Source organism: Victivallis vadensis, assembly GCF_003096415.1.
Classification (GTDB): Bacteria; Verrucomicrobiota; Lentisphaeria; order Victivallales; family Victivallaceae; genus Victivallis; species Victivallis vadensis.
In genome coordinates this window covers 1-162,634 of sequence record NZ_QEKH01000009.1, presented here as the reverse complement: position 1 = coordinate 162,634, position 162,634 = coordinate 1, and the positions used below count along the sequence as shown (strand labels likewise).

The following is a 162,634-nucleotide window of genomic DNA, read 5'->3' as shown; positions in this document are numbered from 1 at the left end:
ATTCCCTTTATGTTGAGATTTTGAGTTACTCAAAATAAAAGGCAGATGCAACCTTGTCAAACAACACATCCCATCACAAAATTTGGGACATTATCAAAAAATTGGCTTATTCAGGGATAAGCTCTAAAAAAGGCTCAGCAGCGATTCGCGGCGGGACTCGAACAGCAGCCCGATGGAAATCGGCGCGTTGGTCCAGCCGGTGTAGATGCTGCCCGCGCCGCCTTCAAAGCAGTCGCCTCCGCCCCATTCGCGTTTGTCGAGGTCGTACATGCCGCGCCAGCAGCCGCGGAAGAACGGATCGGGCGTCCGGTCCTGAATCGATACCAGAAGCTCCGCCTGAAGGCGCCGCGCCTGTCGGACGCGCGGATCGTCGGCAAGTTCATCGAGCATCTGCAACGCGAGGAACGACCAGTTCAAGGTGTAGATGGTGTCCGCAAGGCGGCCGCCGGTCGGGGCCTCGTAGTGTTCGGCGGGCAGGTTGCCGGTCTCCGGGTCGAGCTTGGCCAGCAGCAGTTCGCCCGCCTGCCGCGCCAGTTCGAGGTCGGCGGCTTCGCCGAAAACCCGGTAGGCGGAGGCGGCGCCGAGGATCGCATAGGCGAATTCACTGGTGGTGAAATGTTCGAGATTCTCCCGGAGGTAGCCGTGGTAACGGCGGATTTCCGCAGCGGCGGCGGGATCGGGGGAATCCTGTGCCGCGCGGGCGAGCGCCATCACCGCGAGCGATCCCCAGTGCGGCAGTTCGAGGCGGCCGCTCCATGCGCCGGCCGGATCGTGCCATTCGCCCGGCGCGCGGCGATCTTCCGCCATAAAGGTGCGGCGCATCGCCGGGATGAGCTCTCCGGCCAGCTGCTGCGCCCACTTTTTCAGGTCGTACCGGGCGTCGAGCGCCGGATCGAGCTTCGCCAGCGCCAGCTGGATGAAAATGCACCATGCGTCGTCGTCGAACCAGACGGTCGGACGCCACTGAATATGGGACCACCGCCAGCCGCCCGCTGGAAAGCCCTCGTCGTAGCGGTTCAGCAGACCGCTGCGGAAGTACAGGAAATCGAGGAGTTTCCCGGCGACGGCGCCGCATTCCGGATCGTCCAGAACCTCTCCCGCCAGCTTATAGAGCAGGGCGGCTTCGAAGTTGCAGTCGGCGCGGCGCTGCTCGATCACCAGCCCCTGCGACAGCGTGGTCCAGGCGGGGAAGGCGCGTTTCATCTTTTCGAGTGCTTCTCCCTCCGCGACGCTGAGCCGTTCGGCTACCCCCCAGCTTCCGTCCGGCGGCTCCATGACCCCGGACTCTTCAAACCATTGCAGATTCCGGCGCACCGCTTCCTGCAATTCGACTTTTTCCATAAAAAGACCTCCATTCTGGTTTAACTAAAACATTTTAACATACTATATTCCGGAGAAATGAAAATTCAAATAAAAAAGGAGCGATCCGGTAAAAATATTGCAATCAGCCGGAATTTGTGATATTTTATACACTCGGATCATACAGGAAAGGACGGGAGATGGCGGCGCGGATCAAATTGGCCGATATTGCGCGGGAAGCGGGGGTTTCGGTGACCACGGTGTCGTTCTATATCAACGGCAAAGCCCGGCAGTACAAGCTCTCCCGGCAGACCTGCGAACGGATTCAGGCGGCGATCGACCGCAATGATTTCGTGCCGAACATCTTCGCGCGTGCGCTGCAGTGCAACCGCACCTATCTGATCGGACTGCTGGTGCGGGGGCGGATCAACACCTCCTTCTGGAGCGACATCGTCGCCGGGCTGGAGGAAAAGCTGGCTCCGGCGGGCTTTCATCTGGTGCTCTCCAGCGCCCACACCGACGCGGCGGGCGAGCTGGAGGCGCTGCGCGAGATGCGCCGGATCGGGGTGGACGCCTATGTGGTTTCGCCCGCGCTCGACGAGCATGGAAACTGCGTGAATTTTGAAGAACTGCAAAAACTGAACGGCACCACGCCGGTGGTGGTCATGAACTCCCCGGCGGAGGGGCTGACCTGCGTCTACAACGACGAATCCGCCGGGGGCAGGGCGGCGGCGGAATACATCGCCTCGACCGGCGCGGAGCGGATCATGATCTTCGAGGATCACGTCGGCTGCAACTTCGGCCGGATCATCGCCTTCCGGGAGTTTTTCGCCGAGCGCGGCACGGTGGTCGAGGAGGTCGATTCGCCGGAGCCGGTGATCGCGGCGGCGAAACAGATGAAGGTCGGCGTATTCTGTTTTTCGGACTTTCTGGCGGCGTCGCTGTGCTGCCGGGCACTGGCGGAAGGGGTCAGGATCGGGGAGGAGCTGGCGGTGGTCGGCTACGACGACCTCGCTTTCTTGGATTTGCTCTCCCCGCGCCCTGCGACGGTGACCCAGTGCAAATACGAGCTCGGTGAAGCGATCGGCGAAGAACTGCTCCGGATTCTGGAACAGGGAGAGCCGGACACGGCGCGCAAAATCGTGTTCACTCCGAAGCTGCATCGCTGATGAACTGATCCTGCGGTAAAAAAAAAAATTGCAAAAAATCGACTCAGTCTTGCAATGGCTGAGTCGATTTGCTATAATTATGGGTAAAGAGTTTGATTCAGCAGCTCCGGAGGAGGAGATTCAGCGATGTCCAAAGCAGTCAAAAGCCGTTCCAGACAGCTCTATCTTGAACTGCGCGGCCAACTGGAGTCGATTCAGGGCGGTCGCCGGTTCTATTCTCAGCGCAAGATCATGGAGCAGTTCCGGGTGACGCGGCATGTGGTCGATCAGGCCCTGCGGCTGCTGGCCGAAGCCGGAATGATCGAAGTCCGGCCGAGAGAGGGGATTTTTGTGGTTCGCAACCAACAGCTTGACCGGTTCCGGGTGGTCTCCTTTCACTGCGACTGGCAGAGTGAGCAGGTACGCAATTTCGATCAGGCGGTCGAAAAGGTTCTCGGGGAGGAGCCGGACAGGTACGCTTTTTCGACGGTGCTCTATCCGTTTGACGGCAGGGACTGTATCGAGCGGCTGGAGGCGATCCGGGCCGACGCGGTGCTGTTCTATCCGCCATACGGTATGAAAAGGGAAGAGCTCAGGAGGCTGCTGGCTCTGCCGAAAACCATCGTCTTTTGCTGCAATACCCTGAGCTATGCCGGAGTGGATGCGGTCGACCTTCATCCGGAACTTATCGGCATGACGGCGGCGCACCACCTGATCCGGAACGGCCACCGCAGGCTCGCGCTGCTGCTTTCGGAGCCGATGTCGCTGGCGGAACACTGCCGGATCAGCAGCTTTCTGCATCTCGCCCGGCTGAACGGGCTTGAACCGGCGGTGATCGATTGCGGCGTCAGGAGCGGCGACTATTCGCCGACGCTGGCCCATGCCGCGCTGAGCGCCCATCTGGAGGAACACGGCGCGGATTTCACCGGAATCTTCGTTTCGAGCGACACCTCCGCCCTCGGCGCGCTCAAGGCGCTGAAGGATTACGGCCTGAACGTGCCGGAGGATGTCAGCGTGATCGGAAACGGCGGATTCGCGGCGGGAACGCTCTATACTCCGCCGCTCACCACGGTTTCGGAAAACTTCGCTGGATTTGCCGCCGCGGTCAAGGCCGGGGTCGAGGCGCTGTCGGCCGGAGGACGCTTCGGCCTGCGTTCCGCCCCGCCGTTGCTGATCGAGCGGCAGTCGGTCAGAAACATCAACCCCTGAAAGGTCTGTCAATGAAACGGAAATTCACTTTAATTGAACTGTTGGTGGTAATTGCGATTATCGCCGTTCTCGCCGCTATGCTGCTGCCCGTGCTGAACAAGGCGCGGGCCAGAGCGCGGTCGATCAGTTGCGTCAACAACCACAGGCAACTGCTTACGCTGGCCTGGATGTACCTCGGCGAGAATGACGGATTGCTGCTCTATTATTCCGTCAACGCACGCTGGTCGGCGGTACTGGCCGGGCGTTCCACGTTAAGCGGCAGCGCGCTGGACATCACCGGAAAGGACAAGCTCTTCTATTGCCCGGAGATTCCGATTCCCGAAAGCGGGGACATCTCCTGGAACACTTACGGCATCGCCAAGCCGGACAGCTCCAACCAGTCGGTTCCGCAGGCGCAGTACCTCTCGGCGGTGACCGGTTATCACTGCCTCAGGCTCAAGCAGGTGAAGTTTCCCGCTTCCTTTCCGCTGTTCGCCGACAGTGCCCGCAAGGATACCATGATGGGAAGCTGGGCGCTGTGCAACGACGCGGGGCGCGACGGCTTCTTTCCGGCGCACGGCGGCCGGGGAACGCTCGGTTTTTTTGATGGCCATGCCGCGCTGTCGACTCCGTACGACTATCGGGATGCGCTTCGGAAGGTGTGGGAGGACGATGCCCGCCGGGTCTACTACATCGCCGAAAACGGCCTGAATCTGGAGATCCGTTGAATGAAGAGGTGGATTGCGGCGGCGTTTCTGCTGGCGGCGGGAATCACGGCGGGGCTTCCGGCGGAGGAGGTCGTCGATTTCACCCGCGAGAAACTCCCGGTCGTGCTGCACCGGCCGCAGGAGAAGGCGCAGGGCTTCGCCTATGGCCGGCGGGGACTTGAAATCAGTTGGGATTGTGCGAAAGCGCGGCATTTTGAATTTTTCATCAACCGGGAACTTTTTCTGCCGGAATTTATCCGCGCGGAAATCCGGGTGACGGCGGAACTGCCCCCCGCCGGGGGATTGAAGAGTTTCAATTTGCGACTGGCCGACGCCGGCGGCGAGACCTTTCAGTTTTCCCGGAACATCCCGGAAAATCTCAGCGGCAGACAGGAGTTTGTCTATCGGGTCGACTGCGGAAATCCCGCGGCCGGAAGTTGGGGCGGTCCCGGCGACGGAGTGCTCGACTTCCCCGTCCGCCTGAACGGCTTTGCCGGGGATTTCGGAAAGCGGGAAGGCGCCGGACGGATCGGAATCGAACGGGTGTCGATCCGGGTCCTCGACAGCAACCGGCCGCTCACGCCGGAGCTGGAGACCGGGAATCCGATTCACGTGCTGACGCCGGGGGACGGCCGGACACCCGTGCTGAAGCTGGTCAACACCAGGGGAAGGACAGCTTCCGGGCGGCTGGAATATGCGCCGGGCAGGGCGGCGGCATGGCGGCTCGGGCCGGGCGAGGAGTTCCGGCTGGAACTGCCGCGCCCCGAAAAGTTCGGCGTCTCCCGCGTGGAGGTGCGCGTGATTGACGACGATCCGAAAGTGAGGCCGCTGGAACGGCGCTTGAGTTTTGCATATATGCCGCCGGCGGGACCGACGCCGGGCAGGGCGGAGGGATTCCTGTTCGGGGTGTGCAGCCATTCGCAGGGAAGTTCCGATGAAGAGCTGGAGCGCGAGGCGATGGCCGCCGCATGGTGCGGCGCGAAAGTCGTGCGCGAGGATATTCTCTGGGAACGGCTGGAGCCGGAGGAGGGGCGATCGGACTTCTCTTCTTATGACCGGCTGGTCGCCGCCCTGAAAAAGTACCATCTGGAGCCGCAGGCGATCTACTGCTATGTACCCGGCTGGGCGGTGGCGAAGGAGTGGAAGCCGGTTTCGGCGGCGCGGCGCGGCAAGGGGCGGCCCGATTACGGTCATTGGGCGAACTTCATCCGGGCCTTCGCGCAGCGTTACCGGGGGGAAATCCGCTATGTCGAAGTGTGGAACGAGCCGGACCTGATCGGCTTCGCTGACTTCTCCCAGCCGGAATACCTCGAACTGATGAAGATCGCCCACCGCGAAACCAAGGCCGCCGCGCCGGAGATGAACGTGCTCACCGGCGGCTATGCCTGCATGCCCGGTATGCACGGCGCAATGAGCGACCCGGAACACATGCCCAAAACGCTGCGCGGCGGCAGGGGCTTCTATGATATCCACGCCTTTCATGGCCACGGGCCGCTCGCGCACTACCGGCCGCAGATCGAACGGCTGATGAAACTGCGCAGGGAGCTTGGCGTGACCGCTCCGTGGTATGCCAACGAGACGGCGGAATCCTCCATCCATATCGGCGAGCGCCGGCAGGCCCGGACGCTGGTGCAGAAACTCCTTTACAGTTGGGCGCGCGGAGCGGTCGGCTACAACTGGTATGACTTGCGAAACGACGGGTACGACCCGCGCAACAACGAGCATAACTTCGGACTGGTCACCCGGGATTTTTACCCGAAGGAGGCGTATGCGGCGTACAATATGCTGGCCGGTGTCTTCCGGGGCGGCGAATACAGGAAGGACCTTTTCCTCGGCGACGGGCTGGACTGTTTTCTCTTCCGGGACGGCAGGGGGAATTTCCTGTTGCCACACTGGAACAACCGGCGGGACTCCGCAGTCCGGCTGGCGGTGATCGGCGGTGTGACGGGGCGGTGCGAGCTGATCGATCTTTTTGGAAACCGTCGCAGGATGGCCGCCGCCGGGGGAGAGGCGGTCATCGAGGTCGGTGAAGAACCCGCGACGCTGCTGATCGGGGGACAGGAAAAGGAGCCGGTCCCGCGCGGCGAACTGATCCGGCGCGAGGGGGATGCCAGCCTGTTTCCCGGCGGAAGTTCGACCGTGAAATACCGGGTGACCAATGCGACGGCGAAGGCGCGGTTGTTCCGGCTGGACTTCTCCGCACCCGGCGGAGTGGCGCTGAAACGCTCCGGCTTCTGTTTCCGACTCGCTCCGGGCGGGGAGAGGACAGTCGAACTTGAATTGCGCGCGGAAAGCACGTTCCGCTCGCTCCACGGACAGTTGAAGCACCTGAATTTGCGGTTTGAAGCGGGCGGGCTTTGGAAAGGGGAGCTTGAGGAGCCGCTCTGGACGGTGGCGCGCCTGCGGGAAGGGGATTTTCCGCAGGTTCCGGATTTCGAGCTCAAGGACGCTTCCCGATTGACCATGCTCGCTCCGAATGATCCCGCCCGAAGCCATCTCTTCTGGAAGGGGCCGGAGGACCTCAGCGGCAAGGTATACCTTGCCCGGAACCGGGATTCCCTGAAACTGCGCGTGGAGGTGACCGACGACAGGCATTGCCAGCCCTTCTCCGGGGAGGAGTCGTGGAAAGGCGACAGCGTTCAACTCGCATTGCGGATTCCCGGGCAAGCCGGTTCATGGGAGATCGGTTTCTTCCGACGCGGCGACGGAGGAAACGGGTGTTTTGTCTGGAATGCCCCCGCCGGCTTCGATGTCCGGCGCGTGACGGAACGTTTCCGGCTTGAAACCGGGCGCGATGAGGAAAGGAAACGGACCCTCTATGAAGCCGTGATTCCGTTTGCCGCCGTCGGCCTGACGGAGGAGGCGGCCGGGCGGGGCTTTCGTTTCAATTTGCTGATCAACGACAACGACGGCGAAATGCGCGAGAGCTTCATCGCGGTCGCCCCCGGGCTCGGCGACAGCAAGAACACGGACTTTTTCCCGGTGGTCAGCTTCTGAATGCCGATCCGGCACGATGACACATCGCTTGTCGTGCCGAATTGCTGAAAAAGCTGATCATTTTTAACTGATTTCAGGGGTGCGGTATTGTTTTTGCGATCGATTTATACTATAATATTGAAATGGGATCGGACACAGCAACTTCAGGAGAGGCGGGATGATTTGTGAACAATGCGGCACCGGGGTTCCGGCAGGGCCGGGATTCTGCCCGGAGTGCGGCTCCGCGGTGAAGGCGCCGGGACCGGAGGCGACGTTCAAATTCGCCTGCCCGCATTGCCGCCAGCGCATCCGGGTGCCGCGCAGCTGGGGCGGCAACCGCGGCCACTGTCCCGCCTGCCGCTGCAGTCTGGTGATTCCGGCCCCCGAGCCGGAACTGGCGCTGCACCCAGCGCCTCCGGCGGCCTGCGCCGTGCCTTTGCCGGAACCGGCGCTGCGTCCGATTCCGGCCGAAAGGCCGATCCAGCGGGCTGTTTCGGCCGGAGAGAACGGGGAACCGGAGGCGGTTCCGCAGCCCCTGCCGCCGAAGAATCTGTCACCGCCATTGCCCGGCTATATGCGTTCGGAGAAAACTCCCGGAGTGTCGCTGGGAGTGTTGATTGCCGTGATCGCCGGCGGGGCGGGAGTGATTCTGGTTGCCGGCGCTTTCTGGTTCTTCCTGTTCCGGTGAACCGCGTTTCCGCCGGTCGGCCTGAATACGGCGTGGCGCTGCCATTCCTCTGTTGATTTTTCTGAAAAAAACGACCGGATTTCCGAAGTGGTTCTGTAAGATAACCGGAGTTGTTGCGGATAATGGTTGAGACGACGGTGCGGCTTGGCCGGCCGGTTGTCGCGGAAGGAATGAATTCGGAGGTGCGGAATGAAGAATGCGGCAAGATTTTTTCTGATTTGCGGTGTGGTTGCGGCCGGGGTGGCGGCGATGGCGGAAGCCCGCCGCTATTATCTGTGCGGCAAATGCGCGGTTGCGGTCGGAAAGGAGAAAACCCCGGCCGTGTTTGCATGTTCCGGCGGCGGGCATCACCGCTGGACCGATCTGGGGAAAGCGGGAAATTCGGTCTATCTATGCCGGAAATGCACGGTTGCGGTAAAGACCGCGGCCCGGCCCAATCCGGCGGACTGTCCGGCTTCGGGGCATCACGACTGGACGCTGCTCGGCAAGACCGGACGGGACCGCCATCTGTGCCGGAAGTGTAAGATCAAGGTGGCGGTGAGCGGCCGTCCGTCGGTATTCAACTGCCCGGAAGGGGGCCACCATCAGTGGGACAAACTTTGAGGCCTCTTTCGGCCAAAAATGCTTTCATGCCGCTGGCAATCGGGAAAGCTGCCGTGTATATTGATGAAAGCGGCTCCGGGAAAAAGCGGCTTCTCTTGTGAAATGCTTCATTGTGGGATTGCCGCCAGCCGGTGCTGAAACCGTGAACTGTGATATCCTTTACAATTATCTCATGCTGTTTTTTGAAGAGTGATATGGAATATTTGCTTATCATCGCCGCATTGATTGTCGGCGGCGCAATCGGGGCGTGGACGGCTTCCCGGCGGTTTGCCGGAAAGGTGGAAGAGAACCGTCGCGAGGCTGAAACGGCGCGCGTCGCGCTGGCGGAGGCCGAGGCGGAAAAAAGGCTGATGCAGGAAGGCTTCCGGCGGGAACAGGAGCTGCTTGCCGGACAGCAGGAGCGGGCGCGGCAGGAACAGGAAAAGGCGTGGCAGACCCGTCTGGAACTGCTGAAGGAGGAGTTCAAATCCCTCTCCGACCGGATATTCGAGGAGAAGTCCGGCAAACTGCAGAGCGCCAATAAAGAGCAGCTGGAATCGCTGCTGAATCCGCTCAAGGAGAAGATGACGGAGTTCAAGACCGCCGTGGAGGAGTCGAAGGTCAAGGGCATCGAATTGAACACCGCGCTGAACACCCGGCTCTCCCGGATGATGGAGGAGACCCTGCGGATCGGCAGCGAAGCGAAAAATCTGGCCGACGCCCTGAAGGGCGGGCAGAAGACGCAGGGCGACTGGGGCGAGATGATTCTGGAGGATATCCTGAAACGTTCCGGCCTGAAGCCCGGCATCCATTACGAGTGTCAGGCGACGCTGCGCGATGACGACGGGCGGACGGTGGCCGATCCTGACCACGGCCGGATGCGTCCCGATGTGGTGATCCACTATCCCGACGGCAAGGATGTGATCGTCGACAGCAAGGTCAGCCTGGTCGCCTACCTCGACTATATGAACAGTCAGGACGAAGAGAGCCGCAAGACCGCACTGGCGCGCCATATCCGCAGCATCCGCACCCATATCGATGAACTGGCGAAAAAGAATTACAGCGCCCGCCTGAACCGGAGCGACCGGGAAACGGTCGACTTCGTAATCATGTTCATCCCGAACGAGGGACCGTACCAGCTGGCGATGATCTCGGAGCCGTCCTTGTGGGCGGAGGCGTTCAAGCTCAAGGTGATGCCGGTCAGTCCGTCCAACCTGATTGCGCTGCTCCAGCTGATCCACACCGCGTGGACCCGCGAGGACCAGAGCCGCAACCAACGGGAGATTCTGGATACGGCGGCACAGATGCTGGAGCGGATCTATGCGTTTTATGAGCAGTTCGACGAAGTCGGCCGTACTCTGGACAAGGCCCGCGATGTCTACGACGCGGCGGTCCGCCGCCTGAAACACGGTGAACGCAACCGCAGTGTGGTTCTCGCCGGGGAAAAACTGCGCAAGCTCGGCGTCAAGATGGCGAAAGCACGGCAGATCCCGGCCCGGCTGCGTCCGGAAGAGGAGACCGGGGAACTGCCCGTTCCGGCGGATGAGGAGCGGTAATCCGCCTTTAATCGGGATGGGACCACAGCCTTGCCGGCCATATTCCTGCGGCGGTTTCAAAAATATGTACATTTATCGGAAATACATTTACATACTCTCTTGCAAAAGTCGTTTTCCTGTAGTATAATAGTAGACGATAATATCTTAGAGAGGAACTATGAACGCAGCCGCAAAATACAAAAACATTTACGATACCCTTGTCCGGGAACTGGAGGAGGGCGTCTTTCCGGTGGGCAGTTGCCTGCCGACCGAGAATGAGCTTGCGGAGCGTTTCGGCGTGTCGCGCCAGACGGTGCTGAAAGCGCTTGATCTCCTGAAAAACGAAGGATTCCTGACCGGAGTCCGCGGCAGGGGAACGTTTGTGATTCATTCCGGGGGGGCTCCGGCCAGACAGGAGGCGGGCCGCCAGCTGGCTTTCATCTGCTCTTATACGCGCGATTCCTTCGATCACGAGGTGTTTCTGGGCTTCGAGGCGGAAGCCGCTCGGAACAATTATGCAGTGGCGGTCGGGAACAGTGCCGGCGATGCGCTCCGCGAGGCGGAGCACCTGAAACGGCTGCACGGGCAGGGGACGGCGGGAGTCGCGCTGCTTCCGGTTCCGTCCGCCAATCATGACCTGATCTTCGAACTGCATCAGGAAGGCTGGCCGATCATCTGCCTCGACCATCATTATGGAATCGAAGGCATTCCCTATATCGGTTCGGATGACCGGAAGGCGGCTTATGAAGCGACGCTCCGGCTGATTGCGGAGGGACGGCGGCGGATCGGTTTCCTGACCGACACCTTCGATGCGCTGGAAACCAGTTTTTCCGTGCGGAAAAGATATGCCGGCTACCGGGAGGCGCTGCGTGAAAGCGGCATCGAATTCCGGATGGAACTGGTGCAGGAGCTGGGAGTGGTACTGGCCTCCTGCTCTCCGGCCGACGTGGGACTGGATATTTACGGCTACCAGGCGGCCCACAAGCTGCTGATGACGCCCGAACCGCCGGATGCGATCCTGCTGATGTGGGATGAACTGGCCCCCGGAGCATTGAACGCGATCCTGAATTCCCGGCTGTCGGTTCCGGAGGATATCGAGTTGGTCGGTTTTGACGATGACAATTTCTGTACGCTGCTGAATCCTCCGTTGACGACGATCCGCCGTCCGGCACGCCGCATGGGAGAGCTTGCGGCACAGCAGTTGATCGGACTGATCGACGGAAGGGCCGCAGCGCCGGAAACCATCCTGCAGGATCAGTTGATCCGGCGCGGTTCCACCGGGCCGAGATTCTGAAGCGGGGATTTCGCGCGTACTTGTATCGGATCCGAATAAATTCGGCGGACAGTTTTTGAAAACTGTCCGCCGATGTTTTTTACCGGGTGATCCGAGGATCAGTGACCGATGACCGGGTTGGCGAAATGCCCCGGAGCGGCGAATTTCGACGGCAGGTGCACCATCTGTTCCAGGGACCGGTTGAAGTGATCCTGGAACAGCTCATGCCTGACCGGCAGAAGTTCACTGGTTTCGAGTTCGGCCGGCCATTCGCTTGAGTTGTGTTCGAAAAGCCGCAGCGCGTCGCTCAGTTCGGTCTGATGGACGGCCGGTTTGAATCGGACTGTGAATTCGCCGTCCGGCACGCGCCGCAGGTCGATTCTGGAGACGTAGACCAGGCAGCCGCGCGCATCCTCGAAAGTCTGTGTGAATCCCTTGTGATTTGAATGATCCTTGAGGATATTCCAGGGGAGTTCCGGGTCGACCGGCGGCGGCACCGGCGGCTGTATCGACGGGGCGATCGAATAGGCGCCCGCCCAGTAATGGACTCCGTCGCCGTCGTTGACCTGGCGCTGGTCTGCGCCGACCACGATTTCCGGAGCATCGGCGGAGCTTCCGGCGAATTCCAGCCAGCCTTTGGTTGTCCGGAAGAACATCGCATCGATCGAGGTGCCGTCCGAACTGCGCGTATAGCCGGTCTGCACGCCGTACGCCGCTGCGTCCGAGGTGCTCAGGATCGCGATGGTTTCCGTCCGCCCGGCTCCGGGATTCACCCGCAGCGCGACATCGTCGCCGAAGGAGTTCCGGTAGGTCGCCGCGATGTTTCCGGTCCAGTTCCGGCTGCTGAAGCTGCCGTAGATGTTGTTGAATCCATCCAGCGTGCCGCCGTTGTACTGCACATCGTTGGCGAGACCGTCGCCGTAGATGATGTTGTTGAGCAAATAGGCTTCGCCGCCGGAGAGCTCGAAACCCGTTCCGGAGGTGGCTCCCGCGCTGCGGTCGGCCGCGACCGTCACGTTGACGAGCCGGGTGACGCCGCCACTCTGGAACACTCCGCCGCCGTTGCCGGTCGCGGTGTTGAAGCCGATGGTCGAGTTGACCGCGCCGAACTCCCCGCCCGCGATGGAAACGCCGCCGCCATTCGCTGCGGCATTGCGCGATACGGTGGTTTCGTGGATCAGGAGTTCGCCGCCGGCGACATGGAGGCCGCCGCCCGCGCCGCCGGCCCGGTTGCCGTCGATCTGGGTACGGGTGATGTACGAATAGCCCTGATCGGCGGAATAGACGCCGCCGCCGTCGGCAGTGGCGATATTGCCGTTGATGAAGGCATCTTCCGCCGTGAACCGGCCGGAACTCCCGATATAGACGCCGCCGCCGCTGGCGGCCTGATTCCGGTTGACTGCCGCATCATGCTTCAACGTGACCTGTGCGCCGTCGACGACGGCGATGCCGCCGCCGTTGGCCGCGCTGTTCAACGTGATGCTGCCGTAAACCGTCACCACGGCGGGGCCGGTGGCATAGAGTCCGCCTCCGTATCCGTTGTCGGCCCGGTTGCCGGTGATGGAAATCCGGTCTACAGTTGTTCCGGTTGCGGTCCAGACGCCGCCGCCGTTTCCGCTGGTCGCGGTGTTGTCGCTGATACTGCCGGAGACGAGGTTCAGGGTGGTCCCGGCTGCCGCGTAGATACCGCCGCCATTAGAGAAAGCGGTATTGTTCGTGATGCTGCCGCCGTTTACCGCCAGAACGGAAGAACCGGCAAGGTAAATGCCGCCGCCATTCGCCGCAGTATTGAGGTCGATGTTTCCACCCTCGTCGATGGTGATCAGCGCACTGCCGGAGGCGTAGACTCCGCCGCCGTTAACCGCACTGTTTCCGGTTACAGTAAAGCCGGTTGCGAGTGCGATGTCGGTTGCGGTCCAGATGCCGCCACCGTCGCTGGTGGCTGTATTATTGCTGATGCTGCCGGAGGTCAGCGTCAGGGTTGACCCGGCTTCTGCGTAGACGCCTGCGCCGTTGGCTGCACTGTTGGCGCTGATCGTGGAGCCATTCAGCATCTCAAGTGAAGTGCCATTGGTAAGATAAATGCCACCGCCATTGCTGCTCGCTGTGTTACCACTGATGGTCGCGCCGTTCAATGTAACCTTTGCATTGCCGGAGGCGTAGACTCCGCCGCCGTTAACCGCGCTGTTTCCGGTTACAGTAAAGCCGGTTGCGAGCGCGATGTCGGTTGCGGTCCAGATGCCGCCGCCGTCGCCGGTGGCAGTATTATTGCTGATGCTGCCGGAGTTCAGTGCCAGCGTGGACCCGGCTTCAGCGTAGACGCCTGCACCGTTGGCCGCACTGTTGGCGCTGATCGTGGAGCCATTCAGCATCTCGAGTGAAGTGCCGTTGGCAAGATAAATGCCACCGCCATCGACAGTTGCGGTGTTGCTGCTGATAGCTGCGCCGTTCAATGTAACCTTTGCATTGCCGGAGGCGTAGACTCCGCCGCCGTTAACCGCGCTGTTTCCGGTTACAGTAAAGCCGGTTGCGAGCGCGATGTCGGTTGCGGTCCAGATGCCGCCGCCGTCGCCGGTGGCAGTATTATTGCTGATGCTGCCGGAGTTCAGCATCAGGATAGACCCGGCTTCAGCGTAGACGCCTGCGCCGTTCAGGGCGCTGTTGGTGCTGACGGTGGAATTATTCAGCATCTCGAGTGAAGTGCCGTTGGCAAGATAAATGCCACCGCCATCGGCAGTTGCGGTGTTGCTGCTGATAGCTGCGCCGTTCAAGGTGACTTTGGCTGTACCGGAGGCGTAGACTCCGCCGCCGTTAACCGCGCTGTTTCCGGTTACAGTAAAGCCGGTTGCGAGCGCAATGTCGGTTGCGCTCCAGATGCCGCCGCCGTCGCCGGTCGCGGTATTGCCGGAGATGTTGCCGGAGGTCAGCGTCAGAATCGAACCGGAATCGGCATACACGCCACCACCGTGGACCGCGGCGTTGCTGTAGATGTTGCCGCTGTTCAACATTTCAAACGCGGCTCCAGCCGTCAGGTATACACCGCCACCGTTGCCGGTCGCGATATTGGAATAGATTCTGCCGCTGTCAACAGTTACCTTGCCCGGACCGGCTGCGTATACTCCCGCTCCGTTGACGGACCGGTTTTCCGTGACCGTGAAATCAGGACTGATCACTGCGATTCCGGAAGTCCACAAACCGCCGCCGTTGCCGGTCGCGGTATTGTTGCCGATGCTGCCGGAGGTCAGCGTCAGGGTTGATTCTGCTTCGGCATAAACGCCTGCGCCGTTCAGGGCGCTGTTAGTGTTGACGGTGGAACTATTCTGCATTTCGAGCGCGGTGCCGGTGGCGAGGTAAATGCCGCCACCGTTGGCTGTTGCGGTGTTGTCGTTGAGGGATGCGCCGTTCAGGGTGACTTTGGCAGTACCGGAGGCATAGATGCCGCCGCCGTTTCCGGCAATGTTGCCGGAGACGGTGATACCGGTCGCCAGTGTCATATCCGCTGCTGTCCAGATGCCACCGCCGTCACCGGTTGCGGTGTTGTTGCTGATGCTACCGGAGGTCAGCGTCAGGGTGGATCCTGCTTCGGCATAAACGCCTGCGCCGTTAACTGCACTGTTGGTGCTGATTGTGGAACCATTCAGCATCTCGAGTGAAGTACCGTTTGCGAGGTAAAGACCTCCGCCGCTGGCAGTTGCGGTGTTTCCGCTGAGGGCTGCACCGTTCAGGGTGACTTTGGCAGTACCGGAGGCATAGATGCCGCCGCCGTTTCCGGCAATGTTGCCGGAGACGGTGATACCGGTCGCCAGTGTCGTATCCGCTGCAGTCCAGATACCGCCGCCATTGCCGGTTGCGGTGTTGTTGCTGATGTTACCGGAGGTCAGCGTCAGGGTGGATCCTGCTTCGGCATAAACGCCTGCACCGTTAGCTGCACTGTTGGTACTGATCGTGGAGCCATTCAGCATTTCGAGTGAAGTACCGTTCTCGAGGTAAAGACCTCCGCCACTGGTGGTTGTGGTGTTGCCGCTGATAGCCGCGCCGTTCAGGGTGACCTTGGCAGTACCGGAAGCGTAGATACCGCCACCGTTGGCCGCAGTGTTGCCGGTGACGGTGAAATCTGCCGCCAGTGTCATATCCGCAGCAGTCCAGATGCCGCCGCCGTCGCCGGTTGCGGTATTGTTGCCGACGCTGCCGGAGGTCAGCGTCAGGGTGGACCCGGCTTCGGCATAAACGCCTGCGCCGTTCAGGGCGCTGTTGGTGCTGACGGTGGAACTATTCAGCATTTCGAGCGCGGTGCCGGTGGCGAGGTAAAGACCTCCGCCACTGGTGGTTGTGGTGTTGCCGCTGATAGCCGCGCCGTTCAGGGTGACCTTGGCAGTACCGGAAGCGTAGATGCCGCCACCGTTTCCGGCTGTGTTGCCGGTGACGGTGAAATCTGCCGCCAGTGTCACATCCGCTACTGTCCAGATACCGCCACCATCGCCGGTTGCGGTATTGTTGCTGATGCTGCCGGAAGTCAGCGTCAGGGTGGATCCTGCTTCGGCATAAACGCCTGCGCCGTTAGCTGCACTGTTGGTGCTGACGGTGGAATTATTCAGCATCTCAAGTGAAGTACCGTTCGCGAGGTAAAGAGCTCCGCCGCTGTAAGTTGCGGTGTTTCTGTTGAGTGTTCCGCCGTTCAGGATGACTCTAGCGCTGTCGGAGGCGTATACGCCGCCACCGTTTCCGGCAGTGTTGCCGGTGACGGTGAAACCGGTCGCCAGTGTCGTATCCGCTGCAGTCCAGATGCCGCCGCCATTGCCGGTTGCGGTGTTGTTGCTGATGTTACCGGAGGTCAGCGTCAGGGTTGATCCTGCTTCGGCATAAACGCCTGCGCCGTTCAGGGCGCTGTTAGTGTTGACGGTGGAACTATTCTGCATTTCGAGCGCGGTGCCGGTGGCAAGGTAAATGCCGCCACCGTTGGCTGTTGCGGTGTTGTCGTTGAGGGATGCGCCGTTCAGGGTGACTTTGGCAGTACCGGAGGCATAGATGCCGCCACCGTTTCCGGCAGGGTTGCCGGTGACGGTGAAATCTGCCGCCAGTGTCATATCCGCAGCAGTCCAGATGCCGCCGCCATTGCCGGTTGCGGTGTTGTTGCTGATGCTTCCCGAGGTCAGGTTCAAAGTCGAATCGGCGGAAGCGTAGACACCGCCGCCATCGACTGCGGTGTTGTAAGTGATGACCGATGCATTGAGCATCCGCAGGGAAGCGCCGGCTGTCAGCGCCACGCCGCCGCCGGACTTCGCGGAGTTGGCCTCCGCCACGCTTCCGCCGATTACCGCACCGTCAAGTGTGATGGTTACACCGGAACCGGCGGCGTAGATGCCGCCTCCCAAACCGTTGGCCGCGCTGTTCGAAGTGATCGTGATATTGTTCCGATGGTCAGCGATTCCGCGGTCCAGATGCCGCCGCCGTCGCCGGTGGTTGCAGTGTTACCCGCTATCGACACGGTTCCGAACGTCACAACAGACCCGGCGGAAATATGGAGGCCGCCGCCGTTGGCCGCACTGTTGCCGCGAACGGCCGTGTCGGTGCCGTCGACCGTCAGCACGGCGAGGCTCGAAACGTAGATGCCGCCGCCGCTGCCGGAAGCAACGTTGTCGTAAATCTGTACGTCTCCGGTTATGGTCGCGGTTCCGACACCGACCGTGTTGGCATGTACATACAAGCCCGCGCCGTGGTTCGAAGCCGTATTTTCATAAATTTTCGTCTCACCGCTCAGCGTGAGGGCGCCTCCGTTGCAGCCGTAGGTGCCGTCGCGTCCGGCGTTCACGAAAACACCGCCGCCGTCCACTGCGCTGTTTTGGTAGATCAGGACGCCGTCAAGGGTTACCACGCTGTTCCGGCAGGCGAAGACGCCGCCGCCGTTGATTGCGCTGTTTCCATAGATGGAGGCTTCGGAATTCGTGATCGACAGCGCACTGTCAAGCACGTAAATACCGCCGCCGCCGATCGGATCGCCGTCCGTCAGGGTCGCTTCGGATACGTTGTCGTAGATTTCAAGCCCCTTGACGCCGTCGATGATCAGGCTGCCCTGATTGTTGATGTTGATGCCGCCGCCGCGCCCCTGGGAATTGTTGTTCGCCTTGGCGACGTTGGAGTAAATCTTCACATTGTCGCCGAAACTCAGGTTCCCGTTGTCGTTGATGTAGATGCCGCCGCCGCCCGCCGCCGTGTTGTGGTGGATTTTCGTATCGGAGACGGTGAATGCGCCCATATTCTTCCCGACCAGAATGCCGCCGCCCATGCCGGAAGCATGGCTGTTGACGTTGTTCGAGATTTCAGCGTCGGCGATCGTGCCGGAACCGGCTTCGAGCAGCAGCGCGGCACCCCACTGGTGTCCGCCGCCGTTGGTGTTGCCGTCGATCACGATATGATCGCCGGTGTTGCCGCCGACAGTGAGGACGCCGCCGTAGGTTTTGATTGCGCTGCCGTTATTGGCGACGTTGTTCGACAGGGTCGTCGTGCCGGAGATCGTGACCGATCCGCTCTTGAGCAGGAGCGCGCCGCCGCCGGTTTCCGCCGTGCTGCCGGCGGTGTTCGCGACCGTATTGCCGTCGATATGGGAGGCTCCCGTGATCGTCACGGCGCCGCCGGCGACGATGATGCCGCCGCCGCCGCTGGTGGAGCCGCTCACGGAGTTATGGGAGACGCTCGTATCGGTGAGGTTGACCTCCGCGCCGTTGCCGACGTAGATGCCGCCGCCCTGGTAGGCGGCCGAGTTGCGGTCGATGAAGCCGCCAGCAACCGTCACGGTCGAATCCGCGTTGTCGGCGAAGATGCCGCCGCCCCGGTTGGTCGCGGTGTTGTACGAAATCGTCGCTCCGGCGGTCATTGCGAGCTTTGCGCCGGAGACGAGCGCCACGCCGCCGCCGTTCACCGCCGAGTTTCCGTTCCCCGCGCTGCCGCCGACGGTCGCGCCGTTCAGGGTGACCGCCGCAGTGGCTCCGGTTGCGTAAATGCCGCCGCCGCTGCTGTTGGAGGCGGTATTCAAATAGACGCTGACGCCGCTGCCCAGCGTCAGGGAGCGGGCGGTCCAGATGCCGCCGCCGTTGCCGCTGGTCGCCGTGTTGTGGTGGATCGAACCGGAAGCCAGCGACACCGCGCCGCCGTCGGCGTAAAGACCGCCGCCGTGGGTCGCCGCGGTGTTGTAGCTGATCACCGCATTGTTGACCATTTCAAGCTTCGCACCGGAGGCCAGCGCCACGCCGCCACCGTTCAAGGCGGTGTTGGCATTTGCGGCGCTGCCGCCGATGGTCGCGCCGTTCAGGGTGACCGTCGCCGAAGAACCGGTCGCATAGATGCCGCCGCCGTTTCCTTTGGCCGCGCTGTTCCGGGCGACCGAGAAATTCGCGTCGAGCGAGAAGGAGGCCGCACTCCAGATGCCGCCGCCCGAACCGCCGGCTGCGGTGTTGTCGGAGACGCGACCGGAGGTTAAGACAAGGCCGGTGCCGGATGCCGCGTAAATGCCGCCGCCGTCAGTCGTTGCGGTATTGTGGGAGATCACCGCTCCATTGATCATGGCCAGCTTCGCGGAAGAGGCCAGCGCCACACCGCCGCCATTCAGCGCGGTATTCGCATTCGCCGCGCTGCCGCCGATGATCGCGCCGTCGAGCGTCAGCGATGCACCGGTGCCGGAAGCGAAAATACCGCCGCCGTTGCCCTTGAGCGCGCTGTTCGAGATCACCGCGAAGTTGTCGTCGAGCGTCAACGCCGCTCCGGTCCAGATGCCGCCGCCGTTTCCGGTCAGCGCCGAATTGCCGGAGAGCGTTCCGGCGGACAAGGTGACGTTGCCGTTGGCGGCGATATAGATGCCGCCGCCGTGGCCGCCCGCCGTGTTGTCCCGGATTTTCACGTCGGCGCTGTTGACGACCAGAATCCCCCGCCCCGCGACGTAGATGCCGCCGCCGTTCCGGGAGGTGCCGCCGGTGGTATTGTTGTCGTGGATATCCGTCTGGTCCGTAATGGTCAGCGAAGTCAGGTAGGTGGCGCTGCCGCCGAGATAGACGCCCGCCCCGTTGTTGGCGGTATTGCCGTAGATCTCCGTGGTTCCGCCCAGCTTTACCGCAGGACCGCCGGCCAGCGCTCCGCTGCGGCCGCCTGCGATGTAAATGCCGCCGCCGTTGCTGGTTGCGGTGTTGTCGTGGATTTTCGCATCGTGGATTTCCACATTGCAGGTGCGGTCGATCGCGATGCCGCCGCCGAGCGGTCCCTGGTTGTTGTAGATGGAAACGCCGGAACCGGCTGCAATCGTGAGATCCGAATCGATCAGATAGATGCCGCCGCCGCTGCCGTACAGGCTGCACCGTGCGATATTATTGTAGATTTCGACGTTTTTGCCGGTGATGGTCAGCGTGGACTCGTTGTTCGCGTTGATGCCGCCGCCGCGTCCGTAGCCGAACGCAAGCGCTTTCGCCTCATTGTCATGGACTTTGACATTGTCGCCGATCGTGAGCCGGTTTTTATTGATGTAGACGCCGCCGCTGCCCGCCGCGCTGTTGTTGCTGATCACGGAGTCGGAGATGGTCGCTCCCTTCGAACCCGCGCCGATCAGGAAACCGCCGCCGAGGCCGTTGTTGTGATAGTTGTGGTTGTTGTCGAGCGTCACGTTTTTCAGGTCCGCGATTCCCTGGATCAGGGTGATTGCGGCGCCCATCTGGGAGCCGCCTTCGGCGACTTGGTTCTGATTGTGGTTCCCGCTGATCACGACGCTGTCGGTACCGCTGCCGCCGATGAACAGGCCGCCGCCCGCGCCGTCGTCGTCGCACTGGACCTTGATCGCGCTGCCGTGGCCGGCTTCGTTGTTATTGATCTGCGTGGTGCCGGTGATGAACAGCTTGCCCCGCTGCAGCAGGATGCCTCCGCCGCCGCAATGGATGCCGGAAGCCTTGCCGGTTCCAACTGTGACGACATTGCTGTTGATCTCCGACGCACCGGTGATGGTGACTTCGCCGCCGGTGCCGTTCAGCCCGATCATGATGCCGCCGCCGCCGGCTCCGTCCTTGTTGGAGAGGGCGGTCACCGTGTTATGATTGACCTTCACATCGGTCAGGGTTACCTTGGAACCGCCGGCGATGTATACGCCGCCGCCGCCCGGACCGCCGGAACCCAGATTCGTGGCGAGAGTCACCGCGTTGCGGGAGACGGTCGCTCCGGTCACGTTCGCATTCGCGCCGCTGCCGATGTAGATGCCGCCTCCGTAACGGGTGGCCGTATTGTAGCCGATGTTGCTCGCGCCGGTCGCGGTGATTGTGCTGGCGCTGTTCGCTCCGACCGCGACGCCGCCGCCGCAGGTTGCGGTGTTGTAGGTGACCAGACCGCCGGTCAGGGTCAGGTTCGCCCCGTTGTTCAGGAAGACGCCGCCGCCGTAAGTGGCGGTGTTCGCATCGGCGGCGCCGGTTCCGCCGACCACGCCGCCGTTCACCGTCACGGTGACGGAAGCGCCGTCTGCGTAGATGCCGCCGCCGTTGGCCGCGCTGTTGTTCCGCACCGCCGCGCCGCCGCCCAGCGTGAACGAGGTCGCCGCGTAGATGCCGCCGCCGTTGCCGGTGGCCGCATTGTTGGTCACCCGGCCGGAGGTCAGGGTCAGGCCGGTTCCGGCGGAAGCGTAAATGCCGCCGCCGTCGGTTGCTGTGTTATGGGAAATCACGGCGCTGTTCAGCAGAGTCAGCGCGGCAGTATCGGCCAGGGCGACGCCGCCGCCGAATTTCGCGCTGTTCGCGGTTGCAGCCGCGCCGCCGATCAGCGCGCCGTCCAGGGTGATCGCTGCTGAACCGCTGCCGTAGATCGCGCCGCCGTAGCCGGCCAGCGCGGCGTTGTTGGCCAGCGTCAGGGCCGAATCGATCGTCACCGAGGTCGCGGTCCAGATGCCGCCGCCGTTGCCGCCGTTGGCCGCGTTGTTGCTGACGCTGCCGGAGGTGAGCGTCAGGGTGGTTCCCGCCGCCGCATGGATGCCGCCGCCGTCGGAGGAGGCCGTGTTATAGCTGATCACAGCATTGTTGACCATCGCCAGCTTTGCTCCCGCCGCCAGCGCGACGCCGCCGCCGTACTTCGCACTGTTGCCGAGGCCGACGTTGTTGACTGCGTCGAAACCGCCGATCGTGACTCCGTCCAGCGTTACGACCGCCGCCGCGCCGGTCGCGTAGATCGCGCCGCCGCTTGCTCCGGCGTTGTTGCCGTTGAATACCGCGGCGCCGGAGACCGTAAAGGCGCGCGCCGAGTAGATGGCTCCGCCGTCCGATCCGGCGGTGTTGTCGGTGAAGGTCATGCCGGTCAGGGTTTTCTCAGCCTCACCGGAGGCTGCGACGTCGAAATAGATCGCGCCGCCGTTCCGGGAAGCGGCATTGTCGGTGAAGGTGTAGACCGCGCCGCCGCCCAGTGTCAGCACACCGGTGGTCTGCAGGTAGATCGCGCCGCCGTCGGTCGCCTCGTTGCCGGTGAAGACGGTGTTTGCGCCATCGGCGAAGATGAGTTCGCCGCAGGTCATGATTCTGGTGGTGGTGAGGTTGCTGTTGAGGTGTTTGTACTCGTTCCACGATACGAAAATGGCTCCGCCCCGGCCGGTTTTGGCGGATATGGCCAGGTTGTTCGTGAAGGTATTTTCGCCGCTCAGCGTCAGCTTGCCGGCGGAGGCACAGTCGGAGACGCTTCCGCCTGTACCGAGACCGATCGCGCCGCCGTCGGCGGCAAGGGAGGTATTTTCGGTGATGACGCCGGTGGAGGTGTTGCGCATCAGGGCGACGGCGCGGTTGCCGTCGAAGACGCTCTCCGATACAATCACATTACCCTGGCCGGTGAACTGGTCGTGCCGCCAGCCGACGTAGAGCGCGCCGCCGAACTGGGCGGAGTTATCCACGAATTCACAGTGATCGATGTAGCTCGGCCCAAAGTAGTTGGACCAGATGAACACCGCACCGCCGTACGCCTCGTAGGAGGTGCTGGCCGAGGTTTTGTAGACGCTGTTGCCTTCAAACCGGACGTACCGGGCGTCCAGCACTCCCTGCTGGATTTCGATCGCGCCGCCGCCGGTTCGGACGCTGTTGTTGCCGAGGACGTAGTTCCCCTTGAACAGGATGTAATTGCCGGCTTCGCCGTGAATCGTCACATTGCTGTACGAATGGATCGCTCCGGCGAAGTTCTCCGCGTAGTTTTCGATAAAGGCGGTGTTGCTGTTGGTGATGGTCAGCACGGTGCTGCGGTCGCAGAAGAAAGCGCCGCCCACGCTGTAGTCGCTGGGATCGTCGGGCGCGCCATTTCGGGTGAAAAGCACTTCGCCGGTTCCGGTGATCGTCGTGGAGGTGCTCACCGCCATGTAGACCGCGCCGCCGCCGTTGCGCCCCTTGGCGATGTTGCCGTCGAAGACGATCGAATCGGCGTCTGCGGCGTCGATCTTCAGCGAACCGCCGGCGAGGTAGATCGCGCCGCCGTCGCCGCCGGTGGAGTAGACCGCCGTATCGATGTTGGTTCCGAAGATGGTGCGTCGGATGGTGTCGACCCGGGTCGAGGCGTCGGCTGTTGCCAGATTGTCCCGGAAGGTGACTTTTCCGCTCAGGTTCACCCCGCTTCCGGCGAAGACCGCGCCGCCGCCGTAGCCGTAGCCGGTCCCGGCGGCGACGTTGCCCTCAAAGAGCACGTCGCCGTCGCGGATGGTCAGGCTCCCGGCGGAGAAGATCGCGCCGCCGCTGCCGCCCCAGTTGTAGATGGCGTATCCGTACCGGTCCGTGCCGGTCTGCACCTGCGCTCCGGCATGGGCCTTGTTGCCGATGAACTGCACGTTGCCGGTGACGGTCATCGCCCCCTTGTGGTAGACCGCGCCGCCGCCGGTGTCGGTGCCGGTTCCTTTGGCGATATTGCCGGTGAAAACCAGTCCGCTGCCCGAACCGGCCAGCGACACGGTTCCGGCGCTGCTGTAGATGCCGCCTCCGCTGATCGAAGCGGTGTTGCCGGAGAAAGTGCCCGGCCCCGTGATCGCCAGCGCGCCGGAGACCATATAAATGCCGCCGCCGTATTGGGCCGTGTTGCTGTTGATGTTGAAGCCGTCCGCCAGCGTCAGGCCGAGTCCGGACGCCACATGGATGCCGCCGCCGTTTCCGGTTGCGGCGTTATGGCTGATCACGCTGGTGTCGTCGATGCTCAGCACCGTCGCGGAGGCCAACGCGATGCCGCCGCCGTCCCGCGCGATGTTTCCCTTGCCCGCCGCGCCGCCGAGCGTCACGCCGTCCAGCACCAGCGTCAATTTCGGGCCGGACGCATAAATGCCGCCTCCGGAACCGGTTGCGGAATTACTGTGGATGGAGCTGGTGCTGTCCGAGGTGATCGTACTCGTGTAAGAGGAGAAGGTCGAGGTGGTCACCACCGCGACGCCGCCGCCGGACGAGGCGGAGTTGTGGCTGATCACCGAACCGTTCACCATATTCAGGCCTGCTCCGCTGGTCAGGTACACGCCGCCGCCGGTAACCGCGCTGTTCGCGTCCGCAACGCTGCCGCCGAGCGTGGCGCCGTCGAGTGTGACCACGGCTGCCGAACCCGTTGCGAAAATCACGCCGCCGTTGGTCGCGCTGTTGCCGCTGAAGGTGCTCTCTTTGACCGTCATCGCTTTATTGGTGTAGATTGCGCCGCCGCCGTAGGACGCGGAGGCGCCGTTGGCGCGGTTCTGCGTGAAGGTCGAATCGACGAGGATGAACTCCCGCGCGGAGGTGTGGTAGATCGCTCCGCCGCTGTTGGCTGCGGTGTTCCCGGTGAAGGTGCTGCCGGTCACCGAAACTTCGCCGTAGCCCTTGTAGGAGCCGTAGGAGCTGATCGCGCCGCCGTAGTTCGCGCTGTTTCCGGTGAAAGTGCTGTCGATCACCTCGGCCTTGCCCCAGTTCTGGCTGGCGCTCCAGTAGCCGACGCCGATTGCGCCGCCGTAACTGGTTGCGGTGTTTTCGGTAAAGATGCACTCCGTGATCTTCAGGTAAGCGCCGTGGAGCAGGACCGCCCCGCCGACGCCGCCGTTGGAAACGGAGTTTTGCGTAAAAGTGACGTTTTCAATCGAGGAGACCAGCTGCGGATCGGCGTTGCGCTGGGTCACGTAGATCGCGCCGCCGCCGTTGCTGCCGAAGGTGACTCCGACAATCTGGTTCTGGTGGAACAGCGCTTTGCTGGCCGCGGTGATCGTGATGACCCCCTGCGTGTAGATCGCGCCGCCGTAGTTGTTGGCCTGATTGCCGATGAACTTGATGTTGGGCGCGTCGATGTAAAGCACGGAGCCGGGCTGCCCGGAGATCGCGCCGCCGTCGGCATCGGCCGCCGTGACCGACTTGTTTCCCTGGAACAGGATGTCGCTGCCGGTGATGGTCAGGTTGCCGGCGAAGAAGATCGCGCCGCCGAGCCCGTTCTTGTGCCGGAAGGCTTCGTTGTTCAGGAACCGGGTCGAATCGCCGCTGATCAGGATGGTGTCCGCGGCGCTTCCCGAATAGACCGCGCCGCCGTAACCCATGCCCCGGTTGCCGGAGATGACCGTGCCGGTGCCGGAGATGGTCAGCGTCGCTCCGCCGCTGATGTTGATCGCGCCGCCTTCTCCGCCGGTTTCGGGGGCGGCTCCCGCCTGGTTGTCGCGGAATACCGTATTGTCGCCGGAGATGGTCAGCGAGGAGGAGGCCCCGGCGATTGCGATCGCGCCGCCGCCTCCGGCCCGGTTGCCGGTAAAGCCCGTGCCGTTCCCCTGCACATCGATGCCTCCGGCGGAATAGATCGCGCCGCCGCGCCCGGTCGCATAGTTGCCGCTGTAGTCGCCTCCGGAGATGACCAGCGTGCTTCCGGCGGCGGCGTTGACCGCTCCGCCGTTCCCGGCGGCATACCCGTTGTGCATGGTGATGCCGGTCAGGGTGACGGCCGTATTGGCCCCGACGTTCATGATCCGGGCGCCTCCGTTTCCCGCCGCGACGGTGCCGTCCGCTTCGTAGACGGTGCCGCCGTCCAGCGTGAGGCTGCTGACGGTCACGGTGAGGTTCGCGCCTATGTTGAACATGGTTCCGCCGGCGGCTCCGGTCCAGGTCAGGGTGTAATTGCCGCCGTCGATATCGACGTCCGCCGAAACCGTGATGGTGGTATCGATGTCGAAATCATTTGCGATCGTGATGCTGCCGGCGCCGCCGGTCAGGGCAGTCTGCAGCTCCGTCTGGTTGGAAACCGCGACCAGAGAATGGCCGTAATCGCCGACGCTGATGTTCACGGATTCGATCGGGCCGGCCGTATATTCGAGATCCCAGTCGCCGCCGATTCCGGTGGAGTCGACCGAAGCGGCGACATCCGCGCCGGTGATGTCGGCCAACTGGTAGACCAGCGCCTTGCCCGCATCGTTTTCGGCGAGATTGCAGCTGTAGAGCAGCAGGTCGCCGTTTTCGGTGATATGCTCTCCGATGGCGGCGAATGCGTCGCGGTTCTCCGCGACGTAGTCGGAGTCGATCACTTCGCCGTTCAAATAGAGGTAACCGGCGTTGCCGTGGGAGAAAATCCGGATTGCGTCATACTGATCGTCGGCGTTGTCGAGAAATTCGTTGATCTGGTCGAGCGCGCTTCTGTCGCCGTCGAGGTAAAGGACGTCGGTGTTGTCGCCGAATTCGGCGGCGATCTTGTCCGCATCCTTGACTTCGGAGCCGATGATCACCAGTTCACGGCGGCCGCTCTCCGACTCCTGCTCCGTTTCGGGGGCGAACCGGACCTGTTCTTCGCCGTCGTCCTGTTCGGCGGAGAAATCCTCCATCAGGGCGGCAAATTCGTCGGAATAGCTTTCGGAGCCGGGGTTGAGCACATCGACTTCGGCGTTTTCACCGAGATGGGCCTGAAGCCCGTCCCGGAAATCGGAGTCCGCTTCGGCGGCGGAGACGATCACGGCCCGGTCGACGGTGCGTCCGTCCAGCGCCTCCGCGATCCTGTCGAGGACTTCCGCGCCGGTCTCGTCGCCGTCGAACCGGATTACGATCACATTGTCGCCGGCCTGTTCCGCGAGCTGGTCCGCACCCTCCGCGTCGCCGAAGATCAGAATCAGTTCGGTGTCGCCGGATTGTTCGGCATCGGGGCCGTCCTGTGCCGGACCGGCCGCCCCCGGGCAGGAGGCGGCGGAGGAGGAATCCGCATTGTTGTCCGGGCCGGGGCCGGCTGCCGCCGCATACTTTTCGGCTTCGCTCTGTTCGGCGCCTTCGGTTTGCTCTGCATTGTCGGTTTGATTCTGCGCCTCGTCGGCGTATGCGGCTTCGACGGCCGCAGCGGCCTCGAATAAAACGCGGTCTTCCAAGCGATAGATCATGATTGTACTCCGGGTTATTTGAAATGGATTAAAATGTATGTATATAAGAGACGGTTCGCTCCGAAACCGCAGATTTTCCCTGTGCCGGACTGATACGGGCTCGCCGGCAAGGGGGCTTACAGAATCACAAATACAACGAAATGGGTAAAAATCAACCTTGAATGTGCAAAATATATGTAAAATAAGCTGTATGATCTTATATTTTTTCTTCACATATCATGTATAATGTAAAGATGAATATGAAAATATAGCACTGCATCGAGTAAAAGGCAAGTTTTGGAGGAATGGTGTTTTAATTTTTTTAGCTCCTTTATATTAAGAATGTTAAGTGAGAAATAGAAGATTAATCTTCCATTGAAAATAAAAAAATATGGCAAAAAAATAGAAAGGGAAGTTATTTTTACATAAAGATCGCTTATATTTCAAAATATAACCACTATTGCATTCTTGAGATTTATTATCAACCAACAAAGAAAAAATAAACACAAAAAGTAAGGAATACCAGGATGAATAAACGCAATTGTACGGTCTGTCTGTCGGCGGTCATGCTCGGCATGTTTCTGGAAGGGTGCATGACGGCGGATGATTACCGTACCGAACGCGCGGAATATACCGTGAAACATTTTGAAAAAGCCCAGCTCCGGGAGTTGGAACAGGGAAAGGTGTACAACCTGACCGACTGCATCCGGATCGCATTGGAGCACAACCTCGACCTGAAGGTCTTCCAGCTCGAAGAGGCTGTCGCCCGTGAAAACCGGACCGCCGAGATGCTCGGCATGCTGCCCGAACTCAACTTCAACAACACCCTGACCGACCGCGACAATACTCCCGGCTCCAGCAGCCGGAAGATCAAGGACGACGGTATGACTTACGGCGCCAGCACCAGCCAGGACCGGACGATCAACTACTTCAATGTCGATCTCGCGCTCAGCGTGCTCGACTTCGGCCTGGCGTGGTTCAACACCCAGCAGGCGAACGACCGCCACCTGATGCGCGAATACTATACCGAACGAGCCGCGCAGAACCTGACGCTCGACGTGGTCCGCGCCTATTTCCAGGTCGCGGCGGCCCAGCGTTCGATCCGGATCACCACCGATCTGCTCGAACAGTGCCGTCACCGCTACGACCTGATCGAGAAGCTGGCCGACGCCCAGATCATCACCCCGTTCCGCGCCTATGACGAGACCCGCCGCTTCGTGGAGATGGAAAAACGGCTGACCAACTACGTCCGCAGCTACGAAAACGCCTGCGTGGAGCTGCGTTCGCTGCTGGGCTACTATCCCAATGCGAACATCAAGGTCGACGATGCGCTGCTTGAAAAGCTGCCGGAGATCGAACTGCCGGAGATCACCACGATGGAACAGATCGCGATGCTGCAGCGGCCCGAACTCTATGAGAGCGACATCAACAAGCACATCAACGTGATCGAGTGCCGCAAGACCATTCTGATGATGTTCCCGAACGTGCGGATCTTCCTCGACTTCACCAACAGCAACAACTCCTTCCTCTACCACCAGAGCTGGTGGGAGATCGGCATCCGCGCCGCCTACAACCTGCTGAAAACTCCGCAGATGATCTACCGTTACCGCGCCTATTCGGCCCAGGTCGACAGCCAGGAGATGCACACCTACGCCAAGGCGATCGGCATCATGGCGCAGGTCCGCATGGCCCACGCCAACATCCTTGAAAGCAAGGAGCGGTTCGAGATCAACGAGCGCGTCTACCGGATCTACAACCGGAATTTGAACAACTCCCTTCGGAACCAGAAGGTCACCGGCGCGCTCTCCCAGCTGGAGCTCGACCACATCCGCCTGGCCACCGCCGAGACCGAAGTGGACAGCATCTTCGCCCGCAGCAACTATTACATCGCCTACTACCGCATGCTGAACGTGCTCGGCGTGCGCAACCTCGGCACCGAGGAAGTCACTTCGCTGAAGGCGGAGATCGACGCGGCCAGAATCCGCGCCGAGAAAGAGCTGGCCGAACAGAAAGAGGAAGCCCTGCGTGAAGCGGAGAAGATCAATCTGCAGACGGAGGCCGCGCAAGCCGAACTGGAGCGGGAATCCGAAGCCGCCGAGCTGATTGCGCCGGAAGAGAATCCGGCGGAAGCTGCTCCGGCCGTTCCGGTCCCGGCCGAGCCATGAGAAAGCGGTTTCGCATCCTGCCGGCGGCGCTCTGCCTGGCGGCGCTCTGGCCGGCTCTTGCCGCCGATGACGCATACCGGGCGTTGCCGGTGAAGGCCGTGCTGTTCCCGATGCGTGAAGCGGTGCTTTCCAGCCGCATCGACGGAGTCATCATCCGGTACCGGTTCGCGCCGGGGGAGCGGTTCAAGGAGGGGGAGCCGCTGCTTGAACTGGACCGGCAGGAGCGGGAAAACCAGTTCAAGCGCGCCGCCGCCGCCCTGAAAGAGGGCAGGGGAAACCTTGATTTCGCCCGGAAGCAGCTCGAAGATTTCTCCGTTCTCTTCAAGGAGTCGCTGCAGAGCGAACTGGAGGTGAAGCGCAAGGAGCTGGAGCTGCAGATCGCCGAATCCCGGTTCGACACGGCGGAGGCCGAGCGCGACAATGCCGCGCTCCAGTTGACGTACTGCACGTTGAAGGCTCCGTTCGCGGGCCGGGTGGAAAAGATTCTGACCCGGGAATTCGAAACGGTCCGCAACGGCCAGCCGATCCTGAGCATCATCGACGACAACCGGCTGCTGGCGGTCCTGCACCTGCCCTCGGCGGACCTGCCGAAGATCGGGCTGGGGGACCCGGTGCGGCTCCGGATCAATGAGACCGGCACCGTCGCCTCCGGCGTCGTCCACGAAATCGCGGCACGGGCCGACCATCGCAGTGAAACCTTTGAAATCAAGGCGCTGATCGACAACGCCGATCATATATTGACGGCGGGCATGTCGGGCGTCCTGCAGGAGATCAGCAAAGATGCCGGAGAATAACATTCAGCGGGAAAACCTCGAACTGAAAGCGCGGCTTCAGGCGATGGGGGGAATCCTGCGGCTCAGCCATGACGCCGTGCTTCAGCCGGACCTGAAATCGCTGGCGGTTCATATCGTCAACAATTCGCGTCCGCTGGTGCAGTACGTGCGCTCCTGCCTGGTTGCCGCCGACGGCGCCGCGCCCCGGATTCTGGCGGAGATGAGCCAGGTGGAGGTCAACAGTCATTCGGAGTATGCGAACAATATCAGGCTGATCGCTTCGGTGTTGAAAATCGAAGCTCCGCAGGAGATTTCAGCGGCCGATATCGACCGGCTCGCGCCGTCGGAAGCGGCGCGGCGGGCCTTTCAGGCGGTGCTGGGCGAACGGCGGCGGCTCTATGTGGTGCCGCTCTCCTCTCCGCGCATCCCCGGCTCGAAAGCCCATCCCTATTTGTGGATCATGGAGTTCAACGGGGCGGTGCCGCCGCATGTGAAGACCTCGACCGGGCTGCTGGCGGATGAGTACGGCAGCGCGCTGTGGAGTTTCACCGCCGGCGGCGGAAGGCCGTGGAAGCGAAAGCGGCTGCTGCGTCCCCGGAACATCCTGCTCGGCTTGCTGCTGCTGTTCCTCGTTGCGCTGTTCACGGTCAGCGTGGACAACAACATCGCGGCGGAATTCGTGCTGAAGCCGAAAACGACATTCAGCGCCTATTCGAAGTTCGACTCCGTGGTCCGCAAGTGTCATGTCAAGGACGGTTCGAAAGTCGAGGCCGGGACGGTGATCCTGGAGTACGACACCGAACGCATGCAGTTCCAGCTCGCCGCCGCGGAAGCGGCTTTCCGCACGGCGGATGCGGAATACGAGCAGGAGTCCAAGGCCGCGTTCACCGATCCGGAAAAGCTCGCCCGCGCCAAGCTGCTCGCGCTGCGCCGGGAACAGGCCGCGGTCGCGATCGGGGAGGCGAAATGGTTCATCGAGAACAGCGTAGTACGCGCTCCGATCACCGGAATGCTCGCGCTCGCCGACGGCAGCGCCGACAAGCTCACCGGCCGCGCGTTGCGCGCCGGCGACAAGGAATTCGACATCTTCGGCTCCGACGGCGTCGCCGCCGAAATCATGGTGCCGGAAAAGGATTCGGCGATCCTGGAGCAGTCGCCCTCGTCGACTTTGTTTCTGCACACCAGCCCGGAGCTGCCGATCGTGGGGAAAATCCTGTCGATCCGGCGTTACCCGGAGCTGACCGAACAGAATTTTTACAGCTACAACATCCGGGCGGAACTGGCGGGCGAGCGGCTGCCGGAGCTGCAGGTGGGCATGCGCGGCATCGCCCGGCTCAGCGGCGGGCGGGTCAAGCTCGGCTACTATCTCTTCCGCAGCCTTGTGCTGTGGTGGCGGGGAGTCTGAGCCATGCAGCGGAAAAGGAACGTACCCATGACCGGCGAGCTGCGCCGGGACATCGAACTGATCCCGCCGGGAGAGCACGGGGATTACCCGATGCTGTTCGACCCGGTTTCGGATCACTATTACAAGCTGGATGCGCGCACCGCTTCGATGCTTTCTCTGATGGACCGCAACTATGAGCTGGACGAATTTTCGGCCCGGCTCAAGGCGGCGGGCATCGAGGCCGGACCGGCGGAGCTGCACGCCCTGACCGGCTTTCTGAACGCCAACAATCTGCTGCTGCCGGAGTACGGCTCGATGGAGCAGCGGACCCGGCAGTTCCGGGAGGCGAAGGGGAGAACCCTGCCGGAACGGCTTGCCGGTTCCTATTTGTTCTTCAAGCTGCCTGCGTTTCATCCGGACCGGTTTTTCACCGGAACCATGCCGTTTGTGCGGATGCTCTTCAATCCATTGGTGCGGTATGCGATCCTCGCGGCTTCGCTGGTCGGTTACGTGCTGCTGCTGCGCCAGCTCAACGAGGTCGGCCGCGCCTTCGTCGACTCCCTGTCGTGGACGGGGCTGGTCAACTACTTCTGGGCGCTCCTGATCGCGAAAACGCTGCACGAACTGGCCCACGCCTACGTCGCGAAAGGCTACGGCTGCCGGGTGCGCGCGATGGGGGTGAGTTTCATCGTCTTTTATCCGCGTTTGTTCACGGATCTGTCGGATTCGTGGAGGCTGTCGCGCCGGAAACGGCTGATGATCGACTTCGCCGGAATCGCCGTGGAACTGATCTTCGGCGGGCTGGCGGCGCTGTGCTGGGTGTACGCCGCTCCCGGCCCCTTCCGGTCGACCATGTTCTATTTGTTCACGGTCAGCGCCGCCGGGACGCTGCTGGTGAACGGCAATCCGTTCATCCGCTACGACGGCTACTACATCCTCTGCGACCTGCTGAACATCGACAACCTGATGCAGCGTTCGGCGGAGTACGTCAAAGGGGTCAACCGCCGGTTCTTTCTCGGCCTCGGCCGGATTCCGGACACCCACGGCGCGTCGCCGGCGCTGCTGTATCTCTTCGGCGTCGGCTCCTTTGCGTACCGGCTGTTCCTGAGTCTGTCGATCGTGCTGATCGTCTACTTCCAGTTCGCCAAACCGGTGGCGCTGGCGCTGGTCTGCCTGAGCTGCTACACAATGCTCTGGCTGCCGTTTTACCGGGAATATCAATATCTGGCCGGATTCCGCAGGAAGATGGACGTGCGCAAGGCGGCGCTGCTCCTGGCCGGAATCCTGGCGCTGCTGGCGGTTTTTCTGGTGCCGCTGCCGTGGTCGCTGACCTTCCCGGCGGAGATCGCCTCCCGGAACCGGGTTCTGGTCACCGTCGCCGAATCGGGCTTTGCCGAAACGGAGCTGCCGCCGGAGCCGCGGCAGGTCGCCGCGGGCGATCCGCTTCTGGCGCTGAGCAATGTGTTTCAGGAGTTCAACATCCGCCGCTACCGGCTGATCGTGGAGTACGACCGGGCGGAGCTGGAAATTTTCCGCTCATCCGCCGATACGCTCGGCCTCGGGCCGCAGGCGCACAAGCGGCTGCTGTCCGACCGGCTTACCCTCGGGGAGATGGAGCGCCGCCGCGGCAATCTCGACATCCGGGCGGAAACCGCGGGGATTTTCGTGCCGGGCCTCCGGGAGCTTTCACCCGGCCGCTGGCTGGAGAAGGGAGCCGTGCTCGGCGAAATCGTATCGCCGGAGTGTCTGGTGCTGGGATATGTCGAGGAGGACGGCTACCATGACATCCGCCCCGGGGACGAGGTCGAATTCCAGCCCTCGGGCGAACTCGGCTCGATCCCGTGCCGGATCGAATCGCTCAATCCGGTTCCGGCCATGCTGAAGGATTCGGCGCTGATCCGGCAGTTCGGCGGACCGGTCTCGTGTTATCCGCCGGTTCCGCCGTCGGCGGAATTCAAACCGGTGGCGACCCTCTACCGGGTCACGCTCTCGCCGCCGGCGGACGTTCCGATGATCCCGGGCCGTACCGGCCGGATCAAGGTGCGGAAATCTTATTCGCTGGCCGGTGAAATCCGCCGGACAGTGCTTCACGCATTTCTGCGCGAATTCTCGTTCTGACCGCCCCGGCCGTCTGTGATTCTCAGTAGCGGATCACATAATCAGGAAATAGTCGAGGCAAACGCAGCCGGGGCCGGGAGCGTGGCGAAAGCAGTTGGCGAGATATAACTCCAGAAAACCGGCATCCGAAGATCGTCGCGCTCCCGGAAAACTTTTTGAAGCTCTTTCCATCAAGAGACACGCCGCTGGAACGGCCCCCGGGCGCAGAAAATGGGGATGCGGAATTTCAGCATCCCCGATTCGGAAGCCTCCGGCGAGCGGTCGGCGTCCACCGAAAAGGCGCATGGCACTTTTTTGCCTGATGGAAAAGATTTCGGCCGGTCCGGCTGGGCCTGCGGGTACTCCTGTCTGCGCTCATCCTTTTCACTCGCTTTGCTCGCGGAAAAGAATGGCTTGCCATCCGTAGCTCGACTTCGTCGAGCGAAGGATGGTGGGCGTAACAGAACTCGAATCTGTGACCTTCACGATGTCAACGTGACGCTCTAACCAACTGAGCTATACGCCCTTGCGGACTTGAAACACAATCCGGACCGGCGGGCGGCCGGATTCTTTTGCGGTTGCGGCGTTTTACATAACCACCGGCAACATGTGCAGAATATACATGCGGTTTCCGGTTTTGCAAGGCATGACGGGAATAAAATGGGTACAAAAGTTCGAAACGCCGTCGGCGGCGCCCCCTGCGGCGCAGATGGGGCGGGCGGGGGGAATTACGCGATGTGCAAGTTTCCTGAACCGGGATTTCGCCGGATATTATATGTTAACTCTTAATACTTCTCTAACAGGTTTCTAACAATCGGCGGCTATCTTATATGGCATACCCCCCGGGAAAGAGAGATTCGTTTCGGAATAAACCGGGGGACAACCAATGAAGGAGCACCTGAAGATTATGAACCTGTTCGGAAAACTTGCATTGCTTTCCATGTTGCCGCTTGCCGCCGCATCCGGGGCGGATATTTCGATCAACGGCGCGGGCGCGTCGTTCCCGGCCCCGGTTTACCGGGTCTGGAGCTACAACTTCGGCCAGTCCACCGGCGGGAAGATCGAAGTCAACTATCAGAGCAGCGGTTCCGGCGCCGGAATCAACCAGATCAAGGATAGGACCATCGATTTCGGCGGCTCCGACAATCCGCTGACCAAAGAGGAGCTGGACAAGGCGAATCTGTGCCAGTTCCCGATGCTGACCGGGGGCGTGGTGGTGATCGCGAATCTGCGCGGCGTGAAACCCGGCGCGCTGAAGCTCGATCAGCCGACGCTGGCCGGCATCTTCCTCGGCAGGATCACGCGCTGGAACGATCCGGCCATCGCGGCGCTGAACCCCGGGGTGAAGCTGCCGAAGATCAAGATCACGGTGGTGCGCCGTTCGGACAGCTCGGGCACCAGCTTCATCTTCACGAACTACCTGTCGAAGATTTCCAAAGAGTGGAACGACACGGTCGGCGCGGGGCCGGCGGTCAAGTGGCCGGTCGGCATCGGCGGCCAGAAGAATCCGGGCGTCTGCAACAACGTCGCGCGCATCAACGGTTCGATCGGTTACACCGAATACACCTACGCGGTCGAGGCGAAGCTCTCGATGGTCGCGCTGAAGAACAAGGACGGCAACTTCGTCGCTCCGACGCCGGAGACCTTCAAGGCTTCCGCCGCGAACGCCGACTGGAAGAACGCCCCCGGTTTCTACATGGTCCTGACCGACCAGCCGGGCGCGCAGAGCTGGCCGATCACCGGTGTGACCTACATCCTCGTGCAGCGCAGCCAGCCCGACGCGGAGAAGGCGGCGGCATTGCTGAAATACTTCGACTGGTGCTACACCGCCGGGGCGGTTTCGGCCTCCAGGCTGAACTACGTGCCGCTGACTGAAAACGTGATCGGACAGGTCCGGGCCGCGTGGGCGGAGGAGATCCGCGCGAACGGCCGGCCGGTGAAATACTGACAACCCCGTCACGCACAGACCGGTAACGCAATCATGTCGAACACACTTTCACTCTCGGCTTCCCGGCTGGACCGGCTGTTCCGGCTGCTGGCCGGAGCCAGCGCGGTGCTGCTGCCGCTGGTGCTTGTCGCGTTCCTGATCCAGCTCGGCTGGGGCGCGGCTCCGGTCTGGCGGGAATTCGGCCCGGACTTCATCACCGGGACCGGGTGGGATCCGGTGGCGAACGAATACGGCGCTCTGCCCGCGATCGCGGGCACCATTTTCACGACCGCGCTCGCGCTGCTGCTGGCGATTCCGCCGGCCTTCGTGACCGCGCTCTATCTGGTCGACTGTCCCGCCGGGATCGGCGAAGTGCTGAGCCAGGCGCTCGATTTGCTCGCCGCGATTCCGAGCGTGATCTACGGCATGTGGGGGCTGTTCATCCTGGTGCCGCTGATGCAGGATCATGTGCAGCCGTTCCTGTCGGAAACGCTCGGACTTGGAAAAATCCCGTGCTTCGGCGTGGACGGCAACGGTTTCGGGCTGCTGACCGCTTCGCTGATCCTCGCGCTGATGATCCTGCCGTATATGTCGGCGGTGATGCGCAACGTGTTCAAAATGACGCCGGGAATGCTGCGCGAATCCGCCTACGGCATCGGCTGCACCCGCTGGGAGACCGCGAAGGACATCGTGATGCGTTACGGCATCCGGGGGCTGCTCGGCGGCGTTTTCATCGGCCTCGGCCGGGCGCTGGGCGAAACCATGGCGGTGCTCTTCGTGATCGGCAACGTGGTCGAAATCCCGGAGTCGCTGTACGGCAGCACCACCACGATCGCGGCGACGCTTGCGAACAACTTCGCGGAGGCGGATGGAATCATGCGTTCGGTGCTCTTCGCGCTCGGGCTGATCCTGCTGCTGCTGGCGCTCGGCGTGCAGGTGCTGGCGCAATACTATCTGATGATGACCGGCTCGAAACGGGGGGAACGGTAAGATGACTTCGATTGCTCCTGTGAAACGGCGCGGCCTCTTCCGCCGCAAGCTGCTGGACCGGGTCGTGCGGGCGCTTTCGGTGCTCGCGCTGACCGTCGCGGTCGCCGCGATGGTCTGGATTCTGTATACGGTGATCCGCCGCGGCGTCGCGGTGATCAGCTGGGACTTTCTGACGGAGTGCTCCAAACCCTACGGCGCGATGAATTCCGGCATTGCCAACGCGCTGCTCGGCACGCTGGCGATCACCTTCGGCGCGGCGTTGCTCGGCATCCCGCCCGCGATTCTCGGCGGCATCTGGCTGGCTGAATTCGGCAAAGGTACGAAGCTCGGCGACACGATCCGCTTCTCGGCCAATGTGATGATGGGGATGCCGTCGGTGGTGGTCGGCCTTTTCGTGTATGCGGTGCTGGTGGTGCCGTGCGGGGGCTTTTCCGGATTCGCCGGTTCGGTGGCGCTGGCGATCCTGATGTTCCCGGTGGTGATGCGCACCACGGAGGATATGCTTTTGATGGTCCCGGATGCGCTGCGCGAATCGGCGCTGGCGCTCGGCGCGAGCCGCGCCCGCGCCTCCTTGCAGATCATCTGCCGCTCGGCCCGCAGCGGCCTGATCACCGGCATTCTGCTCGCGGTCGCCCGCGTCAGCGGCGAAACCGCCCCGCTGCTGTTCACCGCGCTCTGGAGCGACAGCTGGCCGAAAAACTACTTTGAGGGGCCGACCGCGAATCTGCCGGTGCTGATCACGGAATACTCCACCAACTCTCCGTTCGACGAGCAGCACGCCGCCGGCTGGGGTGCGGCGCTGGTGGTCACGGCGATGGTGCTTCTGCTCAATATCGCAACCCGAATCATCTTCAAGGAGAAACATCATGAACGCTGAAGCGGATCACAGTCCGGTCAAAATATCGGTACGGAATTTGAACTTCTTCTATACGAAAGCCGTCCAGTCGCTGTTCGACAACAATCTCGACATCCGGGCGAACCGGATCACCGCGGTGATCGGCCCTTCCGGCTGCGGCAAGTCCACCCATCTGCGGGTGTACAACCGCATCTTCGAACTTTACCGCGGCCAGCGCGCCGATGGGCAGGTGCTGATCGACGGGCGGAACATCCTCGATCCGGCGGTGGACGTGCTCGAACTGCGCCGCAAGGTCGGGATGATCTTCCAGAAGCCGACGCCGTTCCCGATGTCGGTCTTCGACAACGTCGCGTATCCGATGCGGCTGCACTTCAAGCTCTCCAGGAGTGAGATCGCCGACCGGGTCGAGGCCGCCCTGAAAGGCGCTTCGCTGTGGGACGAGGTCAAGGACAAGCTCAAGAAGTCCGGCCTCGCCCTCTCCGGCGGCCAGCAGCAGCGCCTCTGCATCGCCCGCGCGATCGCCGCCGAACCGGAAATCCTGCTGATGGACGAACCCACCAGCGCGGTCGACCCCGTCGCCACGTTGAAGATCGAGGATCTGGTGCTGGAACTGCGCGAGAAATTCACCGTGGTGATCGTGACCCACAACATGCAGCAGGCGTCGCGCATCAGCGACTACACCGCATTCTTCTACAAGGGCCGGATCGTCGAATACGACAGGACCGAGAAAATCTTCACGAATCCCTCCGAGAAGAAGACCGAGGAGTACATCACCGGCCGGTTCGGGTGATTCATGCGCATTGGCATCATAACCAAACCTTTATCGACAGGAAAACAGATATGAGAGAACATCTCGCACAGGAAATCGTCCGGCTGAAGCGGATGGTCAGCGACCTTGCCGCGCAGGTGGAACACGCGGTGCAGCAGGCCGTCGAGGCGGCGCAGCAGGCGGATGAAACGCTCGCCCGCCGCGTGATCGAGCAGGACGACGCGATCGACCGCGAAGAGATCATGATCGAGGAGGAGTGCCTGAAAATTCTGGCCCTCCACCAGCCGGTCGCCGGCGACCTCCGCTACATCGTCACCTTTCTGAAGGTCAACAACGAGCTTGAACGGATCGGCGACCTCGCGGTGAACATCGCCAAACAGGTGTTGCATCAACTCGATTTCGGCGTGTTCCCGGAGGAGAAGATCGACTTCGCTCCGCAGATGGAGATCGCCCGGCAGATGCTGAAAGCCGCCCTCGACGCGCTGGTGGCGCGCAACTGCCTCGAAGCCAACGAAACCATCCGCATGGACGACCGGATCGACGAACTGAACCGGGAGGTGATCGAACGCTCCGAGGAGCTGATCAAGCAACACCCCGAACTGGCGGAATACTATATTTCAGTGATCTTCATCTCCCGCCACCTCGAACGGATCGGCGACTGCACCACCAACATCTGCGAGGACGTGATCTACCTCGAACTCGGCAAGATCGTCCGCCACGGCGGCCTTCCCGAATAAGGGGTTAGTATCTATCAGTTTATTTGTTCTGTGGGCGATATCTGCCACCGGCCGCCGGAGACACCCCGGTTTCAGTCCTGATCGATGAATTCGCATTCGTCGTCGCGGAAGGGCGGGACGATCACGGAGATGTACTTCATGGTTTCGGAACTGTTGTTGAAGAGTTTCTGGGTGGCTCCGGCGGGGATGAAGACCGCGCTGCCGGGGCCGACCGGAATTTTTCTGCCGTTTACGGTCAGGATGCCGCTGCCGGACTGAACGAGGATGGTTTCGGCGCTTTCCAGGCGCCGGAGGGCCATGGTTTCGTCGTGGGGCAGTTCGACGTAGAGCATGGAGCAGGGGATATTTTCATCCCCGAGCTTTTCGTCGAGAAAGAGTTTGAGTTTGGCGTTGCCGAGTTTTGCATCGCGGGTCGGTTCGGCCGCAAGATAATTGCGCACGATCGGCTGCGGGGTGGAGCATCCGCTCCCCAGCAGTGTGATGAATGCGGCGGATGCGGCGACGGCGGACAGTTGTCTGAGCATGGTGATTCCTCCTCTTTGGTTTGGTGCAACTCCGGCTGCAGCGCCGGTACAACCGATTTTACGGACAAACACGGTCACTGTATTTTTTTCACGCTGTTACGCTTGATCAGGGTCGTCGGCAGCCAGCTGGAACTGCGCGGAAGCTGCGGGTTGCGGATACGGGTGACCAACTGGGTGATGGTGGCGCGGGCGAGGGCGTCGAGGTCCTGGTCTATTGTGGTCAGCTCCGGGGTCATCCAGCATGAGACGCCGGCGAGTTCGCCGGTGATGAGGGAGATGTCGTCCGGAATCCGGAATCCGCGCTCCTGAAGCTCGTGGAACACCGGCAAGGCGACACCTTCGCCACAGGCGATCAACGCAGTCGGCTGCGAATCGAGCAGGGTGGTCAGCCCGGCGCTGGAACCGGCGTAATCCTGGTCGGTGTACTGCACGACCGGCAGCTCCGGCAGCCCGGCGGCGGTCATGAATTTGCGGTAGGCTTCGAGCCGTTCGCGTCCGGCCTGATTGTTGAAGCGGTCGACGGTCAGGCCGATCCGGCGGTGTCCCTCGGCGTGGAGGTGCTCCAGCGCAAGCCGGACGCCTTCGCCGTGGTCGGTATTGACCGACGAACTGAAATCATACTGTTTGTTTACGGTCAGAATCGGCATCGAAAGCCGCCGGAATTGTTCGAGGTGCTGCTCGATGTAGTTTTCGGACATCAGCAGCAGCACCGCTTTGGTGTAACCGTTGTAGAGACGGGCCAATTCATCCACGGAAATGATTTCCGACAGCAGATTGCGCCGGGTGATTTCGAATACCGCCTGATTGAGGATCCGTTCCGAAAAACTGGTGCGCCGGTTCGGGTTGGGCAGATCGTTGACCACGATTGCGACACAGTCCCGCGCCATTACCTGTTGGGGGCGGTAGTTCAATTCGCGCGCCGCCTGCAGAACCCGGTTGCGGAGCTCCTCGCTGACTTTGGCCCGGCCGGTGAAAACCCGTGAAATAGTCGATTTGGAGACTCCGCAGATCTCCGCAAGTGTGTTGATGTCGGTGGCCATGCGACTTCTCCCTCGATTGAAACAGTTTCAATTTTATAGTATAACCGCTCCTGCTGCAATTGTCAACTCCGTCACGGGGCAATCGGGCGGAAACCGGAAGAAAAAACGGTTTCTAACGGAACCGTTCGACACACTCCCGGAGCCGCTGACGGATCGGAATGTGCTGCGGGCACTTCTTCTCGCAGGCGCCGCAGCCGACACAGGCGGAGGCGTTGCGCTCTTTGTCGTTGCCGGGGATCGCCCGGTAGCGCTGTTCGGCGGTCCGGGCGAGGTTGTAGACCCGGTCGTAGATCAGTGCTTCGAAGCAGCGCGGAATGTTGACCTTGGCCGGGCAGACCGGAGTGCAGTAGTTGCAGCCGGTGCAGTAGAGCGATTTGAGTTTGTCGCAATCGGCGGCGACCCGGTCGACGGCGGCGAGTTCCGCTTCCGTCAGGCGGGTGTCGGAGGAGGCGACACGCACATTGCCGTCGACCATTCCGGCATCGCCCATGCCGGAGAGGGCGCAGCAGACGCCGGGCGTGCTGAGCACGAAACGGACCGCCAGCTCCGGTGTGGAGAGCCTGCCGCCGAGGGCGTCTTCGAATACGCCGCCCTTGAAGGCGAGGCGTCCGCCGCCGACCGGCCCCATCACCACCACGCCGACGCCGAGCTCACGGGCGTGGCGGATACCGGCGAGGTTGCTGCGGTCGAGCAGGTTGTACTGGCAGAGCACCGAGGAAAAGGCGCCGGTATCCAGAAGTTCGATCATGGTATGGGGATTCGGATCGTGGAAGGAGAAGGAGAGGTGGCGGATCAGCCCCTCGTCCTTGCATTTCTCCATCAGCTCGATCAGCTTCAGCGGGCGGATGATGTTGTCGAAGGCGTCCCGGCCGATGCCGTGGAAGTGGTAGAAGTCGATATGGTCGGTGCGCAGCTTGCGCAGCTGATCCTCCAGGATGCGGCGGGCGTCGTCCGGCTTTTTCACGTCCCCTACCGGCAGTTTGGTGGAGAGGGCGACCCGGTCGCGCCAGCCGTCCTCCAGCGCGAGTCCGACAGCGAGCTCGCTGCGGCCGTTGCAGTAGAAATAGGCGGTGTCGATGTAGTTGATGCCGGAACGGATGCCGTGCCGGAGCAGTTCGACGGCGTCGCCGAGGTCGGCGGTGGCCTCCCGGTCGGCGTTTTCCGGAATCGGCAGCCGCATGGCTCCGAAGCCGAGTGCGGAGATCCGGAAGCCGGTTTTGCCGAAGTCGTGGTAAATCATGGAATATTTCCCTTTCCCGTATTTGATGGCTTGCATGTAGTATAAGATGCGCAAAGCGATTTTTCAAGCTCAAAAACGGAGGAAAATATCAACTGGAAAAATAAAGTTGAAATATTTATTTTTTGAGTTATAAACTTGAAAATGAAAATTTATTGTATATATTAATAGCGGCAGACTGGAACATCATGATTAAGGTTACATTATGGAAATCAAACACGAAATGATTGACGACGTCCTGGTCATCAGACTGATGACGGACCGGGTCGACGCTGAAAATTCCGAAATACTGAAGTCGCAGTATCGCCGCCTGGCCGCCCAGGCCCCCAAAGTGGCGATGGATCTGCAGGAGCTGGAATTTCTGGACAGCACCGGATTGGGAGTGATCGTCTTCTGTCTGCGTTTCTCCCAGGAGAACGGCGGGCTGCTGAAGCTTGCCAACCTGAGCACCAAGGTAAGGATGATTTTCGAAATCACCCGCGCCTATCGTGTCTTCGATATTTTCGACGATCTGGGTACTGCCGTCAAGTCATTTGCCGTCTGAATATTGCCGGAGAAACGGTATGTCGGCGAAAGGTGACGAGACTACGGTGATTGTCGTCGATGATGACCGGGCGACCCGTACACTGATTCTCGAAATCCTGAAGAACGAACCCTACCGGGTCGAAGTGTTCAGCTCGCAGGAGGCAGCGGCGGAATTCCATCGGAAGAGCGGTTGCAGCGCGGTGATTTACGCCGTGTCGATTCTGGACGAGAGCGCCGCGGCGTTTCTGGATATGTTCCGCCGGATCGATTCGATCGTGCCGGTGATCATACCGGGTTTCCTCGATTATTCGGCGCACGGTGAATTGGTGGAACACTTTTCCGCGGACGGTGAAGTGGTGCTGGTCAGCAAGCCGATCATGCCGCAGAAGTTTCTGGAGTGTGTCCGCGAAGCGATCGAGCGTTACCGGAAATCCCATCTGCAGATCAAGCACTATTCCAGTGTGGTCAATGATATCCGCGCCGCTTCCCGGATGCAGGCGCTGCTGCTGCCGGACTGGATTGTCTGCAACAATGACCTTTTTCTCTCCTCTCTTTATGAACCGATGTACGGGATCGGCGGCGACCTTTACAACCTGATCGAACTGGGAGGGCGGCGCTATCTGATCTTTATCGGCGACGTGGCCGGGCATGGAATTTCTGCCGCGATGCAGATGAGCGTGGTGATGGGGTGGAGCAAGACCATTATCGAGCAGGCGGCCGATCCTGACAACCTGCTGCCGGAGCTGTTCAACCGGCTGAACGCTTATTTCTGTACCGAATTCGACCATCGCGGTTATATGACCTGTCTCGCGGTGCTGGCGGACTGCGAAAAGGAGACGCTCGATTATATCAGCGCCGGCCATATGGGGCTTTTCCGTTACGATGAGCGCGAGCACCGGATCGACTACCGCGATCCCGGTATGAAAGGCGGGATTCCGATCGGCTGGTTTCAGGAGTTCGAATATACGGCGGAGGATGTGATTCACGAAACGTTTGACCGCGACTGCCGTTATTTTTCGATGACCGACGGTGTGATGGATACCTGCGACATCAACAGCAACAAGATGTCCCGCGAGGAGTTTGTGAAACTGCTGGTGGAATCCAATGTCGATATCAGCCAGGGGCAGATCCCCTATCTGCTGGCGGAGTGCATCGAGGAGGCCGGATATACCGAAACCAGCGACGACGTTTCGATCATCTCTTTCGGGCGGCGGGATTCCACTTCGGCGGCGGTAAAGCTTTCGGCGGCGTATACGGTGGACATGGCCAACAGCAAGACCTTTTCCGAGGAGCTGCACCGGGCGCTGAAAGGGGCGGGGGTGGATGAGTTCAAACTGCTGGAGATAGAGCTGGCTTCCGTGGAATTTTTCAACAACATCATCATGCACGGTTTTGCGACCCGGCCGCGCATCCGGCCGAAGATCATGGTGTCGGTCGCATTGGAGAACGGCCGGGTGGAGGTGACGTTTCTGGACCGGGCGCGGAAATTCGAAATCGAATTGCCGAAGCCGGAGGAGGGCGGCGGTTTCGACGACTTCCTGATGGATGCCGAAGCAGGGCGGGGATTGCAGCTGATTGCAAATCTGTCGGACGGTTTTTTCCGGAAGAATTATCACGGGCTGAACGTTTCCAAACTCTATTTCGACCTGCAGAAAGGCGGGAAATGAAACTCTCTCTGATCGTGCGTTCCTTCAATGACGAGGGGTGCATCCGGCGGACGCTGGAGATGCTGCGCCGCCAAAGCCGGGAGGCGGAGCTGATCGTCTTCGACTCCGGCTCGACCGACGGCACGCTGGAAATCGTCCGTTCCTTCAAGCCGGACCGGCTGGTGAACGGCCGGGCCGGGGATTACCTGCCGGGCCGGGTGGTGAATGAAGCGGCCCGGATCGCCTCCGGCGACGTGCTGGTTTTCAACAATTCCGACTGCGTTCCGCTGGATGAAAGCTGGCTGGAAAAGCTGGTGCGGCCGTTGGAGGAGAGCGAGGGGACGGTTGCCGCGGCTTTCGCAAATCAGCTGCCGCGCCCCGACGCGTTCGCCCTGGTCCGCAAGGATAACGAGCGGGCGTTCGGCGACGGCTCCATTGCGGCGAAATGGAAATTTTTCTTTTCGCTGGCGTCCTCGGCGATTCCGCGGAAGCTGCTGCTGGAGCGGCCGTTCAACCCGGAGTTCCGTTATTCGGAGGACGTGGAGTGGGCGCACCGCATGGCGCTGGAGGGGCGCAAACTGGTCTATGTGCCGGAGGCCCGGGTCGAGCACTCCCACAACTACACTCCGGCGCAATTGCGGACCCGTTTCTACAATGAAGGATGGGCTGACGCCGCCATTTTCGGCGGGGAGACCGGTTTCTTCCGGAACTTCCTGCTGCCGTTCCTGGCTGAAACGTTCCGGGATTTCGCGTACCTCGCCAGGCGGGGCGAAGCCGGTACCGTCGCGGCCGGAATCCGTTACCGGTATCTTCAGCGCCGTTCGCTGTACCGCGGCCGGCGTGACAACTCCAAACGTGAAGCGAGGGTATTATGCAGATAGCGAACCTGTTGCGCCGGATGAGTTTCCAGGAGTGGGGCGGTACCGAAACCGTGGTGTTCAACACGGCGCGCGAATTGTTGCGCGACGGACACGGCGCCCGGATTTTCTGCACATCCGCGCTGGATCGGACGGGGGATGAGGAGGTCTCCGGCATCCGCATTTCCCGCTTCGGCTACTCATATCCCTATTTCCCGCTGTCGAAAATGCGCCGCCGGATGCTGGACAAGAAGGGCGGCAATCCCTTTTCGCCCGCGCTGATCCGGGCTCTGGAGACGGAAAAGGCCGATGTGATTCACTGCCATACGATGGGGCATCTCGCGGTGCAGGCGTGCAGGACGGCGCGGCGGGTGCGGATTCCTTTCGTGATGTCGCTGCACGGCGGTGCGCTGAATGTGCCGGAAGGCGAGATCCGCGAGATGTGCCGCCCGCTGGAACATTCGTTGAACTACGGCAGGCTGCTGGACCTGGTCCGGTTTGAGAACTTCGACCCGATGTCGCGCGCGGACGGGATCGTCTGCGTCGGCTATGACGAATACCGGCGCGTCGCGGCGAAGTTCCCGGAGAAGAATGTGATCTATCTGCCGAACGGAGTGGATCCGGAGCGGTTCCGGACGGCTCCGGATCCGGGCTTCCGCCGCCGTTACGGGATCGGGCGGGAAAAGTTCGTGGTGCTCTGCGTCTCCCGGATCGACTATCAGAAAAATCAGATGCAGCTGCTCAAAATGATGAAATGGCTCCGCGGGGAGATGCCGGATTTGCATTTGCTGCTGGTCGGGCCGATCACCGCGACCGATTATTTTGCGCGGATGAAAGCCTATATCGCGGAAAACGCGCTGGAGGAGTGCGTGACGATCATTCCCGGTTTCCAGCCGTCGTCTCCCGAACTGGTCGCCGCTTACCGCTGCGCCGATCTTTTCGTGCTGCCGTCCCGCCATGAGCCGTTCGGCATTGTGGTGCTGGAGGCGTGGTCGGCGGGGCTGCCGGTGGTGGCGGCCCGGGTGGGCGGTCTGGAGCATCTGGTGCGTGACGGAGAAAACGGCCTCGCTTTTGATTCGGCCGACCTGAACGAACTGATTGAGAAGTGCCGGGCGGCGCGCGCCGACCGGGAATTGCGCGGCCGCATCTGCGAAGGGGCGGAACGCGATCTGGAGGAAAACTACCGGTGGCCCCGGATTGTCGCCCGGCTGGAAGCCTTCTATGAGGAGCTTTGCAATGAGAAACGGCGGTGACGCAGTGCGGATCTGTCAGGTCTCCGAGAAGGGATATTTTTGCGGAGGGATCGAGCGGTTTGTGTTCGATGCCGCCGCCGCGCTGCGCGCCGCCGGATGCGAGGTGTACGGCTCGTTCCGGACGACGGGAAACGCGGACGGATTCGCCGTCGGTTTCGACGGGCTGGTTCCCTGGGGGGAATTTCCGGAGGGGTTCGATCTGGTGATTCTGCACCGGGCCGCCGATCCGGCCGTGCTGGACGGCTGGAACCGGAAGAACCGTACTCTGCTCTATGTGCACGATCACGATTTCTGCTGTCCGAGACGGCACAAATATACGTTGCTGCGGCGCCGGAATTGCTGGAAGCCGTATGGCAGGCTGCGCTGTTTCTGTTGCGCCCCGGTGGTCAAGGGCGAGTCGGGGCGCTGGGGAGTGCCGCCGTTTGCGGCATTCGAGCGGACGCTGGCGGCGGCGCGCCGGTGCGGCATGGTGGCCGCGGCGTCGGATTTCATGCTGGAAGAGCTGGCGATGAACGGTTTTGACCCGCTGCTGCTGCACAAGATTCCGCCGCCGTGTCCCGGTGCGGACCCTGTTCCGCCGGGAGAAGGCGAACCGGCGGCGGTGTTCGTCGGCCAGATTCTGCGGGGCAAGGGAGCGGACCTGTTTTTGCGGGCGTTCGCGCGGGTGCGGCAGCCGGGCCGGGCGGTCGTGATCGGCCGCAACCGCGACCGGAAGCTGCTCGACGCGGTGATGGCCGGGCCGGATTTGCGCGGCCGGGTCGAATTTGTCGATTTCGATCCAGAACCGTGGACGCGGGCGGGGAATGTGCGGCTGGCGGTGTTTCCGTCGCGCTGGCAGGAGCCGTTCGGACTGGCGGGAGTCGAGGCGATGGCGCGCGGCATCCCGGTGGTCGGCTTTGCGGTCGGCGGCGTGACGGAGTGGCTGGAGGACGGCGTGAACGGCATCGCGGTTCCGCCGGGCGATGTGGACGGATTGGCGGCGGGAATCGGGCGGCTGCTCGCGGATCCGGCGTTGGCGGCGAAGATGGGTGAAGCGGGACGGCGTTCCGTGGAGCGTTTCCGGCCGGAATTGTTTGCTGAGCGGATTCTGAAACTGGTGCGGGATTAGGGCGATGGCGAAGATTTTCTGTTGTGTGAGCTGTTTCGATCACGGCAAGTCGGGCATTTCCGTCTATATCGTGAATGTGTTGCGGCAGCTGGCCGAGCATCATGAACTGACGGTGGCGGCTTTCGACGCCGACCGGCCGCTGCTGCCGGAGTCGGAGCATATCCGTTACCGGAGCATTCCGGCGTGGCTGGACCGGCCGCTTTTCAATATGCTGTGGCATCTTTTCGTGCTGCCTCTCACGATCCGGCAGCGGGAGTTCGACGCGATCTTCCTGCCCGCCGCGAACCGCCGGGCGATGCTGTTCTGCCGCACCTTCACGGTCGGCGTGGTGCACGACCTGTCGCAGTACCATGTGAAAACCAAGTACGATCCTTTCCGGATGCTCTATGTGATGAAGCTGCTCCCCTTCGCGGTGCGCCGTCTGGCGAGGGTGGTCGCGATCAGCGAAAGCACCGCCGCGGACCTGGTGAAGTTCTGGGAAATCGCGCTGGCGAAGATCAGCGTGATCTGCAACGGCTATGACCGGGAGATGTTTTCGGCGGAGCCGCAGCCGGACGATGCGGCGCGCGTGGAAAAATACTCCGGGGAAGAAGCGTTTCTGCTCTATGTGTCGCGGTTGGAGCATCCCGGCAAGAATCACACCGGCCTGATCCGGGCTTACGGACTGCTGGCTCCCGCGCTGAAGGAAAAATACCGCCTCGTGCTCGGCGGCAGCGACTGGAACGGGGCGGAGGAAATACACCGCGCCGCCGCCGCCTCGCCCGATGCGGCCCGGATCCGGCTGGCCGGTTTCGTCGCCTCGGCGGATCTGCCTGCGCTTTACCGGCGGTGTGCGCTGTATGTGTTCCCGTCCCGTTTCGAGGGATTCGGGCTGTCGCTGGTCGAGGCGATGGCCTGCGGGGCCCCGACGGCCTGTTCGGAAACCTCGTCGCTTGGTGAGATCGGCGAGGGGGCCGCTCGGCTGTTCGACCCTGAGCTGCCGGAGGGGATCGCCGCAGCGCTGACTGCGGTATTGGACGACCCGGAGGAGGTTGCCGCATTGCGGCGGGCCGGATTCCGGAGAGCGGCGGAGTTCTCATGGGAGAAGCACGTTGCCGCATTGGGCGGACTCTTCGAACGCCGCCGCCACCGTCCCGGAGCGGTGGTCGTCGCGGTGGAATATATCCTGGCCCTGGCGGGATTCTGTATTGTTTCGGTGCCCGGCCTGCTGCTGGGCGCGCTGTGCGGAAAGCTGCGTTTCCGGCGGGTGTTCGATCTTGCCGGGCGTCCGCTGCGGCTGCCGGAAGTGCGGTCGGAGTCGGCGCTGTGGCGCGGTTCGCCGCGTTTCGCTTATGTGCTGGCGGGCCGGATCGGGCTGGTCGGAGACCCGTTGCGCGACTTTGAGCCGGAGCTGGCCTGCTTCGACCGGCCGGGCGTATTCACTCCGGATTTTATCCACCGGTCGGGACGGCTGGCGGTTCAGGGGGCGCTGCGGGAACGCAAACAAATGCACCGGTCGCTGTGGAGCGACCTCGGGCTGGTGCTGCGCACCTTTCCGGCGCTGCTCTTCGGCGGCGCGGGCCGGGAGGAGGAGAAGTTTCATCTGCTGGGTCTGGAGGTGCGGAACCGGTCGATGCGCGAGGCGCTCGACCATTTCAAAGAGTGCATCCGCGAGCGGAAACGGCTGCAGGTCGCCTTTATGAACCCGGACTGCTTCAATATCGCCTGCCGCGACCCGGAGTACTTCCGGCTGATGAAGGAGCGTTTCGAGGTGCTGGCCGACGGGATCGGGCTGGTGATCGCCGGGAAACTGACCGGGCAGCGCCTCCGGGAAAACATCAACGGTTCGGACATGTATCCGCACCTGTGCGAAATGGCGGAAAAAAACGGCTTTTCGATTTATCTGCTGGGGGCCCGCCCCGGCGTGGTCGAAACCATGCGGCGAAAAACGCTGGAGTCGTATCCGCGCCTGAAATTCTCCGGAGTCCGGGACGGCTGCTTCGACCTCGACGCCGGCGCGGAGCAGGTGGTCGCCGCGATCAACGCTTCCGGCGCGGACATTCTGCTGGTCGCCTTCGGCGTGCCCCGGCAGGAGAAGTGGCTGGAGCGCTGGGGAGAACAGCTCGCGGCGCCGGTGCGGATCGGCGTCGGCGGACTGTTCGACTTCTATTCCGGCCGGATCCGGCGCGCGCCGCTGTGGATGCGCGAAATCGGCATGGAATGGAGCTTTCGGCTGCTGATGGAGCCGCGGCGGCTCTTCAGGCGTTATATCATCGGCAACCCGCTGTTTCTGTGGCGGGTCGTCCGCCGGCAACTTTCACGGAGGTGATCTTTTTGGACCGGGACGAAAAAGACGAGTTGATGGATTATCTGATCCATCAGGGGAAGTGTAAGCGCAAGGTCAAGTGGAAGCTCTTTTTGTGGCAGGTCACGGTCCGCGGCTCCTACCTGTTCAAAACGGTGGTGGACGTGACGTGCGCTTCGCTGGGAATCCTGGTGCTGTCGCCGGTGTTTCTGGTGTGCGCGGCGGTGATCCGGCTCGAATCGCCGGGGCCGGTGATCTTCAAGCAGAAGCGGATCGGCCGGGACGGCAGGCCGTTCAATTTCTATAAATTCCGCTCGATGTACATCGACGCCGAGCAGCGCCGGCAGGAGCTGTTGAAGGCGAACGAGTCGAAGGACGGCGTGATTTTCAAAATGCAGAAAGATCCGCGTGTGACCCGGTTCGGCCGTTTCATCCGCAAATTCAGCATCGACGAGCTGCCGCAGCTGTTCAACGTGGTGGTCGGCGACATGAGCCTGGTCGGGCCGCGCCCGCCGCTGCCGTCGGAGGTGGCGGAATACACCCTTGAAGACCGCAAGCGGCTGACGGTCAAGCCCGGCATCACCTGCATCTGGCAGGTTTCCGGCCGCAGCGATATCCCCTTCAGGCAGCAGGTGGCGCTGGACAAGGAGTATATCATGAGCCGCAGCCTGTGGCGCGATCTGTGGATCCTGTTGAAGACCGTTCCCGCCGTGCTGACCGGAAAGGGGGCGTATTGACCGATGAAGGCGATCATCATCTGCCCGTGGGAGGATACGCTCTGTCTGCGGGAGGCGTTCGGGCTTTCCAGTCCGTTCCTGCTGAGCATCGGCAATAAGCCGCTGCTGGAATATGTGCTCGACTTCTGCAACCTGTGCGGCATCCGCGAAATCCGGGTGCTGCAGAGCCGGCCGGATGCGCGGCTGCGGGAGTATTACGGCGGCGGTTCCCGCTGGAATTGCGAAATCAGCTACGGCATCTGCCGCGAAGGGCAGCCGTTGCGTGAGATCCTGCTCCGCAATGCCGGGATGATCGGCGGCGACGACCTGTTCCTGATCAGCGGCTACCTCTTCTTCGCCTGCCGGATGGACGCCGGAGTGAAGATCGAGGTCGCGCCGGATGAAGTTCGGGGCAAGGTGCTCCGCGGGGAGCGGGGCCTGTTCGTGGCCGGCCGGGAGCGCTGCCGGAATTTCACGCTGGAAGGATTGGCGGAGAGCCGCCGGCTCCGCCCGGGCGACCTGCTGTCGCTGGATTCGGTGAAAAACTATTACGAGCTTTCGATGCGGCTGGTTTCCGGCGAGGCCCGTAACTACGTGATGCACAGCTATTGCCGTGACGAGGATATCTATATCGGCGCGGGGGTGGAAATCCCGCTGCGGGCGGAGGTGAACAAACCGGTGATGCTCGGCGACAACTCCCGGCTTTCCGAACGGACTGCGGCGGGGCCGGGCGCGATCGTCGGCTGCAATTCGCTGATCGATGCCGGAACTTCAATGATCAATTCGATCGTGATGGACAATACCTATGTGGGACCGGAACTGGAGATCCGCAACAAGATCATCTGCCGGAACCGGCTGATCGACCCGTACAGCGGCACCTATGTGGATGTGCTGGATGAATTTATCCTGATCGGCGTTTCCTCCCGGCTTCCGGGGCAGCTCTTCCATTGGGCGGTGGCGATGGTCTGCGGCGGCGGCATCCTGCTGGCGCAGGCGGCACCGTGGCTGCTGCTGCGCCCCTTCCTGTCGGTCCGCCCGACTCCGGGAATCTATTTTGTGGATCACCGGGCGACCCGGTGGATCAGGCTGAACCTCTACCGGGCGCCCGCCCGGATCTGGTGCGACCGGCTCTTCTACAAATTCAGTTTGCACAAAACTCATCTGGTGGTGCTGGCGATGATGAACCGGATCCGGCTGGTGGGCAATCACCCGCTCCCGGTTTCGGCGGAGGTGCGCGAATTGCTGGAACGCTTCGGCAACTACCACCTCGGCGTGTTCAACTATTCGGAGATGCTCGAACACGAAGACGATCCGGTGCAGATCGAGCTGGACGAATTCTATTACTCCCATCATGCCGGACTCTGGTTCAACCTGAAACTGCTGTGCCGGACGCTGGTGCGCAATCTGTTCCGGGAGAGGTGAGGCGATGGGAAAATACTGTCATTCAGATGCCCCGGAGCTGGAATCCCGGCTGGAAGCGTTCCTGGAGCGGCTGGCCGCGCGGATCGGCGCTCTGCCGGAAAGCCGGGAAATCGCTGCGGTGCTGCTCGGCGGCGGCTACGGGCGCGGCGAGGGCGGGGTTTTCCGCAAACCGGACGGGGACGCGGAGCTGTTCAACGATCTCGATTTTTTCGTGATCTCCAGGCCGCTCCCGCGCCGCCGCCGCAAGGCGCTGGACTGTGCGATGCGGGAGTTCGGCAAGGGCTTCGATGAGGAGATCGGTGTGGACGTCGATTTCGGACCGGCCCGGTCCGCCGGCGAGCTGGAGCATATGCCTTATACCCTGATGTGGCAGGAGCTGCGGGCCGGTTGCCGCCTGGTCTGGGGCGATCCCGCGTGTCTGGAGCGCTGGCGGCTGAGCGACTGGAGCCTCCTGCCGGTTTCCGAAGCGGCGCGGCTGCTGCTGAACCGCGCCGCGGGCCTGCTGCTTGCCGCCGCGAAGCTGGATGAGGATTCCGCGGAAAACCGCCGGTTTGCAGCCCGGAACTTGTTCAAGGCATTGCTGGCGATCGGGGATGCGCGGCTGATCCTGACTCATAATTACCGGGCGCGGGCGCAGGAGCGTTCCGCCGCGCTGGCGGAGGATTCCGGTTTTCCCGCCGCGCAGCTTGACGGCTACCGGCGGGCGCTTGCTTACAAGTTCGAGCCGTGCGAGCTGTCGGCGGAAGAGTTGAACCGGGAGTTTCCCGCCGCTTTGAAGCTGTTCCGGGAGTTCTGGTGGAGCTTCTGGTCGGAGCTGGCGGGAGCATTTGTGGAAAACGCCGGGGAATTGGAGGCGTATCTGCGTTTGGCCGGACCGTTCCCGGAGGACCGGGGCCGGCGGGAACGGATGAAGAATCCGGTGCGCCGGTTCCGCTGCCGTTTGCCGCTCGTTCCGTATTTCCGACAGCCGCGGTATGATTTATATGTTGAAATATCAAGTATTTTGCTTGAAAAAGTGGAGTTTCCCCGGTATATTGATAGAAACGGCGCAAGCGGGAGGTTCCTGTACGCATGGGAACGGTGCAATTGAGCCGCGGAAAGGATGAACCGCAATGGAATTCGAATGGGAAGAAGAACCGCAGGAGAGGAAAGGCGAGCTGAAGATCGGCAGCTTTTCCCTGTCGCTCCTGCGCCGGGATATCCGGCTGTGGGGATTGGCGCTTTATAAAAAATGGGTCTGGATCGTGCTGGTGCCGCCATTGGCGGGCGGTTTGATCTTCCTGGCGGTCACTCTGTTCTGCGGCCGGGTGTTCGAGGCGAACACGACTCTGCTGCGCGTGGAGCGGGATTATCAGAAAATCGAGGGCGCGGTCGACGCATTCAAGCCGCTTTCAAATGAGGTGGTGGTCGATATGATCCGTTCACGCAACAACATCCTGGAGGTATGCCGGCGTCTGAGCGGTTCAAACGTCTCTTTTCAGGATGTGTATGACAATACGACCATTACCCGCAAGAAAAGCCGGGACAATCTGTTTGTGATCAGCGCGCGCGCCGCCGATCCGAAGACCGCCGCCGAGCTGGCCGACGCCATCGCCGGGGTTTTCCTGGAGGATTACAAGAATACCCAGAAGAGCAAGCATGTGGAGAGCTACAACAACTACCGCAGGAATCAGGAGGAGCTGAAGCTTGATATTGAAAACCGGGAGCGGGAGCTGAAGAAACAGATGGAAGATTTCGGCGGGATTTCGCTGACGGAAGCGCTGGAGCGCTGTTCTTCCCAGATCCGGGCGCTGGAAGCAAGGCAGCTGGACGACCGCGCTACCGCGCAGGCGGCCGAGAGCAAGCTCGAAGAGCTGCGCAAACAGCTGGCGGCGACGCCCCCGACGATCCGGACGGTTTCCGAAACCTATGACGAAGACAAGATGGAGATCCAGCGCAAGGAGATGGAACTCGCCGGACTGCGCATGCAGTATACCGACGACAATCCGATCGTCCAGAAGGCGGCCATGACGCTCAAGGTGCTCAAAGAACGCGCGGCGGTCAACGGGGCGTCGCAGAAGCCGAGCAAGGTGATCCAGGGAGTGAATCCGACCTACCGCTTCATCGAGGCGGATATCGTCCGGGCGCAATCCGAGTTCACCGCCGCCGGCCATAACATCAGTACGATCGGGGAATCGCTGCAGGTGTTGCGGAATCAGGAGGCGAAAATCGTCAGGCTGATTCCCGCCTATGAACAGATGGTTGCGATCCTGAAGCAGAAGAAGGAGCTGCTGGGCGAGTTGGAAAAATCCTGCCACATGCAGAATCTGGCGGCGAACTCCCCGTTCTGCGATATTTCGATTTACGAACATGCGGCGCAGCCGACGCAGGGGATTGCGCGGCGGCGGCTGGTGCTGTCGCTGGGCGGCCTGATCCTGGCGTTTCTGGGGACGGCGGGAACGGTGCTGGGGAAAGAGGCGCTGAACCTGCGGGTCCGTTCCGGGGACGATTTCGAGGCGGGGCTGGGAGTGCCGTGCATCGGCGCGGTCTGCGAGCTCGCTTCGGACAACCGCAGCGAATACTATGCCCAGCTTCAGATGCTGGTCGACCATATCCGCGATCTGGCGGAGAAGCCGGAAGCGATGGTCGCGATGGTCTCCTACGACTCCCGGAAAGAGGCGGAGGCGTTCGTCGACAAATGTAACGATGTGCTGATGCTCAAGGACATCGATACGCTGCGGATCTCGGTCTGCTCGGAGCTGCCGGAGAAATCGGCGCGCTATCTGGTGAACGATTATCTGTACGGACTTGCCGCCGCTCCGCCGGAGCCGGACGCAGGCCGGACGCTCTATTTCAAGCTGGATGAGATGTCGTTTTTCACGCCTCCCGAACCGGAACGGCTCCGGATGATGCGCGGGGAACTCAAAAAGTACGATATCGTGGTGTGGACGATCGGAAAGCCGGAAGAGGACCGGCGGCTTTTCGAGATCATCTGCGAAAGCTGCGGCGATGTGATCTTCGCCGCCCGGTTCGACTGTGAAAGCAAACTGAAGATTTCGGCGGATATCCGGGCATTGCGGCAAGGCGGCAGAGAGCCGGCGGTTTCCGGGCTGCTGTACGATATTCCTGCCGGGTTAAGCAAATGGGTGGTGTGAGTTATGATGCGTAGTCTGTTGTCGGGTGCGGCGGCCGGGGTGCTGCTGGTGTCGGCGGGGTGTTCGACCTCTTCCGAGCCGCCGCCGCAGATCGAAATCTGGGAAGTGCTGCCGGGCAGGGAGATGACGGAGGTGCTGAAGAAGGCGGAACAGGTGGAACAGGAGAATGCGGCGGAGCTTGAGGCGCTGCAGAAGCTGCCGGACGATCCCTACCGGATCAGTCCGAGCGATGTTTTCGACTTCAATGTCTATGAACATGAGGATTTGAAAGTCTACGAGTTGACGGTCACGCCGGACGGCTACGTCGGCATACCGCTTCTGGGCGCCTGCAAAATCGGCGGCCTGACCCTGCCGGAAGCCACCGATGAGCTGAAGCGCCGGGCGGACAAATATATCAGGAATCCGAAGGTCGCGCTGATTCCGCGGCAGGTCAAAGGTTTCGCATATACGATCGGCGGCCGGGTGGAACGCCCCGGCCGGTATCCGCTCAGCACCGGCATGCGGCTGCAGGATGCGATGGCGACCGCCTGGGGGATCGCCCACGGCGATTCCCGCGGCGAGAGTGTGGAGACGGCCGATCTGAAAACCTCCTATATCCTGCGCGACGGCAGGAAACTGCCGGTCAGCTTTGAAAAGGCGCTGCTCAAAGGGGACATGCGTCACAATATCCCGCTGCGCAACGGCGATTACATCTATTTGCTGTCGGCGATGGATTCGTCGGTGTATGTGCTCGGTGAGGTCAATTCGGCCCGCCATGTCCTTTACAAGGTGGATCTGACGCTGGCCAAGGCGCTGGTGTTCGCCGCCGGTTTGAAGGACACCCACGGCGATTATGCGCTGGTGTTCCGCGGCACGCCGGAAAAGGAGACGGTGTTCAAGATCAACCTCGCGAATATTCTGGAGGGCAGGGAGGTCGATTTTCCGCTGGCCCCCAACGACATGGTGTTCATCCCGAAATCCGGGCTTTCCGCGTACAACATCAACTGGATCAATCAGTTCCTGCCGACGCTGCAGATGCTGAATTTGTTGGCCGGGCCGTTCGGAAACGCGGCGCTCTACATGGGAATCAAGTAGGCTCCGGGATGTCGGAATACAAGTTCATCATCTTTTTCGCGGCCGTGTTCCTCGGCGTGCCGTTCGCGGTGGCGTTGTCGCTGCGGAGCACACTGTTCCGCAAGGTGATGATCTTCGGCGCGATCTTCCTGACCTGCTTTCTGCGGCTGCACATCAACTTCGAGTCGATGGAGTGGTACCGGGGCAGCGCGCGCGGCTTTGAGGTCACGGTGGTCGACCTTTGCGTGCTGGTGTTGTTTCTCACGCTGCTGGGCGAACGGCGGAAGTTCCGCTGGACGCCGGCGGGGTGGTACTGGTACGTGATCTACACCGGATTGAGCGCGCTGTCGATCTGGAATGCGGCGCAGCCGATCTTTTCGTGGTTCGAACTGTGGAAGATGGTCCGGTTCTATTTCTTTTTCCTGGTGATGTACAATCTGCTGCTGAATCCGGCCAACCTCCGGTTTATGCTCAACTGCCTGATTGCGGTCGTGATGTTTGTGTTCCTGAACGGGTTGAAGGAGAAATATCTGGACAACGGCTATCAGCTCCGCAGTACGTTCCCCCACCAGAATTCGATGTGCATGTATATGGCGCTGCTGGGGACGGTGTTCCTGTCGGCGGCCTATAACTGCCGGGAGGGGGCGAAGCGGGTCGGCATCTATGTATGGACGTTCGGGTGCTGTTCGCTGATGGTGGTATTTTCACTGTCGCGGGGAGGAATGTTCTGTTATGCGCTCGGCTGTATTCTGACCTTCGCAATCTCGAACCTGTGCGGCGTGAACCGGCGCAAGGTGCTGATCACCACGCTGCTGATGCTCTGCGCGGCGGCGGTGATGGCCAAGGTGGCGGAGCACGTCTATCTGCGGTACACCAACGCGCCGGTCGAGTCGAAGAACGACCGGATCGCTTTGGCGGTGGCGGCTGCGGAGATGGCGAATTCCCGCTTTCTGGGAGTCGGCCTCAATCAGTTCGGCGAGACGATGAATCAGGAGTATACCGTCGGGCTTCCGCTGTCGGAACGTTCGATGGAGGTTGCGCCGCGCATCTACCGCTGGCAGCTGGTGGAGACCGTTTATCTGATGATCGCCTCGGAATGCGGCTGGATCACGCTGGCGGTGTTTCTGATGATGCTGCTCTATTATTACTGCCTCAACCTGCGGCTGATCGTGCGGCTGAAGGGGAATTCGTGGCGCTTTTTATGTATCGGCTGGGCGGGGGGGCTGGCGGCGATCTACTGCCAGTCGTCGTTGGAATGGGTGCTTAAGCAGTCGGCGAACTATTACGAACTGATGCTGGCGTTCGCGTCGGTCTGCGCGTTGGATACGCTGTCCAAGTCAGCGCGCCGCAAGGCTGCGGCAGCGGTCAAGAAGCGCCCGGCGCTCCGCGGCGGTGAAAAGCAGCATCCCCGCGGCGGCCGGATAGAGGATTCCGGCAACGGCGGCGGCGGTGAGGATCAGCGGCCAGTTCCACTCGGAGATGAAGTGCCGGAAACCCCACAGAGCCAGCGCCGTCAGCAGCGCCGCCGGGATGACCGGCAGATAAACCCGGGTGAAATACTCCCATAAGCCGAGTTTCATATGGCCGGCGGCCAGCGGAAACATCACGAAGAGCGCCAGCAGCGCATTGGGAATCAGCGTGCCGATTGCGACGCCGAGCGCGTGATAGCGGAACACCAGCGCCAGGCTCAATCCCAGGTTGAACACCGCTTCAAAAATCACCGACACCGCGATAATCCGGTGCCGCCCCGACATCTGCATGAACACATTGGCCGTGTCGCGGAACGCGACGGAAAGAAAACCCGAAAACAGCATCACATAAGTGATGTTCAATACTTCGGCACTGTCGAGGTCCAGCCACGCTTTCAGGATCGGCGCGGCCAGGAAACCGGCGCCCACCAGCGCTCCGGCGCCGAGGAAAACGTTGACCTTCGAAGCGATCAGCATGTAGCGGCGCAGCTCCTCGTGTTCGCCGCGCAGGTAGAGACGCGAGGCGGTCGGCCCCATGGTTTCGGTGAGCTGCCCGGTGAAGTACTGGAAAAGCTCCGGAATCCGGGTGCCGAACTGATAGACCGCCACCGCCGCAATGCCGGAGCAGACTCCCAGCACCACCCGGTCGGTCCTGAAGATCACCAATGCCGCGATGCTCATCAGATAGCTGAAGACGCTGAAGTCGGCGATGCGGCGGAAGGTGGCCACGCTCAGTCCGCTGAAGGTGAAGCGGATACCCGGAATCCGCCGCCGGATCGTCGCCGCCATCACGATGTTGCTGAACAGGTTGTTCGCACAGGTGAACACCGCGATCGCCAGCAGCGACCCGCCGAGGCGGAACGTCAGCCAGATGCCGGCCAGCTCAAGGAGCTGGTTCAGGATGATCACCCAGTTCCGCCAGTGGATTTTATGCATGCCGGCCAGGATTTCCGTGCAGATGCCGGTGGGGAAAACTACCGCGCAGCCGATTCCGAACACCCAGAACACGGTGCGGTAGTAACCGGTATCGCCCTCCGGCAGCCGGAAGACTGATTCAAGGTTTACCGCGAGCAGCGCGGAAATGGCCAGCAGCGCCAGTGCGATGCCGAGGTAGCTGGCCAGCACCGCCGAGAAGATCCGGTTGAAGGAGAGCAGCCGCTCCGGGGTGTCGACTCCTTCGGCGGTGTACTTCTGCATGGTGCGTCCGAAGCCGAATTCCAGCAGCGTCGCGTAGCCGAAAACCGCCCATAACAGTGTCCAGTAGCCGTAGAAATCCACGCCGAGATGGTATTGCAGGATACGGGTCAGCATCACCGTCTTGACCAGCTTGACCGCGACGCGCAGATAGTTGGTGGCGGTACCCTTCAGGATTGCGCCGGTCAGGGCGGAGTGTTCAGCCGCGCCGGCCATCGGTGCCCCCGGAGGTCATCAGTGTGAAATAATCTCCGATCCAGGCGGGGTATTCCGCCGGTTCGACATTGGAAAGGAAAGCGGCGTCGGAATCGGAATCGTCCGGTGTGAAGCCGTGCATGCCCGGCAGCGGCCGCCGCCCCATGTCCGAAGGGGCGATCTGGATGCCCGGATCCAGCAGGAAAATCTCATCTCCGTACTGACGGTCGGGAAAATCGATGCCGAAGCGCTGTTTTTCCGCTTCGGAGAGGAAGTGCCCCGGAGCATCGGCCAGCGCCGCGGCGAGGCGGGAACGCAATTGCGGATCGAAAATCCAGAAGCGGGCCATTGTGGAGTCCAGCACCGACGCATGGCCTTCGCCGAACCGCAGCCCGCGTCCGGCCAGCAGCCTGCCGAGGTCGCAGGCGCCAGCCAGCGGCGTCATGCCGTGGTCGGAGATCACATGCAGCGCGCACTCCCGGCCGGACGAGGAAGCGGCTTCGAGCAGCCGCATCACGGCCCGTTCATATTCCCGGAGCTTTTCCGCGACCCGTTCCGGTTCGGAGACGTGAAAGTGCAGAAAGGAGTCCAGTTCCGCCGTGTAAAGGAACAGCGAGTCGGTTTTGCCTTGGCGGAGCAGCTCTTCGCCGATGCGCAGGTTTTCCCGTGACGGCAGCCGCCAGTCGGAGATGTGGCTCCGGCGTTTCTGCCGCTGCCATACATCCGCGAGGTTCGGCACCTTCCGCAGTCCGCCCGGCGCGAAGATGTCGTTTTTCTCACTGTAGTCGAAGCTGGGCAAATGGGAGTAAGGCAGGGAATACAGCTCGAAATAACCGGTGTAACCGTTCCGTTTCGCGATCAGCTTCGCGAGCCGGTGCCGGATCCGGTGCCGGTTGAACAGCGCGTCGGGCATCAGCGCGAGCGGCAGCAGACGCATCCAGCGGAACGGCGAAGTTTCCGGCGAATAATAAAAGCAGCTGAAATGACCGTGTTCGCGGGGCGTTTTACCGGAGAGAATGGTCGGCACCGCTCCCGACGAGTAGCCGAACTGGGTGCGCACCTTCGCCTGATAAGGCAGCAGCTCCCGGCAGAAACCGTGCTCCCGGACGATATTCCAGCCGAGAGCGTCGATAAACAAATAGAGCTCCACGCGTGTTTTCATTGCCCGTCAATCCAGAAATTTGCCGAGCTGCTCGTAAAGCACTTTGGTGTGGACGGGTTGGATGATATAGTCGTCGATCCCGCATTCGAGGCAGCGTCGGGCGACATTTTCGCCGAGGTGGGCGGTCACGATGATCACGGGCAGCCCGGGGAAGGTCTGCTTGATGATCTTCGAGGCCTCGAAGCCGTTCATGCCGGGCATTTCCACATCCATCAGCACACAGTCGAACCGCCCCGTGTCAAGTTGCGCCAGGCACTCGGCGGCGTTGGAGGCCCACACGAATTCCGCTCCGGTGGAGAAAAGCATTTTACAGATCAGAAGATAGTTCATCTTGTTGTCGTCCACGACCAGCACTTTTTTCCCGTGCCAGTCGGGGGCGGCGGAATCGGGTTTCGCCCCGGCCGCGGCCTGCTGCCGCCGGAAGGGGAGAGTGAAGTAAATCCGGGTGCCTTCGCCCGGTTTCGATTCGATGCGGAGCTGTTCGCCCAATTCGTCCAGCGTCATTTTCATCACGATCAGGCCGAGGCCGCGGTTGCGCTGTTTTGAAACGCTCTCCATATCGAAAAGCTTTTTCTGCTGCTCCGCCGTCATGCCGCGCCCGGTGTCGAAAACGAAAAACTCCAGCTTTTCCGCGTCATGCAGCAGATGGTAGCCGAATTCGATGCCGCCGGAAACCGTGGATTCAAAGGAGTTGCGCAGCAGCGTGTTGAGCATTTTGAAAATCTTGTTTTTATCGATCAGGAAAGTGGCGTCCTGATCGCGGAGGGTCTTGCGGAGCGTGAATCTGACGCCGTCGGCGATTTCATTGCTGTTCTGCGCGGCGTTGTAAATTTCATCCATGAAGCTGTTCAGGTTCGCCTTGCTCTCGTTGAGCGCGAAACTTTCCGGGGAGAGCTTGTTCAGCGACTTCACGTCTTCGGCAAGGGTCAGGATCATATTGGACAGCTCGATCACAAACTGGATATACTGGAGTTTGTCCTCCTGCCGGAGTTCCTCGTTTTTCATCAACTCCGAGAAACCGATGATATTGCTGGCGTGAGTCATCAGGTTATGGCTGAGCTGGGAAAAAAATGCTTCCTTGATCTTTTCTATGTTTTGATTGATCATCGGCTGACCTGATTTCCCCAATCTGAAATTTGTTGCAGGCTCAACATGCCCTGTATTTTTATATAATAGCATGAAATTCCGAAAAAATCAAGCGGAAAAATTGATAATATAAAGCGGTTTGATTTATTTGTTTTTTTACGTTGAATATGTGCGAGGCGAATGCTATATTAGGCGCGGAATCGTTATGTCGGATACCGCCGGAAATCGGGAAAACAGATCGCAGTTGTTTTTCGGGGGGAATCCATCTGTCAATAATTCTGTTGCGGGGGCGGACCAATGCACGTTTTACTCTGTTCTCTGGCCGGTGTGATTCTTCTGGGCGCCGGCGGCGTCGTTGCGTGTTTGCTTGTGTGCCGGCGCCGCGGCCGCCGGACCGGGGAGCTGTTTCGCCTGATGCCGGTTTCCATGCTGCTGTTCGACGGGGAAGGGCGGCTGCTGTTCCGGCAGGTGACCACCCGGGAGGAGCATGGGTTTCCGGTCCCCGACTTCGAGGATACCGCGATGCTGGAGAAGGAGGCGGGCATCAATCTGCGTTACACGATCGACGATGTGCTGCTGACCGGGCATCCGCGCCTGGCCGAACTCCGTTTTGAAGGGCGTCAGTGGAGGCTGCGCTTTTCCGGCGTTGATCCGAACGTATTCGGCAAGCCGGCGGTGGCGATGGCGGCGGTGGACATCACCGAACACCTGCAGCTTGAAGAAGAACGCGACCGGCTCCACGAACAGCTGGAAGGGTATGTGAATCTGGAACGCACGGTCAACCGTTGCCTGGAGGCGCTGATTCCGGATTCCGGAACCGCCGATGTGACGGACGAGGTGATGCGGATTGTTTCGACGCATGAGCTTGGCGACGCCTGCGGCATTTACCGCCTCGAAGCCGGTGAAGGGCGGGCGGTGCTGGAGTACGGCTGGCAGGCTGCCGGTTCCGGCAATGCGGCGAAGTTGCCGGAGCACCTGGAGCTGGCTCCCGGCGGCGACTGGCTGGAACGGATGGAAAAGGGGGAGGTGGTGCGCGGCGGCGTACTCTCCTCTTCCGATCCGGTGCTGCGTCAGCTCTGTACCGGAGCGGCGGGGCGACCGGGATTCCGGTCGGCATTGGCTTCCGGCATCCGGGTCAGCGAGCGGCTGGACGGTTTTGCGGTGCTGCTGTTCCGCGGCGGCGAGGAGGTGCTGAACAAAATGGAGGACCGGGCGATTGTCGCGATCTCCCGGATTCTGTCGCTGGCGGCGGAAAAGCGGCGCAGCCTTGAGCAGCTCAAGCGCAGTGAGCGCGAGAAGAGCATGATCATCGACCATATCGATACCGCGATCATGCTGCTGGACGGCCGGGAGCACCTGATCAAGGTGAACCCCGCCGCGGCTGCGATCGCCGGGAAAAGCGAGGCGGAGCTGCTGGCGGAGCCGTGCTATCAGAATTTCTGCGGCTGCGGGCCGGATTTCGACAAATGTCCGGTCTCCGAGAGCTTCCGCACCCGCCGTCCCGCCGTTCTCGATGTGGAGATCGGCGGGCGCAGTTATATCGCGTCCGCGGTCCCGGTGCTGGACGACGACGGTGAAATCATCAATGTGATTCATACTCTGGTGGATGTGACCAACCGCAAGGAGACGGAGGCGAAGATCCGGGGCAGCCTGAAGGAGGCTGAAGTCGCCAACCGCGCCAAGAGCACTTTCCTGGCCACCATGAGCCATGAGATCCGCACGCCGTTGAATGCGATCATCGGCTTCAGTGAGATTCTGAAGAACGAAGGGCTGCCGGCGGAAGCGCTCGAAAGTGTCGAGGCGATCAATGCCGCGGGCGAATCATTGCTGGCGTTGATCAACGACGTGCTGGAAATTTCCAAAATCGACGCCGACAAACTGGAAATCATCTATGGCTGGATCCGGCTGGAGACGGTTCTGGGCGATGTCGGCCGGATCTTCGAGCCGCAGCTGCGCCAAAAGCAGCTGGCGCTGCGTATGGAAATCCCCTCTTCTCTGCCTGAGTTTCATTTCAGCGCGAGCCGCCTGCGGCAGATTCTGTACAACCTGCTTGGAAATGCGGTCAAATTTACTGTTTCCGGGTCGGTCACGGTCATGGCCGCTGTCCGGAAAGGAACGGGAAACCAGGCGGAGCTGGAGATCGCCGTGACCGACACCGGTTCCGGCATCACTCCGGAAGACCAGAAGAAGATCTTCGAACCGTTTGTGCAGTCCCGGACCGGAGATGCGGGTGGGGATGCTTCGGAAGGAACCGGCCTCGGCCTGGCGATCGTCCGGCGGCTTGCGGAAAAGATGAACGGCGAGGTGCTGCTGGAGAGTGAACCGGGCCGGGGCAGCCGTTTCCGGATCGTCTTTTCGGGCGTGGAATACCGGGAGACGGAAAGCGTGGCGGCGCTTCCGGTGGTGAGCGCGGAGGAATTTCCCGCGGGTGAGCGGCAGCTGGATGAAGTCTGGGTGGTGGACGATGTGGTGATGAACCGCAAGGTGATGCTTTCGATGTTCCGCGCTCTGAAGCTGAATTGCGTGGTATTCGACGGTGCGGCTGAAGCATTGGCGCGGCTGCAGGCCGGCGATCGGCCCAAAGCGGTGTTTTCCGATATCTGGATGCCGAATATGAACGGCTGTGAATTCGCGGTGGAGGTCCGGAAGATTCCGGGGTGTGAGATGATGCCTTTCGTCGCGGTCACCGCGGATACGGAGGCGCAGTGCAATTTCGACCTGTCAAGCTTTGATCAACTGCTGCTCAAGCCGATTACGCTGGAAAAGCTTGACAAGATTCTGAACCTGGTCAAGGTGGAGAGATAAGATGAGAAGAGCCAATCCTCCGTCCCGGAGGGAGAAGCCGGAAGCGGCGAAAAAGATATTGCTGGGAGGCGTGTTCCCGGCCGGTGATATGGTGAAGGCGGCGGAGTTGCGGTATGCGGCGGAGTCGCTGCGGCGGGTATTTCCGAAAGCGGAACTGCATATTGCGGGGGAGAACGGTGTCCCCGCTTACGGTTTTCCCGGCGGAGTGCCGGTGGAACAGTTGCGCGAGACGATCCGGCAGTATGATGCTTTCGGCTGGATCGGAACTCCGGTTTCGGGCGGTGAGCTGATGCCCGGCGCGGAGCTGCTGGAGTTCGCGTCGCATCACGGGGTGGCCGCGTTTGTGTGGGGTGTCGGCCTCGAACGGGGTGCGACGGCGGAAAGCGGAGCAGAGCGCGGAAGGGGCGGAGTGTTTTCCCGGCTGGCGAAGCTGGCGGGGCTCTCCTTTTTCCGGCGGTTCGGCGAACGGAAGCAGGCCCGGGCCCGTCACTGTCTGGAGCACGGTTTGCGTACCTGCCGGTTCGCGGCTGCTGCGGATGCGCCGTCTCTGGAAGAGCTGCGCCGGTATCAGCGCGGCGTCAATGGAATTGCCGGCGCCGATTCGTTGCTGCTGGCCACGTCGGCGGTGCTGCCGTCGGATGAGTTCCTGATCCGGGAGGGGCGGATGGCTGCGGTGGCTTTCGGCGGGAGGGAGGCGATTCCGCCCGGAACGGGTGCGTTGCTGGAGCGGATGGCGGAAGAACTGAAGGTGCGTTTCCTGCTGGTGGCGGAGTCGCCGGAGGGGCGTTCCCGGCTGGAAAAGCTGCGTTCCGGCATGGCGCGCGCGGATGAAGTGGCACGCATCGGCGAATTTCATTCCGTGGAGGAGCTGCTGGGGGGGCTCGGCTGCTGCGATCTCGTGATCGGGAACAGTTTCCCGGTGATCCTGCTGGGGCTGAATAAGCTGATCCCCGCGATCGGCGTCGGCTGCGGCCGGCGGGCCGGAGAGTACCTGGAACGTTTCCGGCTGCCGCATTTCGCGGCGGCGGAACCGATTTCGGAGCGGCTGGTGGCCCGTGCCGGACTGCTGCTGGAATATGGGGAAGAATTTCAGGATGCTGCGCTTCCGGTCCGCGAAGCGTTGCTGGAGGAGCTGACCGCCGCCGAAAGGGCGCTTTCCGCCGCATTGACCGGAAACCGCCGTCGCCGCCGCCGTTGACCGGAAGTATTGTATTTCGTCTTTTCTTGCGTTGGAATTCAGAAAATATGCTTACACTTCATCCTGTCGTCAAGACCGTCGGATTGCTGTTATTGTCGAATGTCTTTATGACGTTCGCCTGGTACGGCCACCTGAAAAACCTGTCGAACCGCGTGTGGTACATCGCCGCGCTCGTCAGCTGGGGCATCGCGTTGTTCGAATATCTGCTTCAGGTCCCCGCCAACCGGATCGGCCACACCGCGCTCTCGCTCGGCCAGTTGAAAATTCTGCAGGAGGTGATCGCGCTGAGCGTGTTCGTGCCGTTCTCGATTTTCTATATGAAAGAGGGGCTGTCGTGGAACTACCTCTACGCCGCGCTCTGCATCGCCGGCGCGGTCTTCTTCATCTTCCGCGGCTGAGCCTGGGATTTCGCTCCTTTCGGAGCGACCAAGGCGCTTCGCCCTTGGAACCCGACCGGCAAGGTGCCGGCGCCGAATACTTGAGATCCGGGAAAACCGGAACGGTTTTCCCTCCGGGTGGGGGAGGCCCTGATGGAGACAGGCATGGTTATACAGGAGCGGCACACCGCTCCGGTCGGCGCAAAGCCTGCTTTTTTGCAGGCTTTAGGCACTTCCTGCGCCTGCTGCCGCCGGAGGTCACGCTCGGAACCTCCAGATGCTGACCGGGTAATAGACAGATACCCTGATGGAGGCTGATAAGAATTTATCTGCCGGTATAGGCAAGGTGAGGTCAGGCAACAATGCAATTATGATATCACAGGCGAGCATCTTGGAGTGCGAGCCTTACCGGACCTCGCCTGTAGTGAAAGACAAGTAGAGTTCAGCCTCCATCAGGGTAACTTCACATCATCTGGTCAGCATATAGCCGTTCCGAGCGTGACCTCCGGCGGCAGCAGGCGCAGGGAGTGCCCGGCGTCGGCAAAAAAGCCGACGCGGTCGCCGACCGGAGCGGTGTGCCGCTCCTGTACAACCTTGCCTGTTTCTACCGGAGCCTCCCCCTCCCGGAGGGGAAACCGGAACGGTTTTCCCGGATCTCAAGTATTCGGCGCCGGCACCTTGCCGGTCGGGGTGCAGGGGCGAAGCGCCCTGCCCGCCGAAGGCGAAATCCCGGGCGCGGTTATTCGTTTCTGGGGAACCAGCGGCTCCAGATCACATATTTGCCGCTTCCGGGGGCGGCGCCTCCGGCGGCGAGGCTCCAGAGATAACCGACGAGCAGGATTGTCGCCATCGGATAGAGGCTGATCAGCAGGAAACTCATCCGTTCGTCCGGCGGGGCCAGCAGATAGCGGAAAACGTAGGTGTAGACCGTGACCGGCACTCCGGCGATGATTCCGGCGATCATCCCTCCGGAATTGGTGCGGTAGGTCAGCAGTCCGAGGGCGAAGATCATGCCGGAGAAGGTGCCGAGCATTCCGAGGATCACGTTCGATACCTCAAGGAGGGGGATGTTCCGCCCGTTGAAGACCACCAGCACGGTGATTCCGAAGGCGCAGGCGAATGCGCCGAGCAGCAGGGTGGTCAGTTTGGCGGCTTTCATGTAATGGAGGTCTTCGCGGCCGGGGCGCAGCACGCGTTGGTAGACGTCCTTGATCCAGACTGTCGCGAGTGAATTTTCGACTGCGCTGATCGTGGACATCACTGCCGCCAGCACTCCGGCGACCAGCACGCCGCGCGCCCCTACCGGCAGTTCGGTGGAGATGAAGCGGCAGAAGGCGTCGTCGCCGTTCAGCCCTTCGCCCAGCGCGGGATGGAGCACCCGGTAGTAGGCGAACACCGCCAGCCCGGCGAAGTAGAAGATAAAGCAGATCGGCCAGTTGCCGAGCGTGGACCACGAGACCGCGCGCGCCACTTCCCGGAAGTCCCGGCAGGTCATGCACCGCTGCAGATTCACCTGGTCGACCGCCGGCAGAAACAGCGCGAAGGGCAGCCCGATCAGGATCGGCCAGAAAGTGATCCGCTGCGTCATGCTGGGGTCCCAGAAACCGGAGCCGGGGCCGATGTTGAAGGTGCGGCCATGTTCGGCGGCGATGTTCCAGATGCCGCCGACGCCGCCGGGAGTCTCCCACGCGACCATGCCGATCACCAACAGGATTCCGCCCATCAGCACGATGAACTGCATCACGTCGGTCCAGATCACCGCCTCCATGCCGCCGAAATAGGTGTAGACCGTCGAAACGATGCCGACCACCAGAATCCCCGCCCACGGCGAAATCCCGAAGGAGTTCGCCAGCAGCATCGCGGTCGCGTAGAGCACTACGCCGAGATAGAAGCAGCGGGCCGCGAGAAACAGCCCGCCGCAGATCACCCGTACGGTGGTGGAGAAGCGGTTTTCAAGGTATTCGTTGACCGTCCACAGCTTCATATTGTAGAAGAATTTCAGGAAAACGAACAGCATCACCGGCAGTGCGATCACTCCGGTCAGCCCGAGCAGCAGCATCGTGCAGCCGTAGTTGTACGCCTCGCCCGGCATGGCGATGTAGCTGATCGAACTGAACAGCGACGCGAACAGCGCGATCGCGATCGGCCACCACTTCATCCGGCGGCCGGAGAGGAAATAATCCTCGGTGTTTTTCTGTTTATGGCCGACCCGGCAGCCGAGCGCAAGGCTCAGCAGCAGATAGAGCGCGATCACCGCATAGTCGATCAGGTTCATCGTTCCTCCCTTTCCGGCGTTCAGCCGATATAGCCGTCAAGCCCCGCGAGGGAGAGTTCCCGGCGGAAGCGGTTTTCCTGTTCGGCGCTCAGCCGTCCGACCGGCGAGCGCATCGGCCCGGCGTCGATTCCGGCGAACTTCATGAAGACCTTGATTGAAGCCAGCCCGTAGCGGGCCGAAATCGCGACCGCGCGGTGGGACAGTTCCATGAAGGAGCGCGCTTTTTCCATGTCTCCGGCCTCGAAGGCGTCGATCACGCCCCGGTAGATTTTCGGCAGGTAGTTGAAGGTGGTGCCGACTCCGGCCTGCGCTCCCATCGCCAGTGCGCCGAGCAGCATTTCATCCCGCCCGAACATCATCTGGATACGGTCTTTGCCGAGTGCGGCGCACCGCTCGAATTCGCAGAGGTTCTCGTTGGTGAACTTGATCCCGGCGAAGTTCGGCACCTCGTCGAGCATGATCTTCACGAATTCGCTCATCGGCAGGTTGACGCCGGTGATGCCGGGAGCGTGATAGAGGTAGAGCGGGCGGCCGTCGCAGGCCGGGGCGATCCGCTTGATGAACTCCGCGAGGTCCCGCACCGTTTCGGGACGGAAGTAAAAAGGGGCGATCGCGCAGATCGCGTCGGCTCCGGCCGCGGCGGCGTGGGCCGCGAGTTCCGCCGATTCGCGGAAGCTGCAGGAGCCGACATTCACGATCACCGGGATGCGTCCGGCCGCTTCGCGGATATAGACTTCCGCCACTGTCTTGCGCTCCTGCATGGTCAGCGACGGAAATTCGCCGGTGGAGCCGATCGCGAACAATCCGGCGAACCTCTGCCGCACCGCGTAATCGACCAGCGGCGCGATCACCTCCGGCGCAATGGATTCATCTTCGTGCATCGGCGTGTAGGACGCCGCGACCAGTCCCTTGAAAATTCGGGTCGTCATGATGGGAAAACTCCTGTCAGATGTTGTGTTTGGGGAAAGTTCCTTGCTCTCTATTATACCAAACTGTATACAAAATGTCAAGAGGATATGTTCAAATAATGAAAATATTTCTAATTTTTTTATAAATGCTATTGACAAATTGGATACAGTTTGGTATAATTAGAATTGTGAAGAACGATTAAGCCGAAAGGATTCCAGAATGATCGCCAAGACTCGCGGCAACACCGCCGAATTCGTGCACCAGCGGCTGCTGGACGATCTGCAGCAGGGCAGTTTCCTGCCCGGTGACAAGTTGACCACCGAAAGCCTCGCCAGGCGCTATGACGTGTCGCGCACTCCGGTGCGCGAAGCGCTGATCCGGCTTGAACGCGAAGGCGTGGTCGATGCCACCGCCAACTCCGGCTATGAAATCCGCACGCCCACGCTGGACGAGCTTTGCGATATGTATGAAATCCGCGAAGCCCTCGAAGGACTGGCTGTCGCGAAACTGGCCGAAAACGGCGCTTCCCCGGAACTGATCGCCGAACTGCGCAGCTGCTGCGACCGCCGCCGCCACGCCGCGAACCTCGATGAAACGGATACCGGCGATCGGCAGTTCCACGCGCTGATCTGCGACAGCTGCGGCTCGGAAACGCTTCAGGCGCTCGTGCATAACTATCTGGTGCTTTCCACCGTGTTCAACGTGACCCGTTACCTGCTGAAAGACCGGCCGAACTTCAACAGGCACGATATCGATCTTGAACACGAGCGGATCGTCGATGCGATCGAAGCGGGTAATCCGAAGCTGGCGCGCAAGCTGCTCGCCGAGCATATCGCCTATGCCCGCAAGCTGATGCGAAAACTGGTCAGGAAATAAGGCGTACATCCGGCGGCGTGCGGGCGGCTGGCGCTGGCAGGCATTGGTTGGTCTCCAAGACCATTTACGCGGTACATAAGTAAGGTCGTGCCGCCTTTTACGCGGCGCACAACAAGCGCGGGTTCGCGCCGCGGCGGCAAGGTGCCGCTGCCGGGTGCGCACGCCAATGCCCCTCCGGGGGGCGTGCGGCTGCTGGAACAGGCGAGCCTTGGTTGGTCTCCAAGACTATTTACGTGGCATATAAGTAAGGCCACGTCGCCATTTACGCGGCGCACAACAAGCGCGGGTTCGCGCCGCGGCGGCAAGGTGCCGCTGCCGGGGGCGCACGCCAATGCCCCTCCGGGGGGGGCGTGCGGCTGCTGGAACAGGCGAGCCTTGGTTGGTCTCCAAGACTATTTACGTGGCATATAAGTAAGGCCACGTCGCCATTTACGCGGCGCACAACAAGCGCGGGTTCGCGCCGCGAACGAATGTGAGAGCATTACTTGCCCCAGCAAGTAACGAGGAACGATAGTGACGAAGCCGAACGTAGAGAGCGAAGCCCCTTCGGCGTAGTGAGCGCAGCGAACGGTGAGAAGTTGACGGGTGCAGCCCGGCAAGTAAGGGGCGCTAGCCCCGCCCGTGAATGGAAGTGCTTTGCAAGTCAACGGGAGTCCCGAGGCGAGCGGGGAGGTCCGGAGGGCGATTGTGGCCCTCCGGAGCCATCCGCACAAGACGTAACGCCCAGTTTGTGACCTGTAATGGCATGGAAAGGTAAATGCAACTTATGTATTATTACATGATCACGTGAGACTTGAAGCGGAGATAAATCTCCGCACTCCAAGGTTGACTTCGGACGGCTGGGGCCGGTATGTAAACATAACTTCAGAAATGAACAACCTGCTTACCAAGGAGGGAATATGGATAACGTAAGGAGAAATGAGCAGATGCGGCATGGAAGAGAACCCGACGGAATGTGCCGGAATTTTACGCTGATTGAATTGTTGGTGGTGATTGCGATCATCGCGATTCTGGCGAGTATGCTGCTGCCGGCGCTGAATCAGGCGCGGCAGACCGCCTACGGGGCGAAATGCCAGAGCAATCTGAAACAGTTCGGGACGGCGTTTGCACTGTATACACAGGGGAATGACGGCTTTTACCCGATGGCGATCTTTCCGGATTACGCGGTCAGGAACTCCTGGCTGGGCAAACTCAGCGAATATTTCGGGAACAGCGGCGCGATTGTGGAGTGCCCGGCGACTTCGGTGAAGATCAAGGCGTTTGCCGAGGCTTTCAACAACGGGAACCTGAACTGGCGCGGGCCGGAGAACGATGCGGCGAAGGCTTATACGATCAGCTATATCGGCAACGGTTTTCTGATCGAATCGTATGTCAGCGCGGCAGGAGAGGTGCGCCACCAGAAGGAGACGCGGCTGCGGAATCCGAGTAATACCAGTGTGCTGTTCGATCTGGCCGATACGATTTTCCAGACGGAGTCCGATTACAGCTTCAATAAGATGGCGACCACTCAGGGGCATTTTGTGCAGCCTTCGACGCTGGTGACCGGCGGCAAGCCGCGGGTGGGATATCCGCATCGCGAGGCATCCCACATTTTGTGGGCGGACGGGCATGTCGGACGGCAGCCGATGAAGTTCGCGGACCGGCAGGCCAACCGGATTGCGTTTATTCAGGATCACCTGTGGTTCGAGGGCGCGCTGCGCGCCAAACCATGAGTATTCAACCCGACACTTAAAATGCCTTTCTCGCAGGTGTGAGCATTGCAAAGCATGCGGAACACCGGAGAGCGGGACCCGCGAAAAGTACCCGAAGGTTTTCGCGGAGCGAAAAGGCCCGAGGCCCGTGGCCGAAGGGCGGCAACTTTTCGGGGAACATAGGAGAGGACGGTATGCCAATACCGTCGGAATATTAACAATGCCTTTTTCGCAGGTGTGAGCATTGCAGAGCATGCGGAACACCGGAGAGCGGGGCCCACGAAAAGTACCCGAAGGTTTTCGCGGAGCGAAAAGGCCCGAGGCCCGTGGCCGAAGGGCGGCAACTTTTCGGGGAACATAGGAGAGGACGGTATGCCAATACCGTCGAAATATTAACAATGCCTTTCTCGCAGGTGTGAGCATTGCAGAGCATGCGGAACACCGGAGAGCGGGGCCCACGAAAAGTACCCGAAGCTTTTCGCGGAGCGAAAAGGCCCGAGGCCCGTGGCCGAAGGGCGGCAACTTTTCGGGGAACATAGGAGTTTTTATGAAACAGACGTTTTTGTTGTCCTCATTGCTGCTGGCGGCGTCGCTGGGAGCTGCCGAATTCCTGCTGGAGCCGGCGAAGGCGGAAGCCGGGGCGAAGGCTCCGCAGATCGTCACGGACGCTTTCGGCGCTTCGCTCAAATTCACCGCTTCCGCGACGGATGCGGCGGCGGCGAAGATTCCGCAGAACTTCGATTTCCGGCAGGGCGGCCGGATCGAACTGGAATTTCAGGACGAAGCCGTCCAGACCAATCCTTTCCCGCGGCTGCTGGAAGCCGGAAGTATTTCGCTGCACTTTCAGGCTGACCCCAACTCCAAAGACGGAGACAAGATGCTGAAAGTCCTGCTGAATGACGCATCCACTAAGGGGTATGACCAAATCATGCTTCCTTCTCCTTACAAGGCCGGCGCATGGCATAAAGTGGTGTTCGCGGTCGATCCCGCCGCCGGACGCTGCACGCTGCAATTGGACGACGCTCCCGCGCAGAGCGCCGTGCTGAACGTATCGCCGAAACTCGACAAGTTGCAATTCCTGCTCGGCGCCACCGCGCTTGCGAAGTCCAGCCGGGGCTTCAACGGCAGCATCCGCAATGTGAAGATCACCACGCCTTTTGCGATCGATGGAGCCGGGCAGGAGGCTGAACTGTCGAATAAGCCGGTTTCACCCGGCGTGCGCCATACCGTGATCAGCGCGGTCAAGGGGCGGCACCTCGCGTTTCCGGGAGTGGCGAAGCTGCCGGGCGGCGACCTCGCGGCGGTGTTCCGGGAAGGGGAGGCGCATGTGTGCCCCTATGGGAGAATCTGCATCGTCTACTCCAAAGACGGCGGCAGAAACTGGTCGGCTCCGGTCGCGGTGGCCGACACCGAGACCGACGAACGCGATCCCTCGATCCAGACGCTGCCCGACGGACGGGTGCTGCTGACCCACGGCGGCTGGAACAGCTGGATGTTCTACGGCAACACCGCCGGAGAGTTTCCGCAGGAGACCGCCTATATCAGACAGGCGGGGCCGGAGAAGTTCGGCGGCTCGCACTATTTGTTCAGCGACGACGGCGGCCGGACGTTCGGCAGACCGGTGAAGGTGCCGGGCTTCGCGCCGCACGGTCCCGCCGTCGCGGCGGACGGCACGCTCTATCAACCCTCGCTCGGCAACGACGGGGGCAAACGGCAGGTCTATTTCTACCGGGGCACGCCCGACGCGAAGAACTGGCAGAGGATCGGCACCGTCGCGGAAATGCCGAAGAAGTCCGGCATGCTGGCCGCCCTGTATGAGGAACCGCATACCGCGATCCTGCCGGACGGCACTTTCGTGACCGCGATCCGCGTTCCTTCGCCGGTTGACGGTTATATGCGGATCAGTTTTTCGCACGATCAGGGCAGGAGCTGGAGCGAGCCGGTCAAGACCCCGGTGCGCGGCTATCCGCAGCATCTGCTGGTGCTGAAGGACGGGCGGCTGCTGGCGACCTACGGCTACCGTTATCAGCCGATGGGAGTGCGCGCCTGCGTCAGCCGGGACGGCGGCAAGACCTGGGATATCGACCGGGAAATCGTGCTGCGGAACGACGGCGTCAACGGGGATCTCGGCTATCCGGTCAGCATCGAGCTGGACAACGGCGAAGTGCTCGCCGTCTACTATATGAGCGATAAAGAGCACGACAACTGCTTTATCGAAGGGGCGTTCTTCCGGCCATGAAGATTCCGCAATTGCTGCTGCTGGCCGCGCTGGCGGGGTGTCATGCCGGAAGCGATCCGGCGGCGCGCGCCGAAGCCCGGCTGCGCCATGAGGTCGAAACCGCCGGGGGCTTCCGGCAGGTTCGCGCGGCGGAGGCGCTGGGGCCGTTCGCCGAATTTCCGGCGGACTCCGAGTCGCCGCAGGTGCGGATCGGCCAGTACCGGGTGCGGATCGCCGCCGGACGGCGCGAGTACGAGGAAGTCCTGCGCCGCCGGGCGCTCGACGGTTCCGCGCCGGAGCAGTGTCATGCGCTGGAAAGCGCCGCCAAGCTCGCAATCCGGTTTTCTCCAGAGGAGCGGCGGCAGTTATGGGATATCGTGAACGGTCCCGACTCCCCGGCCGCCGGATACGCGCTGTGGCTGCTGGCCGCCAACGGCGACGCCGGAGCCGCCCGGCGTGTGACCGCCGGGCTGGAAAACGGCGGCCCGCCCGCGCTGACCTGTGCGTATGCAAGCGCCTTCCTGCCGGAGCTGCCTGAAGCGCGTGAGATGGCGCTCCGGCGCCTGCTGGAGCGGGAGCCGGCGGATTCCCAGCTTGCCGCTTTCACTTTGTGGGCGCTGGCCTGTCACGGGAAGGCCGGGACGGATGTTGTCCGGCGGCGGCTCCGGGCGCTTCCCGACGGAACTGCGGAAAAGGTGCTGCGTTTCCATCTCGCCGCACTGGGCGAAGCCGGGACGGCGGAGGACCTCGCAGAACTGGCCGGATATCTCGACTCGCCCGAACCGGAAATCGCCAACGCCGCCGCCGGAGCCATCCTCAGAATCACCGGGCGAGCCGGTCGATGACGACGAGCTTGAGCTCATTGGGCGCAAGTTTGCCGGGAAGCTCGAAGGTCACGAAACGGGCGTCTTCGGCAGCGAATTCGACCGGAACCTTGACGCGGGTGATCTCCTGGTTTTTGTCATTGCGTCCGACGGCGAGCAACGTACCCTTGAAGGGCTTTTTCGCGATGAAATAGACCTCGACGGTCTGGCCGTGGAATCTGCTGGCCGTGTTTTCAAATCCCGCTTCGGCAAGGTCGTTGGCGAGCCAGATCACGGGGGGAGTCACGATGCGCTGTGCGGGATTCTCGGGGAGGGCGTCGGCGTCGGCCGGCTTGCTTTTAGCTTTCGCCGGACTCTTGAGATGGAGGGGGCGGTCCGGAAGCAGCCGGTAGGCCGGATCAGGGCGCAGCGGCTCGAAGGCGGCCCGGCGTGCGTCGCGCCGCGCCGCCGAGTTGGCGCACCCGGAGAGGAACAGCAGGAGGCCCAGCAGGATTGCCGGCGGCAAAAACAGACGTTTGAACAGAGTTTCCATGTTTTTTCCCATCATTCTGGTTTGCATTCGCAGCGGTGTCAGACTATAATAGATACGAATCTGGAATCCTTTGCAAGGGGTTCCGTGTAATAAATTCAGGAAATTGCGGATCATATCGTGTCGAATCGTGCCGGAATCGCCATCGCGGGGGAGAGTAACTCCGGACTGGTCAGGAAACATAACGAGGACAGCTTCTGCGTGATCAACCGCCCGGACCGTGACGCCGCGCTGGCGGTGGTCGCGGACGGCGTCGGCGGGCATTGCCACGGTGAAATCGCCAGTCTGATCTGCTGCCGCGACCTTGCGCGCGGTTTTCTGGACGCCTCCGCGGGCAATCTGGATTCGCCCTATGCGGCGGATAAATTCCTGCGCGATTCGATGCGGGAGATCAACCGCAAGATTTTTCAGCGGAACTACTGCGAGCAGCAGGCGCGTCCGATGGCCAGCACGCTGATCGCGGTGATTTTTTTCCGGGATGCGCTGGTGATGGGGGCGGCGGGCGACAGCCGGCTGTATGAGCTGGATGCCGACCGGCAGCTCCGCCAGCTTTCGGTGGACCATACGCTTTCGGCGGAGTATATCCGCGAATACGGCCGGGACCTCTCCGGGCACAGCGTCGCTTATGGCGGCATGATCGCGCGGGCGGTCGGGCCGCGTTCGGAGCTGGAGCTGGAGGTCAGGCATTTCCCGCGCGGCCCCGAGAGCCGTTATCTGCTCTGTTCGGACGGTGTTTACCGCTGCATTCTGGCCGAACGCATGACCGAAGAGCTGAAGAAGGCCGCGACGCCCCGCGAGGCGGTCGGCGGGCTGATGCGGGCCGCTCTGCTGGGCGGCGGCCGCGATAACATCACCGCGGTGGTCGCTTTCCCGGACGGGGGGGCGTGAGGATGGCGTTGCTGGAGGTCGAAGACCTGAAGGTCTATTATCCGGTGCGCGGCGGCTGGTTCCGGCCGAAGCGGTACCTGCGCGCGGTGGACGGTGTTTCCTTTTCGCTGGAGGCGGGCGAAACGCTGGGACTGGTCGGCGAGTCCGGCTGCGGCAAGAGTACGCTGGGGCGGGCGCTGGTCCGGTTGGAGAATCCGGCGGCGGGGCGGGTGATGCTCGACGGCCGCGATATGGCGGCGCTGAAGGGGCGCGAACTGCGCCGCGCCCGCAAGAACTTCCAGATGATTTTCCAGGACCCCTACGGTTCGTTGAATCCCCGGTTGACCATTTTTCAGGCGCTGGACGAGGTGCTGGCGCTTCATTTCAGGCTGAACCGCGCGGAACGGCTGGAGCGGGCCGCCGCTCTGCTGGAGCGGGTCGGCCTGACGGCGGAGGCGCTGAACCGCTATCCGCATCAGTTTTCCGGCGGCCAGCGGCAGCGGATCGGCATCGCGCGGGCGCTGGCCGCCGAGCCGCGTTTCATCGTCGCGGACGAACCGGTTTCGGCGCTGGATGTCAGTGTGCAGGCGTCGATCATCAATCTGCTGGACGACATCCGGCGCGAAACCCGCACCAGCTTCCTGTTCATCGCCCACGACCTCGCGGTGGTGGAGCATATTTCGTCGCGGATTCTGGTGATGTACCTCGGGCATGTGGTGGAGGAGGCTCCGGCGCGTGAGCTGGTCGGGAGTCCGCGGCACCCTTATACGCAGGCGCTGCTTTCGGCGGTGCCGACGCTGGATGCAAACGGGCGCAAACGGATCGTGCTGCCGGGGGATGTGCCGTCGCCGCTTTCGCCGCCTTCCGGCTGTCCGTTTCATCCGCGCTGCCCGCGGTCGCAGCCGAAGTGCGCGGCGGAAGCGCCGCCGCTGGTTTCTCCGGACGGGAGCGCGAGGCGCTGCGCCTGCTTTTTCGCGGGGTGAAATCTGCCGATTTTTCTGAACAAATATGAAAAAAACTGTTGCAAATCAGCACAGGAGTAGTATATTGCGGTAAGGTATTTTGTGTTTTAACAGAATTTTGATATAAATTTTTTTGACGACAGGCGGGAATATGGCTGATAATCCGAAACTGACGGTTTTGTTCGAAAAACTCCGGGGCAAGACGTTCGAGATCGACAAGGACGAAATGAGCATCGGGCGCCGCGACAGCAACGATATCTGTATCAAGGATTCGAGCTTGAGCGGGCATCATGCGGATATCTTCCGGCGCGAAGTGGACGGCAAGACGGTCTATGTGCTGCGGGATAACGACAGCACCAACGGCACGCGCATCAACAATGTCGCGGTGACCGGAGAGCAGACGCTGAAAAATTCCGATCTGATCCTGTTCGGCGGCGTCGAAGTGCTGTTCGACAGCAACGAGGAGACGGACAATTCGGGTTTCACCCAGACGCATACCATTGACATTTCCAGTATCGACAGCAACATCTCGACGGTTCCGGCCCTGTCCAACATGAATCCGTTCGCGAAGCAGGAGGCCAAACGTCACGCGATGGTCCAGATGGCGCTGATCGGTGTGCTGGGGCTGGTCGGGCTGGGGCTGGTCGGGCTGGTGGTCTGGCTGGTGATCCGGATGATGAGCATATAGAAGTTTCGGATTCTTTTCTGTGAGCGGAAGAGGAGTATCGAGTCAATACCGTCCGTGCGGTCCCGCGGGATTGCCGGACGGCAGTTTTGGTTATGGAGGAGCAGGAAATTTGCATGGATAACGAAAAGAAAAACGAAAACGGCGATCCGAAGCGGCTCGGAGACGAGCGCCCCGGGCGGGAGAACACCCCGCCTCCGCCGCGCAATAATCCGCCGCCCGGAAAGCAGAAATCGGGCGCGCCGCGCCCGACCCGCGCCGGACTGGTCTGGCTGGTCGTGCTGCTGGTGATCGGCGCGCTGGTGATGCTCAAGGGAGTGGGGCCGGAGAAGATGCTCAACCTCTCTCAGAGCGAATTTGAAAGCCTGCTGACGAAAAAGCAGATTAAAACCGCGAATATGACCGGTGAAACCGACCGTATTTTCACCGTGGACGGCGTATTCCTGAAGGAGCCCGCGCCGGAGATGCCGGTGGCGACGGTTCCGACCGCCGCTCCGACCGCGGCGGACAAGGCGGTTCCGGCGGATGCGAAAAAGAACGACGGCACCGGCCGCTACAAGACCCGCGTGATCTTTACCGAACAGCTGAACGGCATGCTCAAGGAGAGCGGCGCGGTGATCAAGGTGGACACCAACAACGCCGGATTCTGGAACATCCTGTTCGTCGGCGTGCTGCCGCTGGTGGTGATCGTCGGGTTGATCTACTTCGTGACGATGCGCCAGATGAAGATGTCCGGCCGCGGCGCGATGGATTTCGGCAAGAGCAAGGCGCGGATGATTCCGCCGGACGAGCTGCACGTGAAGTTCGACGACATCGCCGGAGCCGACGAGGCCAAAGAGGAGATCAGCGAGATCGTCGAGTACCTGAAGGACCCGCTGCGCTTCCAGCTGGTCGGCGGCCAGATTCCGAAGGGATGCCTGCTGACCGGCGATCCCGGCACCGGCAAGACGATGCTGGCGAAGGCGGTGGCCTGCGAGGCGGGCGTGCCGTTCTTCTCGATCAGCGGTTCGGATTTCGTGGAAATGTTCGTCGGCGTCGGCGCGAGCCGGGTGCGCGACATGTTCGAGCAGGCGCGCAAGAACACCCCCTGTCTGATCTTCATCGACGAAATCGACGCGGTGGGCCGTTCCCGCTTCTCCGGCTGGGGCGGCGGCCACGACGAGCGCGAGCAGACCTTGAATGCGATGCTGGTCGAGATGGACGGCCTGGAAAGCCGCGCCGGCGTGATCGTGCTGGCCGCGACCAACCGGCCCGATGTGCTGGATCCGGCGCTGCTGCGTCCGGGCCGGTTCGACCGGCAGGTGGTGATGGACCTGCCGGATATCACCGGCCGCCGCAAGATTCTCGACGTGCATGTGAAAAAGATCAAGGTCGATCCCGCGATCGATCTGGACGTGATCGCCCGGACCACGCCCGGCTTCAGCGGCGCGGACCTCGCGAACCTCTGCAACGAAGCCGCGCTGCTGGCCGCCCGCCGCAACCGCGAGATGGTGGTGCAGGACGATCTGGAGGAGGCGCGCGACAAGGTCAGCTACGGCACCGAGCGCCGCAGCCGCAAGATCACCGAGCGCGAACGCCGCCTGACCGCGTACCATGAGGCCGGGCACGCGCTGGTGGCGCTGCACAACGAGCATTGCACGCCGGTGCATAAGGTCACGATCATTCCGCGCGGCCAGGCGTATCTGGGGGCGACGTTCACGATGCCCAAGGAGGATGTGTACACCAAGAGCAAGCTCGAACTCGAAGCCGAAATGGCGATGACGATGGGCGGGCGCGCCGCCGAGGAGCTGGTGATCGGGGATATCACGACGGGCGCGTCGAGCGATATCAACCACCTCACCTCGATCGCGCGGCGGATGGTCTGCATTTTCGGCATGTCCGAGAAGATCGGGCCGGCCAAGTGCGGCGACTTCCAGCCCCATCCGCATGTCCGGATCGACATGCCGCAGCAGGACCCGTGCAGTCCCGAGACCGCCCGCGAAATTGATCTCGAAGTGCGCCGGCTGGTCATGACCGCGATGAACGAGGCGCGCGAATGCCTGAAACTGCACCGCGACGAGCTGGAAAAGCTCGCGCAGGCGCTGCTGGAGCGCGAGACGCTTTCGATCGACGAAATCAACGTACTGCTGGGCTTCACGCCGGAAGCGACCGCGCACGACGACGTGCCGGGCGAGGCGAAGGAGATCCGGCCCACGACCGATGCCGGTTCTGTCGGAAACAGCCTTTAAGGCGACGAAGGGCGGCTGTCTGGTTTCGCTCCGGGTGCAGCCCGGAGCGAGCCGGAACGCGGTGGTCGGGATGTACGGCGACGCGGTGAAAATCGCGCTTCAGGCTCCCCCGGTGGACGGCAAGGCGAATCAGTTGCTTTGCCGTCTTTTCGCGGAGTGGAGCGGCCTGCCGAAGAGCGCGGTGGAGCTGCGTTCGGGGCAGACCGGGCGCAGCAAGGTGCTGGAGCTTTCCGGCATCACGGCGGAACAACTCAAAGCAATTTTGGAACGATAAGGTTATGAATCAGAAAGCTGTCATTTTTCTTGCGGACGGCATGGCGGACGAGCCGTTGCCGGAGCTGAACGGTAAAACTCCCCTTGAAGCGGTGGACACTCCCGCGATGGATTCGATCGCGCGCAGCGGCGTGAACGGCACGTTCCTGACGCTGCCGGAGGGGCTGCCGACTTCGTCGGATGTCGCGAATATGTCGGTGCTGGGCTTCTACCCGGAGCGGAACTATCCGGGGCGCGGTCCGATCGAAGCGGTCAGCCAGGGGATCGAGCTGGGGCCGGACGATGTCGCGTTCCGCTGCAATCTGGTCTATGCGTCGGAGGACGGCGTGCTGCGCGACTATTCGGCCGGACACATCGACAACACGGTTTCGGCGCAGCTGATGCGCGATTTGCAAGCGAAGTTCGGCAGCGACAAGGTGACCTTTTATCCCGGCGTCAGCTACCGGAATCTGCTGGTGCTGCACGGCAGGGAGTTTTCGGATAAGATCGACTATTTCAAGCCGGATTCCTCGCAGGATATCCCGCTGGCGGAGCTGAAACTCTCCGCCGCCGACGGTTCGCCGGAGGCCGCGCACACCGTCGCGTTCCTCGACGAACTCGACCGGAAGTGCGCGGAGTTTCTCGCCGCCCATGCGCTGAACCAAGGCAAAGAGGCGCCGGCCAACCGGATCTGGCCGTGGAGTCCGGGCCGCCGTCCGAATCTGACCCCGTTCGATGAGTGCTATCTCGGCCGCAAAGGGGCGGTGATCAGCGCGGTGGACGTGATCAAGGGGATCGGCAAGTGTGCGGAAATGGAGGTGATCGAGGTCCCCGGCGCGACCGGCTTCATCGACACCAACTACGCCGGAAAGGTCGCCGCCGCGCTGGAGGCGATCAAAACCCACGATCTGGTGTACGTGCATGTCGAAGCGATCGACGAGTGTTCGCACCTCGGCGACCTGAAGCTCAAGATGCAGGCGATCGCGGATTTCGACGCGAAGATCGTCGCTCCGATTCTGGAGGCGCTGAAGGGGCAGCCGGTGCGGTTCGCGGTCTTGCCGGACCATCCGGTGCCGATCCGGCTCAGGAAGCATACCACCACGCCGGTGCCGCTGGCGATCTGCGGGCCCGGCATTGAGCCGGACGGGGTGCAGGCGTTCAGCGAAACGCTCGCTCCGACCGGCAAGCTCGGTTTCCTGAAGGGAAATGAGCTGGTGAAGAAACTGCTCGCATTGTAAGTTTTTTGGGGTTCCGCTCCGGCTGTTCGGGGCGGAATTCATCATTTTTGAATCATCACGACAAGGGGAGTTTTCGGATATGTGGAACGTCTCGGACAAACTTTATCTGCTGCCTGAAATTCAGGAGATCAACCGGCTGCCGATGCACTCCGGCGGCCTGCCGTACCGGTCGCGCGAAGCCGTGGAGCCGGAGAAGCTGAGCCTTGACGGCAACTGGAAATTCCGGCTTTATCACCGCCCGGAGGAGGTGCCGGCGGATTTCGCGGCGCCGCAGGCGGATGTGAAGGAGTGGGGCGAGATCGCCGTCCCCTCCAACTGGACGATGGCCGGGCTTTTCGACAAGCCGGTTTACACCAATGTGAAGATGCCTTTCGAGAACAATCCGCCGATGGTGCCGGAGGAGAATCCGACCGGCGTTTACCGCACGACGTTCCGGACGCCGAAGGAGTGGAAGGGGCGCCGGGTGGTGATTCACGTCGGCGGCGCCGAGAGCTATCTGGAACTCTATTTGAACGGCAGGCTGATCGGCATGGGCAAGGACACCCGGCTGCCGTCGGAATTCGACCTGACCCGCGCAGTGGATTTCAAGGGAGTGAACACCCTGGTCTGCAAGGTGATCCGCTGGTCCGACTCCAGCTATATCGAGGATCAGGACCAGTGGTGGATGGCGGGCATCTACCGCAGCGTCTATCTGTATGCGACTTCTCCGGCCTATCTGGAGGATGTGTTTTCGCTCGGCGATTACGACCGTGAAACCGGTTCCGGCACGGTTTCGGTCAAGGTGCATCTCGGCTTCGACTTCGAGAGCTACCGCAACAAGGAGTGCATCAACGGCACCTCCGGCCCGACGGAGGATTTCGAGGTGCGCTGTGAGCTGTGCAACGCCGCCGGGAAAAAGGTGTGGAGCGCCGCCGCGAAGATCGACTGGAGCTTCCGCAAGGACTACTACCGGGCTGAACTCACCGGCAGGCTGCGCCGGGTGCAGCCGTGGTCGAGCGAGGCGCCGATGCTTTACAGCCTGACCACGGAGCTTTACACGGCCTCCGGCGAACTGCTGGACTGCCGCCGGGCGAAGGTGGGCTTCCGCCGGGTGGAAATGGTCGGGCGCGACCTGCGGATCAACGGCGAGCGGGTGATCATCCGCGGCGTGAATCGCCACGAGCACGATTCGCGCACCGGCAAGACGCTGTCGCTCGAATCGATGGTGCAGGATATCTGCATGATGAAGCGGTTCAATTTCAACGCGGTGCGCACCTGCCACTATCCGGACGACCACCGCTGGTACGATCTCTGCGACGAATACGGTCTCTATGTGCTGGATGAAGCGAACTTCGAGGCGCACGACAACTACACCAACATCTGCCGCGATCCGCGCTGGAAGGCCGCGATCGTCGCCCGCGCGGAGCGGATGGTGCTGCGCGACCGTTCCCATGCGTGCATCATCGGCTGGTCGCTCGGCAATGAATCCGGCAGCGGCGAGAACCATCAGGCGGAAGCCGCCGCGGTGCGCGCGCTGGACGACAGCCGGATCATTCACCACGAGGGCGAAATCAAGGATCTGTGGAGCCAGGGGCATCACTGTTATTTCGATGCGGACAAGTCGTTCAACGCCTTCGTGAATCCGATGTATCCGACATTGGAGGATATCCTGACCTACGCGCGGGACAGGCGGGCCGACCGGCCGGTGATCCCGTGCGAATACGCCCACGCGATGGGCAACAGTTCGGGCAGCCTCGGCGACTACTGGGATCTGTTCTGGAACGAGCCGGGCATTCAGGGCGGCTTCATCTGGGACTGGGTCGATCAGGGCATCTGGACGAAGGAGGAAAACGGCGTCGAATTTCTCGGTTACGGCGGCGATTTCGGCGAGAAGAGCCACGACTTCGACTTCTGCTGCAACGGCATGATCTCTCCCGACCGCGAACCGCATCCGGCGATGTACGAGTTCCTGCACCTGACCGGTCCGGTCAAGGTGGAGCTGCTGAATACGAAGAAGTTCCGGTTCAAAGCGGCCAACCGCCGCAACTTCACCTCCCTGGCCGATCTCGCGGGACTCTGGGAGGTGCAGCGGAACGGCCGGACGGTGCAGAAGGGCAAGCTGGCGCTGGCGGCCGCTCCGGGCGAATCCGAGGAGTTCACGCTGCCGGTGAAGCAGTTTGAAATCGGGCCGGAGGACGAGGTGTTCGTGAACTTCCGCTTCGTGCTGAAGAAGGCGATGCCCTATGCCGAAGCCGGCTGGGAACTGGCGAACGACCAGTGCGACATCACCGGCGCCTTCAAGCGCGTCGCCGCCCCGGCGGAGCCGGTCAAAACGGCCGCTCCGACAGTGACCGAAACGAAACAGGGCTGGATCATTGCGGCGGGCGATACCGTGCTGAAGCTGGCAAAAAACGGCGACGGCACGGTGGAGTACGGCGGCAAAACGGTGCTGGAAAGCCTGCCGGAGTGCAATATCTTCCGCGCCTGCACCGACAACGACGGCATCCGCGGCTGGGACGGGCAGGAACACAAGCCGATGGGCCTGTGGCTCAAGGCGGGGCTGGACCGGCTGAAACGGACCGCTTCGACCTGCAGGGTGGAGAACTCCGGCAATGCGGCGGTTGCGACGATCGAGCGGGAATTTGCCGGTTCGGATAAGAAAGCGCCGATCCGCTTTACGGAGAAGATCACGGTCGGCGGCGACGGCGTGGTGCGGTTCGACTGTTCGTATGAGATCGCCGAAGCGCTGCCGACGCTGCCGCGGGTGGGCGTGTCGTTCCTGACCGCGCCGGGTTTCGAGGAGCTGGAATACTTCGGGCGCGGGCCGTTCGAGAACTACATCGACCGCAACCGGGCGGCGTTCGTGGGGCGGTATGCAACGACGGTTGCGGAAACCTACGTGGACTACATCCTGCCGCAGGAGAACGGCAACCGCACGGATGTGCGGGAGTTTTCGCTGGCGGGCGGCGGCGCGGTGCTGGAGGTGAAAGCGCTGGACCGCTTTGAATTCGGGGTGAGCCACTATACGGCGGCGGACCTGTTCGGGGCGTTCCACCGCAAGGACCTGAAGGTGCGGCCGGAGACGGTGGTCACGATCGACCGGAGACAGCGCGGGCTGGGGACGGGCTCCTGCGGGCCGCAGACGAGGCCGGAGTACGAGGTGAGCGAGAAGAGCTACACCCTCTCTTTCTCCCTGAAAATTAAAAAATAAAAAAATAGCCGCGAAGCGTATCTGAGCGGGCGGTTCGGAGCGCGGAGCCGTTGCGAGGGCAGTCTCTATCCGATTGGCCGGAGCGTGCCGTTTCTGCCGGGACGAAAACTTTGGAGTGCGGAGACTCATCTCCGCTTTCCAAGCGGTCCCGGCTTTTATTATTGCGGATGCTTGGAGCTTATCCGACCGGCAACGTGCCGGCGCGGTGGACTTTGAATCTTGTATCAGAACTATGGAAACTTTCGACTTATCTTCTTTGAGCTGCCGCCGCATCTGGCTTCTCACCTGGCCGGTGATGGTCAGTCTGTTGATGCAGCACCTGATCGGCATGACCGACACCGCCTTTCTCGGCCGCGTCGGTGAAGTTGAACTCGGTGCGGCCGCGCTCGGCAGTATTTACTATCTCGCGGTCTATATGATCGGTTTCGGCTTCAGCATCGGTGCGCAGATCATCATGGCCCGCCGCAACGGCGAGGGCAGGGTGGCCGAAATCGGCCGCATCTTCTATTGCGGCTGCCGGTTTATGGCGGCGCTGGCGGCGGGGCTGTTTTTGCTCTCTTATTTCCTGACGCCGCTGGTGCTGCGTCCGGCGATCACCTCGGATGCGGTGTACGCCGAAACCATGCGTTATGTGAACTGGCGCAGCCTCGGATTTTTCGTGGTCTTCGTCGCGGTGATGTTCCGGGCGTTTTTCGTCGCGGTCACCGACACGAAGGTGCTGACGCTCAGCTCGGTGGTGATGCTGCTGACCAATGTGCTGTTCAATTACGTGCTGATCTTCGGCAAGTGCGGCTTTCCGGTGCTGGGCGTGGCTGGCGCGGCGATCGCATCGGTGATCGCGGAGGCGGCCGGGCTGGTGTTTTTCATCGTCTACACCCGGCGGCGGGTGGATGTGGAAAAGTACGCGCTGAATGTGTTCGGGCGCTTTGACTGGAAGCTGCTGCGCGAAATCATGGATACTTCGGTCTGGACGATGCTCCAGCTTTTCATCGCGGTCGGAATCTGGTTCGGCTTCTTTCTGGCGGTGGAACACCTCGGCGAACAGCCGCTGGCGGTGGTGAACATCATCCGCAGCGTGTCGAACATCTCATTTATGATGTTCAGCGCGTTCGCGACGGTCACAAGCTCGCTGGTCAGCAACCTGATCGGCGCCGGGCACTCCGACCAGGTGCTGAAGCTGATCCGCCGCACGGCGGGGCTGGCCTTCATCGGCAGCGGCGCGTTTCTGGTGATCTTCGCGCTTTTCCCGAATCCGATTTTGCGGATCTTCACCGACAGCGCGGTGCTGATCGACGCGACGCGCGAAACGATGTACGCGATTGTGATCAACACGATGATCCAGACGGGGGCGTACATCGTCTACAACGCGGTTTCCGGCACCGGCAACACCCGCGTGGCGCTGCTGATTGAATTGATCGCGACGGTGGTGTACGGCGTCGCGATCTATATTGTGGTGATCGTGCTGCGTTCGAGCGTGGCGCTCTGCTGGCTGTGCGATTCGACCTACGCGCTGACGATCGGCCTCGCGTCGTTCCTCTACCTCTGGAGCGGCCGCTGGAAGAACCGCCGGGTATAAGCGGCGCTTTCCGCGCTCCGGACAGGATTCGGATCAGTAACAGGTCCAGACACTCGCCGGCTCTCCGGCTTCATGTTCCCCTTTCAGCGCGGCGGCGGCTGTACTGCTGACGTGGCCGTCGGCCCAGCAGATATTGAGTCGGTCGCCGTCGTTGTGGAGGTTGCCGCAGACGCCGTTCAGCATGGAGGCTTTCAGGTAATGACTGCCCTGCATCAGGCTTCCGGCGCTGTCCGGATAGGTGTCGCCGTAGAGTACGGTTCCGGCCGGGCGTTTGAATCGGCTCAGTTTGGCGGAGCCGAACCACTGCGTGGAGGTCGGTGAAGCCGGGTTGAAGGGAAACAGCGCATTGCGCCCGTAGGTCGGAGTCACGGTCCGGCCGATTTCCCGGGCGATTGGGCAGACGAAGAAACTCCTGCGCCCTCTGGAGAAAGTTCCGGCGTCTTCCGCCCCGGCGGTTGTCACGAAGATATTGGTTGTGCTGATTCTCCAGTCGGCGCCGGGCGTGATGTAGTTGTGAAGTACGGAGGTCCAGAGTTCACTGTTTTTCTGGTTGCACAGCGGCGGCAGCATGTCGGCGTAATCACCGCAGTAAAGCTGCGTATAAGTTCCCAGGGTTTTCAGGTTGTTGGCGCAGGACATGATCTTCGCTTTTTTGCGCGCCTGGTTCAGGGCGGGCAGCAGCATGGCGGCGAGAATGGCGATGATCGCGATGACGATGAGCAGTTCAATGAGGGTGAAATTGCTTTTTTTCATCTTGCGTTTCCTTTCTGATCAGTGGTTGTAGAGAATCCGGAAATTGCGCAGGTAATAGGTGAAATGGTCTTTCCCGAGATTGAACCCGATCCGGAGCATCCTGATTTTATCCGGCTTCGGGATTTCCGGGTGGAAGGAAACGACCCGTTCCTGCCATTTGGCATCCGGCGGATTGACCTGAAGCCAGACGGCCTTGCCTCGGTCGTTGCTGAGGTCGTTCACGAACATTGCGAGCATCTGCTTGATCGCGCCGGCAGGTTCTGCTTTGACCTCGAAAGCGATGCCTGCGGCATCCTTCAGGGATTCCTGCGGCAGCTGGAGGATGTATTCCGGGTAAATCCAGCGATCGGTCTGGGGACGGAACTTGACGTCGAACTTTACCGCCTGTTCCTGTTTGTCATAGCTGATATTCAGCTTGCCGGAGGAACTGGCGCGCCAGTTGGACGGGTCCATCAGGTTCTTGAAGGGAACTGAAGTCATGCCGGAGGCCATCAGATGCCGGGCGAGGACCGGAATGTGGAGGCGGCTGATCCGTCTGCCGCTGAACTCCCCGTTGAGTTCAAATTGCCCCGCAAAGCTCTTTTGATCCACTTCCGGCTGGAAACGGAGGATGAATTCGGTTCTGCCGCGGGCGGGAATCGTGACCTCGGCGGGGACCCCTTCGACCCTGCCGCCGGAAATACGGAGCCGTCCGCGCTTTTTCGTGTCGGAGAAATTGTACAATTCAATGCGCATCCTGCCGGAGTCTCCTTCCCAGTCGATGCTGTCTTTGGTGCGGGCGATTGAGAAACCGTCGAGCATGGTCGCTTTGGCCACGATGGTGCGGTCCATATCGGAAACATCGACGCGCACCGGTCGGACGGCGGGAGAGACAGCTTTTGCCTTCAGGCCGGAAAGTCCGGTCAGGTAGGCAGGAAAGCGAGTGGCGGTCAACTGAATGCCGCCCGTTGTTTCGCGTTTCAGCGGACGTTCCATGCCGGTCAGGTCAAAGAGCCGGGCACCCGGCGGAATACGTTTCTGGGTGAAGACGCGGGCAAAACGGTTTTGCGTGGTAATTCCGGGAACGGTGCCCTGCGTTTCAAATTCGGAACGGCTCCAGAACACCAGCGTCTGAGTGCTGTCCGGCATCCGGTAGAGCAAGGCGTCCACCTGCGGAACGCCGGTCTCATACCGCCCCTCGAATGTGGCCGCCCCGAGACGGTCGGTCAGGTTCGCGTAGGCGGCGTAGCCGGGCTTGACGGTGTAATCGCGGCGCATCAGCCCCCAGTCCTTGGCTCCGCCGATCTCATTGTAGGGGGCGAGAACGAAAAAGAAGCTCTTTTCCACTCCGAGCGCCTGAAGCGTTAGCTGGCTTTTGACCAGATATTCCGCGACCAGCAACTCCTGGTCCGGCGTGTGGGCTTTGGTGCCCGGCACGCCGCTTGAAGCCCTGCCGGAGCCTTCGGAGAGACAGCCCAGTTCGGTGATCCAGAGCGGCATGCCGGCAATCCCGGCGCGGTTCATCAGCGCGCGGATGTTGGTGACGGCATCGGAAAAATCAGTCAGCGGCCGGTAACAGTGGACGTTGAATATGTCGATATAGGCCGCCGCGTCATTGAGCATCGCCACCGCGTTGCAGTTGGCCAGCGGCGTAAATGCGATGCCGCCCAGCAGCACCGGAACGTCAGGATCACCCGCCTTGAAACCAAGGGCGGCGGCTTTGAGGGCGGCGGCGTAATCCCAGGCCGGTTCCGGCGCGAAACCGATATCCTGTTCATTCCAGAACTCCCAGTCGGTAATCCGTCCCTTGAAGGTCGATGAGAGTGTGCGTGCGTAGTCATGGAGCGCCGCGAGATCATCCGGCAGTTTCGGAGAGTGCGTCCGCGTCCACTTCGGTGAATCGTGGAACATGCCGGAGATGCCTACGCTTTTTTCGGCGAGCTTTTGAGCGTTGCTGCCGTACTGTTTCCAGCGGTAGACGCCGGGTTCCGGGTTGGTTTCACCCCAACTGAGCCGTTCCCGTACAAGCGGACAGCCGGCGCGGCGGGCCAGCTCGATGATTGTGTCGAAGCCTTCGCCTTTAAAGAAAGGATTCTTCGGATCGGGACGTCCGAGCCAACTGACGGCGGCATCGAGCGCAAAGGGCTGCGGCCCACCGGGATTCCGGTCGGCGGGGTCGCGGACAACGGCAAAGCTGCGTTCGCTTTTTTGTCCGTTTTGTCCGGTTACGGTCAGAACGTAATAACCGCATTCAAGCGGAGCAAGTACAAGTTCCGGATCTGTTGCCGTGCCGGTTTTCAGCAAGGCGCCATCCCAGTCTCGCAGTTGCCACTCCCCGGAAAAATCTTCCGGAACGGCAAGCCTGAATTCCGGCTTCTCGCGTGAAGTGAATGCCGCTCCGGGGGCCTCAGCCGTGATTCCAAACTCTGCTCCGGGGACGGCGGCAGGGGCGGCCATCGTCATTATTGAAACAATCAGAAATTCTATTAACGCAAATTTTGAGCGATACATGATACTTCTCCTGCGGTTGGTCAATGATTGAGTTGTTTGAGCGTTTCGCCTTCGACGAATACGGGCTGGATCATCGCGTACTGGACCGGCAGCGCGGGATTCTGTTCGCGGGCACGGATCAGTTCGAGCGCCTTGAAAGCGTGGTCGCGCAGCGGTACTTTCAGGTAGCTGAGCCGGGGACGATAAAAAGGAACCTCCTGACGGTCGCCGTTTGAAACCAGCGATACATCCTCCGGTATCTTCAGGCCGAGGTCGGTCAGCGCCGCCGCCACGCCCCACACAAACGGAACCCGCGTGATGATCGCGGTGAAGGGAGGCTTGCGGCCGAACACCTTCAGCTTCTCGTAGATCGCCCGGTGCGGCAGCTCGAAGCGGGGCGTTTCCACCAGAATGCTCAGTTCGGAGACCGCCTCCGCGCCGAGGGTTTCGGTGATCCGCTGCTTCCAGACCGAATAGAAGGTCGGCGTGTCGAGTTCGAGCTGGTCGTTCATCAGGCTGTACTGTTCGACCAGCGCGATGCGGGTGTGTCCGGCCTGCGCCAGCCGGTCGAGAAGCACCCCCAGCTCCAGCTCCATCGAACCCGCGACCGTGTCCAACCCGAAGTGGTGCGCCGGGACGCCGATCAGCACCACCGGCTTCTGATGGCTGCGGAACCGGTTCAGCAGCTCCTCCGGCATCCGGTTGATCGGCTGCGGCGCAAAGCAGAGCAGAGCATCGCAGTTCTGCCACGCGTCGGTCAGGGTGCGGTCTTCCCAGTGGCGGGCGAAGTAGAGCTTCGGCAGCCAGTCATCCTGTTCGGCGGCTTCGCTCGCGTACATGATGAAGTCGGAGTTTTCCGGCGCGGTCCACGCCGGGACGATGATGCCCAGCTGGCGCTGGACCTTGCCGGCCGGAATCTGCGAAGAAACGAAGGTGCCGACCCGCGGAACCCGTTCCAGATACCGCTCCTGCACCAGTTGGCCGATCGCCTTGCGGATCGTCATGTAGCTGGCGTCGAGCTGTTCGGCCAGCTCCCGTTCCGACGGCAGCGCGGCTCCCCGCGAAAAATTGCCGATCTCGATCTGCCGGAGCAGATGGTCCCGGATGTCCGCCGTCCTTTTCCCCAGTGTCCTGACTTGCATAGCAGAAATCTCCATGTAATCCTGTCTTGCTATATATTATAGCAGATTGCTATGTGAATGCCAAGAGGCAAATCAAAAAAAGTTGAAAAAAATTTGGTAAAGCGGCGCTGAAGTCGGCTTTGCCGCCCCTGCGGGCTCCGCACTCCAAGGCGGTTGGGCAGTACGCAGTGGTTTTTCGAATCGGCGGAGGCGATTCGCGTGGGGGAAGCCTGCCGCTTTCGCGGCAGGCGGGTCTTACGGTCTTTGGCCTCCAGACCTCGCACACGCCGCGGCCGGATCTGCGATCCGGCTCCGGGTGTTGGGCGCTGGCGCGTGCGGGTTGCCTCCGGCGGGCAAGGCACTTCGTCCGGTTACCGAAGCCGACGTTCGGCCCCGACCGGCAACGTGCCGATGCGGTAAATGGCCGATAGAGCAAATAAACTGATAGATACTACCTCCGGTTTTGAGATTTTTGCGCAGCAAAAAGCTCGAAACCGTACCCGGCGCCGGCACCTTGCCGGTCTGGGGGACCGGGGGGGCGAAGCGCCCCCGGCCGCCGGAGGCGAGTGTAGGGGAACCCTGCCGCTTTCGCGGCAGGCGGGTCTGCAACCCTGCGGTTTACAGACCTTGTGCACTACGCGGCCTGATTTTCAATCAGGCTCCGGTAGCTGGGCGCTGTAGCGCACAAATTACCTCCGGTGGCAAGGGCACTTCGTCCGGTTACCGAAGCCGACGTTCGGCCCCGACCGGCAACGTGCCGGTGCGGTAAATGGTCGATAGAGCAAATAAACTGATAGATACTACCTCCGGTTTTGAGATTTTTGCGCAGCAAAAAGCTCGAAACCGTACCCGGCGCCGGCACCTTGCCGGTCTGGGGGACCGGGGGGCGAAGCGCCCCCGGCCGCCGGAGGCATCCCCATTCTAGCGGGGCAGGATGCTGCGGATGACCGGTTCGAGTTTTTCGGCCATACGGTAGAAGCCGAGGTCGGTCGGATGGACTCCGTCCACCGAGCATTCGTCGAAATCCGGGCCGAGCAGGTCGTCGCCGGAGTGGAAATGGAGATTCGGGTCGTTCCTGCTCAATGCGTCGAAGGTGTCGCGTTCGACTTTCTGCACTGCCTGTACATGGCCGGGGCGCGGCAGGTCGTTGCCCCGCTTCAGGTCGCGGCCTTCGGCGGCGTAGCGCACTTTGGTCAGGAGCAGGATCGGCACGGTGGGATGGGATTTGCGCAGGATGCCGATGAAGGGCGCCAAGGTTTTTTGCATCAAGTCGGCCCGGTGCACGTTCGCCTCGTAGTCGAGCACGATCAGCGCCGGATCTTTGATCTTCGCGATTTCGGCGGCGACTTCCGGCTCGCCCTTGCCGTTGCCGGAGAAGCCGAGGTTTATCACCGGGCGGTTCAGGCGGCGGCTCAGCAGGTTCGTATAAGCCATGCCGGGCCGGGACGCGCAGCCGCCCTGGGTGATCGAAGTGCCGTAGATCACGATCGGGCGGTCGTCCTTCCATGCGGGGGGCGCTTCCACTTTCGCGTCGGCGTCGACGCCGATGAATACCTGTTTCACGCCCGCATAGAGCGGGAAGTTGATCGTGAAGTCACGCATTCTGCGTTCGCCTTTGAAGAGCTGGGCGGTATATTCCTTTGCTCCGGACGGAAAGCGGGTCACGCCGAAGAAACGCTGTTCGCCGGGCGCTCCGGCATAGAGGTCGAAACCGGCGCTCCCGGTCTGGGCCATGTGGTACATCACGTTGTTGGAACGCATTTCGACCTTCAGCACGATCCGGCCGGTGTCGGAGCGGAACGCGACCTGTCCGCCGGCGGTGTTCCATGCGAGATTTTCGACGCCCCGGCTCAACTTGCCGTCCGGCCTGACCGGCAGCCGCCGGTAGACGTGATCCTGACCGTACCAGCAAAAGCCGGTCAGCCGCAGCGGTTTCTCCGCCGGGAGCAGGTACTTCAGACCGTCGGCGTCGGCCGGTTTGAGCTTCATATTCGGATCGAGTTCGAGTGTGGATTCCGTCGCGAATACTCCCGCGCAGCAGAACAGCGCGGCGAAACGGAGCAGTGATTTCAGCATGATGATTCCCTTTTGAATGGATTCCGGCTTGTGTAATATAACCATTGCCGCCGGAATCGTCAACTCAGAATTCGGTATGGAACTGGCCTTTGATCGAATAAGGCAGCGCGAAGTCAGCTTCGCTGCGGATCTGGCTCACGCTTTTGCGGACCACATGCCCGTCGTGGAGCAGATAGTTCACACCGTTGTCGTGGCGGGGATCGACGAGGGCGTAGGTCGCGCCGCCCTCCATGTCGCGGCCGTCCTTGCGGATGATCGCTTTCTTGTGGTTGTAGGTGTCGATCATGTAGCCGTACTGGGCTTTGCCGCCGCCGTAAGCGCCGTTCCAGCGTTTCATCACCGCCGAATCACCCAGCACGATGCCGCCGTTGCCGCGGATGTACCGCGATGCGACGCTGAGCTTCACCGGGTGGCGCAGGTTGCTGCTGGAACGGTCGGTCGTCAGGCCCCACAGATAGTAGTTCAGCCCGTAACCGATGCTGCGGTTGCCGGTGGAGCCGGATCCGGTCCATTCGCAGCGGCTCTCCATCGGGCAGAAGAACAGTTCTTTCTGCGGCAGGTAGGCCTCCTGCATCAGGTGGGACCAGTCGCGGACGTTTGATGCGGAGCCTCCGCCTTCGTTCACCCGTACCGGTGCGGCCCAGTCGTCGTTGTCCGACACGTACATGTGGAACGCCAGCCCCTGTTGTTTCAGGTTGTTGCGGCAGGTGATGTCCTTGCCTTTGGCTTCGGCTTTCGCGAGCGCCGGCAGCAGCATCGCCACCAGAAGCGCGATGATTCCGACTACGACCAGAAGCTCAACTAAAGTAAAATTGCGTTGTCTCATTCTCTATTATTTCCTGTTTATTTCGCCAATTCAAGCGGACTTACCGAAACGTACCAGTAGCCGCGAATCGAAAAGGGGATCGCATATTTCTGTTCGGGATCGATCAGCGCCGTGGCCCGCGCCTGGTCGACGTGCCCGTCGTGGTAGACGTTGTTCACCGCCTCCTTGTGGCGCGGCTTGAACAGGGCGATCGTGGAAGTCGGACCGGTGTAGACACGATGGTTCAGCGCTGTCTCATACGGGCTGAGCATATAGCCGTACTGGGCGGGATCGGCTTCGGTTTTCGGCGCGGAATCGGAGAACATCACGATCCCCTTGCCGCCGCCGAGCCGGGCCGCGTCGGTGATATCGCTCATCTTGGCCGGCTGCCGCAGGTTGCTCTTTTCGGTGGAGGGGCCGAGGCCGTAGGCGAAGTAATTCAGCCCGTAGCTGACCGAACGGTTGCCGGTCAGTTTTTCATCCACCCAGTCCTCCGGCCCGCTCTCCTTTTCCGACGGGCAGAAGTAGAGTGCTTTCGAGGGGGCGTAGGCGTAGAGGGCGTGCGTCCAGTCCACCACGTCGCCGGCGGAACTGTCGTTCAACCGCGCCGGGCACGCCCAGCCGTCGTTGTCGCGGGAGTAGAGGGTCATCGCCTGATGCAGCTGGCGCAGCTGGGTCTTGCAGATGGTGTCACGCGCCTTTTCCCGCGCCATGCCGAGCGACGGCAGCAGGATTCCGGCCAGGACCGCAATGATTGCGATCACGACGAGCAGCTCGATAAGGGTGAAATGATTGCTTCTCATGATGTTTCCTTACTTGTTGGGATAGATGATGCTTTCGCCGCAGTCGATCACGCTGACCGGCGTGGGCAGCCCGGCTTCGGCGATGCGTTTGTAGACGGTCACCCACGGATCGCGCCCCCGGACCTTGTGCTTGAGTTCGTGTTCGTGCCCGATGATCGCGAGCTTCGGTTTGCCTGCCGCGAGATAGGGGGCGAAGCCCGACCAGCTGTTGGCCAGCATCACGTCCGGCGTGACCTGCGCTTTTTCTAGCAGTTCGTAGGGCTGCATGCTCTGGTTGTCGCCGTTGTGGGTCACGGTCACGCCGTCGGCGGTCACCGCGTAGACGCAGCAGGGGACTTCCTGATTCGGGATGTTCTGGTAGCCGGGGAAGGCGCGGACGGCCAGCCCGTCCACCTCCACGGTTTTGCCGAAGCGGCCGTAAAGGTTGCGCAGATGGGGATCGCCGTTGAGTTCGGCGACGGTGTCGTCGGTCGGGCGCACCACCGTCTTTCCGGCCCGGACCATCTCCCGCGCCAGATCGGCGCCGACGTGGTCGAGGTGGTTGTGCGAAATGAACATCACGTCGAGAATTTTCACCAGTTTCGCGAGCTGGTCCGGCGTGAAGCGGCGCGTGACCGTGTCGCCGGAACGCACGTCGTGACACCATGCGTGGTTCGGGGTTTTCACGATGAAGCCCATATTGTACACCTTCCAGATCCGGGCGCCGGACTTCACTCTGGCGGCGAGGATTTCGTCGAGCATCGCGTCGCAGACGGGCTGGTAGACCGAATTGACCGTTTCGCGCCAGGCTTTGCCGAAACCGGCGGGAACCGCCGGATCGGTATCCTCGACCCGCAGCGGATAATCGAGGATCAGCTGGGCCGCCCGGCGCGCCTCGTCATTTCCGGTCTGCGGCGGATTTTCCCGGAATGCGGTCCGGGCGAAACGGATGGTTTCGCCGATCCAGCGGTTCGGATCGGGGGCTTCCTCCTCCTGTTTCAGGATGGCCCGCGCGGCCCGGGCGGCATTGCCCTGCGGCCATTTCGCGGCGAAGGCGCGCAGTTCCGCGAGGGCGTCTTGCCGCAGCACTTCGACCGGTTCGGCCTTTCCGGCGGCGGCGAGCAGCGCGGCGCCGAGCAGCAGCAGGAAAGAGAAGATTCTGATGATTTTCATTGTCGAAAACTCCATGATCGTATGACTGACTTTTCCCGGAATTTTCTCCGGTTCCGGTGTTATGGCAGATAAGATATCCCCGCTGTGTTCAGGTTCGGTTAGCGGAAAATGAGAATGGGATTGATTCGCGCCGATGCCGGAAAACCGGAAAAAATTCCGTTTTATTTTCGTTTCGCTCTTGACAAAACGCCGAAGATGATACATAATTAAAGAGAAGTTAAGCGATTAACAAGACTTATGAAAGTATAGTTACAGAAATTCAGGTTAAACGTTGACATGAGCTGCATCACACTGAAACAGGTGGCCGAACTGACCGGGAAAAGCGAAGCGACGGTGTCGCTGGTGCTGAATTCCAAACAGTTCCACCGGGTTTCCCCGAAAACCCGCCGCGAGATCGAGGCGGTGGCCGAACGGCTCGGATACACGCCGAATTTGCAGGCGCAGGCGCTGGTGCGCGGCAAGACCCGTTCCATCGCGATCACCGCGGTCGGCATGACGCCGTTCTACAACGAATACATCCGGCGGCTGACCCATCTCTTTGAAAAGCAGAATTACAATGTGTTCGCTTTTGAAACCATGCTCAACCCGGAGCGGGAAAAACAGGTGGTCAACTGGGTTTCGCAGGGGCTGTTCGACGGCTGCATCTGCCTCGAATACAACTACTCCAACCGGAGCTTCTACGACACGCTGGTCAAAAACGGCATGCCGCACGTGTTCCGGGGCTGGAACGCGCTGGAGTTCTACCCGGAGCACATGATCCGGGTGGATTACCGCAGCGCGATTTCCGAACTTTTCGCCCACCTCGAAACGCAGGGCTATCGGCGGCTGTCGGTGATCATCGACGGCAGCAGCTACTTTGTGGAGGAGGACTCTTTTTCGGTCCGCAAGTCGCTCTATTATGAACTGATCCACAACCGGCAGCTGACCATCGACCCTGAAGCGTGGATCACGGTGCCGATCGATGTGGAAAACCATCTCCATTACAGTTACGAAAAGACCCGCGAGATGCTCGCGCGCTGCCCGGACGTGGATGTATTGATCGTGCAGAGCGCCGCCGACATCCCGGCGGTCTACAAGGCGGCGGCGGAAGCGGGGCGCCGGATCGGCGCCGACCTCGCGGTCGCCACGTTCGACCGGATTCCGATGCTCGATTACATGGCTCCGCCGGTGACCTATATTCACGAGCCCTGCGAGGCGATCGCCGACCTCGTCGCGGCGGAGATGCTCGCCCAGCTGGGAGTGACTGAGATGAATTTCTCCTCCCGGAAGGTCGAAGCCGTTCTTTCCGTGAACGACTCCACGCTGAAAGCGATGTAATCTTTTTACCAATATAGAAAGTTTTTCCATATTTCAATTCTCAGCATGTAAAGGAACAGAAAAATGAAAAAAACGCGTGTGACATTAACTAAACTCCCGGATAAGAGGGAATGGGTTATGAGCTTTACTCTTATAGAGTTGCTTATTGTGATCGCGATTATCGCGATCCTTGCGGCGATGTTGCTGCCTGCCCTGAATAAGGCGCGGGCGAAAGCACATGATATCTCCTGCCTTAATAACTTCAAACAGATCGGCAACTTCGTCAGTTTTTATTGTGACGATTACAATGATATTTTTTTCAAACATAATGGTAACCTCAATAACAGTGGGCAGACCAAATGGGCTGATGTACTTATGGCATATTACATGCCGAATGTATATGCTGCTGCTGGCGGCACCAAGGATCATTGTTATTATATCGATTCTAAGGGGCGGCCTTATCCGGTTTTTGCATGTTCATCGCAACAAGCAAGTGAAACTGCAGCAAGAGGTATGGCATGCCATTACGGCTTCAATCTGAACCTAAACCGGGCTAAGCGGTCGAAAATCAAAAATCCCGCCTACCGAGCGGTAGTCTTTGATATTGATAAGCGCAAGGGAACAAGCTGGGTAGATCCCGAAGCAAACCGCGGAATCTATCTTTATGAAGGTGATGGCATAGGAAAAATGCGCCATGGCAGCAATCAGGCTACGAACTTTCTCTTCATTGACGGACACGCAGCCGCTTGGAAGCAGAGTGCCGTACCTGTTGGCAACGAAGACCCGAATAAAGATCCATCCAGTCTTTTCTGGAGACAGGACAATAAAAGTGCAAGTGAGTTGAAAGCTCTGCCGTAAATTGTACTGTCAAATCTGAGAGTTCTCTATGAGATTGAAATTGTTATTGCTTTGTTCATTCAGTCTTGTCGGTAGTCTGTTTGCTGCCGGTACGGATGGTGTGCAGTATGAACAGATTTGTCCCGGCGGCGGCGGACGTTTTATGTACCCGGCGTTCAGTTCCGCCGATCCGAACGTGTTTTTCTGTTCTTCCGATATGGGACCGTGCTATCGCAGTGGAAATCGCGGGTATCTCTGGCATACTTACCCGTCGGCGGAATTACAGGTCTCCGGCACCGGAATCAACGGACGCAGTTCGTGGACACCTGATCCACACCATTCCGGTACTGTCTGGGTGGGGGCGGCTCGGGGGGTGATGCGTTCGACTGACAACGGCCGCCGTTTTGAACCGGTCGACGGACCATGGCAGCCGAAGCCGGGTGCAGTGCATCCGGGAGCGGTCCAGATCGCCTTCGATCCCCATTGCCCGGATCGGCTTGCAGCGGTGTTCGACCGGTTTCGACATAAACGCGAGGTCCGCGTCTGCATCACTGATGACGGCGGGAAAAGCTGGAACGTTTCCGAGCCGCTGCCCATGCCGGCGGGCACCTGGAACCGCAGCGGCGTGCGTTCCGTGATCTTTGATCCGCGTGAAGACGGTACTTTGCTGGTTTTCGGTTCTGAAACGATTCTTCGCAGCCGCGATCGAGGCGAAAATTGGGAGAAGCTGGGGCGGGGACTGCCGGAAAAGGACGGCAAGCTCAGCCTCTGCGACGCCACCGGCGGCGGAGACGGCAAACGGTTCACGCTTTACGCGACCTCGAAGCTGTTTCCGAAGAACGGTGACTCCGTGACTCCCGGCGTTTACCGCAGCGACGACGGCGGAGAAAACTGGATGCCGGTCGGCGGCAGCGGGCTGCCGCACCGGGTTATCAAGGGCATGCCGCCCGAATATGAGTGGATTCAGACCTCCAATGCCGATCCGCAACGGGTCTATGTGACGCTTCGGGGGCGTTTCAACTTCATCGAAGGCTACGATTCGCCGGAACATGGCAATGTGTTCGGCAGCAACGATGGCGGCAAAAGCTGGAAACCACTCCTGTTCACCAACACGCATCAGAAAAGTTATAACGTCCGCAACGCAGTCTGGACCTCCGACCTCTGGGGGTGGGGGGGAGGTCCGACCGGGCTGGCCGTCGACCCCGCCGATCCCGACCGGGTGCTCACGGTGGTCAACGGCCTGTACCTGACTGAAAACGGCGGCAGAAGTTGGCGGGCGCTGCATGCCATGCCGGTGGAAGCCACCGGACAGCGCGGCGGGGGGATGCCCGTGATGTCCAGCTGGTCCTACAACTTTGATCCGCATGTGAAAGGACGCCATTTCCTGTCGATGACCGATTACTGCGGTTTCGTCAGCGAAACGGCGGGACGCACCTGGCGCAATGTGCTTGATGCGGCGGCAATACAGAAACAGCGGCCGGGCTATCCGTGGTTGAGCAATATCTATAATGTCGCCTTCGATCCACGCGTACCGGGGCGGATTTACGCGGCGACGTCGGCGATGCATGACATCCCGTTTTACACCTATCGCGAACGGATGCACGAGGCAGGCGGCGGCGTGGTGCGTTCCGACGACGGCGGCAAAACCTGGCAGGTTGCCGCCGCCGACCGGAGTTTGCCGAACGCCGCCATGACCGATATCCTGATTGTGCCCGGCAGTCACGGGAGGCCGGATACGCTGTTTGCCGCCGCACTCGGCAAAGGAATCTACGCCAGCACGAATGGCGGCAAAAACTGGCAGCCCCGCAACGGCGGCATCGCGCCGGACAATCTTTCGATCCTGAAACTCCGGCATGTCAACGGCAGGCTTTATGCGCTTGCCACGGTGAATATGCGCGAACGCGGCAAACCGCGCGGCGGCGCGCTGTATGTCAGCGACGACTTCGGCCGAAGCTGGCGGACGCTCTTCCGGCGCGATGATGCTCCGTATCCGGTCAACCTCGCGGTCGATTCCCGCGACGGGCAGCGGCTGGCGGTCTGTGTTTTCAGCATGGATTGGCAGGGGAAGGAAGGCGGACTCTATCTTTCGGAGGACGGGGGCCAAAACTGGCGCAAGGCGCTTGCCGACAGTGTCTGGGCGCTGACCTATTCGCCGAATCGCCCGGGACGCCTTTACGCATCGATTCTCGGAGACGGGCTGAAAATCAGCGACGACGGCGGGAAGAGCTGGCGGCGTGAGGAAGCGTTTCCCTATTGGCGACCGACCGGAGTGTTCTTTGACCCGGCCAACCCGGATGTCTTTTATGTGACCAGCTTCGGAGGCGGCGTCTACAAAGGATATGAGTCGCGGATCGGTCGCGCTGAACCGGAAACGGCGGCGGATAACGCTTATCCCGCGGTGACGCTGCGTAACGGAGCGCTGGAGGCCGTCCTTTACACGCCGGATGCCGAACGCGGTTTTTATCGCGGCTGCCGGTTCGATCATTCGGGAATGGTTGCGCAGGTCAGAACCCGGTATCACCGATATTTCGGCAATTTCCGGGTGCCGCACGATCCGGAAGGAGACGACGCGGGCAGCGGCCCGGCAGAAGAATTCAGCCCGGAAACGCCTCCGGGTTATGCCGATGCGGAGGTCGGCGACACATTTCTCAAAATCGGTGTCGGTCATCTGGTGAAGATCAACGACCGTTTCTACTGGTCGCGCCGGAAGTTCCCGGTCGCTGAAGCCGGTTGCTGGCGGACAAAGCAAAACGGCGACCGCGAAATTCATTTCTTCCACCGGCTGCCTCCAATGCGCGGTTACGGTTATGAATACGGAAAAACCGTTACGCTCGATTTCTCCAGGCCTGTGATGACCGTCAGCCATAAGTTGTGCAACACCGGAGAAAAAACGATTGAAACCGCAGTTTACGGTCACAATTTCATCTTTGCCGACAATCGCCCAGTCGGGCCGGAGTATCAGGTGGAGTTCATATTCGATCCGGTTTTCTCCGGCAGCGGCGACCTGCGCGGCGCGGCAAAACTGGAAGAGAGGAGACTGCTGCTCACTTCCCGGCTTCCGCGCGACGACTTCAACCCGTTGTACACGCAGCTTGCGGGATTTGAAAAACTCGGGGCGGCGGCAAATGACTTTACCGTGACCAACCGGGCGACCGGTGCTTCGGTGCGTCTTACCGGTGATACGCCGTTGCATTCTCTGGCGGTTTACGGGCAGGACCGGGCACTCTGTGTCGAACCCTTTACCGCGATCCGCCTGCGTCCCGGCGAGACGGTGCGCTGGCAAACCCGTTGGGAATTTGGACTTTGAATAGCATCCATCATATCTAATACAGGAGGAAAATATTATGAAAACATTTCGGAAATTTCTGCTTGTTCCGTCCCTGCTGCTTGCGGGGCTTACCGTTTCCGGTGATACGCCGGAAACGGGTACGCCGCTGCCTCCGGCACAGATCCGCAGCAGCAAGGGCGGCAGCGCCTTCTATCGGGACGGAGCACTTCACTTGAGAATCGATGATCCCTATGCCGATCCTGCTGTTTCACTGCTACCGCCGAAGGAACAAAAGTTCTTTGACCTGTCGCATGGCCGCAATTTTGCGGTGGATGTGACCAATCTCTCTAAAAAACGGCAGGGACGTTTTTTGATCTTCCTGAAAACGCCCGATCGCAATAAAAAAACCGGTACTTTCAGCGCGGGCATCTCACTGAATCCCGGAGAAACCCGGACGTTGCGCTTTGCGTTACCGCACCGCTGGCTCTATCAGGGACCGGCCGGACTGCCCGGTGTGCGGACGATCGACACTTCCAGAATCACTTCGATCGACTTTGCGTTGCACGGTTGGTTTGAACCGGAGTTGCCGGGATTGACCGATTGCCTGCTGTCGAACATGCGGCTGGAGGGAGAACTTACGCCTTCCCCGAAGGCTTCGCGCGCCTATATCCAGAACTATTTTCCTTTTATTGACCGTTACGGGCAGTTCGTTCACGCCGACTGGCCTGAAAAGATTCATTCCGATGTAGACCTGAAAACTGCTTTTGAAAAAGAGAAAGCCGAACTTGCCGCCTCACCGCGTCCTGCCGAATGGAACGAATACGGCGGTTGGAAAAACGGTCCGCAACTGAAAGCGACCGGTAGTTTTCGTACTGAAAAGTACAACGGTAAATGGTATCTGGTTGATCCCAGCGGTCGGCTTTTCTTTTCGCACGGCATCGACGTACTCTGGAAGTACACCGACCCGGTGAAGGTTCCCGGTCATGAACACTGGTTCGCTGCCGATGTCAGGGGCAGACAGCTCTGGCAGGCCACCGATGATGTGTTGAAGATCAAATACGGCAAGGAGGATTATTCCGACGAGTTCTACCGGACGCTTGCCAAACGTCTTGAGCATTGGGGAATCAACACCATCGGCGACTGGGGGGCGGACGATCTGGCGGTGATGGGAAAGATGCCCTATACATTTCAGCTTACGGACTTTGACCGTTCCATGCCATCACTCGGCCACAAATTCTATGATGTCTACGATCCGACTTACCGGAAAAAGATGAAGGACCTGGTCAAAACCGCTTCCGAGCGTTCGCCGGCCGTGCGCAAGTCGCTGAACGACCCGATGTGCATCGGCTACTGGATCGACAATGAACTGTTTTTCGGCAACCGTCAGGGTTTCCCGTTCGCGGGACATGTGATGAGCGCGCCTGCGACCAAGGCTGCCAAGCGGGAATTTGTTTCCGACATGAAAAGGAAATACGGTTCGATCGACAGCCTCAACCGGGCATGGAACGCCTCCTATACCAGTTTTGACGCGCTGTTGGCTTCACAACTGGTGCCTGCTTGCGAAGGATTCCGGAAAGACATGGAGGCGTTCTTTGCCAGAACCGTCGAGGAGTATTTCCGCATCTGCCGTGATGCGGTCAAAAGTGTTGCGCCGCACCGGCTCTACCTCGGTTGCCGCTTCCTCGGCGATGACGCGACGCTGCCGGTGATGGCAAACGCCTGCGCCAAATATGCCGACGTGCTTTCCGCTAACATCTATCGTCATACGCCGGGTAATTTCCGGATCGAGGGCATGCCGGATATCCCCGTGCTGATCGGAGAATTTCATTTCAGTACCAGCCTGCCGGGACGCGGCGTCTTTACGCCGGATATTGTCGCGGGAGCCGATGAACACGAACGTGCCACCACCTATCTGCGCTATCTGCAGGGAGCACTGGTTCATCCGAATATCGTCGGTACCCACTGGTTCCAGCTGCGTGATCAGCCTCTGACCGGGCGCTTCGACGGCGAAGGTTACCAGATCGGTTTTCTGGACATCGCCGACACGCCTTATCGCGAAATGACTGAAACCGCCCGTGACATCGGTGAAAATATGTATCAGTACCGTCTGAACGGCAAATATTGCAATGAAATGAAGTAAGCGGCGGCGTCGCTGAATAACGAAAGGATTGATCCGATGAAGAAAGCTTTTCTTTTTCTGGCTGCACTGACCGCCTGTATCGCAGGCGCCGCCGAACTCGAACTGGTCAAAGCTTTTTACGGTTCTAAAGACCGAACCGCCGATGTGACTGAAGCTGTCCGTAAAAACGCGATCGTCATTCCCGGCGTATTGCTGGCAATGCCGGTCGACAATAACCTGCTTGGAGGCGACCCCGCGCCACGCGCCTATAAACAGTTGATCGTCATTTGCCGTGAAAGCGGCAAAGAGAAAAAAGCCGTCACCGGTGAGAAGCAGACCTGCATTGTTCTCGCGGAAGATTTTCGGCCGACGGAAGCGTTCCGGATGATCGGTGCCTACTACGGTTTTGCAGATCAATGGAATAATGTCACGGAAAAACTCCGTACCGCTCCCGTGGATGTTCAGGTGGACAACTTCAACTTCGGCCCCGATCCCGCGCCGAGCAAGCCGAAAAGCCTGATTGTGATCTACTGTTGGAAAAATAAAGTCAGACTGCTGCGTCTCGCCGAACGGGAAATCTTTTTTCGGGACTTCTATCGGAAAAAATAACTGATATGCCTCCCATTACCTGCCGGTGTCCCGCTTGAAAAAGAGGCGGGGCACCGGCATATTATATGAACGACATGAACTTTCAATTCAATTCCGGAATATCTCACATGCTCCCGCTGCTCTCTCTGCTTGAAGACCCGACGATGGTCGGAATGTACAAACTGCCGCCGCGCAGCACCGCGTGGCCGACCCGGCAGCTCGAAGTCGCTCCCGGACAACTGCTGTTCGACCTCGACGACTGCCGCCTCAAGCTGAATGGCTTCTGGAAATTCCGCTGGACGCCGACCCTGCCGGAGGACGGCGACGGTTTCGCCGCGGCGGAGTTCGACGATTCCGGCTGGGACGAAATCGTGCTGCCCGCCAATTTCGAGTGCGCCGGATACGGCACGCCGATTTACTCCAATTATACCTATCCGTTCCACTGCGACCCGCCGCATGTGATGGGCGAGCCGCCCGCCGACTGGACCACGTTTGTCGAACGCAATCCGACCGGCCGCTGCCGCCGCCGTTTCACTCTTCCGGCGGAGTGGGGCGGCAAGCGTCTGGTGCTTTACTTCGGCGCGGTGCAGAGCGCGTTCCGGGTCTGGGTGAACGGCGGATTCGCCGGTTACAGCGAAAATTCGATGAGTCCGGCCGAATTCGACGTGACCGGTTTCGTCCGGCCCGGTGAAAACCTGATCGCGGTCGAAGTGTACAAGTATTGCAGCGGCAGCTATCTGGAGGATCAGGATTTCTGGCGACTTTCCGGCATTTTCCGCGATGTGACGCTTTATGCGACCGAGCGGGAGTATCTGGCCGATGTGCGGCTGGCGGCTTCCGCCGCCGCGAAAACCGTCCGGGCCGAAATCGTGTACGGCGGCGATACCGCCGGGCTGACGGTCGAGCTGCGCGTGCGCACTCCGCGCGACGGCGACTTCGCCGTGACGGTTCCGGCGGATGAAATCCCGGAGGTCGCGCTGCCCGCCGTCGAGCTGTGGAGCGCCGAGCTGCCGGTGCTCTATCCGGTCCGGGTGATCCTGAAGCGCGGCGAAACGGTTCTCGACGTGCGCCACTACCGCACCGGTTTCACCACCTTTGAAATCCGTGACCGGCAGTTCCTGTTCAACGGCAAACCGCTCCGCTTCCACGGCGTGAACCGCCATGAGCACGATCCCCGGCGGGGCAGGGCGCTCACGCTCGACGGGATGAAGACTGACATCCGCATGATCAAGGAGGCCAATTTCGACGCGGTCCGTTCCAGCCACTATCCGAACGATCCGCGCTGGTACGAACTGTGCGACCTGTACGGCCTCTATGTTCTGGACGAGGCGAATATCGAAAGCCACGGCCTCTCCTATCACGCCTGCGTGCTGCCCGGCGACGATCCCGCGTGGTTCCCGTCGGTGTTCGACCGCATCGAACGGCTGGTCAAGGTCAACCGCAACCACGTTTCGGTCACGCTCTGGTCGCTCGGCAACGAAGCAGGCTACGGCGACGCGTTCACCGAGGGCGCGAAGCTGCTGCGCTCGCTCGACCCGCGCCCGATCCAGTATGCGGATATGAACGCGGTCGCGGACTTCGACAGCCAGACCTACCCGCCGCCCGCGTGGCTGGAGGAGTACGCCGGGGGGAACGCCGAGCGCAAGGGCGAGCACGGGGAAATTCCCCACCTGCGCCAGCATGGCGCGGGGCCGAGCAGCAAGCCTTTCATCATGAACGAATACGCCCACGCGATGGGCAACAGCACCGGCAATTTCCCGGAATACTGGGAGACGATCGAAAAGCATCCGTGCCTCGCCGGCGGCTTCCTGTGGGAGTGGTGCGAACACGGCCTGATTCCGGCCGGAGCCGAACCCGGCTTCTTCGCCTACGGCGGCGACTTCGGGGATGTGCCGAACAACGGCAACTTCTGCTGCGACGGGCTGGTTCGTGCCGATCGCATCCCGAATCCGGGATTGGCGGAGGTCCGGCAGGTCCAGCAGCCGGTCCGGGGAACATTCGACCGGGCGGCGAACCGGCTTTCGCTGACCAGCAGATTTCTGTTCCGCTCCATCCGGGGCGCGGAACTGCTGTGGGTTCTGCTGCGGAACGGGGGAGCCGCCGCGTCGGGCAGTCTCCGGGTCAGCCTTGCGCCGGGTGAAAGTTGCTCCTTTGACGCCCCCGCCCCGATTCCGGCGGATGGAGAGTGCTTCTGGCGGCTGACGCTGCTGGATTCCAATGCTCCCCATTGGCGCACCCCGGGGTTGCCGCTGGCGGAGCTGGAGCTTCCGGTCGGAGAACCGGAGAAGCGCGGCGTGCTGCCCGGAGCCAATCCGCTCTACCATGCTCCGTCCGGGGCCTTCCACGCCGCTTCCGCCCCGGAACTGCCGGGGCTTCTGGAGCCGCCGGCCATCGTCCTCGACCGTGCCGTGACCGACAACGACCGCGGCTGCGGATTCGACCGGCGTACCGCCGGGCGCAGGCCGGAGGATTGCGCCGTCCGGCTCGACTGGGAAGCCGGAGCCGCCGGAGCTTTCCGCGCCCGGCTCTCCTTTCTGGCGCAGCCGGACTGTCCCGAAATCGCCCGCTTCGGCCTGCGGTTCCGGTTCGGCTCCGGCAGCCTCGCGGAGGTGGAGTATTACGGGCGCGGCCCCGGGGAAAACTACTGCGACCGCAGGAGCGCCGCTTTTGTCGGCCGCTACGCCGCCGCGCCGGAGTCGCTGGCGACAGCGTACACCCGGCCGCAGGAGAACGGCCGGCGCGGCGACGTGCGCGAACTGGCGATCCGTTTCGCCGACGGGCGCAGGCTCACCGTTGTTTCGCCGGAGCTTTTCGGCTTTACGCTGCGCCCCTATTCTTCCGCGGCGTTGGAAACGGCGGCGCATGCGGCGGAACTTCTGCCGGACGGAACGTTTGAGCTGATCCTCGACTACGCCCAGCGCGGCGTCGGCGGCGATGACAGTTGGGGATGCGATGTGCACACCGAATACCGGCTGCTCTGCTCCGAACTCTCAGCGGTATTCGACTTTCAACTGATCCCTGAATAAATGAAAACGCCCTGATTGGCGCGGGGCGCCGTTTATTTGCCCGCTGACGCAGCTGATCCTGAAAGCATCGGCCGCGTCAGCGGGCTTCGCTTTATACCAGCCTGAAGAGTATCGGAACATTTCGTTGCGGTTCGGGGGCCATCATCGTCGGGAAGCCGTTTTATAAGAAATTGCGGAAAAATCGCATTGTTTCATCTTGAGGGGCTTGACATCCGTTTTTGAATATAACATAATATATTTTGTAGTATAGAATACAAAAGGCCGGGCGGAATCAGACCGGACAGGCGGGGATAATCCATCAACTTAGGAGGAAACATGCGTAACATGACAGAGAGCAGTGAGTTGCAATGTGGGGGCCTTGCCGCCCGGCGTATCGGTATATCCGGTATCTTGAGGAATAATTTCACTTTGATCGAATTGCTGGTTGTTATTGTCATCATCGCGATCCTTGCCGGCATTCTGCTTCCGGCGCTGAATCAGGCCAGAGAGAAGTCACGCCAGAGCAGTTGTCTGAGCAATTTCAAACAGTTGGGGCTGGCGCTTGCCGGTTACGAATCGGATTATGATTTTCTTCCATTCGGGGATCATGACGTCGGCTCTTTGCAGACCATCCGTACTGCGACCTATTACAGCGGGGATTCGGAAACGACCGAAGAATACTACTGGGAGAAATATACCGGGTCGATTTATTACTATCTGAACAATTATCTCTCCGCCAGAAAAGTCGCCGTCTGTCCGTCTTCGGCCAATTGGGCCGACGATAAATGGTTCATGGGCGAAGCCGCCAAACGGAATGTCACCTATCGCTGGTTTTCTCTTGCCAGTTCCTATGATCTGATCAATACTCCCGCCGGCCGCATACCGGTTCCGACGCGAATGAGCAGGCCGCTGCAGATATTCAGCATGGCGCTGTTCAATCAGACTTACTATGGAACGGATTCGCCGCAGAATCTTTCGCCATCCGAAGTCTGGCTGATGGGGGAGTCGTATTTCAAGTTTCCGGACAGCAAACTCGGTCCCCACGGCGAGGAACGCGGCAATATGGTGTATGCGGACGGCCATGCCGCGTCGGCGTATCCGGTTGACACCGGTTTCTATCAGAAATTTCCCGAACCTCCCGAACCATAGAGTTTATTCAGGAATATTTGATTTCGCTTTCAGGCATGGACAAAACCGGGGCCGTGCCTGAAAGCGAAATCGTATATATTGGAGAAGATAAAGGGCGTCTTACGCTGCTTCGCCATCGGAAATAAGCCGCTTCCTGAGAAAATTGCGGAAAAATTGTATCGTTTTGTCCTTTGGGGCTTGACATTTCGTTGTGAATACATCATAATATATTGTGTAATACAAAATACAAAAGGTATTCATGATGGCAGACCGCAATCAGATTCTGATGGAAATCAGGGGGGAAGTCGAGAATTCCGCCCCGAATACAAAGCTGGCGACGATCCGTTGCCTGATGCAGCGCTTTTCGACCAGCCAGCGCACGGTGGAGGGGGTGCTGAACGAGCTCGGGGAATCCGGGATGGTGATACGCCGTCCCGGTTCCGGCTGGTTCGTCGCGCCTTCCGCGAATGACGGGCTGCCCCGGATCCGGATGGTGCTTCCGAACTGGGCCAGTGAAAACTACCAGCAGCTGGAGCGGAGCTTCCTGAGGCGCGCCGAAATGGAAGGCGGCTTCACGTTCCGCAGTACAATGCAGGCGGTAACGCCCGATTTTTACCGGCAGGTGCAGGCGGACGGCTGTGATGCGCTGGTGCTGGTGACTCCGGGCAGCCGGCTCTCCTCTTCGGATATCATGCTGATCGCATCGCTGCCGGTGCCGGTGGTGGTGCTGCACTGTGAACTTGGCGGCATCGGCATTTCGGCGGTATCGGACAATCCGGCCTCCGGCGGCATGATGGCCGCTTCCTGCCTGATCCGGCACGGCCACCGCGAGCTGGCGCTGCTGGTTACGGAGCCGCCGAGCGACAGCTTCGATATGCGTTGCCGCGGGTTCCGCGAATTCGCGGAGCTTTCCGGGGCCCGCGTCCGGGTGATCGAAACCGGTATCCATATCGGCGAATCCTATCGCGGCATCTGCTATCAGGCGCTGGAACGTCATCTGAAAGAACATGGCCGGGACTTCACCGGACTTTTCCTCGGCAGTTCGTCTGCCGCGCTGGAGGTGTACAAGTTCTTCAGCGATCACAAGATCGCGATTCCGGCGGATGTCAGCGTGATCGGCCACGACCGGCTGGCCAGCAATGAATTTCTGTCACCGCCGCTGGCCTGTATCGGAACGGACCCGGAAGAGATCGCCGACGCGGTGATCTCCGGACTGTTTCGGGTTTTCTCCGGAGAGTGTGCGTATTTTCATACGCGCGCCGTTTCCCATTTGCTCGAACGTCAATCCGTATGCAGCTTGAACTCTCAACCTTAATCAGAGGCATAATATGAAAAAGAATTTCACCCTTATTGAGTTGTTGGTCGTGATTGCGATCATCGCGATTCTGGCCGCGATGCTGATGCCGGCGCTGAACAAAGCCCGGGAGATGGCGCGGAAGTCCAAATGCTCCGGGAATCTCAAGCAGATCACAATGGCTCATCTGCTGTACGCCGACGACTTCAACGGCTACGTGGTGCTGCAGACCAACCACGATCCGAGTTCCGCCTCGACCGGAGGTACGATCACCCATGCGGTGGCGCTGCAGAACGGCGGCTACCTCCCTTATCACAGCAAAATCTGGCGGTGTCCCTCCAATGAAGGCGGGGCGCGGGTCAAGAACCTGAACGCCTCCTACGGCATGTACGGCATCCGCTGGGACAACAACTATTCGAACCGCCGCGACGAATTTGTGAACTGGGCAGGGGATTGCGCGGTGAACAAGCACTCCGCTTTCGTACTCTACGTCACTCATCGGATGAAGAGTCCGACCCGCTTCCCGATGCTGGCCGATTCGGTGACCATGCGCGACGGCAACGTCGAGACAAATGTGCCGTGGAAAGGGCTGCCGTACTACTATTGGAGCATCTCGAAGTTGGGCGACGAGAATGCGCTTCACACCATCCACTCCGGTTCCACGAATCTGTCGTGGTTCGACGGCAGCGTCCGCTCCTGCACCATGGGGGAACTCAAGAATGAACAGATCAAGGTGCGGCAGGTGTTCAACCAGGCGAATGCTCTGGTGACGCTGTAGTCTTATTATGGGGAGAACGACGATGAAACAGATGATGATTTACAGTGCTCTGGCCGTGGCGGCGGCGCTGCCGGCGGCGACTCCGGCGGTATTCGATTTTGAACAGGGATTGGGCAAGGAGCGGTTCGATCGCCGGTATGCCGGGATTGAAACGGCCGCGCCGCTCTCCGGTTCCCGTTCGCTGGCGGTCGATACCAGAACGAGCGATTCGGAGTGGAACGGGGTGTGGAGCCTGCCCAAAGGCGTGCTGAAGCCGGGCCGCAGTTATAAGATCAGCCTGACGGCGAAGGTGACGGACAAGGCGAACGACCGGGCTTCACTGCTGTTCCTGATCCGCCCGCTGTCGGCTAACCACGAGCTCAGTGACGCGGGGATGCTGACGCCGCAGACGGTCGGCAAGGAGGAGAAGATCACTTTCCGGCTGAATGTGCCGGAGAAGCCGGATGACTATTCGCTTCAGGTTCACACTCATTTCGGCGTGCGCGCGCTGGTGGACGATATCACCGTGACACCGATCGAATTGAAGGAAATTCCGGCGCCGCGGCAGGCGAAAGCCGTACCGCTTCCGGCCGTGCTGCCGACCGGTTCGGAGGAATTCACGGTGGACCGTCCGAAAAAGGAGAGTCGCAAGGAGTTCAACGCGAAGGAATTCGGCGTATCCACCGCGTCAAAAGACAATACCGCCGCTCTGCAGCGGGCGATCGACACGGTCCGCCGCCAGGCTCCCGCCCGGTTGTTTCTGGAACCCGGCGTCTACCGTTTTGAGGGGGAAAAACCGCTGATCTTCAATGCGCTGACCGACTTCGAGCTGGATGGACAGGGGGCGGAGCTGCGTTTCCACCGCACCGGCGGCGACCGGCAGCTGATCGCGGTCTCGAATTCCACCCGGCTGGAGCTGAAGAACTTCACGGTTGACTGGGACTGGGAGCGCGACCCGCTGGCCAGCGTGGTCACGGTCGATTCGGTTGCGCCGGACCGCAGGAGCATCCGGCTGCGTTTCGTCGATTATGAGAAATTTCCGAACACCGATCTGCGCGTCGCCGACCTGAGCCGGATCGATCCGGCCAACCGGCAGGCCGATCCGGTGCGCCCGGTGCGGATCACGCTCGAAATGAACAAGGGGCAGAACCGGCCGGAGGCCCGTTTCCTGGAGCCGAATCTGGTGGAGCTGACCTCCCGTCCCGGCATGTTCAAGAGCGCGATGCCCGGCGAAACCTTTCTGATGCGTCACTACGGCTATGATTTCGGCGCGTTTTTCCTGCGCAACAACCAGCACCTGACGCTGGAAAACGTGACGGTCGCCTCCGCGCCCGGCATGGGGGTGATCACCAGCGGCCGCCAGCACCACTGGCAGCTGCTGAACTGCCGGATCGCGCCGCCCGCCGGGTCGAAGCGCCCCTGCAGCACCACCGCCGATGCGATGCACACGATTTCGTCGGCCGGTTTCTTCCGGCTGGAGAACTGCGAGCTGGCCTACAGCTGTGACGACACCATGAACTTCCACGATCTGAACGGCTACGCGGTGAAGCTGGATGAGAACCGGATCATGACCACCAATCTGAACAGCCATCCGGGAGATTATTTCCGGGTCGGGGACCCGATCGAACTCTGCAACGACGATTTTTCGCCGACCGGCTTCACCGGCAAGATCACCGCGATCAAATTCCGCAACCGCCGCGAGGGCGAAATCACCTTCGACAAACCGGTGCCGGAGCCGGCGGGCGGCGGTTTCGTGCTGTTCAACCGCAGCTACGGTTCGAGAAACCTGATCTTCCGCAACAACCATATCCACCACTTTCCGCGCGGGCTGCTGCTGATGGCGGAGAACGTGACGATTGAGAACAACCGCTTTGAAGAGGGCAACGCCGCCGGGATCAAGCTCGAAACCGGTTACACCTTCGACGTGTGGAGCGAGGGGTACGGGGTGCGCAACGTGGTGATCCGCAACAACCGTTTCACCGGCGTGAACCGCCGGGGCCGCTATGTCAGCGAAAACCGCCCCGACATCTACATCAACAGCTATCTGCGCAGCGATCCGTCACTGCTGAAAAGCCCCTATCCGGTGATTCGCGATATCTGGATCACCGGCAATGAGTTCCGCGAATCGACCGGCTCGCCGGTGTTTGTCAGCACCGCCGACAATGTGACCATCAGCGGCAACCGGTTCGTGAACCATGAGACGGTACCGGTGAAGGAGGAGAAGCGCGGGCTGATCGGAGCGGGAAATTCCGGCACGGTGCGGGTGTTGAACAATGTGTGGGAATCATCGCTGCCCGGCCTGAAAAGCGGCGTGCTGTACGACCCGGATTCGGTAACGAAGCTCGAAGAGGGCGGCAACGTCGTCCGTTCCGCCGCCGGGAAGTAATCCTGTTTTACACCTTCCTGAACCGGGATTTCGCTCCTTGGGAGCGACCAAGGCACCCTTGGAACCCGACCGGCAAGGTGCCGGCGCCGGGTACGAGATCTGGGAAAACCGTTCCGGTTTTCCCTCCGGGTGGGGGAGCCCTGATGGAGACAGGCATGGAGCGTACAGGAGCGGCACACCGCTCCGGTCGGCAACCGCGTCGGCTTTTTTGCCGACGCCGGGCACTCCCTGCGCCTGCTGCCGCCGGAGGTCACGCGCGGAGCCTCCAGATGCTGACCAAATAATAGACAGATACCCTGATGGAGGCTGATAAGAGTTTATCTGCCGATATACGCAAAGCGAGGTCAGGCAACAATGCAATCGTCATATCACAGGCAAGCATATCTTTGAATGCGAGCCTTACTGGACCTTGCCTGTATTATAGAAACAAGTAGAGTTCAGCCTCCATGAGAGTAACTTCACATCAGATAGTCAGCATCTGGAGGTTCTGCGCGTGACCTCCGGCGGCAGCAGGCGCAGGGAGTGCCTAAAGCCCGCAAAAAAGCGGGCTTTGCGCCGACCGGAGCGGTGTGCCGCTCCTGTACAACCATGTCAGTCTCTACCGGAGCCTCCCCTTACTGGAGGGAAAGGCGATACGCCTTTCCCGGATCTAAGTACCTGGCGCCGGCACCTTGCCGGTCGGGTTCCAAGGGCGAAGCGCCTTGGTCGCTCCAGAGGAGCGAAATCCCGGATATTGCTGAAGCGTTCAGCGGATGTACTCCCAGTGCGTCAGGTCGTCGCTCCATGCGAAGCCGATGCCGGCGTACTGGTCGAACACGGTCCGCTCGTCCTTCGGGCCGGTGCCGTGGAAAAAGAGCAGCGCCTTGCCGACCGCCGGCTCCCGGCGCAGGTCGAGCACCGCTCCGGCGGTCAGCCGCCCCTGCGCCCACGGCCAATCCCGCTGGCCGAGCGTGATCAGCGTTTCATCGCGCTCCCAGTGGATCAGGTCGGAACTGCGCATCAGGCCGATGCCGTTCGGCGGCGAGTGCCAGAGCCAGTACTCGCTGCCGACCACTTCGACGCAGACGTTTTCGCCGCAGTCGGTATGTCCGGCATACTCCCAGTGTTCGAGATCGCGTGAGCTTGAGAGCGACACGCCGTTCTGTTTGTAGAAGCACCAGTACTTGCCCGGTTCGTCCTTGTCCTCAAGCAGATAGGGGTCGATCATGCGCCCCATCTCCTCGCGGGGAACCGCATCGCCCTTGACCCGCAGCAGCTCCGGCGCGTCCCAGTGGACGAGGTCGTCGGAGCGCAGCAGCCAGAGGCGGCAGTTCGCGTTGCCGTACTTTTCGCCGTTTTCGCGGCAGTAGCTCTGGCAGCAGAGGCAGAAGCGGCCGCCGAAGCGGATCACGTTGCCGGGGCTGGAGAGGTTCAGCGTCCGGTCGCGCGGCGAGAGTTTGCGCACCGGGGTGAAACGGATCAGGTCGGTGCTGGTTGTCATCGCCAGATAGAGGTAGACCGTCCCGTCCGGTTCGGTTTCCACCAGCGTGAAATAGAGATAAAAGACCCCGGCATGGAAGTACGCCGCCGGATCGCGGTAGGCGGTGTGCGCGTCGCCGCGCAGCAGGAGCGGTGAGGTGAAAGCGGTGAAATCCATGCCGGTTCTCCCGTCAGTTCCGATAGAGAATCCGCACGTTGCGGACCCAGTAGGTGATATCGTCAACGAGGGAGTTCAGCCCCAGCCGCAGCTGCCGGATGCGGTCGGGGTCGAGCGAATCCGGGAACTGCACGATCCGCTCCTCCCACTGCGCGGTCGGCGCGACCACGTTGAGGTTGATCGATTCGCCGTGCTCCTTTTCCTTGCCCAACACCGTCATCAGCAGCATCTGCTTGACCTGCTTGGGGGCGGAAACCTTGACTTCAAACGCGATGCCGAGGGCATCCTTCAGCGATTCCTGCGGAAGCTGGAGCATGTACTCCGGGTAGACCCAGCGGTCGACGTTCGGCGGGAAGAGCGTGTGGAACTTCAGCCCCTGCGCTTCCGGGTCGTAGGTGATCGTCTGCCTGCCGGAACTGTTATGGCGGAAATTGACCGGGTCGCTCATTCCGACCAGATCGACCTTGCGGCTGCCGTCGAGCAGCTTGCCGACCACCCGCACCGGCGCGACCAATTCCGAGGCCGGTTTGCCGTCGAAGGTGCCGCCGACCCGGAGCGCGCCCCGGAACTCCTTGTCCAGTTCAGGGGTGAAAGTGAGGTTCAGTTCGGTCTTGCCGAAAGGCGGCACCGTGACTTCGGCGGGGACGCCGCCGAATCTGCCGCCGGAGAGCGCGAGCGTACCGCGTTTGGCCCGGTCGGAGAGGTTGAATATCTGGAGTTTGAAAGCCGCATCGTCCTTTTTGACGTCGACGCTGCTCTTGCCGCCGGAGAGCACGAAATCTTTGGAAAGTTCCGTGCGGAACACGATGGAGCGGTCGTATCCGCTTTCCGCCGTGCCGGGCCTGGAGAGGCGGCGGAAGGGCACAGTCGGCTTCAGGCCGGAGAGTCCGGTCAGGATCGCGGGCAGCCGCGTGGCGGTCAGCTCCAGCGTATTTCCGGAGGTTTTCACCTCAAACGGAGTGCCGAAAAGTTCGATGCCGCGATAGCTTCCCGGGGCGGCGGCGAGCCGGAAGGGGCGTTCGAGCAGGTCGTCGAATTTGCGGTCGGGCCGGTTGCTCTCGGTTTCCAGCGGGGAGACGCTCCAGTAGACCAGACTCTGCGAACCGTCCGGGCGGCGGTACAGGAAGCCGGAGACGCCGTCGGCCAGCGCCACGGTGCCGAGGTATTCCGCGTCGCCGAGCTGGCTGGACAGGGTGGAAAAGGCCACATAGCCCGGCTTGACCGTGAAATCGCGCCGCATCAGTCCCCAGTCCTTGTTGCCGTCGCGCTCGCTGTAGGGAGGCAGCACGAAAAAGAAGTCGCGGTCGACGCCGAGCGACTGCATGTGGATCATGATCTTGGGGAGCAGCTCCGCGACGAGCAGCTCCTGTTCGGGGGAATGGGCCTTGAGTCCGGCGATATAACTCGGAATCCGGCCGGAGCCTTCGGAGTCGGTGCCGTTTTCGGTGAACCAGACCGGCCGGTCCGCGATGTCGTGCCGCTTCAGGTAATTGCGGATATCCTCCATGATCTGCGCATAGTTGCTGATCGGGCGGTAGGCGTGGATGTTGAAGATGTCGAAGTAATCCTTCGCGCCGTTCGCCATCACCACGTCGGCGTACTCCGCGATCGGGGTCATCGCATAGCCGCCGATCGCGACCGGCAGCGCGGGATCGGCAGCCTTGAAGCCGAGATAGGCGGCTTTCAGCGCGGAGGCATAATCCCAGGCGGATTCCGGCGCGAAGCCGATGTCCTGCTCATTCCAGAACTCCCAGTCGGTCATCTGTCCTTTGAAGGTCTCCGCGGCCTTGCGGGCGAACCGGTAGACGGCGACCAGATCGCCGGGCAGGTGGGTGGTGTTGGTCTTCGCCCAGCGCGGGGCGTTGTGGTACATGCCGGAGATGCCGACGCCGCGTCTGGAGAGCAGGTCGGCGTTGAGCTTGTACTGTTTCCAGTCGAACTTGCCCGGGACGGCTTCGCACTCCGCCCAGCTCATGCGCTCGCGCACGACGTCGATTCCGCCCCGGCGGATCACTTCGGAGACCAGCTCGTAGGCGTCCCCCGGATGGCGCACGTTGGCCGAATCCGGGCGCGCCAGCCAGCTTTGCGCCGAATCCATCGCGAAGAAAGTGTCGGGATTGCGGCGGCGGGTTGCCGGGTCCGGCACGACCGCGAAGCTGCGGAAGCCGTCGAAAGCCGCCTCCGGCGATTCGACCGTCAGAATGTAGTAGCCGTCCGGCAGTGCGGCAAGGGTCAGCTCCGCCTTGCCCGCGCCGGGCCAGTCGCCGGAACGCAGTTCACGGTTCCGCCAGTCGCGAAGCGTCCACTTGAGCGGGGAGGCCGCATAGGGCTTCAGCGAGAAGCGCAGCGGTTCGCCCTGCGTGAACACGCTGCCGGGGGCGTGGGCCGCGACTGCGTCGGCGGTGTCGAACGGCGCGGCGGAAACGGTCGCCGCAAGGAACAGGCTGCAGAGGAGGAGGCGGAAATAGTTCATGGACCGGGTTCTTTCTATTGATTAAGGTACGAAAGCATTGTTGTTGAGTTCGCCGCGCTGCACGTTTGAAACATGGCCGTCAAACCACAGCACGCTTTTGCGCAGGTCGTGGCGGAATGCGAAGGAGAGGCCGTCGCTGCCGTTCTTAGCCGGATCGATGCTGTTGAGCTGGCCGCCGTTCTGATAAGCTACATCGTTGCCGTTGTTGCCGGCCACGTAACCCATTTCTGATACGAATGCGATCGCTGACGGACGCGGAACCGAACCGATCCCGCCCTCTTTGGTCGCCCGGCTGCCGGGAGTGACGGCATAGATTGAAGTGGACTGGTTGACACCGCCCCGCACCAGAGTCGAGGAGGTGAAGCCGAACCAGTTCACCAGCGGGCCGAAACCGTACATCGAATAGCTGTTGCGGTCGCGCATCGAAACTTCAAACGGAACTTCCGGGCAGCGGAGTGCCCCGGTTTCCCTCCGGCGGCAGACATCATCCCAATCCTTCGGCATGGTGGTATTGTCCATGCCGAGATAAGGCATAGTCAGCCAGGGCCAGGTGTTCATATTGAAGGTAGCCCAGTCTTTCGGCTTGGCCGGAGGGTAGAGCTGATAGTCTCCGGCGTACATCGCCAGTCCGGTGGAAACCTGTTTGAGGTTGCTGACGCACTGGATGGAGCGCGCTTTCGTGCGTGCCTTATTCAGTGCGGGCAGCAGCATGGAGGCGAGAATCGCGATGATCGCGATCACAACCAGCAGCTCAATAAGGGTGAAGCTGAAACCAAGGTTGGATCGCATAATAAACAATATGTGCAGATTCCCCAAGTTCAGATGACAGGAGTCAACAGAAAGACGGAAAGGATACAAAATGAAAAACAAGCAGAGTAGACTTAACGTACTGTTTATTATAAGACTCTTGGCATTTTCTGAATTCATAAAAGTCACTTAAGCATATATCTTATCGACAAAACTCTGCGAAGTCGCGATCAGGGTTTCCCCGACGACGAATTTGGGTTTGACGTGAAGGATGCGGGGCGGCGCATCGGGATTCTGCTCGCGCCAGCGCACCAGCTCCATCGCGCGGAACGCCTGGTCGCGGAGCGGGGCCGACAAGGTGGCGGGGCGGGGATGGTAAAATTCCGCCTCCTGCCGGTCGCCGAAGGTCAGGACTGAGATGTCTTCCGGAATCCGCAGCCCCGCCGCGTAGACGCCGGAGACCACGCCCCAGTAGAAGCTCAGCGGGCAGACGATCGCGCTGAATTTGCGCAATTCCTCCTTGGCGGCGGCCAGCTTGCGGCGGATCGTATGATGAGCCAGCTCGAACAGCGGAATTTCCAGCGACATCAGCCGGTTGTCGATGTGGGTGCCGGGCCGGTCGGCCCGGAAATGTTCCCAGAAAGAGGTCAGGCTCGGATGCAGGGTCTGCCGCGTTCCGTTTTGGTTGGTGACCTGGTCGACCAGCAGGATTCGGCTGTGGCCGAGGCGGCTGAGTTTTTCAGCCACTTCGTCGTGGAGGCTTTCCAGATAGCAGATCACGGAGTCGCCGCCGATGGATTCGACGTTGGCTCCGTTGAAAATGAACGGCTTGCTGTGGTTGGCCACTTTTTCCGCCAGAACCGGCGGAATCTCGGAAATATGCCGGACCGCCGAGCAGACGACCGCATCGCAGCTCTGCCACAGATCGAGGATGGAGCGCTCTTCCCACGAACGGGCGAAGATCACCCGGAGCAGCCAGTTCTCCTTCTGGCACGCTTCCGACAGATACATGATCACGTCGAGCGTCTCCGGCGCCGACCAGGCCGGAAGCACCAGCCCGAGCTGCTTCTGCACCTTGGTTTCGGAGATTTCACTGCGGACATAGGTGCCGCTGCCGTGGTTCCGGTCGAGGAAGTTCTCATCGACCAGCATTCCGACCGCCTTGCGCAGCGTCATATAGCTGACCCCGACCTGTTCGGCCAGTTCGCGCTCCGGGGGCAGGGCGGTGCCGCGCGGAAAGTTGCCGTTCCTGATCTCCTTCAACAACCAGTCACGGGCCTGTTCCACTTTGGTTTTACGCGCCTGTTTCATCCCGGATCTCCTGAGTGGCGAACATTGCTCTTTGCTAAATATTATAGCAAAGTCCTATAACAATGTCAATAGGCAATCCGAAAAATATTAACTTTTTTCTGGAAAAAGCGGCTGTCAGTGCGTTTCCGGGGAGACGGCGGCCGCCACTTCCGCGACGCCTTCCGCATTGGAGTTGAAACGCAATACCCGGTAGAGGCCGTTGCGGTTCGCGATCTCCTCTCCGGCCTGCCACGGCGCGGAAGCGGTCAGTTTGATGTTTTCATACGAGGCGACATTGCCGTCGAGTTTCCATTCCGGCCGGAGTGCGCCGTCGTTGGACAGCACCGGAAATTCAAAGCGGAACGGCACCGGCTTGCCGTCCTTTCCCGTAACCCGGCAGCGGATGGCCAGCGCGGCAGGCGTGAGGGCGTACTCCTGAATCACGGTATGTTCCCCGTACTTCCCGGCGCATTTCCACGCGACTTCCTGCGGAGTCTGGCGGATGATTTCGGTATCCCACGGCGCGTCCGGCTTCGCGGCGGCGGTGCCGCCCTCCCACGCCGGGCCGATCGCGGCCGGTTGCGCCGGAGCCTTGCCGCGGGTGAGCTTGTGGTTGGGCGTCGCCGTGAACGGCATCGCGGGCAGCACTCCGTAGGGAACACCCTTGAGCAGGATGCGGCCGAGGCCGGTCGAATCGTAGCGGGGATCGGCGTCGGCGTCGAGTTCGGCGTAGCTGCCGCCGCACGACGCGAACACCTTGTGGAACGCGGGGGCGAGCACAAAGAGGTAGCCGCCCTGTTCCGCCGGGGCGGGGCGCTCCGCGATCGAATCGTCGGCGAACAGCGCCGCCTGTCCCAGCACCGACGACGCGAACAGCAGATAGACCGAATACTGCGCGTAACCGTCACAGCCGTGCAGCGACGTGGGCGGGAAGCGGTTTTTGACGTGGTAAAGTTCCCTGCCGGTCAGATAAGGGCGGATCGCCTGAATGCAGAGGTGCGCCTGCCGCTTGAACTGCCCGGCGCTTTCAAGGTCGCCGAGGCGTTTGCAGCGGTTGGCCTCAAGCTCGCACAGCGCCGCCGCGATCGCCTCCTGGAACTGCATGCCCGCCGAGCGGCCGCCGTAGGGCACGAACCCCTCCGGCGACAGGAAGCGCAGCAGCGTCGGGCCGCCTGTTTTCAGGAAATTGTCGAGAATCCGGAAATGTTCGCCGCGGTAGCCGAAGTGCAGCGCGTTGGCGATCTGCAGCCGGGTGGTGATGTCGTAGGTGATCGGATCGCCCGGATCGCGGTACATCCCCTCCGGCGTCAGCCGGTGGAGCTGGCCGGCCATGTAGACGTCGAAGAAACGGTTGCCCCACAGGAAGTCGCCGCCGCCGATGCCGAGCGAGTCGCGCATGCTTTCGCCGCCGGAGCTGTAGACAGCCCAGTTGTGGAACTCCTTGAGCTTTTTATGGGCGGGATCGGTGAATTTGTAGATGTTTTCCGGTTCGACCGCCGCCAGTCTGGTGCGCCACGCCTCGCTCTCCTCCGGCGGAACCAGCGGTTTCAGGCAGTACCACGCGGTGGCCAGCTCGCGCATCCAGAAGTCGGGGGAGGATTCGCGCACCTCCGTCTCCGGCAGGCGCGAGCAGCTGTAGGTCATCGCGCGGCGCACGGTGTCGAGCAGCTCCGGGCAGCGCCCGAAGCGGAGCAGGATCGCGGCGGAAGATACGAAGCGCGGCGTGGTCTGGTTCCACTCCCGGTTCAGCGCCGGATCGATCACCGCGCCTTTTTCATCGACCCAGCCGGCGGCGAGCCGCACGATCGGCTCCATCAGGTCAAGGTAGGCGTCGCGGTTCAAGCCGGTGGGCTGGAAGCCGGAGGCGGCGGAAACGGTCATCGACAGTGCGGCGGCAAAGGCGCAGAAACTCTTTTTCATCAGGCGTAATCTCCATATTTTCTTACTACCATACCACGGCACGGGGCGGATTGCAACCGCTTTTTCGGCTTTTCGGCGGTTTGGAGTTTGCCGGGCGGGGAATGAAGCTGTATATTATGGCGATTCTCATTTTCAACCTATGGAGGAATGCCGTTATGGCCAAAGGCACCGTTGTACAGAAGATCATCGAAGCCCACTATGTTTCCGGCAGCCGCGAAACCGGCAAGCCGGTCGCGATCAGAATCGACCAGACCCTGACCCAGGACGCCACCGGCACGATGGCGTACCTCGAACTTGAGGCGATGCAGATTCCGGCGGTGAAAACCGAGCTTTCCGTCTCCTACGTCGACCACAATATGATGCAGAACGGGCCGGAGAACCGCAACGACCACGTCTATTTGCAGAGCGTCGCGAATGCGAAGGGCGTGCGTTTTTCGCCTCCCGGCAACGGCATCTGCCATCAGGTCCACCTCGAACGCTTCGGCGTGCCGGGCAAGACCCTGATCGGTTCGGATTCGCACACGCCGACCGGCGGCGGCATCGGCATGCTCGCGATCGGCGCGGGCGGCCTCGACGTGGCGCTGGCGATGGCGGGCAAACCTTTCCGCATTCCGTATCCGAAAGTGATCGGCGTGAAGCTGACCAACAAGCTCGGGCCGTGGTGCGCCGCGAAGGATGTGATCCTGCATTTGCTCTCGATCCTGACCACCAAGGGCAACGTCGGCTCCATCGTCGAATACTTCGGCCCCGGCGTGGCCTCCCTCACCGTGCCGCAGCGCGCGACCATCACCAACATGGGCGCGGAGCTGGGCGTGACCACCAGCGTGTTCCCGTCGGATGAATCCACGCGCAAGTTCCTGAAAGCGCAGCAGCGCGAGGCCGATTACGTGCCGCTGGCCGCCGATGCCGGCGCCGAATACGATCAGGTGATCGAAATCGACCTCGCGAAGGTGGTTCCGCTGGCCGCCTGCCCCTCCAGCCCGGACAACATCAAGCCGATCGAAGCCCTCGCCGGAACCAAGGTCGGGCAGGTGATCATCGGCAGCTGCACCAATTCGAGCTACCGCGATCTCGCGATGGTCGCGATGACTCTGAAAGGCCGGAAGGTCAACCCGAATCTGACGCTGGCGATCGCTCCCGGCAGCCGCCAGGTGCTGGAGATGCTGTCGCGCAACGGAATGCTCGCCGACATCATCGGCGCGGGCGCGCGCATCCTCGAAACCGGCTGCGGCCCGTGCATCGGGCAGGGGCAGAGCCCGGCGGACGACACGGTGACGGTCCGCACCTTCAACCGCAACTTCGCGGGCCGGACCGGCACCAAAGGCGACCAGTCCTATCTGGTCAGCCCGGAGACGGCGGTCGCGGTCGCGCTGACCGGCGAATTCACCGATCCGCGCAAGCTCGGCGTGGAGTATCCGGATGTGGTCGAGCCGGAAGTGTTCGGCATCAACGACAGCATGATCCAGCTGCCGACCGGCACGGGCGAGATCGTCCGCAAGCGCACCATCGGCCAGCCGCCGGTCAACACGCCGCTGCCGGATGAGATCGACGGCGTCGTGGTCATCAAGGTCGGCGACAAGATCACCACCGACCACATCATGCCCGCCGGGGTGCACCTGAAGCTGCGCAGCAATATCCCGGCTTACTCCAAGGTGGTGTTCGAGTGCTTCACCGAGCCGGGCTGGCCCTCATTCGCCGAACGCGCCGCGGCGGTCCGCGACTCCGGCAAGGCCGGGGTGATCGTCGGCCGCGACAGCTACGGGCAGGGGTCCAGCCGCGAACACGCCGCGATCTGCCCGATGTACCTCGGGGTCAAGGTGGTGGCGGCGCTGGCGATCGAGCGGATTCACAGCGCGAACCTGATCAATTTCGGCATCCTGCCGCTGATGTTCGAGAATCCGGCGGACTACGACGCGATCGATGAGAAGGATGAACTGCGGTTCACCGATCTGCATAAGCAGCTCGCGGTCGGCGCTCCGGTCAGGGCGGAACTGGTCAAGGAGAACGGCCAGACGCAGGAGATCATCTTCAAGCACCGGCTCTCCGACGAGGACATCAGAATCATCCTCGCCGGCGGCATGCTGAACCTGAAATAATGGAACGCCTGCCGGACAACTGGCGCTCCTTCCTCGGCGGCCGTCTCGACGCCGCCGGGCTGGAGGCGATTCTGGCGAAAGTGGAGGCCGCCCGCGCCGGCGGGCAGGTGTTTCCGCCCGCCGGACAGGTGTTTCACGCGCTGGAGCTGACCGCGCCGGAGGAGGTGAAGGTGGTGCTGCTCGGGCAGGATCCCTATCACGACGACGGGCAGGCGGAGGGGCTGGCGTTTTCGGTTCCGGCCGGGATCAAATTTCCGCCGAGCTTGCGCAATATCTTCAAGGAGTATGCCTCCGACCTCGGGCGGCCGGTGCCGGAGACCGGAACGCTGATGCCGTGGGCGAAACACGGGGTGCTGTTGCTGAACAGCGTGCTGACGGTGGCGGCGCACTCGGCCGGAAGCCACCGGAAGTTCGGATGGGAAAAGTTCACGGATGCGGTGATTGCGGCGCTGAGCGCGGAACGCACCGGGCTGGTGTTCCTGCTGTGGGGCAACTACGCGATCGGGAAGAAGCCGCTGATCGACGGGGCGAAGCACACGATTCTGGAGAACATGCATCCGTCGCCGTTGTCGGCGCACCGGGGGTTTTTCGGGAGCCGCCCGTTTTCGCAGACGGAGAAGGCGATCGGGGGGAACTGGCGCTGGCCGGAGCTGTGAGAGGCGCTGAAGTGCGACGCGTGAAGTAACTCCGCACTGGCACGTTGCCGGTCGGGTTCCAAGGGCGAAGCGCCTTGGCCGCCGGAGGCAATTGTGCGCGTAGCGCCCAGCTGTCGGAGCCTGATTGCAAATCAGGCCGCGTAGCGCACAAGGTCTGCTGCCCGTAAGGGCAAGCAGACCTGCCTGCCTTTAAAATGGCAGGCATTCCCCCTGATGGGCCATGAATTGGGAAGCCATGCCGCTTTCGCGGCAGGCGGGTCTTACGGCCTTACGGCCTCCAGACCTCCGTGGGCTCACGGCCTGATTTTCAATCAGGCACCTGAGCTGGGCGTTTCGCCCACGGGTGTCTCCGACGGCCAGCGCTTTCGCCGCTGGACCACGACCGGGTAGCACCCGGCGGCGAATACTTTAAGGAAAAAACATCGTATGGATTTCAATCACGTCAAATGGATCGGCTCCGGCGTCACCGGCGGCGCGCCGCACTTCCGCGCCGAGTTTCAGCTATCCGCACTCTCCCCCGCCGTTCTGCTGATCTCCGGCGTCGGATTTTATGAGCTGTACCTGAACGGCCGCCGGGTCGGCGATCAGGTGCTCGACCCCATCGTGACCGTCTACGACCGTCGCGTGCGCTTCGTCCGCCACGACGTGACGGAGTACCTGAAGCCCGGTCTCAACACCGTCGGCGTGATTCTCGGCACCGGCTGGTTCAACTGCCCCGCGAAAGATGTGTGGAATTTCGATCACGCCACCTGGCTCGACAAGTGCAAGTTCGCGCTGAAACTCTACATCGGCGGCGAACTCCGGCTGACCACCTCCGCCCGGAGCTGGCTTTGCACCGCTTCCGGCCCGATCACCTTCGATTCGCTGCGGAACGGCGAGTATTACGACGCCCGGCTGGAACTTCCCGGCTGGTGCGAGAACGGTTTTGACGCCTCCGGCTGGGAATCCCCGCTTGAGCTGGCTCCGCCCGGCGGCATCCTCGAAGAACAGACCTCCCCCCCCTGCAAGGTGATGCGCCGGATCGAACCGGTCACTTTGACGAAATTGCCGGATGGCGCGATAATCGCGGACTTCGGCGTGAACCTGACCGGCTGGTGCCGCATCCGGGTGCGCGGCAGAGCGGGGCAGGCGGTGGAGCTGCGCTACGGCGAGCGGCTGTTTGCGGACGGGCATGTCGACAAGGAGCATATCGGCAAATTCGTGCTCTCCGGCGAGAACCAGTTCGACCGCTATATCCTGAAAGGCGGCGGCGCGGAGGAGTGGGCGCCGCGCTTCACTTTCCACGGTTTCCAGTACTGCCAGATCGACACTGACGCCGAGCTGGAAGCGGTCACGGCGGAGTTTGTGTACACCTCGTTCGCGCAGATCGGGAGTGTGGAAAGCTCCGCCGCCGAGTTCAATCAACTGCTGCAGGCGACCGGCGAAACCTACCGCGGCAACTTCGTCGGGATTCCGTCGGACTGCCCGCACCGCGAGAAGAACGGCTGGACCGGCGACACCCAGCTGGCCTGCGAAACCGGCCTCTGCTGCTTCGATGCCGCGACCAGCCTCGAACAGTGGCTGGATACGCTGGCCGACTGCCAGCGACCGAGCGGCCAGCTGCCGGGAATCGCCCCGACTTCGGGGTGGGGGTACAACTGGGGCAGCGGCCCGGCATGGGACGCGGCGCTCTTCGTGATCCCGGAGACGATCTACCTTTACACCGGGCGGCGGCGGGCGTTTGAAACGCACTTCGGCGCGATGCTGCGCTATCTTGATTACGCCTTCGACCGGGCGACGGACGATCTGGTCTGTTTCGGCCTCGGCGACTGGAACCACGTCGATCCGGCCCGGATGGCCCCGGCGGAGCTGACCGACAGCTTTTATTTGTACTGCTGCACCCGGCTGGCCGCGAAGTTCGCGCGCCGGCTGAACCGCCCGGTGGCGGCGGAGCTGGAAGCGCGCGCTGCGCGGGTGCGCGATGCGGTGAACCGCCGCTATTACAACGGGGACGGCAGCTATGCGCACGACGAGATGACTTCCCTCGGCGGCGCGCTGTTTCACGGTGTCGCGCCGGAGACGGAACGCGCCGTGATCGCGGCGCGGCTGGACCGGATCGTGCGGGAGCATCGTTATATTCCCGACTTCGGTATTCTCGGGAGCAAGGCGGTGCCGCGTGCGCTGGCCGACGCCGGTTACGTCGAAACCGCCTACCGGATGTTCACGCAGCCGGAGTACCCCGGCTGGATTCACTGGCTGCGGCAGGGGGCGACGACCCTGTGGGGCAACTGGCATGGCGAGGCTTCGCGGAACCACATCATGTTCGGCGACGTCGCCGCGTGGAGCTTCCGCTACCTCGGCGGGCTGGCGCCGGACGAGGACGCGCCGGGATTTTCAAAAGTGACGCTGCGCCCGAATCCGGTGCCGCAGCTGGAGTTTTTCAATATGTGCCATGAGACGCCCCGCGGCCGGATCGAGGTGCGCTGGACCAACCGCGACGGAGAGTTCCGCGTGGACGCGAAAGCGCCGGAGGGCGTCGAATGCAAACTGGAGCTGCCGGAAAAATGAGTTTGTTTCGCCCCTGCATCGACCTGCATGACGGCAAGGTCAAACAGATCGTCGGAAGCACGCTGTCCGATTCGGAATCCACGGTCAAAACCAATTTTGTCGCGGAACACGATTCGTCGTGGTTCGCGGAGCTTTACCGGCGCGACGGCCTGACCGGCGGCCATGTGATCAAGCTCGGCCCCGGCAACGACGAAGCCGCGAAGCGGGCGCTGGCCGCCTATCCGGGGGGGCTTCAGGTCGGCGGCGGCGTAACTGCCGAAAACGCGCCGGAATGGCTCGCGGCGGGAGCCGGACAGGTGATCGTGACCAGCTATATCTTCGCCGACGGCGAGTTGAAGCGCGACCGTCTGGAAAAGCTGTTCCGGTCGACCGGGCGCGACCGTCTGGTGCTGGACCTCTCCTGCCGCAGGTTGCCGGGGGGAGGCTACCGGATCGTGACCGACCGCTGGCAGAAGTTCACCACTCTGGCGGTGGATGCGGCGACGCTGAACCAACTGGCGGATTACGCCTGTGAATTTCTGGTGCATGCGGTGGATGTGGAGGGCAGGCAGTCCGGCATCGACGCGGAGCTGCTCGGCATTCTCGCCGAACACTCGCCGATTCCGTGCGTCTACGCCGGCGGCATCCGCAATTTCGACGATATCGAACAGGTGCGCCGCGCCGGAAACGGCCGGATCGGCTACACGATCGGTTCGGCATTGGACATCTTCGGCGGCCCTTTGAGTTATGCCGAAGTCGTGCGCCGGAGTTGAACACCCGGAATTCGCTTTCGGCGACCAAAGCGTTTGTATCACCCTGAAATGTCCTCCGTAACCAGTCCCGCTGATCACTACCGCCTTCGGGGGCCGCGCTGACTTCGGGATATTACTTCTCCGCATCGGGCACGCATTCCGAACGCGGTTCCCGCTGTATAAATGGGCGCTAATATGGTTCTTCGACGATATTTGACAAGAACGAGCTTATAATGGGAAAAATCCAGCGATGAAATGGAAAAAAAGGCCGACATCGCCCTTATTGTTTGTTGAGTAAAATGTAAAAGTTAATATTTCATCTGACAAAACTCAAAACAGGTGCTATATTGAAATGCATCAATAAAAAGAAAGGTCAATCAGATGAACTCGGACGCAAAGCTCATTAAGCCGAAGCTTGGAGTTCTTGAGCTTGGCCGCCAATTAGGCAATGTCAGCCAAGCCTGTAAAGTATTCGGTTATTCTCGTGACAGCTTCTATCGCTTTAAGAAATTATGCGAAGAAGGTGGTGAACTTGCGCTTCTGCACTTTACTTTTTGAAAACCTATCAACCATATTGCACATTCATTGAAATATTGCTATTTTAAAAGTTTAATATTTTTCAAGGCATTTGCAAAAGCAAATGCCTTGAAGATGTTCTCCCACGTTTGAGTTCCACTCCGGCCGGACAGATTGATTCGCTGATTTCCAGGGCGAAGCAAAGTAGTCAATGAGCTATTATGAAAAGGAAAGCCGTCTGGCGGCAATAACCGCCAGACGACATCATCTTTCCTGACTCTAATTTTTCCAAAACTCCCCCGCTAATATCCTCATCATCATGGGGCTCACTGGGCATATACGAAAATAACGAAATTTACCGGGAGGCGGTGGCGGGACAGTTGCTTTCATAGGCACCTCCTGTTTTTGAGTTTCGGAGGCAAGGTAATTTCTTTTCCAGGGGACTTCCCAATAAAGCAGGTCGGGCGGATCCCCCCGACATGTGGGCGGCTGCGGTTTTCAGCGTCGCAGCCGCCCCGCAGCGTCGATCATAACTTTGCCAAACAGGTCGATCATCTGATTGCGGGATGTGTGGCTGTAGGGGAAGCCCATATAAACCGGACACTTCACTTCTTCGGCGAAGTCACGCATCACAGCTTCCTCCCGTTCTCCGCAGCCACTCAGTCGCCCGAAAACCACGGCGGCGCAGGAGTCGAAAAAGCCGGAGCGTCGAAGCGACGTCAATGCTTTCTCCGCCTCGACCGGCGCAAGATCGGGGGATTCGATGAAAATCACCTTACCGCGCGTTTCCGGGCGGAAACGGGTTCGGCTCACGGTTTCCAGCAGCCGCAGGTGTCCCGCCAGCGCCACACCGGAGGCTTCTCCTCCCCGCAGCGGCGTGAGGACGACCGGTTCGGGCGCCCGGCCATGCAGAACCGCCTGAATGCTCTTCAAACTGGCTTCGTCCACATCCGGCAGAGCCAGCAGCGATGCGGAGGCGTAGGGATGCCCGGCTTTCTCCTTCAGCATGGCCATATGCAGAACCGTAATGTCGCTGAATCCCAAAACCGGCAGATCGGGCCGGGTGCGCAGTTTAGCCCAGTCAAGTTTCTCCACGATGTCGATGGTTCCGACTCCGCCGCGGATGCATAAAATCAAATCGACTTCGGGATCAAGCCACGCCCGTTCCAGATCGGCAACCCGTTTTTCCGCCGGGATGGAGGTATATCCTGCCGGTTCACCTTCGCGGGCATTCGGCATGACTTTTACTTTAACTCCCGCCTTTTTCAGCAGAGAGATTGCCGCGTCCACCTTTTCTCTGGATGTCCCGGGACTGGCGGGAGCGACCAGCGCAACCGTTTTGATCCATTCCGGAAAAATTCCGGCAAGGCGGTTTTCCTCCGCCGGGACCGCCAACGGCAGCGCCACGGCGATGCACATGATGAGTTTTCCAAGTTTTTTGATATTCATAATGATTTTTCTTTCAATATGAAAAGCGCAGCACATACGGGCGGGTCGCCCGGAATTCCTCCTCCAGGACAATCCGCGACGGCGTTTCCCGGCGGAACGCCACTTCCCGCCAGTCGCCTTTCGGCTGCAGGCTTTCCACCCGAATCGGCATCCGGCTTACCGTCAGTTCCATTTCCGGCATATCGTCACGCCCCAGCGTGATGACCGGCATGATCACCTGATTGCCGACCAGCCAGAGCTTGACGGCGATATCGTCCGGCCCGGCATACAGAACAGGAACCTCAGTCATTTGCGTCAATTGTTCCAGCACTGCTTTTTTGCGGGTCTCATTCAGAAACGCCGTATGATCGGGCCAATAGATGTGACGCACCGGTGAGCCGGCGAAAATCAGCACGTTCCGGTAGCGGATCATGCCCGGTGATATTGCCTGCAGCGTCCGCTTCGCGCCGTTCCGGCTTTCGCTATACAACGTCGACAACACCCGGGTTTGACCGGAACGGGGTTTGAGCGTGACCAGAGTGCCGCTCTGACAACGCAGCGGACGGCCGTCGCTCAGCTGCTCCACAGTGGTTTTGGCGGCAATGCCGGGGCTTACGTCCACACCCAGCTCCCGGGAGAAACCGCGTTCGGCCAGGCGCAAGGCCGCGCTGCCTTCCAGAATGGCGCCACGCGCCAGCATGGCTCGGATTTCCGCATCGCTCCAGCTGTCGATGAATTCGACATTCAATACCGAAACCGTATCCGACGCCTTGCTGTAATTGCCCGGCACTCCCAGACGCGTCATCGAAACCACGAATTCCACTTTGGCATCGATGGATTCATTGTGAAAAACGCTGTGCGTTTGAAATTTTCTGCCCGGCAGCACCATTGTCACCCCCAGATCCTGCTTCCGGCGCTGCAATTTCGCCAGTTCCTGATAAAATCCCCGATAGGAGGCCAGAATATTCCGGTATGCCTTTCCGGATTCCGGTTCGTAAGCGGCCAGCGGCGTAATCCAATGTTTTGCTCCCGCTACACCCTCCATGATGGAACCGGCCATGTGGCAGTTCAGCAGCGCCGCCGAAGTGGCATATTGATTGTGCGGACAGGTGTCCGGCTCCGACAAAAGCTCGAATTCCCCGCCGTTCAGATAATCGATCATCGCCGCAGTCGTATACATTCGCAGCGGAAAATCCCGCATCGTTTCCCGTGAATACCGCCCATTGTTCAGCCGGATCACCGGCTTCTGCCCCGGCGCGGCCAGACGGCGGGCGAAGTCCGCAGAGAATTTCAGATCCCGGGTGCAAGAACAATAATAGATATTGGTTCCCGGCGAAGCCTCATTGAGCGCCGCGCGGAATTCACTCAGCGCTTCGCCGAATGTTTCCCCCAGAAAACGTTCGTATTCCAGCGCGACACGCCGATCGTTCCGCACGGCATCGCTCAGACTTTCACGGGTATACGAGTTGCCGGTCAGATGATTGAATCCGGCGATATGCAGCGCGCAAAAACATCCGTAACGCCCCGTTATGATCCGGTAATCGTCGTCAATCAGCAGGAAATCCGGTTTCAGATGCCCCAGTTTGACGGCGATTCCCCTGAGGTAAGAACGGACTTTCGGATCGTAAGGACAGACAATGTGCGTCAGAGCCTCCGGCTGGTCCGGCGCCAGCGTTTCCATTCGGGTAAAGTCCGCCGGCGGAGAATCCCGCCAATAGCCATGGCCGATGCTCGCCTGAATCAGAATCCCCACCCGGAGCGGTGCGTATTTCCGGAGTTCCGCGCGCATTTCCTGAAAATTCTGCGCGGCCTCCGATACCGGATCCACCGGCGGTGTGCCTTCCGGATTGAGTTTCATCATGAACGCATTTTCAGTGATAATCCCCTGCTCGTACAATTTGGCGATGTCCCGGCAGATTTCGTTTTTGTGCGCAGGAAACATCGGCGCGATATTGATATTTCTCATCATAACAGCCTTGTCCGGACTCCTTTCCCCTGGCGGCACCGTGTCGCCGTGCAGAAGCATAGCGCTTCCGAGCAGAACGCTTTTTATCACGACCGTGTATTTCATATTGATTCCTTCCATATCAGGTTTTGTCAAGTTATTTTCGTAATGATCGGCGTTTTTTGGGTGAAAAATCTTGTTTTCAATGCAACTATTCATCAGCTTTTGTCCGGAGCAGCAGTGCCAGAAGCCGATCGACCAGTATCCGTCCGCCCTCCGGCGATACTTTATTCAAATATCCAGCACTGTATCCCCCGCCCGCATCAGCACGTGTCGTCGAAAGATACCCCAGAGAATCATTTACCATTTGCACAACCATGGTCTGCGTCATCGGACTTCTTGCCTGCACCTGGTAGTGATAATCCTGATACAGTTCCAGCGGCACCGTGACACAGGCAAAATCGCCGAGGCGTATCGCATGGACTTCGACATCCCATGCCACCACCGGCCGCTCGTACCGGCGCAAGACCTCGTCCGCCAGATTGAGCACACTCTGCCGTGTTGAATTATGCCGCAGCACTTCTTCCCGGCTGCCGTCATCGGCGCTCCACTCGCCTGCGCGTTCCCATTCGGCCCGGACGGTTTTGACATATTCATATTCGGAGAGGGATACCTGCCGTGCGGGAAGCGGCACGATTTCCCGCAAGTGCCGGATTTTCGGAAACGAGTCCAACTCACGGCTCGCCCAGCTCAGAATCTCTTCAAACGCGGCGCCTACCCGTTCTGCAATGTCGCGGCGTCGGAAGTATTCGCTGCTTTTCGCTGTCTCTCCGGCGTATTTCAGCCGGAATCGTCGATCTTCCGCCTGTTTCGCATACAGCATGCGCGGTGATACATCCCCGCCCGCTCCGCTCAGCAGCAGTACGGGCAATTCCGGATGAATGCTGCGAATGGTTTCGCGTATTTCGTGCGCGAAGCTCGCTGTCGTCCGCTCGTCCGACTCGTCCAGCTGAAACGGACAGGGAAGACAGATGACCGCCCCAGTCAATGTTCGATGCCGGTCAAAGGTATAGAGAACCTGCATCATCGCATCGCCGCCACCGTTTTCGAAATGGCTGAACTCGGCGGTGTCGGTGGAACCGTACATCACGCAAGTGCCGTTGCGGGCGATCCCGGTTCGGCCGGACTGTTCGCGATAATAGCAGACCCGGCGACAATGCCCCGCTGTGGCATAACCGTATCCGTAAGCCATTGCGCCCGGCGCCCGGTTGTCCCACGCTCGCAGAATCGCTTCGGCCAGACGGTCGGTCATTTCCGCCCGATAGGAATCGCCGGAGGGTATGACGTAGCCGGGATGAGGAAACTGCGCCGCTTCCGCCAGCCCCGGATGGTCGTCCCGCAGGTAACTCGGCGCGCCGTGCGTATGGGTCGCATGGAGAAGCAGCGACTCCACCGGTATTCGGGCGTTTCGCAAATGGACTTTCCGCTGCACTTCCGTCACCAGATACGGTTGAATTTCCTCCGTGTCGATGCTGACGAAAATCACGCTGTCCGCGTCATTGCCCAGAAACATGACCTGTGCGGCAACGTCGTCCTGCACGCCCGTATTCAGCCGCATATGAAATTGTCCCAGCAAATGCACCGGATCAGGCACGGTGAGTGTTGCGGATGCATATCCGACCAGCAGCTGCGAAGCGCTCATGACTGCACCTTCCGGCGCTTGCCGCAGGCGATTCCGCAATGATGCAGCTGTCTGGAGGAACCTTCATATTCCCGGAAAGTGCGCGGCGTGATCAGGTAAGGAACGCCGCGGTGATAAAACGGCCCCAGCGCGTTTCTCCGGCTGCCGTACACCTGAAATGCCAGATGGTTGCGTCCCGGCCGCGTCTCGATCCGACACTCATAGGGAGGCGCCACGAAAGGACGTTCCGGTTCGCCGTTGAGCGACACGCCGAACGCCGTCCCGACGCAGTCCGAAAAATCGAACCGCCGCATTTCTCCAGCCGCCTCGAAGTCCCAGTGATAGGTGATATTGCCCGCGTAATACGGAAATCCCTGTCGTGTCCAGTCGCCTTCGGACAGCGCTTCGGGCAGTTCTTCCAGCTCATCCCGGACATTGACCGCAAAGTTGCCGATCAGGAAAAGACTCTCCAGCGCCGTCTCTTTGCCGAATTGCGTGGTCAATTCCAGCACATGTCGTCCCGGCGTCAGCGCAGGCAGTTCCAGCGCGCGAATCGCTTCATCGCACCAGTAGCCGCGATCGACCGCTTCAAACGGGACGCCGTCCCAGGAGAATCGCCACTGTTCCGGACATTCGATCCCCAGACGCACCTGCCGGAATTCCCGACGGCAGTTTATGGTGTAACGCAGCCGGAGCATCGGCTGTTCCCCGCCCTGTTCCTGATCAGCCCACGGCTGCCGCGCCATGATGGAGCGCGGCGGCAAGCCGAGGCGTTTGCGCAATTCGGCATCGAGCAGCAGCACATACGTTTTCGGCTGCCATTCCCCGTCTGGAAGCGCCCAGCGGGGGTGATCCAGAACCAGCAGATTTTCCTCCGAGAGCTCGTATCGGAATGGTCCGCGCCGGGGGATTCCCGGCAGCTCTCCGATCCGGCGCGGAGGCTCTGAAACAGCGGGAAGAGCCGCTTCGGGAACGGCGATGAATATGCGGCTCTGCAGGCGATCGAAATCGCAGGAGAAACACGTCAGCCCGCCTTTCCGGCGCGTTTCGACCGCGATGGAATTCCCACTTGCAACATCCAGTTCGTAAATCTGATAATCTGCGGGAATCCGCCACGAAATCTGTACATCGCTCAAAGTTGCGATCCGATCGCGAATCGCCGGAGAAGCGTGAATGTCCGGCTGCGGCGGGACCGAGGTGTTACACAACCAAAGCACCTTTCTGTCATCGCCTTCGCCCAGCCGATACAGCATCGTCTCCGCCTCGTTTCCGGTCGGCAGCGTACATGAAACGTCCCGGAATTCCTCCAGATCGGCATAGTTCAGCGACCGAAAGTACCGGTAAACTTCCGCCGCTCTGTCCGGCAGACCGTCCACGAAATCCGGCACCGCGCCCTGATGAAAAACGACACCACCCTGCCGGACGAATTCCTCCAGCACCTGCAGCGTCGAGCGGCGGATTGTCCGGAGTTCCGGTATGACCACCGCCTGATATGCGGCTTTGCCGACATGAAGCACGCGCGGCTCGACCCGGTACCAGCGCGCCAGCTGATCTTCGTCGCCGAAATCGAAATCCAGATGACGGCGCAGCAGTTCGTCGGTGATTCCCTGCGCCCGGTTCATCTCCGCATTTTTTTCCGCACCGGTATGAAGGAAAAAGCCGTTCCGGTTGATGGCCTGCTCTCTGCCGTAGGCCTCCAGCGGCCGCCCGAACCAGATGGACTCCTGCGGATGAATCACCAGAATGCGCCGAACTTCCCGGGTTGGTGCGAATGTCCGGTTGATCAGGTCAATCCGGTCGTTCACAGCCCGATAGATCGAGTGCCAGGGGGAGTGCGGTGAAATGCTGGCAGGATAATCCCGTTTGCTCTCTCCTCCCATCTGGTAGAAGAAGTGATGCGGCACCATCAGATTGATCCCCAGCACATTCAGGCAGTCGCTGATCGCAACGTGTCCCTCCAGCGGAAAATCCCAGCCGGTGCATCCGTAGAGTTCCGCCAGGCGCATCGGTTTGTCCTGCTGGCGCGCGACGGAAACACACTGTTTGGCGGCCAGATACAACTGCCAGTGCTCGGTCAGCACGTCGATGCCGGGAATTTCCATATATTCATAATGACGCATGGCACTGCCGATGGCCTGTGTCTGGGAAAACAGATCATCCTCCCCCAGCACATGTCCGGTCGACGCAAGGTTGTGCGCTCGACAGTAGTCGCCGATCTGCCGGGAATAGGCATTGACGAACTCCCGGGTGATCAGGCGATAGAAATCCAACCGGATTTTGGACTCCGGTCTGCCGTTTTTTTCAAAGAAGAGTTCCGGCAGATGCTCCTCAAGGCGCACGTGGAAGGTTTCATAAAAGCGCTCCGGCAGGAGTTTCGACCATGGCAGCTTCCCGCAGAAGCCGTTATACGTCGGCTCGTCGGTGAAAATGCCCGGCACCAGCGCCCGTTCCTCTCCCAGCTCTTCCCAATATCGCGCATGAACCAATTGGAGGAATGCCTGAACCGCCGCCGGGTTGAAGGTGTCGATATAACTGCCGCCGTTCAACGACTCGGACACCGGAGCCGGCACTTCAAAAAAGCGACAGAAGCGTTCCTGATCCGTCAGTTTCGCGCCCGGCTCAACCCGTCGCCAGCCGACAACCGTTTCGCCCTCCAGCTGCAGGGCGAAGCAGGCGATGTCCGACTCCGGGACGCTTTTCTCCGGCGAACAGAATTCATAATCGATTCCGCATTGCGCGTATTCCGGATGCAGAGCCGTCAGTTTTCCACCCGCGTAGCCGGACGGCCAGCGATCCTCGTCGTACAGAAACGGACTCAGCTCCAGCCGCGCGGCCTCCGCGATGCACTCTTTGACGCAGGCGAACCAGCGTTCGCCGAGGTATTCGGTTTTCAGCCCGAATCGGGAGTGCATGAAGAATCCGCCGAATCCCATCTCCTTCATCTGCCGGATCTGGAGCCGCAGCCGCTCCAACGTCAGTTCGCCGTTCCAGGCCCAGAAGGGCATCGGCCGCAGTGAATGCAGCGGAGGATATTGATTTCTCATCGTTCTTTCCGACATGGTTCCGTCAATCCCAGTTCTTCCAAATGCCGCGGAATCCCCCGGCGCTTCAACTCGTCGCCCAATCGTTCGACGGACAATTCCCGGAGCGGAAGCCGGTCGCGCAGCGCCAGCGCCGCCGCCATGCCGGCGGCCTGCCCGGTCACCGCCGCCGCGGGAATCACGCGCATCACCTCCCAGGCGTCGCCGACTGCTCCCATGCAGCGGCCGGCAAAAAGCAGGTTTTCCGGTCCTGATGCCGAATACAGCGACCGGAACGGAACCTCCCAGACCGAGCCCGCTCGCCGCCAGTCGGCAACCAGCCCGACGGAATCCGGCACGTGCCGGTTCGCCTGACCGTCCCGCATGGTTTCCGCGGCCTGGATCGCGCAGATTTTGCGATACTGCGGCATGATCGGCAGCGCTACCGGGTACAGTGATTCCCGGGTCGCTTCCTCCTGCCGATAGCAGTGGCGATAGTAACCACGCAGATAACCGCGTGTCTTCAGCAAATACTCCGATACCAGTCTGCCGTCAATGCCGGTCTGCTTCTGTTCTGCGAGACGCTGTCGCGACCAGCCGGACTCCGCCAGCGCCGCGTCGCTGAATTTGCCGGTGGCAGCTCCGTTGCCGTATACCGCGCCGATGTTCATTTCGATCTTCCCCCGGACGCATTCGAGTGCCCAGAGCGAGAAATAATTCTCGCCGGCCGTCACCGGCAGCCCCAGCCGGCGCCCGAGAACCGCACTGCCGCTGGCGTCGATGAACTGCCGGGCCCGGAGCGTGAAGCGACCGCTTTCGTTTTCGACGGCAACTCCCGTAAGGCGATTCCCGGCAGTTTTCGCCGCGCAGACCAGCGTGTCCAGATAGACCGTCACTCCCGCTTCCTCCAGCAGCTCATCCAGCGCCAACACCAGCGAGGCCGGAGAAAAAACGCTGATGAAACGTTTGCGTTCGGCGGCGTCGCGTTCATCGCGCCAGCGCGGAGGAATTTCACCGGGGCCGTATTTCAGACTCCGGCGCAACATCTCTTCGGCAAGGCCGAAACTGACCTGATGCCCGTTGCCGTCGCAAAGCGGCAGAAATACATTGATCAGCCCGGCGGTGGCGAGTCCGCCGGTCAGCGCGGTTTTCTCGACCAGCGCCACCCGGCATCCCTGCCGCGCCGCCTGAACCGCGGCGGCGATCCCGGCGATGCCGCCGCCGACGACGACAAGATCGTAACTCATGGCAGGGGCTCCTGCATCTTGCGGAGCTCTGCCTCGCTCAGGCAGCCGTCCGCCCAGAAGAGATTGCCGATTTCCCCCCGGAATTTGCTGCCGATCAGCAGCCGGGAAGAATAGGGAAAAGGACGCTGCGGCGTTGTCCGGACGGCTTCCTGGCGACCGTTGATATAAAGCCGCAGCGTGGTCTGTCCTTTCTCTTCCTCGATCGTCGCCGCGATGTGCGCTTTTTCACCCGCTTTCAGGCGGGTTTTCGACAATACGTGGTTCTGGGTTTTCCGGTCGGCGTACCACATCGTCATCACGACCCGTCCATTCGCATCGATGCCCAACGTGTTGTTGCAGCCGGTGCGGCTCACCAGCGTCATCAGCCCTTTTTCCGGCAGTCCGGTCGCTGTCACGTCAGCGATGAAACTCATTGAATTTCCCTGCTGCGGCACCGTCAGCCGGATTCCGGGCGCCGCATCGCCGTGAAACGCCAGCGGCTCATTCGGGCGAGCTTGTGTCGTATTGGCAATTATACGCACCCCTTTCTGACCGGAAACGACCGCGCCGTTCCGGATCAGCGGGAAGACGGCGGCGGCAGGCTTGGCGGCGGGATCGTAATGCGTGAAGAGCCAGGCCGGTTTGTCGGGCGTTCCCCCGGCGGGCAGCGTGAGTGCCAGTTGGCCGTCGCGGCGCTCCACCCGCCATTTCCCGGCGGAAAAATCGAATTCTCCGGTCGGCCAGAGGGCGTTGTCCGGCAGCAGGAAGGTCCTGCAATCCGACGGATTGAAGATCGCCGCCCGGTACGCGCCTGCTTCCGGCGCCATGGCGAAGGCGAACCGGTTGCCGTCCTGCCGGAGGTAGCCGCATCTGCCGCGTGAGGTCGAGACGTAGAAACCGTAAGGCGGGAGCGTCTGTTTTTTCAGATAGGCCATCTCCTCTTCCGCGAAAGGCAGATCAAGCTGATCCAACGGAACTTCCTGATCGCTGTGATTGCACACCATCCGGATGCCGTTGCCGTATTCGGCGAAAACGAGCGAATTGCGATAGGGCAGACGGGTATTCTCCAGCGGATAGCGGAAGGTGATCAACTTCTGCCCTTCATACTCCCTGGCCACGGTTTTCTGAACGGCGTCCAGAAAATGACACCACTGCAGCCTCTCGGAGGAAGAATTGAAACTGATCGCATCCTTCATCTTGTATCCCAGCGCCAGAGCCAGCGAGAGATCTTCAAATCCTTCATAACGCTGCAGCAGATCGTGTACCGTAAAGAACGCCCGGTCGTGCCCGAGAAAGAGAAAGGCCGGGTAATACTGCCAGTCTGACGGCCGGAACTGATGCTTGTAGCGCTGGGACTCGAACTGTTTGTTGGGGAATGTCTTCCATGTCCCGCCGCAGAACAGGGTGTTGAAATTCAGCAGCCGGTCATGTCCCTCTTCGGTTGCGGTCGGCAGCACTTTTGAAGAATCCCAGCACATCGAAATACGTCCGTCCAGCGCCGTCGCCGGCCACGGTTCGTCCGGATTCCAGGTCATCGTCCACGGGTGTCCGCCCATTTCATCCATGAAGATCATGTCGCAGCCAGCTTCGGCGAACTGTCTAGTGACTTTCAAACTCGCCTGCTGTACATAAGGATGATAAAAATTTAACGCCCAGCCGCGCCCGGTGCGTCCTTTGCGCCACATCGGCGAACCGTCCTGTTTCAATGCCATGACCTCTTGTTTGCGGTCGTCCCACTTCTGCTGGCTGGGGGAGAGTTGACCGTTCTCATGGGGAAGCCACCAGGTGGTATTGGTGTAGGGCATGAGCAGATGGCCGTTTTCATGACCGACTTTGACGAGTTCACGCAGATCATCCATGGTGCCCCAGGATGAAGAGGGCGGCAGATGCTCCGGGTAATTGGCGTCGAAACGGCTGGCCAGAGCGCCGATGAAGTGCGCGATGTTGTTTTTCGGCAGAATTTTGCAGCTGCGGATGTTGGACTGGGCGTTGTCGTGCCAGAAGCAGATCAGCATGGAATTCTTCATCTTTTCCAGAACGGCCGGCGGCATTTTATCCTCGATCTTCTTATTCAGCTCCAGCGTCTTTTCATAGGCGAGGAGCCCCTGCCTCGCATCGGGGTGCCGGAAGGAGACGCGGTAAGGCGAGGAGTTCCACGGACGTTTGGATTTTGCGTCGACCCACATGACCCACTGATGGACGAAAACCGCTCCCTTCTCTCCGCCCCGCAGAGCGTATGCCTTGGGAATGGCGGCGCGCTCCTTATCGTACGGGAAGCGCATGGTCGGCTGAACCCCGAACAGCGCGACGGCGTGATCATTGCCGTACTCCGCACAGGCATAATCGGCGGCGGCGGAAGGATAGCGTCCCTGCCGGTCATAGGCGGAATAATAATCTTTCCGCAACAGTTTTTCAAAGGAGCGGGAGCCGACCTCCCACCAGACTCCGCCGTTTTTCACATAGGAACGGACGAGTTCGAGATCGTCGCCGAAGTTCGCCGCATCGTCGGACGGGAAGATGTTTCCGTACGGATTGAGGATGGTGCCGACCGCGTGATCCCGAAGCGCGGCGCGGAGTTCCGCGAGGTTTCGAACCGTGCGCACCTCGATGCCGAATTTTTCCGAGTATTTCCGAACCAGTTTGCGCCAGTCCGTCATATCCAGTGAAACCGGATCGAAGCCGGTCACCATCGCCGGCATATTGGGGTAATCGATCAAGACAAACGCTTTGCCGTCGATCAGGCCGCCGTTCCGGCGGCGCAAGGCGCTCATGGTGTTGAAGATGATTGACTCGACCAGCGGGGTGCGCTCCATCATGTTCTGATTGGTGAACTGGAACTGAAAAAGATAGCCACTGCCGCCGAATTGCGTCCCGATCAGCAGCGGGCGGTTTTCGTTCTGAGTGCGGATCAGGCCAAGCTCGAATGCTTCCGGGCGGCTCTGTTTGTAGGAGATGCGCAGGAATCCCTTTTTCGTCAGGTCGCGCTGTTCCTCCGGCGAATAGAGGGATTTTCCCTGTTCCGTTGCAACCATATGGGATTTCAGGCGGGAGTTCGGGTCGTCGGCGGGAATGGTCCGGCTGTTGAAAAGCCGCGCCATGCCCGGAAACGGCGCTGCCGCAATGCGGTGAATCACATCGTCTTCGGCGCGTTTTTCAAAAAAGGACGGCAGGAAACAGATCCCCATCGACCAGTTGGCCTGACTGGGAAATACAAAGCGTTTCATCTCCGCCGTCGGGAATGTCCAGCGGGCAGGAACCGCCATGAATTGAATTGCGTTCCGGGTGTTTTTGAGATTTACGACTTCGCAGTCGAATTCCTGATCGCGCAGCGAAAAAACGATGTCGAAGGAGCATTCGGCAGAGCGGAACTCCAGCACCAGACAGTCGTCTGTCTGCCGATGCGAGAACGTGCCGCCGGACGACGCGCTGAAAAAATCAACCGGCCCGAATTTCCGGTCGTTATTCAGCACCATCTCCCAGAGATCGACATCGGCGGCAATGACTTTGCCGGAGGATTTGGCGATAATCCCAAGCAGGCGAGTGCCGTCTTCACTGATGCGGATGACGTACCCGGGTTTGTCCACTTTGATTTCTGCATGTAGAACAAGTCCGAGCAGGCAGACGAATGTGATTAAAATTGCTTTCATCATAGATTGGAATCTTTCGTGATTTTCAAAAATGTCTCCGGGTTTGCCGCTTCCATGGTTGGAGAGACCGGAAATGGTTGAACATTTCAATGCCGTATGCCTCTTTTCACAGGGAATGTTTACTGGCATTCGGCACGGGTAAATTGTTCCCTATAGTAGAAAAGTCTGCTGGTATAATAAGAACGCAGTTTCCCCGCCGTCAACATCGCCGCATGGCCGTCGAGGAATGCGAACGTACCGCTTTGCCCATGCCCCAGACGCGGACGGTAATTGGTGTAAGCCTGCGGATCGAAATAGAAGTAACTTTTGCCGACCGTGCCGTCAGAGGCATCCGCCAACATGCAGGTGCCGGAAGCGTTTTTGGCCGCGGAAAGCTTGAAGAAAGCGGTTTCAGTGTTGGTCTTTACGAACAAATTGCCGCTCAAGGTCGCCTGTCCCGCCTCAAAGGTCTTTTTGCCTGCGGCGTTCCAGTAGGGACGCCATAAGCCGAATGTATAATTGTCGAACCCGCCTTTCTCGACAATTTCCGAGATCGTGTTCAGGGGCTGCTGCGTTTCCGGCAATGACGGGCAGAGCATGGTTTTCCAGGAACCGTACTTTGATTTGAGTCCCTGCGTTGCATTCGTATAATCCAGCATCAGTTGATTCCACCGGCTGCCGCAATGATAGGGAATCACGTTGTAATCATTCGCATAGAGCAGCAGTCCCGTGATAGTCTGCTTCTTATTGTTAAGACAGGAGCTGGCCCGCGCCCTTGATCGCGCTTTGTTCAGCGCAGGCAGCAGCATCCCTGCAAGAATGGCGATGATCGCGATCACAACGAGCAGCTCAATCAATGTAAAAAATCTGCGGGAAACCTGTTTCTGTTTCATTTCAACCTTCCTTGCTTACCTTATTACTTTGCGAATCACAAGCCATGGACTTCTAATTGGAAACTTCCATCAAAACTTTTGTTATTCTTTTAAATTATTATAATAAAAACTGTGGCGAACGGCAATGGAAAAAATCTTTTTTTTCATAAAATCTTTTTTGTTCAATGATTTTTCAATGATTTTCCTTCTGCCAGAATCATTTTGGCATAACCAAAAATATTGTGCCCGGAATGCAGCAGCGGATAAAAGGAAGTCTGAACTGTTTTTTCCTGCTTCCGGATATCCAAATTCATGCGAACCATAGTCATACGCAGAACATCGCCGCCACGCGGTTTCCGTCTTTGCTGATATGGAGGAAAATCAGCAAGATCAATTCTGAATTCAAGTTCATAACCATTGTCGTTGATATGCCCCGCAACTTGTATTTCGTATTGAAAGTGAAAATGAATTGTGGTCCAGAAACCGCTTTCCGGCAGGACGTGATCCAGTATCCATGCCGTATTGCCGGGAGATAGGAGAAATTCCAGATAATAAGGAATTGATTCGTCCGGTTGAACGAACACTTCCAGGCAATCCCCCTGCCAGATCCGTCTGTTTTCCCATGATTCACCTTGACGCCCTTTATAAAATGTCATATCGCAGTCAGGAAAGAACACACTGCCGTAAAGATACCTGCCATGCCATGCGAGACGCCATATGCTTCCGTCTGCCAGATATTTTTCTGAAGAACATGGGAAACTGCCCAGCCACTTCCTTGCCTGCCTCCAGACCGGTTCATCAGCTTTGCCGTCTATTACCGGTGCCGACGACAAATGAGGAAGGGTGAATTCCGGCGCAGGACTGCTCCAGTCCTTTGCCGTCAGCCAGTCCCGCTCCAGTTCGGCAAGATCCTCCGCCGCCTTTTTTATACAGGCAGCGGAATAATCTTCCGGATGTTTCAATATTGCATGGTTGAGTTGCATTCTGTTTGACTGCATACGCATTTCCAACAGTTTTGCCTGCGGAGGGCAAGGCTCCGCCAATATGCAAAACGATGCTGGAAAAATCAACAGAAGCATGGCGAGTTTCATAAAATCTCCTCAGAATGCAACAATCTGTTTTGTTGCAAGCGCTTTGCATCCGCCTTCCATCAGGCGGGTCAGACGGTAGCCGCAGTCGATATCGAACGGATTCTCTTTGCCATACAGAATCTCATCAATCCAGAGTTCGATCGGTTCTTTGCCCTGCGGAAGTTCCGCCACGGGAACCTTGACGACCGCACGCGCTCCGAACAGCGAATTGACCGAAGCATTGCTTACCGTACCGCCGACAATTTCCTCTTTCAGGCTGATCCCCGGCAGGAGGGCGCGGAGCTTTTCCAGATTTTCCGCTTCCATCTGAATTTCGGATTCCGGCGCGTCGATGCGGCAGAGGTAAGAGCCTTTCCGCCCGTAAATCTCGAACATATACGGAGAATAAAAGGTCGAGCAGGTCGATTCCGCAACGCCGAGCGTTCCATTCCTGAACTTCACTGCCGCACAGACATTGTCCTCCACATCGCGCCCGTAATAGTTGATTGCATTTACAGAGATATCAAGCGGTTCGCCAAGCATCCAGTCCATCAGGTACATCTGGTGACATCCGAGGTCGATCCACGCGCCGCCGCCGGAAACCGCTCTGTCGAACCAGTCGGGAGGAAGGTCATTCATTTTGGAAGCGTCGACTCCATTGCGGATACGGACCATGTTCACTTCACCGAGCAATCCGGCATCCATCAGCTTTTTCCCGAGGACGAACGCGGGCGTCGTGGCACGGATGTACGCGATCCCGAATTTGACGCCGCTCTTTTTGACGGCATCGCGCACCTCGGAGGCTTCGGCGGTCGTGATCGTGAAGCTCTTTTCCGTAAAAATATGTTTCCCCGCCTCCGCCGCCTTCTTCATCAGTTCGGCGTGACGGCAGGTCTCCGCGACAATGCAGACGGCATCCACATCGGAACGTTTCAGCAATTCAGCGTAGTCGGCGACGAACGGGATCCCGAGTTTCCGGGCCCAGTTCGCGCCGCGCTCCGCGGTGGAATCCCAGACGCAGGTCAACGCAGTGTCTTCACGCTTCTGAAGGATCGGGTAATAGCGTGGGACATGCGGGTGCCAGCAGCCGACGAGTGCGATGTTAAGTTTTTTCATGTTGGTGACTCCTGATTTTTTCTGATGATTGTTTTATAACGAGTTTGCGATGATTCCGCCGGGGGCGGAGCGTTTATTTGTTTGCGATCGACATCATAATTATTCCTGCGAAAATCAGCAAAGATCCGGAAATCTGAAAAATTCCCGGCGTCAGCCGACAGACGACCGTCATGACGATCTGGACCAGTAGAAAGCCGCCCCCCATCATGACTGCCGTCGCCAGATTCGCATTCATGCATTTGTAAATCTGTATCATGATAAGAGTGCTTGAAATTCCCAGAATATTTCCGAAAATGAAACCTTTCCAGTAGAGACCCGGCGCGGAACTTCCCCATTTGAACAGCAAATATGCCCCGATCTGGAGAAGGAAATAGAGGGTGATGCAGAGAGCGGTCATTTTTCATCGCTCCGCAGAGAGTGAATCGTACCGCTGCCGGAGACCGTTTCTCCGGATGCTCCGGCAAGCCGGATCCCGTCTAGCACAAGCCGTTTCACCGTGCCGTCGTTGACCAGAAAGTTGAAGGGTTCCGGCAGATGGTTTCTGCATCCGGAATCATGGATCATCAGGTATTCGACGGTCACATGATCTTCAATCACGATGGTGGGGACGGCGACGGTATGCTCATCCCGCTGCAAATTCCGTATGGAGAGGCTGCTTACGTCGCCACCGCGTTCGATGAAAATCGGCGGATATTCCGGCAGTGCCGGAGTATTGAAATCTTCTTCGCGCGGCAGCGCCTTGCCGATAAAGAGATTTTCCAGCAAGATATCGTCGAAAATCCCCCGCGTCGCGCCTGTCCAGTGCGTGATTCCGACGGTGTAGCGGTAGAACGTCCCGTAAATATTGCGAATGTGAATCCGCCTGATCGGGGCTTCGAAAGAGAGCATCCGGACTGCGCTGTGGCAATTTTCCGCAAAAATCCCGTCGATCTCAATGTCGGAAATCGGCCCTTGAAAGGGGGAGTCGATGAGGCCGTCGTTTGCATTCAGCGCGACCAGATCGTCATAACAGGTTCCCTTGAGATTCGATATTTTTCCGAAACGGCATCCTCCGTCGAGATGAATTCCGTCCATGTTGTTCGGCGCGGGATTCCAATGCCGGAAATCGAATGTGACATCCTCAATCGTAAAATAGCGCAAAAGGGCGAATTGCGAGGCGTAGGTGACCGGATCGCGGAAAGTGACGCCCGTCATGGAGAAATGTTCCACGTTGACGAAGAGAAATGCAACTCCGCGGTAAAGATCGCGGGAATAAGCGCGGTTGGAGTCACAAAGCTGTCCGGGGACTTTCTTATCCGGCGTGGATGGATGCGCCCTCCCTGCCAGCTGGTAATTTGGCGCCTGTTCCTGGTTATTGTAATCCCAGATTCCACCGGAAACGGAAATGTTCCGGTTTCCCTCTGCATGATCGTCGTTGGTCAACATGAGACAGTTGCTGCCTGCTGCCAGGCGGATCCGCGTGAAGCGATCCAGCTTCAATTCCTGTCCGGAGTGCATGATCAGCGTTTTGCTGATCACGTAATGCTTTGCCGGCGGCGGCAGGTGAATGAGATTCACTCCACTGTCGAGCAACGACTGAATCGCCTCTGTGTCGTCATGAATTCCATCCCCGGCAAGCAGCAATGATTTCATGGTATGCCCCTGATTTGTCCGGTCTGTCATAATTCGACTTCTTTTCCGCTTTTCGCGGAAAGCGCGATCGCGTCGAGCATCCGTTGAATGTAAAGTCCGATCTCGCCCGGAAGCATCAACGCGGAACCGGTCAGGCATGCGGTGACCCAGTTGTCGAGTTTCCGGCGGAACATGTCGGGCCGTCCGAGCGACGGCAGGTAAGCGGGCGTGATGTTCATCATCGCTCCGAACCGGTCGGCATACAGCTCCGGAGCTTTTCCGTTGCGCCACCACGCGCCGCCCTTGGCTCCGCTGAGCTTGAAGTCATAAACACAGTCTTCCCTGATATGGTTGATATACGACGTTTCAAGCTGCACGACGAGGCCGTTTCTGAACGTTATCTGGGCGACGGCCAGGTCCTCGACGTTGTAGTCGCGGCTGTTCCAGTCCGGAGCGGAGCAGAAGACATCGCAGGGATTTTTCCCTTCGCCGTAAAAGTACGATGCCGAAAGACGTGCCGGCTCCGGGCGGCCGCAGACATGCGTAATGACATCGAGCAGATGGACCAGAATGTCGAGAACGGGGCCGCCCCCGAGTTCGCGGCTGTAGTAGGTTCCCCAGTTCGGTGTGCCGCGGCGGCGGAGCAGCGAACCGTGAACAGAGCGCAGTTCGCCGAAGAATCCCGCATTCCGGGCGTTCACCAGAACTTCGGTCGACGGACAGTATTCCTGCTGGAAGCCGACTGCGAGCTTCAGGTTCTTCGCCTTTGCCGCCGCGATCATCTTTTCGCATTCGGCGGCATTCATGCCGAGCGGTTTTTCACAGTAAACATGGCAGCCGGCGGCGATCGCATCCATCGCGGCGGGGAAATGCTCATAATTCGGCAAACAGAGATCTACGGCATCCGGGCGCACCTCCGCAAGCATGGTATCCCAGTCCGCAAAAAGCGCGTTTTCCGGGAGGCCCCACTTATCGCGCACCGCCTCCAGGCATTCGCGCTTCCGGTCGACTGCGGCGACGATTTCCACCTTGTCCTTCAGTTCCGCATAGCCCTGCATATGTTCCACATGGATCATTCCGCAGCCGATGACGGCTACCCGCAGCTTCTTGTGTTCAGGCATATTGTTCTTCCTCTATGATGCGTTTGACGACGAAATCCCGGAATTCGGGAGAAAGCATGATGAAATAGGAGGTGAAACCGGTCACGCGCACGATCAGATCCGGAAACTTTTCCGGTTCCTTCTGTGCCGCCCGAAGCGTTTTCGCATCGACGATGTTCACATTGATCAGCGTTCCTCCGAGCTTGAAATGCGTCCGGAACAGTGCCGTCAGCCTCCCGACGGGGTCCGCGCAGTTCACAAACGACGCATCGAGTTCCAGTTGAAGCGGCGAAGTGTTCCCGTATCCGCACTGAACCGAGGCGACCGCCTTGGCAACCGCCGTAGCCGCGCCGTCTTTCCGGAACCCCGGACACGGGTTCGCGCCGTGGGAGGACGGCTCCCCCGCACGCCTTCCGTTCGGAGTCGCTCCGACCGTCTTGCCGAAACGGAGCGTATCCGCCCAGGAGAACAGCCCCGGAATAATCAGACGCCCCTCCGGAGTGCGGCGGCCGTTCGGAAACGTTTCGGCAAAGTCGTGCGTCAGTGTGACCGCCCATTCATCGGCGCAAGTCCCGCCATGGCCGAAGCGCGGCGAAGAGGCCAGCAGACGCCGGATCTGCTCGCCGTTTTCATTCCTGAAATCACTGCGGACAGCCTCGACACACTCTTTCCAGGCAATGCGTTTTCGTTCGACGACCTGGGTCTGGAGCGCCGCAAAGGAATCCGCGACGACGGCAAGTCCCGCTCCATCGCAGCACATATTGTAGAAATCGACTCCTCCATGAGACGCATCACGTCCTTTTTCGATCGGACCGTAACAGAGCAGATTCAGCAGCAGTTCCGGTTCATTCCTGTACTGATGCGCAAGGTGAAAATCAAGTCCTTCGGCAATGCAGAATGCGGCGCGCGCAAGATGTTTTTGGTAACATTTGTGAAGTGCTCCGAGTGAAAACTTTCCGGAATCGGCGATTTCATTGAACGCGACTTCAAACACCTTCATCATATTGATCTTGACCGTGTCATTGAGCGTGTATTCCCGGCCGGGGATGCTCATCCAGTTGCAGCCGAGGGCGATGCGTTCACGGGCAAGCTCGATGGAGTATCCGTTGCGCATAAAGCCCTCGATCAGCGCATTATCCCCCGAAAAACGCGGATAGCCGAGATTGTCCTCCAGCAGAATTTCCACTCCGCGGCGAAACAGCTTCTCGTCCATCCTGTCATGGACCCGGATCGTCAGGTTGCAGGGGGTTTTCAAAGCGTGGGCCGCTTCAAGGATCAGGAAGGAAATCCGGCTCGTCTGATCTTTTCCGTTCGGATCCGGGCCGCCGATCTGATAGTAGTGCGGATCGTTCAGCAGCAGACATGCGATATAGTAGACGGCATCTTCGTCGTCGATGCGCCCGGCGGCAATGTCGCGCTCGTAATAGGGGCGGAGTATCTCGTCAAGCTGCCCTCCCGCACCGTCGCGGTTGTAGGTGCGGGAAGCCATATTGAACCATGCGATCCACTGGCAGGCCTCGCGCAGGGTTTCCGGCGGATCGTTCTCCAGCCTGAGGTTGATGCGCCGCAGTTCTCCCTCTGCCGCCATGGCGGTACGGTGAATCCAGTTGCGGATTCCGGCAAGCGCCTCCAGTTCAGCGTTCAGCAGTTCGACCGCTTCGGAGTCGAATTTATGCGCTTCGAGCGACCGTTCCACCTTGCGCGTCAGTCCGCCCCAGCCGAGGGACAGCCCGATCCGGTAATCCGGCGCGAAGTGGGCATCCTTGCCGATGCCGTGGGTCAGGTCGTAAAGCTCCTGGTCGTGATGCAAAAACGAATAGTCCACCGGAAACGGCGCAAGGGAAAGCTGATACCCGGCGCGCATGCGTGACATCATGAACATCCAGCGCCCGGCCAGTGCGTCGTCGGGATCGACATAGACCGGATGCGCTTCCAGCAGCGCCCGGTAGTTTTTCGCCCATGCGGACACTCCGTGGAACGAGCCGTTTTCATCGAGGACCGGAAAACGGAACGTTCGCATGAATTCTTCCGGCGGCAGGACATAGCCGTAATCGTCCTCATCCGCTTTCCCGAACCGGCGGTACTTCGCCAGCGTCTGTTCTTTTTTCTTTGCGACAAGGCGGGCGATCCGCCCGGCATATTTTTCAAGTTTGAATCCACTCATTTTACAATGCGTCTCCCATTAAGAAAAAGCGGCACTCCGGTTTCGGAGGCGGCTTTGATCAGATAATCTGTTGTGTTTATTGTCGGGGAAGCCTGCGGCTTGGCCCGTTCTTCCATCCCGAGACGCTCCGCTTTTCCACAGCCGAGCGGATGGTAGGTCAGCAACTCATAATATTGGAGCGTATCCAGTTTTACCGCAAACTCCGCGATCCGGCGGATTGTTCCGGCGTCGTCGTTGAAGCCGGGTACAATCGGGGTCCTCAGGATCAGGGGAACTGTCAGAGAGCGGAGGTTTTCCAGAACCTGCTCATTGCCGTGGCCGGTTCCCGCGCGGTGTTTCTGCGAATCGATATGCTTCAAGTCGGCCATCACCAGATCGCAACCGGCGACGAGCTTTTCCAGAATGGCGCGCGAATAGGCGAGATTGGTTTCAAGCGCGGCATGAATCTTCATTTTATGACAGCGGTGCAGAATTTCCGCTGTAAAATCCGACTGGCAGCCCGGTTCGCCGCCGGAAACGGTGACGCCTCCGCCGGATTCCCCGTAAAACGGAATATCTTCGGCAAGATCACGCATGACCTCATCCACGGAAACCACTCGCCCGCAGACGCTCAGTGCACCGGTAAAGCACGTTTCGACGCACCGGAAACAGGAAGTACAGAACGCTCGTTCAATGCGGTGCCGGCCATTGGAGAGCTTGTGCGCTTCGCAGAACCCCAGGCACCGCCCGCATCCCATACATTTCGATTCGTCGAAAAAGAGCTGTGGACTGGTCGAAATGGTCTCCGGATTATGACACCAGAAGCAACGCATCTGACATCCCTTGAGGAATACCACACTCCGCAGGCCCGGGCCGTCATGCACCGACGCATGTTGAATTTCCGTAATGATTCCGTTCATGAAAACCGCTCCTTTGAAGAACCAACATATCAAAGAAGCGAAGCGGTTTCAAGAAAACGGCAAGGAGAGGAAGGGAAATCTGATTTTGTTCAATGTTTTTTCAATAACGGCCCGGTTGATGCTCCCATCGACAGAAACGGATGCAGAAGGACTTCCTCGGTCTTGCGGTCCTCAATTCGCGCCAGAAGCGCCTCCACCGTATGGTGAACCAGCAAGTCAAGCGGAATCTGCACCGATGTCAGCGGCGGCGCAAATCCCCGGGCGCTGAATTCATCGCAGAACGCAATCACCGACAGTTTGTCCGGGATGCGGATATACCGCTCATAAGCCCACTGATAGACCATCGAGGCGAAAAAATCGTTCCAAGCCAGAATGGCGGTGGCACCGCCGTCCCATTCCCGGTCCAGCTTCGGAAAGAGCACCGGATTGTCCCGCCGTTCAGGATGCGCCACGACTCGGGCCTCCATTCCAACCGATCGGGAGTATCTCTGCAGGAACGCCAGATTGTCGATCATCTGCTGTTTGTCCATGGTCGCGGAGTCGATGAAAAATACAACTTTGCGGTGCCCGAGAGTGTGCAGGTGCGAGAGCGCCAGATTCATCCGATGCGTATAATTGCAATGAACGGAACAGAGCATGCAGCCGTTGCGCGCATAGATGAAGGAAGGGAGCTCCCGGCAATATTTCAGCAGATTCAGACTGCCGATATCCGGGACGGTGTTGATGACGCCGGCGATATTCCGGTCATTCCCGATCGCGGAAAGCACCGGCTTCAGGGATTCCGCATCCGAACCGCACATGAAAATCTGCGGGACATAACCCCTGCGGAGAATTTCGTGATGAAATGTGAAAGCCGGTTCGTTTCCCACCCTGAAATCGCCGCGGATCAGCAGTGCGATGGAACGCCGCCGGGGCGTATTCCGCTTGCCGGAAGGGTGGTAACCGAGACGTTCCGCCGCATCCAGTACCTTTTTCCGCACCTCCGCACTGATCGGCCTTGTCCGGTTGATCACATAAGATACTGCCGCCTTGGAACATCCCGCCTCTGACGCAACATCGCTGATCGTGACTTTCCGCATAGATATCAGGTTTCCTTGCTGGGATTGCTGTTATTATTATATATACTATCTGATCCTTCAGTTTTCAAACAGCAAAGAAGGATCTCCATCACTCAATGCTGCAATCGGGGCAGTTACAAGCCTGCCGCAGGAATCAGTTTGCACTCCCGGGTCAGCGGCGAACTTTCCCGGACCATGCAGACGACCGCTCCCATTCCTATTTTCTTTCCAAACTTCTCCAATTTGGAGAAATGCTTTGCGGCGTCCCGCCCGGGATCGGAACTTTTCTTCATTTCCACCGGATACAAAACGCCGTCCTGTTCGATGACCAGATCGATTTCCACCTGATCGAAATCCCGGTAGAAATAGAATGCCGGACGCTTTCCCGAATTCCGATAGCTTTTCAGGATTTCCGCAAAGCACCATGTTTCAAAGATATGCCCGGCCATAGCTCCGGCCTCCAGCGTTTCCGGGGATGACCAGTCGGTCAGGTAAGCACATAAACCGGTATCCAGAAAATAGAGCTTGGGAGCCTGCGTCATTCGCTTGGTCCGATTGGCAAAATAAGGTTCCAGAAGCGTCACCAGTCCGGAAGCGATCAGGATGCTCAGATAATTCTTTGCGGTTCCAACAGCGACATCCGCATCTCTGGCGAGATCGGAATAATTGAGAAGCTGCCCGGTCCGGGCGGCTGCCGCACGCAGGAAACGGAAAAAACGCTGCAAGTCTCCGACCTGGCCGAGAATCCGTACATCCCGCTCCAGATAGGTATTGATATAGGAGCCGTAAAACAAGTCATGATCCATTTCCGGATCGTCGGCCAATTTGGGAAAACTTCCCTGCCAGATACGGCGGTACAACCCCTGCAGATCCAGCTTTTCCGGCACATCGGGAAAATCATTGATCGGCAGAAACGGTTCCACATTCCGGTGTTCCAATTCCCGATTCGAAAGTCCCAGCATCTCGAAAATACCGACCCGTCCGGCCAGCGATTCCGTAACGTTCCGCATCATTTGGAACTGCTGGGAGCCGGTCAGCCAGAACATTCCCGGCTTTTGTTCTTTGTCGATCAAAACCTTGATGAAAGGCAGCAGCTCCGGCGCATATTGAATCTCGTCGATCAGAACCGGCGGCTTATGCCGTTCCAGAAACAACTCGGGATCTTCTTTCGCCAGATTGCGGTCACGGGGAATATCCAGCGAAACATAATTTCGCGACTCTTCACTGACATGTCTCAGAAAAGTCGTTTTACCGACCTGCCGCGGCCCGGTCAGCAGAATTGCCGGATAATGCATCCCACTCTTTTTGAAAAAATCTTCCAGATTACGGTGAATGTATTGCATTATTCCCCCCCCCTTTTTTTGTCGTGCAATTTTCATTTTATTTATAAAATACACGATATCTTAAAGAAATCAAGCGGCACTCCTGAAACGCGGATAACGCGATCACCGATCAAGAATCGGGGTATTGCGTTTTATTTTCAACTCCTGATTTTCTAATGAGAAAAACGACGTAGTTTTTCTCATCGTAAAGTGCTGTTTGCTTGAAGTTTAGCTGTGCTTCTCATAGACTATATCCAGGTGGTTTTTACTTGGGATAATGGATGAGGAGCATGGGGCTATGTTCAATATGACGAAGATTCGTGCGACGAATGGTTCGGGGAAGAGTTTCTATGCGAATCATCTTTCTTCAAACGATTATTATTCGGAGCATGAGAAGGTTCAGGGATATTGGAGGGGAGAACTTGCGGATACGTTCGGTTTGCGGGATAAGGTTGTGACGAGCGAGGAGTTCAGTCTGTTTCAGCGGAATGTGAATCCGAAAACGCCGGGCAAGCTGACGCAGAAAAATATGCCCGGCGGTCCGCGGTTCTTTGATTTTCAGGTGGCGGCTCCGAAGTCGGTTTCGGTGATGTCGATGTTCGATGAACGGCTGGTCGAGGCGCATCGGGAATCGGTTCGGATTGCGATGGCGGAACTGGAACGGCTGGCGGCGGTTCGGGTGCGCGACGGGGAGAACGTTCGGACCAACAATTATGAAACGACCGGGAAGCTGGTTTACGCGGAGTTCATGCACGATACGAGCCGCGCGCTCGATCCTCAACTGCATACGCACAACGTGGTCTGCAATGTGACGCGGGCGGGCGACGGCAGGTACAAGGCGCTCGAAACGCTGGAGATGTGCCGGGCGATCCGTTACGCGGGCAAAGTCTATCACAACGAGATGGCGGCAAGGTGCCGTGAACTGGGTTACGAAACGGTCGAAACGCGGGACCGGAAAGGCAACGTCATCTGGTACGATCTGGCGTGCGTTCCGGCTGACGTGATGGAACGGTTTTCCAAGCGGCGGCGGCAGATCGAGAAGGCCGAGGCGGAGTTCATCGCGGAGCATGGCCGGAAGCCGACGTTGAGCGAGAACAATTACCTTTCGACTTCGACACGTACGAATAAGATGCTGACTTCTACAAGTAATGCTTTCAGAGTTTTTGCCGTATTTCCAGTCTTTTAGCCTGCTTTCCGGGTAAAAACAGACGGCCCGCCTGTTTTCGGACGGGCCGCCGGTTCAGGGACGGGTTACAGTTCGCGGCTGATCCGGACGCTGCAGAAGTTCGGGCCGCACATCGTGCAGAACCGCTCGTCCTTGTGGTCGTGGTCCGCGGGCATATCGCGCTCGGCCAGAGCTTCGGCGCGAAGTTCGCGCGCCTTCTCCGGGTCCAGCGCCAGTTCGAACTGCTTCTCCCAATCGAAATCGGCGCGCGCCCGGCTGATCGCGTCGTCCCGGTCGCGCGCGCCCGGCTTGCCGAGCGCGACATCCGCCGCATGGGCCGCGATCTTGTAGGCGATCACGCCGTCGCGCACGTCGCGCGCATTCGGCAGGCCGATGTGCTCCTTGGGCGTCACATAGCAGAGCATCGCCGCGCCGTGGAACGCTCCCATCGTCGCGCCGATCGCGCTGGTGATGTGGTCGTAGCCCGGCGCGCAGTCGGTCACCACCGGTCCGAGGATATAGAACGGCGCATCGTCGCACACTCGCTGCTCGCGCTTCATATTCATTTCGATCTCGTTGAACGGGATGTGTCCCGGCCCCTCGACCATCGCCTGCACGTCGGCGGCGCGGCAGCGGCGGACCAGTTCCCCAAGCACGTCAAGCTCCGCGAACTGCGCTTCGTCGCTCGCATCGGCCAGGCATCCCGGCCGCATCCCGTCGCCGAGCGACAGCGTCACATCGTACCTGCGGCAGATTTCAAGGATTTCGTCGAACGCGGTGTAGAAGGGATTCTCCCTGTTGTTCTTGTTCATCCACGCCGCCAGAATCGAACCGCCGCGGCTGACGATGCGGAGCATCCGTTTTTTCGCCGCCGGAATATGCGCCTTCAACAGTCCGGCATGGATGGTCATATAGTCCACGCCCTGCTCGGCCTGTTCGCGCATCACGTCGAGGATGAAGGATTCGGAGAGGTTGTCCACCGTTTCGCAGCGGGCGAGCACCTCATACATCGGAACCGTGCCGATCGGGGCCGGACTGTGTTCGATGATCGAACGGCGGATCTGGTTGATGTTGCCGCCGGTGCTGAGGTCCATCACGGTATCCGCGCCGTATTTCAGCGCATGCCGGAGCTTTTCCAGCTCCTGACGCGGGCAACTGGACAACGCGGAGTTGCCGATGTTGGCGTTGATCTTGGTCTTGAGGCTGCGCCCGATGCCGACCGGCACCAGTCCCTTATGGTTGATATTGGCCGGAATCACCACCGTACCGGCGGCGACGGCGGCGCGGATCGTCTCCGGCGAGACCATCTCAACTTCGGCGACATGCTTCATCGCATCGGTAATGATGCCGGCTTTGGCCTGCGCCGGCTGCGTTATGCAACTCACGTTCACTTCTCCTGACTATATAATTCCAACAAAATGACTCAAACTTTATATTCCCCCAAACGCGTCACGTCACCGAAAACGCCACGACCGGCACACAGACTTCGTACTCCGGAAGCTCACGCATCCGCTTCGGCCCTATCCGCAATTACCATCTTTTGTCACCGCCCCTCGCGGCAGCTCCGCGCTTCAAACCGATCCTCAAAAAACGCTTCACTTTTTGAGGATCGCGCGCTCTGCCGGGCGGTACTGTTGCGATCGCGGCCCGCATTCGCGGACCTTACATTTCCCCTGTCTCTGGCTCACGCCTGCGCGAGCCAGAGACAGGTGACCAGCGTTCCGCCGCTGGACCGCGTCCGGCAAGCTGCCTGTGGCGACGCTGCTGAAGCGGCTGTTCTTTTTTATTTTTTCAGCAGGGATTCCAGTTCGTTCACCGTCCGTTCCGTCGCTCCCGCGTGTTTGCGGATCGTCCGTCCGGCCCGTTTTCCGAGTTCTTCCCTTAATTCTTTATTCACCAGAAGTTTGCGGAGCTGCTCCTCCAGTTCGGAGTCGTGCGTGACCGTCGCCACCGCGTTCTCCTGCAGCAGCACATTCAGGATAAAGCGGAAATTCCGCAGCACGTGTCCCGTCACGATCGGCTTATCCAGCAGCGCCGGTTCGATCAGGTTGTGTCCCTCATCGTGCCCGGCCAGGCTCTTGCCCATGATCACGATGTCCGCGCCGTTCATCAGCTTCAGCATCTCGCCGGTCGTATCCGCCAGCAGCACATCCACCGGCGGGTCCGCTTCCGCCTGGCGGCTGCGGCGCGCGAAATCCAGCAGATGGCTTTTCAGCATCTCCGCGATATCGCCGCCGCGCTCGGCATGGCGGGGCACCAGCACCAGCTTCAGCTCCGGCACCTCGTCTTTCAGCTTTTTGAAGGTTTCGGCAATCAGCTCCTCCTCGCCCGGATGAGTGCTGGCGGCCAGCAGGATCAGGTGTCTGCCGGGACCGAAGTATCTTTCATATTCGGGTTCAGGCAGATTTTCCGGTGCTTTCTGGTCGAATTTCAGATTGCCGCTGACCACCACGTTCGCCTCCGGCGACACCGATTTGTAGCGGTCGAAGTCCGCCTGCGTCTGCACGGAGATCAGATTGAACATTTTCAGCAGCGGCCCGAAGAAAAGCCGCGCGCGCCGGTAACCGCGCGCCGAATGATCCGACATGCGCCCGTTCACCAATGCCACCGGAATCCCCCGCTTGCGGGTTTCGGCGACCATGTTCGGCCAGATTTCGGTCTCGAAGATCACCAGCATCGCCGGTTTCAGCACGCTCAGCGTGCGGCGCACCATCCACAGAAAGTCGATCGGGCAGAAGATCACCGCCGTCGAGGGCGGCGCCTGCTTGCGCGCCAGCTCCTGCCCGGTGGTGGTCGTGGTCGAAAGAATGAACTTCCGCTCCGGGTGCATCTGGTGCCAGGTGCGGATCATCGACATCGCGACCACCGTTTCGCCGACGCTGACCGCATGAACCCAGACCGCGCCGTGGTATTCAGCCAGCTCCCTGACCCGCTCCGGCTTGAAATGGCCGAAACGTTCCCCGAAGGTGTCTTTCCAGCCTCCCCGATTGCGGTACTTGAGGTACAGTCCGGGAATGAAGAACAAAAAGCCCAGCGGCAAAAACAGATTGTAGAAGAATCTGAACATAGAAAGTTATTCCACCGTGACACTTTTGGCGAGGTTGCGCGGCTGGTCCACTTCGCAGCCGCGCGCCACCGCGACGTAATAGGCGAAAAGCTGCAGCGCGACCGTGGTCGGCAGCGGCGCGATGAAACGCGAACACGGCGGCACTTCGATCACATCCTGCGTCATGCTGCGCACCGCGCTGTCGCCGCGGGTGATCACCGCCACCACCGGCGCCTTGCGGGCGCGGCACTCCTGGATATTGCCGATGATCTTGTCCTTGCCCGGAATATCGTTGGCCAGCGCCAGCACCGGATGCCGCTCATCCAGCAGCGAAATCGGCCCGTGCTTGAGTTCGGCGGCGTGATACCCCTCGGCGTGGATATAGCTGATCTCCTTGAGCTTCAGCGCCCCCTCCAGCGCAGTCGGATACAGGCAGCCGCGGCCGATGTAGAAGAAGTCCTCCTTGTCGGCGTACCGTTCCGCGATCTTCTTGATCTCGGGCGCCTGCAGCAGCACGGAGCGGATCAGCTCCGGAATCTGTTCGATCTGGTCGGCCAGCTCGTTGCCCTCGCTGCGGCTCAGCCGCCGGTTGCGCCCCAGCAGCAGCGCGAAGAGCAACAGCACCACCACCTGACTCGAAAACGCCTTGGTCGAAGCCACGCTGATCTCCGGCCCCGCATGCAGATAGACGCCGCGCCCGGACTCCCGCGCGATGGTCGAACCGACCACGTTGCAGAGGGCGGTGACCACCGCGCCTTTGGCCGTCGCCTCGCGGACCGCCGCAATGGTGTCGGCGGTTTCGCCGGACTGGCTGATCGGAATCACCAGCGTATTCGGCTCGATGATCGGATTGCGGTAGCGGAACTCCGCCGCCTGCTCCACCGAAGTGGAAATCCCGGCGATGTCCTCAAAATAGTATTCGCCGAGCATCCCGGCGTGCATGCTGCTGCCGCAGCCCGCGATCACGATCCGGTTGATCAGGGCCAGCTCGCGCGGCGACAGGTTCATCCCGTTCAGGATCGCGGTGCCCATCTCATGGTCGATGCGGCCCCGGATCGCGTTCTCGATGGTTTCGGGCTGCTCGAAAATCTCCTTGAGCATGAAGTGCGGATAGTTTCCCTTTTCCGCCTGCCCGGCGTCCCAGTCGATTTTGGCGACCTCACGCTCGACCGGCACATTCTGGATGTTGCGCAGGTCCACTTTGTCGGCGGTGATCGCGGCGATGTCGCCGTCGTTCAGGTAGATCACCTGCCGCGTATAGGGCAGCAGCGCGGCGATGTCGCTCGCGACAAGGTTCTCCCCTTCGCCGAGCCCGATCACGATCGGACTGCCCTTGCGGGCGGTCACCACCACCCCCGGCTCCAGCGACGAAATCACCGCGATGCCGTATGTGCCGTCAAGCTGCTTCAGCGCGGCGGCGACCGCACTCAGCAGGTCCCCTTCGTACGCCCCGGCGATCAGGTGCGGAATCACTTCGCTGTCGGTCTGGGAACGGAAATGCACCCCTTTGCCTTCCAGATGCTTGCGCAGTTCCTGGTAATTTTCGATGATCCCGTTGTGCACCACCGCGAAGCGGCCGGATTCATCGAGATGCGGATGCGCATTCAGCGTGGACGGCGCGCCGTGGGTCGCCCAGCGGGTATGGGCGATGCCGCAGCCGGCCAGTTTTTTCAGTTCCGGCTGCTGGCCGGCGACCGCTTCGAGCTGCGCGACCTTGCCGACCGATTTGACCTGATACATATGTTCGTCGGCGACGACCGCCAGACCGGCGGAGTCGTAACCGCGATATTCCAGCCGCTTCAGCCCTTCGATCAGGACCGGGGCCGCCGCCAGCTTGCCGGTATAACCGATAATTCCGCACATATTCTACACCTGCTGCTCCGTAAAATGATTGTTCACATACTCCGCGGCCTCTTCGAGCGAGCCGAGGATCTTGGTGCAGTACCGGGCCATCCACGGACTGCAATCCTTGTATTCGAAGGGGGAGAACGCCACCACAAACCTGCCGAGATCGTGCGCCGCATAGAAAACCTCCATGCTCGTGCCGATGCTCGCCTTGTTGTAGTTGACCAGAATGATATCCGCATCCCGGACATCCTGAAGATCGAATTCCACGATTTCGTTGGCGCTGTCCACCTGACGGTCCACAAAGGCGCGCCGCATCGGATCCAGCAACCGGAAGCGACCGCCCAGAAGCTGTTTCGCCGTCTCCCGCCACGCACGGGCCGTCCCGGCATGTTCGTCCATGATCGGACCGGAAAGGTAAATCGTTTTTCTGTTGTTTTCCATACAAATCCCGTCAGTCGTTTCACTTTGCCGCCGGCATCGCCACGCCGCAAATCACATACTATACACCGCCAACCGGATTTTTTCACGCGCCGGACGGAATTATTTTTGAAAGGCCCGTCAGATATTCGCGATCTCCGGCGCGGATTTGCGCAGCAGGGCTTCGGAAATAGCCAGCGCGTCGGACGCGTTGCTGCAGGCCAGCGCCTGCCGCGCCGCCTCCTCCGCTTCGTGCATCGCCAGCCCCCGGATCACCCGCCGCACCATGCCGATCGACGACGGCGCCATGCTCAGTTCGTGCACGCCCAGGCCGACCAGCAGCGGCACCAGCGACGGCTCGGAAGCCATCTGCCCGCAGATGCTGACCCAGATGTTGTTGTGGCGCGCCGCCTCCACCGTGCGGCGGATCAATTCGAGAATCGCCGGATGGGAAGGCCGGTAGAGGTACGCGACCCGTTCGTTGCCCCGGTCGATCGCCATCGTATACTGCACCAGATCGTTGGTGCCGATGCTGAAAAAATCCACCAACGGAGCAAGCCGGTCCGCCAGGATCGCCGCGGCCGGCGTCTCAATCATCACCCCCAGCGGCAGATGGGAAACGAATTCCAGCTTCTCGCGCCGCAGCTGCTCCTGGAGTTCCCCGACCAGCTGCTTGACCTCATTCACCTCGCGAATACTGCTGACCATCGGGAGCATTACGCGCAAATTGCCGTACACGCCGGCCCGCAGCAACGCCCGCAGCTGGGTGGAAAAAATGTCCCGGCGCTCATGCAGACAGAGCCGGATGCCGCGCAGCCCCAGAAACGGATTCTGCTCGGTCGCCCGGAAAATATTGGTGTTGAACTTATCGCCGCCGACATCCAGCGTGCGGATGATCACCGGCTGTTCGCCGCTCTTGACCAGCAGATCTTTGTAAACCTCGAACTGCTCCTCCTCCGTCGGCAGCTGGGAAGTGTTCATAAACAGATATTCGGTCCGGAACAGGCCGATGCCGCAGGCTCCCGACTTTTTCACCTCCCCGATCGTCTCCGGCGAATCGAGGTTGGCCGCGAGCTGCACCATGAAACCATCCGTCGTCTCCGGCCTCAGCGAATTCTCGCGCTCCAGCTCGTTCAGCAGCTCTCCGGCCGCCTGCGCCTTGAGCCGGTAGGCCTCCTCGGTGCGCCCGTCCGGGTTGATGATGACCTTGCCGGTATAGCCATCGATAATCAGCTTGTCATCCGCCGTCAGGGTCTCCGGCAGCTCCGGGGGAATTCCCACCACCGCCGGAAGCTTCATCGCCCGCGCCAGAATCGCGGTATGGCTGGTGGCGCTGCCGGTCTCCACTGCGAAGCCGAGCACCTTGCTCCGGTCCAGCTGCGCGGTCTCCGACGGCGCAAGCGTGGTCGCAATGATGATCCGGCGGTCGTCCAGCTCCATATCATGATGCGGATCGTCGTTGAGGTTGGCGGTAATCCGGGCGGCGACGTCGCGGATATCGGCGGCGCGCTCCTTCAAATATTCATCCTGCATGCCGTTAAAGACCGCGGTAAAACGCTCCGTAGCTTCAAAGAGCGCATATTCGGCAGTGACATGCTCACCCTTGATCCGTTTTTCAACTTCATTCAGCAGCGTCCTGTCGTCGACCAGCATAATGTGGGCTTCAAAGATATCGGCGTCGCGCGAATTGAGCCGGTCGCGCACCTGATCCTGAAGTTCGACCAGCTGCTTGCGGGTTTCCACCAGTGCGGCAATGAAACGGGTCAACTCTCCGTTGATTTCATCATCGGTAATCTTGTGCGGATTGGGCTCCTGCAGATGGTTGGAGCCGCGCACCCGCGCCACCCGGCCGATCGCAATCCCGGGAGATACCGCAATCGCCTGAATCGTCTGTGCTGGTAAAGTCATCGCTGCCGCCTTCGGTGCTGGAGATTGAAGTTATTCTTCCTCGTTGAAACGGGATTCGAACAGGCGGACAGCTTCACGGAACGCCTCTTCCGCCTCATGGCCGGACGCCTTCAGGAGCAATTTGGTTCCCCGCCCCGCCGCGAGCATCATCAAGGAAAGCGCACTGCGGCAGTCGGCAACCTCACCATTGCCGTCAAGACGCTCCAGCGTCAGCTCCGCCTCGAAGCCGGAAGAGAGTTTCGCCAACATCGTCGCCGGCCTGGCATGGAGTCCCATCCGGTTGTCGATGGTGACTATGGTTTCAAAAAGCTCTTCGGTCGTCATCGCAATATCCTGTGAAAAATTCCCGATCCGGCGGACCGCCGCCTCTTCAGGCAAAGCCATCCCGCGCGCCCGGACTCCTCTTATATCCCGGCGCTCAACATATTTAATATACACCGGTTTCATCAATAAAGCAACTGCCGATCTTGTAAAACCGCACTCCGCCGGATATATTAAACTCAATATTTTTTGAAAAATTTTCTTCTTTTCATCATTATATGGAGATCACGGCATCATGGACAAAAACTGGCAAATCGAAACTAAAGCCGTACAGTGCGGCTATGAACCCGGCAACGGCGATCCGCGTGTGCTGCCGCTCTACCAGAGCACGACCTACAAGTATGATGACGCGCAAAGCGTCGCGGACCTTTTCGACCTGAAACGCGAAGGCTTCTTCTACACCCGGCTCGCCAATCCGACCGTCGATGCCTTCGAACGCAAGATGGCCGCTCTGGAAGGGGGCGTCGCCGCCGTCGCGGTCGGAGCGGGCCAGGCGGCTTCCATGCTGTCGGTAATGAACCTCGCCGTCAGCGGCGACCATGTGGTCGCGGTTTCCAGCCTCTACGGCGGGACGGTGTCGCTGTTTACCAACACCCTGAAAAAATGCGGCATTGAAGTTTCCTTCATCTCCCCCGAAGCGGATTCCGCCGCGATCGCGGCGGCAATCCGCCCCAACACCAAGGCGCTGTTCGCCGAGACCCTCGCGAACCCGGCGCTGATCGTGCTGGATATCGAACGCTTCGCCGAAGCGGCGCACGCGGCAGGCATTCCGCTGATCGTGGACAACACCTTCCCGACTCCGTGCCTGTGCCGCCCGTTTGAATTCGGCGCGGACTTCGTGACCCACTCGACCACCAAATACACCGACGGCCACGCCCAGGCGGTCGGCGGCATCATCATCGAAAAGGGCGGTTTCGACTGGAACAACGGGCGCTTCCCGGAATTCGTGAATCCCGACCCGGCCTATCACGGGCTGGTCTACACCGAGGCCTTCCCGGCGGCTCCTTATTCGGTGAAACTGCGGGCGCAGTGGATCCGCGACATCGGCGCGGGCATGGCCCCCTTCAACGCCTATCTCTCCAATCTCGGCGTGGAGACGCTGGCGCTGCGCATGGAGCGCCACAGCTCGAACGCGCTGGCGCTGGCCGAATTCCTCGAAAACCATCCGAAGGTCAGCTGGGTGAACTATCCCGGCCTGAAGTCGAGCAGCCAGCATGAACTCGCAAAGAAATACCTGCCCCGGGGCTGCTCCGGCGTACTCTGTTTCGGCGTGAAAGGCGGAAAGGCCGCCGGCGAAATCGTGATGAACTCGCTGAAGCTCGCGGCGATCGTGGTCCATGTGGCCGACACGCGCACCGGCGTGCTGCATCCGGCCAGCATGACCCATCGCCAGCTCACCGACGCCGAACTCGAAGCCGCCGGCGTTTCACCGGACATGATCCGTGTATCGGTCGGCATTGAGAATATCGACGACATCAAGGCCGACTTCGATCAGGCCCTGAATCGCGCCTGAACCCGGGATCAATCAAAAACCACCGGCTGGTTTCAACCGGTGGTTTTGTCTCACTTCACGAGACGGGTGCGGGACGAAACCCGTTGAGGCCGGCAGAAGCACATGGCGCTCTCCGTTCCGCAAGATTCCAATGCGCGGTCCGTTCCGCGATGAAATCGAGAATCTGCCGGTGCGCTTCACGGCCATTGCCGGAAGCATCCAGCGGCTCGCCGAATTCCAGATGGATATGACGGCTGCGGTGCAGCGAACCGAATTCCGGGATCAATGCCCCCGGCTCCAGGAAATCGGTTTTCAACGCCAGCGGAATGATCCTGACGCCGGCGCTCTTGGCCAGTTTAAGTCCGATCGTATTGAAACGTTCGGGCAGAAATTCCCTCTGCCGGGTCGACTCCGGAAAGATCAGCACGGAACGGCCCTCCTTCAGCAGTTCCTGCCCCGCCCTCATCACTTCCTTGAAATCCTCGCGCGGGTTGACGCGGTCGACTCCGATCGCGTCGATGGCCCGCATCGCCGCACCGAAGAACGGGACGGAAAAGAGCGAACGCTTGATCACAAAAGTGAAATCCAGCCTGGGAGAAATTACCGCATTGAGGATTGCCGTTTCCACCGAGCTCTGGTGGTTGGCGACAATCACAAAGGGGCCGGGAGTGTCGCTCAAATGGTTCAGGCCGCGCAGATGAATCCGGGCGCCGCAGCTTTCAAGAATCCGGACATTCAGTCCGCTGTAGTAGCTCTGGCGGTCCCGGTCAAACCGGCCGCGGCCGGCGCACCTGCCGATCCGGTAGAAGTTGTAATAGGTTTTCGAATAGAAGTAAAGGCGGGAATTGAACAGAATCCGGGACAGGAAAGTCCGCCGCCCGGGCGGAGTGTCATAGCTGTCGTTCGGGAATAAATTCACCATAGGTATCTCCCGGTTGATTGCATCAGAATCGGCCGGCAAAAAAAGGGGACCGCAATTACTGCGCATCCCCGATCTGCCGCGGCAAGGGCCCGCGAACCGGTTACCAGCTGCGACGCCCGCCGCCGAAACCGCGATTGCCGCCGCCGTTGCGATTCGGACGTTCTTCCCGGGGACGCGCTTCATTAACCACCAGTTCACGGCCATCGTGACTCGTCCCGTTCAGGGCTTCGATCGCCGCTTTCGCCTCGTTCGCGTCATTCATTTCGACGAAGCCGAATCCTTTGGCGCGGCCGGTATCGCGATCCGTGACCAGACGGGCGCTGCTGACCGAACCATGCGCGCTGAACGCGGAGTTAAGGTCGGTTTCGGTCATCGAGTACGGCATGTTTCCCACATAGATATTCATTCTGTTTTCTTTCCTGCGGCGTTATCGCCTGCATTTTTCGGAAGGTCCGGACCGTTTTTCGGCGCTTCGGAACACTTCCTGTGATTGTTTTGCTCTCCCCCGGTTATTCAGTTTATGTTGTTTGATGCGAAATCCACTTGTAATTACCGGATAGATAGGGGGGAAAGCATAAAAACATGCTGAACCATCAGGGAATGACACTGCGGAATATCAGATGCCCGGAACGGGCAGAGATTCGGATTATTTTGGAAAGCCGGCAAAGCGGCAATCAGGAACAATGAGAAGTCAAATAAAAAACCTTAACTGTAACGTCCCGGATGCCGCAAGTTTCACATGACCGGAACAATCCGGCCGCATTTGCATTCCACCTGGAAACTGTTTTTAACATATCACGGTAATCCGGGCAATACAAGCCGCATTCCAATAATAAGCGGAAAATAAATTCCAGACACCGCCCTTCCCCTTCCGGACCGGCAAAAGTCGCCGGTTCGGACAGAATACCTGAAAATCAGCGATTTTTTGCTGAATCCGATTTGAAAAACGATAAAACGGTGATATTTTAAAAAATGTCGTCACCAACGCGGCGAACGCGGGGGAGTAGCTCAATTGGTTAGAGTACCACCCTGTCACGGTGGATGTTGCGGGTTCGAGTCCCGTCTCTCTCGCCATTTTAATGGTCCGTGTTCGAGTTGGAAGTGATGATGTCTGCGTTTATAACGCGGGGGAGTAGCTCAATTGGTTAGAGTACCACCCTGTCACGGTGGATGTTGCGGGTTCGAGTCCCGTCTCTCTCGCCATTTTTTGCCTCTTCGACGGTCCTTGACACAATTTATGGTTCCTTCACGCTCGAAATTTCCGGCAGCTGATAAATTTTCAGTTTGAAGTATTCGCGATCAGAAGTACGATTATCTGCAACAGCCTTCCGAAAGACTAAATGCAGCTCCTCTGTTTTGGCAAACTAAACGCAACTGGTCCGACTCAAGGGGGGCGTTTACTTTTTCAATTCTCATTCGCCCAAAAAGTTGATTTTTTTTGCTTGAAAAGGTTGCATTTTTTTTAACACCGGTTATATTAAGAAACATTGAAACGCTTCGGGCGTATAGCTCAGTTGGTTAGAGCGTCACGTTGACATCGTGAAGGTCACAGATTCGAGTTCTGTTACGCCCACCATTTTGTTTCTATATGTTCCGGCATAGCTCAGCGGTAGAGTAGGTGGCTGTTAACCACTTGGTCGCTGGTTCGAATCCAGCTGCCGGAGCCATTTTTTGCCTTTTTTTCCGACTTGTTCAGCTCAATTCTCTTTTTTTGATGAAATCGCACTTAAGAAGAAATACCGTTCTTCCCATTGGATAAACTAACGATAGCCTAACAATAAATTAACCGCTCTTTGCGGCATTTCAAGTTTTAGTTATTGTCCCAAATTTTGTGAAACACACTTGTAGTTTCCAACGCCGATAACGACGTTGCCGATAATTTGCATACGTTTTTGCCAGTAGTCCTCC

Annotated in this window: 107 protein-coding genes, 5 tRNA genes and 2 pseudogenes; 65 read left to right on the top strand and 49 right to left on the bottom strand. The window is 60.3% G+C overall.

Annotated features, from left to right (window positions below; translation table 11 throughout):
- Positions 1 to 123: 123 nt before the first annotated feature.
- Positions 124 to 1,341 (bottom strand): hypothetical protein, encoded by a 1,218-nt coding sequence (locus tag C8D82_RS07255; protein ID WP_116883606.1) that lies wholly within the window; start codon positions 1,339 to 1,341, stop codon positions 124 to 126.
- Positions 1,342 to 1,499: 158 nt separating this feature from the next.
- Here C8D82_RS07255 and C8D82_RS07250 point away from each other — a divergent pair, with 158 nt between their 5' ends.
- The 8 genes from C8D82_RS07250 (at position 1,500) to C8D82_RS07215 (ending at position 11,417) form a co-directional block, all read left to right on the top strand.
- Positions 1,500 to 2,468, top strand: coding sequence for a LacI family DNA-binding transcriptional regulator (locus C8D82_RS07250; RefSeq protein WP_116883605.1), 969 nt, complete (start codon positions 1,500 to 1,502; stop codon positions 2,466 to 2,468).
- Between the two features lie 126 nt (positions 2,469 to 2,594).
- Positions 2,595 to 3,656 carry a substrate-binding domain-containing protein gene (locus tag C8D82_RS07245; protein WP_116883604.1) on the top strand — a complete coding sequence of 354 codons (1,062 nt, stop codon included), beginning with the start codon at positions 2,595 to 2,597 and terminating at the stop codon, positions 3,654 to 3,656.
- Positions 3,657 to 3,667: 11 nt separating this feature from the next.
- Positions 3,668 to 4,363 (top strand): type II secretion system protein, encoded by a 696-nt coding sequence (locus C8D82_RS07240; protein ID WP_116883603.1) that lies wholly within the window; start codon positions 3,668 to 3,670, stop codon positions 4,361 to 4,363.
- Positions 4,364 to 7,339 carry a sugar-binding protein gene (locus tag C8D82_RS07235; protein ID WP_116883602.1) on the top strand — a complete coding sequence of 992 codons (2,976 nt, stop codon included), beginning with the start codon at positions 4,364 to 4,366 and terminating at the stop codon, positions 7,337 to 7,339.
- 157 nt (positions 7,340 to 7,496) lie between these two features.
- Complete coding sequence (locus tag C8D82_RS07230) at positions 7,497 to 8,006, top strand: hypothetical protein (protein ID WP_116883601.1); 510 nt, start codon at positions 7,497 to 7,499, stop codon at positions 8,004 to 8,006.
- A 189-nt stretch (positions 8,007 to 8,195) separates the two neighbouring features.
- A complete protein-coding gene (locus tag C8D82_RS07225; RefSeq protein WP_116883600.1) occupies positions 8,196 to 8,609 on the top strand; it encodes a hypothetical protein in 414 nt (137 codons plus the stop codon).
- Positions 8,610 to 8,803: 194 nt separating this feature from the next.
- Entirely contained in the window at positions 8,804 to 10,144 is a 1,341-nt protein-coding gene (locus C8D82_RS07220; protein WP_116883599.1) for a DNA recombination protein RmuC, read from the top strand.
- Between the two features lie 157 nt (positions 10,145 to 10,301).
- Entirely contained in the window at positions 10,302 to 11,417 is a 1,116-nt protein-coding gene (locus tag C8D82_RS07215) for a GntR family transcriptional regulator (RefSeq protein ID WP_116883598.1), read from the top strand.
- A 98-nt stretch (positions 11,418 to 11,515) separates the two neighbouring features.
- On the opposite strand, the gene C8D82_RS07210 is transcribed toward C8D82_RS07215, so the two are convergent.
- Both C8D82_RS07210 and C8D82_RS07205 read right to left on the bottom strand, forming a co-directional pair.
- Positions 11,516 to 16,768: a beta strand repeat-containing protein gene (locus C8D82_RS07210; RefSeq protein WP_116883597.1), complete on the bottom strand. Its 5,253-nt coding sequence runs from the start codon at positions 16,766 to 16,768 to the stop codon at positions 11,516 to 11,518.
- Positions 16,732 to 26,718 (bottom strand): DUF4347 domain-containing protein, encoded by a 9,987-nt coding sequence (locus C8D82_RS07205; protein WP_116883596.1) that lies wholly within the window; start codon positions 26,716 to 26,718, stop codon positions 16,732 to 16,734. The genes C8D82_RS07210 and C8D82_RS07205 overlap by 37 nt, the downstream gene beginning before the upstream one ends.
- Before the next feature lie 506 nt (positions 26,719 to 27,224).
- Between C8D82_RS07205 and C8D82_RS07200 the strand changes: the two genes are divergently transcribed.
- Genes C8D82_RS07200 through C8D82_RS07185 form a run of 4 tightly spaced genes read left to right on the top strand, consistent with a single transcriptional unit; the run spans position 27,225 to position 33,137 of the window.
- Positions 27,225 to 28,862 carry a TolC family protein gene (locus C8D82_RS07200; protein ID WP_116883595.1) on the top strand — a complete coding sequence of 546 codons (1,638 nt, stop codon included), beginning with the start codon at positions 27,225 to 27,227 and terminating at the stop codon, positions 28,860 to 28,862.
- Positions 28,859 to 29,656, top strand: a complete 798-nt coding sequence (locus C8D82_RS07195; RefSeq protein WP_116883594.1) for an efflux RND transporter periplasmic adaptor subunit — start codon at positions 28,859 to 28,861, stop codon at positions 29,654 to 29,656. The genes C8D82_RS07200 and C8D82_RS07195 overlap by 4 nt, the downstream gene beginning before the upstream one ends.
- Positions 29,643 to 31,040 (top strand): efflux RND transporter periplasmic adaptor subunit, encoded by a 1,398-nt coding sequence (locus C8D82_RS07190; RefSeq protein WP_116883593.1) that lies wholly within the window; start codon positions 29,643 to 29,645, stop codon positions 31,038 to 31,040. Before C8D82_RS07195 ends, C8D82_RS07190 begins: the two co-directional genes overlap by 14 nt.
- Before the next feature lie 3 nt (positions 31,041 to 31,043).
- Positions 31,044 to 33,137, top strand: coding sequence for a zinc metalloprotease (locus C8D82_RS07185; RefSeq protein ID WP_133245100.1), 2,094 nt, complete (start codon positions 31,044 to 31,046; stop codon positions 33,135 to 33,137).
- Positions 33,138 to 33,565: 428 nt separating this feature from the next.
- Here C8D82_RS07185 and C8D82_RS07180 read toward each other — a convergent pair.
- Positions 33,566 to 33,642, bottom strand: a tRNA-Val gene (locus C8D82_RS07180).
- A 381-nt stretch (positions 33,643 to 34,023) separates the two neighbouring features.
- On the opposite strand from C8D82_RS07180, the gene pstS reads away from it, so the two are divergent.
- From pstS to phoU, 5 genes are read left to right on the top strand one after another with little or no spacing between them, the layout of a single operon-like run.
- Positions 34,024 to 35,064 (top strand): phosphate ABC transporter substrate-binding protein PstS, encoded by a 1,041-nt coding sequence (gene pstS / locus C8D82_RS07175; protein ID WP_206212613.1) that lies wholly within the window; start codon positions 34,024 to 34,026, stop codon positions 35,062 to 35,064.
- Between the two features lie 33 nt (positions 35,065 to 35,097).
- On the top strand, positions 35,098 to 36,033 hold the full coding sequence (gene pstC, locus C8D82_RS07170; RefSeq protein WP_116883590.1) for a phosphate ABC transporter permease subunit PstC: 936 nt from the start codon (positions 35,098 to 35,100) through the stop codon (positions 36,031 to 36,033).
- A gap of 1 nt (position 36,034) precedes the next feature.
- On the top strand, positions 36,035 to 36,910 hold the full coding sequence (pstA, locus tag C8D82_RS07165; RefSeq protein WP_207776086.1) for a phosphate ABC transporter permease PstA: 876 nt from the start codon (positions 36,035 to 36,037) through the stop codon (positions 36,908 to 36,910).
- Entirely contained in the window at positions 36,900 to 37,679 is a 780-nt protein-coding gene (gene pstB / locus C8D82_RS07160) for a phosphate ABC transporter ATP-binding protein PstB (RefSeq protein WP_116883589.1), read from the top strand. The genes pstA and pstB overlap by 11 nt, the downstream gene beginning before the upstream one ends.
- A 50-nt stretch (positions 37,680 to 37,729) precedes the next feature.
- Complete coding sequence (phoU, locus tag C8D82_RS07155; RefSeq protein WP_116883588.1) at positions 37,730 to 38,395, top strand: phosphate signaling complex protein PhoU; 666 nt, start codon at positions 37,730 to 37,732, stop codon at positions 38,393 to 38,395.
- A 71-nt stretch (positions 38,396 to 38,466) separates the two neighbouring features.
- Here the strand turns inward: phoU and C8D82_RS07150 are convergent, their stop codons facing one another.
- From C8D82_RS07150 to C8D82_RS07140, 3 genes are all read right to left on the bottom strand, one after another.
- On the bottom strand, positions 38,467 to 38,919 hold the full coding sequence (locus tag C8D82_RS07150) for a cupin domain-containing protein (protein ID WP_116883587.1): 453 nt from the start codon (positions 38,917 to 38,919) through the stop codon (positions 38,467 to 38,469).
- A 74-nt stretch (positions 38,920 to 38,993) separates the two neighbouring features.
- Positions 38,994 to 39,959 (bottom strand): LacI family DNA-binding transcriptional regulator, encoded by a 966-nt coding sequence (locus tag C8D82_RS07145; protein WP_116883586.1) that lies wholly within the window; start codon positions 39,957 to 39,959, stop codon positions 38,994 to 38,996.
- A 112-nt stretch (positions 39,960 to 40,071) separates the two neighbouring features.
- Positions 40,072 to 41,199, bottom strand: a complete 1,128-nt coding sequence (locus tag C8D82_RS07140) for an aldo/keto reductase (protein ID WP_116883585.1) — start codon at positions 41,197 to 41,199, stop codon at positions 40,072 to 40,074.
- A 202-nt stretch (positions 41,200 to 41,401) separates the two neighbouring features.
- On the opposite strand from C8D82_RS07140, the gene C8D82_RS07135 reads away from it, so the two are divergent.
- The 12 genes and pseudogenes from C8D82_RS07135 to C8D82_RS22460 form a co-directional block, all read left to right on the top strand.
- Positions 41,402 to 41,740: an STAS domain-containing protein gene (locus tag C8D82_RS07135; RefSeq protein WP_116883584.1), complete on the top strand. Its 339-nt coding sequence runs from the start codon at positions 41,402 to 41,404 to the stop codon at positions 41,738 to 41,740.
- Between the two features lie 19 nt (positions 41,741 to 41,759).
- Positions 41,760 to 43,388: an ATP-binding SpoIIE family protein phosphatase gene (locus C8D82_RS07130; protein WP_116883583.1), complete on the top strand. Its 1,629-nt coding sequence runs from the start codon at positions 41,760 to 41,762 to the stop codon at positions 43,386 to 43,388.
- Complete coding sequence (locus C8D82_RS07125) at positions 43,385 to 44,248, top strand: glycosyltransferase family 2 protein (RefSeq protein ID WP_116883582.1); 864 nt, start codon at positions 43,385 to 43,387, stop codon at positions 44,246 to 44,248. The genes C8D82_RS07130 and C8D82_RS07125 overlap by 4 nt, the downstream gene beginning before the upstream one ends.
- The gene (locus tag C8D82_RS07120) at positions 44,239 to 45,477 is read left to right on the top strand and encodes a glycosyltransferase family 4 protein (protein ID WP_116883581.1); all 1,239 of its coding nucleotides are present in this window, start codon (positions 44,239 to 44,241) and stop codon (positions 45,475 to 45,477) included. Before C8D82_RS07125 ends, C8D82_RS07120 begins: the two co-directional genes overlap by 10 nt.
- The gene (locus C8D82_RS07115; protein ID WP_165832900.1) at positions 45,461 to 46,585 is read left to right on the top strand and encodes a glycosyltransferase family 4 protein; all 1,125 of its coding nucleotides are present in this window, start codon (positions 45,461 to 45,463) and stop codon (positions 46,583 to 46,585) included. Before C8D82_RS07120 ends, C8D82_RS07115 begins: the two co-directional genes overlap by 17 nt.
- 4 nt (positions 46,586 to 46,589) lie before the next feature.
- Positions 46,590 to 48,893: a WecB/TagA/CpsF family glycosyltransferase gene (locus C8D82_RS07110; protein ID WP_116883579.1), complete on the top strand. Its 2,304-nt coding sequence runs from the start codon at positions 46,590 to 46,592 to the stop codon at positions 48,891 to 48,893.
- A complete protein-coding gene (locus C8D82_RS07105) occupies positions 48,893 to 49,606 on the top strand; it encodes a sugar transferase (protein ID WP_420882996.1) in 714 nt (237 codons plus the stop codon). Before C8D82_RS07110 ends, C8D82_RS07105 begins: the two co-directional genes overlap by 1 nt.
- A 3-nt stretch (positions 49,607 to 49,609) precedes the next feature.
- Positions 49,610 to 51,007: a glycosyltransferase gene (locus tag C8D82_RS07100; RefSeq protein WP_116883578.1), complete on the top strand. Its 1,398-nt coding sequence runs from the start codon at positions 49,610 to 49,612 to the stop codon at positions 51,005 to 51,007.
- Between the two features lie 4 nt (positions 51,008 to 51,011).
- Positions 51,012 to 52,097 carry a hypothetical protein gene (locus C8D82_RS07095; RefSeq protein WP_116883577.1) on the top strand — a complete coding sequence of 362 codons (1,086 nt, stop codon included), beginning with the start codon at positions 51,012 to 51,014 and terminating at the stop codon, positions 52,095 to 52,097.
- A 22-nt stretch (positions 52,098 to 52,119) separates the two neighbouring features.
- Complete coding sequence (locus C8D82_RS07090; protein ID WP_116883576.1) at positions 52,120 to 54,141, top strand: GumC family protein; 2,022 nt, start codon at positions 52,120 to 52,122, stop codon at positions 54,139 to 54,141.
- A 3-nt stretch (positions 54,142 to 54,144) separates the two neighbouring features.
- Positions 54,145 to 55,215 carry a polysaccharide biosynthesis/export family protein gene (locus C8D82_RS07085; RefSeq protein ID WP_133245099.1) on the top strand — a complete coding sequence of 357 codons (1,071 nt, stop codon included), beginning with the start codon at positions 54,145 to 54,147 and terminating at the stop codon, positions 55,213 to 55,215.
- Between the two features lie 8 nt (positions 55,216 to 55,223).
- Positions 55,224 to 56,309, top strand: a pseudogene (locus C8D82_RS22460) (hypothetical protein); the annotation flags it as partial.
- A gap of 222 nt (positions 56,310 to 56,531) precedes the next feature.
- Here the strand turns inward: C8D82_RS22460 and C8D82_RS07075 are convergent.
- From C8D82_RS07075 to C8D82_RS07065, 3 genes are read right to left on the bottom strand one after another with little or no spacing between them, the layout of a single operon-like run.
- Positions 56,532 to 58,073: an oligosaccharide flippase family protein gene (locus tag C8D82_RS07075; protein ID WP_116883573.1), complete on the bottom strand. Its 1,542-nt coding sequence runs from the start codon at positions 58,071 to 58,073 to the stop codon at positions 56,532 to 56,534.
- A complete protein-coding gene (locus tag C8D82_RS07070) occupies positions 58,057 to 59,214 on the bottom strand; it encodes an alkaline phosphatase family protein (RefSeq protein ID WP_116883572.1) in 1,158 nt (385 codons plus the stop codon). Before C8D82_RS07070 ends, C8D82_RS07075 begins: the two co-directional genes overlap by 17 nt.
- Before the next feature lie 6 nt (positions 59,215 to 59,220).
- On the bottom strand, positions 59,221 to 60,321 hold the full coding sequence (locus C8D82_RS07065; protein WP_165832899.1) for a response regulator: 1,101 nt from the start codon (positions 60,319 to 60,321) through the stop codon (positions 59,221 to 59,223).
- Positions 60,322 to 60,714: 393 nt separating this feature from the next.
- Here C8D82_RS07065 and C8D82_RS07060 point away from each other — a divergent pair, with 393 nt between their 5' ends.
- From C8D82_RS07060 to C8D82_RS07050, 3 genes are read left to right on the top strand one after another with little or no spacing between them, the layout of a single operon-like run.
- A complete protein-coding gene (locus C8D82_RS07060; RefSeq protein WP_165832898.1) occupies positions 60,715 to 63,105 on the top strand; it encodes a PAS domain-containing hybrid sensor histidine kinase/response regulator in 2,391 nt (796 codons plus the stop codon).
- Position 63,106: 1 nt separating this feature from the next.
- Positions 63,107 to 64,303 carry a polysaccharide pyruvyl transferase family protein gene (locus tag C8D82_RS07055; protein WP_116883569.1) on the top strand — a complete coding sequence of 399 codons (1,197 nt, stop codon included), beginning with the start codon at positions 63,107 to 63,109 and terminating at the stop codon, positions 64,301 to 64,303.
- 47 nt (positions 64,304 to 64,350) lie between these two features.
- Positions 64,351 to 64,701 (top strand): DMT family protein, encoded by a 351-nt coding sequence (locus tag C8D82_RS07050; RefSeq protein WP_116883568.1) that lies wholly within the window; start codon positions 64,351 to 64,353, stop codon positions 64,699 to 64,701.
- A gap of 718 nt (positions 64,702 to 65,419) precedes the next feature.
- Here C8D82_RS07050 and C8D82_RS07045 read toward each other — a convergent pair.
- Both C8D82_RS07045 and C8D82_RS07040 read right to left on the bottom strand, forming a co-directional pair.
- Complete coding sequence (locus tag C8D82_RS07045) at positions 65,420 to 66,955, bottom strand: sodium:solute symporter family transporter (protein ID WP_116883567.1); 1,536 nt, start codon at positions 66,953 to 66,955, stop codon at positions 65,420 to 65,422.
- A 20-nt stretch (positions 66,956 to 66,975) separates the two neighbouring features.
- Positions 66,976 to 67,884 (bottom strand): dihydrodipicolinate synthase family protein, encoded by a 909-nt coding sequence (locus C8D82_RS07040; protein ID WP_116883566.1) that lies wholly within the window; start codon positions 67,882 to 67,884, stop codon positions 66,976 to 66,978.
- A 199-nt stretch (positions 67,885 to 68,083) separates the two neighbouring features.
- Here C8D82_RS07040 and C8D82_RS07035 point away from each other — a divergent pair, with 199 nt between their 5' ends.
- From C8D82_RS07035 to C8D82_RS07020, 4 genes are all read left to right on the top strand, one after another.
- The gene (locus C8D82_RS07035; RefSeq protein WP_116883565.1) at positions 68,084 to 68,740 is read left to right on the top strand and encodes a GntR family transcriptional regulator; all 657 of its coding nucleotides are present in this window, start codon (positions 68,084 to 68,086) and stop codon (positions 68,738 to 68,740) included.
- 926 nt (positions 68,741 to 69,666) lie between these two features.
- A complete protein-coding gene (locus tag C8D82_RS07030) occupies positions 69,667 to 70,452 on the top strand; it encodes a type II secretion system protein (RefSeq protein ID WP_165832897.1) in 786 nt (261 codons plus the stop codon).
- A gap of 526 nt (positions 70,453 to 70,978) precedes the next feature.
- A complete protein-coding gene (locus tag C8D82_RS07025) occupies positions 70,979 to 72,670 on the top strand; it encodes a sialidase family protein (protein ID WP_116883564.1) in 1,692 nt (563 codons plus the stop codon).
- Entirely contained in the window at positions 72,667 to 73,494 is an 828-nt protein-coding gene (locus tag C8D82_RS07020) for a hypothetical protein (protein WP_116883563.1), read from the top strand. Before C8D82_RS07025 ends, C8D82_RS07020 begins: the two co-directional genes overlap by 4 nt.
- Here the strand turns inward: C8D82_RS07020 and C8D82_RS07015 are convergent.
- Positions 73,472 to 74,005, bottom strand: a complete 534-nt coding sequence (locus C8D82_RS07015; protein WP_133245098.1) for a hypothetical protein — start codon at positions 74,003 to 74,005, stop codon at positions 73,472 to 73,474. The two genes, C8D82_RS07020 and C8D82_RS07015, sit on opposite strands and share 23 nt — an antisense overlap.
- Positions 74,006 to 74,122: 117 nt before the next feature.
- On the opposite strand from C8D82_RS07015, the gene C8D82_RS07010 reads away from it, so the two are divergent.
- The 8 genes from C8D82_RS07010 to C8D82_RS06975 all read left to right on the top strand — a co-directional run bounded on the left by C8D82_RS07010 (position 74,123) and on the right by C8D82_RS06975 (position 85,000).
- Positions 74,123 to 74,890, top strand: a complete 768-nt coding sequence (locus tag C8D82_RS07010; protein ID WP_165832896.1) for a PP2C family protein-serine/threonine phosphatase — start codon at positions 74,123 to 74,125, stop codon at positions 74,888 to 74,890.
- A 2-nt stretch (positions 74,891 to 74,892) separates the two neighbouring features.
- Positions 74,893 to 75,852 carry an ABC transporter ATP-binding protein gene (locus C8D82_RS07005; RefSeq protein ID WP_207776084.1) on the top strand — a complete coding sequence of 320 codons (960 nt, stop codon included), beginning with the start codon at positions 74,893 to 74,895 and terminating at the stop codon, positions 75,850 to 75,852.
- Positions 75,853 to 75,982: 130 nt separating this feature from the next.
- Positions 75,983 to 76,519: an FHA domain-containing protein gene (locus C8D82_RS07000; RefSeq protein ID WP_116883559.1), complete on the top strand. Its 537-nt coding sequence runs from the start codon at positions 75,983 to 75,985 to the stop codon at positions 76,517 to 76,519.
- A 113-nt stretch (positions 76,520 to 76,632) separates the two neighbouring features.
- Entirely contained in the window at positions 76,633 to 78,744 is a 2,112-nt protein-coding gene (ftsH, locus tag C8D82_RS06995; RefSeq protein ID WP_206212676.1) for an ATP-dependent zinc metalloprotease FtsH, read from the top strand.
- Positions 78,716 to 79,018 (top strand): DUF167 domain-containing protein, encoded by a 303-nt coding sequence (locus C8D82_RS06990; protein ID WP_116883558.1) that lies wholly within the window; start codon positions 78,716 to 78,718, stop codon positions 79,016 to 79,018. The genes ftsH and C8D82_RS06990 overlap by 29 nt, the downstream gene beginning before the upstream one ends.
- A 4-nt stretch (positions 79,019 to 79,022) precedes the next feature.
- On the top strand, positions 79,023 to 80,234 hold the full coding sequence (locus tag C8D82_RS06985; protein ID WP_116883557.1) for a cofactor-independent phosphoglycerate mutase: 1,212 nt from the start codon (positions 79,023 to 79,025) through the stop codon (positions 80,232 to 80,234).
- 79 nt (positions 80,235 to 80,313) lie between these two features.
- Positions 80,314 to 83,424, top strand: coding sequence for a glycoside hydrolase family 2 TIM barrel-domain containing protein (locus C8D82_RS06980; RefSeq protein ID WP_116883556.1), 3,111 nt, complete (start codon positions 80,314 to 80,316; stop codon positions 83,422 to 83,424).
- A 232-nt stretch (positions 83,425 to 83,656) separates the two neighbouring features.
- Positions 83,657 to 85,000, top strand: coding sequence for an MATE family efflux transporter (locus C8D82_RS06975; RefSeq protein WP_116883555.1), 1,344 nt, complete (start codon positions 83,657 to 83,659; stop codon positions 84,998 to 85,000).
- A gap of 33 nt (positions 85,001 to 85,033) precedes the next feature.
- Here C8D82_RS06975 and C8D82_RS22105 read toward each other — a convergent pair whose 3' ends face one another.
- The 7 genes from C8D82_RS22105 to C8D82_RS06940 form a co-directional block, all read right to left on the bottom strand.
- Positions 85,034 to 85,753, bottom strand: coding sequence for a prepilin-type N-terminal cleavage/methylation domain-containing protein (locus C8D82_RS22105; RefSeq protein ID WP_165832895.1), 720 nt, complete (start codon positions 85,751 to 85,753; stop codon positions 85,034 to 85,036).
- 18 nt (positions 85,754 to 85,771) lie between these two features.
- Positions 85,772 to 88,243 carry a glycosyl hydrolase gene (locus C8D82_RS06965; RefSeq protein ID WP_116883554.1) on the bottom strand — a complete coding sequence of 824 codons (2,472 nt, stop codon included), beginning with the start codon at positions 88,241 to 88,243 and terminating at the stop codon, positions 85,772 to 85,774.
- Between the two features lie 20 nt (positions 88,244 to 88,263).
- Entirely contained in the window at positions 88,264 to 89,364 is a 1,101-nt protein-coding gene (locus C8D82_RS06960) for a GntR family transcriptional regulator (protein ID WP_165832894.1), read from the bottom strand.
- Between the two features lie 900 nt (positions 89,365 to 90,264).
- Positions 90,265 to 91,419 carry an SGNH/GDSL hydrolase family protein gene (locus tag C8D82_RS06955; protein ID WP_165832893.1) on the bottom strand — a complete coding sequence of 385 codons (1,155 nt, stop codon included), beginning with the start codon at positions 91,417 to 91,419 and terminating at the stop codon, positions 90,265 to 90,267.
- A 64-nt stretch (positions 91,420 to 91,483) separates the two neighbouring features.
- The gene (locus tag C8D82_RS06950; protein WP_116883551.1) at positions 91,484 to 92,245 is read right to left on the bottom strand and encodes a type II secretion system protein; all 762 of its coding nucleotides are present in this window, start codon (positions 92,243 to 92,245) and stop codon (positions 91,484 to 91,486) included.
- A gap of 17 nt (positions 92,246 to 92,262) precedes the next feature.
- Complete coding sequence (locus C8D82_RS06945) at positions 92,263 to 93,027, bottom strand: type II secretion system protein (protein ID WP_116883550.1); 765 nt, start codon at positions 93,025 to 93,027, stop codon at positions 92,263 to 92,265.
- Positions 93,028 to 93,036: 9 nt separating this feature from the next.
- A complete protein-coding gene (locus C8D82_RS06940; protein WP_165832892.1) occupies positions 93,037 to 94,179 on the bottom strand; it encodes an MBL fold metallo-hydrolase in 1,143 nt (380 codons plus the stop codon).
- Positions 94,180 to 94,455: 276 nt separating this feature from the next.
- On the opposite strand from C8D82_RS06940, the gene C8D82_RS06935 reads away from it, so the two are divergent.
- The 10 genes from C8D82_RS06935 (at position 94,456) to C8D82_RS06890 (ending at position 110,857) form a co-directional block, all read left to right on the top strand.
- The gene (locus C8D82_RS06935; RefSeq protein WP_116883548.1) at positions 94,456 to 95,496 is read left to right on the top strand and encodes a LacI family DNA-binding transcriptional regulator; all 1,041 of its coding nucleotides are present in this window, start codon (positions 94,456 to 94,458) and stop codon (positions 95,494 to 95,496) included.
- 63 nt (positions 95,497 to 95,559) lie between these two features.
- Positions 95,560 to 96,333: a prepilin-type N-terminal cleavage/methylation domain-containing protein gene (locus C8D82_RS06930; protein ID WP_116883547.1), complete on the top strand. Its 774-nt coding sequence runs from the start codon at positions 95,560 to 95,562 to the stop codon at positions 96,331 to 96,333.
- 100 nt (positions 96,334 to 96,433) lie between these two features.
- Positions 96,434 to 99,619, top strand: a complete 3,186-nt coding sequence (locus C8D82_RS06925; protein WP_116883546.1) for a WD40/YVTN/BNR-like repeat-containing protein — start codon at positions 96,434 to 96,436, stop codon at positions 99,617 to 99,619.
- Between the two features lie 37 nt (positions 99,620 to 99,656).
- Positions 99,657 to 101,720, top strand: coding sequence for an alpha-amylase family protein (locus C8D82_RS06920; protein WP_116883545.1), 2,064 nt, complete (start codon positions 99,657 to 99,659; stop codon positions 101,718 to 101,720).
- Between the two features lie 36 nt (positions 101,721 to 101,756).
- Positions 101,757 to 102,308, top strand: coding sequence for a hypothetical protein (locus C8D82_RS06915; protein ID WP_116883544.1), 552 nt, complete (start codon positions 101,757 to 101,759; stop codon positions 102,306 to 102,308).
- A gap of 107 nt (positions 102,309 to 102,415) precedes the next feature.
- Positions 102,416 to 105,313 (top strand): glycoside hydrolase family 2 TIM barrel-domain containing protein, encoded by a 2,898-nt coding sequence (locus C8D82_RS06910; protein WP_165832891.1) that lies wholly within the window; start codon positions 102,416 to 102,418, stop codon positions 105,311 to 105,313.
- A 315-nt stretch (positions 105,314 to 105,628) separates the two neighbouring features.
- Positions 105,629 to 106,441: a type II secretion system protein gene (locus tag C8D82_RS06905; RefSeq protein WP_419642716.1), complete on the top strand. Its 813-nt coding sequence runs from the start codon at positions 105,629 to 105,631 to the stop codon at positions 106,439 to 106,441.
- Positions 106,442 to 106,679: 238 nt separating this feature from the next.
- On the top strand, positions 106,680 to 107,735 hold the full coding sequence (locus C8D82_RS06900) for a substrate-binding domain-containing protein (RefSeq protein ID WP_116883541.1): 1,056 nt from the start codon (positions 106,680 to 106,682) through the stop codon (positions 107,733 to 107,735).
- 13 nt (positions 107,736 to 107,748) lie between these two features.
- Positions 107,749 to 108,492, top strand: coding sequence for a DUF1559 family PulG-like putative transporter (locus tag C8D82_RS06895; RefSeq protein WP_116883540.1), 744 nt, complete (start codon positions 107,749 to 107,751; stop codon positions 108,490 to 108,492).
- 22 nt (positions 108,493 to 108,514) lie between these two features.
- A complete protein-coding gene (locus tag C8D82_RS06890) occupies positions 108,515 to 110,857 on the top strand; it encodes a right-handed parallel beta-helix repeat-containing protein (protein WP_165832890.1) in 2,343 nt (780 codons plus the stop codon).
- Positions 110,858 to 111,602: 745 nt separating this feature from the next.
- Here the strand turns inward: C8D82_RS06890 and C8D82_RS06885 are convergent.
- From C8D82_RS06885 to C8D82_RS06865, 5 genes are all read right to left on the bottom strand, one after another.
- A complete protein-coding gene (locus C8D82_RS06885; protein WP_116883538.1) occupies positions 111,603 to 112,493 on the bottom strand; it encodes a glycoside hydrolase family protein in 891 nt (296 codons plus the stop codon).
- Positions 112,494 to 112,506: 13 nt separating this feature from the next.
- Positions 112,507 to 114,966: a hypothetical protein gene (locus C8D82_RS06880; RefSeq protein ID WP_116883537.1), complete on the bottom strand. Its 2,460-nt coding sequence runs from the start codon at positions 114,964 to 114,966 to the stop codon at positions 112,507 to 112,509.
- 21 nt (positions 114,967 to 114,987) lie between these two features.
- A complete protein-coding gene (locus C8D82_RS06875; protein ID WP_116883536.1) occupies positions 114,988 to 115,755 on the bottom strand; it encodes a type II secretion system protein in 768 nt (255 codons plus the stop codon).
- A gap of 147 nt (positions 115,756 to 115,902) precedes the next feature.
- A complete protein-coding gene (locus C8D82_RS21130) occupies positions 115,903 to 117,024 on the bottom strand; it encodes a GntR family transcriptional regulator (RefSeq protein WP_165832889.1) in 1,122 nt (373 codons plus the stop codon).
- Positions 117,025 to 117,138: 114 nt separating this feature from the next.
- The gene (locus tag C8D82_RS06865; RefSeq protein WP_116883535.1) at positions 117,139 to 118,923 is read right to left on the bottom strand and encodes a hypothetical protein; all 1,785 of its coding nucleotides are present in this window, start codon (positions 118,921 to 118,923) and stop codon (positions 117,139 to 117,141) included.
- 155 nt (positions 118,924 to 119,078) lie between these two features.
- Here C8D82_RS06865 and C8D82_RS06860 point away from each other — a divergent pair, with 155 nt between their 5' ends.
- From C8D82_RS06860 to C8D82_RS06840, 5 genes and pseudogenes are all read left to right on the top strand, one after another.
- Positions 119,079 to 121,019 carry an aconitate hydratase gene (locus C8D82_RS06860; protein ID WP_116883534.1) on the top strand — a complete coding sequence of 647 codons (1,941 nt, stop codon included), beginning with the start codon at positions 119,079 to 119,081 and terminating at the stop codon, positions 121,017 to 121,019.
- Complete coding sequence (gene ung / locus C8D82_RS06855; protein ID WP_116883533.1) at positions 121,019 to 121,675, top strand: uracil-DNA glycosylase; 657 nt, start codon at positions 121,019 to 121,021, stop codon at positions 121,673 to 121,675. Before C8D82_RS06860 ends, ung begins: the two co-directional genes overlap by 1 nt.
- Before the next feature lie 426 nt (positions 121,676 to 122,101).
- A complete protein-coding gene (locus tag C8D82_RS06850) occupies positions 122,102 to 124,222 on the top strand; it encodes an alpha-L-rhamnosidase (protein WP_116883532.1) in 2,121 nt (706 codons plus the stop codon).
- The gene (hisA, locus tag C8D82_RS06845) at positions 124,219 to 124,974 is read left to right on the top strand and encodes a phosphoribosylformimino-5-aminoimidazole carboxamide ribotide isomerase (protein WP_116883531.1); all 756 of its coding nucleotides are present in this window, start codon (positions 124,219 to 124,221) and stop codon (positions 124,972 to 124,974) included. Before C8D82_RS06850 ends, hisA begins: the two co-directional genes overlap by 4 nt.
- Positions 124,975 to 125,334: 360 nt before the next feature.
- Positions 125,335 to 125,493 (top strand): annotated as a pseudogene (locus tag C8D82_RS06840) (helix-turn-helix domain-containing protein); the annotation flags it as partial.
- Positions 125,494 to 125,967: 474 nt separating this feature from the next.
- Here C8D82_RS06840 and C8D82_RS06835 read toward each other — a convergent pair.
- From C8D82_RS06835 to C8D82_RS06765, 16 genes are all read right to left on the bottom strand, one after another.
- Positions 125,968 to 126,918 (bottom strand): LD-carboxypeptidase, encoded by a 951-nt coding sequence (locus C8D82_RS06835; protein WP_165832888.1) that lies wholly within the window; start codon positions 126,916 to 126,918, stop codon positions 125,968 to 125,970.
- 13 nt (positions 126,919 to 126,931) lie between these two features.
- Positions 126,932 to 128,866, bottom strand: coding sequence for a hypothetical protein (locus tag C8D82_RS06830; RefSeq protein ID WP_133245097.1), 1,935 nt, complete (start codon positions 128,864 to 128,866; stop codon positions 126,932 to 126,934).
- A 187-nt stretch (positions 128,867 to 129,053) separates the two neighbouring features.
- A complete protein-coding gene (locus C8D82_RS06825) occupies positions 129,054 to 130,544 on the bottom strand; it encodes a hypothetical protein (protein ID WP_116883528.1) in 1,491 nt (496 codons plus the stop codon).
- Entirely contained in the window at positions 130,541 to 133,567 is a 3,027-nt protein-coding gene (locus C8D82_RS06820) for a type 1 glutamine amidotransferase family protein (protein WP_116883527.1), read from the bottom strand. Before C8D82_RS06820 ends, C8D82_RS06825 begins: the two co-directional genes overlap by 4 nt.
- Positions 133,564 to 134,790 carry an FAD-dependent oxidoreductase gene (locus tag C8D82_RS22100; protein ID WP_116883526.1) on the bottom strand — a complete coding sequence of 409 codons (1,227 nt, stop codon included), beginning with the start codon at positions 134,788 to 134,790 and terminating at the stop codon, positions 133,564 to 133,566. The genes C8D82_RS06820 and C8D82_RS22100 overlap by 4 nt, the downstream gene beginning before the upstream one ends.
- A complete protein-coding gene (locus C8D82_RS06810; protein WP_165832887.1) occupies positions 134,787 to 138,419 on the bottom strand; it encodes a LamG domain-containing protein in 3,633 nt (1,210 codons plus the stop codon). The genes C8D82_RS22100 and C8D82_RS06810 overlap by 4 nt, the downstream gene beginning before the upstream one ends.
- Before the next feature lie 116 nt (positions 138,420 to 138,535).
- Positions 138,536 to 139,288 (bottom strand): type II secretion system protein, encoded by a 753-nt coding sequence (locus C8D82_RS06805; protein ID WP_116883524.1) that lies wholly within the window; start codon positions 139,286 to 139,288, stop codon positions 138,536 to 138,538.
- Between the two features lie 161 nt (positions 139,289 to 139,449).
- Positions 139,450 to 140,358 (bottom strand): carbohydrate-binding family 9-like protein, encoded by a 909-nt coding sequence (locus C8D82_RS20620; RefSeq protein ID WP_133245096.1) that lies wholly within the window; start codon positions 140,356 to 140,358, stop codon positions 139,450 to 139,452.
- A 9-nt stretch (positions 140,359 to 140,367) separates the two neighbouring features.
- On the bottom strand, positions 140,368 to 141,453 hold the full coding sequence (locus tag C8D82_RS06800) for a Gfo/Idh/MocA family protein (protein WP_116883523.1): 1,086 nt from the start codon (positions 141,451 to 141,453) through the stop codon (positions 140,368 to 140,370).
- A gap of 73 nt (positions 141,454 to 141,526) precedes the next feature.
- Positions 141,527 to 141,850 (bottom strand): hypothetical protein, encoded by a 324-nt coding sequence (locus tag C8D82_RS06795; protein ID WP_116883522.1) that lies wholly within the window; start codon positions 141,848 to 141,850, stop codon positions 141,527 to 141,529.
- Complete coding sequence (locus C8D82_RS06790; protein ID WP_116883521.1) at positions 141,847 to 143,085, bottom strand: hypothetical protein; 1,239 nt, start codon at positions 143,083 to 143,085, stop codon at positions 141,847 to 141,849. Before C8D82_RS06790 ends, C8D82_RS06795 begins: the two co-directional genes overlap by 4 nt.
- 26 nt (positions 143,086 to 143,111) lie before the next feature.
- Positions 143,112 to 144,185 carry a Gfo/Idh/MocA family protein gene (locus C8D82_RS06785; RefSeq protein ID WP_116883520.1) on the bottom strand — a complete coding sequence of 358 codons (1,074 nt, stop codon included), beginning with the start codon at positions 144,183 to 144,185 and terminating at the stop codon, positions 143,112 to 143,114.
- Entirely contained in the window at positions 144,178 to 146,328 is a 2,151-nt protein-coding gene (locus C8D82_RS06780) for a pyruvate formate lyase family protein (RefSeq protein WP_116883519.1), read from the bottom strand. The genes C8D82_RS06785 and C8D82_RS06780 overlap by 8 nt, the downstream gene beginning before the upstream one ends.
- A complete protein-coding gene (locus tag C8D82_RS06775; protein WP_116883518.1) occupies positions 146,325 to 147,227 on the bottom strand; it encodes a glycyl-radical enzyme activating protein in 903 nt (300 codons plus the stop codon). Before C8D82_RS06775 ends, C8D82_RS06780 begins: the two co-directional genes overlap by 4 nt.
- An 89-nt stretch (positions 147,228 to 147,316) precedes the next feature.
- Positions 147,317 to 148,306: a LacI family DNA-binding transcriptional regulator gene (locus C8D82_RS06770; protein ID WP_116883517.1), complete on the bottom strand. Its 990-nt coding sequence runs from the start codon at positions 148,304 to 148,306 to the stop codon at positions 147,317 to 147,319.
- 113 nt (positions 148,307 to 148,419) lie between these two features.
- Positions 148,420 to 149,580, bottom strand: a complete 1,161-nt coding sequence (locus C8D82_RS06765; RefSeq protein WP_207776081.1) for an ATP-binding protein — start codon at positions 149,578 to 149,580, stop codon at positions 148,420 to 148,422.
- Between the two features lie 325 nt (positions 149,581 to 149,905).
- Here C8D82_RS06765 and mobF point away from each other — a divergent pair, with 325 nt between their 5' ends.
- Positions 149,906 to 150,793 (top strand): MobF family relaxase, encoded by an 888-nt coding sequence (gene mobF / locus C8D82_RS06760; protein ID WP_207776080.1) that lies wholly within the window; start codon positions 149,906 to 149,908, stop codon positions 150,791 to 150,793.
- A 65-nt stretch (positions 150,794 to 150,858) separates the two neighbouring features.
- Here mobF and thiC read toward each other — a convergent pair whose 3' ends face one another.
- From thiC to C8D82_RS06730, 6 genes are all read right to left on the bottom strand, one after another.
- Positions 150,859 to 152,157: a phosphomethylpyrimidine synthase ThiC gene (gene thiC / locus C8D82_RS06755; protein ID WP_207776079.1), complete on the bottom strand. Its 1,299-nt coding sequence runs from the start codon at positions 152,155 to 152,157 to the stop codon at positions 150,859 to 150,861.
- Between the two features lie 398 nt (positions 152,158 to 152,555).
- Positions 152,556 to 153,839 carry a 3-deoxy-D-manno-octulosonic acid transferase gene (locus C8D82_RS06750; protein ID WP_116883514.1) on the bottom strand — a complete coding sequence of 428 codons (1,284 nt, stop codon included), beginning with the start codon at positions 153,837 to 153,839 and terminating at the stop codon, positions 152,556 to 152,558.
- Between the two features lie 6 nt (positions 153,840 to 153,845).
- Entirely contained in the window at positions 153,846 to 155,681 is a 1,836-nt protein-coding gene (gene glmS / locus C8D82_RS06745) for a glutamine--fructose-6-phosphate transaminase (isomerizing) (RefSeq protein ID WP_116883513.1), read from the bottom strand.
- Between the two features lie 3 nt (positions 155,682 to 155,684).
- Positions 155,685 to 156,107, bottom strand: a complete 423-nt coding sequence (locus C8D82_RS06740; RefSeq protein ID WP_116883512.1) for a nucleoside 2-deoxyribosyltransferase domain-containing protein — start codon at positions 156,105 to 156,107, stop codon at positions 155,685 to 155,687.
- 117 nt (positions 156,108 to 156,224) lie between these two features.
- A complete protein-coding gene (gene ptsP / locus C8D82_RS06735; protein WP_116883511.1) occupies positions 156,225 to 157,991 on the bottom strand; it encodes a phosphoenolpyruvate--protein phosphotransferase in 1,767 nt (588 codons plus the stop codon).
- Positions 157,992 to 158,021: 30 nt separating this feature from the next.
- Positions 158,022 to 158,375, bottom strand: a complete 354-nt coding sequence (locus tag C8D82_RS06730; RefSeq protein WP_165832885.1) for an HPr family phosphocarrier protein — start codon at positions 158,373 to 158,375, stop codon at positions 158,022 to 158,024.
- 172 nt (positions 158,376 to 158,547) lie between these two features.
- On the opposite strand from C8D82_RS06730, the gene C8D82_RS06725 reads away from it, so the two are divergent.
- Positions 158,548 to 159,825, top strand: a complete 1,278-nt coding sequence (locus tag C8D82_RS06725; RefSeq protein ID WP_116883509.1) for an O-acetylhomoserine aminocarboxypropyltransferase/cysteine synthase family protein — start codon at positions 158,548 to 158,550, stop codon at positions 159,823 to 159,825.
- A 55-nt stretch (positions 159,826 to 159,880) separates the two neighbouring features.
- On the opposite strand, the gene C8D82_RS06720 is transcribed toward C8D82_RS06725, so the two are convergent.
- Both C8D82_RS06720 and C8D82_RS06715 read right to left on the bottom strand, forming a co-directional pair.
- On the bottom strand, positions 159,881 to 160,726 hold the full coding sequence (locus C8D82_RS06720) for a lysophospholipid acyltransferase family protein (protein WP_165832884.1): 846 nt from the start codon (positions 160,724 to 160,726) through the stop codon (positions 159,881 to 159,883).
- A gap of 100 nt (positions 160,727 to 160,826) precedes the next feature.
- Positions 160,827 to 161,132 carry an RNA recognition motif domain-containing protein gene (locus C8D82_RS06715; protein ID WP_116883507.1) on the bottom strand — a complete coding sequence of 102 codons (306 nt, stop codon included), beginning with the start codon at positions 161,130 to 161,132 and terminating at the stop codon, positions 160,827 to 160,829.
- A gap of 591 nt (positions 161,133 to 161,723) precedes the next feature.
- Here C8D82_RS06715 and C8D82_RS06710 point away from each other — a divergent pair.
- The 4 genes from C8D82_RS06710 to C8D82_RS06695 all read left to right on the top strand — a co-directional run bounded on the left by C8D82_RS06710 (position 161,724) and on the right by C8D82_RS06695 (position 162,393).
- Positions 161,724 to 161,800, top strand: a tRNA-Asp gene (locus C8D82_RS06710).
- A gap of 52 nt (positions 161,801 to 161,852) precedes the next feature.
- Positions 161,853 to 161,929 (top strand) — tRNA-Asp (locus tag C8D82_RS06705).
- A 296-nt stretch (positions 161,930 to 162,225) separates the two neighbouring features.
- Positions 162,226 to 162,302 (top strand) — tRNA-Val (locus C8D82_RS06700).
- A 16-nt stretch (positions 162,303 to 162,318) separates the two neighbouring features.
- Positions 162,319 to 162,393 (top strand) — tRNA-Asn (locus C8D82_RS06695).
- Positions 162,394 to 162,634 lie beyond the last annotated feature (241 nt).

What these genes read in the sequence shown, in the direction of transcription:
- C8D82_RS07060 (WP_165832898.1), top strand. Translation starts at nt 60,715, where the DNA reads ATGCCGGTTTCCATGCTGCTGTTCGACGGGGAAGGGCGGCTGCTGTTC.
- C8D82_RS07215 (WP_116883598.1), top strand. Translation starts at nt 10,302, where the DNA reads ATGAACGCAGCCGCAAAATACAAAAACATTTACGATACCCTTGTCCGG.
- C8D82_RS07110 (WP_116883579.1), top strand. Translation starts at nt 46,590, where the DNA reads ATGGCGAAGATTTTCTGTTGTGTGAGCTGTTTCGATCACGGCAAGTCG.
- C8D82_RS07195 (WP_116883594.1), top strand. Translation starts at nt 28,859, where the DNA reads ATGAGAAAGCGGTTTCGCATCCTGCCGGCGGCGCTCTGCCTGGCGGCG.
- C8D82_RS06895 (WP_116883540.1), top strand. Translation starts at nt 107,749, where the DNA reads ATGAAAAAGAATTTCACCCTTATTGAGTTGTTGGTCGTGATTGCGATC.
- C8D82_RS06930 (WP_116883547.1), top strand. Translation starts at nt 95,560, where the DNA reads ATGAAAAAAACGCGTGTGACATTAACTAAACTCCCGGATAAGAGGGAA.
- C8D82_RS07040 (WP_116883566.1), bottom strand. Translation starts at nt 67,884, where the DNA reads ATGACGACCCGAATTTTCAAGGGACTGGTCGCGGCGTCCTACACGCCG.
- C8D82_RS06825 (WP_116883528.1), bottom strand. Translation starts at nt 130,544, where the DNA reads ATGAGCGCTTCGCAGCTGCTGGTCGGATATGCATCCGCAACACTCACC.
- C8D82_RS06785 (WP_116883520.1), bottom strand. Translation starts at nt 144,185, where the DNA reads ATGCCTGAACACAAGAAGCTGCGGGTAGCCGTCATCGGCTGCGGAATG.
- C8D82_RS06880 (WP_116883537.1), bottom strand. Translation starts at nt 114,966, where the DNA reads ATGAACTATTTCCGCCTCCTCCTCTGCAGCCTGTTCCTTGCGGCGACC.
- C8D82_RS07255 (WP_116883606.1), bottom strand. Translation starts at nt 1,341, where the DNA reads ATGGAAAAAGTCGAATTGCAGGAAGCGGTGCGCCGGAATCTGCAATGG.
- ftsH (WP_206212676.1), top strand. Translation starts at nt 76,633, where the DNA reads ATGGATAACGAAAAGAAAAACGAAAACGGCGATCCGAAGCGGCTCGGA.
- C8D82_RS06725 (WP_116883509.1), top strand. Translation starts at nt 158,548, where the DNA reads ATGGACAAAAACTGGCAAATCGAAACTAAAGCCGTACAGTGCGGCTAT.
- C8D82_RS07065 (WP_165832899.1), bottom strand. Translation starts at nt 60,321, where the DNA reads ATGATCAATCAAAACATAGAAAAGATCAAGGAAGCATTTTTTTCCCAG.
- C8D82_RS06985 (WP_116883557.1), top strand. Translation starts at nt 79,023, where the DNA reads ATGAATCAGAAAGCTGTCATTTTTCTTGCGGACGGCATGGCGGACGAG.
- C8D82_RS07115 (WP_165832900.1), top strand. Translation starts at nt 45,461, where the DNA reads ATGAGAAACGGCGGTGACGCAGTGCGGATCTGTCAGGTCTCCGAGAAG.
- C8D82_RS07055 (WP_116883569.1), top strand. Translation starts at nt 63,107, where the DNA reads ATGAGAAGAGCCAATCCTCCGTCCCGGAGGGAGAAGCCGGAAGCGGCG.
- C8D82_RS06955 (WP_165832893.1), bottom strand. Translation starts at nt 91,419, where the DNA reads ATGCTGAAATCACTGCTCCGTTTCGCCGCGCTGTTCTGCTGCGCGGGA.
- C8D82_RS07030 (WP_165832897.1), top strand. Translation starts at nt 69,667, where the DNA reads ATGCGGCATGGAAGAGAACCCGACGGAATGTGCCGGAATTTTACGCTG.
- C8D82_RS07120 (WP_116883581.1), top strand. Translation starts at nt 44,239, where the DNA reads ATGCAGATAGCGAACCTGTTGCGCCGGATGAGTTTCCAGGAGTGGGGC.
- C8D82_RS06715 (WP_116883507.1), bottom strand. Translation starts at nt 161,132, where the DNA reads ATGAATATCTATGTGGGAAACATGCCGTACTCGATGACCGAAACCGAC.
- C8D82_RS06980 (WP_116883556.1), top strand. Translation starts at nt 80,314, where the DNA reads ATGTGGAACGTCTCGGACAAACTTTATCTGCTGCCTGAAATTCAGGAG.
- C8D82_RS06965 (WP_116883554.1), bottom strand. Translation starts at nt 88,243, where the DNA reads ATGTATCGCTCAAAATTTGCGTTAATAGAATTTCTGATTGTTTCAATA.
- C8D82_RS07090 (WP_116883576.1), top strand. Translation starts at nt 52,120, where the DNA reads ATGGAATTCGAATGGGAAGAAGAACCGCAGGAGAGGAAAGGCGAGCTG.
- C8D82_RS07130 (WP_116883583.1), top strand. Translation starts at nt 41,760, where the DNA reads ATGTCGGCGAAAGGTGACGAGACTACGGTGATTGTCGTCGATGATGAC.
- C8D82_RS07045 (WP_116883567.1), bottom strand. Translation starts at nt 66,955, where the DNA reads ATGAACCTGATCGACTATGCGGTGATCGCGCTCTATCTGCTGCTGAGC.
- C8D82_RS06740 (WP_116883512.1), bottom strand. Translation starts at nt 156,107, where the DNA reads ATGGAAAACAACAGAAAAACGATTTACCTTTCCGGTCCGATCATGGAC.
- C8D82_RS21130 (WP_165832889.1), bottom strand. Translation starts at nt 117,024, where the DNA reads ATGAAACAGGCGCGTAAAACCAAAGTGGAACAGGCCCGTGACTGGTTG.
- C8D82_RS07220 (WP_116883599.1), top strand. Translation starts at nt 8,804, where the DNA reads ATGGAATATTTGCTTATCATCGCCGCATTGATTGTCGGCGGCGCAATC.
- C8D82_RS06850 (WP_116883532.1), top strand. Translation starts at nt 122,102, where the DNA reads ATGGATTTCAATCACGTCAAATGGATCGGCTCCGGCGTCACCGGCGGC.
- C8D82_RS06830 (WP_133245097.1), bottom strand. Translation starts at nt 128,866, where the DNA reads ATGATGAGAAATATCAATATCGCGCCGATGTTTCCTGCGCACAAAAAC.
- mobF (WP_207776080.1), top strand. Translation starts at nt 149,906, where the DNA reads ATGTTCAATATGACGAAGATTCGTGCGACGAATGGTTCGGGGAAGAGT.
- pstA (WP_207776086.1), top strand. Translation starts at nt 36,035, where the DNA reads ATGACTTCGATTGCTCCTGTGAAACGGCGCGGCCTCTTCCGCCGCAAG.
- C8D82_RS07005 (WP_207776084.1), top strand. Translation starts at nt 74,893, where the DNA reads ATGGCGTTGCTGGAGGTCGAAGACCTGAAGGTCTATTATCCGGTGCGC.
- C8D82_RS07050 (WP_116883568.1), top strand. Translation starts at nt 64,351, where the DNA reads ATGCTTACACTTCATCCTGTCGTCAAGACCGTCGGATTGCTGTTATTG.
- C8D82_RS07250 (WP_116883605.1), top strand. Translation starts at nt 1,500, where the DNA reads ATGGCGGCGCGGATCAAATTGGCCGATATTGCGCGGGAAGCGGGGGTT.
- C8D82_RS06940 (WP_165832892.1), bottom strand. Translation starts at nt 94,179, where the DNA reads ATGAAAATCATCAGAATCTTCTCTTTCCTGCTGCTGCTCGGCGCCGCG.
- C8D82_RS06945 (WP_116883550.1), bottom strand. Translation starts at nt 93,027, where the DNA reads ATGAGAAGCAATCATTTCACCCTTATCGAGCTGCTCGTCGTGATCGCA.
- pstC (WP_116883590.1), top strand. Translation starts at nt 35,098, where the DNA reads ATGTCGAACACACTTTCACTCTCGGCTTCCCGGCTGGACCGGCTGTTC.
- C8D82_RS07150 (WP_116883587.1), bottom strand. Translation starts at nt 38,919, where the DNA reads ATGCTCAGACAACTGTCCGCCGTCGCCGCATCCGCCGCATTCATCACA.
- C8D82_RS07235 (WP_116883602.1), top strand. Translation starts at nt 4,364, where the DNA reads ATGAAGAGGTGGATTGCGGCGGCGTTTCTGCTGGCGGCGGGAATCACG.
- C8D82_RS06890 (WP_165832890.1), top strand. Translation starts at nt 108,515, where the DNA reads ATGAAACAGATGATGATTTACAGTGCTCTGGCCGTGGCGGCGGCGCTG.
- C8D82_RS06935 (WP_116883548.1), top strand. Translation starts at nt 94,456, where the DNA reads ATGAGCTGCATCACACTGAAACAGGTGGCCGAACTGACCGGGAAAAGC.
- C8D82_RS06885 (WP_116883538.1), bottom strand. Translation starts at nt 112,493, where the DNA reads ATGGATTTCACCGCTTTCACCTCACCGCTCCTGCTGCGCGGCGACGCG.
- C8D82_RS06805 (WP_116883524.1), bottom strand. Translation starts at nt 139,288, where the DNA reads ATGAAACAGAAACAGGTTTCCCGCAGATTTTTTACATTGATTGAGCTG.
- C8D82_RS07225 (WP_116883600.1), top strand. Translation starts at nt 8,196, where the DNA reads ATGAAGAATGCGGCAAGATTTTTTCTGATTTGCGGTGTGGTTGCGGCC.
- C8D82_RS06910 (WP_165832891.1), top strand. Translation starts at nt 102,416, where the DNA reads ATGCTCCCGCTGCTCTCTCTGCTTGAAGACCCGACGATGGTCGGAATG.
- C8D82_RS06790 (WP_116883521.1), bottom strand. Translation starts at nt 143,085, where the DNA reads ATGAAATCATTGCTGCTTGCCGGGGATGGAATTCATGACGACACAGAG.
- C8D82_RS06960 (WP_165832894.1), bottom strand. Translation starts at nt 89,364, where the DNA reads ATGCAAGTCAGGACACTGGGGAAAAGGACGGCGGACATCCGGGACCAT.
- pstB (WP_116883589.1), top strand. Translation starts at nt 36,900, where the DNA reads ATGAACGCTGAAGCGGATCACAGTCCGGTCAAAATATCGGTACGGAAT.
- C8D82_RS07100 (WP_116883578.1), top strand. Translation starts at nt 49,610, where the DNA reads ATGAAGGCGATCATCATCTGCCCGTGGGAGGATACGCTCTGTCTGCGG.
- C8D82_RS07015 (WP_133245098.1), bottom strand. Translation starts at nt 74,005, where the DNA reads ATGGAAACTCTGTTCAAACGTCTGTTTTTGCCGCCGGCAATCCTGCTG.
- C8D82_RS06780 (WP_116883519.1), bottom strand. Translation starts at nt 146,328, where the DNA reads ATGAGTGGATTCAAACTTGAAAAATATGCCGGGCGGATCGCCCGCCTT.
- C8D82_RS07200 (WP_116883595.1), top strand. Translation starts at nt 27,225, where the DNA reads ATGAATAAACGCAATTGTACGGTCTGTCTGTCGGCGGTCATGCTCGGC.
- C8D82_RS07075 (WP_116883573.1), bottom strand. Translation starts at nt 58,073, where the DNA reads ATGGCCGGCGCGGCTGAACACTCCGCCCTGACCGGCGCAATCCTGAAG.
- glmS (WP_116883513.1), bottom strand. Translation starts at nt 155,681, where the DNA reads ATGTGCGGAATTATCGGTTATACCGGCAAGCTGGCGGCGGCCCCGGTC.
- C8D82_RS06975 (WP_116883555.1), top strand. Translation starts at nt 83,657, where the DNA reads ATGGAAACTTTCGACTTATCTTCTTTGAGCTGCCGCCGCATCTGGCTT.
- C8D82_RS07230 (WP_116883601.1), top strand. Translation starts at nt 7,497, where the DNA reads ATGATTTGTGAACAATGCGGCACCGGGGTTCCGGCAGGGCCGGGATTC.
- C8D82_RS06875 (WP_116883536.1), bottom strand. Translation starts at nt 115,755, where the DNA reads ATGCGATCCAACCTTGGTTTCAGCTTCACCCTTATTGAGCTGCTGGTT.
- C8D82_RS20620 (WP_133245096.1), bottom strand. Translation starts at nt 140,358, where the DNA reads ATGAAACTCGCCATGCTTCTGTTGATTTTTCCAGCATCGTTTTGCATA.
- C8D82_RS07025 (WP_116883564.1), top strand. Translation starts at nt 70,979, where the DNA reads ATGAAACAGACGTTTTTGTTGTCCTCATTGCTGCTGGCGGCGTCGCTG.
- C8D82_RS06775 (WP_116883518.1), bottom strand. Translation starts at nt 147,227, where the DNA reads ATGAACGGAATCATTACGGAAATTCAACATGCGTCGGTGCATGACGGC.
- ptsP (WP_116883511.1), bottom strand. Translation starts at nt 157,991, where the DNA reads ATGACTTTACCAGCACAGACGATTCAGGCGATTGCGGTATCTCCCGGG.
- C8D82_RS07070 (WP_116883572.1), bottom strand. Translation starts at nt 59,214, where the DNA reads ATGAAAACACGCGTGGAGCTCTATTTGTTTATCGACGCTCTCGGCTGG.
- C8D82_RS07140 (WP_116883585.1), bottom strand. Translation starts at nt 41,199, where the DNA reads ATGATTTACCACGACTTCGGCAAAACCGGCTTCCGGATCTCCGCACTC.
- C8D82_RS07085 (WP_133245099.1), top strand. Translation starts at nt 54,145, where the DNA reads ATGATGCGTAGTCTGTTGTCGGGTGCGGCGGCCGGGGTGCTGCTGGTG.
- C8D82_RS06795 (WP_116883522.1), bottom strand. Translation starts at nt 141,850, where the DNA reads ATGACCGCTCTCTGCATCACCCTCTATTTCCTTCTCCAGATCGGGGCA.
- hisA (WP_116883531.1), top strand. Translation starts at nt 124,219, where the DNA reads ATGAGTTTGTTTCGCCCCTGCATCGACCTGCATGACGGCAAGGTCAAA.
- pstS (WP_206212613.1), top strand. Translation starts at nt 34,024, where the DNA reads ATGAACCTGTTCGGAAAACTTGCATTGCTTTCCATGTTGCCGCTTGCC.
- C8D82_RS06720 (WP_165832884.1), bottom strand. Translation starts at nt 160,726, where the DNA reads ATGGTGAATTTATTCCCGAACGACAGCTATGACACTCCGCCCGGGCGG.
- C8D82_RS06865 (WP_116883535.1), bottom strand. Translation starts at nt 118,923, where the DNA reads ATGAAAAAGAGTTTCTGCGCCTTTGCCGCCGCACTGTCGATGACCGTT.
- C8D82_RS07245 (WP_116883604.1), top strand. Translation starts at nt 2,595, where the DNA reads ATGTCCAAAGCAGTCAAAAGCCGTTCCAGACAGCTCTATCTTGAACTG.
- C8D82_RS06860 (WP_116883534.1), top strand. Translation starts at nt 119,079, where the DNA reads ATGGCCAAAGGCACCGTTGTACAGAAGATCATCGAAGCCCACTATGTT.
- C8D82_RS06990 (WP_116883558.1), top strand. Translation starts at nt 78,716, where the DNA reads ATGCCGGTTCTGTCGGAAACAGCCTTTAAGGCGACGAAGGGCGGCTGT.
- C8D82_RS07000 (WP_116883559.1), top strand. Translation starts at nt 75,983, where the DNA reads ATGGCTGATAATCCGAAACTGACGGTTTTGTTCGAAAAACTCCGGGGC.
- C8D82_RS06920 (WP_116883545.1), top strand. Translation starts at nt 99,657, where the DNA reads ATGAAAACATTTCGGAAATTTCTGCTTGTTCCGTCCCTGCTGCTTGCG.
- C8D82_RS06765 (WP_207776081.1), bottom strand. Translation starts at nt 149,580, where the DNA reads ATGCATTATCCGGCAATTCTGCTGACCGGGCCGCGGCAGGTCGGTAAA.
- C8D82_RS07205 (WP_116883596.1), bottom strand. Translation starts at nt 26,718, where the DNA reads ATGATCTATCGCTTGGAAGACCGCGTTTTATTCGAGGCCGCTGCGGCC.
- C8D82_RS06900 (WP_116883541.1), top strand. Translation starts at nt 106,680, where the DNA reads ATGATGGCAGACCGCAATCAGATTCTGATGGAAATCAGGGGGGAAGTC.
- C8D82_RS06730 (WP_165832885.1), bottom strand. Translation starts at nt 158,375, where the DNA reads ATGGCTTTGCCTGAAGAGGCGGCGGTCCGCCGGATCGGGAATTTTTCA.
- ung (WP_116883533.1), top strand. Translation starts at nt 121,019, where the DNA reads ATGGAACGCCTGCCGGACAACTGGCGCTCCTTCCTCGGCGGCCGTCTC.
- C8D82_RS07095 (WP_116883577.1), top strand. Translation starts at nt 51,012, where the DNA reads ATGGGAAAATACTGTCATTCAGATGCCCCGGAGCTGGAATCCCGGCTG.
- C8D82_RS07240 (WP_116883603.1), top strand. Translation starts at nt 3,668, where the DNA reads ATGAAACGGAAATTCACTTTAATTGAACTGTTGGTGGTAATTGCGATT.
- C8D82_RS06770 (WP_116883517.1), bottom strand. Translation starts at nt 148,306, where the DNA reads ATGCGGAAAGTCACGATCAGCGATGTTGCGTCAGAGGCGGGATGTTCC.
- C8D82_RS07190 (WP_116883593.1), top strand. Translation starts at nt 29,643, where the DNA reads ATGCCGGAGAATAACATTCAGCGGGAAAACCTCGAACTGAAAGCGCGG.
- C8D82_RS06905 (WP_419642716.1), top strand. Translation starts at nt 105,629, where the DNA reads ATGCGTAACATGACAGAGAGCAGTGAGTTGCAATGTGGGGGCCTTGCC.
- C8D82_RS22105 (WP_165832895.1), bottom strand. Translation starts at nt 85,753, where the DNA reads ATGAAAAAAAGCAATTTCACCCTCATTGAACTGCTCATCGTCATCGCG.
- phoU (WP_116883588.1), top strand. Translation starts at nt 37,730, where the DNA reads ATGAGAGAACATCTCGCACAGGAAATCGTCCGGCTGAAGCGGATGGTC.
- C8D82_RS06750 (WP_116883514.1), bottom strand. Translation starts at nt 153,839, where the DNA reads ATGTTCAGATTCTTCTACAATCTGTTTTTGCCGCTGGGCTTTTTGTTC.
- C8D82_RS07145 (WP_116883586.1), bottom strand. Translation starts at nt 39,959, where the DNA reads ATGGCCACCGACATCAACACACTTGCGGAGATCTGCGGAGTCTCCAAA.
- C8D82_RS06810 (WP_165832887.1), bottom strand. Translation starts at nt 138,419, where the DNA reads ATGATGAAAGCAATTTTAATCACATTCGTCTGCCTGCTCGGACTTGTT.
- C8D82_RS07020 (WP_116883563.1), top strand. Translation starts at nt 72,667, where the DNA reads ATGAAGATTCCGCAATTGCTGCTGCTGGCCGCGCTGGCGGGGTGTCAT.
- C8D82_RS07125 (WP_116883582.1), top strand. Translation starts at nt 43,385, where the DNA reads ATGAAACTCTCTCTGATCGTGCGTTCCTTCAATGACGAGGGGTGCATC.
- C8D82_RS07035 (WP_116883565.1), top strand. Translation starts at nt 68,084, where the DNA reads ATGATCGCCAAGACTCGCGGCAACACCGCCGAATTCGTGCACCAGCGG.
- C8D82_RS06835 (WP_165832888.1), bottom strand. Translation starts at nt 126,918, where the DNA reads ATGAATATCAAAAAACTTGGAAAACTCATCATGTGCATCGCCGTGGCG.
- C8D82_RS06820 (WP_116883527.1), bottom strand. Translation starts at nt 133,567, where the DNA reads ATGAGAAATCAATATCCTCCGCTGCATTCACTGCGGCCGATGCCCTTC.
- C8D82_RS06915 (WP_116883544.1), top strand. Translation starts at nt 101,757, where the DNA reads ATGAAGAAAGCTTTTCTTTTTCTGGCTGCACTGACCGCCTGTATCGCA.
- C8D82_RS06950 (WP_116883551.1), bottom strand. Translation starts at nt 92,245, where the DNA reads ATGAGACAACGCAATTTTACTTTAGTTGAGCTTCTGGTCGTAGTCGGA.
- C8D82_RS07135 (WP_116883584.1), top strand. Translation starts at nt 41,402, where the DNA reads ATGGAAATCAAACACGAAATGATTGACGACGTCCTGGTCATCAGACTG.
- C8D82_RS06800 (WP_116883523.1), bottom strand. Translation starts at nt 141,453, where the DNA reads ATGAAAAAACTTAACATCGCACTCGTCGGCTGCTGGCACCCGCATGTC.
- C8D82_RS22100 (WP_116883526.1), bottom strand. Translation starts at nt 134,790, where the DNA reads ATGAGTTACGATCTTGTCGTCGTCGGCGGCGGCATCGCCGGGATCGCC.
- C8D82_RS07185 (WP_133245100.1), top strand. Translation starts at nt 31,044, where the DNA reads ATGCAGCGGAAAAGGAACGTACCCATGACCGGCGAGCTGCGCCGGGAC.